This is a genomic window from Pseudomonas sp. Pseusp11 (assembly GCF_047304405.1).
Classification (GTDB): domain Bacteria; phylum Pseudomonadota; class Gammaproteobacteria; order Pseudomonadales; family Pseudomonadaceae; genus Aquipseudomonas.
Genome location: NZ_JBGLZF010000002.1, coordinates 1 through 221,056, shown reverse-complemented (window position 1 = coordinate 221,056; position 221,056 = coordinate 1). Strand labels below are relative to the sequence as shown.

Here is a 221,056-nt window from a genome sequence, read left to right as displayed (position 1 = left end):
AATCGCCAGCAGCCAGAGGATCACGAACACGATCGAGCCCGGAATTTTCGCCCGGTCACCCCAGCTCAGGCTGCTGTGCAGCATCGGGATCAACCCGGCCAATACCGCGGCGAGTACCACCAGAAACAGTTGGGTTTGCAGGCGCCGGGTGCTGATCCGCCGCTCCAGGCGACGGGCCAGACGCATCATGACCACCAGGCTGCGCTCGAACAGGCGCTTGCCGTTGAAGCGGTTGATCACCGGCGGGTGCATGAAACGCCCGCGCTTGAGCTGATTGCGCAGCAACAGGTAAAGCACGATGCCGCCGGACATGGCGATCAGGCTCATGATCATCGGTGCGTTCCAGCCGTGCCAGATCGCCAGGCTGTACTCGGGCAGCGTGCCGCCCACTACCGGTAATGCCGCCGCCGCGAGCAGCGAGCCGACCACTTGCGCCGGGAAAATCCCCACGACAAGGCAGGTAAACACCAGCAACTCCACCGGCGCGCGCATCCAGCGCGGCGGCTCGTGCGGGGTGTGCGGCAGATCGGTGGCGGTCGGGCCGAAGAACACGTCGACGGTGAAGCGCAGGGAGTAGGCGACGCTGAACGTCCCGGCGATGGTCGCGACGATCGGCAGGGTCATCTCGACCCAGGCCGTGGCGTTGATGAACACGGTTTCGGCGAAGAACATCTCTTTCGACAGGAAGCCGTTGAGCAGCGGCACGCCGGCCATGGAGGCGCTGGCGACCATGGCCAGGGTGGCGGTGAACGGGATCAGTTTGACCAGGCCGCTGAGTTTGCGAATGTCCCGGGTGCCGCTTTCGTGATCGATGATCCCGGCGGCCATGAACAGCGAGGCCTTGAACGTGGCGTGGTTGAGAATGTGGAACACCGCGGCCACGGCGGCCAACGGACTGTTCAGGCCCAGCAGCAGGGTGATCAGACCCAGGTGGCTGATGGTCGAGTAGGCCAGCAGGCCCTTGAGATCGTTCTGGAACATCGCGCAATAAGCGCCGAGCAACAGGGTGCAGGCGCCGGCCCCGCTGACGATGTAGAACCATTCTTCACTGCCGGACAGCGACGGCCACAGGCGCGCGAGCAGGAACACCCCGGCCTTGACCATGGTTGCCGAGTGCAGATAAGCCGAGACCGGCGTCGGTGCCGCCATCGCGTGGGGCAACCAGAAGTGGAAGGGAAATTGCGCACTTTTGCTCAGGGCGCCGATCAGGATCAGGGGCAGCAGAATAGGGTAGAGGGCATGCGCGCGAATCAGCTCGCCGGCGGCCAGGACCTTGTCCAGGTCATAGCTGCCGACCACATGGCCGAGCAGCATGACCCCCGCCAGCAAACACAAACCGCCCGCGCCGGTAACCATCAACGCCATGTAGGCGCCACGTCGCGCATCGGCGCGGTGGTGCCAGTAGCCGATCAACAGGAACGAGAAGAGGCTGGTCAGCTCCCAGAAAAACACGATCTGGATCAGGTTGCCGGAGATCACCAACCCCAGCATGGCGCCCATGAACGCCAGGAAAAACGCAAAGAAGCGCGGTACCGGATCGTCCGGTGACATGTAATAGCGGGCGTACAACGAAACCAGCGTGCCAATGCCCAGTACCAGCATCGAGAACAGCCAGGCGAAACCGTCCATGCGCAGCACGAAGTTCAGGCCCAGGCTGGGTAGCCAGAAGAATTCTTCGCGGATCACGCCGCCATGGGCGATTTGCGGGTACAAGAGGGCGACCTGGACGGTGCCGATCAAGGCAACCAGGCCAGCCAACAGCGATTCGGTATTACGCGCGTTGTGCGGCAGCAAGGCTGCCAGACAGCTGCCGATAAAAGGCAGAAGCAGTAGAACTATCAGGGACATAGGCTTCTAATCTGCGGAAGTTTGTGAAGCATCATACGTGCCAGCTCCCCGATCACCAAACGTCAAGCTGTCGCAGAATCCTACAAGGTAGACGGAAAAACCCTGTTTATCATTGTTTCAATGGAGATGGGGGAGCCCCGAAAAGATCTTGCTGTTAATTGCCGCTTTCGCTCTCCAAGGCTTCATCAACCTCGGCAGCCGCCTTACCCTTGGTCTTCAACTCACTGACAATCACCGCCGCCACAATCAACCCCGCACCCATCAACGCAATCGCCGGCAAGCGTTCCCCGGCGAGCCGCCCGGCAATCCCGGCCCATACCGGCTCCCCGGCATAGATCAACGTCGCCCGAGTCGGCGAAACACTCTTCTGCGCCCAGTTCATCGCCACCTGGATCGCCGCACTCGCCGCGCCCAAGCCTAAAGCGCTGCACAACAGCAACCATGAGAAATCCGGAATCACTTCCTGAGTCGGCACCACCATCAGGAACGACAGCACCGACGTGACCGCCAATTGCACCACCGTCACCCGCCGCACGTCGACCTGGCCGGCATAGGTGCTGATCAGAATGATTTCCGCGGCAATCGCCACGGCGCTGATCAATGTGGCGATTTCACCGGGGCTGAAATTGAGCGACGCGCCGGAAGGCCCCGACAGCAACATCAACCCGGTAAAGGCCAGCATGATCCCGATGCTCGGCATCAACCCCGGACGACGCCCCAGCACCAGCCATTGCAGCAGCGGCACGAACGGCACATACAGCGCGGTAATAAACGCCGACTGACTGCTGGGAATGCTCTGCAAACCCACGGTCTGCAAGCCGTAACCAAGCATGATCGCCACGCCGATAAACGCCCCGGCCTTGAGTTCGAACAGCGTCAGTTCACGCAGATGGCGCCAGGAGAACAGCGCCACAAGGCTCGCCGCCGCGGCAAAACGCAGCCCGACGAAGAACATCGGCCCGCTGACGGTCATCGCATGCTGCACCAGCAAAAAGGTCCCGCCCCAGACCATGGTAATCAGCACCAGCACGCACTCGGCCTTGCTGAACCGGGAGAAACGGGGGGAAGTATGAGAAGCGTTCATTGACGTCATGACCTTGCGCGCCATCTGAGGGAGACGCACAATGCGCCCGAAGTTGGGCAGTATACTGCGCAACGCCACCCAGTGAGCAATATAGTGCACAAAGATTCCACCCAACGGGCTTCGGTCCTCCAGCACGTCAGCCTGAACGTGCGACGTCTGCGCCACGCCGCCGACATGAGCCAGAGCGCCCTGGCCGAAAAGTCCGGGGTCAGCCGCCGGATGTTGGTGGCCATCGAGGCCGGCGAGAAGAACGTCAGCCTGACCACGCTCGACCGCGTGGCCGAAGCGCTGGACGTGGCCTTCAGCGACCTGATCCAGGCCCCCGACGCCCGCGACCCGAGCCGCATCAATGAAGTCGCCTGGGCCGGAAAAATTCCTGGCAGCAAAGCCGTTTTACTGTCAAAAGCCACCGCCACCCGTGAAGTGGAACAATGGGAATGGTGCCTGCAACCGGGTGAAATTTACCCCTCGCAACCGGACGCCGATGGCTGGAGCGAACAGCTCTACGTATTTGAAGGCTGCCTGACCCTGGTGCTGGGCGATAAGCAGCAACACATCACCGCCGGGGAGTTCTTCATGTTCGCCAGCAACCAGCCGCATTCCTATCGCAATGACGGGGTGGTGGCGGCGCGGTTTGTGCGTAATGTAGTGATCTGATTGCGGCAGACCGCTCGTCGGGAACGGCGCGATACCTGTTATTTCTGACAGTAGACGTTGGGCGCGATCGAAGATTAGATGAAGTTCGGTGCGGTACCGGCCGAGCGGCCCATCGAACAGACATAGACGTTGATGCGGCTCTTTCTAATGTCGACTGAAAGGAATTAGGAAATGGCAGATTTAGAAGCGCTTCACGTCAAAGAAGCTGTAGATGGCGTAATCAATCTGAAGGATGTCCCGGATAAAGGGGCTACTGCGTGCATTCCCACGCCCGACTCTTATGAGCCGGGAATAGTCCACAGCGTCAGCGTGCTTATTTCGGGTGTTGATGTAGTTGACCATGTACCTGTTGGGGAACCGGTCGGTGATTTTTTTGAATTCCTGATTTCAAAATTGGACTTATTGAATAACACAGGGCCGCAGAAGGTATTCACCTACACGTTCTGGGATGAGGTTGGTAACCAGCACGATTCAGAGCCAACTGTCTATGACATCAACCACTCTTGATAAAGTTGCTTAAAGTGAATGCTCAATTTCTATGAAGAGGTTGAGCACTCGCTATTGTAGGTGTTGCTTGAGCAGCAGTGAGCCCACAGATTGTTGAGGTTTATCTCATAGATCAATTTAAGTTGTTTTCGTAAGCTATTGATTAACAAATAATAATTATTTTGGCGCGACTTCTGTATTGGTACTTGGGTGTTCACCCGACTCCGGAGTCGCGCCATGACAATTTTTGCCCAACCCCCTCACACCGCCCATGTGCCTTTGCTTATCTGGGCACTACCAGCGCCAGCAGCTTCGATATCAACCGGTCGTTCCAGATCCTGTTCATCATCATTATTATCGGTGGCATGGGCAGCATCGCCGGCAACTTTGTCGGCGCGGCGTTTATCAGCCTGCTGCCGATCCTCCTCAGCCAAGCCGCCAGCGACATTGCTGCTAATGACCTGTTGCAAGTCAAAGACATCGAAGTGATCTACGACGGTGCGATCCTGGCTGTGGCCGGAGTGTCGCTGACGGTGCCCAAGGGCGGCATCGTCGCGTTGCTCGGCGCCAATGGTGCGGGTAAAAGCACGACGCTCAAGGCAATTTCCGGGTTGGTGCGGGCCGAGCGCGCGGAAGTCAGTCGAGGGACGATCGAGTTTCTCGGACGCGATACCGCAGGGGGCGATCCGAGCGTTCGCGTGCGTCAGGGCATGGTGCATGTGCTGGAAGGTCGGCACGTATTTCCGCAACTGACGGTGGAGGACAACCTGCGCAGCGGCGGCTTCGTTCGCGGTCTGAGCCGCAAGGACCTGGCGGCGGATCTGGAGCGCATCTACGCCTGGTTTCCACGCCTGAAAACCAAGCGCAAGACCCAGGCCGGGCTGACTTCCTGTGGCGAACAACAAATGGTCGCCATCGGCCGGGCGTTGATGACACGTCCTACTTTGGTACAGCTTGATGAACCTGCCATGGGTTTGGCGCCTATTATCGTCCGGGAGATTTTCGAAATCGTGGCGCAACTCAATCGAGACGTGCAGGTGAGCTTCCTGATGGCCGAGCAAAATATTAACGTGGCACTCAAGTACGCTTCACAGGCTAGCGTCCGGTGAGTGACTGACACGGGGCGATCCGCACGACTTCCATTCAGGTAAACATTGATCAGTGAGAACGCCATGACTGAGACACCACGCGCACAGGCGAGCGACGCCATCCGTCACGCTGACATCCTGATCATCGGCGGCGGCCTGAGTGGCGCGATGCTGGCGGCGCAGTTGTTGCGCTTGCCCGGTCAACGCCGGGTTCTGGTGATCGAGCCGCGAGCGGAGCTGGGCCGTGGCGAAGCCTATAGCGCGGTGGAACTGGGGCATACGCTCAATGGCAACGCGGCGCGGATGAGCGTCGACCCGGACAACGCCGATGACCTGACCCAATGGCTGACCGAACACATCGCCGCCGGTGGCTGGCCGGAGTCGGATCAGCAGCATGTGCCGGTCAGTGAACTGTTTCCGCCGCGCGGGCTGTTCGGCGTTTATGTGCAGCAGCGTTTGGCCGAGGCGCAGGCGGTGGGCGCATTGAATGGTTCGAGTGTCGAGCATGTACGGGCCGAGGTGGTCGACCTGCAAACCCGGGACAACGCTGTATTGCTGACCTTGAGTGACGGGCAACGTTTGCAAGGCGCCTATGCGGTGCTGGCCACTGGTATGTTCCCCGCCGCGCGCACACCGCAAACCGAATCCAGCGGCTTGAATGCGGCTGCGCTCGACCCGTGGGATGTGGCCGCCATGCGTCAGCTCGATCCGCAGTCGACGGTGCTGATCATCGGCTCGGGCCTGACTATGGTCGACGCCGTGGTGTCGCTGGAGCAGGCTGGGCATCGCGGGCCGATCGAAGTGTTCTCCCGTCATGGTCTGCTACCGCATGTGCGCCGACAACCGCCGGCGTGGGTGGATTTTTTAGCCGCGGACCACAGTATTCGCACACCGCGTCAGTTGGTGCGGGAACTGCGCCGGCATTGCCGCGATGCCATTGCTCAAGGCATTGACTGGCAAGCGCCGCTGGACACGGTGCGGGCGCACATCGGGCGGTTGTGGAGTCAGGCGACGGATCGGCAACGCCGGCAATTTGTGCGGCATGTGCGGCCATGGTGGGAAAGCCATCACCATCGCTCGCCGCCGTTGAGTGCCGAGTTGGTGGCGCGTCTGCATGGGGAAGGGCGGTTGCGGATTCATGCCGCATCGTTCAAGGGGCTCGAGCCTGCGTCGGACGGCGAGGTCAGTATCCGCATTCGTCGTCGTGGCGAGACGCAAACTTGCGTGGTGCATGGCGCGGCGCTGATCAACTCCAGCGGCATCGAATACGACTGGCGTCGGGTGGCGCGGCCGTTGCCCCAGCAGTTGCTCGCTTGCGGGCTGGTGCGTCCGGGGCCATTGGCGCTGGGCATTGCCGCGGCGGTGGATGGCGCGGTACTCAGCGCCGACGGGCAGGTCGCCAGCCGTTTGTTCGCCATGGGGCCGCCGTTGCGCGGCATGTGGTGGGAGAGTACGGCGGTGACTGACGTGGCGAGCCAGGCCAAGTTTCTTGCGGCGCGATTAGTAAGCGATCTGTTGTAGCAGCTGCCGAGCCCGCGAGGCTGCTGCTACGGGTAGGCCAAGTCTCTTGCTCGCGAAGAGGCCAGCCCATCCACCACAAAACCCACAGTAAGACCAATAAACAGGCGATGTTTAATAGACATCTCCAGATACTCACTCAGGCTACACAGCCTTGCGCCGTTGCCTACGACTACGCCAGAATCCGCCGGCTTGTGCGCCTTGAGGCCGGGCTCTATCGTTTCCGGGTCGCTGACGAATCAGCGATCGGGTTTAGCAGCTCGATGAATATCAAGGCACGTCAGTGTCGCCATTCGCGTTATGGCGGCTATGCGTGGGGCACTTCGGTGCGCCGGGTTCCTTGATCCCTGGTCTGCTAACCCGCGTACAGCCGCCACCTTCTTCGTTTAGCAGCGATAGATGTCGGCTCCACTGATCAAGGAGCTTCATTTATGTTCAAACCAACACCAAATCCTCCGGAAACCGACGACGTTTCCCCCTACGAATCCCTCGATTCCAAAAAACTCCACGAAGCCGCCGACCGCGCCCTCGACCACTACCTCAAACCACCCATCCCCAAAGCCACCAAGCGCAAACCCAGTACCATTTACCATGTGGGTGCGAAGGTCGATAACGAAACCCTGCTGGTCAACGCCTGCGAATCCCTGGCGTCAGCGAGCATGATGCTCAGTGAGTTCGCCGGATTGATGGACATGCCACATCGCAATGTGATGTTGGGGATTCAATCGGTGGTCATGCTTGGTGAACTGGCCGTCAACCGAGTGCTGGATAACCTCGATCCTCAGAACTGAGTGACCCATTGTGGCGAGGGAGCTTGTCGGGTCGCCGCACCGTCCCGCTCGGCTGCGCAGCAGTCGCAAAACCGGCATATGCGGTGTGCCAGAAAAATGCGGTTGCTGGATTTGGGGTCGCTTCGCAACCCAGCGGGAGCAAGCTCCCTCGCCACAGTGGGCTCCACTGACTCAGTCCCCAAAAACAAGAAACCCCGCATCAAGCGGGGTTTCTCATTTCAGGCAGTTCAAACCGGCAACTCAGTAGCGCTGATACTTCGAACCAAACCTACAGGATTTGCGTATCAAGCCACCACTTGGTAACACGGCACATACGCCGCGCCGCCCGGCAGTTTCATCCGGTGCTGGGCGACGAAGGCTTTGAGCAAGTGGTCCAGCGGCTGCAAGACCTCGGCATCACCGCGAATCTGGTACGGCCCGTGTTCTTCGATCAGGCGGATGCCCTTGTCCTTGACGTTGCCGGCGACGATGCCGGAGAACGCGCGGCGCAGGTTGGCGGCCAGTTCGTGGGGCGGCAGGTTGCGGCTCAGTTGCAGGTTGGCCATGTTGGCGTGGGTCGGGTCGAACGGGCGCTGGAAGCCTTCGTCGATCTTCAGCAGCCAGTTGAAATGGAACGCGTCGTTGCGCTCGCGGCGAAACTGTTTGACCGCTTTGAGGCCCTGAGTCATCTGCCGCGCCACTTCGGCCGGGTCGTCGATGATGATCTCGTAGTGCTGCTGCGCTTCTTCACCGAGGGTTGCGCCGACGAAGGCGTGCAGTTGCTCCAGATACGGCGCGGCGCTTTTCGGCCCGGTAAGGACCACCGGGAACGGCAGGTCCTGGTTGTCCGGGTGCATCAGGATGCCGAGCAGGTACAGGAACTCTTCGGCCGTGCCCGCGCCACCCGGGAAAATGATGATGCCGTGGCCAACCCGCACGAACGCTTCCAGGCGTTTCTCGATGTCCGGCAGGATCACCAGTTCGTTGACGATCGGGTTTGGCGCTTCGGCGGCGATGATCCCAGGTTCGGTCAAGCCGAGGTAACGGCCGCCGTGGATGCGTTGCTTGGCATGGGCGATGGTCGCGCCTTTCATCGGGCCTTTCATCACGCCAGGGCCACAACCGGTGCAGATGTCCAGGCTGCGCAGGCCGAGTTCGTGGCCGACTTTCTTGGTGTATTTGTATTCTTCGGTGTTGATCGAGTGGCCGCCCCAGCACACCACGATTTTCGGCTCGACGCCGGGGCGCAGGGTGCGGGCGTTGCGCAGCAGGTGGAAGACGTAGTCGCTGATGCCCTGGGAGGTGCTCAGGTCGATGCTCAAGGCGTCGAGTTCGTTTTCGGTGTAGACGATGTCGCGCAGGGCGCTGAAGAGCATTTCGCGGGTGCTGGCGATCATTTCGCCATCGACGAAAGCGTCGGCCGGGGCGTTCAGCAGTTCCAGGCGTACGCCACGGTCTTGCTGGTGAATGCGGATTTCGAAGTCTTTGTAGGCTTCCAGAATGGTCTTGGCGTTATCAACGTGGGCGCCGGTATTGAGGATGGCCAGGGCGCACTGGCGGAAGAGGGTGTAGGTGATGCCGGATGAAGCTTCGCTCAGTTGCTGTACTTCACGCTGGGAGAGCGTTTCCAGGCTGCCTTTAGGGCTGACCGAGGCGTTGATTACATGTCGTTGGGTCATTCAATGATCCTTAAAACGATGTCACCCGCCAGCAACGGCGCATGGCATCCGAATAGTGTGTATCCATGATGAAGATGGCACGAACTGCGCTGTATCGCCATGCTCCCGTTTGACGATGAAAAGATGAAAAGGAGCTCCAGCATAGCTAAATCCTTCGGGGAGGCGATAATGCCTCGCAGTCTTTTTGTCACAGCGCCTTTTACCACCGATGCAAGGAACCCCGTCGCGATGTTCGAAATCCAGCCAATGAATGCCGAAACCTATCGACGCCAGACGCGGCGCAGCACGGTGATCATCGCCCTGATGTTCCTGGCGCTGGCGATGGTGCTGTCGACGGCGGCGGTGACGTTGTTCGGTGAACCCGGCGGCGACAATCTGCGGTTCAACGTGGGCGGGGTGTTTGCCGCGTTGTTGCTGACGGTGGCGCTGATGCGCGGCAAGTTCTGGAGCCAGGAGTGGATGGCGCCAGCGGTTTACGGTTGGCAGCTCAAGCGCAGCCTGATGAGCGTCACCAACGTCATGCACCAGGTGACGGCGGCGGTGGAGCAGGGCGATCCGGGCGCCATGAAGCTGCTGCGCTTCTATCACTTGGGGTTGAACCAGATGCACCAGTTGGACGGCAACTCCAGCGACCATGGTCAACTGAGCCGTGAGATGGATCAACATGCGGCGCGGATGCAAGCACTGGGCATCGATACTGAGCAGACGCAATTGAATCCGGCCTGGCTTGAGGCATTGAAACAGACGCGCGCCTGACCTCTCTCAAACCCGCAGGTGCAGCGTTTCAAAGAGTTGTCGGTCTTCCTTCTTGGCCGAGCGGGCGTGACGCCGAATGACCTGCAACAGGCAATCGGTGAAGCACAGTGCCGGATTGCTCAGCGCACCATTGCGGCGTGTCACGATGCCCAACTGCCTGGGTTCGAATTGTTCGGTCAGCCCCAGGGAAACCACTCGGCCGAGAAAGGGCGGGGCGATACTCACGATGGAGGGCCCCCAGGTGCACATGTCGGCCCGCTCAACCATCATTTGCAGGATGGCCAGTGAATGGGCGCGGACGATTCGGCTCTCATCAATCTGTGCACCGTGTTTCCAGAACAACTCCTGCATCAGCCCATCGTGACCGTCCGGTGCGTAGTTCAAGGTCCAGTTCTGCTCCAGCAGCTCATGGATCGATCGAGCATTCTGTCGTGCATGGCCCTGGCGAACCAACACCGACGTTTGGTAATCGAGCAGGGTTTCGCAGGCAAATTCCTGGGTTGATTGCGTCGGGTGAAGCTGGCCGATCGCAAAATCCATGCTGCCATCGCGCAGCAGCGGTTGGGCCACCGCCATCAGGCTTTCGAACAGTTCCAGCCGGATTTCCGGCATTCGCTCTCGAAAGGCCAGTACCACTTCGGGCAAGAAGGTCAAGGCAATCCATGGCGTGATCCCCACACAGAGCCGCCCCTGAGCCTTGCCTCGCAGGTGATCGAGCTCTGTCTGCGCATGTTCGAGTTGCTTGATCACGAGCCGGGCGTGAGTCAGCAGCACTTTGCCGTACTCGGTGAAGTTCAGGCCGTTGGGCGTTCGGGTGAACAGCGGTAACTGCTGGCTGGTTTCCAGCTCGCGAAGTGCTTTGGTCACGGCGGCCTGGGACATATCCAGCGAACGCGCGGCTGCGCGGATGCTGCCGGTTTCGGCGCTGGCGATCAGCGCTTGTAGTTGATGCAGTTTCATATGCTCACCGTGACGACAACCAATGGTTGTCATCATAACCAAACTGCGTCTCCCCAGCCCGGATTCCGTTCCCTAAGATCGATCCCAACAGCCGCCCAGACCTATCGAGGGAATACAACAATGAACGCCGGCCCCGTCTTGCCTGGTATCGCAGCGATCCAGGATGAAATGATCGCCTTGCGGCACTGCATTCACGCTCACCCCGAGTTGGGCTTTGAGGAATTCGCCACCAGTGAGCGGGTTGCACAGTGTTTGACGCAGTGGGGGTTTGAGGTCAGCACCGGTGTGGGCCGGACCGGAGTTGTCGCCACCCTGAAAAATGGTGAGGGGCGCTCCGTTGGCTTGCGCGCCGACATGGATGCACTGCCGATTCAGGAAACCACCGGCTTGCCGTATGCCAGCCGGATTGACGGTGTGATGCATGCCTGCGGCCACGATGGGCATACCGCAACCTTGTTGGCGGCCGCTCGATACCTGGCGCAAACCCGGGCGTTCAACGGCATATTGCATCTGATTTTCCAGCCGGCCGAAGAGGGGCTGGGCGGTGCCAGGAAAATGCTTGAAGACGGCCTGCTCGAACGGTTCCCGTGTGATGCGGTGTTTGCCATGCACAACGTGCCGGGTTATCCCGCCGGGCATCTGGGGTTTTACAGCGGCCCGTTCATGGCGTCTGCCGATACGGTGACGATCAAAATCATCGGCCACGGTGGCCACGGCGCGGTGCCGCACAAGGCCATCGATCCGGTGGTGGTGTGCGCCTCGATCGTGATTGCCTTGCAAAGCATCGTGTCGCGCAACGTCAATCCGCAGGACATGGCAATTATCACGGTGGGTTCCATACATGCCGGAAGCGCTTCGAATGTCATTCCCGTGTTCGCCGAAATGAGCCTGAGCGTGCGAGCGTTGACCCCTGAGGTTCGCCGGCTGCTCGAGCTCAGAATTACCGAGCTGGTTGAGGGCCAGGCCGCCAGTTTCGGCGCACAGGCCCATATCGACTATCAGCATTGTCATCCGGTGTTGATCAATGATCCCGAGCAGACAGCGTTCGCCCGTCAGGTCGCGCAGGACTGGCTGGGCGAAGGACAAATGATTGACGACCTGCGCCCCTTCACCGCCAGCGAGGACTTCGCTTTCATCCTGGAAAAGTGCCCGGGCAGCTATCTGGTGATCGGCAATGGCCAGGGCGACAGCGGCTGTCTGCTGCACAACCCCGGCTACGACTTCAATGATGCCTGCCTGCCGATCGGGGCGAGTTATTGGGTGAAGCTGGTCGAGGGTTTTCTGCGTTGAGCGGCGGCGTTTTCAAGCGCTGCGTTTGTACAAAAAGCTGTCGGTAACCTGGCTCGGCGAGCCCATTGAGGAAAAATAACAATGAATAAAATGATCGCGGCTGTATCACTGGTGTTGTTCACGGCATCCGGCCTGGCCGGGGCGGCCGACTGGTCCGGCAAAGTATTGAAGCTGGGCGTCGACCCCACCTACCCACCGCTGGAATACAAGAACCAGGATGGCACGCTGACCGGTTTCGGGGTCGACATCGCCGAGGCGCTTTGCGCCGAGTTGCATGCTCGCTGCGTCTGGGTTGAAAGCAGCTGGGACGGCATGATCCCGGCCCTGCTGGCGCGCAAGTTCGACGCGGTGGCTTCGTCGATGACCATTACGCCCAAGCGCCTGGAGCAGATTGCGTTTACCGACAAGGTGTCCAATGCGCCGGCACGTTTGGTGGTCAGGCGTGGATCGGGCTTGCTGCCCTCCCTGGAGTCGCTCAAGGGCAAGCGTATTGGCGTGGAGCAGGGGTCGACCCAGGAGGCTTATGCCAAAGCTGTCTGGGGTTCGAAGGGCGTGGACATTCTCTCCTATCAGAATCAGGACCAGGTGTACGCCGACCTGGTAGTGGGGCGACTCGATGCCTCGCTGCAGGGCGCGATCCAGGCCAGTTACGGGTTTCTGAACACTGCGCGGGGCAAGGACTATGAATTTGCGGGTGCCACCCTGGATGACCCCGGTTTTTTCGGCGTCGGTGATGGCATTGGCTTGCGCAAGAGTGATGTCGAGCTGCGCGAAGACTTGAACAAAGCGCTGGCGACGATTCTGGCCAACGGCACTTACGAGCGGATCAACAAAAAGTACTTCGATTTCGACGTCTACGGCGCGAAATGACGCCTCTCGATACCTGAAACAGGGCGGCCGTCCGGGCCGCTCTGTTTGACCATCCTCTTCACTAATAAAAACAAGGAGAGCGAAATGCTTCTGGAAGGCTTTGGCCCGCAAATCCTGCTGGGCACCCTGGCCACCCTCAAACTGGCCTTGGGATCACTGCTGATCGCCGTTCTGGCAGGGCTGCTCGGCGCCAGCTCCAAGTTGTCCTCCAGTCGTTTGTTGCGAGCGCTGGCCACGGGTTATACAACGGTGATTCGCAGCATGCCGGACCTGGTCATCATGCTCCTGTTGTTCTTCAGCTTGCAGATGCTGCTCAACCGGATGACGGATTGGCTAGGCATCAACCAGATCGATATCGACCCGTTCCTGGCCGGTGTCGCCACCCTGTCATTCATCTACGGGGCATATTTCACCGAGACTTTTCGCGGAGCCTTCCAGGCAGTCCCGGCTGGCCAGATCGAAGCCGCGAGGGCCTACGGCATGAGCCGCGGGAAAACCTTTCGCAAAATCCTCTTCCCGCAAATGCTGCGCCATGCCTTGCCGGGTATTGGCAATAACTGGCAGGTGCTGATCAAGTCGACTGCCCTGGTATCGATCATCGGCCTGACCGATGTGGTCAAGGCCACGCAGGATGCGGGCAAGGGCTCGTTGCAGTTCTTTTATTTCACGCTGGTCGGCGGCCTGATCTACCTGGCCATTACCACCGTTTCCAACGTTGTCTTGATGTGGCTCGAGCACCGCTACTCGGTGGGTGTCAGGAAGGTTGCACCATGACCGGCATTCTCGATGACTACTGGCAGGCTTACCTGTGGAGCGACGGGCCGCACTTTTCCGGGTTGGCGGTGACTTTGTGGCTGCTCATTCTTTCGGTGGTGAGCGGTTTCCTGCTCGCGGTTCCCTTGTCGATCGCCCGCGTCAGCCGTAATCCGCTGATCCGCCTGCCGGTGTGGTGCTACACCTACGTGTTTCGCGGCACCCCGTTGTACATCCAGCTGCTGTTCTTCTACACCGGTGTATACAGCTTGCATGTGGTGCGGTCCCAGGATTTTCTCAACGCGTTTTTCCGTGACGGGTTCAACTGCACGGTGCTGGCGTTCGGGCTCAATACCTGTGCCTACATGACCGAAATTTTCGCCGGTTCCATCAGGGCGACCGCCCATGGCGAAATCGAGGCCGCCCGAGCCTACGGGATGAGCCGTTTCACCCTCTATCGCCGGATCGTTCTGCCGTCGGCGTTGCGCCGGGCCCTGCCGTTTTTCAGCAATGAAGTGATTTTGATGCTGCATTCCACCTCAGTGGCGTTTACCGCCACGGTTCCCGATTTGCTGAAAATTGCCCGCGACGTCAACTCGGCGACTTACGCATCCTTCACCGCATTCGGCATTGCCGGATTGTTGTATGCCGGCAGCGCGTTTTTGCTGATCTGGCTGTTCCGTCGCGGTGAATTGCATTGGCTTGCCTACCTCAAACCCCGGACGCACTGACTCCTGACGGGACATGCTCGAATGTATAAATTGATCGTTGAAGACGTACACAAGAACTACGGCAGCCATGAAGTGTTGAAGGGCGTCTCGCTCAAGGCCAGGGCTGGCGATGTGATCAGCATCATCGGCTCCTCGGGGTCGGGAAAAAGTACCTTTTTGCGCTGTATCAACCACCTCGAACAACCGTCAGCCGGGCGCATCATTGTCAACGCCGAAGAGCTGCTGACCCGCAAGAACTCGAGGGGCGAATTGTGCGTAGTCGACCCCCGGCAGTTGCAGGTCATGCGCAGCAAGCTGTCGATGGTGTTTCAGCATTTCAACCTGTGGAGTCACATGACGGTGCTGGAAAACCTCATTGAGTGCCCGATGAGCGTGCTGGGTGTCGGGCGCCAGGAAGCCCTGGAGCGGGCGCGGCATTACCTCTTCAAGGTCGGCTTGCCGGCAAAGGTCGAGGGCCAGTATCCGGTCCAGTTGTCCGGCGGCCAGCAGCAGCGCGTTGCCATTGCTCGCGCGCTGGCCATGGAGCCGCAAGTGATGCTGTTCGATGAGCCGACTTCCGCGCTGGACCCCGAACTGGTGGGCGAGGTGCTCAGAGTCATGCAGCAGCTTGCAGAGGAAGGGAGGACGATGGTGGTGGTCACCCATGAAATGGCATTTGCCAGGCAGGTGTCGAATCAGGTCATCTTTTTGCATCAGGGACGGGTGGAGGAGCAGGGAGCACCAAGCCGTGTGCTGGAGCAGCCTCGGAGCGAGCGGTTGAAGCAGTTTCTGGCGGGAAGCCTTAAGTAACGGGTGCTATCATCCTCGCTGATCCGGCGGATGATTTCGATGAGCGTTTTCGTGCAAATCACCTATCGTATCGGGTTGTAAAGGTTTGAGCGCCGGTCACGGCTGGCTGGCGCTAAAAGGGCGAACGGGAAAATTCGCCATGTCATAAGGGATTCAGGGAGCGTCATGGGGCATCCGTCCGTCAAAGATCGTATTGAACACACCCGGTTCGCCACGCCTTGGGTGCCCGAGCCGGTTGAGTCGAAACTCAAGGTTCGATACGCGGTTTCTCTGCTGATTGCGGTGTGCCTGTCCTTGATGGCCATTGTGATCGGTGAAAGCTGGAACTCGCGTCAGTACCATCTGCGTGAGAGCGAAGTGGCGATGTCCAACCTGGCGCAAACCCTGGCCTCGCAGGCACAGGCATCGATCAAACAGGCCGACACGCTGCTGTTTTCCCTGGTGGACCGCCTCGAAATCGACGGCATGCAACCGGAAAAATTTCCCCGGCTGCAACGTTTGCTCCAGGCCCAGCGCAGTGAACTGACGCAGATCCATGGGCTGTTCGTGTTCGACGAAGAAGGACGCTGGCTCGCCAACGCCATTAACGTCATACCACCCAATGCCAATAATTCCGACCGTGAATATTTCATCTACCACCGTGATCATCCCGACCGCGGTCCTCATATCGGTCCGTCGATAAAAAGTCGCTCGACCGGTGAGTGGATCATGACCGTGTCACGCCGGATCAATCACGCTGATGGCCGGTTTGCCGGCGTGGTGGTGGCTTCGATCTACCTCAAGCATTTCCTGGATTTGTACAACAGTATCGACATGGGCAATAACGGGGTGATCAACCTGATCGCCGATGACGCCACCATCGTCGTTCGGCGCCCGTTCAACGAAGCCGATATCGGTACCAGCGTCGCCAAAGGACCGCTGTTTACCCAACTGTTGCCCAAGGGCGATTCCGGTACGGCAACGGTGAGGTCTTATGTGGATGGGGTGGTGCGGGTCGTGGGGTTTCGGCGGGTCGAGGGGTATCCGCTTGTCGTGTTTGCCGCGCTCGACAAGGATGAGGTCCTGGCCAGTTGGCGGCAGGAGTCGATATTCAGTGCGGGTATCGTCCTGTTGCTGCTGGGATTTCTGGGGGCTCTCGGTTATCGCCTGATCCGCCTCATGAAGCAGCAGAATCATATTCAGAACAATCTGCTGGAGACTCAGGACAAACTCATTGAGGTCAACCGCAGCCTTGAGTTGCTGGCGCTGGAGGATGCACTGACCGGGCTTTCCAACCGGCGTCAATTCGACCTGTTCATTCTCGCGGAAATGGGCCGCGCCAGGCGTAGCCAGACCCATCTTGCGCTGCTGATGATCGATGTCGACCACTTCAAGAGCTTCAATGACCACTACGGTCATTTGGCGGGTGATGAGTGTTTGCGCAGAATCAGCACGATCATCACCGAAAACATCAAGCGCCCCGGCGATCTCGCGGCGCGCTTCGGTGGTGAGGAGTTCACGGTGGTGCTGCCCGCCACCGATTATGTGGGGGCGTTTCTGGTGGCGGAAAATATCCGCCGTGCGGTTCAGCAGGCCGACATCAAACACGTTGGAGGCGTAGAAGGCGTGGTCACGGTCAGCCTGGGCGTCTGCGCCTACGACCCGGCCTCGCAAGCTCAGCCCGACGACGTCGTCGGTGCCGCGGACAAGGCGCTGTATGTGGCCAAGGCCAGTGGCCGGAACATGAGTGTTATCGCCAACTGAGTTCAACCGGAGCGGTGGTTACTGCCTGAACGGGTCGGATGCTTCCATTGCCGGAACAGCCGTGCGTAGATCAACACGTTGAGCGCCAGCACCACGCTGCCCAGCCCCAGCTGAATCGTGGGCGTCAGCCCGGCCGGATAAATGATCGGCCACACGTAATGTTCGATAAAACCGCCGCCGTAACCGGTTTGCCCGGCCGCGTGGCGCATGCGGTTTTCCCATTCGGTGAGCGGGCACGTCAGGTGGAAGACTTCCACGGTCACGCCCCATGCAGCGGCGGGCAGGTGCCACCAGATCAGGTGGCGCCATTTGAGCACCAGCAGCCCGCCGAACAGCACGAACAGAATGAACAACAAGTGAGACAGCACCAGCCCGTCGGCGGCGATCCGGTAAAACATGTCGATTCCCTGACGCGTTAGGTGAATCGCTCCATGGTACTCGGGCTGGACGCTTGTGCTCTATCGATTGCCGCCTTCAAGCGCTGCCAGTACTTCTTTCAAACGCACCGTCGTGCTTTCACTGCTGCGTTGCATTGGCGCTCGCAGCTCGTCGTGGATCAATCCTCCAAGGGCCAGGGCAGTTTTCACCGGAGCGGGATTGGGCTCGATGAACAGGCTGTGGATCAGCGGCAGCAACTGGAAGAAGGTCGTTCGGCCGGCCGCTAAGCGGTTGTCGCGAATCTGTTGATACAGCGTCACGAACAGCTCGGGATGAACATGGGCCGAGGCGGCAATCGCGCCTTTGGCGCCCAGGCATAGCGCGCCGAAGATCTGATTATCTTCGCCGCACAGCACGTCGACGTTACCGCTGGAGAGCAGCGCGAAGGTGTTGGCCGGGTTGCCGCCGCAGTCCTTGATCGCGACGATCCGCTCATGGGCGACGATCCGGAGCAGGGTCGTCTGCTCGAAGGCTATACCGGTGCGATAGGGGATGTCGTAGAGAATAATCGGGGCGCTGGACGCATCGGCGACGGTCTTGAAAAAGGCTTCGAGGCCGGCCTGGGATGGGCGGATGTAGTAGGGCGGCGGCACCAGCAAGCCCGCCAGGGGACGTTTCAGGATTTCGCTTTGAAATTGCAGCAACTCGATTTGGTTGTTGCCGGCCAGGCCCATCACCACGCGTTCTGGCGGAACCTGTTCCAGCACCGCATCGAGCACCGCCAGTTGCTCGTGTTTACCCAGCGCCGCGGCTTCCCCGGTGGTGCCGCAGACGACTATGCCATCGACGCCTTTTTCCAGCAGATGACTGACCAGCCGCCGCAATCCGGCAAAGTCGATCGCACCGTTGTGAAACGGCGTAACGATGGGAACCCAGATACCTTGAAACGATGACATGCACTTTCTCCTGAAGGTTGACCGATTTCGTCACCGTCAGAAGCGTAGAAGGAAGTCAGCAAGAGGAGAGGTGTCCGCCGCGCTCAATGTCCTGTCAGCTCATCTGACGGGACAGCGCGCCCCGGTCACATGAGCGACTGTTTCTTCGATTTAGGGGCGTGCGCAACGCAACCTTGCGCCTTGGCATTCAAGCCAATGACGACAGTGTTGAGGTTGAAAGTTGCGGACATGGTTGCTTACACCCTGAATGAGGCGCCCAGTTTTAAAAGCCGACGGGGTATTTGTCAATCGTGAAGTCGTTGCAAGTGCGCAAGATTGTTCAAGCCATCGGCCATGACTGCTGGCACAGTCTGAAGTCTTTCCCTGGTTGTAGAGCGTTATGTCCAACTTACTCATGCCGCGCACTGCATTCCTTCGTGGCGCCGCGGCCATCATGCCGTTGTCCCTGGCGACCGCGCCCTGGGGATTGCTGGCCGGTTCCATGGCCATCGAGGCCAACCTCACGCCCCTGCAAGGCCAGGGGCTGTCGAGCATCGTGTTTGCCGGCGCGGCGCAATTGGTCGCCATTGGCATGCTCAAGGGCGGTGCCGGGGTCTTTTCGATTCTGTTGACCACGTTGCTGCTGACCTCCCAGCATTTGCTGTACGGGATGAGCATGCGTTCGGTGATTTCCCCATTGCCGGGCCGCTGGCGTATCGGGCTGGGCTTTTTGCTCACCGACGAGTTGTTCGCCCTGACCAGCCAGCATGACAAACAGCAGTTCAATCGCTGGTACGCCCTCGGTGTGGGCCTGACGTTTTACATCGCCTGGAACCTCTTCACCCTGGCGGGCATTGTGCTGGGCAGCAGCATTCCGGGCCTTGAACACTTGGGACTGGACTTCTCCATCGCCGCGACCTTTATCGCCTTGATCACGCCGGTGGTGCGCAACGTTCCGACAGTGGTTTGCGTGGCAGTCTCGCTGTTCTGTTCGGTGCTGTTCAGCTATTGGCAATGGGGCTCGGCGCTGGTGCTGTCAGGATTGGCGGGCATGACCGCAGGGTTCATCTGCAACAAACTCTACGTGGGGCGCACATGATGGTCTGGGCTGTGATTATCGGGATGGGCCTGCTGGTGTTCCTGAACCGCTACGTATTTCTCGAACCTCGGCTGCCGGTGCGCTTGAGCAGCAATGCCCGGCAGTTCCTCGGTTTCGCGGTCCCGGGCATGCTCACCGCGATCTGCGGGCCGATTGTGTTCATGCCCGACAAACAGTTGAACCTGCAGTGGGACAACCCCTATCTGATCAGTTCGCTGGTGGCCGTGGGCCTGGTGCTTTACACCCGCAATACTCTGCTCAGCATGTTGTTGAGCATGGGCTTTTTCTTTTTGCTGCGCTGGTGGCTCTGAGTCGTCCGGCGTGAAACTGTTCTACGCTTAACGGATGATCCCTTGAGGGCGGGAGGTGGACATGGCCACTGAACCAAAGCGTCCGGACCTGGATGATGAGACCGATGAACCGACGGAGGAAGAAATCGAGCGGCAGAAGCGTTCGACGCCGGACTGGAAGCACCCCGACGACGGTAAAGAGCTGTCGGACCGCGACCAGGAACGCCCGCTGAAGCCCTGATCGGTTTGCACATCCCCAAAGCCCCGCCAATTGATGGCGGGGCTTTTTAGTTTTTGTAGTTTGAAATGCAATCACCTGGGGAGCGGGCGCTGGAACCAAACACTGTGTACCCTTATCCAACCTCGGCTCGCAGCGATTGGCGGGTCGATCGAAGGGATGAATGGGCGAGGGGTTTTTGCCATTAAACGTGACGGTCGCAAGGTCTGGCCCAAGGCAAAACATGAAGCAGTTGATCAAGGTTCTATCCGTATTCGCCATCGCCGTCGGCCTGTTTGGCTGTATCGCCGCACCCATTGAAATGACGCCGCAGACGCAACAGCGCCTGCGCGCGCAAGCGCCGATCCGCTTTCTGCTGACCTTCGACGACGGGCCCAGCGCGTCCGGTTTTTACAACCCGACCGCCACTGTACTCGACAGCCTGGCGCACAATCCGCTGCAACCGGACATCAAAGCCGTGTTCTTCGTGCAGACCCGAGCCTCGGGCGCCGGCGGCAGTGACGTGGGCCGCCAGCTCATGCAGCGCGAAAAGACCGAAGGTCACTTGCTGGGTTTCCACACGGCCACTCCCCACCACACCAACCATCGCTCCCTGGAGCCGGAACAACTGGAGCAATCGCTGACCAACGGCAGCGCAGACATCGCCGCGATCACTGGCACTCCACCGAACCTGGTGCGTCCGCCGTTCTGGAACTACGACAAACGCACCTTCGCCGCTTATCAGCAGCATGGCATGCACGTACTGCTGACCGACCTGAGCGCCAATGACGGCAAGATCTGGGGCTTCAACGCCAGCCCTCGGCGGCGGGCCAATATGCTGCGGCAGCTGTCGGAAGTGCGCGAGCGCATCGCCCTTGGCGAGTTGCCGACGGTGGATGGGGTGATTCCGGTGGTGGTGACCTTTCACGACCTCAACCGCTACACCGCCCGGCATGCCCGCGAATACCTGCAAATCCTCCTCGACAGTGCCAACGCCACCGGTCTGGCCACGGCGCAGAAACCGTTTTACGACGACACGGCAGCGCTACAGCGGGCGGCCATGGCGCGCACCGTCAAGCAGAGTTCCGAGCCTGTTCGTTTGCCGGGGATCTGGAATTGGATATGGGATGGAGATGCTCACTGAGCTCACTGAGCTCACTGAGCTCGCTGGCGCGTTGCGCAAGCTGAACTAATCTCAGTGGATCCAATCGGAAAACCGTCCATGGAGGGGCGTCTGTCATGGTTCCTATTGAGCAGCTTTGCCAGATTGTCGAGTCCGGTTTCAAGCCGCTCTCCTGCGAATGCACCTTGAACCAGAATGAAACCTTGCGGATCAAGGTTTTCGATCAGAGCTCCGGGCGGATTGAGTTGTTGATCACCGGCGTATCCCCCGACAAACTGATCAGTGTTCGCGATATTTCCAACCTGATCGGCGAACTTCGCACAGAAATGCGTGCCGGTCGCCGAGCGTTCGCTGGTGTCGTGGCCTAGTTTGCAGGTCTGTCGCGCGGCAGCAGTTCATCGATCATCTGCAAGCAATGATTCAACCCTGGCGATACATCGCCCACGCGCCTGCTGAGAATGATCGGCGAGATCGCGTTGTCTTCCAGCACCGGAGTGAAGCCAATGTCGTCGCGGTGCAGCAACTGCACCGAGGCCGGTACCAGCGTCACCCCGATTCCCGCCCCCACCAGACCAATCGCCGTTTGCAGCTCGTTGGTCCATTGCGCCACCTTGATGTGCACGCCACTGGCTTCGAACAATGCGATCACGTGGTCGGCGTAACTCGGACGCGGGTTGCCGGGATAGAGCACAAAGGGTTCCTTGGCCAGTTCCCGAAGGCTGATGGGCCTGGCGAGGAGCGGGTGGCCGGCGGGCAGGGCGGCGACTAGTCGATCTTCGGTGAGCACGGTCTGCAGGATGGCCGGGTCGTCGATGCGGATGCGCCCGAAGCCGACATCGATACGCCCGGCCTTGAGCGCCTGCACCTGTTGCAACGTGGTCATTTCCGAGAGCCCCAACTCCAGCGCCAGAGGCTCGCCGCTGCGCAACCGGCGAATCAGTTCCGGCAGCACGCCATAGATTGTCGAGGGCGCAAAGCCGATGCCCAGCCAGGTTTTTTCTCCCAGGCCGATCCGCCGCGTGTTGTCGCAAACCTTGCCCAGTTGTTCGAGCAGGGCGGTGGAGTGTTCATGGAAAAAACGCCCGGCGTCGGTCAACTTCAACGGTCGGCCGCGCTCCAGCAGTAGAACCCCGAGTTCGTCTTCCAGTTGCTGGATCTGCCGGCTCAGCGGCGGTTGGGCGATGTGCAGCAGTTCGGCGGCGCGGGTGAAGTTGAGGGTTTGAGCCAACACCTGAAAATACCGCAGGTGACGCAGTTCCATGGGGCCTCCGGATGTCGATCTGTTAAATACCTTTAAGGTATCGAGTCAGACCAATTCTATATTGGCTTCCCGAAAAAAGCCGTACCAGAATCGGTTCCAGAACTTTAAGAACCTGACGGGTATCGCGACATGCTTGCAACAGCCATTGAATCGATCGAGACGATCATCGTCGATCTGCCGACCATTCGCCCGCACAAGCTGGCGATGCACACCATGCAGAACCAGACCCTGGTGATCATTCGGGTGCGCTGCGCCGATGGCATTGAGGGTATCGGTGAGTCGACCACCATCGGCGGCCTGGCCTACGGCAACGAAAGCCCGGACAGCATCAAGACCAACATCGACAAACACTTCGCGCCACTGCTGATCGGCCAGGACAGCGGCAATGTGAATGCCGCGATGTTGCGCCTGGAGCGCAGCATTCGTGGCAACACCTTCGCCAAATCGGGTATCGAAAGCGCCTTGCTCGACGCCCAGGGCAAGCGCCTTGGCCTGCCGGTCAGCGAACTGTTGGGCGGACGGGTTCGCGATGCATTGCCGGTGGCCTGGACCCTGGCCAGCGGCGACACTGCCAAGGACATCGCTGAAGCGGAAAAGATGCTCGACCTGCGCCGCCACCGGATCTTCAAACTGAAAATCGGCGCTGGCGAGGTTAATCGCGACCTGGCTCACGTCATTGCGATCAAAAAAGCCTTGGGTGATCGCGCCAGCGTGCGGGTCGATGTCAATCAGGCCTGGGATGAAGCAGTCGCTCTGCGGGCCTGCCGGATCCTCGGCACCAACGGCATCGACCTGATCGAACAACCGATCTCGCGCAATAACCGCGCCGGCATGGTGCGCCTGAATGCCATGAGCCCGGCGCCGATCATGGCCGATGAATCCATCGAATGCGTGGAAGATGCCTTTAACCTGGCACGGGAAGGCGCCGCTTCGGTGTTCGCCCTGAAAATCGCCAAGAACGGCGGCCCGCGCGCGGTGCTGCGAACCGCCGCGATTGCCGAGGCGGCTGGTATCGGCCTGTACGGTGGCACCATGCTCGAAGGCGGAATCGGCACGCTGGCCTCGGCCCATGCCTTCGTCACGCTGAACACATTGAGCTGGGATACCGAGCTGTTCGGCCCGCTGCTGCTGACCGAAGACATCCTCAGCGAGCCATTGGTCTACCGCGATTTCCAACTGCACGTCCCGTCAACACCGGGGCTGGGCCTGATTCTGGATGAAGAGCGCCTGGCGTTTTTCCGTCGGGACAAAAGTTCCACTGTCGTTCATCAAGCCTGAGGAGGGCATCATGCTGTTTCACGTAAAAATGACCGTGAATTTACCGGTCGACATGAACCCGGAGCGCGCCGCTCAGCTCAAGGCCGACGAGAAAGCCCTGGCCCAGCGCCTGCAAGAGCAAGGCAAGTGGCGTCATCTGTGGCGCATCGCCGGGCTCTATGCCAATTACAGCGTGTTCGATGTCGACAGCGTTCAGGAACTGCACGACTTGCTGATGCAATTGCCGCTGTACCCGTACATGGCCATCGAGGTCAACGCGCTGTGCCGGCATCCTTCTTCCATTCGCGAGGATGACCGCTGAACCCAGCCTGTTCAGTTCGCTACGCTAATAATTACAAGATGAGGATCCACCATGAACGTCAAGATTTCCCACAACGCCAGTGTCCAGAAGTTTCTCGAAGAGGCCAGCGGCCTGCTCAACGAGGCCGGCGATCCGCGGGTCAAAGCGCTGGTTTACCGCATCCTGCGCGATTCGGTGAACATCATCGAAGACCTGGCCGTGACCCCGGAAGAATTCTGGAAAGCCGTCAATTACCTCAACGTGCTGGGCGCGCGGCAGGAGGCCGGTCTGTTGGTGGCCGGGCTCGGTCTTGAGCATTACCTCGACCTGTTGATGGATGCCGAAGACGAGCAGGCCGGCAAATCCGGCGGCACCCCGCGGACCATCGAGGGGCCGCTGTATGTGGCGGGTGCGCCGCTGTCGCAAGGCGAAGCGCGTCTCGATGACGGCGTCGATCCGGGTGTGACTCTGTTCATGCAGGGCCGGGTGTTCAACACCGCTGGCGAACCGCTGGCCGGCGCGGTGGTGGATGTCTGGCACGCCAACACCGGCGGCACCTATTCGTACTTCGACACCACCCAGTCCGAGTTCAACCTGCGTCGCCGGATCGTCACCGATGCCGAGGGCCGTTATCGCTTCCGTAGCATCGTGCCGTCGGGCTACGGCTGCCCGCCGGATGGTCCGACCCAGCAACTGCTCAATCAACTGGGCCGTCATGGCCAGCGGCCGGCGCACATTCACTTCTTCATTTCGGCACCGGATCATCGTCACCTGACCACCCAGATCAACCTCGATGGCGATCAGTACCTGCATGACGATTTCGCCTACGCCACCCGTGACGAACTGATCGCCAAGATCACCTTCAGCGACGATCCGCAGCGTGCAGCGGCCCATGGCGTGAGCGGTCGTTTTGCCGAAATCGATTTCGACTTCACCCTGCAGTCGTCCGCCCAGCCTGAGGAGCAGCAACGCCACGAGCGGGTCCGCGCACTCGAGGACTGATACCCTCGACCAGCCGAACCGGGCCACGAGATAACCGACCGTTTATCTCGTGGCCTTCTGTGTTTCGGCCCTAGAATGGCGGCGCCACTGATAACAACAATGAGAGTGAACCGATGATGCAAGCGCAATTGTTGAGTCATCGCAGCAGAGTCTTCGACCATGCCGACCCGTATGCGGTGTCGGGCTATGTCAATCAGCACGTCGGCAACCATTGCCTGCAGATGCCCAGGGCCGGCCGGCCGCTGGCCAGCCTCGATCATCGCAAGTTTGCCAGCCTTGACCTGTGCCGCATCAGTTATGGCGCCAGCGTGCGGGTTACCTCTGGCGCGCTGGACAGCATCTATCACTTGCAAGTGCTGTTGCGCGGCAATTGCCTGTGGCGTGGCCACGGTCAGGAACATTACTTCGCGCCCGGGGAGTTGCTGCTGATCAACCCGGACGATCCGGTGGATCTGACCTATTCCAGTGATTGCGAAAAATTCATCCTGAAAGTCCCCACCCGGCTATTGGAGTCGGTGTGCGAGGAGCAGCGCTGGCGGTATCCGGGGCAGGGCGTGCGGTTTCTGGAAAACCGTTATCAGCTCAATCAACTGGAAGGTTTCGTCGGCCTGCTGGCGATGATTTGCCAGGAAGCCGAGGCATCCGAGCCGATTCCTCGCGTGCAGGAGCACTATGCGCAAATCGTGGTCAGCAAGATGCTCGGCCTGATGAAAACCAACGTCATGCGCACCGACCCCGGTTCAGCCTCGGCCACGTTCGAGGCGCTGGTCGATTACATCGCCTGCAACCTCAAGCAAGACATCGACAGCGAAGAACTGGCGCGCCAGGCGCGGATGAGCCTGCGTTCGCTGTATGGGCTGTTCGAACGCAATGCGGGGGACACGCCGAAAAACTACATCCGGCAGAAGAAGCTCGAACGCATTCACGCCAACCTGAGCGACCCGACCTGCAACGTGCGCAACGTCACGGAAGTGGCCATGGATTACGGCTTCCTGCACCTGGGCCGGTTCTCCGACAGCTACCGTAAACAGTTCGGCGAATTGCCTTCGGACACCCTCAAGCGCCGTCACTGATTGCCAGGGAGGTTTGACGCATAACCTGTGGCGAGGGAGCTTGCTCCCGCTGGACTGCGCAGCAGTCCCATGCTTTACAGAGTGGGGCCGCTTCGCAGCCCAGCGGGAGCAAGCTCCCTCGCCACATTGGCAACCATCAACCACCGACCGCCCTTTGCACAAAACGGATACAGGTCTGCACCCCGCGGATAGTCCGCCCCATCCCCACGTCCTAGCATGGCCCTGCCTGAATAAAAACAATGGAGGCGGCGGCCATGTCCCTGCGACCCGAATACCTTCACTCCCTGCTTGAAGAAGACCCTGAACAGGGGATCTATCGCTGCAAGCGCGAGATGTTCACTGACCCGCGGCTGTTCGACCTCGAGATGGAACACATCTTTGAAGGCAACTGGCTGTACCTGGCGCACGAAAGCCAGATCCCCAACAACAACGATTTCTACACCACCACCATGGGGCGCCAGTCGATCTTCATCGCGCGCAACAAGGATGGCGTGTTGAACGCCTTTATCAATGCGTGCAGCCACCGCGGGGCGATGCTCTGCCGGCACAAGACCGGCAACAAGAGTTCGTACACCTGCCCGTTCCACGGCTGGACCTTCAACAACTCCGGCAAGTTGCTCAAGGTCAAGGACCCGGCGGCGGCCGGCTACCCGGCGAGCTTCAATTGCGAAGGCTCCCACGACCTGACCAAAGTCGCGCGTTTCGAGTCCTATCGCGGCTTCCTGTTCGGCAGCCTCAAGGCTGACGTGGTGCCGTTGGTTGAGCACCTGGGCGAGTCGGCGAAGATCATCGACATGATCGTCGACCAGTCCGCCGATGGCCTGGAAGTACTGCGCGGTTCCTCCAGCTACATCTACGAAGGCAACTGGAAACTTACCGCCGAGAACGGTGCCGACGGCTATCACGTCAGCTCCGTGCACTGGAACTACGCCGCCACCCAGAATCAGCGCAAACAGCGCGAAGCGGGCGAAGACATCCGCACCATGAGCGCCGGCACCTGGGCCAAGCAGGGCGGTGGTTTCTATTCCTTCGACAAGGGCCACATGCTGCTCTGGACCCGTTGGTCCAACCCCGAGGACCGTCCGCTGTACGAGCGTCGCGACGAGTTGGCCCGGGACTTCGGCCAGGCTCGCGCCGACTGGATGATCGAGAACTCGCGCAACCTGTGCCTGTACCCGAACGTGTACCTGATGGACCAGTTCAGCTCGCAGATCCGCATCGCCCGGCCGATCTCGGTCAACCGCACCGAAATCACCATTTACTGCATCGCCCCCAAAGGTGAAAGCGACCACGCCCGTTCGAGCCGCATTCGTCAGTACGAGGACTTTTTCAACGTCAGCGGCATGGCGACTCCAGACGATCTGGAAGAGTTTCGCTCCTGCCAGACGGGTTATCAGGGCAGCGTCACCACCTGGAACGACATGTCCCGTGGTGCCGAACACTGGATTGAAGGCGCCGATGACGCGGCCAGGGAAATCGACCTGCACCCGTTGCTCAGCGGGGTGCGTACCGAAGATGAAGGCCTGTTCGTGCTGCAACACAAATATTGGCAGCAGACCATGCTCAAGGCCCTGGCCGCCGAACAGTCCGACCTGATTGCAGTGGAGGCCGTGCAATGACCATGACCTATGACGCGGTGCGTGATTTTCTCTACCGCGAAGCGCGCTACCTCGACGACAAGCAATGGGACGACTGGCTGGAGTTGTACGCGCCGGACGCAACTTTCTGGATGCCGTCCTGGGACGACAACGACGAGCTGACCATCGATCCGCAGCGGGAAATCTCGCTGATCTGGTACGGCAACCGCACGGGCCTGGAAGACCGCATCTTCCGCATCAAGACCGAGCGCTCCAGCGCCAGCGTGCCGGACACCCGCACCTCGCACAACCTCAGCAACATCGAGCTGATCGAACAGGCCGAGGGCCTGTGCAAGGTGCGTTTCAACTGGCACACCCTGAGCTTTCGCTACAAGACCGTCGACAGCTATTTCGGCAGCAGTTTCTACACCCTGGATGTGCGCGGCGAGAACCCGCTGATCTTGGCCAAGAAAGTGATCCTGAAGAACGACTACGTTCGCCAGGTCATTGATGTTTACCACCTCTGAGGCGGCCGTCATGACTCATTCCATTGCGTTCAATTTCGAAGATGGCGTCACCCGGTTCATCGACGCCAACGCCGGCGAAACCGTGGCCGATGCCGCGTACCGCCAGGGCATCAATATTCCACTGGACTGCCGCGACGGCGCTTGCGGCACCTGCAAGTGTTTCGCCGAAGCCGGGCGCTACGACTTGGGCGAGGACTACATCGAAGACGCCCTCAGCGCTGACGAAGCGCAGCAGGGTTTTGTACTGACTTGCCAGATGCGAGCGCAGAGCGATTGCGTGGTGCGGGTGCCGGTTTCATCGGATGTCTGCCGTACACGTCAGGCCAGTTACGACGCGACCATCAGCGCCGTGCGTCAGCTGTCCGACAGCACCATCGCACTGTCGATCAAGGGCGAAGCCCTGAGCAAACTGGCGTTTTTGCCGGGGCAGTATGTGAACCTCGAGGTTCCTGGCAGCGAGCAGACCCGCGCGTATTCGTTCAGCTCGTTGCAGCGTGACGGCGAAGTCAGTTTCCTGATTCGCAACGTGCCCGGCGGCTTGATGAGCAGTTTCCTGACCGGCATGGCCAAGGCCGGCGACAGCATGAGCCTGGCCGGACCGTTGGGCAGTTTCTATCTGCGCGATATCCGTCGTCCATTGTTGCTGCTGGCTGGTGGCACCGGTCTGGCGCCGTTCACCGCGATGCTGGAAAAAATCGCCGAGCAGGGCAGCGAGCATCCGCTGCATTTGATCTACGGCGTGACCAACGATTTCGACCTGGTGGAAATCGATCGACTGGAAGCCTTTGCCGCACGAATCCCGAACTTCAGCTTCAGCGCCTGCGTGGCCAACCCCGACAGTCGGCACCCGCTCAAGGGCTACGTGACCCAGCACATCGAGCCACGGCATCTGAACGATGGCGACGTCGATGTCTACCTGTGCGGCCCGCCGCCGATGGTCGAAGCGGTCAGCCAGTTCATTCGCGAGCAAGGCATCGCGCCTGCGAACTTCTACTACGAGAAATTTGCCGCCAGCGCGGCCTGAGCTGCGCTGTTGTGGGAGAGATACATGAATAGATTCCAAGAAAAAATCGCGCTGATTACCGGTGCCGCCCAAGGCATCGGCCGGCGTGTGGCGGAACGCATGGCCGCCGAAGGTGCGCGGTTGATTCTGGTCGACCGCTCCGATCTGGTGTTCGAGTTGCAGAAAGAACTGGGGCGGGACAGCCAGGTGCTCGCCCTGACCGCCGACCTTGAGCAATACAGCGAATGCAGCCGCGTGATGCGCACCGCCGTCGAGCGCTTCGGGCGTCTCGATGTGTTGGTCAACAATGTCGGCGGCACGATCTGGGCCAAGCCTTTCGAGCACTATGAAGAGTCGCAGATCGAGGCCGAAGTGCGCCGTTCATTGTTCCCGACGCTGTGGTGTTGCCATGCCGCGCTGCCGTTCATGCTTGAGCAAGGCAACGGCGCCATCGTCAACGTTTCATCGATCGCCACCCGCAGCGTCAATCGCGTGCCTTACGGTGCGGCGAAGGGCGGGGTCAATGCGCTAACCGCGTGCCTGGCGTTCGAAACCGCCGGCCGTGGCGTGCGAGTCAACGCGACCGCTCCCGGTGGCACCGAAGCGCCGCCGCGGCTGATTCCGCGCAACACCGCGGAACAAAGCGCTCAGGAAAAGCTGTGGTATCAGCAGATCGTCGACCAGACCCTCGACAGCAGTTTGATGAAGCGCTACGGCACGCTGGATGAGCAAGCAAGCGCTATCCTGTTTCTGGCCAGTGAAGAAGCCTCCTACATCACCGGCATGGTCATGCCGGTCGGTGGCGGCGATTTGGGCTGACAGGTTTGCAACACACCCTCCATGAACGGGAGTCATCCTGATGAGCGATAAACCCACCATTGTCCTGGTCCATGGTTTTTGGGGCGGTGCCGCCCACTGGAACAAGGTCATCGCGCAACTGATCCACAAGGGCTACACCAACATCCGCGCGGTTGAAATACCGTTGACCTCCCTGGCCGACGACGCCGAGCGAACCCGCAAAATGGTCGCTCAGGTGCCGGGGCCGGTGCTGCTGGTGGGGCATTCCTATGGCGGTGCGGTGATTACCGAGGCCGGCGATCAACCGAACGTCGTGGGGCTGGTGTACATCGCCGCGTTTGCCCCGGACGTCGGTGAAAGCCCCGGCAGCATTACCCAACAGCACCCACCGGCAGCGGCCGCGAACCTGGCCCCCGACAGCGATGGCTATTTGTGGGTGAAGCCTGAGCTTTACCACGAAAGCTTCTGTCAGGATCTGCCGGCCATCGAAGGGTTGGTCATGGGCATCACCCAGAAAGCACCGTTGGCCAGCACTTTTGGCGACACCATCAACACGGTGGCGTGGAAGAACAAACCGTCGTGGTATCAGGTTTCTGCCTTCGACCGGATGATCGCGCCGCAAAACCAGCAATGGATGGCGACGCGGCTGAACGCCCGGGAGATTCTGACCCTGAATGCCAGCCATGCGTCGCTGGCCTCGATGCCGGTCGAGATTGCCGGGTTCATCGATAAGGCCGCGACTGCTTTGGCCAAAGCCTGAGACTTACAAGCGACGCTGAAACGCTTTGACGATTCTGAGCGTGGCGTCGCTGGTGTTCAGGTTCTGGACGGCGTCCAGCGGGTACCAGATGCAGTCGAAGATTTCATTCTGTGGCCGAGCCTCCGCCAGGTTTACGACCGACGCTTCGTAGACATGGTGGCGGGTGCTGGCCGTGTCCAGCTCCATCAAGTACAGCAGGCCGTCGACCCCAAGCCCGGTTTCTTCATAGAGCTCTCTTGTGGCCGCGCCCGCGATGGTTTCGCCGGGCTCGATTTTTCCGCCCGGCAGGGTCCAGCGCCCCCTGGGTTTGCGCACCAGGAGAATGTGCCGGTCCTGCTCGCAAATGACGGTTGCGCGTACTTTCATGGATTACCTGACTGCCGGTTGTCATAAAACAGTCATAAAAATGCAATATTCAGACCGCAATCCGCAGACGTGTCTGCTTCAAGGGTTAGAGTCGACAGGGCGGTTGAAAGTGCAATGGAATGCCGGAATCCTGACGCGACGTCTGGTCGGCACTTCAGTGAAGGTCGGGTGTAAGGTAGTTGAGTGGACCCTGGACTATCACTGCCGAAATGGAGGTGACTAATGAGCGTTCCGATGCTGACCAAAATGCACATGAACGGCTATGACGTACTCAGCGTGAACAGCGGCCCCTGGCGGGTGTGCACCAAAGGTGACCGGCTTGGATCCTTTGGCAGCCGAGAAGAAGCACTGGCCTATGCGGCTGCGCTTCCCGCCTACAGAGCCCGGTCGGGCAGATCATCGCGTAGCCACAAATCAGACAAATAGTGCGCCAGAAGCCCCGGTACGCCGGGGCTTCTCGTTATAAGGTCGTGGTCTCAGTAACCGCCGCCCATCCCGCCCGTGGTGGGGGAATACTCTCTGGCTTTTTGTTGGACACGACTCCATTCAGCACAAGTCATGAAACTTTTGTGGTCGACCTTGCCCCTGCCGTCGAAACTGACGTTGTACGGCTGCTGATGGCCCGCTTGCGTCAGTTTGTAATCGAAGCAGGTGCCAGGCTCTACCGTGCGATCGGTGATCGATAGCGGTTTGCCGCCAATCTGCTCGACCTGATCCTTGGTCATGCCGGCTTCGACCTTGGCGACCAGCGGCTGGCCCCGGTAAATTTGTGATTCGGTGTTGCAGCCACCTGTCGCCGCCAGCACGGCGATCAGCGCGCATAGAGGCTTGTTCATGGCAGCGCTCTCTAGTGAGCTTTCATTCGGGTAATGGTTTTAGCTTTCACTTCTTCAGCATAGCCCGCCAGGCGTTCTTCATCGCCCTGGAACAGCGCGCACAGCCTTAGCGTTGCCTCTGCGTCCGCATCATTGCCGGCCTGGCGCAACTGCTCGGCGATGCGCAAAAGCTCTACCGCCGACCACCGCAGATCCGACGCCACGCCTTGCAGGTCACGCCGAAGTTGCTGTTCATATTCGTTAAGCCACATGATGACCTCCTGCAATTCCCCGCTACGAAATAGTAATCCCATTTACCTCAATGGAGCGTTATGTTCGTCTGATCCAAAGAGAGTCGAAATCATGCAACAACCTGCCTACCAACTGCTGGAAGTCGCCAACGGCAAGCCCATCAAACTCTGGACCGAAGGCGTGCCGGTTGAAAGCGAAGCCCGGCAGCAACTGATCAATACCGCGAAGATGCCGTTCATCTTCAAGCACCTGGCGGTGATGCCGGACGTGCACCTGGGCAAAGGTTCCACCATCGGCAGCGTGATCCCCACCGTGGGCGCGATCATTCCGGCGGCCGTGGGCGTGGACATCGGCTGCGGCATGATTGCCGCGCGCACCTCGCTGAGCGCTGCCGATTTGCCGGACAACTTGCACGGTCTGCGCACTGCCATTGAAAAGGCCGTACCCCATGGCCGTACATTGAGCCGTGGTCGCCGTGACGAAGGCGCCTGGGAGCGCGTTCCACAGCAGGCCGATCAGGCCTGGGCGGCGCTGAACCCTCGGTTCAAGGCGATCATCGACAAGTACCCGAAACTCGCCAGCACCAACAACCGCCATCATTTGGGCACCCTCGGTACCGGTAACCACTTCATCGAGGTCTGCCTGGACGAGGCCGATCGTGTCTGGTTCATGCTGCACAGCGGTTCTCGCGGCGTGGGCAATGCCATCGGTACCCTGTTCATTCAATTGGCCCAGGCTGACATGCGCCAGCACATCGCCAACCTGCCGGACCGCGACCTGGCTTACTTCAAGGAGGGCAGCCGGCACTTCGATGACTACGTCGAAGCGGTGGGCTGGGCTCAGGACTTTGCTCGGCAGAACCGTGCCTTGATGATGCAAGCGGTGATTCACGCGGCGCGGCAAGTGATCCGCAAACCCTTCGAGGTCGCGCTGGAGGCCGTGAACTGCCACCACAATTACGTACAGAAAGAGCGGCACTTCGGTGAGGACATCCTGGTCACTCGCAAGGGCGCGGTCTCGGCGCAGAAGGGCGAACTGGGGATCATTCCCGGTTCCATGGGGGCCAAAAGTTTCATCGTGCGCGGCCTCGGCAACGAGCAATCGTTCTGTTCCTGCAGCCACGGCGCCGGTCGCACCATGAGCCGCACCAAAGCCAAAAACACCTTCACCATCGCCGACCAGATCCGCGCGACCGCTCATGTGGAATGCCGTAAGGACGCTGCGGTCATCGACGAGATTCCGATGGCCTATAAGGACATCGACAAAGTCATGTACGCCCAGCGTGATCTGGTGGAAGTGCTACACACTTTGCGACAGGTGGTGTGCGTGAAGGGCTAAGGATGGAAGGTGCTTCCACTGGTCGGGAAAATCAACGGGAGCGAACAGCTCTGCTGTCGTATTGAGATAGCGATCTATTCGCTGGGGCGAGGTATCTCAATGACGGCGACTGATGATTTCAGACACCATGCGCATGAACTGATCGCGGACCTGGATGCGGCCACCACGGAAATGATGAAGCTGATTTCAGCCCATCAGCTCAGTGGGCCGGAATGGGAACGGGTCACGAAATGGCAGCATGAAGCGTACGAGCGGTGGATGAAGTATCTGAATGCGAGTTCGTATACCGATTCCGGCTCGGGGGTCGATCCGGGGCAGGGCGAGGCCTCTGTATAGAAGCCTCTGTATAAGAAAGCTCCTTTAGAGCGGCGTAACCCCCGCGTTTGTTGGATGTCTGTCCAAGTACAGGCTACATTTCCCGTTTTTCAGGATAGAGAAGCATCATGCGGATGTTGATAGCGGGAGTAACGGTGGCTGCGTTGGCGGGCTGTTCATTGCCCGCATCCCTGGTGCCCGGTGAGCCCAATGTCAGCAAATACAGCGATAAGGCGCCCAAGGAATATGCCGGGTGTGTATTGCCGTTGTGGCGCCAGGAGATTGCGGGAACAACGCAAACCGCGATTTCCAATGGCTACCGGATTACTGCGCCGAGCGTCATCACAGCTGACGAAATTCTGGATATCGTGAAGTCGAAGGATGGCAGCCGGGTATCGCTTTACCAAGGACCGCCATGGGCCAAGTCAGGAGCGCTGCGCCAGGCTGTCCGGGATTGTCTGTAACGGCTTCTTCAGTAGATGACTCAAAAATAGTGTGGATATTTAATGAGTTACGAGATTTAGTAACCAAATGGTGAATCAAAATATCTTGTTACAGATCAATTGATTGGGTAATATTGCCCCGCGTTCACCACCACGGTTTATGCATTTTTAAAGCCCAGGCGTCCATCAGCTGCCTGGGCTTTTTTTTTGTCTGGCATTTAGGGATGGCTTACAAGCACGCTGCCGGCAGAGCGCCAGCAGCGTCGGTGATGAGGTGGGTAAGCGCTATTGCTAAAACCCGTTGTTACCCGGTCGGATCAGCTTTGCGCCGATCACTGCCAGAAGGATTGCCAGTGTTTATAAGCCTTCTCTCGACCAGGACATTTCGCAGGGCCTGGCGTGCCGAAGGATCCAGTTGATGTTCTCTCTCCTTGAGTTCAAGCAAGATGGGGCTGGACCAGCCACGATAGGTTTGCTCGGTAATACGAGTAGGCGTCATCTATCTCTCCCTTGTGAGTCGCCCGACAACACAGTGGGCGAAGTCCTGTGCGATAAAAATCCTAGTCGAGGAAACGATTTGTCGCCAGCAATTGGCAGTGCCGATTGTCCTGCGCAACGTAGGTTGTTGGTGATTCGGGCGTAAACTGAAAAGGCTACCTCATCAAAAGGAGGCGCATATGATCGCCGACCAAACGATTAGACAGGCGTCGGAGCAAAGCACTGTTTGGGACCAATATTTCTGTGCTGCGCTGATTGCCGAAAGCCATCTGACGGCACCGGTGGTAGGAGAAACCACCCACGAAGACAGGCAAAAACTGCTGATCCAAAGGGCCAAAGCGCTCGCCGACAAGATGCTTGAAAACAGAAGATAAAACGGAGCCCGGCCATTGCGCCGGGCTCTTCACTTCTCGCCCCTTTGACAGGTCACCTGGCCAGGCTGTCACTGGGTGGCGCGATGGACTGATCCGGTTTTTTTGGGCGCTGAGTTCTTTGTTCGTGGATCGTCTACAGTTGGTAATTCATGGATACGGAGATCGAACATGAAGTGCCTAATTTGTCACGCTGTCTCTAACACTGTTCATGTGGCTGAAGACTGGTCAGAAGTTGCATGCTCGGCTGGCTGTGGACGCTTCAGGGTCTCGGCCAACCTTATTAAAAAGATGAAGAGCAGGAACGAATCCTTTGACATCGAGCGCACAAGACAATGGCTAAAGATGTCCCGCAATGACGAGCCGGTGCCGCTGATATCCCGCTATGACTACAACGTTGCCTTGTTACATCGCGACACCGGGGAGAAGTCGGCCATCGCGCCGAGTCGCTCCAGGCAGCCGCTGACTTCGGATTAGATTCCGCTCGTCATTGTTGCGAACCGGGATTCTCCAGCGCCGCTCATTGAGCGGCGTTTTCGTATCCGGCGTTGCTCACGGAACAGCGCAATACGGAAAAACCTGGGGGGAGAGCAGGCGGTTCCGGATGGGTGGGTGAGCGGTTAACTTGTTGATACAAATATGAATCTGTATCATTTAGTTTCAAATCAAGGGTGCGAGGGAGTGCATTGCCCACATAAAAATAAGGTCCAGGTAATGCTCAAAATGCTACTCGTGTACGGTCATCTGATTGCCACCTGTATTGCTCTGGGGAGGGTGCTGCAGGCAGATCAAAAGCTATGGAGCTGGCGCAAGGATGTGTTGAGCCAGGTGCAACGCGAGTATCTCGACGAGACTCAAAAAATTGTCACGCTCGCGCTATTGGCTCTTTGGGGAAGTGGTTTGCTGCTGGTGCTCCAGGGTTACCTCTATGAAGGAACCGCGTATCTGCTCAATCAAAAGCTCTGGGCCAAGGTGAGTGTTGTCGCGCTGCTTAGCCTCAACGGCGCTTTGTTGCATCGGATCGGTTTTCCGCTGCTGCAGAAGGCGCCCTTTGTGTTGTTACACAGCTGCGCCCGGACTCGCCTTGCACTGTTGGGCGCTCTCTCTATGAGTGGCTGGTTATTTGCCGCATTCCTGGGGGTGGCTCGAGCGTGGAATCACGTACTGCCTTACTTGCATGTGATGGGTGCTTTTGCCGCGTTTTCGTTAGTGGCTTGTGCAGTGGCGTGGATAGTCGCCAGCACAGCGGGCGCCATGGATGATGAGTGGTCGCGCACTGGCAGTGAGTAAAACCTGATTATGCCGGACGCAGGCTGTTCAGGTTTATTCAGAATTGTGTTCGGGACACAGGGCGCAACTCTGGATAGAGTTCTCACCGCTCACCCAGCTTCGGCTCTTTACCAGGCACGGAGTGCTAGGCCTTGGTTGGGCGAGCACCCATTTTTGATTGTTCTCGACAGAGAGAATGACGGCGCACGCGAAACCGTGCTCCCTTCAGGCACCGTCCCTGAGCAACTGGCTGAACGCCTCCAGTTCACTTTTTTCCACATCGGAAACCAGCACGAAGCGCATGTGGTTGACTTGCCAGGACACCACGTTAAAGCCACGAATCGTCTGGGTCTGCCGCGGCTTGTCTGCCTCCAGCACGGGCAGGATAAACACATTGATGATGTGTTTGGCCCTCCCGTAACTCAGGGCTGCCGTGGTCTGGTGTTGCAGATAATCCAGCCGCCCGCCCAGTAATGGAAATCCCTGCGCCGAGTAATCGAATACCGGCGGCGAGAAGTCGAGTTTGCCGGTGAACCAGGGCTTCACGGTGTGACGGTCGGAGGACACCACATCGTTCAGATGCTCGCCCATCAACGAGCGGACATGGCTGGAGACAGCCTCGTCCATCAGCGGTTGCTCGCTGCCCGGCGTCATCACATAAAGCACCATCGCCAAGGCCAGCGCCGCCGCGGAAAACGTCGGTGCGAACCATTTCTGCCCGCGCTCGACGGCGCGAGTCGCGGGAGTACCTGTGGCAAACACGCTGGCCGCTAACGATACCGGCGCCGGGTAATATGGCGCCTGGCGCTTCACACTGACCTTCAGCAGTTTCACTTCATCATGCAGCCGCGCGCACTCGGGGCATGCGGCCAGATGCGCAGTCACATCCGCAGCCGTCGCAGGATCGAGTTCCTGATCCAGATAACCATGCAGCCGTGTCTGGCAAACCGTGCAGTCGAGTTCATTCATGATCGTGCAACTTCAGTAGTTCGAGCTTGAGCATCGCGCGCCCCCGGGCCAGTCTCGACATGACGGTGCCGATGGGGATATCGACCACCAAAGCGATGTCCTTGTAAGGCATGTCTTCGAGTTCTTTCAGCACAATCACCTCACGAAACACTGGCGGCAGGGCGCACAGCGCTTGCTGGATCAGCGCCGCGTTTTCCGTGTGAATAGCCAGCAATTCCGGGGTCTGGCTGTGGCTCAGTGCCCCTTCGTCATCGCCAATGTCGTCATCGAAAGCAACCCAATGGCGCCCGGCCGAGGCTTTGAGCCAGGTGTAGCTTTCGTTGCGCACGATGGTCAGAAACCAGGCCTTGGCGTTGCCATCGGCGAAACGCTGCAAAAACCTGAAGGCGCGCAGGGCGCTTTCCTGCACGACATCGCGTGCGGCGGCGTCGTTGCCAGTGAGCCAGCGCGCGAGGTTGTAAGCGGCGTCCAGATGGGGCGCAATCAGGTCCTCAAATCGCTTCATAGTGGCTTCCGCACCGTCACACCCCTATAACCGTGATGCGTCGTCTTTTATTCCCTGAAAAGAATTTGTTTTCCAACGCGGAATAAACACTCGTCCCGCAAGGTTTACCTCGTGTCAGCTACATCACTGTAGTCCGCTTGCGAGGACATACCGATGGACATTCAATCAATCCCACCAGTGCGCACCGACGACTTGCTGAACCCTGACCGCCGAACGCTGCTCAAGTGCTCGGCGTGGGCCGGGGCAGGGGTCATCTGGGCCCTGAGCGGCGGCATTCCCCGGGCCTTTGCGCTGGATGAGGCAGGCAACGTCGCCGACCCCAAGGCACTGGCCAGCACGTTTCACTTCGTGCAAATCAGCGACTCGCACATCGGCTTCAACAAGGAAGCCAACCCGGAGCCGGCCAAGACCTTACAGGTGGCGATCGACAAGGTCATCAAGCTGCCAAAACCGCCGTCGCTGATCCTGCATACCGGCGACATCACGCACCTGTCCAAGCCTGAGGAGTTCGACACTGCGGCACAATTGCTCAAGGGCCTGCCGTCCACCGTGCATTACGTGCCAGGTGAACACGACACCCTCGACGAGGGCGGCGGCAAGCTTTACCTGGAGCGATACGGCAAGGGCACCAAAGGCAATGGCTGGTACAGCTTCGATGACCACGGCGTGCATTTCATCGCGCTGGTAAACGTCTTCAACTTCCAGGCCGGCCATGAAGCCACCCTTGGCGCCGATCAACTGGCCTGGCTGGCCGACGATTTGCGGGCAGTGAAGACCAGTACACCCATCGTCGTGTTTACCCACATTCCGCTGTGGACGATCTATCAGCCGTGGGGCTGGGGCACCGAGGATGGTGATCAGGCGATTGCGATGCTGCGCAAGTACGGTTCAGTGACGGTATTGAACGGGCACATTCATCAAGTCATCCAGAAGGTCGAAGGCAACATCACCTTCCACACCGCCCGTGGCACGGCTTACCCACAACCTGCACCGGGTGCGGCGCCGGCACCGGGGCCGATGACGGTGGCCGCCGATCAATTGCGCAATTATCTGGGGATCACCGATGTGCGAGCGACACAGGGCGATCATCCGCTGGCGCTGATTGATTCGACACTGGTCTAGGGGAGGGCGGTCAGATGAAAACGCGACTGTTGGCGGTGGTGTGCCTGATGCTGTCGATGCCGGCGTGGGCTCAGGAGGTGAAGATCGATATCAAGGAGTTCATGTTTGCACCCAAGGATTTGACCGTGGCCGTGGGCACCAAAGTGACGTGGGTGAATGACGACCAGATTCCGCATACGGTGGCGGAAACCCACAAGGTGTTTCGCTCGGGGGCGCTGGATACGAATGACAGTTTTTCCTGGGTGTTCAATACGCCGGGAGAGTTCGAGTATTTTTGTGCGCTGCACCCGCAGATGATCGGGAAGATTGTAGTCACCCAGTAAACAAAGGGCGCTGGAAGGTTTAAAGACCGCAGCCTTCGACTGTTCCGACGTCTGCCGGCTCACTCAGCAGGTATCCCCAGAAATGACAAAGCCCCGAATAATCGGGGCTTTGTCGTACGGAATCTGCTGATGACGCAGTTCGAGGAAGCGCCGCTCAGGCTTGTTATTTCGTCGTTGGCTGCTGCGTACTATCGCCCGCGTTGGCAGTCGTCACCCAATTACGCGTCTTTGGCGCCAATAATCGCTCGATGGCGCCACTCACCATGTTTTCCATCAAATTATCGCGCTCTTGTTCATCCAGCGAATGTTGCATCAGCCAACTGGGCGCGCTGTTGAGCAAGGCTGCAATGGCTCGACCCGCGGCCCGTTGCGCCGGTTCGCTCACGCGGGGTTTGGCTCCGAGCATCAGCAGCAATTTGCGTTCGTATTGCTCGCGCAAGTGGCGGACCTGTTCCTGCTGCTCCTCGTTGAGGCAGCCACTGTCGCGCTCCGCCAGTCGAAAATGCCAGGGCATTTCCTGGTGCAGATTCAAGTGGGCGCGGATCAGGCTGTTGAGCCTGTCGCGTTTTGCCGGCGCCTGTTGCTCAATGCGCCCCAAGGTTGCCAACAGCTCCTCGTAGAACTCCTCGATCAAGTCGAGCAGCAAGTGCTGTTTGCTGGGGTAATGGTGATACAACGAGCCTGGGGTGAGCCCCAGGCTCGTCGCCAGCTCACGCATGCCGACCTGACCGAAACCCTTGCTGGCAAACAGCTCCAGCACCTTGCCCCGGTACTCGGCAAACCGTGAGCAACGCTCAGGCATAGGCATGGAAGCCACGCCCCGTTTTGCGTCCCAGGTAACCAGCGGCGACCATTTCCTTGAGCAGCGGTGCAGGGCGATATTTGCTGTCATTGAAGCCGTCGTAAAAGGCTTCAAGAATGGCCAGCACTGTGTCCAGACCGATCAGATCCGCCAGAGCCAGTGGCCCGATCGGCTGATTGCAACCCAGGCGCATGCCGGCGTCGATGTCTTCGGCGCTGGCCAGGCCTTCCTGAAACACCAGGATCGCTTCATTGATCATCGGCACCAGAATCCGGTTGACCACGAAGCCCGGACGGTTGCCCGCGGTGATCGCGGTCTTGCCGAGGGTCTTTGCCATGTCCAACGCCAGGGCGTGGGTGGCATCGCTGGTTTGCAGGCCACGAATCACTTCGATCAGGCCCATCACCGGCACCGGGTTGAAAAAGTGCAGGCCGATGAAGCGCTCAGGCCGGCTCACGCTGGCGGCGAGTTGGGTGATGGACAGCGACGACGTGTTGGAAGCGATCACGCACTCGGCGCTGACCTGCGCGGCGATCTGTTGCAACACGCGCAGTTTCAGATCGAGGTTTTCGGTGGCGGCTTCGATCACCAGTTGCGCGTTCAGCAGGCTGCCGTAATCAGTGCTGGTGCGAATCTTGTCGAGGGCGGCGAGTTTTTGCTCAAGCGTGAGCGTGTCTTTGGCGATCTGGCGATCGAGATTTTTATCGACGGTCGCGATTGCCTTTTGCAGAGCGCTCTCGGAAATGTCGATCAAGGTTACGTTGAAGCCGGCCAGGGCGCAGACTTGCGCGATGCCATTGCCCATGGTGCCGGCACCGATAACGCCAATGTTCTGTAGGTTCATGCGCATGTCCTTGTGATCAAACCCGTTCGAACAACACGGCGATGCCTTGGCCACCACCGATGCACATGGTCGCCAGGGCATAACGGCCCTGACAGCGATGCAGTTCATGAATGGCTTTGGTGGCGATGACCGCGCCAGTGGCGCCCACCGGATGGCCCAGCGAGATGCCCGAACCGTTGGGGTTGACCTTCTGCGGATCGAAGCCCAGCTCTTGCGCTACGGCACAGGCCTGGGCGGCGAAGGCTTCGTTGGATTCGATCACGTCAAGGTCGGCAACGGTCAGGCCGGCACGCTTGAGCACCAAACGGGTGGCGGGAATCGGTCCCAGCCCCATCATTGAGGGCTCAACGCCTGCGTGGGCATAACCCACCAGTCGAGCCATGGGCTTGAGGCCCTGTTCCTGAACAGTTTGACCGGTGGCCATGATCAGTGCGCCGGCACCATCATTGAGGCCAGACGCGTTGCCGGCGGTGACGGTACCGTCCTTTTTGAACGCCGGTTTCATGCGGCTCAATTGCTCGACGTTGACCTCAGCCCGTACATGCTCATCCGTCGCAAACGAAACCGTTCCTTTGCGGGTCGCTATTTCAATCGGCACGATCTGCCCGGAAAAACGCCCCTCGGCAATCGCCCGAGCTGCACGCTGTTGGCTGAGAAGCGCCAACTCATCCTGGACCTGACGTGTGATGCCATAGTGCTCGGCGATATTTTCAGCGGTGATCCCCATGTGGAAACCGGCAAACGGGTCTTGCAGTGCGCCAAGCATGTAGTCGACGGCCTGCATGTCGCCCATTCGTGCGCCCCAGCGCGCTTGCGGCAACAGGTACGCGCCTCGGCTCATGGACTCGACGCCACCTGCCAGCGCAGCGCCCGCATCCCCCAGCATCAAACTTTGCGCGGCACTGACAATCGCCTGCAAACCCGAACCGCAAAGGCGGTTGACGTTGAAGGCTGGGGTTTCTTTCGTCAGACCGGCATTCATCGCTACAACCCGGGAGATGTAGGCATCGCGTGCCTCGGTCGGGATCACATGCCCCATCACCGCATGACCGATGTGTTCGGGCGCCAAGCCTGATCGTTCGATAGCGGCGCGGCAAACGTCGGTTGCCAACTGAATAGGCGGCACATCCTTGAGTGAACCGCCAAAGCTGCCGATGGCAGAACGGACGGCGCTCACTACAAAAATATCGGAATGGTTCATGTTGGCTCTCTCGAACAGGTCTTTTTTGTTGGTCACAAGTCTAGAATCAGCAGCGCCACTGGCCTATGCCAAAACTGTTCAAGGGTGATGGCGTTTTTTGCCATGTTCAGATGTAACGAGAGAGGCATTCAAATGCGGGAAACGGATTCGGTGGCGGTTTACTTCATGTATCCCATGATCCATGCGTTGCGTGAGAAGCCGCAGCGTCTGCGGTCACTCCTTGAACAGGTGGGAATTGATCCGGCACTGATGGATCAGCCGACGGCACGGGTGCCGGCCACGGCTTTCGCCGCGTTGTGGCTGGCGCAGATTCGTGAGTTGAACGATGAATTTTTCCAGTTGGACTCCCATGGTATGCCACCGGGCAGTTTTGCCTTGATCTGTCGGGCATTGATTCAGGAGCCGACGCTGGAAAAAGCCATGCGTCAGTGCCTGGCCAATTTCGCGTTGTTCCTGCGTGATTTTCGCGGCACGTTGAGTGTGCGTGGCAAGCGTGCGGTCATCAGCTTGCAGACCCGCTCGCAGAACAGCGAGGTCAGCCGGCTGGGCGAAGAAACGTTTCTGGTGTTGATGATCAGTCTGCTGTGTTGGCTGGGCGGGCGGCGAATTCCCATCGATCGTGCGGACTTTCGTCATCAGCGTTTGTCGCTGCGTGATGACGCCTTGCTCTGGGGGCCCAACCTGACCTTTGGTACCGAACACACCGAAATCGAGTTCGCCAGTCACTACTTGCGGCTGCCGGTGGTTCAGGACCTTACCTCGCTGAAAGTGTTTTTGCGCACCGCACCGCAATGGCTGGTGATCCGCTTCCGCAACCAGCATGGGCTGGCATCGCAGGTTCATCAGCGCCTGCGCCATAGCCATTACAGCGAATGGCCGACCTTGCAGGACTTCGCCCTGGAACAGCACCTGAGCCCCAGTACCTTTCGCCGGAAACTGGGACGTGAAGGCTGTTCGTATCAGGAAATCAAGGATGAAGTGCGGCGCGGGGTGGCGTTTGAACGGTTGCGCCAGAGTAAGGCGAACATCAGCGATATTGCCGAACAGTTGGGGTTTCAGGAGCCGAGTGCGTTTCACCGTGCCTTCAAAAAATGGACGGGGGAGAGCCCGGGGCAATACCGTTTGCGGTTTCAAGGTCGTGATGATTGACCCATCCGGGAAGTCTTTTTGTGGTCTGTTTAGTTCGAGACGTGTTGAGCATTGCGCTCGGATATCTACTCGGCTGCACTCATCCGTTCCATACGCATCGGGAGGTGATCTGCGCGAGGTCGTCACCTCTGGCTCTGCCTGCGCCGGTCTCTGCCCGGCGTACTCAGTGGCTGGCCTGATTACCGGTCAGGTGCCTGCTTTGCTACAGATCACACTCCGATGCGCTCTCATTGAGAGGGGCGGGCAGTTATCGTCAGGCTGACGTGACGCTGGTTGTCATGCTCGCATCAGAGGTGGGTGATGGAAAGGTCGCTGATGATGCAGACCGAACCGTCTTGCGGGTCAGTGGTGTCGGAGTAATCGATCTGGTTGTACACGCCGCCGTGGAAGGCGAGAGTTTTCGTGTCCCAGGTGTTGTCGAGGCGCATGATTGCAGAGGTGGATTTGACGCCATTACAGCTCGCCGAGACGGATACAGCGCCGCTCGAATTGGCGTGAATGTTGATTTTGAAAAGTGCACCGAGTGGCACGTCTTCCAGAATCGTAGTGTTCACCGGGTCTTCCTGGAGATAGCTCGACCGAAATCCCATCGTGATTCGGCCTTTGTTCCAAAACACTTTTACAGGTGGCCTTTCCGAACCCTGAACATGAATCTGGCTGATCACAACCTTCTGCAGCGAGTTGACCTTCGTGACTCGCATTTCTTGTCGGTTCCAGTGGTCAGCAGCGCTGGCGAACAACCAATAGCCTGGCTCTTTCCACTCGCAGCGCGTCCGCAGGGTGCTCTTGCTCGAAGCACCGAGCGTCGGCGCCGTCATTTGCAGCGAGCCATCTGGAAGCATCGAAACAACTTCCGGGCATTCGAGCAGTGCCCGCCAGCCGATCAATTCGAGCGCGATCGGGTTGGTGTCGGAGATTGGAAGCGGTGTAGCGATTGTGTAGTTGCTGATGTCTACGGTCATGGTCATTTCCCTATTTCATTTGATGTCACCCTTTGCTCAGTTGAGCCTTACGCTTGGTGCTGCTGGGCCTGTGATGCGTTGGCTTGAATTGAAATATAGGTATTCCCGTAATTAGTGTCAATGGGTATTCCCATAATTCAGCCGCTCCCACATTCCTATGGTGAGAGGGGGTCTGTATTTGGTGAGATTGGATGCGCTGAAATTCTTCTTGGGAGTGCAGCCACGCGCAGTACGACGAACGCCTCAAGCTCGTCCAGGCATCGAGGAGCGGCGTCCAGTAGCGCGTGTATTTGATCTATTTTGCTAAGACTGCACGTTGGAGCCAATTCTGTCTTTCTGCCTGGGTGCAGCGTATCGAGTCCATGCGACGGTTAAGTGCCAGGGATTTCGAAGGGTCATGAGCCTTGAAAGCGGCAGAAAACCCGTTCAAGCCAGCAATATCCCGCATTTCAAAATAAAGCAGGTCGCTGAGATATTCGCATTGCTCCAGCCGATCAGCCTCAGTGGTGGGCATCGGCGCCGAGTCGATTTGCTTCTCGAATTCCGTTTTTTCCTTAGGTTCGCTGCTGCAGCCGGAAAGGAGTGTCGCCAGCAAGAGGCCGGCAATTTGTGACGTGCGCATCTTCACTTCCATTTGAAATACTCTTCCTTCAGCGCGAATACATCGCCCACCAGAACACATGTCCCAGAATCGAAATCTGCTGCTCCTGGATTTGCTGGAACGTGTAGTCCTCGTCCGGATGCTCGTCTCGGTTAAAGCTTCGCAGGCGAATTCCGGTGGGTGTGCGGTACACCTGCTTGACCCTTAGCTGGCCGTGGTGGTTGATTGCGTACATCTCGCCGTCGACGATATCGCTCAATGTATTCTTGCCGACATTCACGCCAACTGTGGCACCGTCGCGCAGCACCGGCAGCATGCTGTTGCCGCTCACCGCCACGCACTTCGCGTTGCTGAACTGAACGTTGTTGTGGCGAAGGTCTTTCTTGAAGAAGCGCAGCCTGGCGCTGGCGCTTTCGGCAATCGCGAATCGGCCGGAGCCCGCTGCTAACTCCACTTCCTGGAGAAATGGCACGTAAACCTCGTCGTCATCGAGCGGGGTTTCGTCATCCCATGTCTCAATGTCTGACATTGCCACGTTTGGTTGAGTGCGCTCAGCGGCTACTGCAACACCTTTGAGCATGTCGCCACTGCCTTCAGCGAGCCACATAGGGGAGACACCACAGACCGAGGCAATCTGAGCAGCAAAGGCCGTCGCCTTCGATTTGCCGCGCTCAAGGTCGGAAATTGATGTCTGCGTGAGGCCGGCGCGCTCGGCAAGCTCGGTCTGGTTCAGACCGGCATGGCGACGGGCGATTTTGAGTCTTTCTTTAAATTCCATCCGCGAAGTATTACGGGCGCTCCCATACTCTTGCAAATCGGTATTCCCATAATTATGTGGTATGGGGGTTCCCGTATGGGCGGCCCCCCCCAAAAAAAAAGCGCTCAATGTCTGGAAGCAATGCGTGCCGTGCAACAACCACAAGTCCGGTGACATTGTGATCACCACAGCCAGGGCGGGCTCGCTAAATTCAGAGCCGCATCATTGGCAGTGGGCTCAGTGGGTTCGTTAGCAGTCGTTTGAGCGAAAGCTGAACTAAGCGAATGTGAAATCCTGCATCAGGAAAGGCCGAGAATATCTCACGTCGCTTCTGTCGTGAGAGTCCAAAAGTAACCGCACCACGGGAGACGTCGACCCAATCGGCTTTGCGAAATACCTCTGCAAGGTTCTGTGGATCGCGATGGGACCGAGTTATTTTATGGTGGTTGCGAATGATCAAGATAATTTCTTGCGCCCAATCCAGCTTGTCGATTTCCTGAAGGAAGTCTTCTGCCAATTGCTCTGAGGGGGGCAAATAATCAAACGTCTTGGCCGTCCATATACCAAGATCATGAAATACCCCGGCCAAAACTATCTTTTCTAGATTCACAGCGTCCAGCGTACTGAGCGAGCAACAAAAGTTGATGACTCGGTACACATGATTTCGGTATCCGGTGAAGTCATTGCCGAGGTTTCCGGCATAGCGCTGAAGCAGTTCGTCCAGCAGCTCAATTTTGGTGAGCACTGTTCCATCCTCCTTGTTTGGAGGGGCTACTTTATAGGCTTGGATGCCTTGCATAAAGGCGCCCAGTGGAGAATGCGAAATTGCACTCCACTTGAACACCCGTTTGCATCGACCTGACCAGTCATTTGCATTCGTTCTGACTACCGATTGCATTGGATTCGAGCAGCATGCTTTGCAACCATGTACGGCAGAGAACGGCCAGAAGCGGTCGGCGGGATGCGCCTGGAAAACGAGTTGATTCAATGGGCATCAGAAATGACGGTGCGTGCGGACACGATGGCTGATATCTTTCCTGCGCACCAAATTGCCTCCAGTCGGCGCTGATCCCATCAAGGAAGATAGAAACAATGAAAGTGTTATTCATCGCTTCGCTAGGAATTGCATCGCTAATTCAAGCATCACTATCCTTCGCGGATAATGTTAATGGAAAAAATCTCTATTTACAGCGATGCAGCATGTGCCACGGAGTAGATCTTAAAGCAACAGGACCATTGGCTAATAAAAGCAATCCTCCTACGCCTGATCTAACAACATCCGCTTTCAAAAAGCGATTAAATGATTATCCGGGCGTAATTGTATCATCGATAATACTTCGTCCAAATGGAGACTTGATTCCAAGAACGTTGCGAGAGAATGGTGTAAAGCTATCGCCGTACGCTTGGAGGATTAAAGATCTACGCGATTTAAATGAATACATGGGTGGTGTGATTTCAAAGAATCGATGATTTTAGAGATGAGAGGCAGGCACAGAAATTTAAATGCCATTTCAGGTTTCAGGGCTTGTGGGGCAATGCCGGTGAGTCAGTCGACCTCGCGCGGGCACATCGATAATGAACAATCTCCGATTAATACAAGCTCGGGTGGCTCTTCGCATCAAGCAGCAGTCGGCTGCGGTCGTGACAGGCAAGTAACGGCCAATAGCGGCCCTTCATAGGCGGCTGCTTTCGTCCCCTGTAAACGGCATCTCCAGGGTCTTCGCGATTCGGGCCAATATCTTTGTGCATTCTTCAGAAACAATAAGCGGTGGCTCATTAATCATGTAAAGCAGGTGTTCGAACGCTATTCCAGCCTCGTTGTGATCGACATAATCGAGAACGATTTCACCACCATTCTCTAAACCTGCCTGAGCTAACGCATGGTCATCCGGTACTGGGCCGGTTTGTTCGTATGCAATGGACATCAGCGCGGTGATTTCCTTGAGCGCCTCTATGAAGTCGGTTCTCAAGTCGTGGTTATGGCCGCTCACTAAAAACGCTCCTTCGATTAAGATAACTTGCGGTCAGCATGCCTCTGGTCGATTGCGGCCCATCGAGATCGACTGCCAACGACCAAAAGCGGACTGAATGAGTTTTTCGATTCACTCTGAAGGTAGAGCGGGCTGGCGCTCACTCATAAAACTTGCCAGCCAACAATATGGTCGCGCAACGCAGCCATACGTTTGATACCGGAGCATTCGATAGAGAGCTCCTGCTACTGGCGCTCGCCCAAGCAGCCGCTGCATCAAGAAACGTATCTACAGACCCATTTTCCCACCCCAAGGCACCGGGTCCATAGGGGGATGATGGCGTCGTCTTCTTCAACACACGCTCATTGGAAAAATCAGAACCAAGCGCCTCGATAAACCCGATGAACGATTGCTCATCGTTTACGCTTTCCAACAACTCATAAAGATCTACAGACATAGGCATCCTTGCATCGGCGGATTAGCGAAAGAGTGCTGGCCGGCATGCTGCTATGCAGTTAGATGGACAGTCAACCTCTACCATTGCCAGCGTCCGCTTTGGGGCGTTTTCAGTCGGTCGCGGCCGGCTGAAAACGGCCATTTCCGGTCAACCGTGACAGATACAAACTCGCCAGCAGGCCTTGCTGCGGCTCCAGATTTTTGCCTGGAGTGGGAGACGAGCATATCGGATTAACATTCCAACATTCTCAATGTCACATCTATCACATTTCATGTCGCAGATAATTGAGAACCTGCGACAGACTTGCGTGATATCACAAAGCCTTTACTGTCAAGCCCGAGTGAGTCGTCGCATAACTTAGAAGTTATGCGACAGTTTTTTAACGCCGCTACACCAGTATCAACGCGCAAGGTCAATCGTAAAAAGTGAACTCACTCATCTTGAACGCTGCGCCCACGGCCACCCCTAAATTCATACGTTCGTTAGTCATCATCAGCCATATGACCATGCGAGGGGTGTATTGCCGCTTACCTCACGTAAATTCCCGAGACGGCTCCCCATTAATATGTATGGCTTGAGTGAGGCAGTAGCCGCGATTTCTGACTGCGCGAAAGAGATGCCTTCCTCCAGCGTTTTTCTTGAATTTTATTTGCAGTCTACTCAAACTCATCTCCAGGCCGCGATAGCGCTCAGGATCTCTCCCAATACTACTAATTAGCTCTGCTCTACTGATTACGCGCTCCTCCTTGAGGAGCATGTTTTTTACAATGATGCCCTCAATATTTGTTAAGTGTATTTGAATGGCGTCGTCGAATAAGATTCGATTATTTATATCAAGCTTCCAGCGTTGAGGGTGTTGAAGTGATATCTCTGCAAATTTTGTCATGGTTTCTGATTATAAAATTCATGAGTGCAACAAAAAACAAATCGCAAAAACATTACTTATTTTTGTCTTCCGCAATGTAGTTCTAGGGGCGTGTTTTTAAGGGTGAGTTTTATTAAGGTGAGTGCACGGTAGGTCGTGGGCTTTCAGTAATATATTTGTAGGCTGGACATTAAGCGCTTACTAATAAAACTCTTAATTGTCCAGATTCAACGTTGAAGCAGGTAATCGTAGGATGTATCGATCAGCCGTGGCTGGATCGACCGCTCACTCATTGTCTCTTCTCCATTCGTGGGAAATGCGCAGATTTCTCCATAGATATTTCGTGCCCGTGAGAGCCCTGGGCTTGCTGCGCAGGCTTGAGGAGGAGTTTATAGGCAGGGCGTGCCAGCCTTTCATTTGGCGACAGCGCTTTTTCATTTCATGACAAACCATAACCTTTGGTTAATCTGACAATGCACATAGCTTGTTTGAGTCAGTTTTTGCGTGGTGGTCATGCCCCTCTCCAGACGTACCAATATGTCGTCAGTGGTGTGCAAATTCGCGGATGGGGTCTGAGAGTACGAAATCCTGAGGGGTCAGCTTTGGGCCATTCTCTGCCGGTCATGTTCGCGAACCTGCTCCCATGCACCGAGCCGTGAGTTGCACTTTGCGTGTCCGAGCTGGAAAAAGCGGATTCGCTTGAAGTGACGGAACGAAAGACTTCGGGGGGCATTCGGCGAAATGATTTGTTACCTGGATACCATTTTTCACCCATTTGGGGCGCACTGGGCCATTTCGTAGCACACGGCGAGTACCACGCTGAAGTGAAGATCATCGCTTCTTGAGTCGAAACTCCTTTCCAATTAAGCGCTTGAAGCAGTGCTACACAGTCTGGCACGGTTTCTGCTTTTTTGAATCCATGGATAATTGGATACAAAACTGCAAAAGGTGACTTTATGCAATTCGCTCCCGCTTACATTGAGCGTCAGCCCCTGACCGCCGAGGAGGAGGCTTACAACTTTCTGCTGGAAGCGATCTGTGGCGGCCGTTACCGCAAAGGCGACCGGTTGATCGCCGAGGACATCGCCACTGAGATCGGCATGAGCCGCATGCCGGTGCGCGAAGCCTTCCGACGCCTCGATGCTCAAGGCCTGGTGACCTTGCGGCCTAACCGCGGGGCGATAGTCAGCGGCCTGAACATCGACGAACTGCACGAAGTCTTCGAGATGCGCAGTGCCCTCGAGGGCCTGGCCATCCGCGTCGCCGTGGCCAAGATCGGTGAGCGTCAGCTGGCGGCTCTGGAACGCATGCTGGACGAGATGGATGACTACCGCGACGAAAGCGCGGAATGGGTCAGCCGTCATCGGGCTTTCCATGAATACCTGTGCAGCCTCAGCGGCCGTCCGCGTTTGATGAAGCAAATCTCGGCCCTGTACTCGCTGATCGAAGCGCCCATGCGCCTGTGGCTGCAACACGGTGAAAAGCCCTTGAGTGCCCGCCAGGAACACGCGGTGATCCTTGATGCCATTCGCTCAGGCGATGCCGACAAGGCCGAGTCGGTGGTGCGTCAGCACATCGAGGGCACAGTGCCGGCGCTGATTCAGTTCCTGCAATCGGAAAAATAGAGTCGGGCTCGAGCCCGACCGTGTGTTGACTTTGAGTACTGCCCCGTTACTAAACAACTGGAGTGTCTGGTCATGCATAAACGCCGTGTGCTGCTTGCTGCTGTATCCCTGGGACTCTGCGCACAGTGGGCGTTTGCCACGCCCCAGGTGCCGGAACGACTGCAAAAGGCCGAAAAACTCACGTATTGCTCGGGCATGGACTCGCCACCCTTGGTGTCTTTCGATGAGGCGCAAAAACCCAGGGGCCTGACTGTCGATCTGGGGCTGGAAATCGCCAAGCGCCTGGGAGACAAATCGGTGCAATGGCGGGTCATTCCATTCTCCGGGTTGCTGCCGGCGTTGCTCGCCCAGCAGTGCGACATGATCGTCGATCAGCTGTTCGACAAGCCCGAGCGGCGGGAGGTGATCGACATCGTCAACTACATGTATTCCAGCCAATCAGTGGTCGTCCCCAAAGGCAATCCCAAGGGCATCAAAACCCTGGATGGACTGTCTGGACACAAGGTGGCAGTGCTCAATGGCTCCACGATCAAAACCTTGTTGGACGCCGAGAACGAAAAGCTCACCAAGGCCGGCAAGACACCGATGAAACTGGTGGTTTACAACAGTGACACTGACGCCTTCCAGGCGCTGCGTATCAGTCAGGTGGACGCCTACGGCACCACCGTAGAAACAGCAGGTTACTACGCCGCAATGGCGCCTGATTTATTCGAGGAGGGGGTGCCAGCCTTCAGCCGGATTCTTACGGGTTTAGGGACCCGCAAGGATGATTCCCAGCTCACCACCGCAGTACAGCAGATCATCAGTGACATGCGCAGTGACGGCAGTTACGTGCAGTTGTTGAGCAAATGGCATGTTTCCAGCGACACACTCGACTGAGGCGAGCGCTCGATGAATTTCAATTGGGATGTGTTCTGGCAATACCTTTTGCAGCCCAGCGGGGTGTACCTCACTGGGCTCTGGCTGACCTGCCTGATCAGTGTGCTGGCAATGGCGTTGGGCTGCGTGCTGGGGCTGGCGGCGGCGCTGATGCGTCTGTCGCGCAACCCGCTGCTCAATCTGCCGGTACGGTTTTATGTGTGGCTGATGCGCGGCACGCCGCTGTTGGTGCAGATCGTTTTTCTCTATACCGCTTTGGCGGCCGGCGGCATCTTCCGTTTCGAGGACGTGGAACTGTTTGGTTTGGTGGTGCCGGGCAATATTCAGGCAGCGATCATCGCCCTGGGCCTGAACGAGGGCGCCTACATGGCCGAGATCATTCGTGCCGGGATCGGTGCCGTGGACAAGGGGCAATACGAGGCTGGGCGTTCGCTGGGCATGACCTTCGCCAAACTGATGCGGCGTATCGTTTTGCCTCAGGCGTTCCGGGTCATCGTTCCGCCGTTGGGCAACGAATTCAACGTGATGCTCAAGAACACGACGCTGGTCAGCGTGATTGGCGTGCAGGAGTTGCTGCTGAGTACGCAAATGGTCACGTCGGCGACATTCCGGGTATTTGAACTGTACCTGGTGGTGGCGATTTATTTCCTGCTGCTGACCACCCTCTGGGGCTTCTTCCAGCGTTGGCTGGAAGCGCGTTTCGGACAGTCCGATCGACCCGCACCGCCAGCGGCCGGCAGTCGCATGTTTGGCCGCGGCACGCTGAAATTGCTGAGGGGGCGTTAAGCATGGCGCACAAAAGTGAAGAACTGATTATCGAGGCCCTGGACATTCATAAGTCCTTCGGCAACCTGGAGATTCTCAAGGGGATTTCCTTGCAGGTGCGGCGTGGTGAAGTGGTGGTGTTGATCGGTGCATCGGGTTCAGGCAAGACCACCTTCATTCGCTGCATCAATCTGCTGGAAGACATTCAAGGCGGGCGCATACGCGTCAACGGTCGCTCCATGGGCTACCGCGAGTGCGCCGACGGCAGCCTGGTGCGCGACTCCGAGCGCAACATCGCTCGCCAGCGTCGGGACATCGGCATGGTCTTTCAACGTTTCAATCTGTTCCCCCACATGACCGCGCTGGAAAACATCATTGAGGCACCGATCCAGGTGCTCGGTGTGCCACGCGCCGAAGCGTTGGAACAGGCCCGGGCCTTGCTCGCCCGGGTCGGTCTGGCGGACAAGGCCATGCATTACCCGTCGATGTTGTCCGGTGGACAGCAGCAGCGCGTGGCGATCGCCCGGGCGCTGGCGATGAAACCTCAAGCCATGCTGTTCGACGAGCCTACCAGCGCCCTGGATCCGGAAACCGTCGGCGAGGTCCTGCAGGTGATGAAGCAGTTGGCCGATGACGGCATGACCATGGTAGTGGTCACCCATGAAATGGGTTTTGCCCGGGAAGTCGCTGATCGCGTGGTGGTTCTCGATCAGGGCGAACTGATTGAGCAGGGTCCGCCGGAGCAGATCTTCAGTCGACCGACACACCCGCGAACTCAGGCCTTTCTCAGCCGTGTGCTGTGACTTTTCAGTCGGGTCTTTCTTACCCGGTAATGGAACCGGATACCTGCGGCCAATGAATCTTTGTTTGGAAGAGCTTTTGCCATGTTGAAATTTTCTGCCCACGAATATCCCTATCCGTCGCAACGTCAGAGTGTGTTTGCCCGCCGTGGCATGGTCGCGGCTTCACAGCCACTGGCCGCCGAGGCCGGCATCGAGATTATGCGCAACGGCGGTAATGCCATTGATGCCGCGATCGCTACAGCGGCGGCGCTAACTGTGGTTGAACCCACCGGTTGCGGCTTGGGCGGCGACGCCTTTGCTCTGGTCTGGAGCAAAGGCCAATTGCACGGGCTGAACGGCAACGGTCAAGCCCCGGCAGCGCTGTCTATCGATGCAGTCAAGGCGTGTGGTCACGAGCAGATGCCGCTTTATGGCTGGACGCCGGTCACGGTGCCCGGTTGCCCTTCGGCCTGGGCGGAGTTGTCCAGACGGTTCGGCAAGCTGCCCTTTGCCGAGTTGCTGCAGCCCGCGATCAGTCTGGCCCGGGAGGGCTTCCCAGTGTCGCCGGTGGTCGCCCGACAATGGCAGACTGCTCTGGATGAATTCAGCCCCCATCGAGACCCGGTGCTAGACGCCTGGTTCGACACGTTCCTGATTGATGGCCGTGCGCCAAAGGCCGGTGAATTATTCCGTAACCCGGCGCAAGCCCGAACGCTGGAAGAACTGGCGGACAGTGCTTGCGAAAGCCTTTATCGCGGCGCTCTGGCTCAGCGGCTGGATTCCCATTCCCGCGCCACCGGCGGCTACCTGCGAGCCAGCGACCTGCAGGACTATCGCGCCCAATGGGTGGACCCGATCAGCATCAATTACCGGGGCTACGATGTGTGGGAAATCCCTCCAAGCGGGCAAGGATTGGTGGCCCTGATGACCCTGAAAATCCTCCAGGGTTTCGACTTCGATCACCGAGACAGCCAGCAGACCTGGCATCGTCAATTGGAAGCCATGAAGCTGGCCTACAGCGATGGCCTGCATTACATCACCGATCCGCTGCACATGCGTGTGGCGGTGGCTGATCTTCTCAGCGACACCTATAGCAGCCAACGCCGTGAACAGATCGTTGATCAGGCTCAGCAACCTGATCCCGGCGATCCTCACGCCAGCGGTACGGTGTACCTGGCCACGGCAGATGCGCAGGGCAATATGGTGTCCTTCATCCAGAGTAACTACCACGGCTTCGGTTCCGGCGTGGTGCTGCCAGACAGCGGCATCGCCTTGCAGAACCGTGGGCAGGAATTCAGTCTCGACCCTGACCACGCCAACTGCCTGGCACCGGGCAAAAAGACCTTCCACACCATCATTCCTGGCTTCATCAGTAAAGGTGACGCGCCGGTGGGACCGTTCGGCGTCATGGGTGGCTACATGCAGCCCCAAGGCCATGTGCAGATGGTCATGAACCTGGTGGATTTTGGTCTCAATCCTCAAGCTGCGCTGGACGCACCGCGATGGCAATGGCTGGGAGGCATGACAGTCGGCATCGAGCAGGGGGCGTCGAGGGACTTGGCCGCTTCGCTGGCCCGGCGCGGACATAAGGTTCAGGTCGATTGCGACCTGATCAACTATGGCCGAGGGCAGATCATCATCCGCGACCCGGACACCGGTGTGTTGTGCGGCGGCACCGAGCCGCGGGCCGATTCCCATATTGCTGTGTGGTAACGGGTAGCTGAAAACAAACGAAGACAACTCGGTCTCTTCTGCGTGAAAAATACGCTGTGCATCCGTGCGCGGAACTGATGCACAGCGTGGCCTCGCGTGTGGTCCAGCTTTGTTCGACTGGACGTAGTTGGGGCGAGGTGGGTTCAGCGGAGATTGCTGGGGCTTAGAGGGGCTGCTCGCTCGCATCCCCAGAAACGACAAAGCCCTGAAAACACTTCAAAACCACTGGTTGCTAAAGCAATCAGGATCCGAAAGTAGCTCACTCGGTCGAAGGGACGGATGCTTTGCTGCCCAAGCGGATCAGCTCATTGGAAAAACACAGGCCGACGATGATCAGTACTGCCCCTGCGTACAGGCTTTCGCGCGGTACTTCATTGAGCACCACAAACGCCAGCAGCGCGGCGAACAACGGCTCGGTCAGCTCCAGCGCCTGCACTTGGGATGGCTTGAGATATTCGATGGCCTTGGTGGTGCAGAAGAAGCCCAGGATTGTCGGCAGCGCGGCCAGCGCCAGCAGTGCGGCGATCGCCAGCGGCGACAGCTCGCCGATCGCGAAACCATCGGCCGCTGCCGGCATCAGCAGGTACAGGCTGCCAAAGAACAGCAATTGCCGGGTGAAGTGCAGCCCCCCCGACACACCCATCCGCTTCATGGCAACCGAAAAGGCCCCATAGCCGCAGCCGGCCATGGAGGCTAGCGCAGCACCTTGTAAGGTAAAGCCCTGCTGCAGGTCGGCGCCGAAGATCACCGCGATCCCAGCGATAGCCAGTGCAGCGCCCACGGTAGCGTTCGCGGTGATGGCATCCTTGAGGAAAATGCGCCCCAGAATGATCGAGGAAATTGAGGCACTGGCCATCAGCACAACCACCACACCTGCTGCAGCGTAATGTCGATAGGCGGACGTTTCGAAGTGGAACAGCACAAAGATGCCAAGGAATGCGCAGATAGCCGCCTGAGTCCATTTGGTCGTCGACGCCGGGCGCTTGAGGAAAAGCAGTAAGATCGAGAGAAGCATGCAACCCAGTACGGTCTTGATGACAGCGACACTGCTGGCGGTGAAGCCATTACTCATGAGGACTTTGCTGAGTACACCGATCGTTGCGTTCAGTGCCGCGGCGGAGAGGGCAAATATGATGCCTTTGCTGAAAGTAGATTGCATTGATGACGATCCCTGTCGCTGATTTGTCGTTCGATAGAGTGCCGCCCCACATCGACGGGACGTTTACTCCCATGCATCGCCGTGAAGGCGTGCTGAAGCGGATGGTTGAGGTGATTGCGGGTGGCGAGAAAAACGACTTTGGCCTTGGCAATCATCGGAATATGCTCGGCGAGTTCGATAAATCAAGTCAAGGCCTTGAAGGTAGTCTGATACGGCAACAGCGTTAAGCCACTTACTCCTTCCGGGCAGATTCCGTAGCAGGGATAATGCGCCTTTCCCACCAATCGGGTGAATTAATCGCCCAGCACAAGCCGCCGCCTGGACTCGGCTGCCACCACTACAGGAAGGAGCTTTCACATGTCATACCGGCTTGCCATTTTCGACTTCGACGGCACGCTCGCTGATTCCTTTCCGTTCTTTGTTTCAGTGTTCAACCAGGTCGCTGACAGACACGCATTCAGTCGAATTCACCCGCAAGAGTTGGACGGTCTGCGCAAGCAGGGGGCTCGGGAGATCATGGCTCATATCGGAATGCCTCGCTGGAAGTTGCCTCTGGTGGCGCGAACCTTCATGAGCTTGATGAAGAAACATCGAAGCTCGATCCCACTGTTTAATAACATCGCCAATATCCTCGCCCATCTTGACGAGAAAGGACTGATTCTGGCGGTGGTATCTTCTAACTCCCAAGAAAATATCAAGCAAATTTTGGGCTCCAGCTGTCAACATATCCGGGCCTTCGAGTGCGGCGCCTCCATTTTCGGCAAGGCGTCTCGCTTGCGCCGTGTCATGCGCAAATTCGAGGTGGCGCAAGAGGAAGTTATCTACATCGGCGACCAACCTACGGATGGTGAAGCAGCAGCGACTGCCGGTATCGCCTTTGGTGCGGTCGCCTGGGGGTATGGAGCATATGATGCATTCCACAGTCTTCAGTCCCATGAGTGGTTCGCCGATGTGAGCGAATTACGGCGACTGGCAGGAAGTGATACGCACCTTGAGTCATCCGCAAGTTTATAGGCTTGACCATTGAGTGGCGATTTCAGCCGATTTCAACAATCAGCCTCTGGCCGAAAGCTGTCAGTGGTGAGGGGAAACTTTCGACCCAAGGCAGCCGTTGAGACCTATGTGTTGTCGCTTTATGTTATTCGTTTTCATGGAGGATTCTGACTGATGGCACGCGTGGGATTGATACTGACACCCGGTTTTGCGGACTGGGAATATGCTTTCATTGCAGGAACCGCATCCCCGTTCTACGGGATCGACGTTAGGTTTTTCGCCTCTACTACGGGGCAGTTCCGCTCGCAGGGTGGATTGGAAGTAACTGTGAATTGCAGCTTGCAACAATGCCTGGACTGGAAACCGGACGTTGTTGTCGTCATCGGTGGAATGATCTGGGAACGTGCAGATGCACCGGATATTCGGGACTTTCTTCATACTAGTCGTTCAAGTGGCGCGACAATTGCCGGTATCTGTGGGGGAACGCTGGCACTTGCGAGAGCCGGGCTTCTCGACACGGTTTCTCATACCTCGAACAGCGCTGACTTTTTACAACAGAATGCCGCAGGTTATGAAGGGTCCTCGCTTTATCGAAGCAGTCCAGTAGCTGTGGTTGCTGACCGCATCATAACTGCGCCAGGTCCTGCACCCGTTAGCTTTACCTGTGCAGTGTTCGAAGCTGCCGGGTTATCTTCAGAGATCATTTCTCAGTTCAGGTCAATGTTGGCAGCAGAACACGGGTGACCGCTTCGTCATGAAAAAACAGCCAACCAGGTGATGTGCTCGAGTGTCCGCTCTTGGCCGATTCTGTTGAAAAAGTCGACTTCGGTTTCCACGGCAGAAAAGTACGTGCCTGAGATTTAAATCTGTGTTTTGGGCAGAAGGTTCAGGACTCGGATTTCAATCTCGGACGCGTACTTTTCTGATGCGCAAACCAAGGCCGACTTTTTCAACAGAATCGGCCCGAAAGCTTCAAAAAAATGCCCGGACTTAGCCGGGCTCGTTAAAAAAATTCAGCGCGAATCCACCTCTTTCGCGATCTCGACGGATGATTTTTCCCTGCGCCTCTGAAGCCAGCTATAGAACGCATGTACCGGATGGAGGACGGCGGTAAGCACGCCAAGCAGCAGGATGATGAAAATGATGATCAGCGGGATGCTTTCGTGCGAGAACATGGTGGGTTAGTCCTGTATTCACTATGTCGGAACCCACAGGCTAGACGCATAGAACAATGTTTTTGATGAACGTATATTCATCCTCGGGTTCGTCAATTGTGCTACAGAGAGAGTCGCCAAACTGATTATGAATGTGCTTTGTACGGTGGCTGTGGCGAGGCCGAGATCTACTGCTTAAGCATCAAACTGCGCCATAGGATCACAGTTGGTGCAACAGGCACGACGTCCGTTTGCTGCGCTTCCTGTTTCGGCAACTCTAGTGTCGTCAACTCGCTCAGCCCGGATGAAGAATGCTGCTGTGCTAAAAGTTGCTCGGGCTCTTCGGTCGACTCATCGATAGGCGGCGTAGTCATTTGATCGAAACAACGACCTTGCCTTTGGCTCGTCCTTGCTCGACATACTTCAACGCCTCTGCCGTTGATTCAAAGGGGAAGGCGCGGTCAATCACCGGTTTGATGATGCCGGCCTCAATGAGCGCGGTTATTTGTTGCAGTTGGGTGCCGTTGGCCCGCATGAATACAAACTTGTAGCTGACGTCCTGCTTGCGTGCCTTGCGCCGAATACCGAAGCTCAGCAGGCGCATGACTTGCTTCAATGGCCAGGACAATCCTTGGTCCTGCGCGAACTGCGCAGTGGGTGGCCCAGAGATGGAAATGAGCTGGCCACCTGGCTTGAGCACCTTGAGTGACTTCTCCAGGACATCGGCGCCGAGACTGTTCAACACCACGTCGTAGTCGTGCAAGACACTTTCGAAGTTCTGCTGTTTGTAGTCGATCACCAAATCGGCCCCCAATGCCTTCACCCATTCGACATTCGCAGTGCTGGTGGTTGTAGCGACAAAGGCACCGAGGTGTTTGGCGAGCTGGATGGCGAGGGTGCCGACGCCGCCGGAGCCGGCGTGAATCAGCACTTTCTGACCCTTTTTCAGTTGGGCGGTTTCGACCAGCACTTGCCAGGCGGTCAGTGCAACCAAGGGGAGGGACGCGGCTTGTGCCATGCTGGTATTGGCAGGTTTCAGGGCGATCGCGTTCTCGTTCACGGCGATCAATTCGGCGAGCGTGCCGATCCGCGCTTCCGGTGGGCGAGCGTACACTTCGTCTCCCGGTTTGAAGCGTGTCACCTTCGAGCCCACCTCAATCACGACGCCTGCCAGATCGTTACCCAGGATCAACGGAAATGAGTAGGGCAGGATCAGCTTGAATTCGCCTTTGCTGATCTTCGAATCCAGCACGTTGACACTGCTGGCGTGTACCTCGATCAAGGCGTCGTGGGCACCCACTGCGGGGGCGGGCGCTTCGCTAATCCGCCCGGGGTTCTTGCCATAGCGATCAATTAGAAATGCTTTCATCGTGGTGCGGCTCTTTTCGATTGTAAGGAGGGTAGCCGGTGTGTTGCGGCGTTGCTGCGCCGCGTTGTCAGGCATCGAGGAACGCCTGCGCCTTGGCCACAAAGTCAACGTGGTGTTGGAAAATACCGCCGTGCCCGGCATCCTCATAAATCACCAGTTGTGCGTTGGGGATACGCTTTGCCAGTGCACTCGAGTTAACGCTGGGCACCATGATGTCGTTGTCGCCGTTGACAATCAGCGTCGGCGTCCGCAAGCGCCCGAGGTCTTGCGGCGGCTGTTTGCCCCACGCGGTGATGGCTTTCAACTGCCGCAGGAAAGCGCTGGGCGTCGGGCCCTTGTCGCGATTTTTTTTGCGTGCTTTCAGGCGCTGTAAATACAGCGAGGCGGATCGGCGGCCATTGGGCGTCAAAGTAAAGAACAGGTAGAACTTCGGATCGCGCAGGGTCAGCAAGCCTTTGAGCATCAATGGCCATGTCACCGAGCCGACCTTGTCGATACCGCTGCCGCCGGCCGGTCCGGTGCCGGTCAGAATCAAGCGCCGCACCAAATCAGGTGCCTTCAGGGCGATGTCCTGAGCGACGAAGCCGCCGAGGGAGAAACCGAGCACATCAACGGTTTCCAACCCCAGCGCATGGATCAGCTGGATGGCATCGTCAGCCATTTCGTCGACGGTCAGTGGTGCGCTTCCACCAGAGCCGCCGATGCCGCGATAGTCGGTGGTAATGACGCGTCTGGTTTGTGCAAGGCCATCGATGATCGCGGGGTCGAAGTTGTCCAGCACCGCGCCCCAATGGTTGAACAGTACGAGGGGCACGCCGGTTGCTGGGCCGGTATCGCGATAGGCAAAGGGAATGCCGTTGACCGTGATCGACTGGTTCGTCGCGTTGATGAACGACGTCTGTGAACCCGAGGGCGTACTTGTCTGCGTTGAATTCATTGCTACTCCGGACAGTGGCCGGGTTCGATGCAGTGCCTTGCGCCTGCATCGAATCCGGCGCGAATACTCGCTACCAAAAGATCACGGTAGGGTCTGGTAGCGCTGGGCGACTGCAGACTGGCGGATTTGCCCCAGCAGGCCCTGACGTGCGCTCTGCAGCTCATCCCAGCGTTCCGCTTCGTGCAGCGGTGGGATGGTCACCGCTTCACGACGATCAAAACCGACTAGGGCGGCATCCACCAGATCGCCCACTTCCATGATTTCGCTCAAGGTGTTGATGTCGACGCCGGAGCGATCCCAGATCTCCGTGCGGGTGGCGGCGGGCAGCACGGCCTGCACGTAGACGCCTTGAGGTGAAAGTTCCAGGCTCAGGCCCTGGGAAAGGAACAGCACAAATGCCTTGGTCGCACCGTAGACCGTCATGCCGAACTCCGGCGCGAGGCCTACCACCGAACCGATGTTGATGATCGCGCCGTCGCCTGCCTTGGCCAGGCGTGGGGCGATGGCGCTGGCGAGCCGCACCAGCGCCGTGGTGTTGAGGGCGACCAGTTGCGCAACGCTGTCGGTGTTTTGGTCGATGAAGTTACCGGACAGCGCGGCGCCGGCGTTATTGACGAGGATGCCGATGCGGGCGTCGTCGCGCAGGCGGCTTTCAACGCTTGTCAGATCGCTGAGTTGGGTCAGGTCCGCCGCAATGACATCGACGGCGACCTCGTGTTCGCTGCGTAAGCGCGCTGCAAGTGCGTCCAGGCGCGCCTGGTCGCGGGCGACCAGTACCAGATCGTGGCCGCGTTGCGCGAAGCGCTCGGCGTAGACCGCGCCAATGCCGGTGGAGGCGCCAGTGATGAGAACAGTAGGGCGAGTGCTCATGGGGTATCTCTCTTTCAGGATGTGTGAAACAGAAAGCGCGATCACTGATGGCTCAGCTTGCGGTAGCGCTCGATTCAGCCAGCGTCGGGTAGTCGATGTAGCCAGCCGCACCGCCGCCATAGAGGGTGGCGGGATTGAACGCGGACAACGGCGCGCCACGTTTGAGGCGCTCCACCAGATCCGGATTGCCAATGAACGGGCGACCGAAGGCGATCAGGTCGGCCTGGTCTTCAGCGAGCTTCGAAGTCGCCAGGTCCAGGTCATAGCCGTTGTTGGCGATGTAGGTGTTTTTGAAGCGCTGGCGCAGGGCACCGAAATCGAAGGGCGCCACGTCGCGTGGGCCACCGGTCGCGCCTTCGACCACGTGCAGATAAACCACGCCGAGGGCGTCGAGTTGTTCAACGACGTAATCGAATTGCGTCTGCGGATCGCTGCTGGATACGCCATTGGCCGGTGACACCGGTGACAGGCGCACACCGGTGCGATCCGCGCCGATTTCATTAACGACCGCCGCCGTCACTTCGAGCAACAGGCGCGCACGATTTTCAATCGAACCGCCGTAAGCGTCGGTACGCAGATTGGCGCTGTCCTTGAGGAATTGATCCAGCAAATAGCCGTTTGCACCGTGAATCTCCACACCATCGAACCCAGCGGCGATAGCGTTGGACGCAGCCTGGCGGAAATCGGCGACGATCCCCGGCAGTTCGCTGATGTCCAGTGCGCGCGGCTCGGAGACGTCTTCAAAACGGTTGTTGACGAACACTTTGGTGGCGGCGCGCAGTGCAGAAGGGGCCACAGGAGCGGCGCCGTTTTCTTGCAGATCAACATGCGACACACGGCCGACATGCCACAGTTGCAGAAAGATTTTTCCGCCCTTGGCGTGGACGGCATCGGTCACGGTGCGCCAGCCGTCTATCTGCTTCTGCGTGTAGATCCCAGGGGTGTCCTGATAGCCCTGGCCCTGTCGGGAAATCTGCGTGGCTTCGCTGATCAGCAGGCCGGCGCTGGCGCGTTGGCTGTAATAGGTGGCCGCGAACTCGCTGGGGACGAAGCCTTGGCCTGCGCGGTTACGTGTCAGCGGCGCAAGGACTACCCGGTTCGACAGCGTTAGGCTGCCAAGGGTGTAAGGGGTGAACAGATTCTGATTGATCATCTGGTATTTCTTCCGTGCCCGTTGATGGAGATCGGTGTTGCGTGCAATTAGGATGATGATCGAAATCTAAACTGTCAACGGTTTTGATTATGACCAGCATCTATGTATGATTGGACGCATGATTTCCCAGTGGACACGAGGTATTGCACGTGAGAGTGACCAAGGCCCAGGCGCAAGCCAATCGAGAGCACATCGTTGAAACGGCCTCAGAGCTGTTCCGTGAGCGCGGCTTTGATGGCGTCGGTGTGGCGGATCTCATGGCGGCTGCCGGTTTCACCCATGGAGGCTTCTACAAGCACTTTGGGTCGAAGGCCGACCTGATGGCCGAAGCCTCGGCCTGCAGTCTTGCCAAATCGCTGACAGGCGCCCAAGCGCTCGATGTTCCGGGCTTCATCAACGTCTATGTGACTCGAGAACATCGGGACGGACGTGGTAACGGTTGCACCATGGCCGCGTTGTGCGGCGACGCGGCGCGTCAATCGGATGATGTGAAAACGACATTTGCCGAAGGCATTGAACACACCCTGCAAACGCTGGGAGAGAAATATCCAACGGGACCGGATGCCGAGGCGGGAGAGGGGAGAAAGAAAATGATTGACCTGCTGTCTCGTGCTGTCGGCGCGATTATTTTGTCGCGTGCCTGCCCGGATGATTCTGCACTCGCGGATGAGATCCTTGAGGTTTGTCGCGCTGAAATGTTTGCTTCGTTGCCGGTCGATGAAGCTGAACCGGTGTTGAAGGGAGATTAATTCAAAGCGTGAACCGCCTATCCGCGCGATCAAAATACGCTACACACTTTTTTGACCAATTTGATTTGAGCGGGATTTGTAGAAAACCAGCTAAGAAATCTAGCTATATATTAGTTTTGCTATCCTCTTTGCGGTCAGTCATGCGTCGTCTGAATAAGGAAACTTCTATGACTACTGCACATGTTTTCATCGCCATCAGTCTAGATGGCTATATCGCCAGGTCCGACGGTGACATTGACTGGCTATTGCAGCGCGATGATCAGAGTGAGGATCACGGCTACCTGGGCTTCATCGCCGATAAGGATGCTATCGTGATGGGGAGGGGGAGCTATGAGAAAGTGCTGACCTTCGACACTTGGTTCTACGACCTGCCAGTAATCGTGTTGTCTCAACAGTTGGCCGATTCACAGGTGCCTAATGCGCTAGAGGGAAAAGTGCGTTTTTCCAACCTCACTCCTTCAGACCTGCTGGCGGAACTGGCGAGGCAAGGTGTGCATCGAGTCTATGTCGATGGCGGGCAATTGGTGCAGTCATTCCTGCGTGACGGGTTAGTCGCCGATATGGTGATCACCACTGTTCCCGTGCTGATTGGGTCGGGAAGACCATTGTTCGGGGCCCTTACGCAGGACATTGAATTGAAGCTAGTAAATAGCCGATGCTTTCCTTCCGGTCTAGTGCAGTCAACCTATCAGTTGGCTCCTTGATTTTCCGGAGGGAGGCCCGATCCAAAAACGAGGGTGAGATGGCATCTCGTCCACGGTACTGTCGTCTAAATGACCACTTCTGGTCGGTTTCTGCCTGTCGCCAAGGCTGCAACCGACCCATAGCTGACATACCGTGTCGAACGCAATAACCCGTCGGGATGAATTACCCCCCAGATTGCACGCGCTCTATCGCTTCGAGAAGCTGGCCGTCGAAGTACTCGGTTTCATCTCGTTCCTGCTCTTTCATGCGACGCCTTGCCTCGACAAGCAGATGTTCGGTCGCGATGTTCTGATTCAAAAAAGTGGCAACCATAAGGTCATTCAAACTCTCTAGAGGTGTATCCCATGCCTCCTTGCAACGCTGCATTAGCCCTGTGTTGTCATCTCCACTCCATGGACCTAAAAGATTCGAGACTGTCAGGGGGGAGGTCATGAATATGCCTTTGAGAGAAGTTGAAGGGCGGGTAATTTCGCACGTTCGGGAGATCGATGAATAGTGAAATTGAATGTCCGCTCCTGGCCGATTCTGTTGAAAAACTCGGCTTCGGATTCCACGGCAGAAAAGTACGCGCCTGAGATTGAAATCTGTGTTTTGGGCAGAAGGTTCAGGACTCGGATTTCACGTAGCAGCGTGCAAAAGAGGTGTTTTCACCCATCAATATTCGAGCGTTTTGGGCAAGCCGACTTTTTCAACAGAATCGGCCGATTGCTGCCTGTTGAGATGGGCTGAAATCGCCCCCAGACTGCCATCGACGACTCAGCTTATGGCGTGCGTAGAATAGCGGCCTCCCCATTTTCAAAGGAATGATCCAGTGATCACTTGCCACGTCAGGTATGTAATCGATCCCTACCAGCTCCCGGCTTTCGAAAGCTATTCTCGCCATTGGATTCGTGTGGTGACCCGTATGGGAGGAAACCACCATGGCTACTTTCTACCAGCCGAAGGCGCCAACAACATCGCTTACTGTCTATTCAGCTTTTCCAGCCTGGCAGATTATGAGCAGTATCGTAGGGAGGTCGGAGTTGATCCGGAGTGTGTTCAATTGGTGACGCAGGCTACCGAGCAAAAATTCATCCTGAGCTATGAGCGCAGTTTCCTTCGTCCCATTCTGGATTGAGCTGACGTGTTTTCGGCCGCGCGCGGGCCACCAAAGAGGCGGCTTTTGGCTGATAGCAGTCATTTTCAGCCAAGGAAAAGTAGCCGTCGTCACTCCGGTGCCATCGGGACTGCGAGCGTAAGCTTGATGAACTCCTCGTTCTTGTCGATGGTGTCCAAGGCACCACGCAAATTGTAGGTGGGCATCAGCCGAGCCATGAGCCTCGACCCAGTTGGAACGCTCCAGGATGGCGGCTTCGAGAGCGAGTTGATTTTCGTTGATCTTGTAGGAGGGGAGAAGGTTTGAATTGTGGCATCGCTAATCCTCGGTTTTAAGGACAGCGTAGCATCGCGTTACATGAAGGATTTTTAACGATCGGCAGGACGCCGGAGGAGGGGGGGCAGCTGCTGAGTTCTGGAACACGTCAATAATAGTTATGGAACACATGCCCAACGGCGAGATTGCCGCCAAACCCCAGAAACGACAAAGCCCTGAATAATCAGGGCTTTGTCGTACATAAGATGGCGGAGGCGATGTCTTTTGTTTTGATGTTCATTGACGTCCATTAAGGTTCTATTGGGAGCGTAAAACAATCGCAAAAACAGTCAGTTATGACGAGTTTTGTCTTTTGTGTTCCGCCTACAACCACGAAAAGCCAGGGGCCAAGGTATGGGCTGGAGTATGGGCTGAGACTCATCTAGATTGAGTCATCATCCTTTAAATAGGAGGTGACTGATGGCATCACTGACGACAAAAACCGTAGAGAAGATAATCAGGGCCGGGTTGGCTGGAATGACCAACGATGGCGACGGCCTCTACTTGAAAGTCGGCCGTTCTGGTGGCGGCAGTTGGATCTTTCGCTACAAGATTGCCGGCAAGAGCCGAGACATGGGGCTGGGCGGGAGCCCCGAAGTAAGTCTCGCGAAAGCTCGTGAGAAAGCAGCAGAGGCCAGAAAACTGAGCAAGTCAGGCGTCGATCCGCTCACCCGTCGGGATGAGGAGTTGGAGCGGCAACGGCTGGAAAAAGAAACCGAGCGTTTAGCTCAGGCCACAGCCAAGGCCAAGGCAACCCCCTTCAAAGACGTTGCTCTCGACTATATCGCTGCCCACAGGGCGGGCTGGAAAAATGCCAAGCATGCTCAGCAGTGGGAGAACACTTTGGCTACCTATGCGTTCATGGTCATAGGCGAGCTTCCTACGCAAGAGGTAGGCGTTGAGCATGTGCTAACAATCCTCAAGCCGATTTGGACAGTAAAACCTGAAACTGCGAGCCGGTTGCGAAACCGAATCGAATTGGTCCTTGATGCAGCAAAGGCCAAAGGGCTGCGCGAGGGTGAAAACCCCGCTCGATGGCGAGGACACCTGGACAAGCTTTTGCCTCCCCGCCAAAAAGTGCGTGCTGTGAAGCATCACGCAGCCATCCCATGGATCGAACTTCCCTCCTTGGTGGTGGCTCTTGAGAAAGCAGAAGACCTGAGTTCCAAAGCCCTGCGTTTCACCATCCTGACTGCCTGCCGAACCAGTGAAGTGCTTGAGGCTACCTGGGCGGAGATTGATCTCGTGGCAGGGATATGGACTATTCCGGCGTCGCGAATGAAAGCAGGGAAAGAGCACCGGGTTCCTTTGTCACAAGCGGCATTGGATCTATTGATCGCACTGCCACGGGTTAAGGGGAACAATCATCTATTCCCTGGTGCTCGGAAAGGACGCCCGTTGAGCAATATGGCGATGTTGATGGTATTGCGGCGAATGAAACGCGGCGACCTTACGACTCACGGATTTCGTTCGACTTTTAGGGATTGGGCGAGTGAGGCCACCCATTATCCTCGAGAGGTTTGTGAGCAGGCACTGGCACATGCAGTAGAGAGTGCCGTTGAGGCGGCTTATCGCCGTGGAGACCTTTTCAGAAAGCGGCAAATGTTAATGGATCACTGGTCACGATATGTGTGTGGCAGACAGGAAGTACAAGGCAGTGGGATAGCTATCAATGAGGTAGAGCTTCTTACTAATCCCCGCTGATGTTGGTCGTTTGTTACTAGCATGGGGTGCTGGGGGGGGGAGAGTGTTCGAATCACTCTCGGCGTCGACCAGAGTCGCTTTGCCGAAAACCGGCGGGTGCAGCAGGGCTGCGTGTCAGTGAAACAAATTCAACATATCTACAAAGGTGGATGGCAAGGCGGCTTATCGTTTCGACATACGTATTCAGGGGGAGGGTGAAACGGTATTCTTCGATTTTTAAATCCGCTTCGCGCCGAGCCAGTGAGTTCAACGAGCGAAGCTGACTACCGCAAACCTGTGATTATGTTTTGTAGCGCATGCTCAAGGTGCACCGCGTCTTGTGTGGGTGGTATCACCAGAAGCACACTGGGTGACGATGCGCATCACCCAGTGTGTAGGCTCTTACAGAATATTCAGCGGGTAGCTGATGATCACTCGATGCTCATCACTGTCCCGTTGCGTGGACACTTCAGTGCGCAACGAAGCGTGGCGCAGGGCGATGCTCAGGTCTTTGAGCGGCCCTTGCTGGACCACATAACTCACGGTCAGGTTGCGCTCCCATTCGCTTTTGTCGCCGGTGGGAGTACGGATGTTGGAACCGCTTTCGTACATGCCCATGAAACTCAAACCCGGAACCCCGACCTTGGCGAAGTCATAGCCGTAGCGAACCTGCCAGGTGGTTTCGCCGGCGCGCTGGAACTTGCCGATCATCGACTCCGTCATGAAATAGGCGGTGGAGCCGTCACCCTGGTTCAGCCAGACCGCGTCGCTGTCGCCGCTGACTTGCTGCAGGCCGGCGGCGATGGTGTGGCCGTTCACCAGGTAGGTGAATTGCGCGCTGCTCAGGCGACTGTCGACTTTGCCTTTGGTGACGCCGTCGCCGTAGTAGCCAAACGTGTAGAAAGCCGGGTCATGACCGTTGGCGCCATCGGAGCGGTTGTCGAAGTGACGCAGGTCGGTGCGCAGGGTGCCGGGGCCGACCTGCCAATCGTATTTGAGGCCCAGAAAGTTCTGTTTGTAGAAGTCCTGCAGGTTGCCGTAGTAGTACTGCAAGGTCAGGTCTTTGGTCGCTTTGTAGTCCACGCCACCGTAATAGAACTTGTTGACGAACTCGCCCGTCTGCGCGTTGTTTGCACCGGGAATGGACATGCCCATCTGGTTGCTTGAGCCGCGACCTTTGACATGCTCCAGCTGGCCGAGGGTGAAGGTGAAGTTCTCCAGATCCTTGGACTGGATCTGCCCGCCATTGAAGGTTTGTTGCAGCATGCGGTCGGTGGACATTACCACCGGCAACATCGGGACCAGCGTGCCGTATTTCAGTTCAGTGTTGGAGAACTTCGCCTTGGCCGTCAGGCCCAGGCTGCCGAACTCATCCACGGCACGCCCGTCGCTGTCGGTCGGAAAGATGTTGCCGTTGAAGTTTTTGCTTTCGGGGTTGTAGTGCCGGCCCTTGCCGGAGTCCAGCCGGATACCGTACATGCCAATGGCGTCCACGCCGAAACCGACCGTGCCCTGGGTGTAGCCGGACTGAAAGTTGGCGATGAAACCCTGGCCCCATTCCTGGGTGTAGTTGGGGGCGGCGGCGCCGCTGCGGTTGTCGGCATTACTGAAAAAGTTGCGGGCCAGCACGCTGAGCTTGCTGTCTTCTACCAGGCCTGCGGCGTAACCCTGTTGAGCGATGATCAGGCCGCAAATGCCGGCCACTACTTTAGGTGCGCGATTGAAAAGCTCCATCGGAGTCATCCCCATGAGTTGTCGAATGTTGTGAGAGGCAGTCAAAAGCGGCAGTAAAGGTTTTTATTGTTTTTCAGGAGCAGCGGTGGCCGGCAAGACGTTCAGTCTCACGGGCGGCAAGCGGTACAGGATGAACAGTGCGAGCACGCCGATGCCGGCGCAGAGCAGCAGGCCGACGCCCACCGACTGGGCCAGTGCATCGCGGGCCAGGTTCAGCCATTGTGGGTGTTCGAGCAGTGCGGCGTCGGGGTGCAAAAGGATCTGCGGGTCGGCGTACAACGCCAGTCCGTCGGCGTGCCCTTGGGCGATAAAAAGTCGTTGCAGGTTGGCGCTGTAAAGCAGGTTGACCAGCACGCCCATCGAAGCGGTTCCGAGCAATCCGCCCACCAGGCGCAGCGATTGGGTCAGCGCGGTGGCGATCCCGAGGAACTGGCGCTCGGCGAGGGTTTGAGTGAATACCGTCAGGTTCAGCAGGATGAATCCCAAGCCAAGACCCGCCAGCAGGATTAAGCCGAGCAACACATTGAAGGAGGCGCTACGCCCGGCGAGAGCCAGGCAGAAACATGCCAGCAGCAGCGCCACAAAACCGCACAGCGGTAACAGGTTTGGATTACGCAAACGGGTCACGATGCGGCTGTTGACGATCGCCCCCAGGGTGATACTCAGTGCCAGTGGTGTGATCAACAGGCCGGCATCTTGCGGCGAGTAGCCATAGCTGCCCTGCAGCAACAGCGGTAGATAGAACAGCAGCGAAAACATGATCGCGCCGGCCGCCATCGACAGCAGAAACAGCAGGCGCATGCTCGGTAGTCGCAGCAATGCCGAGGGCAGCAATGCATGCGTGCAGCGATGTTCCCAAACGTACAGCGCGACAGTCGCCGCCACGCAGATCAAACCCAGCGCCGCACTCAGCATCAGGCTGGAATGCCCCAGCCATTCGACGAACAACTGCAGACTGCCCAATGCCAGGGCGATCAGCAGCGCGCCCGGCCAATCGAGGCTGATCTTTGTCAGTTGCTGCGGGCGGTAATAAGGCAGGTAGCGCCAGGCAAAAAACAGCGCCAGGCAACCCAGCGGCAGATTGAGATAGAACACCGAGCGCCAGCCAAACGCCCCCGTCAGGTAGCCACCCAGCCCGGGGCCGATGGCGTTGACCACACTGAACAGGGCGCTGAGCAGCATCTGCCAGCGCAGGCGTTGCCTGGTGTCGGGAAACAGTTCCGGAATGCAGGCGAATGCGGTGCCGATCAACATGCCGCCGCCGACGCCCTGCAAGGCGCGACCGATCACCAGCAACAGCATGTCACTGGCCAGTGCGCAGGCCAGTGAAGCCAAGGTGAAAATCAGGGTGGCGGCGATCACGAAGGGCTTGCGCCCATAGTAATCCCCCAGTCGACCAAAGATCGGGATGGTGACGATAGACGCCAGCATGTAGCCCGTGGCGACCCACGCGTAAAGTTCAAAGCCCTTGAGTTCGGCGACGATGCTTGGCAAGGCATTGCCGATCACCGTCTGGTCGAGTGCCGAGAGCATCAACACCAGCGAGATGCCCAGCATCGCCAGCAAGGCCTGTTTGAAACTCAGGGGAGGGAGGGTCGCCACGGCCATCGTCGGTCCTCAGCTCAACGCCGCAACGGCAGCAGCAATGCGCGAGCAACCTTCGTCGAGGGTCTTGATGTCGGTGGCAATCGACATCCGGAAGAACGGCGCCAGGCCATATGCGGTGCCTGCCACCACCGCCACACCCTGGCTTTCCAGCAGGTACATGACCACGTCGTAGTCGCTGTCCAGCTGCTTGCCCTGGGCCGTGGTTCTACCGAGCAAACCTGAGCAGTTCACATAGAGGTAGAACGCCCCGTCGGGCTTGCGGCAACTCAAGCCGTCAATGGCGTTGAGCAGTACCAGGCAGCGATCCCGGCGTTGCTGATAGACCGCCACGCTTTCCTTGACGAACGCCTGGTCGCCATTGAGCGCTTCGACGGCGGCGGCCTGGCTGACCGAACAGGCATTGCTGGTCGATTGCGATTGCAGGGTCGCCATGGCAGCGATCAGGTCGGCCGGGCCTGCGGCGTAGCCGATACGCCAGCCAGTCATGGCATAAGTCTTGGACACGCCGTTGACCACCAGGGTGCGCTCGGTCAACGCTGGTTCGATGGCGAGGATGTGCGGGTTGTCCAGGCCTTCGTAGCGGATGTGCTCGTAAATGTCGTCGGTCATCAGCAACACCTGCGGATAATCCAACAGCACATCGGCCAGGGCGCGCAGTTCGGCGGCGCTGTAGCTGGCGCCGGTCGGGTTGCTGGGCGAGTTGAGCAGCAGCCAGCGAGTGCGTTCGGTGATCGCGCCGCGCAGTTGCGCCGGGGTCAGCTTGAAGGCGTGTTCTTCCGGGCAGGCGAGTGTGACGGGGTCACCTTCGCAGGCCAGCACCATGTCGGGGTACGACACCCAGTACGGCGCCGGAATCAACACTTCCTCGCCCACGCCGAGGGTGGCGGCGAAGGCATTGAAGATCGCGCTCTTCGCACCGCTGGTGACCAGGATCTGATTCGTACCGTAGGTCAGGCCGTTTTCTCGGGCCAGCTTGGCGACGATGGCCTGGCGCAACTCCGGGGTGCCGGCATTTTGCGTGTAACGGGTTTCGCCGCGTTCGATGGCGGCGCTGGCCGCTTGCCGAATGTGCACCGGGGTATCGAAGTCCGGCTCGCCGACGACCAGATTGATGATGGACTTGCCTTGCCGGCGCAGTTCGTTCGCACGGTCGGATGCGGCGCTGCTGGGCGATGGTTTGATACGTTGCACACGGGCGGCGATGCGGGAGGCGGTCACGTGTCGTTCCTCGTTGATGACGTTGACGAGGCCCTACAGTACGAGTCGCTACCCTGGCCGCCATAAGACGAGATCGTTCTGGTCGGATAGGCATCGCTTATGGCTGGAACTGCACAGTGCTTGCACTAATACGGTGCGCCCAGGCCTGTATGCCCTTGGCGGGTATCAACGCCGACAGCAACGATCAAGCCATAGCAAAGGCTTATGGTTGAGCCTTGCAGTTCACCACGTGTGCAATGTTCGGGGCTGGCCTGGCTCTTGCTAAAGCTTGTGGGCAGCCCCCCTTTGTTGAGCAAGAGCATCGCCACCGTGAACCTGCGTCGTTTGAAGTATTTCGTGAAACTCGTCGATATCGGCAGCATGACCCAGGCCGCCGATGTGCTGCATGTCGCCCAACCGGCACTCAGTCAGCAACTGGCCACGCTGGAGGCGGAGTTGCAGCAACAATTGCTGATCCGCACCAAACGCGGCGTCACCCCGACCGAGGCGGGGAAGGTGCTCTATGGGCACGCGCAAATCATTCTGCGCCAATGCGAACAAGCTCAAAGTGACATCAACGCCACGGGGCAGGCCTTGTCCGGGCAAGTGTCGGTCGGGCTGGCGCCAGGCACCGCTGCATCGACGCTGTCCCTGCCGCTGTTGCGCAGGGTGCGCGAGCGTCATCCGGGCATTCTGCTGTACCTCAATGAAAACTTCGGCACCACCTTGAGCGAGTTGATCATGAATGGCCGGATGGACATGGCCGTGCTCTATGGCGGGCGTGAAGTCCATGGCTTGAGCTTCGTCTCGCTGCTGCGCGAGCACCTCTATCTGGTGAGTGCCGATCCGGCTGTCAGCGCTCTCGACGAGATCCCTCTGGCCGACCTGGCGGACATGGACATGCTCCTGCCGCGTCCCTACAACGTCATGCGTCGACTGGTGGATGAAGCCTTCCTGCGCATCGGCCTGAGTGCGCGGGTGGTGGCTGAAATCGAATCTTCGATCACCCTGACTGCTGCGGTCGCCGAGCACTTCGGTTCGACGATCCTGCCCGAGTCCTCGGCGCGGGTGATGGTCGCCGACACCTCGATGCACATGTGTCGCATTGTCGAGCCCGCGGTCGAGGCGCCGCTGGCGCTGTGTCTGTCCGGTCACCTGCCGCTGTCGGTGCCGGCGCAAGCGGTCAAGGCGATCCTGCTGGAACTGGTCGCCGAGATGCGCGGCAGCCTGATCTGAGTGGTCATAAGGACGGCTTATCACCCCAAAGCCAAAGCGTCTTGGTCGTCGTTCGGCGGGCTCGCTACATTGACCCCATCCACTTAAGACACGCTCGACAGGCAGGGGCCCACGCATGGATTCAGAACGCATCAAGGGGTTGATCGATTTGCTCGCCGAATCCGATCTGCTCGAACTGAGTCTGACCGAAGGTGACAGTACGGTTCGTCTTTTCAAGCAGGCCGGAAAGGTTTTGACCGCAGAGCCGTTGACCGGGCCATTGCCGGTATCGGCACCGCCGCCATCCACGGCAGATACCCCGACGGTGCAGGCCATCGAGGTCAAGGCCAGCCTGTACGGCGTACTGCATCTGACGCCCGCCGCAGGGGAAGCACCGTTTGTCACGGTCGGCGAGCAGGTCGAAGCCGGGCAGACCCTGGCGGTCATCGAGGCGATGAAAATGTTCCACCCGGTCAAGGCCAAAGCCGCCGGACGGATCGCCGCGATCCTCGCCCAGAGTGGCGCCGAAGTCGAAGCCGGTCAGTCGTTGTTCCGTCTCGACTGATCCCAAAGCCCATCCTCTTTCAGGTGAATTCAATGTTCGACAAAGTGCTGATCGCCAACCGTGGCGAAATCGCCCTGCGCATTCAGCGTGCCTGCCGTGGCCTGGGGATACAGACCGTGGTCGTGCACTCCGAGGCCGATCGCTACGCCCAGTACGTGCAAAACGCCGATCAGGCCCTGTGCATCGGGCCGGCGTCTCCCGGCCAGAGTTATTTGAACCAGGCTGCACTGCTGTTCGCGGCCAAGGTCAGCGGTGCTCAGGCGATCCATCCGGGTTATGGCTTTCTGTCGGAGAATGCCGGGTTTGCCGAACGCATCGAAGCCGCCGGCCTGACCTTTATCGGGCCGAGCGCCGAATGCATTCGCACCATGGGTGACAAGGTCGCCGCCAAACGGGCGATGCGCGAAGCCGGCGTACCGTGCGTGCCGGGTCCGGATTCGGTGATGCCCACCGATGATGAAAGCATCCAGGCCATCGCACGTGAAATCGGTTATCCGGTGATCGTCAAGGCCGCTGGCGGCGGTGGTGGTCGTGGCATGCGCGTGGTGAAAGAGGAGGGTGAACTGCTCGATGCCATCGCGCTGACCCGTGAAGAAGCACGGCTGGCCTTTGGTAATCCGGAGCTCTACATCGAGAAGTTTCTCGGTCATCCGCGGCACGTGGAAATACAGGTGTTGTGCGATGCCCATGGCCATGCGATCTGGCTGGGTTGCCGCGATTGCTCCTTGCAACGTCGGCACCAGAAAGTCCTGGAAGAAGCGCCGGCGCCTGGTATCGACCCGGAACTGATTGCCAAAGTCGGCGAGCGCTGTGCCGCTGCTTGCCGGCAGATCGGCTATCGCGGCGTCGGCACCTTCGAGTTTCTGTATGAGGACGGTGAGTTCTTCTTCATCGAGATGAACACCCGGCTGCAAGTCGAACACCCGGTGACGGAGATGACCACCGGCATCGACATCGTCCAGCAGCAACTGCGCATGGCCCGGGGCGAAGTGCTAGAGCTGCGCCAGCAAGACGTGCAGCTCAATGGGCACTCGCTGGAATGCCGGATCAACGCCGAAGACCCGATCACGTTCATGCCGACCCCGGGGCTGATTCAGCGCTGGGAAGTCCCCGGGGGCTTTGGTGTGCGGGTCGATTCTCATGTCACCACCGGCTATCGGGTGCCGCCTTATTACGACTCGATGGTGGCCAAGGTCATCACCCACGGCGCGACACGCGATGAGGCCATGGCCCGGATGCGCCTGGCCCTGAGTGAAATGTACGTGGAAGGCATCTCGACCAATATCCCGCTGCACCGCGACATTCTCGACGACCCGGCGTTCTGCAGCGGTGGCGTGGACATTCACCACCTGGAGCGCTGGTTGCAACAACGGAGTCCGACATGAGTACTGCTTCTGTATCGCTGCGTCCGCACATCAGCCTGCTGGGGTCCACGGCTTTGCTGTTCGAAGCCCCCGGCGAGCTGGATCTGGCGCCGCAACAACGCATTTGGAGCCTGGCTTTGCAGGCTGGGCAATGGGCCGACATACACGAAGCGGTCCCTGGCATGAACAACCTGATGCTGACCTTCACCAAGCCGCCGCGCGACCTCAACGGATTGTGCGAGCGATTGCTTGAGGCCTGGGAGCAGAGTCAACCGCTGCCGCTCGAAGGGCGCATTGTCGAGTTGCCGGTGGTGTATGGCGGTGAGTTCGGTCCGCACATGGCTGATGTGGTGGCGCACACCGGGCTGGATATCGACACCATCGCCAACCTGCATTGCGAACCGTTGTATCCGGTGTACGCCTTGGGCAGCCATCCCGGTTACTGCTACCTCGGCGGCATGGACCCGCGTCTGGCCACGCCACGGAGGCAGGTGCCGGTGATCAGTATTGCCGCTGGCTCCGTGTCGATCGGTGGGGTGCAGACCGGTGTTTCGGCATCGGCCGGTCCCAGCGGCTGGAACACCATTGGCCGCACCGAAATGTCATTTTTTGACCCGACCCAAAACCCTCCGGCCATGCTGCGGCCGGGCGATATGTTGCGCTTGCGCATCGAGAGGATCATTCGATGATCGAGATTTTATCGGCCACCGCCCTGGCCACCGTGCAGGACTTCGGCCGCTTCGGCAGCCTCGGTTACGGGGTGGGAACCTCCGGCGCGATGGACCATCTGGCGCTGGCGTTGGGCAACCTGTTGTTGGGCAATCCCGAGGACGCGGCGGCGATCGAAATTCCGCTGTTTCCATTCGAGGTGCGGTTTGTTCAGGACTGTGCTTTTGCAGTGACTGGCGCGGCCAGTGAAGCCTCCCTCGACGGTCAGCTACTGCCACCGTTCTGGGTGGCCCAGGCCAGGGAAGGCCAGGTGCTCAGCCTTGGTTATCCGACCTCCGGTAGTCGTGCCTATCTGTGCCTGGCCGGTGGTATCGATGTGCCGCAGGTGCTTGGCTCGCGTAGCACTCAACTGCGTGGTGAGTTCGGTGGCTTGCAAGGACGAGCCTTGCAGCAGGGTGACCGGATCTCGGCATTGCGTGCGGGAATGAGTGTGCTGCCCACTGATTTCGGGGTGGTGTCGCCGAGCCAGGCGTTGCCATTGCAACGCGATGGGCTGCCGGCCATGCGCGTCCTTCCAGCGGCTGAGTATGAGTGCTTTCGGGAGGATTCCCGTGCGGCATTCTGGGCTGGCGAGTGGAAGGTCACTACCCAGAGCAACCGTTACGGCTACCGGCTCGAAGGTGCGCCGATCTTGCCCAAGGCCGCCATGGAAATCCGTTCCCACGGCATCGTTCCCGGGGTGATTCAGGTGCCCCACGGTGGGCAACCGATCATCCAGATGCGCGACGCGCAACCCAGTGGCGGTTATCCGAAATTCGGCACAGTGATCGAGGCAGACCTGTGGCGCCTGGGTCAGGCACCGATCGGTAGCAAAGTGCGGTTTATCGAGTGCAGCTACAGCGAAGCCGTCGCGGCCCTGGAAGACAATCAGCGCTATCTCGAGGAGGTTCGACGTCTGGTCGAGCTTCACGGGCTGGCCTCGCGTTAAGGACATTCGAACATGACAAATCAGGAAATCCGCCAGTTGGCGGTGTGGCTCAAGGAGACCCACCTGGCTGGCGCGGAAATACGTCGTCCGGGGCTGCACCTGGTGCTCAAGCGCAGTACCGACGAAGTCGTCGTACCGGCTCGAGTCGCGGTGCCCGTGGCACCAAGCGTAATCGATGAACAGCTATTGAAGACCCCAGGCCTTGGCCGGTTGCTGTTGACGCACCCCGAGCAGAGCGACGTGCTGGCATCGGTCGGCAGTCGGGTGGAACAAGGGCAGCTGATTGCCCTGCTGCAAGTCGGCGACCTGCTGCTGCCAGTCCGCAGCCACAGGGCCGGGCGGGTGACGGCGGTGCTGGTGCCTTGCGGCACGACGGTGGGTTATGGCGAGGCGTTCATGCGCCTGGATGCGGCATGAACGGGCGAGGAGAACAGTGATGAAAATTGATTTGAACGCTGATCTGGGCGAGGGCTTCGGTCCGTGGCGCATGGGCGAGGATGAGGCGTTGATGAGCCTGATCTCCTCGGCGAACGTGGCGTGCGGTTTCCATGCCGGCGATCCGCTGATCATGGACAACACCGTACGCCTGGCCAAAGCCGGTGGCATCGATCTGGGCGCTCATGTGGGCTTCCCCGACTTGATGGGTTTCGGTCGGCGGCAGATGAACATCGAACTCAAGGAGCTCGCGACTTATGTGGTCTATCAGCTCGGCGCGCTGGCGGGGATGGCGGCGGTCAATGGTCACCGCATGACCCACATGAGCTTTCACGGCGCGCTGGGCAACATGGTCGCGGCCGACGCGGCACTGGCTGAGCCATTGGTGTATGCGGTGGCGGTGTTCGATCCGACGCTGATCATCAGCTCGTCGAGCAGTCGTGCCATCGAAAACGCTGCTGAAAAATGCGGACTGCGGGTCGCCACGACGTTTCTCGCCGACCGCGCCTACGACGATGACTGCCTGCTGGTGCCGCGCAAGGTTCCAGGCTCGGTCATCAAGGAACCGACGGCCGTGCTGCAGCGGGTTCGGCAGTTGCTGGAGGAGGGCACGGTGACCAGTCTCAATGGCAAGCGCATTGCCGTGCCGGCGCACTCGATCCTGTTGCATGGCGACACGCCCGGTGCAGTGGAACTGGCACGCACGATCCGTCGTGAAATCGAGTTGGCCGGCGGCTGTATCACACCGATTTCGCAGCTGCTGGCGTAACGCTCGCACGGTCATAAGCAGGGCTTATTGCCACACAGTCATTCCGTCTTGGTCCAGCGCTTCAGGGCTGGATAGAGTCGAAGCCATTGCGATCACCCGAGTGATCCGCACACGTAATACGAGGACAGCTTCATGCCATTTTCAGATTACAAAACCGCGCTGGTGACCGGCGCCTCTTCCGGGATTGGCGCTGCAGTCGTCGAGCGTCTCTGTCAGGAAGGCGTGCAGGTGCATGCCTTGGCCCGCAGCGCCGACAAGCTGCAGGAACTGGCCGCTAAAACCGGCTGTATCGCTCATGCCATCGATGTCACCGACCTGGCCGGGCTGACGCGTCTGTTCGAAACACAGCCGTTCGATATTTTGGTGAACAACGCCGGTGTCGACAAACCGGGCTCGATTCTCAAGGCTGACGCCGAAGGCATCGACTTGCTGATCGACGTCAATTTGCGTGCGGTATTGCACCTGGCGCGTCTGGCGTTGCCGGGGATGGTCGAGCGCGATTGCGGCCACATCATCAACATCAGTTCGATTGCCGCGGCGTACAACTTCGGTGGCAACTCGACTTATCACGCGACCAAAGCGGCGGTGAGCATGCTGTCGCGACAGTTGCGCATCGATTCCTTCGGCAAGCGGGTACGGGTCACCGAGATTTGTCCGGGGCGAGTGGCCACCGACATCTTCGCCCACGTCCACGGTGACTCCGAAGAAACCTACAAGCGCTTTGTCGAAGGGTTCGAACTGCCTCAGGCCAAGGACATTGCCGACGCCATTGCGTTTGCCATTGCTGCACCGATTGCGGTCAACGTCGGGCACATGGAAATCACCCCGACCCTGCAAGTGCCCGGCGGCCTTTCCACCGCCCGTCCGCAGGATTACCAGGGCTGAGTTCTCCCGCACGAAACGCTACAGAAGAACGGATCGATCCGTCATTGCTGCACCCACACCAAGCTTGTGCTTGGTGACTTGTTCCTGCCCTTAGCCCAATGCGGATAGGGATTAACCATGAAGCATGACTTCGATTTGGCCGCGGTTCTGCAAGGCGAATATGCCGAGCTGATCGTCAAGGGCATCGAAATAACTCTACAGCTGGCGCTGTTCGCCTGGCTGCTGGCAATGGCACTGGCGCTGTTGCTGGTGACCGTGCGCCTGACCGGCAACAAGTATGCCGACCGACTGGTGGCCGGTTACGTGTCTTACCACCGCAACGTGCCGACACTGGTGCAATTGATGCTCTGGTATTTCGGTGTGCCGACCTTGCTCAGCGAGTCCACGCAACTGTGGCTGGCGAACTACAGCACTGAATACCTGTTCTCGGTGATTGCCCTGGGGCTGTGTCAGGCGGCGTATTTCTGTGAAGACATCCGCAGTGGCCTGCGCGCCATTCCGGCCGGGCAGACTGAAGCCTCCAGGGCACTCGGGTTGGGTTATGTGCGCTCGATGCGTTACGTGATCCTGCCGCAAGGCGTGCGCAATTGCCTGCCGTCCTTGATCAACCACACCGTGCTGTTGTTCAAGAACACCAGCCTGGCCATGGCCATCGGCGTGGTGGAACTGACGTACGCCACCCGCGAGGTCGAGAACTACACCTTTCGCACGTTCGAGTCTTACCTGGTCGCCACGGTGTTCTACCTGGTCTTTTCATTACTGTTGATGGGGCTCGGCGCGCTGTTGGCGCGACGCTTTAACAAAGCGCTGGCGAGGTAGACGACGATGTTCGATATCTTTTCGATTGTGCAGCAGAACTGGACCTTGTTCCTGATCGGCCAGTACCCGCACGGCCCTTTGGGCGGGTTGGCGAGTACGTTGATTCTCGCGGCGCTCGCGCTGTTGCTGGCATTCCCTTTCGGCTTGCTGCTGGCGTTGGCGCGGGTTTCGCCGTGGACCGGGCTGCGTTGGGCCGCCACGGTCTGGGTGTATGTGCTGCGGGGCATCCCGCTGCTGATGGTGATCTTCTGGACCTACTTCCTGGTGCCGTTGCTGATCGGCCATAACATCACCGGGTTCGTGACCATGCTCTGTACGCTGGTGATCTACCAGAGCGCCTACCTGTGCGAAATCATTCGCGGCGGTATCCAGGCGCTGCCGGCGGGGCAGTACGAAGCGTCCCGGGCGCTGGGCCTTGGTTACCTGCGCACGACGATCTGGGTGATCTTGCCGCAAGCGTTGTACAACGCGCTACCCAGCCTGATCAGCCAGTTCATCTCGATCGTCAAGGAAACCTCCCTGGGTTATGTGATCAACGTCCAGGAAGTGACCTTCGCCGCCAACCAGGTCAACAACCAACTGCTGACCAAACCGTTCCAGGTGTTTTTCATCCTGGCGATCATCTACTACCTGCTCTGTTTCGGCCTGACCCATCTGGCCGGCTGGGTGGAGCGCCGTATCGCTCGCAAGCGTCTGGGTAATGGCGGTCAGGCCGTGGCGGCCGACCCCTTGCTGGCCATCGATAATTGAAGAGGGTTGCGTCCATGCATCCAATGATCATGTTTTCGAACATCAATAAATGGTACGGCGAGTACCACGCGCTGACCGACATCACTGCTGAGGTGAAGCCCGGAGAAGTGGTGGTTCTGTGCGGCCCGTCGGGGTCCGGCAAGTCGACGTTGATCCGTACGGTCAATCGTCTGGAAGACATCCAGAAAGGCCAGATTCTGTTCGACGGCCAGGACGTGCACGGCACTGATGCTCACATCAATCGGCTGCGCAGCCGTGTAGGTTTCGTGTTCCAGAGTTTCAACCTCTTTCCGCACCTGTCGGTGTTGGAAAACATCACGCTGGCACCGACCAAAATCCGCAGCCTGAAAGGCTCGGCGGCGAAGCAACAAGCCATGCAGTTGCTTGATCGGGTTGGGCTGGCACACAAGGCCGGCGCCTATCCGGCACAGTTGTCCGGCGGTCAGCAACAACGGGTGGCGATTGCCCGGGCACTGGCGATGGAGCCGCCGGTGATGTTGTTCGACGAACCCACCAGTGCCCTCGACCCGGAAATGGTCGGTGAAGTGCTGAACGTCATGAAGAGTTTGGCCAAGGATGGAATGACCATGATGTGCGTGACCCACGAGATGAATTTCGCCCGTGAAGTCGCTGACACCATCTGGTTCATGGACGCGGGTCAGATTCTGGAAAAGAGCACGCCCGAGAGCTTTTTCAATCAGCCCTCGCACCCGCGAGCACAACGTTTTATTGCCGATCTGCGCGCCCATTGAGCCGCAGTGATTTTGCTCCCTCTGCCATACGACTTTCCAATCCCAGGAGTTTTTCCATGCGTATGAAGCATCTGTTTGTCACGCTGGCGTTAGGTCCTCTGGCTGTTGCGGTGGCGCAGGCCGATCAATTGAGCGACATCATGGCCAAGAAATCGTTGAGCTGTGGTGTGTACGCCGACGTGCCGCCATTTTCCGCCCCGGACCCGAAAACCCGTGAGCTGGTGGGTATGGACGTCGACCTGTGTAAGGCCCTGGCCAAGACCATGGGCGTCGCATTGGAGCTCAAACCGCTGTCTGTCGAAGCACGGATTCCTGAAGTGAAAATGGGCCGAGTCGATGTGATCTTCGCCAACCTGGCCTACACAAAAACGCGGGCTGAACAGATCCAGTTCAGCGATCCGTACTACATCGCCAAGGAAACCCTTGTGGTGCGCGCGGCCCACGCCGATCAACCGAAGAGCTACTTCAAGGACAAGCGCATCAGCTCCACCAAAGGCTCGACCTCCGAGCAGTCGATCCGCATTGCCGGGGCCACACCGGTGACGTTCCAGGACACCGGTTCGGCCTACATGGCCTTGCAGCAGAACAAGGTCGTGGGCCTGGTGACCAACACCATGACCGCCCTGAAACTGGTCAATCAGGCCAAGGCCAGCGGCGTCGAATTGGCGCTCGCCAAGGAGCCGATGGCGCTCGAGCCAATTGGCGCGGGCATGCGCAGGGATGAGCCGGCGTTCCTCGCCAAGGTCAACGAGTCATTGGCGACCATGGAAAAAGCCGGGGAGATCGACGCGATCTGGGATCGCTGGATCGGCCCGAACACCGAGTACAAAATGGTTCGCGAGGACAAAGTGCAGAGCCTCAGCAGCTTGAAGTTCGATCCTTTGCCTTGAACCGATACACCGTCATTGCCGAGCAATGATGGAAGAAGCCCGGCGAGTGTTCCAGCGTCGGGCTTCTTCACGTGTGTGGGCTGTTGGCTTGCTATAAGGTGGCGTCCGTATGTCAGCTCAGGCCGAGAAAAAACTTAACGCCGTGTCCGGGATTAGTTGACTACTACAAACCAGTTCTAAAACGTTTTACACCGCCTGGACCTATATACGGACACTGGAACTGCGGAGCGACGTTTTCGTTCTATCCAACCTTCATCTGTCGGCCGTGCAGCGCGTCCCGATCAAGGGTTAAGAAATTCCTGATAGTTGGCCTTGGTGATCAGCCGATAGGGAATGGTCAACTGTGCTGTATAGGGTTCTTTCCTGATCATCTTCAGTGCCAGATCAATGGACCCGCTGGCCTGGCCCTTATTGTCCTGATAGACAGTCACCAACAGTTGATCCTTCTTGATCGCGTCCAGGCCGGCGGGGCCACCGTCGCTGCCACCGACCAGAATATCCTTGCCCGAGCGCATGCCGGCCTGGTTGATGGCCATCGCTGCGCCAATGGCCATTTCATCGGCGTTGGCGGCCACCGCATCGATTTTTTTGCCTGAGAGAATCCAGTTGTTCATCAGGTCCATGGCCTTGCTGCGCTGCCACTCGGCGCTCTGTTCTTCGACCACGTGGATGTCCGGATAGCTTTTGAGCACTTCCTTCACCCCTTGGGTGCGGTTGTGGGTGGCATTGTTGGAGAGCAGGCCGAGCATGATCGCCAGATTGCCCTTACCACCCATTTTTTCCGCCAGGTAGCGCATTTGCATTTCGCCGGCCTTTATCTCGTCCGAACCCACATAGCCGACGCCCGGCGGCAGTTCGGCCTGGTCGGGACGGCGGTTGACGTAGACCAGCGGGACGCTGGCCTTGCGCGCGTCGTCAGTTATCTTTTGCGTGGCGGCGGTATCCACCGGGTTGACGATGATCGCGTCCATGCCTTGGGCGGTGAAGTTCTGCACTTGGTTGAACTGGCGCACCACATCGCCCTGAGCGTCTTCGAATTGCAGGGTCACGCCCGGGAGTACCTTGGCATGGGCGGCCATGTAGTCGCGCATCTGCGCAAGGAACACATCGTCCACTTGGGCAATGCTGACGCCGATGCGGATATCGGCCAGTGCCAAGGGCGCGAAGACGGTGGCAAAGAGGAAGGTCAGGAGTCGTTTTTTCATGGTTTCAGTCCGGTTTTGTTGTTGTTTTTGAATCGTCTGGAAACACAGGTCATGCCCGGCGCTTGGCGCTCATCTGCGCGACACACTCGGCAAAGGTCGCGTAGGGCCAGCGTTCCGTTAGCGCCTGCAGCATCAACTGCTGCCCGGTCTGCGGGGCCAGGCCATGCAGGGGCGGGTCGGTATCGAGGTTGGTTGGAAATGCGTAGCCGTCGGCGGTGCAGGCGATCACCGCGTTCAGCCCTTGTGCATCCAGCACCTTGTCGGCCAGGCGCTGCAGCAGGCAGGGGTAGAGCGCCAGCATCATGCATTCGCGGTCCACTGTTTCCATGGGCTTGCCGAATGCCGAGGAGATTTGCAGCAGGTTGGCCATGCGCTGGCGATCCGGTGTGTGATTGGTGCCGGCGGCGTGAAACAGCGCCGGGTTGAAGAACAGCAGATCGCCCTTATTCAATGGCAGCTGAACTGCGTGATGCTGGAAGTAGTCGATGAACTCCAGACGGCGCCAGGCCAGGTAACCCAGTGCGTATTGCTGGGAAAACGGCAACAGCAAGGTCGGTCCAGTTTCCAGCGGCATATCGGAGTGGGCTACGGCCCCTTGCAAAGTCAGGTACTGCGACAACGCATGCAGGGGCAACGGGAAGCGCTCGACCACGTCCTCTGTCTGGAAACCCAAGTGATAGTCACGATGGGGCTTTTGCGCCTGGCCGCCCGGGTACACCACGTTGACCTGTGCCGTGACTTGAAAGCCGGGTCCCAGCCAGGATTCGGCAATCAGCCCCAGTAGCGGGTTGGCGTAGTACTCGACAAAAGACGACGGCGATTGCAGTGCCGCCTTTTGCAACGAATTCCAGATGCGCCCGTTGGTGCCGGCCTTGGCGAAGTGATCGGCGGTGAGGCCCTGGGCGGCTTCCCTGGCGAAGATGGCTTCGAACACCTGACTGTGGCGATCGACCACGTCCAGGTCTGCATAACCCTGGCGCACGACCATGACCCCGGGGCCGTCGCGAAACAGTCGGTGCAACTCGCTCTGCACCTCCACGCGATGTCCATCGCGCAAGGTCTGCGCGTGATAGATCGGCACATTGTTTTGCACGTCGCTGCAGTGGGGATAGTCCTCGGCATTGGCCTGTTGTTCGCAGAGTCGGGCGAAGTCCTGCAGCTGCACTGAATCGGCACGCACAAATGCGGACAGCGGCTGGTTCATAGCGCGTCTCCCGTCAGGCTCAGCGGGCTGCCAGGGCGTGGGGCAGTGTCGTCGCCGCAGCCGATCACGCCTTGCTCCAGGTCGATGACCGTGCCGGTCATCATTCCCGATTCGCGCGACAGCAGGAACGCAACGCTCTGCGCCACTTCCTCGGGTTTGAGCAGGCGACCAAACGGTTGCGCACGCTCGACCGTCGCCAGCCAGCCATCCTCGGCACCATGGTAGCGGCGCTGGATCTCATCTTCATGGGGCGTGTCCATCCAGCCGATGTTCAAACCGTTGACCCGAATGCGGTTGTGCAGGGCGCTGAAGGCCACGTTTTTAGTCAGGATCGCCAAGGCGCCCTTGGACGCCGAGTAGGCGGTCAGATACGCCGGCCCACCGTGGCTGACGATGCTTTGGATGTTGACGATGGCGCCTTCCACACCTTGGCTGATCATCAGCTTCAACGCTTCCTGCATGAGGAAGAACGGTGCGCGCACGTTGACCGCGAACAGGCGATCGAACAGTTCAGGGGATGTGTCGAGGATGCTGCCGCGATCCGACATGCCAGCGCAGTTGACCAGGCCATGAAGGGTGCCGAAGCGGGTGCGGGCGGCCTTGATCACCGCACGGCAATCCTCGACGCGTTCCAGGTCGACCTCGACGAAAAATGCCTGGCAATCGAGTTCAGCCAACTGGCGGACCTGGGCCTGGCCCTGGTCAGCGCGGCGCCCGCAAATGATCAGGCCGGCGGCGCCCCGGCGCGCCAGGGTGTGGGCCACCGCCGCACCGAGGCCCTGGGTACTGCCGGTAACGACGAAGTACTTACCACTTAACGAGATGCTGAGGTCGGTTTGAGACATGGGTTTCTCCTGGCTTTTTGTTGTTATGAGCGCTGTTGTCCGTGCGTAGGCTCGACGCCTGGCGAAACTGAGCCTAGCATTAGCCTCACCTCAGTAATGCTCAAAAGAGCCTCAAAAAAACCTCAGGCTCAGAACGATGCTCGAACGTGCCAAACACTTTTCCATCAAGCAGCTCGCCAGCCAGGCGGGGGTCAGCAAGGCGACTGTCGATCGCGTCCTGCATCAGCGCGGCAGCGTGCATTACCAGACCCGCCGTCGCATCGAGCAGGCCCTCGACGAGTTGGAGGACCAGGAAAAAAATGGCCTGGCGGCCGGGCGTACCGTTCATGTCGACGTGATCATGCATACACCGCAGCGCTTCAGCGCGGCAGTGCAGGCGGCGATGACCGCGCAATTGAGCAGCCTGGCGCCGTTTCGCATCGCGCCGCGGTTTCACTTGTTTGAAGACATCGAGCCACAGGCCATGCACGACCAGTTACTGCGCTGCATAAGTACCGGCAGTCAGGGCGTGGTGCTCAAGGCCGCCGACGAGCCGGCGGTGAACCTGGCGATCAAGCAACTGGCCGCGGCTGGCATTCCGGTGGTCACGCTGGTCACTGACCTGCCGCACAGCGAGCGTATCGGCTATGTCGGCATGGACAATCGCACGGCCGGGCAGACCGCCGCCTACCTGCTGTCGCGATGGCTGGCGCCACAGCCGCAGGACGTCGCCGTGGTCATCGGTAGCGAGCTGTTTCGCGGTGAAGAAGAGCGGGAGATGGGCTTTCGCATGTGGCTGCGCAGCCGTGCCGCGCATTTGCGGGTGCTCGACATCAGCGGTGGCTACGGGGTTTACGAGCGCACCTTCGAGCGCGTGATCGAGGCGCTGAAACAGCACCCCGAGCTCAAGGCGGTCTATAGCGTGGGCGGGGGCAACCGGGCGATTGTCGACGCGTTCGCCGCACTGGATCGACCGCTTGAGGTGTTTATCGGCCACGATCTGGACGAGGAAAACCGCCAACTGCTGGCCGAGGAAAAAATCGCCGCGATCATCGATCACAACCTGCAGATCGATGCTCGCCACGTGTTCTTGCATATCCTGCAATTCCATCGCCTGTGGAAGGCCGGACCAATTGCGTCGTCGCAAGTGCAGATTGTCACGCCGTTCAATCTGCCTTACTGACTCATCTGTTTTAAGCCGGGCGAACACCTTCGTACGCATCTTGCAGCAGCTGCCGGATGGCCTTTGCTTCAATCGGCCGTGGGTTCCAGTAGGGGTTGGACAAGGCAATGTCCGTCGCCCGATCCAGGTCGGCCTCGGTCAAGCCCAGGTCCTTCAGCCGGGTCGGAGCGCCCAGTGAGCTAGACAGGTCGAACAGTGCCGCCGCCGGGCTGCAATCCTCAACGTTCAACGCTCGGCAGATGCGCGACAAGGCTGGAGCGGCAGACTGGTTGTAGGCAATCGCGTGCGGCAGCACGATGGTATGGGTTTGTGCATGGGGCAAGTTGAAACTGCCGCCCAAGGTGTGGCAAAGCTTGTGATGCAACGCCATGCCGACGTTGCCGAGCACGGTACCGCAGAGCCAGGCGCCATACAGGCAGTCATCGCGGGCATCAAGATCGCTTGGATTGTGACGGATGGTTTTCATGCCGGCGGCGAGCGCCCGAATGCCTTCCTCGGCCATCAGCGACATCACCGGATTTCCGTCCTGGGCATACAAGCCTTCAGCGGCGTGGGCAATGGCGTTCATGCCGCTGGTGATGGACATGTCGACGGGCAGACTGACGGTAAGCTCCGAGTCGTAGATCACGGTTTTGGGCAGCACGCGCGGATCTTTGCCGGTGCGCTTGAGGCCATTTTCGGTCAGGCCGAATACTGGCGTCATCTCAGATCCGGCATAGGTGGTCGGGATCGCCAGGATAGGCAGCCCCGAGTCCATCGCAATGGCCTTGCCGAGTCCTGTGGTTGAGCCGCCGCCAATCGCCACCGCGCAATCCGCGCCCAACTTGCGTGCCAGTTCGCGGGCTTCCCGGGCCGTTTCGATGGGCACGTGCATGACGGCCTTGTCGAAAATGTCCGCTGCACGGTTGCCGAGTAATTGGGCAATATTTTCGGCTTGGGCGCGTTGTTCTGGCGTGCAGAGAACTAGCGCACGCTTGGCACCCAGTCGATCGATTTCTGCTTCCAACTGTTGCAGCGAACCTTGGCCGAAGATGACGCGCGATGGTTGGCCGTTATAAATAAAGGGGGACGTGGACATACGTCTATTCTCCGCAAGCAGGTAGGGATGATGAACGGGTGGCGATAGGGGTCGGTTGATAGGCAAACAATTGCCAATTCATTCCTGTCCTCAGCCAGACATTTAACGTTCGGTTCTGGATTGTTTTAGCCACGCCATGGGAAGTGATATCGGCAACCATTTCGCCAAAGACCATGGCGGTGTCTCCTGATTGGTGGACCTTATGAACAACGTGTTGAATGCGGTGATAGATAGAAAGTCCATCACGCAAGTTCTTCATAAAGCTGTCACGGTTATCCACTTTGCCACTGGAGTGGACATAGCTGAGTTCGGGATGAAGTAGACGCTGAATGCTTTCGACGTCATTTCGTTGCATCGCCTGATAGCGTTGCTCTTCCAGCGCTGAAATCAACGCAATGATGGACGGCTCGTTGCTCATGGGGCTCTCGCGATTGGAGCTGGCAAGGTGATGGACGACTACGCCTTCGCCAGGAAGAAATCGAATTCCAGGGTGTAAAACAGATCGCTACTGACCGTCCCGTCCGGTGTTTCGCCGGGAGGCTGTTGCGTCCAGTGGGTGATCAGTGAAGGACGCACGCCGAACACAGCGTCGGAATCAAGGTAGGGATCACCTTCGCGGAAAACCTGGGTGACTAACCGTTTGTAACCGGGGGCACTGATCACGAACTCCAGGTGCGCCGGGCGCCAGGCATGGCGATTGAGCGCGGTGAGCATCGTGCCGACAGGACCGTCATGGAGTACGCGGTGGCTTTGCGGTACGACGGTGGAAAAAAAGTACCGGCCGAGTGGGTCGGCTTGTAGTAAGGCGCGGTCGGTATCGTTCACCTCAGGATTCTCCAAGTCGTCACCTGACTGGCCGACCTGTATGGCCGCGCAGGGCACTGGATTGCCTTTGGCGTCACGAACGGTGCCACGCATGTAGCCTTTGGCTCCGTGGAGTCCGCCGCTGATGTCGGCGCCCAGGTCATACACCGTGGTGTTGTGAATCTGTGGCACGTCGAAGGCTGTCGCCTCAGTGCAACCCGACGGCTTCCTGTCATTCTGAGCCAGGACCAGAGTCGACAGACCCAACGTGTGTGACAGGAGCACAAACTCCTGGCGATCAGACGAGCAGGCTTTGCCCACTTGTTCGAGAAAATCAACGCCGCTTCGCCACTCTTCTTCTGTCAGTTTGATATCGCGAGCGAAGGCATGAAGATGTTGTACGAGGCTGGTCATTACCTCGCACAAGCGCGCATCAGCGGTGCTGCTATTACGCGCCAATACGGCTTGTGTAATGGTCGCTTCGTCCAGATTTCGCATCTTGACTCCTTGGTTTTCTAAGGCCCGAAGCACGCTTGCGATAGGCGAGATACGTCTTGGGCCGCTCTTTTCAGGTCATAGCGCTGCACGTTATAGTTCCGCACAGCGTTGAAAAAGTCCGTCTACGAAATTCTTTATTTCATATATGAAAAAATAAAAACGGAGCACTGAATGGACCGGCTGACCGAACTGGAACTTTTTGTAACGACGGCAGAAGTCGGTACCTTGACCAAGGCGGCGGAAATACTCGGGCTGTCGAATGCTGCTGCCAGCCGGCACTTGGTGGCATTGGAGCAACGCCTCAATGTCAGGTTGATTGACCGCAATACGCGGCGCTTGGCCCTGACTAACTCCGGTCATCAATTTTATGCGAGTTGCAAAAGCCTGCTCGGCGAGTTGAAGGAAGCCGAGGCTTCGCTCAGCGAATCGCTGGTGCAGCCGGTAGGCACCCTGACGATTACCTCTTCAATCTCGTTTTGCATGCTGCATATCGCGCCGCTGATCCCGGCGTTCCGCAAGAAATACCCGCACATCACGGTCAAAGTGCTGGGTGAAAACCGCTATTACGACATTATCGACAGCGAAATCGATTTGGCGATCAGGACCAAGGAATACGAGCCGGATTCCAACATCACCATTCGCCGACTCGCCGAAACGCGTCGGGTGCTGGCTGCTTCACCCGGCTACCTGCAGCGCAAGGGCACGCCGCAGACCATCGACGATCTGGCCAATCACGATCTGTTGATCTACAGCCACGCCAACCAGCCCCGGGTCATGCGCTTTACCAAAGGCGATGAAGAACGCGTGGTCAAGGTCGACCCTATCCTGGAAACCAACGACGGCCAGATTGTCCGCGCAGCGGCCTTGGCCCATGGCGGTATCCTGGTGCAACCGAAGTACATCATCAATGCCGACCTGGTGGCGGGGCGCCTGATCCCGGTGCTGGATGATTGGGACTTGCCGCGCCTGACCATCAACATGGCTTTTCAAAGCCGTCGCTACATGCCGACCAAGTTGCGTGTGTTCATCGATTTTCTGCTCGCGGACTTTGCCGAGCACGAATACGAACGCTACTGGACGCGTTAAAGCAGTTTCTCGCTGAACGGAATACACATTTATTTTTTTGATGGTATTCAATACGGCGAGTGCAAACTATGCTCCGTTCCGCTTGAACAGTTGAGCTTCTCTTGTTCAAAGAGAAGTTGTTCCTTCCGTTTGAATAGTGCTCAAAAACACGACAATAAAGGCGTCTGCGTTCGCCTGCGCGTTTAAAATAAATCTAATAATAAGGAAACGTTAAACCCATGAAAAACTTTGCCAAGTGCACGGTTGCGGTCAGCTTTTGCCTGCTGGTTCCCAATTTATCAAGTGCCGCCAATGAAGCCTTTTCCAGCGATTCGCGCTGGATGACCGGTGACTGGGATGGCGTACGCAGTGACTGGCTGGATCAGGGCGTTGATATCGAACTGGGTTACACCGGGGAAATGGCCGCCAATCTGCGCGGTGGTTATGACAAAGATCATACGGCGCGCTGGACCGAGCAATATGCATTGGGCTTCAAGGCCGACATGCAGAAAATCCTCGGTTGGGAAAATTCGCAGTTCCAGTTCACCGTCACCGAGCGTGACGGGCGCAACCTGACCAATGATCGCATCGCGGATCCGCGAGTCGGAGGCTACTCCTCTTCCCAGGAAGTTTATGGTCGCGGGCAGACCTGGCGCCTGACCCAGATGTGGCTCAGTAAAGGCTGGCTAGACGGGGCGCTGGACCTGAAATTTGGCCGCTTCGACGAAGGCTCGGACTTCAACAGTTTCCCATGCGACTTCCAGAGTACGCCGTTCTGTGGCGCTCAGGCGGCGAACTGGATTGGCGACATTTGGTACAACTGGCCTGTCAGCCAATGGGCCCTGCGCGCACGCTACCAATTCGCTTCCGAGTGGTATGCACAGATCGGGGTATTCGAGCAGAACCCCTCGTACCTGGAAACCGGCAACGGCTTCAAGCTCAGTGGCAGCGGAGCCAAAGGCGCGCTGATACCGGTTGAGCTGGTCTGGAGCCCCACGGTCAACGCACTGCCCGGAGAATATCGGCTGGGCTATTACAAGAGCACGGCCAACGCCGATGACGTACTGGAAGATCGCAATGGCAACCCCCAACCCGCGTCCGGCGATCAGTTCAAACAGCACTCCAGTCGTCACGGTTACTGGTTTGTCGCCCAGCAGCAATTGACCTCTCGCGACGGCGACAGCCAGCGCGGACTTTCGGTGTTCGCCAACTTCACTGCACACGATAAGGCCACCAGCCGGGTCGATCATTTCATTCAGGCAGGCATCGTTTACAAGGGACCGTTCGACGGCCGGCCAAAAGATGATTTGGGCGTGGGCATCGCGCAGGTCCACACCAACTCGGACTATCGCCAGCGTGCCCGCTTGCAGAATGAGCAGAACGGTATCGCCGATTACGAGGATCCGGCCTATCTGCCCCTGCAGTACAACGAGGTGAGCAGCGAGATCTATTACGGGGTCCACGTCACCAACTGGCTCACCGTACGGCCCAACCTGCAGTACGTGAAATACCCCGGTGGTGTGCGTGAAATCGACGCTGCAGTGATCACCGGTCTCAAGGTGCAAGCGAAGTTCTAGCCCGGCAATGCCCCGCCACGATCAATGGACCACGAACCGTGGCGGGGCTGCCTGCAGTTTTCCACTCAGCGGAAAACACATTTGCCATAGAGGCATTTTTTTTCCGTTTCAATGGCAGTAGTCTCAATTCCACTGAGCGTACAAATAATTTCAATAAGGTTGACCTCATGTCCAACAATCAAAATGCCTCCCGTGCTTCGTCAAAGATTCTTTGGCGTATCGCAGCCATCACCACCATGGGGTCGCTGGGATTTGGTTACGACACCGGAGTGATCTCCGGAGCGCTGCCGTTCATGACGCTTGATGTCAGTCAAGGTGGCCTTGGCCTGACGCCCATGACGGAAGGGCTGGTGGCTTCCTCGCTGATATTTGGTGGCGCTTTCGGCGCACTGTTCGCGGGTCAATTATCCGACCGCTATGGCCGCCTCGGTGTGCTCAAGGCCCTGGCCATTTTGTTTGCACTGGGGGCGCTGGGCACGGCTGTGGCGCCGGATATCTGGACCATGGTCATCACCCGTTTCATTCTGGGTATCGCCGTTGGCGGTGCGTCATCGACCGTTCCGGTGCTGATCGCCGAGTTGGCGGCCCCCAAACATCGCGGCCGGCTGGTGTGTCAGAGCGAGTTGATGATCGTCTCTGGACAGTGTCTGGCCTACATCACCAGCGCCGGCCTGGCGCACCTGTTCGAGAGTCCATTCATCTGGCGCTACATGCTCGCCATTGCGCTGATCCCGGCGGTGCTGCTGTACATCGGAATGCATTTTGTACCGACCTCGCCCCGCTGGCTGGTCAGCAAAGGTCGTATCGCAGAAGCCAAGACGACCTTGGCCGGCATCCGTGACACACAGCGCGAGGCGGACCGCGAGCTGAATGAAATCATTGCCCAGTGCAACGTCGAACGGCACCACAGCGGCGTGCTCGGCAAGCTCAACGAACCCTGGTTGCTCAAGCTGCTGGCCATCGGTATCGGCCTCGGTTTCGTTATCCAGTTCACCGGCGTCAATGCGTTCATGTACTACACGCCGATGATTCTCAAAGAGACGGGAATGGGCACTAATGCCGCATTGATCGCCACCATTGGTAATGGCGTGGTGTCGGTGATCGCCACCTTGATCGGCATGTGGGTGATCAACCGCATGGGCCGTCGCTCGATGCTGCTGCTGGGGCTGACCGTCGTGGTGCTGGCGCAAATCTTCCTAGGTGTCGTGCTCAACTTCATGCCGCATTCGCTGCTGCAAAGTTACCTGGCGCTGTCCGGCGTGTTGGTGTTCCTGTTCTTCATGCAGATGTGCATCGGCCCGGTGTATTGGCTGTTGATGTCAGAGCTGTTTCCGACCCATGCCCGGGGTTTGATGAATGGCATTTCAGTGAGCGTATTCTGGATTTTCAACGCCATCGTCGCCTTCGTTTTCCCGGTGCTGTTGAGCGTGATGGGCGGCATGACCTTCTTCCTGTTCGCGGTGGTGAACATCGGCTCGATCATCTTCTGCACCTTGTGGTTGCCAGAGACCAAGGGCCTGACCCTGGAAGAGATCGAACAGCAGATGAGGCAACGCTTCAGCGGGCGTAAATGGCGGGCCGTCGACGCCAGTGCGTATTGAGAACGGTCAATGCGCAGGCCCTCGCCCCAACCTTAAAGCCGGCCGGCCTTCAAGAATAATGATCAAGGATCTCGAATCATGACTACTCACCTGGATACCGACATGGCCATTGGCGGCCTTTTCGAAGAAGAAAACTCCGCCGAGATCGTCAATGCCCGAATCTCTGCCGACGCCAACCCGCGCCTGGCAGAAGTGATGGCGGTACTGACCCGGCATCTGCATGCGGCCATCAAGGAAATCGAGCCAACCCACGAAGAGTGGTTCAAGGCCATCGAGTTCCTGACCCAGACCGGGCAAATGTGCACCGACTGGCGCCAGGAATACATTCTGCTGTCGGACGTTCTGGGCGTAACCATGTTGGTTGATGCGATAAACCATCGGCGGCCCATGGGCGCGACGCCCAATACTATTCTCGGTCCGTTCTATGTGGCCAATGCGCCGCACTACGAGAACGGCGCGAACATCTGCCTGGACGGCAAGGGCGAACCGACGCTTGTCAGCGGACGGGTTCTGGATACGGCCGGCCGGCCGATTGCCGGCGCGACCCTGGATGTCTGGCAGACCAACGACGATGGCTTCTACGACGTGCAGCAGAAAGGTGTGCAGCCGGACTACAACCTGCGCGGGCTGTTTACCAGCGATGCCGATGGCTACTACGCATTGCGCACGGTCAAACCGCGCCATTACCCAATACCTGCCGATGGTCCCGTAGGCAAGTTACTGGGTGATCTGGGTCGACACCCGAACCGCGCAGCGCATCTGCATTTCATCGTTACCGCCAAAGGTTACGACCAGGTCATCACGCATATCTTCACGCCCGACTGCCAGTACTTGCACGAGGACACCGTGTTTGGTGTGAAGAAAGAATTGATCGCCGAGTTCACGACTCAAAGCGATCCGGCAGTAGCCGAACGTTACGACTTGCCCGTGCCGTTCCTGGCGGTCAATTGGGACTTCGTCCTGACCCCGGCCTGATTAAACGACAACTGCTAGCGACCGTCCTCAAACCACTCACTCAAAAGTGATCGTCATGCCAAATAACAATATTGAACTGCTTGCCGCCTATTGGACCCTCGCTGGCGATACGTACCCCGGCGCACCCAGCGAGATCAGTCCGTTTTCCTTGCAGGACCGTGCACAAGCCGCCTCGAAAGCCGGCTGGAAAGGCATGGGCCTGGTGCACGCCGACCTTGTGCACAACGTCGCCAAGCTAGGTATCTCTACGGTGCGCAACATCCTCCAGGACAATGGAATCAAGCACCTGGAAGTCGAGTTCTTGACTGACTGGCACCTGGATGGGGAACGCCGCACGGCTTCGGACAAGATCCGCGACGAACTACTGGAAGTCGCCGGCGAACTCGGTGCGCGTAGCCTCAAAGTCGCCGCCGGCTTGTTCGAAGATGGGCCGCCCGACGTACCACGCATGCGTGAAACATTTGCCCTGTTATGCGATCGGGCTCAACCCTTCGGCGTCAATGTGGTGATCGAGTTCCTGCCGTTTTCCAGCGTGCGCACTATCGATCTCGCCATAGCGGTGGCCGAGGGCGTACGCCCCAACGGCGGCTTGTTGGTCGACACCTGGCACGTTGCGCGGGGAGGTATGAGCTTCGACGAAATCGCCAAGATTCCACTGGAGCTGATCAAGTCCATCGAGTTGGATGACGCCAACCACGCTATCGTCGAAACGTTGTTCAACGACTCGACGCACTACCGTAAATGCTGCGGCGAAGGCCAACTCGACGTGCCGGACTTTATTCAGCAAGTGGTCAATGTCGGCTACAACGGGCCTTGGGGTGTCGAACTGATCTCCGCTGAGCTGCGCAAGCTGCCCCTGGAAGTGGCGGCAAAGAGAGCCTTCGACACCACCCTCGCGCAATTCGAAGGTATCCAGTTCCCGAGTTGATGCGCCCAGGCACGCTGACGTTTTGCCCGTCTTCAACATCGAACAATAACGCTTCAAGGAGATAACAAATGGTAGGTATCGCAGTTCTCGGCGCCGGTCGTATCGGCAAGATCCACGCAGCCAACGTCGCTGCCAGCAAGTTTGCCAAGCTCGTCGTGGTCGCGGACCCGTTCGGCGATGCCGCGCAGAGTCTGGCCGACGCCTACGGCACCGAAGCCATGCTTGACTGCGAGGCGGCCATCGATCGCGACGATGTCCAGGCTATCGTTATCGGCACCCCGACTCACACTCATATCAGCCTGATGCTGCGCGCCGTGCGCCAGGGCAAAGCGGTGCTGTGCGAGAAACCGATCGACCTGGACATGGCCAAGAGTCTGGCCGCGGTAGAGGAAGTGGAGCGCCTTAATGGGCGGGTCATGCTGGCGTTTAACCGCCGCTTCGAGTCCACGTTCGCCGAAATGCGTGCGGCCATCGATGCCGGCGATATCGGCGAAGTGCGCCAGGTGATCATCAGCAGCCGCGATCCTGGGCTGGCGCCTGAAGACTACATCCAGCATTCGGGCGGTATCTTCCGCGACATGACCATCCACGATCTGGACATCGGTCGCTGGTTGCTGGGCGAGGAGCCGGTCGAACTGACTGCCATCGGCAGCCGCCTGATCGATCCGCAGATGATGGAAAAGTACGACGACTACGACACCGCCATGGTGCAGATGCAAACGGCGTCGGGCAAACAGTGCCATATCAACAACTGCCGCCAGGCGGTCTACGGCTACGACCAGCGCATCGAAGTGTTCGGCTCCAAGGGCATGTTGCAGATGGATAACCTGCGTCCGACGACAATCCGTCGCTGGAACCAGGACGTCACCGATGCGCGCGAACCGTTGCTGAACTTCTTCCTTGAGCGTTATCAGCAAGCCTACAAAACCGAACTCGATGCCTATATCGAAGCGCTGGTGAAGGGCACTCCGATGCCGACCACCGTGCAGGATGGCCTCAAGGCCCTGCAGCTGGCCGATGCCGCGGTCGAATCGGTCAAGACCGGGCGGGCGGTCAGGCTCTGAAGCTTGAACGGTCGTTGGCTATCTCGGACAAGAACACCTGGAGAACATCATGTCTTACAAGCTTGAGAGTGGCGCCACTATTGGTGTGGCCTGCCTGGGGATTACCCACCCACACACGTCGGGTCGCGTCAAAGCCTTCAAGCGCATACCCGGCGTGCAGTTTCTTGGCGCCTATGACGACAGCCCCTTGCTAGCACCGTTCTGCGATGCGCTGGATTTGCAGGCGCGCAGCAAGGAAGAAATCCTCGCCGACCCGAACGTGCATGTGGTGCTCGTGCACCCTAAGAGCTATCTGATGGCCGACTGGGCCATTGAAGCGTTGGAGGCCGGCAAGGCGGTGCTCTGCGAAAAACCGGCGGGCCGCGGCACCATTGACACCACCCGCATCGTTGACGCGGTCGAGCGCACCGGCGGGTTGTTCCAGGTTGGCTACTGCTGGCGCTACGCGCCGTCGGTGGAAAAAATGCAGCAGGTTCTGCAAAGCGGTGAAATCGGCAAGGTGCTGCAGGTTCGCGCGCACGCTGGTTGTTCCCACGACGAGGCCGACACCAACCACATGAAGCAACCGGGTGACCGTGGTGGTGCCTTTTATGTGATCGGCTGCCACACCATCGACCGTTTGCTGCTGCACTTCGGCATGCCCAAATCGGTCAATGCGCGGATTACCAAGTTCGCCGGGCAGATGAGCGATTCGGCGCGCGAGGACGCCGTGGGCGCGGTGCTCAACTACGACGATAAGTTGATCACCATCGATTTCATGTCCTGGGACCCGATGCCCTGGACCGAGAGTTGGGACATTACTGCCTACGGTACTCACGGGGTGATGCATTCCACGCCGATGCCTGCGTCGTACAAGCTTTACCACGATGGCAAGAACGGCCATCAGCAAGGCTGGACGCACTGGAACGAGAACAGCTTTCCGGAGATCTGGGCGGTGCGTAAAACCGTCTATTCCCCGGAAATCGCCGAGATCGGTAACCCGGTGTATTTCGACCGTGAAGCCGCTGCCTTCGTCCAGTCATTGCGCACTGGCAGCCCTTCGACGGTGCCGGCCAGCCAGGCGCATAACATCAACGTGATACTCGAAGCGCTGTTCGAGTCCGCTGAGTTGAATGGCCAGGAAGTCATCCTGGCTCAATAGCGACATGTAGTTCTGTAGGCGAAAGCCCCGTAGGCGAAATACCCCCGCCGGCTCTGTAAACAGAGCCGGAAGGGAAGTTGCATCCCCGAGAAATGCCAACAACAAAAAGAAGAGGACACCATGCACAAGATCATCAAGGTTGCCGCGGCAGTATTGTTGGGCCTGGCCGTCAGTGCCTGCTCGAAGAATGAAACCAGCACCAAGGGCACCATTGGCATTGCCATGCCCTCGAAAACCGAAGCGCGATGGGTTTCAGACGGAAGCAGCATCGTCGATTCGTTGAAGAAACTCGGTTACGACACCGACTTGCAATATGCCCAGTACGAAGCGCCGACCCAGCTGTCGCAAATCGAAAACATGATGGTCAAGGGCATCAAGGGCCTGATTGTCGCGCCGATCGATGGCACGACCATGGCCGATGTGCTCAAACAGGCCAAGGAAAAAGGCATCAAGGTCATTTCCTATGATCGCCTGATCCGCAACACCAAAGACTTCGACTACTACGTCACCTTCGACAACTACCGCACCGGGGTGCTGCAGGGACAGTCCATCGTCGACAAGCTGCAGCTCAAACAGGGCAAGGGCCCGTTCAACCTGGAAATCTTCGCCGGCTCCACAGACGACAACAATGCCCATGTGGTGTACGCGGGGGTGATGTCGCAACTCAAGCCCTTCATCGACAGCGGCAAGCTGGTCATTCGCAGCGGCCAGCAGGACTTGGACAAAGTGGCCACGCCCAACTGGGACGGTGCCCAGGCCCAGGCGCGCATGGATAACCTGCTCAGCGCCTTCTACGGCACCGCCCACCTGGACGCGGTACTGGCCATGAACGATCAGATTGCCAATGGCGTGGTGTCTTCATTGCGGGGTGTGGGCTATGGCTCGGGCAAGCAAGCAATGCCGATCGTGACCGGCCAGGATGCCGAGATTTCCAGCATCAAGTCGATCATTCGCGGCGACCAGACCTCCACCATTTTCAAGGACACCCGCGCCCTCGCCGAAGCCGCCGCGCAGATGATGGACGCGACCTTGAGTGGCAAGACCGTGGTGGTCAACGACTCCACGTCCTACGACAACGGCTCGATGATCGTGCCGACCCAGTTGCTGACCCCACAACTGGTCGATGGCAACAACTGGCAGAAAGTCCTCGTCGATGACACCAAGTTCTACACGCCTGAGCAGTTGCGCTAAGGCAATCAGTGATCGGTGCGTGCTGGCAGGAGAGAAAAATGACAAAAACAATTCTCGATATGCGTGATATCCAGAAATGCTTCGGCCCGGTGAAGGCACTTAGTCGGGTCAACCTCAAGGTCGGCGATGGCGAAATCCATGCGATCTGCGGTGAGAATGGCGCTGGAAAATCGACCCTGATGAAGATCCTCAGCGGCGTTTATCCGCATGGCAGCTTCACCGGCGAAATCGTCTTCGATGGCGCGCCGCGAACGTTTCAGGGTTTGCGCGACAGTGAGGCGCTGGGCATCTGCATCATTCACCAGGAATTGGCCCTGGTGCCCATGCTGTCGATCACCGAGAACCTGTTCCTCGGTAACGAGATCGCGCGTCATGGCGTGATCGACTGGGATCAAGCGCACCAGCGAGCCCGCGAGTTACTCGCCCGAGTCGGCCTCGATGCGCGGCCGCAGACCCTGGTGGCCAATCTTGGCATTGGCCAGCAGCAGATGGTGGAAATCGCCAAGGCGCTGGCCAAGGACGTGCGCCTGCTGATTCTCGATGAGCCGACCGCGAGCCTCAACGAAAAGGACAGCGACACCTTGCTCAAGCTGATGCTTGAGCTCAAAGGGCGTGGCATCACCTCAATCATCATCTCGCACAAGCTCAATGAAATTGGGCGGGTGGCGGACGAGATCACGGTGATCCGTGACGGCAGTACCGTCGATGTCATCGACTGTCGTGTCGAGCCTATCGATGAAGGCCGGGTGATCCGCTCAATGGTCGGGCGCGAACTCTCGGACCGTTATCCGAAGCGCGTTCCTGACATTGGAGAAAAGCTGTTCGAGGTTGAAGGCTGGTCGGTCGGCGACCCGGAGCACTCTGGACGTGACCGCATCCGCAACATCAATTTTCACGTGCGTCGGGGCGAAGTGGTGGGCATTGCCGGGTTGATGGGCGCAGGCCGTACCGAATTCGCCATGAGCGTATTTGGCCGCTCCTATGGCTCGAACATCCGTGGCAAGGCGCGTCTGGAAGGGCGTGAAGTCGATCTGGGCACCGTGCGAAAGGCCATCGATCACGGTTTGGCCTACGCCACCGAAGACCGCAAGGGCGCCGGCCTGGTATTGGGCGAGAGCATCACGCGCAACACCAGCATGGCCAACCTGGCCGCTGTGTCCAAACGCTGGGTGATGAACGAACTGGCCGAGACCGCGGTGGCGGTCGATTTCCAGACGCGTCTGCGCATTCGTAGCCCGGACGTTTTGCAGTCGGTGGACAAGCTCTCGGGGGGTAACCAGCAGAAGGTCGTGCTGGGTAAATGGCTGTTTTCCGACCCCAAGGTTTTGATCCTGGACGAGCCCACTCGCGGCATCGATGTCGGGGCCAAGTACGAGATTTACGCGGTGGTCAATCAGGTCGTCAGCGAGGGCAGGGGCGTCGTCATGATCTCCTCGGAAATGCCTGAGCTGCTGGGTACCTGTGACCGAATCTATGTGATGAATGAAGGGCGCTTTGTCGGCGAGTTTCCGATCGCAGAGGCATCGCAGGAAAAAATCATGCACGCAATCATGAAAAATGAGGTGATCCAGTGAGCGAAGTCAGCGTACCTCTCACATCCAAACCAACGGCGCTCACGTCATTCAAGCGCGGAGCGCGCGAATACGGTCTTCTGGCATCGTTGATCGTCATCATGGTGTTCTTCCAGGTGGCCACCGGCGGGGCGCTGATGCAGCCGCTCAACCTGACCAACCTGTTGTTGCAGAACAGCTACATCGTGGTCATGGCACTGGGCATGCTGATGGTGATCGTCTGTGGCCACATCGATCTCTCGGTCGGTTCGGTGGTCGGCGTGATTGGCGCGCTTGCCGCCGTGCTGATGGTCCAGTATCGATTGGACTTCTTCACCGTAACGGTCATCTGCCTGGCGGCGGGTGCGCTGATTGGTGCGGCGCAAGGGTACTGGGTGGCGGTGTGGGGCATGCCGTCTTTCATTGTCACCCTGGCTGGCATGCTGATCTTTCGCGGCGCCACCATCGCGATTTCCCAGGGACAGTCGATCGGGCCGTTTCCGCCAGCCTTTTCGGCAATCAGTTCGGGCTTCATCCCGGACGTCTTTGCCAACGAAAACCTGCGCATTACCTCGTTGCTGCTGGGGATCGCCGTCGCAGCAGCGTTCTGGGTGGTCGAGTATCGCAGTCGCAAACGCACCCTCAAGAGCGGCGGCAATGTCGCCCCCATGACCCTGTTCGCGCTGAAGAATGGTCTGGTCGCGGCGCTGATCGTTTACTTCTGCTACCTGCTCTCGACCTACCGCGGCATCCCCACGGTGCTGGTGATCATGAGCGTGTTGATCGGTGTGTACACCTTCATCATGAACCGTACCGTGATCGGACGCTGGATCTACGCAGTGGGTGGCAATCTCAAGGCCGCCAAGCTGTCGGGGATCAACACCTCGCGGGTGACCTTCTTCGCCTTCGTCAACATGGGCGTGCTGGCGGCGGTAGCCGGGCTGATTTTCGTCGCTCGCCTTAACAGCGCGACACCTCGGGGCGGCACCGGGTTCGAACTGGATGTGATTGCTGCGGTGTTCATCGGTGGCGCCTCAGCGTCCGGAGGGGTTGGCAAGGTGGTCGGCGTGGTGATTGGCGCTTTCATCATGGGTGTGCTGAACAACGGCATGTCGATCATGGGAATTGGTATCGATTACCAGCAGATGATCAAAGGCGCTGTGTTACTGGCGGCGGTATTTGTGGACGTATATCAGAAGAGCAAAGGTTGATATGGCAGGCATGACCGGCACCGCAGGGAGGCAACAATGATCAAGCACATTGTTATGTGGAAACTTGGAGGTGAAACGCCCGAGGAGCACAGACAAGCCTGCCTGTTCCTCAAGGAGCGTTTCGAAGGGCTTACCGGACTGATACCCGGACTTCTGAAAATCGAGGTCGGCGTGGATTTCAGCCGCATCGACTATGCGTGCGATGTGGTGCTCTACAGTGAGTTCGATTCGCAAGAAGCCTTGGATGCCTACGCTTCCCATCCCGAGCATCTGCGGGTGAAAGGTGAATTGGGGAGTTCACGCATCGCGCGGCATCAGGTCGATTACGAGTCGTCGTAATATTTGGAGGTAATGTGGCTGTGATGGTTGTTAGCCGAGAGGATCACGAGTCCGTATGTCTGGACTCGTTGATCCCGGTCCTATTGCCAAAGGCCCTCCCAAGTGGATGGGCCTCTGGCTGATTAAGGTTCTTGACCGTCAGTCCCCCCGGCTCTGTCACGTCAGCCTGAAGGGCAGCTCACGCACCGACTTACCCGTGAGGCGGGCGACCGCGTTTGCAAAGGCTGGGGCCAACGGTGGCAGGCCGGGTTCACCCATCCCTGTGGGTGGTTCGGCGCTTGGCACGACATGAATGGAAAACTCCGGCGTATCGGTAATGCGCGGAACGCTGAAGTCACCAAAATTACTCTGTTGCACGACGCCGTCTTTCAAGGTGATGGCGCCGCCCGGCAGACACATTGACAGCCCCATAAGGGCGGCACCTTGTACTTGGGCTTCAACGCTGCGCGGGTTGACCACCAGGTTGCAGTGGATGCCAGCGGTTACATGGTGCAGTACCGGGCGGCCGCCCTGCACCGAGGCTTCCACAACGTATGCGACTACCGAACTGAATGACTCATGTACCGCAACGCCCCAGGCTCGACCAGCAGGCAGCTCGCGTTTGCCGTACTCGCTCTTGTCCACCGCCAGTTGCAATGCAGCTCGATGGCGCGGACTTTGATCGGCAAAAAGTTTCATCCTGTAGGCCACTGGATCTTGTTTGGTTGTTCGGGCGATCTCATCGATCACCGTCTCCATCACGAAGGCTGTGTGGGTGGAGCCCACACTGCGCCACCACAACACCGGTACGTTGAGTTTTGGGTGATGCACCGTCAGGCGCATCGGCAGAGGATAGGGATCGCGCATACCTTCCGTTGCCGTGGGGTCGATGCCGTTTTTCACCCGCCCCCCGAACATGGTGCCACTGATGATGGACTGTCCTACCACCACGTGTTCCCAGGCCAGCACCTTGCCGGTTTCGTCAAAACCGATACGAGCATGGTGCAGGTGCATGGGGCGGTAATAGCCGCCTTTGATATCGTCCTCGCGGCTCCATAGGGTGCGCACCGGTACATCCAAGCCGGCCATTCGCGCGGCCTTGGCCACCTCGCATGCCAGCACCACTATGTCGCTGGTGGCTATGCCACGCCGGCCAAAGCCACCGCCAGCGGTCTGCACATTAATTTGAATCTGCTCGGGCTTGAGGTTCAGTACACGTGCGGCCGCGGCGCTGTCGGCTCCGGCAAACTGGGTGCCCACCCAAAGTTCGCAGCGTTCTTCGGACAGTTTGACTGTGCAGTTCAACGGTTCCATTGGCGCATGGGCCAGATAAGGAAACACGAACTCGGCTTCCAATTGATGTGGTGCTGTTTCCAATGGCGTCATGTCCACCTCGAAGAGCCGTGGACCAGGACGACCCGCCAGCTCTCGGTAGTCGGCCAACTGCTTGTCGCTATCAACCTTTTCGACAGTCGTCGTATCCCATTGCAGCTTCAGCGCATCACGCCCTTGTTTGGCTTGCCAGTAACCGTCAGCGACGACGGTTACGCCTTCAGCCCCCCCATCAAGCGGTACACGCAGCACAGCTCTCACACCTTTAATGGCACGTGCAGCACTGTCTTCTACGCGCCCGGTCAGTCCATGGTTACCAGCGTTGACCTACCGGTCATTTCACATGTGACCCAAGCGAGCGTCGCACAACCGTTTCTGGGCATGATGCTGACGTTCGACAGCGCCACAGTGATACAGCTCGCCGAGCGCATGCGGTTGTCACAGCGCATGAAGGATGAAGGGTTCCGGCCAATCACCGTACAGGCGCTGGACGCCGCGGTGCTTGATGCGCTGGAGCGTTTGGTCGGACTACTCAGCGAGCCTGAACTGCTTGAAACACTCGCGCCGCTGATCAAGGAAGAGATCATAGCTCGCCTGTTAAGCGGCGCTCATGGTTCGCAGTTGCTACATGTCGTCGCCGCGGGCTCACCGAGCCAACACATCGCCAAGACGCTTGCCTGGCTGAAACTTAACTTTCGCCATGCGCTACGCATGGACGACTTGGCGGCGAATGCACACATGAGTCCGTCTACCTTTCGCCAGCATTTCCGCACCGTAACAGGCATGAGTCCGCTGCAGTATCAGAAACAATTGCGGCTGCAAGCGGCTCGACAGTTGATGCTAAGTCAGAATGTTGATGCGAGCAGTGCGGGAGGGTTGGTGGGGTATGAGAGCTCGTCGCAGTTCAGTCGCGAATACAGCCGTCTGTTCGGAGAGCCGCCGCAGAGGGACATAAAACGAATTCGCTTGCAGTAAATAAGTTACAGCTGCGAATGGCGATCTTTCGCCGACCCTGAGGGCCATGCGGTCGAGTGCCCAGTCAGTTGCCAGTATCAGTTCCCGCAGGATTGCGGAAATGAGCTAAAAGGCCAGTACATGGTTCTGACAGCGATCGATGACGTCCAGGCTGACGCAGGCTTGCATCTTGGTCGCGCTCAGTATTCTGCTTGGCTCGAAAAATATTTTAAAAACAGTTGGTTATGAAATATTTTGTCTTTTCCGTTCCACGTAGAACTACCGAAAGCCAAGGGCCAAGGTATGGGCTGGGAGGTTTTTTTACAGAAACAAGAAACGACAAAGCCCTGAATAATCAGGGCTTTGTCGTATAAAGATGGCGGAGGCGATGGGATTCGAACTCATGGACCTGTTACAGTCGACGGTTTTCAAGACCGATGTTCAAAGCCGCTAAAACCGTGGCCTGTAGCTCTTTTTCGTTACAGTACTTTGGTTTTTTGGCTCCTCTGCAGGCCGCATTCTATAAGGGGCCAATTTTGAGTTTTGTAACGGGTTTTCGGGCTATTTTGACGGCTTGGCAATGGCGCCGATGCGACGGTAAACGCGCTCCGTGATGTCGCCCTTGGTGTGACCCAGGAGCAAGCTGGCATCGCCGATGTCGAGGATTTCTGACGCAGCTTTTGGCCTGATGTCACGGAACTGAAAGCTGCCGATTTTTTCGGCCAGTTGAACGTCGCCTTTCTCATCGGCCTCTTTCTTGGCCTTTTCCCTGGCTTTGTCCCACCGGTCGCGGAGCATCTTCGCGGTCATGCGCTTGCCGCGCGCACTCACAATCAGATAACTGCAAATGTGGTGAGCATTGCGCTCGGCCATTTTTGCGATCAGCAGGCCTAGGCTGTTTGCCTTGCCATCGGCCGTCATTTGAATTCGAAGCTTCTTGTGCGTCTTGTTCTGCTGCACCCCCAAATATTCCCCTTCGATATCATCCTTCCGCATGACCAGGACATCCGCCGGCCGCTGCCCGGTCAGGTAAGCCAGGTCCATCGCGTCTTTCAGCTCTTGAGCTGCCTTCTTGTAAACAGCATCCCAAACCACATTATTCGCGTAATAGTCTCTGGGCGTTTCCTTGTTTTTACGCACGCCCTGGCAGGGATTTTCCCTCGTCGTGAGTCCCCATTCTCGTGCAATGTTGAAAACGTGGGAGAGGGTGGCGATCTCGCGATTCGCCCGCACCTTTGCTGTCCGTGCATCCCGGTATCCAGCGATCGTGGCTGGAGTAATCGAGTCGATGGGGGCGCTGTCGAACATCGGCCGGAGCTGCTTGATCTCCGCCAGGTTGTCTTTTTGGGTGCGCGGCGCTTTTTGGGAGACGATGTCGCGGATGTACCGGTCAAAGATGCCCTTCATCGTGCGCAGATCGAGCGGCTTTTCCTTGGCCTCGAGCTCTGCCCATTTGATCCTGGCCAGGTCCAGGTCTTTGCCCAGTGGAATCGCCTTGCCGGTCAGGTCCAGATAGTAATAGGCAATCCAGTCCTTTCCGCTTTTCCGTTTCCGCGTCCACTGATACATCCGGGGCGGCAAGTTGCGTGTTTCGGCCTTGCGGGGTCGCATATCAGTTCACTCGTGAGAAGTCGGGCACCCATGCCGGAGTCGCCGGGGGAGGGTTTGGGTCGGCGATGGTCGGGGAGATCACCCCTAACTTCATTCGGGCGTACATGCGGCCAACCAGAGGGCGTTTGCCGCGGCTTTCGACGAACACCCAATGACGATCAATCAGCCAGCGCCGCTGGTAGGCCCGCGCCTTGTAGCCGGTGAGATCTGCCAATTCTTCGTCCGAGAGAATTTCTGTTTCCATGTTGATGCTCCATGCCGCGGGTGGCGGAAGAGGGTGGTTATTGGGTTAAGCCACTTTGAGCGGCGTCTTGGCGGCGACACATGAGTACCTGCAAGCGGTAGGCGTGGAATCGGCGGCCGTCCTGTGAGGTGATTTCCGGTGCCAGGTAGGACAGGTCTTCCGGCAGGTTGGTAGGTGGAAGAGAGGGGTTAGGCTTTTGTGTTTGAAGCCAGCTCGCAATCGGCAGCCAGTTTCAGAAGGTTGCGGGTGGTTGGCTTGAAGCTCCCAGTGTCCGGGTACCCTTCAGACTCTTTTTCTTCAGGCATGACTTCGTCCTTGCCGCTATAGCGGCTGACTTTGAAGGGGGAGAATCTAGATAGTGTTGATGATGAGCTTGGCGGGCCGGGAGGCTAGGCTGTCGCCCGCAGCTGCTACTGTCGCGGCGGGATTGCCCAGGGGCGGTGGGAACCGCGGACAGATGCTGAGCAATGGAAAGAAACGGCCCAAGCGCAGTTGCTACTCTTTATGAGTGATCTATAAAAAACCGGAGATATTATCTCCGGTTTTCTTTATATTCGGTGTGATGATCAGTCTTCGCTATATATTTCTTTTTTGAAGTAGTTGCTGCTTTTTTTAAGTTCAGTGTCGACCCAGCTCTCGAGGTAGGCATCATTTTTTTTATGACTCTCTACCAAGCAATTTTCGAAGCTCATACTCACTGAAATAACACCCTCTGCTCGTTTTGGCGCTGACGCTACTGGCACAATGGCAATTTTTACGTCTTTTAATTTGCTCATTTTGCGGCTCCTGTCCAATCTGCTACATTTCTTTCAATGTAAATCGATAATAGCTTGGCAATGGTGAGTGTAAAAAATCTGTCTCGTTCCCAATCAAATTGCCCTACGCTACTACTGGTGAATACTAGCACGCCTAGGGGTTTTCCACCATTATTGTTTCCAAATGAGTCCGTAATAGGTATGGATAAGAATGACCTATATTTTGCTTTATCTGATTCATCATTGGTTGAGGAGTTGGCTAATTCCGTACTCATGAAAATGTCATGACAAATTTTTGCTTCTTGCTGCACGAACGCCAAGCCCACGTGGCCCAACCCAGGCTTCCATCTCCTGTTCGATGTTGACATTCGATCGTCATGCCTCCTCCAGATAATAAACAAATCATCATCTTTTTTGTCATATATATAGAGTGCCATGTTATATAGGCTGCCTCCGGTATATCCAAACAGTTGCACTCGATGCTTAAGAAGATGCGATAAAACGGCCTCTAGACCCTTTTCCCAATCCTCCCACCTTTGCGCAACGGGATAATCTTTGTCTTTCATGTTGATTTCCCTTATTCGGGATTCTAACTCTAATGTCATTAAGTATATGACGATTTGTTGCGCTGTGGAGCAAGCGAATATTTCTTGCGCTTTAGGGATCACATCTTGTTTTAATGTGTCGAGTTCATGAATCATGTTGTCAATTTCAACTGAGTTGCTCTGCCGTGATCCCGATTTGTAGAGTATCAAGGCGAGTACAATGTGAATTGCAATTGCTATGACTGCAAATGCTGTCTCGCTGCCCGTGAAATTATTATTTGCTGAAAATAGCTTGCTTATGAATAGGCCGATCAAAACCGGCGAAATCAAGGTCATCCATGTGTTTGCAAATAATATTGAAACTGAGGTGATGTTTGCTTCTGTGGTTTTGTTTTTTAGGTTTAACTGTCTTAGGTCCATCTGTCAGGTTCCAAAATTATCTGTAATCTATATGCTGGATTTGGAAGCCAGCGTCAATCGCACCCTCATTTCATTAGCGCTTTCTGGATGCCCATCCCGACCCAGCGGACAACCGGCACCGCCTTAGAATTCCCGATCGCCTTGTAGCGCGGGCCGTCCGGGCATTCGCTGGCAGGCTTGCCTCGCCAACGTATAAGCGTGAAGTCATCAGGAAATCCTTGGCATCGCTCCCATTCCGTCACGCTTGTTCGGCGAATACCTTTTGCTTCTTCCAGCACATATGCCTCTCGGTCATCGAGAGCACCAGCCCCTTTTGCCGTGAGAGTAGGATGAAGTGCTGACTTCTCTTCCCGTCGCGGCGGGCTATCCCGGCGAGTGCCTTCTCGCTCAAAAAGTACCTCGGTGGGATCGAATCCATTTCTAGCACTTGCGACAACGAACACACGACGGCGTCGTTGGGCCAAGCCGAAATATTGGGCGTCCAGGATCCGCCACGCGATTGTTCTTTTGGGTCCATACACACAACCAGCGTCTGGCCATTTCTTCCCTGAAGGCTGCAATTCACAGTCTTCCCCAGCAAGCGCGCCAAGAAAGCATCCGAAGGCGTTCCCTTTGTCACTGAGGACACCGGGGACGTTTTCCCAAACGACAACGGAGGCGGGCTCACCTCGGCTGGCGCGAACATAGTCAGTTGCATCTGCAAGCTCCACGTATTTGATTGTGAGGGCGCCGCGCGGGTCGGTGAGGCCCTGGCGCATGCCGGCGACACTGAAGGCCTGGCACGGGGTGCCGCCGACGAGGATGTCCGGCGCGGGGATCTTGCCGACCAGCACTTGGGCGCCGAGTTTGGTCATGTCGCCGAGGTTCGGCGTGTTGGGGTAATGGTGGGCCAGCACCGCGCTGGGGAAGGGCTCGATCTCGGCGAACCAGGCGGCGCGCATACCCAGCGGATGCCAGGCCATGGTCGCTGCTTCAATTCCGCTGCAAACGCTTCCGTATGAGATCATGGTCATCCCTTTTGGTTAAATCAGTTGAGAGTAAACATGTCGATGCTTGCCTATCTGGACCCCACTAAATTGAGCTGCGCATTTGCGTTTTTTTCTGCCATCGCCTGGACCAGGTCGGCAACGGTGCGGGTGCCTTACAGCCTTAGGGATTCCAATGGAAAGCTCATGCAGGCGCCAAGCACGGGGATTGATAAAAAAGGTAGGTTCAACCTTCAGGACACTACATATAAACAAGCGTATTGGAACCGTTTGGCTGCTGGCTTCGGGGCAGTGGCTGCGATGTGTCAAGCCATAAAGGAGTTTCCCCTTTGACTGAACCGTCCTCGCCGGCTGGCGTGATTCTTTGAAGTGGGCTATTGGTTTATGTTCGATGCAGCCTGACGGGAGACTGACATGAGATTGCAAAGCGATATCGATGCACTCGCGGCGATCGAGGAAGACGCCCGAGCGATGCTGAAGCGAATAGGAATTCCCGACGACAAGCAGAAACTGGAGGTCGTTATTTGCTTGCGGCAGATAATTGAGCTTGCTACCTATAGGCAGGCGATTGACCTATTTACAGACCATTCAGCGCAATAGGTGAGGTTGGGTCAGGCGCGCCTGGCTTTGAAGTAGCACATGGCCTTCGAGCTATAGCAGTTGTCTTGTAGGTCTTCGTAAGCCTTGTACTTGGCTTGGCTGCGCGTAACTGCCCAGACTGTTTTCACCCAGTGGCGGGCGTCACCGATGTAATGCTCAACATCGAACCAATCGACCCATGGAGGGATGACTTTCCACTCCTTGAGCGGCAGAGTCTCAGCCATTTCGCCGTACTGCATTTCGTGGGTTGGGTGGTAGTTCCGGATACGCTTCTTCGGGTCGTCGTCCAGAACTACGCCGATGTAGTGGCCGCGATCAGCGAGGATGACACCGGGTTTTCCGTAGGCGATGACACGGCGGCCGACTTCGGCGGGCACCTGATAGTGCTGCCGGACGTATGCGCAGTTGTGGCTCATGGCTTTCTCCATTCAGGCGCCGCTCTCCGTAGCAGATGGTGGCAATTTGATGTGGTATGGTGTGTGGTTTAGAAACCTGTGGATTGAAGCGATTGAGGCTTTGCGATGGATAAAATTCTTTTAACGGCTTTTCTTACAGCTCTTGCCGGCTTAATTACTGCAGTACTAAGCATTGTTAAGTTGGTTAACGACAAGGAAAGTAAGATAACCGAGTTCCGGCAAATGTGGACTGAGTCCGCTAGAGTAGCTATGGCGGATTTGATTGCAAAGATAAACACTCATGTTATTGCTGTGGTTAATTATAGGAATATGGAGAATAATTTACATACAGAGCTAAATAGGCTGCATAAATCTGATAGTGATCAGGAAAAGGAAGTTTTAAGGGGGGTTGTTGATTTCAATTCCGAGATGTTGAAAAAAGCTTTCGATATTTCTATCAGATTACTAGAGGAAGTCAATCTTGCTCACGCCAATGTACGCTTACATTTTAAACCGGAGGATCCTGAGTTTGTTAGGATAGAGCATAAAATAGACTTTTATTTTTCGAAACTTGATGAGATTCGCCGTGAGAATGACTCTAGTAAATGGAGTGTTTTGAGAGAACAGGTTCATAGCGCGACGAATGAAATAACAACATCTTCAAGGACGCTTCTAAAAAGCGAATGGGAAAAAATTAAGCTCGGCGAGCCTGCTTATAGAAATACAAGAAAGTGGTCGGTATGGGCCTGCGCAGGCATGTTGGTAGTCCTGGTTATAATCGGCATTCATGCAGTGATTTCAAATAAAATCCCTGCTATAGGAGAGCCCCGGCAAACAGAGGTTCAAACTAAATAGTTATGGTGTCGCCGCCTGGTTTGATGACCTCATCACCTGGATCCTGCTGAATCATCAACATGCTCTTCCGTTGAAATTCCAGCGACACGATTTGCGATACCTTGATTTCGTGTCGCGGAATTTCCAGTAGCGGGAGCGCGCCGCCCGGGCCAAGGCCATGCAGGTGGTGAATCATGAGCGTAATGGCCTCACCCTGTTCCTCGATGCCGCTCCAAGCCATTAGCTCAGCCAGCGCTTGGCGGGTGCCGGATAGGCAGTGCAGCCGAATTTCCTCTTCGCCGCGGCTCTTCTTCTTCGCCGCGGACTTCGCTGATCGTTCCGCGTTGCTCTTGGCCATGGCCAGCCTCTTCAATTCCGTGGGCCGGTACATCCAGCCATGTCTGTCGTCGGCGCTGGCGCACCTGGTTGCTGATGCGCCTCAATGACCCGATCCGTAGTAGGCGAACACGATTAGCATCAGAGCCGCGCCGGCAGTCCAGCGCAGAAGCGTGCGGGAAAACTTCTTCATCGACTTGCAGCGCGCGGCGAAGAAGTCGGCGTTGTCCTCGAGCTGTTGGGCGAGCTGGCAAGCGCTGTCGTGGCCGAACCGTTCGCCCTTTGCCGTGCCGGTGGAGCGCTCGATCACTTCGAATGTGTTGCTGCCCCGGGGTATGACGTTGAAGCGTGGAGCGCGGACGGGCTCATCTCGGCCAATTCGCTGGTACATCTCCGCGGTGGCCAGCGAAGTTCTAAGCCGCAACCCATGGAGAATTGCTTGGCTTTGTCTGATGGTTTGGTTCATGGCGAATCCTCGATGTGGGGTGCGTGTATTCGTAAGCACTCTTTCCGCCTGCTGGTTGCCGTTGGGCGCAGGGGAGAGTGCTGGCGGATAAATGCGGGTAAAAAGAAAGGCCCGTTGGACGTTCGGGCCTTTCACAGATGCAGTGATCTTGAGTCTGCTCGGTTTACATGGCTGCCAATCCTCCGTGTTACTTGGTCTGAAATGCAGAGGGCCGCGTTGCGCGGTGCGGACGCGACTGCATTCGTGTGTGCCAGTAGTGGCTGTTTGATATAGGATTGCCTGTCATTCGATTGGCCTGCATAGGAGATGCACAGCAATGGCTGTCAGTGTGAAGACCGTTGAAGAGCTTCGAGATCGCCCTCTTTACCGTGAGTCACTGAACTTCAGTGACGGCTCACGAGAGCTTCTGGATATCCTTGGTGAATACACTTTCCCAGAAACGAAAATGATTCCGTGCGGGATACAGGGATGCAGGACATCGCATATGAGGGGTTTCCTAGTTGTTACCACAGATGGTTTAGAAACTAACATTGGAAATGTTTGTGGAAAAAAACATCTTGGCGTCAATTTCCAAGAGAAACGGACAGCATTCCGCCAGAAGCAAAGCGAAATCAGAAATGTTGAGCAGATATTTGAAGTGAAACAACTGCTTGCAACTCTACAACCTTCGCTGGACGATCTTGAAATGCGCTCCGGTAGGGTTGCTAGGCTTAAAATTTTTCTGAACAAAGCCCACCCACAACTGGCTCGTCTGATATTGGGTAGAGCAAAGCTAGCTCAGTTCAAATTGTTCAAGACTGTTTTGATGGATGAGTCAGAAGCTCTGCGTCAGTACTCCCATGAAGTTGAGCCTGATAGCAAAGGGAATCTGGAACCCTTCGAACATTGGTTTGCTCGGCGCCGCCCGACGAAATCGGCAGCGGCAGGTGTTTTAGTCGGGCTCAGCTTCTGGAAGTACGATCTTCACCAACTGCTTCGGCAAGACATCCTGAACACAGTGAACGAGCTCAGTAGCCTGAACGATGTCGATATTGCTCAATTGGCATCGTCAGTGCTCCGCCGATACGCGAAGTGGGCCCAGACGTTGGAGTCGCGGATTCATGAAGCGTCCTTGGTCGTCTTGGAGGGCGAGAGTTTTTTTAGCAGCGATAATATTGAGGCCCTGCGGCTGCTTGAACCTGAGTTAGATCGCACCTCTAGACGCGAAGTCAAAGAAGCCCTAGATGAGCTCAAGGCAGCTTCGTCTCAGTAATCGTTTTTAGTGAAAGCTCAATAAATGCCCGGTCGTTTAGGGCATTTAGAAGCTCTTCTTCAGATGGTAGTTCATGCCACAACTCTGCCAATCCATCTGGCAAAACACTCCCCATGGCCGAGATGAATTCATCACCAGACCAAGTAGCCAGGTAATAACCATCACATGAGTTGTAAATCAAGATCGTCTGATTGATTGGCGGCTTGATCCAAGCTGTTCGCTTAAAGAAAAAGCTAGTGTCACCCAACACATTTTTCATTTCGTAAACCTCATGTTGTCATCCCAAAGCACCCTCGCGAGAAGGTGCTTCAGTGATGCTGTCCGTCCAATTACCGCCGGAAGGGGCGGGGCGCATTGCATACCGGGTCATTCACACGGTCAGGGCTTGTAAGGGCGTTTCACCATCGAGCAGCCGTCCAGGTTGTTCCTGTCGTTGGCAGGCTTTCGGGCCTGTCTGCTCGCCGGTCGCCGGTAGAGGCAATGCGGTCTGTTGTTTGTTGCGCAGACTGTTAAAGAGCGGCGGGCCAGTGAAGGTCCTTCGCATCGGCTGTGTGTCGCTGCGATGGGCCAACTATCACGTATCGTGTTTTTTTAGTCAACACGAATTGTGATTTATTTTGGAATGGCTAATACGCCCGGTTGCGCTTACGTTTTCAGAAGAGCTGGGCTATGATTATGTGATAGCTGGATGGATGTACAGTAGATGGAGAATGGTATGGCAATACCGAAGCAGCAGTCGAAACCGGTAGAACAACAAGAGATCAGTGGGGTAGAGCGGCTTGGTCTGCGCATCTCTTCGATGATCAATCACCCCGTTGCGCAGATTCAGCGTTGGGTGACGATCCATCGCCTGGACACGGATGGTGATCGAGAGTGGGAGGAAGTGATGGAACTGTTATCCGAGACGGACGGCATTGACATGACATTCAGCGACGACGGGGCGGTGACGCTTCGGTGGGAGATGAGTCTCGAGGAAGAACGGCCGGTGGAGTTAGTAAATGCTGAGCCGGCGCCTTTCTGATAGGCAAAAAAAGCCCGCTCAGTAGCGCGGGCTTTTTTAAGTGCGATGTCTTGTCAACGATTTGACGATGTGGACTGCACGTAACTGGGTTGCTGGCTGTAGAACGACTGATTCTTGATAATGTTTGAGTAGCATTCAGGCTTGGTGGATCCAGCCGGGCTTCCTGCTACTGCTGGTTGAGAAGAACCTCCCTGATTTGCGTATGCGACGTAACTACCTGAATTACTACTGTAAGTCGTCATTGTGTGAATCTCCACCCCTCAAACGTGCGGTTATCGTTAATAACATTTCCACCGACAGGCATCTGAAAACCTGGCGGTAACTGGACGCCAGGCGGGAATCCCTGCAGCAATTGTGCCTGCTGTTGTACCCGATTGAGGTTACCGCAGGTAGAAAAGTAATAGCAGCCATGAGCAGAGGATTCAACAATCGCTCGTCTGAATTCATAATCCGCGATGGCATTCTGTCCCAGGGCCTGCTCAGGGTCGAACGCCTGACCAAGCTGCATCTCATCCTTAAAGTCTTTGTAGATTGAGTTGATCAGCAGGTACAGATCGTCATTCGGTTTTTCGATGATAAGCCCAAGGTCTGCAGCCTCACGCCTGTTTATGGTGTAGTCATGACTACCTGAGTCGCTGCAGAGGAAGCTGATGATTCGTTCCACCGCGGTTTCATCTTTTACTTGATACTGCAAAAGACGCTTCGCGAGCATCTGTATCTGACTACGGGACCGATGCATTTGCCCAAGAACCAAAGGATGTACCTTTTGGCTTAGATCCAGAAGCAGCTTGGCCACTTCCGATTCATTCTTTACCCCTGAGCTTGCGATGAACTCCATGTAGCCTTTAACCGCCTCGACGCTCACTGGATATCTGACCTGAGGAGGGGCCCCATCAATCGCAGGGTTGAGCGGTGTATTTAGGCTGGGGTCAATGGGCCCTAGAGTGGCTTGCTTAGTCATTATGATTCGGTCGGCGCCAAGAGACATGATGGTCCCAGAGCTATGGCACTTCGACGGTACAATTAGCTCCAGCTCATTACAGAACTGCCGGATTAAGTTCACCAAGCTCCAGGCTGCAAGTGTATTGCCGCCGCGAGTATAGAGGATCAGAGAAATTTTTTCGGTGACGCCAATGGCATCCAGGTGACTCGCGAAGTAATCAAAAACCTCTTCATGTATTTGGGTCTCTAACCCTGGCCGATCACCCGTAATATAAGTTATGACCTTACTAGATCTCCGGTTCTCGAGGTCTGCGTACAGCGCCTTCCGTTGCTCGAACATGACTTACCACCTCGTCTTTTAACAATTATTGTCATCAAACTAAATGTGCATTCCACACCAGCAGCACGCGCGCCTGGATGTACGTCTGATCACGTGGGATCGGCTCAGGCGGATGATTGGTGTTATCGGAAATCATTTTGAAGTGGTCGGAACCCTGCATCTGTAGGCGCTTGATGTAGAGGTGATCGCCCCAAGAGAAAAGGTATATCCCGTCCCCGACAAACTCCCGAATACTCACGTCCACCAGCAAAGGATCGCGGTGTTTGATCGTCGGCGCCATTGACTGGCCCCACCCCGTGACGATTTTCAGGTGGTAGTGCTCGGTAAATTCAACTCCCATTTCTCTAAGGTGTTTCGGGCTGACCCTCACATCCTGCAGCATTTCGGGGTAGTCGTGCGGAACCTGGCCTCCACCCATAGCTGCGCGAACGTCGTAATGCGCAATCCACACCTCATCACCTACCTGGCCAGGTCGGGAGAAGTCGGTGACGATCACGTTGTTTGGCTTTTTACTTGACTCCTCTGCAGCAGCAAGGATTTTCTCCCTAACTTCCTTGGGCAGCCTTTTTCCGGCCTGCGCAAGCATGTCACGCACAAGATCCACCGAGCCGGAGGCAACCGCCGACACTATAGTGGAGGGCGTCCCCGACGTTCTCAGTAGTATCTCAGACTCATCCACCCCAATAGCCTTCGCCATCGCAGCTATATCAGCAAGCGTTGGCTCCCTTGTCCCAGCTTCATAATTCCCCACCCGGGACTGGGATTTCCAGCCGCATGCCTCTGCGAGCTGAGCCTGGGATATGCCCGCTGCTTTTCTCAGGCGCTTGATGCGCTGACCTAATAATTCGTTCATGCGCGTGATTTCATCACGAAACGAAATATTCGGCTTTCACTTATTGTGATTGAATTAAACACGTTACGTGTTTATCCTTCTTGAACGTATGAGAGGAATGAATCCATGAACCACGTTCGCTTGATTCGAGAAAGAGCAAGCATCACCCAGGCAGATCTGAGGCGGTCGCTCGGCTGGAATCAGTCGCGTCTGGCCAACTATGAATCTGGTCTGCGTTGTCCGGGGCTTAGTGAGGCCCGCCAAATCGTGGCGGCGCTGAATAGCCTCGGTGCGGAGTGCGCTTTGGATGATGCATTCCCCCCAGAAACCATTTCAGAACCTTCCGCCGCTTGATTTTCTGAACAAATGATCGCTGAGCATCTTCAGTGGCGCCACGGAAACAAATTTGAGGTTTTACGAATGGAAGATTTTTTGAGGGCTTGCCACACCACGGTCAAGGAAAGTGGGGCAGAGGAGCTAGCCGGGAAAATGTGCATGGCGCACGTGAGTCTGCTTCAGCGCTCGAACCCGGACAACGCGGCGCATCACCTGACCATCGAGCATCTGTTCGGGATTTTGCTACACACCGACGACATGCGCCCGCTGGCCTCTCTCGCTGATCAGTTTGGTTTCGATCTTGTTGCTCGAGAGAAGCCGGCGATTAAGCCATTGATGGTTGCTCTTGGACAGCTATCGGCTGAATGCGGAGATGTTGGCCGGTTGATTTTCGATGCCGCCGAAGACAACCACATCAGCCAGCATGAAAAAGCCCAGGGCGAGAAAGCAATCCTTGAAGCAATCGATGCGCTGCAGGTTCTACGCGAGTCGCTAAAGGCTGCCTGAATCGCAGGCACAAAAAAGCCGGGCTGCAACCCGGCTTTTTCAATACGCAACACACTTGAGGGGCCATTATGAACACGATCGCTACCCCCGGCAATACCCGCCATGTCGCGACACTTTTGAGCAGTTCGCAAAACGTGTCGTGTCACACCATGTCGTCACGCGAGATTGCCGAACTCACCGGCAGCACGCATGACAATGTTCTGAAAACAGTCCGGACGCTGGTTGCCAAGGGTGTCGTTTCTGCAAACGACACCCCCTATATCCATCCACAAAACGGCCAGGTCTATCGCGAGTTTCTGCTGTCCCAGCGCGACACTCTGGTGGTGGTTTCGGGCTACAGCGTCGAGTTGCGTGCGCGGATCATTGATCGCTGGCAGGAACTGGAAGCTCAGGCGGGCCAGTTTCAGATTCCAGCAACGTACGCCGAAGCATTACAGGCTGCCGCCGACCAGGCAAAGGACAACCAGTTGCTGCGTCTGGTCATTCTCGATCAGGCGCCAAAGGTTGCGGCCATAAAGCGTCTTGCCGCGGCCGGCGGCGCGATTTGCATCACCGACGCGGCCAAGCACCTGCAAGTCCAACCTTCGAAGCTTTTCACCTGGATGGAACAGCACCGTTGGATTTTTCGACGCCAAGGCTCAGGCCGCTGGACTGCGTACCAGCCGCGCATCACGTCCGGCTACATGGTCCACAAAGTCACCACCTTGAAGGCAAACCCTGAAACCGGCGCCGAGCGCGCAGCCTTCGATCCATTGGTCACCCCGAAGGGGCTTGCCCGTTTGGCTGAATTCAATATCGGAGCCTCCCTGTGAGTGTTCAAGCAATGTCCTGGGCGCTCTCTTTGCCTACTGAATCCCTGAAAGACTCAAGCGCGCGTCATGTGCTGCTGTGCCTTGCCAACTACGCCGGTTCGAACGGTGCTGGCGCCTTTCCATCCACCTCAACCCTGGCACAGGACACCGGCCTGTCCGAACGAACCGTTCGCTACAAGTTGGATGATCTGGAGAAGGTCGGACTGATCCAGAAGGGCAATCAAGCCATTGCCGCCGTGCACATCGATCGTCATGACCGCCGCCCAGTTGTGTACGACCTCCAACTATCGCGGGGTGCAAATCCTGCACCCCGTACAAATCGGGGTGCAAATGACGCAACGGGGTGCAATTCACAACAGAACGGGGTGCAGCCTGGAACAGAACGGGGTGCAGCGGCTGCACCCAATACGTCAATTAACCATCAAGGAACCGAACAGCAGCTGCAGCGCGAGATTTCCGATGTGATTGCCGAACAGGATCAGGCCGCCATCGATGCGCTGGATGATCGCCAACGCTTCGCCATGTTCGCCGCCTGGGTACCGAGTGGAAAGGCGTTGGCTGATCAACTCGTAATCGCGGGGCTGCCAGCTGAGTCGGTGACTGATGAGTTGTTCGCTGATTTCAAGGGCTTCTTCGTTGCCAAGCCTGCGACCGTAGACAGTGCCTCTGGCTGGTGTTTTCGTCTGGTCAAGTGGATCAAACGTGAGCAGGTGAAGCGCGCCGGTGGACAATCTGCACCACCCGATTTTGATGACTCAAGCTGGGCTGATGATCTGGGGGATTTGTGATGGAGATGAAAGCTCCGCGCAGCGCCAATCAACTGCTCAGCAAGATGGGAAACCTGCCACCGGTTGCACTGGTTCAGCCGAAGCAACTGCCGCCCGGCACCACTGATGTGGTGAATGCGTTGTTCAAAGAACTTCAGGCGATTTTTCCCGCGTGGAAGCAGGCCTGGCCAGACGATGACGCCTTGCGTGCTGCCAAGCGTAGCTGGATCAAAGCGTTCATCGTCGCCGGAATCAATACGCTTGAGCAGATCCGGTACGGGCTGCAGAACTGCCGTCAGTACGGCGGCGATTTCGCGCCGAGCGTGGGCAAGTTCGTGAAGTGGTGTCAGCCAACGCCTGAGATGCTGGGCATCCCTTCACACGACAAGGCTTTCCGTGAAGCGCTGGTCAATCTGGACCCGAGCCGCGCCTCTTCTCGCGTGTGGTCGCACTCAGCGGTGCGTCATGCCGCGCTCCAGTGCGAGATGCACAACCTGAACAGCCTGGTGTCGGAGAGGGCCAGCAAGGTTTTCGACCGGGCTTACGACATCACCATCCGGATGCTGGTTCAGGGCAAGCCGCTTGAGGATATCGCCGTCGGCATCGGGCACGACTCGCAGAAGCCTGAAGTGCAGTTGGCCCAGGAATACGGTGATGCGCGGCTACTGGCAACCATGGCTCGGCAATCCATTCCAGTCGACGGCCAGACCGCCCGCGCTCAGTTGCTGTCTCGGTTCGGTATTCGAGAAAAAACAAACATCGAGGGCCACACCAATGCCTGATCGCCTGCTGGCTGTTCCTGACCCGGAGAACTACCGCTTCGCCGTGTTCTGCTGCTCTTACAAGTGGGATCTGGGGAGTACTCCCGATCACGCACTGGCGCTGTTTGTTGATCAGGCGATGGCCGAGCGTTATGGCGCATCGATGTGGCCGAACACCTTTCAAGTCGTCGATCTTTTGGCGCCCGCAGGTAACCCGCAATGACCGCCCAAGTGAAAACCCTGACCGTGAAACTTTCGGATGCCGAAATTGAGCGCAGTGCCAAGAAGTTGCACATCCGCGATCTGCGAGATGCGAGTCATCCGGCGTTGCACTTTCGTTTCGCGAAGAATCGAGCGCGCGGTTCCTGGTACTTGCTCGGCAAGCGCACCTGGCACCGGATTGGCGGGTTTCCAGATCTGAGTACCAAGCAGGTCGTGGCCGCGTTGCCGGCGGTGCGCCTTCGGGTTGCTGCCGACGAGGGCTCAACGCTTTCAACCTGGGTCACTACCGGTGAGTTGCTGGCTTGGTATGCCGATCGAATGGCCCGCGACCGCAACCTGTCGGAGAAACGCAAAAAAACTGGTGCCTCGGCCATCAAGTGCCACCTGATGCCACGCCTGGGCGACCTGCTGCTGACCGGCATCGACAAGGCCACCCTCGACAGTCAGCTCATGTGGCCATTGCAGGAAAGCATTTCCATCGACTACGTGCGCCTGGTGTTCCAGTTGCTGGCCCTGGCCTTCCGCCAGGCGTTCAAGCTGGGCCTGATTTCGGCCAACCCCATGGCGTGCGTCAAGTTCAGTGACTTCTCCAAGGCGAAGGTGGGTATCAAGCCTTCCCGGTTGCGCAGCACCCAGCTTCAAGACCTCATGACACGTTTGCTCGGTGCCATGGCGAACAACCCGTCGGATGGGCTGCTCGCGCTGATGATGCTTTGCCACGGCACGCGCATAGGTGAAACGCGACAGGCGCGGTGGTCGCACATCAGCTTGGCCGAGCGCGAGTGGTTCATTCCGGCCGAGCACACCAAGACTGGCGTCGAGCATCACCTGCCACTGACCGAACAGGTGCGCAAGGTGCTGATCAGTTATCGCGAGATCCAGCGAGCCAAAGGGTATGACGGTCAGTTCCTGTTTCCGTCGCGCAACGGCAAAGCGCTCAGTGAAGGGCAGGCGAGTGCCGTGTTCGGGCGGTTGGGGCAGGGCGAGTGGACCAGCCATGACTTGCGCAAAGTCGCCCGTACCGGTTGGGCAGACCTTGGCGTCGACCACCTGATCGGTGAGCTGCTGATCAACCATGCCATGGGCCACAACGTGAAGGTGTACATCCAGTCGGACGTCATGAGCCGTAAGCGCGATGCCCTGGAGCAGTGGCACGCGCATCTAGATACGAAGGGCTTTGACCAGATTCATATGTTGACCGGCGTTAGATCCGGAGATTCCGGTAAAGCGCTGGAAGCCACAGAACACAAGGCCTGCAAGGCCATTCAAGAATCAACCATAGGCGAGGTTTCAAAAGCATGAAAAAGAGCCACGGCTCCGCCTTTCAAGCACCGCAGATCGAGTTGGCCCAGTGTCAGATTTGTCGAGGGAAGGCGTTCATCAAAGGTGTTTTTTACGACCTGGCCTGCATCCAGTGCAACGCCTCGGGGTGGGTTGTTGCCGAAACCGGCGAGGCGCTTCAGTTGCATGATTTGGTTATGCAATTGAGCTTCAAGTTGCAGGAGGCACAGCGGAAGGTCGAGGCGTTGAAGCGTGCGTCGACCACCAGTATCGGAAAACACTACGAATTGAACAACCGCCTGGGAGCAGGCGGGTCGAATTACACAGGGGATTGAGAGCATGATGATTCGTAAGCCGGCAGGACGGCCTTTGGGGGATACCGAGTACTTACTGGAACAGTGGGGCTGGTGGCGTATGGATGGGATGGGGGTCCCCAGTTACATCTCGCCTACATTCGCGCTAATGCGCCAAGTGACACCGCAGCCATCCGTGAGCACGAGCTACTGCATCACCGATGATTGGGCTCTTGCTATTGATGAGGCGGTGGCCAGACTCATTCGTCGCGATCAGCAAATGGGCGACATTATCTGGCTGTACTACGGCGCCAAATGGCCGATGGTCCGAGTGGGTAAGCACTACGGATTAAGTGAAGGTAAGACACGAGAGCTCGCCCGCGCGGGCGCTGCGTGGATCGACTGTGCTGTTGGGGGGATGAGGGACGCGGCATAGAAAGATCCGAAAGGTTGCTCTTAACTCGTTTTTGAAAGGAAAGGTTTACGTATTTATAATTGCCGCCGCTTGGTGGCAATTATAATTTGAAGTTGCCAGATTACAATTCAACTATTTCAAGCCCGATGGCGCCCTTTGTAGCTCTGCTAAGTTTAACGTGAGGGTTGGGGGCGATTTCTGATATGGCTTTCGTAACCTCCGAAATAGTTGAATCTTCAGTGTTTAGTCCAAAAATAATCTGAGATATGGCATTGGCCGGGAGGTCAAAAAGAAAAACATTATCTCCGGCCGGAGTGGAGATTTCGGCGTTTGCTGCACTGAGCGGTAGCAGCATCCGCCACTCATTTTCATACTCCCAGCTTTTATTTTTCTGAATAAGAATGTCTTTTTTTACTTCCGAAACGCTACCCAAAGGCTGCGTATCTTCATAAACAACTTTCCGTAAATGGTAAAGCTCATCGGACTCTGAACGTCTTCGGTTGAAGAACTGATTCGTTGTGTCGAAACCTATTATGAAGCCTTTAGAGTTGTCAGCGTAATTTGCCCACATCGGAGGGATAGAACAGTTGGAGCTGAGGCTTAATATTCCAATGTGTTTGTTAAGTCCTAATGAAATTTCGCTTTTTATTCTGTCTGTATGGGGCCTTATGTATTCGTTGTTGATTTTTTTAATATTTTCCAATGAGGTAAGTTGCTGTACCTTGGCTATTAAAAACTCGTGAAACTCAGGTGGCATGTTTTTAAGTGCGGCTTGCTCCGGTTCTGATAATTTTTCCAGAGTTTGGCGAATCATTAAGTCTGGGTCGAGAGTGGATACTTTGTCGAATAGTTCTTTTTCTGAAATTATTTCCTGAAATGATAAGTTGAACTCAAAAGGATCATTTAGAGCGAATGGCTGTGTGAATCTAATTTTTAGGTTTTTTAAGATGTCAACTCTTTCAGGCGTTACATATTTGTATAGTGTGCGAGGGACAGTTTCCATGATTTTTATTCGCTGGCTTCGAGGCTGGTTAAAGGTGCGAGGCGCCAGCATAGTGACTTTTTTTTTAGGTTCAAAGCTGCAAACCCCGACGGGCTCGCCAATGGAAGGTGCAAAATGAAGAAATCGCTTTTCCGCGCGGAATAGATCTGTTTTTATAGCAGCGTGTATTGCTGTGAACGCAGCGTGACGCCTTCGAGAACCCGGCCAGTTGAGCTGGGTTTTTTGTGCCTATTCATAAGCCTCGCCACAGTGCGTAATGCTGTTCACTTAAGCGCGACTCTTCAGTCATGCCTACCTTTGTGGCGAGCGAGCTTGCTCGCGTTGGGCTGCGCAGCGGCCCCAAAAATCTGATAACAATCGCCGATTTTTGTGAGCGCTACGCACTCAAGCGGGAGCAAGCTCCCTCGCCACAGGTTACTCACTGACTCAAGACTCTTAAGTGAACAGCATTACGCCACAGTGCGGGGTTTTTCGTTTTTGATTGCACATTTGTCCGCCCATACAGCGGTTTTTTATTCCACTCTCCCGAAACGGGGGTAACAACCTTCAAGCCTCGGCCCTCAACGGCCGGGGCTTTTTTATGGGGACAGAAAAGTGAGCACTGAATCTGGACTTGCGATGACAGTTGTGAAAGCCGCGCCGCCGGTGGCGTATTTCAGCAGCACCACGCTTTTCGGCTTTGAAATCAGCCACCTCATCGGCTGGTTGACACTGCTGTACACGTTGTTGCTGTTGCTCGACAAAGCGTTCCCGTCCTGGCGATCCACGCTGGTTAGCTCGGTCACATCAGCGGTGGCGGCATGGCGAAAATAAAGCTGCCGGCCGCGCTCTTGGCGGTGTTGGCCGCCGGTGGCTCGGCCTATCAGCTGATGGACGTGGCGGTCCCCATCGTCGAGGGAAACCCCTTGCGGGCCTATCTCGACATTGGTGGCGTGCCGACCATCTGCGGGGGTGTGACCAAGGGCGTGAAGCTGGGCGATGTTGAAACGCCCGAAGGCTGCATGCGCCGCAACCGTGAGGCCATCGACATCGGTCTGAAGGACGTTGCGCGCTGTGTCACTACCTCCGATCCCATGCCTGAATCGATGAAAGCGGGGTGGGGCTTGTTCACCTACAACGTCGGCGGGCCGAAGTTCTGCGCCTCGACAGCGGCCAAGCTGCTGCGCCAGGGGCAGTACGTGCAAGCGTGCGATCAACTCAAGCGGTGGCGATTCGTGGCCGGTAAGGATTGCGCGCTGAAGAGCAGCAAGTGCGACGGCATCATTCATCGCCGCGCCCTGGAGGAAACCTTATGTACGTGGGACTTGTGACTGACGCGCTGGTGAGTGCCGTGTTCCTTCTGGCTGCCGCTCTGGCGGTCGGGCCGACTCAAGTGGTGACGGTATGAAACTGATTCCCTGGGGTATCGCATTGCTGGTCGCGGTCTTGGCGCTCTGGCGTACTGAGGCCGTGGATTCAGCCCGCGCGTTGGCCGAACAGGCCAGCAGTAATGCCGGTGATCAACTGATAGCCGAGCAGTTGCGAGCCGAAGAACAGGCGGGGGTGATCGCTGACCAGCGCGCCCAACTGAAGCAAGCGCAGACCGCCGACCGCTTGTTCCGATCATTGGCGCAGACCATCGCTAGGGATGGTGACGTTACGCGTAACGCACTACAGGAGCTGAAAGAGAATGATCAAGCTATCGCTGATTACCTGGCCGGTGCTGTACCTGCTGCTTACGGGGTGCAGTTCGCCCGTCCAGAAACCACCGACCCAACCCAGTACAAGCCAGACGCAGCCCTGCCCGCTGGTGGCCTGCCGCCTGCCGGCACGCCCGCCGGTGCTGGCCAATGAGCAATGGAAGGACGCCGTGTTGGTGACTGAAGACGCGTTGAAGACCTGCGCCGCCCAGGTGCTGGCGTGCATCGAGCAACAGGCACCGACAACGCACCACGATGGTGCGCCGATGGGTCTGGGTCCCTCTGGCTCCAAAATTTGAACCTACGGTCGTCAGGCCCGCGCGGCTCGCGAATTTTTCGGTTTTCGGAAAAGCACGCCCTTTGTCCACCTTTATCGTTCAATTTTTGAACAGGTGGCCACGTGCAGCCCTTGAATTTACTGGCAACGTGTGCGCCGAACGAGAAGGGCAAGGTGGACAAATAGGCCAAGCGCTCGGCCACCTCTTCGCATTGGTCGACCTATGCCGCTGATTTTGAATAAACGCGAATACGCCGATGCCCGGGGTATGTCCGAACGGACGGTTACGCGCTGGCTTGGCGAGGGGCTGCCGCATGAGGGGAGCGGCAAGAAGGGCGACCCCATGCGCATCGACATGGCCAAGGCCACCGCCTGGGAGATTGCCCGCGAAGTGGCCAAGCAAGTAGGCGACGGTCACGCGGTCGACGGCGAAACCACAACCAAGGAACAAGAAGAACTGTTGAAGCTGCGCGCAGACCGCAAGACGCGGGAAGCCGAAGCCGAGTTGCGCGCCCTGGAGCTGGGCGAAAAGAAAAAGACCTTGATCGACATCGACCTGGTCGAGCAGACCCTGGCCAGCGCGCTGACACAGATGGCAATGATCCTGCGCCCGGTGGGCCGCAAGGTGATTCCCAAAGTATTCACCGCGCGTAATGAAGCGGCGGGCTTGCAGATATTCGACGACGAACTGACCCGGGCCATGTCGGTCGCGGCCGACATGCTGGAGGCGTTAGACATCCATGCCGCACCGTCTGAAGAGGATTCTTAAGCGGGGGGCCAAGGTGTTTCGGCCGGCGCCGTTGCGCGCGGCTTGGCTGTGGGCCAATCAGAAGCGCGTCTTGCCGCCGGGCAGTCCCGAGCCGGGGCCGTGGAACAGCGACCGCGCGCCTTGGGTTAAGGGTATCACTGAGGCTATACGCGACCCGCTGTTCAAGATGGTGACCGGCGTGATGGGCGCGCAGATGTCCAAGACCGACGGCGTGCTGTTGAACGCGGTTGGTTGGCGGATGGACGACGATCCAGGTCCGGTGTTGTACATCGGTCCGACTCGCAAGAACGTCGAGTCGGTGAGCAAGGATCGTTTTTCCAAGCTGCTGAAATCGGTGCCTTCGCTGTTTGAGGCGCTGGCCAAGGGCAAGCAAGACACGATTAATGAAAAGTTCATCAACGGTCAGCGCATCGGCTTCGGCTGGGCTGGCTCGGCGACCGAGCTGGCGTCGCATCCATCGCGTGACGTGTTCGTCGACGAACGCGATCGTATGGGCAATAACGTCGGCGGCGAAGGCGACCCGATCAGTCTGGCCGAAGCGCGTATTTCCAACTTCATCGACGGCAATGTGACGGTCGTTTCAACACCGACCGTTGGCAGCGTGGAAACCGAAACCGACGACGATGGCCTGGAGCGCTGGCGGCCGTCGGACGATGTCCATTCGCCGGTGTGGAAGCTGTGGCAGGAAGGCACGCGGCACGAATGGGCCTGGCCGTGCCCGCACAAGGGTTGTGGTCGGTACTTCATCCCGCGTTTTTCGACCTTGTACATCCCCGACGGGGCGACGCCCAAGCAGGCCCTGGACGACGCCCGGCTGTTCTGCCCGCATTGCTCGGCGATGATCGCCGAGGAATCGAAAGAGTGGATGAATGACCGTGGTGTGTTTGTCGCCCCAGGCCAGCGCCTGGTCGGCTTCAACGTGGCGGGTGCGCAGATCGAGCAGGGCGGCGTGACGGTAACGGTCGAATTCGGTACCTACCTGGCGCCGCTGGAGGCAGACACTTCGGCGTCGTTTTGGGTGTCCGGGTTGTGCTCGCCCTGGCAGACCTTTGGCCAGCGCGCGCGCAAGTTCGTGGTGGCCATGTTGTCGGGCGAGCCCGGCCGGATGCAGGCCGCGATTAACACCGCATTCGGCGAGCTGTTCATGGTCAAGGGCGAGGCGCCGGCCTGGCAGTCGGTTGCCGCGCTACGCCGGCCCTATGCCTTTGGCGAGGTGCCGCGCGGGGTGCAACTGATCTTGGCCGGTGTCGACGTGCAAGGCGATCGTCTGGTCTATGTGGTGCGCGGCTTCGGCTACAACTTTTCGTCGTGGCTGATTGAGCACGGCGAGATATGGGGCGACACCGAACAGGAACAGGTGTGGCAGGACCTGGCCACGCTGCTGGAAACGACCTACGACGGCCGGCCGATTGCGCGGATGCTGGTCGATTCGGGCTATAAGCCCGGCGGTAAGGCCGCACCGGTGCATATGGTCTATCAGTTCTGCCGGCGCTACTACGGCCGCGCGGTGCCGACCAAGGGCCGGCAGCAACAGGACAAGCCGTACAAGTTTGCTGACGTGGACCAGAAGGGCCACGAACGCCAACCGCTGAAGTTGATGCACATCCACACCGACCACTTCAAAAGCTGGGTGCATGCCCGTATCGAATGGCCGGTGGAACATGCCGGCGCTTGGTACATCGCACAAGACGCGACCGACGATTACTGCCAGCAGGTGGTCGCCGAGGCGCGCCTGGTGACCCAGGCGGGGCGCGTGTTCTGGCACAAGCTGCGTACCGACAACCACTATTTCGACGCTGAAGTGTTGGCGGCGACAGCCGCCCATCTTGAGCAGGTGCATCGCCTGCCGCGCTTGGGGGACGAAATGCTAGACCTGCCGGATGAAACGGCGCCTGACCTAACGGACATGCCTGCGTTGCCTGATGGCGCGCGGGTAAAACAGAAACCCAAACCCCCACCGGAACCGGCAGCGCCGGCGCCGAAGCGGAAAAAACGCCGTCGGGGGGCTGTGAGTGAGTGCCAACTATGAGCCGAAACCGTGGGGCAGTTCGGGCGGAAATCGCCGCCATCGACAAGGCCATTCTTGATGTGCTGCAGGGTGGTCAAAACGTCGAGGTGACGACGGCCGCCGGGACGCGAAAGGTGCAGATGGCGGACCTTAAAACCCTGTATGCACAACGCGATCGCCTGCGGCGCAGCCTGCGCGGCGGGCCGGTGGCTCGACAAGGGATTCCGATATGAGTCGAAACGTCTTCGACCGCGTGGTCGGTTTCTTTTCCGCCTCGGCGGGATTGGACCGCGCGCGGGACCGGATGAGTCTCGACGCCCTGGATTCATTCGCCGGGGCGTCGAAAAGTCGCCCGGCGCTAAAATCGTGGTTTACCTCGAAAAAGGACGCCGACGGCGACGTTAACCCCGAACTGGCGACCCTGCGGTCGCGGTCGCGCGATTTGGAGCGCAATAACCCGATTGCCCACGGCGCCATGAAAACCAAGACGGTCTATGTGATCGGCACCGGGCTACGGCCTGAACCGAGTATCGACGCCGAGTTCCTGGGGCTGAGTTCCCAGCAGGCGGAGACGTTACAGGCGCAAATGTTGCGTGAGTTCAACCTGGCGGCCGATTGCCTGGAGGCAGACGCCGCGCGGCGCAAGACCTTCTTTCAAAAGCAAGCCGAGCTGTTCCATAGCGCCCGGGTGAATGGCGACGCGTTTCTGTTGCTGCCACATTTCGAGCGTGAAGGGTCACCGTACGCGACGCACTTTCAGTCGGTCGAGTCCGACCGCGTGTGCAACCCGAACAACAAACCCGACAGCGAAACCCTGTCGGGCGGTTTCGAGCTGGACGAACACGGCGCCGCCGTGGCGGTACATGTGTTGCAAACCAACCCGGCGAAGCGCTTTTTGCGCTCTAAAGCGTCCTGGCAGCGGGTGCCGCTGTTTGGCGAGCAGAGCCGGCGCAACGTGCTGATTCACTCCAACCACAACATGCGGGCCAGCCAAACGCGGGGCATCCCCGACTTGGCGCCGGTGATCGAAGTGATTAAGCAGGCCGGGCGCTACATCGACGCCGAACTGATGGCGTCGGTGATTAGCTCGAAATTCACCGTGTTCATCAAGTCCGACCGCGATGGCGGTGGGGATGCCTATGGGCCGGGAGGGGGCAGGACAGACGCAGCGGATGACGATGACGACGACAGCGACGAGGCCCGCGACCTGCGCCTGGGTGATGGCTTGGTGTACGAGCTGGACGAAGGCGAGAGCATCGAAACGGCCAATCCGGGGCGACCGAATGCGGCCTTTGACCCGTTCGTGACGGCGCTCTGGCGCATGATCGGCGGCGCCATTGGTGTGCCGTTCGAAGTGTTGATCAAGCACTTTACCGCCAGTTATTCGGCCAGTCGGGCGGCGCTGTTGCAGTTCGCCCATTACATCATGGTCGACCGGGCCAACTTTGTTGTCGACGTGTGCCAGCCGTATTACGAAACCGTGATCGCGGAAGCGGTGGCACGGGGGCGCTTGCGATTGCCGGGGTTCTTTCAGGACCCGCTGGTCCGCCGAGCCTACTGCCAAGCGCTGTGGCACGGGCCCAATCTGGGCGAGCTGGACGAACTGAAGGCGGTCAATGCGGCTGAGAAGCGGCTAAAGATCGGCATCAGCACGCACGAACGGGAAAGCCGTCACTTGCTGGGCCAAGGCTGGGAACAAATCAACAACCGACGCGTGATCGAGGAGCGTCGCAAGTACAAACCGGCGGCGCCGAGTGCGCCGCCCAATGACGACAACGTCGAACAAGGCCCCGAAGGCAACCGCCAACGGGGCCTTTTGCTGCCAGGGGAGGACGCATGAAAAAGCTGATGGCCTTGCAGTTTCTGGCTTCACAAGCCTGGGCGCTGCCGCCGACGATGCTGGCTGACATGGAAGCCATCGCCCGCCGAGAGTTGAAGGCCGGCAGCCTGGAGGCACTGGCCACGCAAGACGGGGAGGGGCTGAAGTCGGTCCCTGCCGTCGAGCTGCGCGACGGGGTGGCACTGATCAAGGTGCGCGGGGTGGTGTCGCGCTATGCCAGCTGGATGCACGACATTTGCGGCGGCACGTCGACCGAAGCGCTGGCCAAATCGCTGTCGGCTTCGATTGAAGACCCCAAGGCCCGCGCGGTGGTGCTGTGGTTCGACTCGCCCGGTGGCCAGGTCAACGGCCTGAATGAAATGGCCGAAATGATCTATCAGGCTCGGGGCCGGAAAAAGATCGTCGCCTATGTCGGCGGCCAAGCCTGTTCGGCGGCGTACTGGATGGCTTCGGCCTGTGCCGAAGTGGTGATCGACGCGACCGCCGAACTGGGTTCGGTGGGCACGGTGGCGGGGTTTCGCATCCTGCCGCCGGTCGAGGGCGAACAACGCATCGAAGTCGTGTCGAGCAATGCGCCGAACAAGCGCCTTGACCCGACCAGCGAGGACGGCCAGGCCGCCGTGCAGACCATCGTCGACGACCTCGAAACGGTGTTCATCGACGCGGTGACCCGAAACATGGGTGTCGGCCGCGACAAGGTCCTGGCCGACTTTGGCCGGGGCGGCACCTTCATCGGTGCCAAGGCAGTAAAGCAGGGCATGGCGCACCGCCTCGGCAGCTTGGAAGGCTTGATCGCCGAGCTAAGCGGCCGGCAGTCGTCCCGCCCGATTCAACCACTCAAGGCGTCAACCGCCGCCAAGACCAACGTAGGAGCAAACCACATGCCTCTGACTATCGCAGAAGGGGCGACGGCGGCCGCCGTTGCTGACGCCCTGAAGGCCCAACACCCGGACGCTTTCGCCGCCATTGCCGCCACCGGTGCGGCCGACATGGCCACCGCCGTCGAAGCGGCCCGTGTGACGGGTCACGCGGCGGGCAAAGCCGAAGGGGAAATCGCCGGCCGTACCGCTGAAACCGCACGAGTCACAGCGGTGTTTGCTAACAGCCTGCCCGGGCACGAAAAGCTGATTCAGGCCCTGGCCTTGGACGGCACCACCAGCGGCCCAGAAGCCGCCGCGCAGATTATCGCCGCCGAGAAAAAAGGCGGTGCCGACTACCTGCACGACGCTGCCAAGACCGAAGCCAACAAGGTCAAGGGCGGCGCCGAACCCCAGGGCGGAAAGTCCACCGTTGACCCGAAAACGCTGGCCGCTGAAGCCCGCACCCTGGTCGACTCCGAAGCCGCCAAGGGCAACAAAATCACTATTTCCGCCGCTGTGCGAATGATCCAAGGGGGTAAAGCCTGATGCGTCAACACATTGAAAGCCGTCGCGCCGGTACGGATGCCGAGCCTTACCGCATTGCCGCTTATGACGATGTCGAAGGCGAGTTCAAGCAAGCCGCGGGGCCGAGCGAAGCGCCGTTGATGGGCGTGACCGGCAGCCTCGGCGCGGTGGCAGGCACCGTCTGCGACGTGATCCGAAGCGGCCCAACCGAGCTGGAGTATGGCGACGCTGTTGGGTTTGGTGACTTGCTGACCGCCGACGTCGCCGGTCGTGCGGTGAAGGCGAAACCCGGCGAAGCCTACGTCGCCCGCGCCGACGAAACCGGCGATGCCGGCACCATCGGCCGCGTGTTCATCGAGCGCGGCTTCGTGCCGGCCGCTTAATTTGACCCTGGAGTAATTCAAGCATGCCAGCCCCGTTTCCTATTGACCCGGTCCGTACCGGGATCGTCATTGCCTATCGCAATGACAAGCTGATCGCTGATCAGGTGATGCCGCGTAAGTCTGTTGGCGGTGAGCAATTCAAGTGGTTCGAATATGACAAGGCCGAGCGCCTGACCCATATCGATACTGAAATCAGCCGTAAGGGCGCCGCTCAGGAAGTCGAATTCGCGGCCGAGGAAAAAGACGCCTCGACGGCCGATTTCGGTTTGGACGACGTGGTCCCGCAAAGCGACATCGACAAGGCCGCCAACAGCAACTATGACCCGCTCGATCACGCCTCAGAAGCGCTGACCGACCTGATTCTGTTGGACCGCGAAGTGCGCGTCGCCCGAACTGCCTTCAACCCGGACAACCATGCCTACGGGAAACCGTTGGCGGCCGCAGAGAAGTTCAGCAACCGCGACGCCGACCTGTTGCCGTTCTTGCTGGCCCAGCTCGATGGCCCGCTGATGCGCCCGAACACGTTGACCATCGGCCGCGCCGAGTGGACCCAGTTGCGGGTCAACCGCAGCATGGTCGCGGCGGCCCACGGCAACAGCGGCGACAAAGGCGTGGTGAGCATCGCCCAACTGATGGAACTGCTGGAAATCGAAAACGTGTTCATCGGCGAAAGCCGCGTGAACATCGCCAAGAAGGGCAAGCCGGCCGAGGTCAAACGAGTGTGGGCCGGGCATTGCGCGTTCACCTACCAGGCGGCCAACGTCGAGATTCCGGCTGGGACCCTGACCTGGGGGGCTACTGCGCAATATGACGATCGCTTCGCCGGGACCTGGTATGACGAAAGCGTCGGCCTGAAGGGTGGTTACCGCCTGCGCGTCGGTGAGCAGGTCAAGGAACTGGTGATTGCCAAAGAATGCGGCTTGCTTCTGCAAAACGTGATCTAAGCGTCGCCAGGCTGTACCGAGAGCCCCGCCAAGTGCGGGGCTTTTCGCAACCGAAAGCCTGCCGACAAGGGTCGGCTTTCGCATGCGAAAAGGGGGAGTCATGAGCCGATTTAACATTGTTGAACGAACGATGCTGATTTGTAAGGACGCCACGGCGCAGGTGCTGACGTACGCGGGCGAGCGCTTCGATGTCGAGGGCATTTTCGACAATGCCGAGGTCGATTTCGAGCATCGAAAAGAAGGCTCCAGCGACTCTGGCGGCTTGAAGTTCAAGCGCCGGCAACCGGTGTTCACCACTGGCGATCAACGCTTGGCCGGGATCAGCAAAGCGTGGCGGCTGACCATCAAGGACAAGGTTTACTTTTGCCCCGCGCCCTATGCCGACGGTGCGGGCTGGCTGACTCTCTGGCTGGCCGACAGCCTGGACGAACCCGCCGTAGAGGAGGGCGGAAGCCATGGCAGCCAGTGGCGTTAACTTTCAACTGAACTTCGCGCAAGAAATCACCCGCGTCACCGCGCAGATTCAGGCCACCCCCGAGCAGGTGACGAAGGCCGGCGAGCGAGCCCGCCGTAAAACCATGCGCTGGCTGTCTACGCGTATGGCGCGCGAAATCAGCCAGGCCCTGCGGGTGCCGCAGAAAAGCTTAAAAGCGCGCTGGAGCACGACCACGGCCGGCTCTGGCGCCGAACAAGTGACGATTCTCTGGTTTGGCACCTTGCCTTTGCCGGCGGAGAACGCTGGTCGACCCCGACAGGGCAAGAAGGGCACAACGGTCGCGGGTCGTCGCTTCGACGGGGCGTTCTATCGCAGCGTTTACGACGGGGTTTCGCGGGTCTGGATTCGCAAAAGCCGCGCCCAGGCGCTGGGTCTGCAACTGCCGGCTATGAGTCGGCAGAACGGCGGGGGCAGTGCTCGCTTTCTTGATCTTGGTGGCAGCAATGACAGCAGCAACCGGGGACGTTTCCCGGTGGTGCGTGTCGGCATCGAACTGGCCGACATGGCCGGCGAAGTGTTCCGCCGTTACGAGCGGCGCGCCCTGGCGCGGTTTGCCCAGCTGATCGAACAAGAAATCAATTACGCGGTGAATCATGAGCGGAAAACCTGACGAATCCCAAGTCGATTTGACCGAATTGCATAACCGGATTATCGCGGCCATACGCGAGCGGTTCGGTGAGCGGTTGACGACCGTGGACATGTACAACCCCGTGGACCCGAACAGCCAGTCGATCAAGACGCCGGCGGTGCTGCTGGAGCTGGCCGAGATTCGCCCCAGTGGGCGCACCACGGGCGGCCGCACACCGATGGAGCTGGTATGGACCGCGCACTGTGTCTTAAGCGCGCAGACCGAAAACGTCCAGCTGGAGGTGCGCAACTTCGCGGCCCATCTGCTGCGCTTGATCGACGGCGCACGGTGGGGGCTGGAATACGTGGAACGCGCCGGCGAGTTAGAGGCGTTTCCCGGGTTGTTTACCCCGGGCGAAAAGGGTTTCGAGAGTTGGCTGGTGAGCTGGAAGCAAACGGCCCATGTAGGCGAAGCCTGGGAACTGCCCGTCGATGGTCCGGCGCTTGAGGTGTTCATAGGGCAAGACCACGTAGGTAACGATCAGCCGGAGGCGTGATGGACGTTTTGCAGCGCCTGGAAGAGCTGGAACGTCGCGTTGCCCAAATGGTGGTGCGCGGCAAGATTGCCGAGGTCGACCCCGTCAAGGCCGTCGCGCGGGTCCAGTACGGGCCCGGCATGACAACCGGCTGGCTGCCCTGGAAGCCGATCCGGACCGGGAAGGCGATTGTCTGGTGGTGCCCCGAAAAGGGCGAAGGGGTCACGGTGATCAGTGAGGGGGACCTGGCCCTGGGCGAGATTCTGCCCGGTAGCTATCACAAAGACTTTGTCGCGCCATCGAACGACCCCGACCTGTTTTTGATCCAGTACGGCGATGGCGGGTCGGTGTCTTACGACCGCAAGGCGCACTTGCATCGGCTCGACTTGCCCGCCGGCGGTCGCGCCGAAGTGGTCGCCCCGGGTGGCGTCAAGATTACCGGTGACACCGAAATCGACGGCACGTTACGCGTAACGGGCGACATCAAAGGCGACGCCGAAGTCGGTGACGCCGTGCGCAACATGAGCGCCGACCGGGCGCTGTACAACGGCCATAAACACGGCAACAGCCCGGCCCCTGATCCGCAACAGTGAGAACAGCATGAAGCAAGGTATGGACAGGATTACAGGGCGCCTGATTGGCGGCATTCCCTACCTGTGGCAACGCCTGAGCGATGTCATAGCGACGCCGATCGGCAGCCTGGTCGGCCGCCGCGACTTTGGTTCTCGGTTGTTTGAACTACTCGACCGAAACGTCGATTCGGAATTCCACATGGACGCCTTTGTCCGGCTCGCTGAAGCGATCAACAACAAGGCCAACGGCCTGGATGACTTCAGGCTGTTGACGATGCGGGTTGAGGTGGTGGCCAGCAACCATATCGAGCTGTTTCTAAACGGCCTGCTGTACGAGCAGGGAAAAGCCAGCGCGGTGGAATTGGAAAGGATCTTGCTCAAATGACAGGCGTAATCCCGGCTTTGCTGCCGCCTTTGACCGTCGTTAAACCGGTCGACTATGAAGTTATTGTCGCTGAAATCGCCGCCTCGGCTGGGGTGGAGAACAACAGCCCGGCCGACCCGGCCTATCGGGTTGTGCTGGCCTGCGCCTATCGGGAAATGTTGATCCGCCAGGAAATGAACGAGCAGGCCAAGGGGCTGACATTGGCGTATGCCTTCGGCGGCCAGCTCGACCACATCGGCGTCACCTATTACCGCAACCCGGACGGCAGCCCGATCCTGCGCCGCGCTGGGGAGTTGGACGACGACTATCGGGCGCGCTTGCAGGAATCACCCGAAGGGCTATCGGTGGCGGGCCCCGAGGGCGCCTATCGCTTTCATGCGCGCAATGCCAGCCAGGAGGTCAAAGACGTTTCGGTCGACAGCCCGCAACCCTGTGAGATTGACCTGTTTGTCCTGGGGCGCACGGGTGACGGCCAGGCGGGCCCCGCGTTGTTGCAGGCGGTCGACACCTACCTGAAGCCGTTTCGGCCCTTCGGTGACCGTGTGCGGGTGCGTTCAGCGGAGATTGTGCGCTATGCCCTGAATGCGACCGTGTCTGTGTCGTCCGAGCTAGACCCGGCAATGGCGCTGGAAGTGGCTGAGACGCGCGCCAAGGCGTATGTGGCGCAGATGCATAAGCTGGGTGGTCAGGTCGTACGCTCGGCCGTAGACGCGGCGCTGACGGTCGAGGGGGTGACTGAGGTTGTATTGAATGGCTGGCAAGACATTCGTTGCAGCAAGTCGCAGGCGCCCTATTGCTATGACCTGGTGCTACGGCCGGGAGGGTGACCGATGAACATCCTACCGCCACACCTGGCCGAACTTGAACGCAAGATTGACGCCGGCACGGCGCGCATCGATGCCATTCCGGTGCGGACGGAAACCCTGTGGAATCCCTGGACCTGCCCGGTCGAGGTGTTGCCCTGGCTGGCCTGGAATTTGTCCATCGATCATTGGCGGGCGAGCTGGCCCGAGCAAAGGCAGCGGGCGGCGGTGGCCAGTTCCCTGGACCTGCACCGGATTAAAGGGACGCTGCGCGCGGTCGAGCAAGCGCTATCTGAGTTCGACCTGGCGCCGAAGGTCACGGAATGGTTTGACGCGGTGCCACCGTTACCGCGCGGCACCTTCCGGCTTGACCTGGCCACCGACAGCGTTCCGATAACGCCTGAGCTGGACGCGCGGATCATGGCCGCCCTGGAGCAGAACAAGCGCGCGTCGATTCACTTGGCCACCGTCCATATCAAGCTGGAAGGGCGGAGCCAGTCCCGGGCCGTCGCGGCATCTGTCGCGGGGGAAGTGACCACGATCTATCCGTTACAGGTAACGCAGTTAGAGCAAACGCATACCAAACGCGCGGCGGCGGGTGTGGCCACGATGACCGAAAACACCACGCTCTATCCGTTGCAGGCCACGGCTTTCGAGCAGCACTGTCGGTTGCCGACCGCCTTGGGCACCTTGACCACCGGTGATGCCACCACGCTTTACCCGCTTCAACCGACGTTGCTCGAGCAGCGCGCTAACCCTGCCGTGGATTCGGTAGGTGGCGATTCTGGCGAGCAAACCACGATCTACCCCCTGCAAATGACCGAGCTGGAACAGCAAGCCGCGACGATTCAATCAGTCGGCGCGGACGGGGTGGAACTGACAACTATCTACCCGCTGGAGGTGTGATGGCAGCGCAAGAGTTCTACACAATTCTGACCAAGGCCGGCTTTCAATACGAAGCCGAATGTAAGGCCAACGGCAAGCCGATCAAGCTGGTAAAAATGAGCGTCGGCGATGGTAACGGTGCGTCCTATAACCCTGTGGATACGCAAACTGCGCTGAAGCGCAAGGTGTGGGAGGGCAACCTAAACAATCTGTATCAGGACAAAGTGAACACCGCCTGGCTGGTGGTCGAGGCCGTCATTCCTGAAACAGTGGGCGGTTGGTGGGTGCGCGAGGTGGGCGTCTGGACCGACACCGGCGTGTTGTATGCCATCGGTAAATACCCCGAGTCATACAAGCCGTTGATCAACAACGGCGCCGGTCGCGAAGTCAGTATCCGCACGATCTTCACCACGACCAATGCCGACAACGTGACGCTGATGCTCGACGGGTCGGTCATTCAGGCGACCCGCGCCTGGGTGAAAGATTTTGTTGATGCGGAGTTGGCCAGCGTCTTGTCGGCCGAGCATGAGGCAGGCAAAACCCACAAGTACCCGCTGGCCAATTTCATCGAAACCGACTGGGTGTCGGAGTCGAGCCAGTCGGAATACCTGGCGGAGATTTTCCGCACCTTTGGCCAGTCGGGGGTGTTGGGCAGTCGCCAATACGGTTCTGCCGGTACCGAGTCGTTCAACCGCACGTTCGACGGCGCTTATTCGGCCATCAACTTGCACAACCACCCGAACCTGCTGGCGACCCCCGGGCTGGGTGAAATCGCGGCCATGATCAATGGCCACATGGTCAGGACGCGGCACAACGACTACCGCCTGCGCAGTGCTGCGCCGGGTAACTACCTGGCGATGGTGGACATTGCCCCACCAGCAGCCCCCGCGTCGGTGAATGCGGCGGTCGGCATTCCGGCGAAGGTCGCAGAAATGCGCGAATATTTTCGGGCCTTTGCTGCGCGTGACACGTCGATTCGCGACTATCAGCCCCACTTTCGCTGGAACCTGTCGGTGCTGGAAATCTGGCCGGAGCTGTTGACCGACGAGGTGAACGACACCTTTGAAAGCTTCCGCCATCTGGAGGAAATCAACGGATATCGTGACCTGTTGTCGCGCACCTTGTTGATGGGCGCCACTGGTTTCAGCGGTCGCAATGAAAACGGATCGTTTATCCCCGGATCGGTGCGGCAAGTGTCCAAGACCGGGCGGCCGCAGTACGTGGCCTGGCGTTATCGCATTTCGGTCGCGGATGTGGGCAGCGTCGGGGATTACCCCGTGGACAAACTTATTACCCCGCTCGATTTGCCGTTGCAGCGTTGGCACGCGAACCTGACGGGGCCGCAGGTCGCGGCAAGCCGTCGCCAGCGGTGGCGCATCAACCGTGAACTGTCGACCGATCCGACCTGGGGTGCGTACAACGAAGCCCCAACCATCGACCTGCTGGATGAACTGATGTCCAAGGTGCCGGGACTGAACGGCGCCGGCGCAAACTTGGTCGAGCAATACACGGACAGCGGCGTGGTGACCAAACTGACCAAGTGGGACAGTCCCGAGCTGCTGAACGCGGCTTACTACAACCGCCGGTATGGGCACGAACGCAATGCCAGCGGCCGTACCAAGGGCTTGCGCAGTTACAACGACCCAACGCTGTTTGTGGCGTCCAACACGCGCCCTGAAGTGGCGTCGTTTGCGGCGGACGGTCAAACCTACCGCAACAGCTACGCGATTCCGTTGGAGCTGATTTTGCGCACGCCGCTGGAGGGTTGGAACCCCTACGGCATCGCCACGGTAGCCGCCACGCCTGGCGACGGCGCTACCGCGCAAACCGCTTGGACTGGGCGCAGTGATAGTTCTCGGCACTACATCACACCGGCCGAGATGTTCTCTGACACGGTGTTAGACCCTGATCCGGCGGATACCGGGGCGAGCCCACGCTGGGTGTTGGATAGCACCGGAACGCCTCGGCTGGTGCGAGCCTCGGGCATCTACGCGGTGCTACCGAAAGTCGAGGGCGCTGGCGGCCTGGTCCTGCGTTACCCGGTCTATCCGATGTACCACGAAGGGGGTTGGGCGGCGGCTGCGGTCGATGCCCTGGCGGGCGACTGCACGACCAGCCTGGTGAACTTGATGCGCGGACAAATGACGCAAAAAGATTCGTTAGCGGAAATGAGCGAGACGATCCGGGTACTCAAAAACGAAGTTACGCAACTTAAACAGAAATAAACCGGGGAATTATTATGGGCATGTCGGCACTGCTGGCTGAGGCTACTCGCCTTGTTGGAATGTTTCAGGACAAAGAGAAGGGCATTAACGCCGCTGTAGCTGCTGCCGTTAGTGCAGTCCCGGCGATGAGTAAGATTTATTATGTCAACGCTATTACCGGTGACGATGCTGCCGGCTTGGGGGACAAGCTCAAGCCGTTCAAAACGATTGCGAAGGCCGTGAATGCCATCCCTTATGGCGGCGGTGGCTATATCCGGTTGTTTGGTCATGAACATGTGATCGAGAGCCTGATTTTCGTAATTTCCAAGAATATTACGATTGCGGTGGCCGAGGGGGAGACGGTCATGCCAATCCTGCGAAACGTGTGCATTCCGGCTAACGGTGCAGACGGTTCGGGGAACCTGGATAACTCGACCACTGGCTTTATGATGGACAGTTCTACTGTCGTCCTGGATAACCTGCGCATTCGCACGGCCAACTATGCGAAACCCGAGTCAACGACGAACAACGTCTACACCGGTTTGTTCCGGCGCTACGATCGACCGATGGGCATGATTCATCTGTCTCGTTGCGAAGTTGAACTGGGTGATACCTCGCTTTCTCGTCATACCATCAACGGGCAAACCGGTATTGTTTCGTTGTACTCGAACAAGATCAGTCGAGTGGGCCCTGTCGTTAAGAACACGCCATTAATCGAGACAGCAGGCACTCCGATTATTTTGTCTGCGCAAAATAATACGTTGCCGGCTGGCGCTAAATGGTCGGGTGATTATTTGACTGGCGTTGTTTTTGACTCTAATGGCACGCCTAGAAGTGTCGTCAGTAACTTGGTTCTTGGTTGATTGGGTGACTAATAATGCGACTTAACTTTACATATGATGGGCAATTTTATTCGGCGTTTACCGTGGAGGATGCGCTAGCAGCGGGGATACCGGTGTCAGTGCTGGCCGGAGCTGCTGCGGAGGATGTCCAGAAAGGGATTGATGCGGCCGTGGCGCAGGCCCGCGCGCGCAATGCCACGCGGATCGATGGACAGGATTCCATGTATTTGCTCAAGGCGAATGAAGCCGAACGCTATATCGCGGCCGGCTCGCCAGTGGATGCCAGCGACTATGTGTTGCTCAAGGCCGAAGCCGAGGCGTTGCAGATTACCCCGCAGGAACAGGCAAACCGGGTGATTGAAGCCCGGGACTCCTGGCTGGCCGTGGCGGCCCGCATTGAAGCAGCCCGCATCGGTGGCAAGGGCTCGCTGACAGAGTTGGCCACCGTCGAAGCGGTGGTCGCCGCCGGTGAACTGGTGATCGCTGAGCTGGACGCCATCTAAGCCAGCGCCCTCCGCTAAGACACCCCCAAGCCGCGAAAGCGGTTTTTTTTCGCCTGAAAGTCCCCGCCCTGGGGGCTTTCGCTTCTGCTGGAGATTGAAATGGCAGCTGATTACCTGCACGGGGTCGAGCAGTTTTTTCTCGAAAACCTCGACCGCCCTATCGAAGTCCTGGCGGCATCGACCATCGGCCTGGTGGCCACCGCTGACGATGCCGACCCGCTGGTGTTTCCGCTCAATACCCCGGTGCTGTGCAACAGCGACAAGCTAATCGCCAAGGCCGGCATGACGGGCACCCTGCGTGATGCGCTGAACGACATCTACCGCCAGTCCGGCGCGGTGGTCGTGGTGGTGCGCGTCGACGCAACGGAAACCCCTGAAACCCAAATCGCCGGGGTGGTCGGCACCATCGACAACGAAACCGGCAAATACACCGGCCTCAAGGCGTTGTTGGCCGCTGAATCCCTGGTCGGCGTGCGCCCGCGGCTAATCATCGCCCCGGAGTTCAGTCACCTGACGGGCGTGGGGGCGGCAATGGAAGTGGTTGCGAAGAAGCTCAACGCAATCCCAATCATCGACGGCAGCGAGAAGGGCTATTCCGCCGTTATCGGCGAAGCGGCGTTGTATCAAGAAACGCTGTTCGTGAACTGCGGTGTCAAGGTGCTGGACGAGGTTACCGGCCAGGTTGTGACCCGCAAGGCGTCGCCGACCATCGCCGGGCATATCGTGCGCGTCGACAATGAAGAGGGCTATTGGAACAGTGCGTCGAGCCGGAAAATCTTCGGCATCCTCGGCACGTCCGAAGTGATCGATCATGCGATCGGCAGCACCACCAGCAAGGCCAACTTGTACAACAGCAAGAACGTGGCCGTGATCGTCAATCAGCAAGGCGGCTGGTATCTGTACGGCAACCGCCTGGCCAATTCCGTGATGATGCCGCACCAGCGGATTCGCTACATCGTCGGCGATTCGATCCTGTACGCGCACCAGGAATTGCTCGACCGCAACGTCACCCAGGGTTACGTCGATGGCGTGAAAAACCGGGTCAACAAACTGATCCGCCGTTTGAAGTCGCGCGATGTAATCAGCGGCGGCGAATGCTGGGTCGACAAGGAGTTGAATCAAGCCGCCATCGGCACCGGCCAGGTGTATTGGGATTACGACCTGGGCTTCTACGACGTGGCCGAACGCATGACGTTCCGTCAGCACATCAGTAACGGCTACAACGAAGCCATTTTCGAATAAGGGGGTGATCCATGGGCGCCAAGCTGCCTAGTGTTTTGGTCGACGTGAATTCGTTCTTCAAGGACGAATCATTTGCTGGCCGTTGTAATACCGCCACCTTGCCCAAGGTTGTGACCAAGACGATGGACCAGACCCTGGCCGGCGTCGCGGGTGACATCGAGCGCGACCTGGGGCGCCTCGAAAAGCTGGAGTGCGATGTAACTATCTCTGACTACTCCGAGCGCATTACCGGCCTTCTGGGTGCGCGTGACAGCCGTGAAGAGGTGTTCACGCTGCGCGGTGCGGTCGACGTGGGCGGCATCATCAAGACGGTGATTGTGCGGATGCAAGGCTTCTGGAAGTCCGCCGAGTTCAACGAGTGGGCCCCGGAAAAAGAGGCCACCATGAAATTCGCCATCGCGGTCGAGCTGTTCCACTTTGAGGTGGACGGCAAAGAGCTGATTTACATCGACAAGCTCAACAACGAATTCCGCGTCAACGGCGTGGACCGCAACAAAGAAATTCGCGCAGCGCTGGCCCAGTAAGGGCCGGCGTTTTTTTACCCAATTTTCGAGGAATCCCCATGAGCAAGCCTGTAACCCTTTCCCGTCCAATCAAGCGCGGCGAAACCGAAATCACTGAAGTCACCTTCCGCGAGCCAGGCGCCGGCGAATTGCGCGGCCTGGATATGTTCGACGTGATCCGCATGGGCGTGAATGCGCACCGTGTACTGGTGCCGCGTATCGCCAATATCACCGCCAACGAGTTCGACCTGCTGGCCCCCAAAGACCTGTTGAATGTACAGACGGAGGTGGTCGCTTTTTTCACGGATTGACCGCCGTACCGCACGAAGTAATGGAGGCGGAAGCCGACATTTTCCTGGTCTTCACCGGCTGGGATGCGCTGACGACGGAGCGCATGCGGCTTGAAGAGCTGATGCGTTGGCACAAGATCGCGCTTGCTCGGTACGAGCAGGGCCGGGCCGGGCAGTCCTGAGAGGGGCCGCCCGGCCTTTTTTTTGGGGTGGGCTATGTCGAATTCTATGCGGCTAAACCTGATCATGGGCCTGGTGGACAAAATCACCGGGCCCATTCTGAAGGTGACCGATACCACGTCGCGGATGGGCGAAAAAATCAAGGCGACCCAGTCCGAGCTGTCGCGCCTGGGCAATACCTCTAAGGACATCGAGCACTTCAAAGCGCTCGAGGCGCGCACCGGCCAGACGGCGCAGGCCCTGGCCCTGGCTCAATCCAAAGCGCAGGCCCTGGGGCAGCAGCTGAATGCTACGGCCAACCCGACCCGCAAGATGACGGACGAATTTACCCGGGCGGCCGAACAGGTCAAACGCTTGCAGGCACAACAGCAGTCCGAACGCCTGGAGCTTCAGCGCACCGGCCAGCAGCTTTCGGCCGTGGGGGTGAACACGGGCAGGCTTTCCGAGGCCACGCGGCGTATCGAGGTGCAGACGCGCCGTTACAACGAGCAATTGGCCAAGGAACAGAAAGCTTTGGCGCTGGTCGCCGAAAAGCAAAAGCGCCTGGGTGAAATCAAGCAGCGCAACAGCGACATGAAAATGTCGGCGACGGGCGACGCCATCGGGGTCGGGGTGGCCATCGCCGGCGCGAAACAACTGGTCGATGCCTATGGCGAAGTGGTCACCGCGCGCAATGACGGTTTAGCCCTGGGGCTGGATCAAGCGGGCATTGATTCGATTACCGCCAAGGCCAAAGAGTTTTCGAACATGTGGTCGGGCACCACGCAAAAGGAGTTCATCGAAGGCGCGGTCGAAATCAAGTCGGCGATTGACACCCTGGGCGCCGAGGCTATCGGCGACTTCACCAAAATTGCGGCGTTGGTGGCCAAGTCGACCAAGTCGACCACCGCTGAAATGACATCGTTGATGTCGACCGGCTACGGCGTGTATCGACGCCAGTTCGACGACTTCGGTAAAGCGGTGGTGGCGGGCTGGGACAAGATGAGCGCGGAAGAACGCGACATCGAGTTCGGCAAATACTTCGCGGCGGGCCTGGTCGAAACGGTCAACGTGTTCAAGTCGGACGGGCAGCAGATGTCGGCAGCGCTGACCAACTTGGGCGCGACCGCCACGTCGGCGAACATTCCGTTTGCCGAGCAGTTGGCCATTCTCGGCCAGCTTCAGCTCACGATGTCCGGTTCTGAAGCGGCAACGAAGTACCGTTCGTTTATCGGTGCGGCCGCCGGGGCCAGTGAAAAGCTGGGCGTCTCTTTCATGGATGCCAACGACAAGCTGCTGTCGATGCCGGCGATTCTGGAAGTGCTGCGCAAGAAGTACGGTGCCACCCTGGACGCGATGGAAACCCAGGAGATGAAAAAGGCGTTTGGCACCGACGAAGCTATCGCCCTGATCCAGCTGCTGTACCCCGAAATTGACTCGCTGAAAAAGAACATCAGCGGCATGGGCGCAGCGCTGAAAACAGGCATGTCGACCACTGAGCGCATGGCTCAAATCATGAACAGCGGCCCGAACGAGTCGTTCAAGTTGATGAGCCAGCGCATTCAAAACGCCAGTGTCACCCTGGGCGCGGTGCTCGCCCCGGCGATGATGTTTGCCGCCGGTGCCGTGGGCCAGTTGGCAAGCCTGATCGGCAGCCTGGCCGAGCGCTTTCCGTTTCTTTCCCAGGTGATTGGCTTTGCCCTGGTCGGGTTGGTGGGCCTGAAGGTGGCGTCGATTGCCGCCCGCTTTGGCTTCGCGTTCCTCTCCGATGGGCTGATGCTGGCCAGGCGTTCGCTGATGTTCTTCACGGCGGCCAACCTGCGCACGCAAGCGGCGTTACTCGTAACGCGGGTACGATCGATCGCCGCCGCGACGGGGGTGTTCCTGCTGGGCACGGCAAGTCGTGCCTACGCCGTAGGCGCGGCGGTGATGACGGCGGCGCAATGGGCGTTAAACGTGGCCATGTCGGCCAATCCTATCGGCCTGGTGATTGCCGGCATATTGGCATTGGTGGGTGTGGTGGCCCTGGTGGTGCGCTATTGGGAGCCGCTGAAAGGCTTCTTTGGCGGGCTGTGGGAGCGCATCAAGGTCGTGTTCTCGGCGGCCTGTGAAGTTATCAAGGCGCTGTTGGCCTATTCGCCGCTGGCCTTACTGATGCAGACATGGGCGCCGCTGACCGCCTTTTTCAGCGGCCTATGGGCCAGCGTCAAAATGGTGTTCTCAGCGGCTTGGGAGTTCATCAAAGCGCTGATGAATTTCGCCTTTGTCTGGTCGATCTTCCTGGTATGGGAGCCGCTTGTGGCGTTCTTTAGTGGGCTGTGGGAGCGTGTCAGGGTGCTGTTCTCGACAGCCTGTGAATTCATTAAGGCGCTGATGGCCGATTCCCCTCTGGCGCTGGTAACCGAGGCGTGGGAACCATTGTTTACGTTCTTCGGTACGCTTTGGGATCGCATCAAGAGCGTGTTTGCGGAGTCGACCCAATGGCTGACGGACAAGGTTCTGGCACCGGTCACGTCCATCATGGACAAGGTCGGGGGCTTTCTGGGCGACGGCGCGGTCGCCATCACGCAGAAAATCACCGGTGCCACCGACGCGGTGAACGCCGCGCTACCGCCGTCTGCCCCGGGCGCGGGAGCGGTAGCCGCACCGGGGGCGCCCTTGGCGGCGCCAGTGGGGGGCGTGGCATCGCCGGCCGGTCGGCCGCCTTCAACGCAACAGGTCAATCAATACGGTGGCATCGTCGTGCAAGCGGCTCCGGGCATGTCGGAAGAGCAAGTCGCGAAGAAAGTGCGCGCCGAGCTGGATGCCCGCGACCGCCAGGCCAGCCGGTCGCAGCGCGGCCGCCTGGGTGATGGCCAAGGCTAATTAGTGAAATAGCGAAACCGCCCCCGGGCGGCTTTCGCGGGGGAGGGGTATGTCTGAAGTAATGATGGCTCTGGGCGATTTTCGCTTCAGCGTGGCCACGACCGAATATCAGGGGCTGTCGACCTCGATGGCCTGGCGCTGGGCGAAAAAGGATCGTTACGGGGCCAAGCCCGGCAAGCAGTTTCATGGCCCCGACAGCACCAGCAAAACCTTCGATATCACCGTTTACCCGCAGTCGCGCGCGGATGTGTTGCTGTTCGACCGCCTGCGCATGATGGGCGACGCGGGCGAGCCGTTGCGCCTGGTGTCGGGTGGTACGGCCAAGGTGGAGGGCCAGTTGAAACAGTCGGGGGCCGACCTGGGGTTGTGGGTGATCGACGGCTTGACCGTGGCGGACGAATTTTTTCTCAAGGACGGGACGCCCTTGGTACGCAAAGGGTCGCTGTCAATTTCCGAGTACGGGGAGGATGAAGCATGAGGACTTATCGCACCCGCCCGGGGGACATGCTCGACGCCATTTGCCATGTGCATTACGGCGCTCGCCCGGGGACCGCCGAAGCGGTTTTAGAGGCCAACCCGGGGCTTTGCCGGCGGGGCGCGGTGCTGCCTGAAGGGCTGTTGATCGAATTGCCAGACCTGGCCCCGGCGCAAGCGCCTGGGCAAGTGTCGCTGTGGGATTGAGGACGACCATGAAAAAAGCTGACTACCGAATCACGGCCAACGATGCAGACGTTACCGCCATGCTGCGCAAGCGCTTTATCAAGCTGACCTTGCAGGATTCCGCCGGTGAGGACAGCGACACTGTGGCGATTGAGCTGGATAACCGCGATAACTTGATTCGTCTACCGTCGACGGGCGCGGAACTGAAGGTGTGGATAGGTGAACCGGGCGCTTTGGTGTTCAAAGGCGCCTATCAGGTCGACGAACTGGAAGAGCCGTTAGACGATCAGGCGTTAGTGATTCACGGCAAAGCGGCCAAGATGTTGGGCGGGATCAAGGCCCCGCGTGACGCCACCTTCGACGGCATTACCCTGGGCGCTCTGGTCGCCAAGATGGCCAAGGAGCATGGCTACATTGCGGCCGTAGCGCCGGAGCTGGCAAAGCATGTTTTCAGCCATATCGACCAGCGTGCCGAGTCCGATATGAACCTGCTAACGCGCCTGGCTCGTGAGCTGGGCGCCGTGGCGAAGCCGGTCGGCGGTCGCCTGGTGGTGGTGCCCAAGGGCGTGGCCCAGACCGTCACCGGCGCCGCGCTGCCGACCGTCGTGATTAGTGACCCGGAGAACAGCAGTGGCCGGGTCACGATCCAAGAGCGCAACGACTATCAGTCGGTGGTCGCGTATTGGTTCAACGAAGCCGAACAGCGCAAGGTGCCGGCGGTCGCGGGCATAGTCGCTGGCGCGGTGTCGGTGTACGGCGAGGCCCCGGACAATGCCAGCGAGGCCACCGAAGACGCCGACAGCCAGGCGGGCCCGCGCTACATCATTCGCAAGACCCATACGGATCAGAAAAGCGCCCAGGAAGCGGCGGCGGCGCAACTGAAGAAGCTGCAGCGCGGCAAGTCCACCATGTCCATCACCCGACCGCTGACGCCTGAGATTGTCGCCGAGGGGCGGCTCGATGTGCGCAACCATCGTACCAGCGCTAATCGGCTGTGGCAGGTCGAGTCGGTCACGCATGTCATTGGCTCGGGCGGGGTGGCGTCGTCGTCGGCCGAATGTGTGACGCCGGCGTGAGACCGTCGGGGCGATCAAGGGGCCTATCGGCAGCGCTGGTTGTAACGGCTTGATCATGAGGCCGAGAATGTGAAAGTAGTAATTGCGGTTTTTTTAAGTTTTCTAGCACGACGGACGAAATCGACTAGGCTAAATTTCGAAAGAAAATTTCATGTATCTACTTACTTCTACCTTTGGGCGAATCATGAAAAAAAACCGTCTCCTTTTCGTTGTTCTAGTGGCTCTAACTATTTCAGGGTGCGTACCACCTACCCAGAATATTAAGCCGGACGTCATAAATGCAATCGCATATTGCAGCGCTGGTATTGATTCTGATACCACTGCTCATATAACTGCAAAAATTGCTGAGCGAGGCGGGGAATTCAGCGCTGGCGTGGCGGATGAGTTGAAGGGTGTATTCATGAACAAGCCAGGGATTACAGAGGAGAATGCTGTAAACCTACACAAAAATTATGTTGAGTGCATGGACAGGAAAACAGCTAGTGAAAAACAAGCTTTGTTGGAACGATGCGCGTCTACACTAAAATGCGAAATTGAAAAGCTAGACTCAGCATGTAGATGTCGAACAGCAACTGAGGGCGTGGCGCAAGAGCTAGGGCTTTCTGAAAAAGAGAAAAATAAACAGCTAGCGAAAAATTGTTATTCTGGCGGATATTCAATGCAGGCCTGCTGGGGGAAGTCCGATATGGAACAAGGCCGAGCAGAGTGTGTGAGCATTCTCGAAAGAGCTAGTTCTCCATTGCCAACGGCGGCGCCGGGTTCGTGTTTGGCTAAGGAAAGCTAAGGTTTCGAATCCCTATATAAGTGTTAAAACTCGGCAAAGGTGGCTCAAATGGATTCATGGCCTAGTGAATGGTTTGACGCGCACTTAGCCCTTGTCGTTCATTGCCAAAGGACTGCTTTTGAATGTCCGTGACCTACCTGCCGCTGGAGGCTTGGAACAAACACTGGAAACTCGACGGCGCACTGGTGCGCTGTCGATTGTGTGGGAGCGCCCAAGGCCTCACGGACGCCGGTACTTTTAGTCATGCGCTCGGCTGTAAAGCGCGGAGCTTGAAAGCCCAATACCCTAGTCGGGAACTGGGTTCCATCCTGCAGCAGAAAATCCAATCAGAATTGTTTTGATGCTGCGAGCGTAAGCTTGATGAACTCCTCGTTCTTGTCGATGGTGTCCAAGGCACAACGCACATTGTCGGCGACGTCAGCCGAGTCATGGACCTCGACCCGGTTGGAAAGCTCCAGGATTGCAGCCTCAAGGGCGAGCTGGTTTTCGTTGCGCTTGAATAGCAGGGAAGGGAGCAGGTCTGAGTTTGGCATTGTGAATCCTCCGTGGAGTTTTCAGCGTAGCAGCAGGGCTTTTCGGACGGTGATCGGGGGTGTTGGCAGGGTGCGGGAAGGCAGGGAAAACGGGATAGTTTTGTAACGACACCCGAAAAGTTTTGTAACGCTTCGGGTGTGGTCGGATTTTCGCCAAACCCCAGAAACGACAAAGCCCCGAAAAATCAGGGCTTTGTCGTACATAAGATGGCGGAGGCGATGGGATTCGAACTCATGGACCTGTTACAGTCGACGGTTTTCAAGACCGTTGCCTTAAACCACTCGGCCACACCTCCGTTTGCGTTGCGGGCGCCATAATACCTGAATGAAACACACTGTCAAACTCTCTGCATGGCTTGTTACAGAGCGTCTGTTATGATCTTTGCGACTGAACGTTTCAAACCAACAGGAGTGTCGCCATGCGCGAACAGGATTACGCAGTTAATAACAGCGTGCAGGCTGAGCAGCTAGAGGTTAGCCGCGTCCTGCGCAACACTTACGGCCTACTCGCTCTCACCCTCGCATTCAGCGGCGTGATGGCGTTTGTCGCACAGCAGATGCGTGTCGGTTACCCGAACGTCTTCGTGGTGCTGATCGGCTTCTACGGCCTTTTCTTCCTCACCAACAAACTCCGTGACTCGGCGTGGGGCCTGGTTTCTGCGTTCGCGCTGACCGGTTTCATGGGTTTCCTGCTCGGCCCGATCCTCAACCGTTACCTGGGCATGCAGGGCGGCGCAGAAGTGGTCAGCTCGGCCTTCGCAATGACCGCGCTGGTGTTCGGCGGCCTGTCGGCTTATGTGCTGATCACCCGTAAGGACATGAGCTTCCTGGGTGGTTTCATCACGGCCGGTTTCTTCGTGCTGCTAGGTGCGACGCTGGCGAGCTTCTTCTTCAAGATCAGCGGTCTGCAACTGGCGATCAGCGCAGGTTTCGTGCTGTTCTCCTCGGTCTGCATTTTGTTCCAGACCAGCGCCATCATTCACGGCGGCGAGCGTAACTACATCATGGCGACCATCAGCCTGTATGTATCGATCTACAACCTGTTCATCAGCTTGCTGCAACTGTTCGGCATCATGGGCCGCGATGATTGATCGCCAGCCTTGAGTAAAAAAACCGCTTCGGCGGGTTTTTTATCGTCTGGGAGTCGGGATATCCACGCCTTTGCGAACCAAACAGCACTCACGCCATCGGTGGCAGCCGGCGCTTGATCGGGGTTTTCTTGACGATGGCGGTGTTGGTTTCGGCGTGGGTGTTGAGGCGGTCGAGGAGGGTGTCCAGTTGTTCCATCGAGCGCACATGCAAGCGGGCGATGAAGCAGTCGTCACCGGTGACTTTGTCGCACTCGGTGAATTCGGGAATCGCCTGAATCTGCCGCTCCACTTCCTGCAACTGGCCCGGTAACGGGCGGATGCGGACGATGGCCTGGAGTTGATAGCCGAAGCATTTAGGGTCGATTTCGACGGTATAGCCCTTGAGTACGCCGCGTTCTTCGAGGCGACGCAGGCGCTCGGCAACGCTGGGCGAAGACAGGCCGCTGATCTGTGCCAGGGCCTTGAGCGAGCGGCGGGAGTCTTCCATCAATGCGCTGATCAGCACTTGGTCGATGTCGTCGGTCATGGCGAATCCCCTGTTAGGCAATCGGCTGGATAAGCCTTGATAAAAAAGGCAGATACCGAGTTTAGCCTGCTTTTTGCGCTGGAGAAGCCCCCCGGCGGATTGGCATACTTTGGCCTCAAGCACAGGAGGTTGATGATGGACAGAACACTACGTCGCGGCTCATTCGAGATGACCGCCGCCATGCTGATTTCCGGAACCATTGGCTGGTTCGTGCTGGTGTCCGGGCTACCGGTGCTGGACGTGGTGTTCTGGCGCTGTGTGTTCGGTGCCGCCACCTTGTTGCTGATCTGCGCGGCGTTCGGCTTTCTGCGCCCTGGCATTTTGACGTCCACCACGTTCTTGTTGGCCGTACTGAGTGGTGTGGCGATTGTCGGTAACTGGGTGCTGTTGTTCGCGTCCTATTCTCGCGCCTCGATTGCCATCGGCACGGCGGTTTATAACGTCCAGCCGTTCATGTTGGTGGGGCTGGCCGCGTTGTTTCTCGGGGAGAAAATCACCCTGCAAAAACTGTTCTGGCTGGGCATTTCGTTTCTCGGGATGCTGGCGATTGTCAGCGCACATGGCGAGCAAGGCGAGGGTGGCAACGATTACCTGATGGGGATCGCTCTGGCCTTGGGTGCTGCCTTCCTGTACGCGATTGCCGCGTTGATCATCAAACGCCTGACCGGCACGCCACCGCATCTGATCGCGTTGATCCAGGTCTGCACTGGCGTGCTGTTGCTCGCGCCTTTTGCGCACTTCTCGGCGATACCGCAAGCGCCCAGTGCCTGGGCCAGCCTGGTGACCCTGGGTATCGTGCATACCGGTTTGATGTATGTGCTGCTCTACGGGGCAATTCAAAAGCTGCCGACCGCCCTGACCGGCGCGTTGTCGTTCATTTATCCGATTGCGGCGATTTTCGTGGACTGGTTCGCCTTTGGCCATCGCCTGGAGCCGCTGCAATGGATCGGTGTCGCCGCGATTCTGCTGGCTGCCGCCGGGATGCAACAGGGTTGGGGCCTGAAGCTTCGGCGGGTGGCTACACAATAAACGGCCTCTCAGATGTTCCAGCGCGGTGCGGTTTTCGCCAGACGCTGGCGCATCTCGCCGATGTTCGCGGTCAATTGTCGGGTCAGCAATCGGTAGCCATCCAGCGGACTGCAGACTGGCATATCAAGCGTAGAGTCCAATGGCGGTTCGGCTGGCCGGCTGAGCCGTTGTGAAGCGCCCGATTTCAATGCCCGAGCCATACCGATCAGTTGCACCCGGATCTGTCGGTGCTCGGTTTTCAGTGCCGATTGCAGATGGGCCATTGCCTCAGAGTCATCGGCATTCGGCCGGCTATTGCCGAGGATCTCCAGGATGCTGACGCACATCCGCAGATTGCGCTGAATCGCATCGAGTTCGGTCATGGAAACCCGCACTTCCTTGGACACCGAGGGCATCAGTGAGCGCAGTTGCACCATGACTGTGTTCAAGCGATTCATGAGCTTCAGGTGCTCGTCAGCGGCAACGGACTCGCCGTTGATGATACGGCCGTAGATTGCCGCGCAGTCGCGCAACGCATCGGCCAGGTTGTAGCGCCAGGAGTACACCGCGTACAGCGGCAGGGCGAAGGAGAAAGCCAGTGCCAGGGCGATGCCGATCAGAATATCCACCCCGCGCCACAGGCCATCGGTGACCGGGTTGTCACCATGCCCCGCAACGATAAACACGGTGATTGCCGACAGCAGCGCCGTATAACCACCCTTGCCGATGGCGTGGTACGAGAAAAATCCGCACACCACCGACATTGCGAAATACGTCAGCCACGGCATCCCGAGCCAGGCCTGTTGCGCCACCAGCAACAAGCCGACACCGGCCCCGATCAAGGTGCCGATGGCTCGCTCGGCGGCTTTTTTGCCGATATTGCCGTGGTGCTGCAAGCCGCCGATCACCACCAGCATGGTCACCGACGCCCATTCGCCGTGGGGCAGATGGATGCCGGTGGTCAGCAGAATCGTCGCCAGCAACCCCAACGAAACCCGCACCGCATGGATCAGTTTCGCGTGGCGGTAGCGCCGGTACGGGTCCAGCAATGGACGCAGTATTCGGCGCAACAGCGGTGGCAGTCGAAGGCCTTTGATGATGCTCAGGTCTGGTGTCCTCAGAAAATTTTGGTGTCCTCAGAAAATATAGTCGGTGGTCAGGAAGCTCGAGTTCCGGCCGCTGATGATCTCGCTGAGAAGCTCTTTACTGCTTTCCTGGAACTTGGTCGCCACCAGGGTCCGGATCGAAAACACCCGCAACGCATCGTGCACCGACAACGTGCCCTCGGCGGAGTTCTTGCGGCCGTTGAACGGGTAGGTGTCCGGGCCGCGCTGGCACTGTGCGTTGAGGTTGATCCGGCCGACCTGGTTGGCGAAGGTGTCCACCAGCCTGCCGACCGCCACCGGGTTGGTGCCGAAGATGCTCAGTTGCTGGCCGAAGTCGGATTCCAGGACGTAATCGATCACGGTGTCCAGATGACGGTAAGGCACGATCGGCACGACCGGGCCGAACTGTTCTTCCTGATAGACGCGCATCTGCGGTGTCACCGGGTACAACACGGCCGGGTAGAAGAACGATGCCCGGGACTCACCACCATTGGGGTTGACCACGGCGGCGCCTTTGCTGACCGCGTCCGCCACCAGCGAATGCAGATAATCGACTTTGCTCGCCTCCGGCAGCGGTGTCAGGGCCACGCCGCTGTCCCACGGCATGCCGGGTTTCAGTGAGGCGAGCCTGGCGTTGAATTTCTCGATGAACGCCTCGACCACGTCTTCATGGACGAAGAGGATTTTCAGCGCGGTGCAGCGCTGACCGTTGAACGACAGGGAGCCGGTAACGGCTTCGCTGACCGCGTTGTCCAGATCCACCTCAGGCAACACGATGCCGGGGTTCTTCGCATCCAGGCCCAGTGCCGCACGCAAGCGGTGAGGCCTTGGGTGGAGTTTTTTCAGGTCGCTGGCGGCCTTGTTGGTGCCGATAAACGCAAAGATATCGATCTTGCCGCTGGCCATCAGTGCGCTGACGGTCTCGCGGCCACTGCCGTAAATGACGTTGATCACCCCGGCCGGGAAGCTGTCGCGAAAGGCTTCCAGCAGCGGACGAATCAACAGCACCCCCAGCTTGGCCGGCTTGAACACCACGGTGTTGCCCATGATCAGCGCCGGAATCAGCGTGGTGAAGGTCTCGTTCAGCGGATAGTTGTAAGGCCCCATGCACAACGCCACGCCCAGCGGAACGCGGCGGATCTGGCCGAGGGTGTCCTGTTCCAGTTCGAAGCGGCTGGAGCGGCGGTCGAGTTCCTTGAGGGCGTTGATGGTGTCGACGATGTAGTCGCAGGTGCGGTCGAACTCTTTCTCCGAGTCCTTGAGGTTCTTGCCGATCTCCCACATCAGCAACTTGACCACCGCCTCGCGCTGTTCGCGCATACGACCGAGGAAGGTCTCGACATGCTGGATACGCTCGGCCACGCGCATGGTCGGCCACAAACCCTGGCCCCGGTCATAGGCACGGACAGCCGCGTCGAGCGCGGTCAGGGCGGTGTCGGCATCGAGCAGCGGCGTGCTGCCGAGGATCACTTGTTCATCGCCATTCGCGCCGCTCAGGTACACCGGGCTGCGCACCTGGGCGAGGGGGCCGGACCAGGTTTTCAGTTCACCGTCGACCAGGTATTCGCGCTGTTCGGTCTGGCCGTTGAGGCGGTACTTTTCCGGGATGCTGTCGGCGGTGGGAAACAGGTTGCCAAGGATCGATGCTGTGGTCATGTCGCTACCCCGTCTGGATTGGGTGATGCACTGATGAATCGTTTTAGCAGACCTCTACCTTGCTTGTCATGACTCATCTTATGGTTTTTTTGGCTCGGCGTTGTGGATCGTGAATCTGTCGGCCATCTGCGCATGAAAGCCCCCGTAGCAACTGCGATCTTTTGTCCTTGAAAGCACACAAGTAATGATCCCCCGGTTAAACTTCACGCTCTTTCTAAAGGAGTTCATATGAGTTACTACCAGCCGGGCATTCTCGCCACCCCAGTTCCGCCTCAAGCTCGTCATATGTTCTTCGCCCTCGAATCCGCCGAGGCACTGCCGGCAGCGCTGGATAACCTGATGCGCCTGGTGGACGGGAAGTCGGCGGTGGTCGGTTTCGGTGAGTCCCTGGTCAAGGCGCTGCACGCGCAGATCGACGGCTTGCGCGCCTTTCCTGCGCTGGTCGGTGTCGGTGTCGACAACCCGTCGACCCAACACGCGCTCTGGTGCTGGCTGCACGGTGTTGACCGTGGCGAATTGCTCAATCGCAGCCACGCGATCGAAGCCGCGCTGGCACCGGCACTGCGTCTGGTGCAGATGAACGAAACCTTCCGCCACATGACCGGCAACGACCTGACCGGTTACGAAGACGGTACCGAAAACCCTCATGATGAGGCCGCTGTAGCCGCCGCGCTGCTGGGCGAGGGGGCTGAGGGGCTGGTCGGTGGCAGCTTCGCCGCGATCCAGCAATGGCAGCATGACTTGAAAGGCTTCCACGCGATGCCGTCCCATGAGCAGGACAACATCATGGGGCGGCGCCTGAGCGACAACGAAGAACTCGACGATGCGCCAATCTCTGCCCACGTCAAACGCACCGCCCAGGAAAGCTTCGCACCTGAAGCCTTCGTGGTCCGTCGCTCGATGCCGTGGATCGAAGGCGATCGCGCCGGCCTGATGTTCCTGGCGTTCGGTTTTTCCCTCGATGCATTCGAAGCCCAGCTGCGGCGCATGAGCGGTCTGGAAGACGGCATCACCGACGGTTTGTATCGCATCAGCCGACCGATCACTGGCGGCTACTACTGGTGCCCGCCGCTCAAGGACGGTCGCCTCGACCTGCGCGCATTGCGTGTCGGCTAAATAGCGAAACCAGAAAAAGATCGCAGGCTTCGCCAGCGCCTACAGATTCAGGCGAAGCCCGCGATCTTTTGATCTTGCTCCTGGTCACCTTGACGTCGCCAAAAGATCCCGGCCTGCGTAGAGCGTGTGCGGCAGTCAGAACGATTTGCTGACACTCGCCACCAGGGTCGCGCTGCACACATCGTCGAACCCCCAGTTGCTGATGCATTGGCTTTTCGACAAATCGGTATCGATGTAACTCAACCCCAGCAGCACCCCGGCCACTTCGCGGGTCAGCTTCGCCTCCCACTCGTGGTAAGCCTCCTCGCCATGCCCCGAGGCCGAATACAGGCGCGGGTCTTTGAAGTCCATTTCGCCGTAGCGCAGTTTCAGCCCCAGCCCATAGGGCAATTCGGTTTCGTAGCCAACGTAGCGGTACAACGTGCTCTGTTTGCTGTCGATGCCCGGTGCATCGGCGGAGTAATAGGCCGCGAGTTTCACGCCATAGACGTCGAGAATCCCGTAGACCTCGCTCTGATTGAACTGGCTCTCTTTTGGATACGCGTATTTGAGATAGCCGACATCCAGGCTGACGGCGTCGGTCGCCTGCCACAGCCAACCACCGTAGTAGTCGACTTCCTGGCGGGTTTTCAGGCCACCGCCGAAATCGACGTTCGAACTCCAGGCGCCCAGGTACAGGCCGCTGCTGTGGGCCAGGGTCACACCGGCTTGCGCGGCGGGGTCGTTCTGGGTTTGCGAAATCCCGCGAGTGCGATAGTCGCTGGCCAGGGTCAGGTCGACCAGCACGGCGAAGTCGTCATTCAAGGGCAGGGCCTGGCTGCCCAGGGGCAACAGGCTGAAGGATGCGAGGGCGAACAGGGTGAACGCTTTCATGGTGCAGTGCCTTTGTTGTGATTGTTATGGGCAGATTTGAGACAACGCTGCTCCAGACCCCAGCGATGAATGCGGAGTTGGGCAGCGTGTACAGGCGATTTTTCTCAGAGTGTCGGGGCGTAGACTTCGCGACCGGCGAACCAGGTTTGCAGCACTTGGGTGTCGTGCAGGGCTTTCTCATCGACGCTGAACACGTCGCGGTCCAGAACGATGAAATCGGCTTGCTTGCCGGGGCTCAACGAGCCGATTTGCTTCTCTAGACCGATAGTGCGGGCGGCGTTGAGGGTGTAGGCGTAGAACATCGTTTCCCGGTCGATGCGTTCGTCGGCGTTCAACACACCCAACGGGCCGTTTCGGGTGATCGCCTGGGCCATGGCGTTCCATGGATTGGGTGAAGACACCGGCCAGTCGCTGGCTCCGGCGATCGTCGCGCCCTGTTTGAGCAGCGAGTGCGCCGGGTACTGATAGCGGAAGGCGAGGGCGCTGACGTAAGGCTTGATCATGTCCAGGGTGTAATCGTCGGCGGAGGCCCAGAGCAACTGCATGGAGGCGATGACGTTGAGCGGTTTGAACCGCGCAAACTCTTTCGGGTTGACCATTTGCAAGTGGGTGATCGAGTGAGTCACGCCGCTCTGGCGATCCTTGCGCGCCTGGGCGATGCCGTTCAGGGATTCGCGTACCGCGCGGTCGCCGATGGCGTGGATGTGCACCCGCCAGCCGCGTTGATCGATGGCACTGACCAGTTCGCCGAAGTGCTTCGGATCGATCAGCAACTCGCCCTGTTTTTGCGAGTTGGTGTAAGGATCGATCATCGCCGCGCTCTGGGCCGGGTATTCGATCACGCCGTCGGCAAAAATCTTGATACCGGGCAGGGTCAGGTTGGGGATGCCCTGGAATTGCTGGCGGACCTTGTCCAGCGTGTCGAGATCGGCCGGTACGCTTTTCGGATTGGCCACCAGCAGGGCCGCGACGTGGGCGGTCATGCCACCACTTTGCGACAGCGCTTTGTACACCGGCAGTACGCCGACGGTTTTCTCTGTGGGTTTAAGGGCAAACACCGGCTCGCCGGGGGCGGCGTTGGCAGCGGGGTCCATCCAGGCCGTAATGCCCAGGCTGTTGTTGTAGCGCACGGCGGTTTGCGCGGCGCGCAGCATGTCGGCGGCACTGGGCGCGGGCATTTTTAACGCAACCCGATCCCAACCGGCGTCCACCAGAAAACCGTTGGGGCTACCGTCGGCAAGCTTGCCTATGGTGTCGAGTTCGGCGGCCGGCAGGTTTTGCAGCAGGATGGCGTCGATGCCCGCGCGTTCGAGCATGACGTTGTTGGCCCAGGCGGTGTGGTGGTCGCTGCCGGTGAACACCACAGGCACCTTGGCCCATTCGCCGCTGTTGAATTTTTTGCCGAGGGCCTCGGCCTGGGCCCAATACGCCGAACTCATGCCGGCCACGCTCAGCACATCGCCGTGTTTCGCCTTGCCGTCATCACGCCATCCGCGCAGGCGTTTTTCCAGCTCATCGAGGTCGACCACCTCATCTTCCATATTGGCCGAGGCCATTTCCAGACCGCCGAAAATCGCGTGGGAATGGCTGTCGATCAGGCCGGGCATCAACGTCTTGCCGCCGAGGTCGATCACTTTCGTTTGCGATTCAATCAAGGCTTTTATCTGTGCATCGCTGCCAACTTGCAGCACTTTGCCGTCCTGCACCGCCAGGGCCTGCACCTTGGGCTGGTTGCGGTCGGCGGTGAATATCTTGCCGTTGAGCAGCACCAGATCGGTCGCTGCCATGGCTTCCATCGAGGCAAAAGCCACAGCGGCCATCAATAGATTCGGGAGGAATCTTTTCATTGAATGTTTCCTTGTTATTGCGTCTGATGGCCAGATTAGTGGCTGCTTATGCTCAACAGAACGCCTCACTCACGAAAAACGTTTTTGCCGGAATGGAAAAAGAATGGACAAGTTGGGTGCGTTGAAAATGTTCGTGGTCACGGCGCAACTGGGCAGTTTCAGCCGCGCCGCCGAGCAACTGGGCAAGACCCCGTCGGCCCTGACCAAAGCGGTCAATCACCTGGAGGCCGAGCTCGGTGCCCGGCTATTCGAGCGCAGCACCCGGCGGATTCTGCTGACGGAAGTGGGGCGGCTCTACCTGGAAACCGCGCGTCAGGTGTTGCAGCGGCTGGACGAGGCCGGTGAGGAAATCGAGCAGTTGCAGCATGGCCTGCGCGGCAATCTGAAAATCACCGCGCCACTGGCCTATGGGCATGCCTTTCTCGATCAGGTGTGTGGCGGTTTTCTGGAGCAGTATCCGCAGATCAATCTGCAAGTGGACCTGTGCGATGAGTTCGTCAATCTGCTGGAAAGCGGCTACGACCTGGCCCTGCGCGAAGGCCATGACGACCTGCCGGGGCTGATCGCCCGCGTCGTTGGCAGCAATCGTCTGGCGTTGTGTGGCAGCCCGGACTATCTGGCGCGCAAGGCGTTGCCGGTCACCCCGCAAACCCTCGATGAGCACGAATGGTTGCTGTATCGCCATCCCTTGCTCAGCCGCGAATTCTGGTGGGCCGAGCGCGATGGGCAGCGCTTGAGCCTGCCGCAACCCCAGGCTCCACGGCTGCGTAGCGACAATTACGACTTGCTGCTGGCCAATGCGCTGGCCGGACGCGGGTTGTTGCACACGCCGCTATGGAGCGCTGCGCCGTATCTGGCCGACGGTCGACTGGTGCGGGTGATGGCGGACTACGACATCGATCCCGACAGCTTTGGCCCGCACATTCTGGCGGTGTACCCGAGCCATCGGCGAGCGACCGCCAAAGTCGTGGCTTTTATCGATTACATCGCAGGGTTTCTGGCTTCTCGCGGGTTGAATGATGGCTGCGGCAAGCGTCACTGACCGAGTTCTCCCTGTAGGAGCTGACGAGTGAAACGAGGCTGCGATCTTTTGATGTTGTTTTTAAAGAGCAAGATCAAGGGATCGCAGCCTCGTTTCACTCGACAGCTCCTACGCAGCTCCTACAAGTCCTTGCCAGGAAAAAGCCGAAAGAGTACAAATGTACTCCATGACGACTTTAACTCCCCGCCGTACCGCCATCCTGACCTTCATCCGCGATCGCATCGCCGAACACGGTCAGCCCCCGAGCCTCGCTGAAATCAGCGAGGCCTTCGGTTTCGCCTCCCGTAGCGTGGCGCGCAAGCACGTGCTGGCGCTGACCGAGGCGGGTTTCATCGAGGTCAATCCGCATCAGGCGCGCGGCATCCGCTTGTTGAACCAGCCGCCGCGGCCCGAGCTGCTGGACGTTCCGGTACTGGGCCGCGTGGCGGCCGGTGCGCCGATCGGTGCCGATGCCGAGGTCCACAGCCGCTTGCTGCTCGATCCGTCGATCTTCTCGCGGGTGCCGGATTACATGCTGCGGGTCCAGGGTGATTCGATGATCGAGGACGGCATTCTCGACGGCGATCTGGTGGGCGTGCGGCGCAATCCTGAAGCGCTCAACGGCCAGATCGTGGTGGCGCGGCTCGACGGCGAAGTCACCATCAAGCGTTTCGAGCGAGTCGGCGATGCCGTTCGCCTGTTGCCGCGCAATCCGGCTTACCAGCCGATCATTGTTCGATCCGATCAGGAGCTGGCCATCGAAGGCGTGTTCTGTGGTCTGGTGAGGCAAGGGTGATGGGCGCCGTCGTTGCGCTGGATACGCTGTTCAATGGCGGCCAGGTCTGGAAGGGCCGACCTGCGCCACCGGCCGTCAGCCCGCAACCCACGGGGCATGCGGCGCTGGATGCGGCGCTGCCGAGCGGTGGCTGGCCGGAAGCGGCGCTGAGCGAAATCCTCCTGGCCGGGCAGGGCGTGGGTGAGTTGCAACTGGTGTGGCCGACGCTGGCACGGTTATCGGCGGCGGGCGAACGCATCGTGCTGGTGGCGCCGCCTTACGTGCCGTATCCCCAGGCCTGGCAGAACGCCGGGGTCGATCTGCGCCAGTTGTCGATCATCCAGGCCAGCGAGCGCGATGCGCTGTGGGCGGCGGAACAATGCCTGCGTTCGGGCAGTTGCGGGGCGGTGTTGTGCTGGCCGCACAAGGCCGATGACCGGGCGTTGCGACGTTTGCAGGTGGCGGCCGAAACCGGGCAGACCCTGGCGTTCGCCTATCGCTCGCTCAGTGAAGCCATCAACCCGTCGCCAGCGGCCCTGCGCATCGCCATCGACGCCAAGCCTGCTCAGTTGCGGGTGCTCAAGTGCCGGGGCGGGCTGGCCCGTTCGGCGCCGATTGCCTTTGCCGTGGGGCATTGAGGTTGCCATGCGCTGGGTGTGCATTGTCTTCCCGCAATTGGCGCTGGACGCGGTATTGCGTCAGCGCCCCGACCCCGATGAGCCGTTGGCGCTGCTGACCGGCCCGGCCCAGCGGCGGGTGCTGCAAGCGGTCAACGGTGCGGCACGGGCGCTGGGTTTGCGACCCGGTCAGTCGATGACCGCCGCCCAGGCGCTGAGCAAAGGGTTCGTCACCGCCGAATACGATGCCGCCGAAATCGAACATTGGCAGCAGTTCCTGGCCGCCTGGGCCTATCGGTTCAGCTCCCAGGTCAGCGTGCATTATCCGCGCGCCGTGGTGTTTGAAATCGAATCCAGCCTGGGCTTGTTCGGGTCCTGGCCGCAGTTCGAGGCGCGACTGCGCGCCGAGCTCGCTGAACTGGGGTTTCGCCATCGGATTGTCGCCGCGCCCAACCCGGTGGCGGCGCGGGTGCTGGCCAACGTTTATGACGGTCTGGTGGTGCCGGACAATCAAGCCTTGCAGCATCACCTCGGGCAACTGCCCGTCGATCGCATTGCCCTGGAGCCCAGCGTTGCTACGGCGTTATCGCGCATGGGGCTGCGCACCTTGAGTCAGGTGCAGGCGCTGCCCCGGCATAGCCTGGCCCGGCGTTTCGAGGCCCAGGTGCTCAAGCATCTGGACAGCCTGTTCGGTGAGCGGCGGCTGGCACTGGCGTTTTACCTGCCGCCGGACCGTTTCGATGTGCGCATCGAGCTCAACTTCGATGTGCAATCCCATCAGGCATTGTTGTTTCCTTTAAGACGATTGACCGGCGATCTGTCGGCGTTTCTCTGCGGCCGGGACAGCGGCGTGCAACGTTTCGACTTGCACCTGGAACACGCCGGCTTGCCGGACACCGTGATCAAGGTCGGCCTGCTCAGCGCCGAGCGCGATCCGGCGATGCTGTTCGAACTGGCCCGGGGGCGGCTGGAACAGGTTCAGGTCGAAGCCCCGGTGCGCGGTTTTCGTCTGCGCGCCGAAGATCTGCCGGCCTTCGTGCCCCAGCGTCAGGAGTTGTTCGACGACCGTCCGCAGCAGTCCTTGCCCTGGGAGCAACTGCGTGAACGCTTGCGCGCACGGCTGGGGGATGACGCGGTGCAGGGCTTGCGCTTCCAGGCCGATCACCGGCCGGAATGCGCGTGGCAGACGACTGTCGACAGCCAGGCCTGCGGGGGGCTGCCTGCCGTGCAACGCCCGGGCTGGTTGCTGACTGAACCGCAGGCGGTACACGAAAGCTCGACGCGCATCCTCATGGGGCCGGAGCGCATCGAGTCCGGCTGGTGGGACGGCGCCGACGTGCGCCGCGATTACTACCTGATCGAAACCCGTTCCGGTCAGCAGGGCTGGGCCTATCGGGCGGTGGGCGAAGACGGTCCGTTGTGGCTGCAAGGCTGGTTCGCATGAGCGTCGACTATGCCGAGCTGCACTGCCTGTCCAACTTCAGTTTCCAGCGCGGTGCCTCCAGTGCGCTTGAGCTTTTTCAACGGGCGAAAAAGCAGGGCTATCAGGCGCTGGCAATCACCGACGAATGCACGCTGGCGGGTATCGTCCGTGCCTGGCAGGCGGCCAAGACCGTGGAGTTGCCGCTGATCATCGGCAGCGAAATACGTATCGAAAATGGCCCGAAACTGGTGCTGCTGGTGGAAAACCTCGAAGGTTATCAAGCCCTGTGCCGACTGATTACCCGCGCCAGACGCCGCACGCAGAAAGGCCAGTATCAGGTGCTGCGGGAGGATTTCAGCGAGCCGTTGCCGGGGCTGTTGGCGTTGTGGGCGCCGGACGCCGTCGATGATTTTGCGCAGGGCCATTGGCTGAAGCAGACCTTCGCCGAGCGCCTGTGGTTGAGCGTTCAGTTACATCGCGGGCAGGACGACACCCGGCGACTGGCGGCGCTGCTAACCCTGGCGCGGGAGCTGCGAATCCCGGCGGTGGCCAGCGGCGATGTACACATGCACACCCGGGGCCGGCGCGCCTTGCAGGACACCATGACCGCGATCCGCCATCACCTGCCGGTGGCCGAGGCCGGGTTGCGTCTGCACCCCAACGGCGAACGGCATTTGCGCGGCCTCGACGACTTGCGCGATCTCTACCCGCAGGCGCTGCTCGACGAGACCCTGAACATCGCCCGACGCTGTACTTTCGACCTCGGTCAGTTGCGTTATCAATATCCCCGGGAACTGGTGCCCGAGGGGCACACGGCCACGTCCTGGCTGCGGGTGCTGGCAGAAAAGGGGATTCGCTGGCGCTGGGAAAAAAGCCCAAAGGCCGAGGTGTTGGCGCAGATCGACAAGGAACTGGAGCTGATTGCCGAGCTGGGGTACGAGAGTTATTTCCTGACGGTTCACGACATTGTGAATTTCGCCCGCCAGCAACACATCCTTTGTCAGGGGCGCGGTTCTGCCGCCAACTCGGCGGTGTGCTTCGTGCTGGGGATCACCGAGATCGACCCGGATCGCAGCACGCTGCTGTTCGAGCGCTTTCTCTCCAGGGAGCGCAATGAACCGCCGGATATCGACGTGGATTTCGAGCATGAGCGGCGCGAAGAAGTCCTGCAGTATGTGTTTCAGCGTTATGGCCGGGCTCGTGCGGCGCTGACGGCGGTGGTCAGCACTTACCACGGTGCCGGCGCAATCCGCGACGTGGCCAAGGCGTTGGGTTTGCCGCCGGATCAGGTCAACGCCCTGGCCGACTGTTGCGGCCACTGGAGTAATCAGGCGCCGCCCGTCGAGCGTCTGCGTGAGGGTGGTTTCGACCCCGATAGCCCGGTGCTGCGCCGAGTGCTGAGCCTGACCCAACAGCTGATCGGTTTTCCCCGGCACCTGTCCCAACACCCCGGCGGTTTTGTGATTTCCGAGCAGCCTCTGGACAGCCTGGTGCCGGTGGAAAACGCCGCCATGGCCGAGCGCACCATCATCCAGTGGGACAAGGACGATCTGGATGCGGTCGGGCTGCTCAAGGTCGATATTCTGGCGCTGGGCATGCTCAGCGCGATTCGCCGTTGTTTCGATCTGCTGCGTCGGCACCGAGGCCGTGACCTGAGCCTGGCGACGGTGCCGGCCGAAGACCCGCAAACCTACGAGATGATTGGCCATGCGGACACCATCGGGGTGTTCCAGATCGAGTCCCGGGCACAGATGTCGATGTTGCCCAGGCTCAAACCCAAGAACTTCTACGATCTGGTGATCGAGGTGGCGATCGTTCGTCCGGGGCCGATTCAGGGCGGGATGGTGCATCCCTACCTGCGGCGGCGTAAGGGCGAAGAAGAGGTGAAATACCCGTCGAAAGAACTTGAAGCGGTGCTGAAACGTACGCTGGGCGTGCCGCTGTTTCAGGAGCAGGTGATGCAGATCGCGATTGTCGCCGCCGACTACAGCCCCGGCGAGGCTGATCAGTTACGCCGCTCCATGGCGGCCTGGAAACGCCACGGCGGACTGGAACCGCACAAGGAACGCCTGGCGGACGGAATGAAGAAAAACGGCTACACGGCGGAGTTCGCCGCGCAGATCTTCGAGCAGATCAAAGGCTTCGGCGATTACGGTTTTCCCGAATCCCACGCCGCCAGTTTTGCCTTGCTGACCTACGCCAGTTGCTGGTTGAAATGCCACGAGCCGGCGGCTTTCGCCTGTGCGCTGATCAACAGCTGGCCCATGGGTTTCTACAGCCCGGACCAGATTCTCCAGGACGCCCGTCGCCATCATTTGCAGATTCGCCCGGTGGACGTGCGGGCCAGCGACTGGGATTGCAGCCTGGAACCGATCACCGGCGCGCAGCCGGCGATTCGCATGGGGCTGCGGATGATCAAGGGCTTTCGCGAAGACGATGCCCGGCGCATCGAGATGGCAAGATCGAAAGGGGCGTTTGCCGACATCGCCGACCTTGGCGAACGGGCACGACTCGATGCCCGCGCCCAGGAACAACTAGCCGATGCCGGTGCATTGCGCGGGCTGGCCGGTGATCGGCATCGGGCGCGCTGGGAGGTGGCGGGGGTGCAGAAGCAGCTCGGTTTGTTTGCCGGTCTGCCGAGTCAGGAAGAGCCGGCAGTGGAGCTGCCCAAACCCACCGTGGGCGAGGACCTGCAAGCCGATTACGCCAGTGTCGGCACCACCCTCGGCCCGCATCCGCTGGCGTTGCTGCGGGGGGAACTCAAGGCCCGGCGCTGTCGCAGCTCCAGGGAATTGCTGATGGTCGAGCATGGGCGTCCGGTCAGCGTCGCCGGGCTGGTCACCGGTCGGCAGCGTCCGGGAACCGCCAGCGGTGTGACCTTCGTGACGCTTGAAGACGAATTCGGCAACGTCAACGTGGTGGTCTGGCGCGACCTGGCCGAACGGCAACGGCAGGTATTGGTTGGCTCGCAATTGCTCAAGGTCGACGGGCGCTGGGAACAGGTGGGCGAGGTGCGGCACCTGATTGCCGGACGCTTGAGCGACCTGAGTTCATTGCTCGACGGTATCCATGTGCGCAGTCGGGATTTCCGCTGAGCCTCAACATTGACTGAATACATGCGTAGGAGCTGCCGAAGGCTGCGATCTTTTGATCTTGATCTTTAAAAAGCAAAATCAAAAGATCGCAGCCTGCGGCAGCTCCTACAGAAGCAATCACGTTCTCCGAAATACGGTTGCGATAGAGTCCGGTCGAGAATCAGCTATACCTATGAAACCATTGGCGTCGGCGATGCTCGAAAACAAACGGGCACGCACAGTCTCCTCGCACTGCCCGAAGACATGTCATTCACAAGACATAGGCCAGTCGATGCAGTTTCTAGACAATAGCCACGGATGTACCGGCTGGAGCGGCGAAATGGCCGAACGTATCCGTGCGTTCGACTGGAGCCTGACCGAACTCGGTCGCATCGACACCTGGCCCGGGAGTCTGTGCAGCGCGGTGCAGTTACTGCTTGCTTCACCGCTGCCGATGGTGATGCTGTGGGGCCGCCCCGGTTACATGATCTATAACGACGCCTACTCAAGATTTGCCGGTGGCCGCCATCCTTACCTGCTGGGCTCCCCGGTGGAGTTGGGCTGGCCGGAGGTCGCCGAATTCAATCGGCAAGTGGTGGACACCTGCCTTGCGGGCGGCACCTTGTCCTATCACAACAAAGCCCTGGTATTGCTGCGCGACGGCGTTCCCGAAGACGTCTGGATGGACCTTTACTACAGCCCGGTCGCCGATGATGACGGGTGTCCCGCCGGGGTCATGGCAATGGTGGTCGAAACCACTGACCATGTGATTTCCGAACGCCGACGCCAGGAAGCCGAAAACGCCTACCGTGCCGACAATGAAAGGGTTCGCCTGGCCCTCAATGCCGGGGCTTTGCTCGGCTCGTTTGTCTGGGACATCAAGGCTGATGTGCTATCGGGCGACGAGCGATTCGCCCGCACGTTTTCCTATCCGCCAGGCCAGGACCTGGCCAACCTGCCACCGGCCATCGCCCAAATGCAGATCCATCCCGATGATCGCAGCTGGGCCCGGGAGCGGATGAATCAGTCGGTGGAAACCGGCGTGCCCTATAACGCCGAATATCGGGTTCTGCGTCCCGATGGCAGTTACCTGTGGGTGCTCGCCAGCGGGTGTTGCGAGTTCAATGAGCAAGGTGAAGCGTTGCGCTTTCCCGGGGTGTTGATCGACATCCACGAACGCAAGATTGCCGAAGAGTCCTTGCTCAAGTTCACCCGCAACCTGGAGCAACGAGTCGCTGAAGAAGTCGAGGCGCGGCTGGCGGCCGAAGAGCAGCTGCGTCAATCACAGAAGCTCGAAGCCATTGGTGGTCTCACCGGCGGGGTGGCCCATGACTTCAACAACCTGTTACAGGTGATCGCCGGCAACCTGCACTTGCTGGCGCGTCACGAGCCGGACAACGCCAACGTGCAGCGCCGGGTCGGCGCCTCGATTGCCGCAGTCGAGCGCGGGGCCAAATTGTCTTCGCAATTACTCGCTTTTGCCCGACGTCAGCCGTTGTCACCGGCCGTATGCGACCCACGGCAGATCTTCGAAGACCTCGGGGAATTATTGCAACGTGCGCTGGGAGAGACGATCCAGATCAAGGTGTCCGCACCTGACGATCCATGGCGCCTCTACGTGGACTGCAATCAACTGGAAAACGCCATTCTCAACCTTGCGATCAACGCCCGAGATGCCATGAACGGCGAGGGGACCATTGCCCTGAGCGCAGAGAACATCGTCCTCGACCGCAAGTTTTGCGCCGGCAAGGGCATCGTCGCTGGCGATTATGTCTGCCTGACGGTGGCGGACTCAGGCGTCGGCATGCCGCCGCAAGTGCTTGCACAGGCCTTCGAGCCGTTTTTCACCACCAAGGCTGATGGTCAAGGCACCGGCCTGGGGTTGAGTATGGTGTTCGGGTTCGTCAAACAGAGCGGCGGGCATATCGAGATTTCCAGTGTCGTCGGGCGGGGCACTCGGGTGCAGCTGTATTTCCCTCGCAGCTTGCGCCCGTTGCCTGACGAAACAATGCGCCATGCTCCGCAGCACCGGGGCGGGCATGAAACCATTCTGGTGGTCGAGGACAACGAAGCGGTGCGCAGTTCGGCCGTGGACTTGTTGTGCGAAGAGGGCTATCAGGTTCTGACTGCGGCCAACGGTGACCTGGCGATGCAGATGTTGCTCGACGGCGCGACAGTGGACCTGATCTTCACCGACGTGGTCATGCCCGGCTTGATCAAAAGCCCGGACCTGGCCGCCTGGGCCAAGGTGCAAAACCCTCCAGTGGCGGTGCTGTTTACCTCCGGACACACCCGCGACATCATTTCGCGCGATCACCAACTCAGCTCCGACACTTATCTGCTGAGTAAACCTTATGGTCCCGAGGCGCTGACACGAATGGTTCGTACGGTACTCGGTGGTTGATTCAAGGGGGGCTTTCCAGGTGCTCGGGCAAGGGGGATATCGCGTTGGCGACAGGACGACGAACGGACACCGCTGGTCTGATAGACGGTCGACAGAACCGGGTAAGCGAGGCCATTCTGATAGTTGGCGAACGCCATCGATCACGTTTGCCACCGATTAACAAACGGAGGTGTTCCATGCCGGTGACCCATGACCTTTATCAGGACTTGCGCTGCACGAAGGAAGAGATCCAGCAAAAACGCACCAAGGATCTGTTACTGGATTCACTGCTCAACAAGTACACCCAGGCGGACGCAGAGGTGTTGAAGGCCGAGTCCGCACAATCGGATGCTCCCAGCGATGAGGCACTGAAGAAGCTCAAGGAGAAGCGCGTGCAGGTCAAGGACAAGATCGCTGAGCGACTTAAGACGCTGTCCTGAGACGCTATGCAGAATCACCGACCACCGGTGACTGAACAATTGGAACGGGGATCAATACGAGATCTGCGTTGATTCAAAATCAAAAGATCGTCCGAACGCGACCCGAGCCTTCGGACGATCTTTTGGCTACACCCTCTATTTCAATGTTGCACTCAACGGCAACCGCGCCATATGCCGCGCTTTCAGCGACCCCAGATACAACCAGTCCCCATATTCGCGCACGGTGGTGATGGGTGAGTAGTTGCCGCTGCTGGCGTCCTGCAGATTGGCAATCACTTTGCCGTCGAGGTCCAGGCCCAGGACGAAGGCGCGTTTCTCCAGGGGTTTGGGCAGGATAGTCATCGCCCGCACGATCATTTTGCGTACCAGAGGGTAGGGCGCCGTGGTGTCGAGCAGTGCAGTGCGCGGTGCATACAGTGCCACCCAGAAACGGTCGCGGCCATTGAATGCCAGGTTGTCCGGCAGCCCGGGCAAATTGTCGATGAACAGATCGTGGGTGCCGGCTTTCGGCCCGGTCAGCCAATAGCGGCTGATGCGATAGGCGCCGGTTTCATTGACCAGCACAAACGCGTCGTCCGGCCCCAGTGTCACGCCGTTGGCGAACTCCAGTTTGTCCAGCAGGACCGCCGTAATGCCGGTCTGGAAGTTATAACGCAGCAAACGGCCGTCGCCACCGTGCTCAATGATCGCCTCGCCGTCCTTGCCGTAGCCCCAACGGCTGGAGGAGTCGCTGAAATAAGCGTAATGCCCGGGCTTGTCGATGGCCACGTCATTGGTAAAACCGAAGGGCAGGTTGTTGGCCGTGGTGGTCAATGGAATCAACCGGCCCTGAGTGTCGAGCGACAGCAAACCTTTGACCCCGTCGGCGATCACCAACAAACCATTGGGGTGCCGCGCCAGGCCCAGCGGCCTGCCGCCGGTATCGGCCAGCACCTGGGTGGTTTTGCCGTCGAGGCTGGTGCGAATCAACCGGCCGTCATGCAGGCCGGTGATAAGGACGTCTTTCTCCAGCAGCAACGCCTCAGGGCCGTCGATGTCAGCAGCACCGACACGTTTCACGCCTTTGAGTCGCTGATTGTCGGCGTAGATGCCATCGACGAGGGAGGGCGCCGTTAGCGGTGTCCAGGCTACCGGTTGAACCTTGGTCGGCAATAGAAACAGCAAGGCGCTGATCACGATGATCAGCAGCAGCAATAAATGCCGAAACTTGAGGGGTCTTTTCATGCGCTGACTCCTGCCAGGGCCAGATGTTTATGCGCCATCTCGCGTAACGCCAGCATCGACTCCGCCGATTCGCGCTCGATGCGCCGCTTGAGCAACAGGCGATTGGCAATGCGCATCCCCAGGCCGCTGAAGTGATACTCCAGGGTGCGGACAAACCGCGTGCCATCGCCCTCAACCTCACACTGGTAAGTCACCACCAATGACAGACCATGATCGCCCCGGGCCCGAGCCCTCCAGCGGCGTCCGGGCAGGTATTCGTCGACTTCCCAGCTCAAATGCCCCTCACGCCCGCCGGCGCGAATGTCTTCCTCGAACCGTGCTCCGGCATACAACGGCCCGTTCTGCCCGTCGACCTTGAGGGAGGACGGATGCCACTGCGGCCAATGGGTCGCGGTGCTGGCGTAGGCGAGCACAGCCACTGGGTTTCCAGCGATGTCGATCACATGCTGCATACGGGTCATGGACGTTCTCGTCGTGTGCGGGGGCGTTTGTTCCGGTTCCCAGTAGAGGGTGCCGAACAGGTAGTCCATCAGGGGCAACACGATATTGAAATTGCGCTCCTGCATCAGCTCACGACGGTGATGCAGCTCATGCAGACGGCGCATCTGGCGGATCCACGGCAAACGCGTCACCGGGTTGCCGGGCGGTAGATGTTCGCAGGCATGGAACACCTCGTAGGTCAGGTAACCGAGCACCATGCAGCCGCCAAACAGCCCCGCGACGTTGCTATTGAACTGAGCCAGCAGCCACCAGACAGGCGCCGTGATGACGAGGGTGTGCAACACGATCAGCCAGGCTGGAAACAGAATCACCCGCCAGTCCCGGGCACTGTCGTAGGTCATGTGGCCGGGGGTGAAAAAGCTGTGATGGTCACCGGCGTGACGGGCGTAGAACATCCGCGCCAGGCTCTTTTTGTGGTGCCCCAGATGCCGATGCACGACGTACACGCCGAAGTTGAAAAACAACAGGATCAGCGGCACCGCCAGCCATTCCAGCGGTTGCACCTGATGCACCATGCTCCAGAACCCACCGATGGCCAGCAACCCGAACAGCAACACAAAAGCGCCGTGCAACCAAGGGTTGTAGAGCTGATGAATATCGGCACGGTAGCGCGCGCGGAACGCTTCGGTGGTCTGCCTCACTGAGTTCACCTGTGGTTATTGTTATAACCAGCAGATTAGCCGATCCCGCCGCACAGGCAGGCCGAACCTTGAGGACACAAGCGCCATGCTCCGGTGCAAGACGCCCGTATGGTGTCAGGTCAGCGGGTTCCAGCGCTGGGACCAGTCGTCGTCCGTCTTGATCACTTCACGCAGCAAGTCGAACGCCCGTTGCAGGGTCGCCGAGTCGCGGTCCCTGGAGTAAACCAGATAGGTCGGGTAGCTGAACTCCGGAGCTTTGGGCACTTGTTCCAGCAAGCCGTTTTCCAGGTAACTCTGGACCACCCGGGTGCGGAAATAGCCGCTGCCGCCGTTTTCCAGGATGTATTGCAAGGCCAGCGGGCCGAGGTTGAAACTCAGGGCTGCCTTGGCTTTTTCCGGCAGCGCCGCATCGTGCTGACGACGGAAATCCGGGCCCCAGTCGATATACACGTAAGGATCGGGTTTTCCGGCCAAGCGTACCAGGATCAGTTTTTCTTCCAGCACCTGCTCGACTTGCAGGCGTGGCCAGTATTCGGGCTGATAGACCAGCGCCGCATCCAACACCCCCAATTCCAGTTGGCGCAGCAGGTTTTCGCCGTCGCGGATTTCCATGCGCAGGGCGTGGCTGGGAATCTTCTCGCGCAGTTCCCCGGCCCAACTGAGCATCAACGGGTTGCACAGGCTGACCTCGCCACCGATGTGCAGTACGTCGCGGTAGCCCTCGGGCAGCGGCAAGTCGCGACGAGCGGCTTCCCAGGTCTGCACCAGTTGATTGGCGTAAACCACAAAAGCCTCGCCGTTCGGCGTCAGGCGCGCGCCAGCGCGATTGCGCACGAACAGCGTGCTGCCCAGCTGACTTTCGAGCTTCTGCACCCGGGCAGTGATCGCGGTCTGGGTGACGTGCAGCTTTTCAGCCGCCGCGGCCAGGCTGCCGTGGCGGACAATTTCCAGAAAGGTGCGGGCGAGGTCGATGTCCATGGGCAGGCCGATGTGGGAGGTGCGGGCATTGTAAGAGCAGCCATGGTCTTCCGATACCGTCTGTGGCGAGGGAGCTTGCTCCCGCTGGGGCGCGAAGCGGCCCCAAGCCTGTTTCAGATGCATCTCATCGGATGGTTTACGGCTGCTGCGCAGCCGGACGGGAGCAAGCTCCCTCGCGACAGAGTTCACTGTCCGGCCTGATCACCTCGTGCCAAACAATTACTCCGCCAACTCAACCGCCCTCACCACCGCCCAATCGGCTACCAACCGCTGCGGCGTGCCACACGCCTTGCGCTTAAGCACAAAATTTTTGCTCTTCTCGGCGAACTGTTTACGGTTTTGCACCATGTCCTGATGCATTTCTTCCAGCTCGGCATTGTGGCAGTGCTGCATCAGTTGAGGATCGAGCTGACTTTTGCGCTCACGTATCGCCTGGTACGCCGGATCACTCAACGCACCATTGGCACGCTGCAATAACCAAAGACCAAACTCATCCGGGCAGCGCGGACCGATTTCCTGGACCATGCCTAACTGCAAGGCCTGGAGGGCGCTGATCGGCAGGCAGTCTTCAGTGAGTTTTTCCGCCATCGCCGGGCCGACGGCGCGGGGCAGGCTGTAGGTCCAGTATTCGGAGCCGTACAGGCCCATGGTTTTGTAATGGGGGTTGAGCACGATGTCGGAGCGGGCGAAAACAATATCGGCAGCCAGCGCCAACATCAGCCCGCCGGCCCCAGCATTGCCGGTCAGGCCGCTGACCACCAGTTGCCGGGCGCTGAGCAGTTCCTGGCAGACGTCGTCGATCGCCTGAATATTGGCCCAGGCTTCCAGCCCCGGAACCGCTGCCGCCTGGATCACATTGAGGTGCACGCCGTTGGAGAAACTGCCACGCCCACCCTTGATCAGCAGCACTTGGGTGTCCCGGGACTTGGCCCAGCGCAGGGCCTCCACCAGTCGTTGGCACTGTTCGGTGCTCATGGCGCCGTTGTAAAACTCGAAGGTCAGCTCGCCGACATGCCCCGACTCGCGATAGTGGATCGGTTGATAGCTTTCGTTGTTAAATGGCTGAGAGGCGATGGACCAATCAAGGGTCGGGACTTGCGCAAGCTGTTCGGCGAGCACATGCCGGGCCGGACGCTTGAAGGTTTCTTCGCCGGGCCGGGGTTTGCGTCGCAGCGAACCGATCCACAGGCTGTGATCACCGGTCGCGACCAGCACCGCATCGTCGTGCACCGCGAGAATCTCTCCCGGCGTGCCGCTACGCGAATCCAGATGAGCGTCATACAGGTAATACTGACCGCCGGCCAGGCTGGCCAATACGCCAGGCTGACCGTCGGCGGCGTCGATGCTGCGTTTGATGAAGTGTGCGCTGTCGTGCCAGCTGAAGATCCGGTCAGCTTGCTTCATGTTCGGCTGCAAGCGGCCAATCACATGGCGTTGGCTGTAGTCCAAAGGCACTGGCTCGAAACCGTCGATAAACTTTTCCACGACTTCGCGGATGCAGGCGATTGCCGCGTCGCTGACGCGCCCGTTGTACAACTCGGACTTGCGCAGACCCTGAGGCAGGTTGAATTCACAAGTGGCCCAGACCGGCCCGGCGTCCATTTCCTCCACCGCTTGCAACGCGGTCACGCCCCAACGGTTGAGTTCACGGGTGATCGCCCAGTCCAGCGCACTGGCGCCACGGTCGCCGACGATGCCCGGATGAATGATCACCACAGGGCGCTTGAGGTTGCTCCACAGTTGCTGCGGTACCCGATCCTTGAGAAACGGGCAGATCACCAGATCGGCGCCGGAGTGTTCAATCTGTTCGCACACCGAGTCTTCATCGGTGAACAGCACCACGCTGGGTGAGTGACCGGCCTGACGCAAGTCCAGCCAGGCCCGCTGGGTCAGGCCGTTGAACGCCGATGCCAGCAGAATGATTTTCAATGACCGCATGATTGACTCTTCCTTGAGAATGATCGGCCGCAGGCTCCCGATGAGCCGTCCTTGGCCTTCGATGGAAGAGCGATAGTAGAGAGTGTGGGGGGGAGGGCAACTGATCGAGATCAAGCTTGTGTCAGCGAGTGTTGCAGAGGCTCAAAATCAAAAGTTCGTCCGAAGGCTCGGGCCGCGTTCGGACGATCTTTTCTCTTTTCAAAACGCAAAACACGAACAGCCAAACGCCCCCCAGAACCCTTGAAAGTCACTGACCGGCGCCGACGACAACCGCGCCCGTTCATGGCTGTGGGCATGCACCGCGCAAGCGCCCACACACTGGTGCACTTGCGCGGTCATTGGCGCCAGGGGTTTCCAGTGCCCCGGTACATTCACCACCGGCGACCACTCAGGCACCACCGGGATTGGCGGAGGCCCCAGTTTTTCGAACTCGACGCTACCGTGGACGATCTTGCCGTCGACAATGGTCAGCACCGACTCGATCCACTTTATGGCTTCGTCTTCGATGTGAAAGTAGTCCGCCGACAGCGCAATCAGGTCCGCCAGTTGCCCGACTTTGATCTGGCCTTTCTTGCCTTGTTCGGAGGAAAACCAGGCGCTGCCGTGGGTGTACAGTTCCAGTGCGGTATCGCGGCTCAAGCCTTGCGGGTAGAGCGCCAGCCCGCCGACGGTGCGACCGCTGACCAGCCAGTACAGCGAGGTCCAGGGGTTGTAGCTGGAGACGCGCGTGGCATCGGTGCCGGCGCCCACGGGTACGCCCTCGGCGAGCATTCGTGCGATAGGTGGCGTGGCTTCGGCCGCTTTGGCGCCGTAACGGTCGACGAAGTATTCGCCCTGGAACGCCATGCGGTCCTGAATGGCGATGCCGCCACCCAGGGCCTTGACCCGTTCGATGTTCCGGGGGGTGATGGTTTCGGCGTGATCGAAGAACCACGGCAAACCGTTGAACGGAATATCCCGGTTGACCTTCTCGAACACGTCGAGCATGCGGCCGATGGATTCGTTGTAGGTGGCGTGCAAACGGAAGGGCCAGCGCTGCTCCACCAGATGCCGCACCACCGGTTCCAGCTCCTGCTCCATGGTTTGCGGCAGGTCCGGGCGTGGTTCGAGGAAGTCTTCGAAATCCGCTGCCGAGAACACCAGCATCTCGCCGGCGCCATTGTGCCGCAGGAAGTCATCGCCCTGGCCGTAATGGGAAGTGCTGGTCCAGTTCTTGAAGTCGGTCAGTTCTTCCTTGGGTTTCTGGGTGAACAGGTTGTAGGCAATGCGCACCGTGAGCTGTTGGTCTTTGGCCAATTGCTGGATGACTTGATAGTCGTCCGGGTAATTCTGATAACCGCCGCCGGCATCGATGGCGCTGGTGACACCCAGTCGATTGAGTTCGCGCATGAACTGGCGGGTCGAGTTGACCTGATATTCCAGTGGCAGCTTCGGCCCCTTGGCCAGGGTCGAGTAGAGGATCATTGCGTTCGGGCGGGCGATCAGCATGCCGGTGGGATCGCCATTGGCATCGCGCTGGATCTCGCCGCCCGGCGGGTTCGGCGTGTCGCGGGTGTAGCCGACCACTTTCAGTGCGGCACGGTTGAGCAGGGCGCGGTCGTAGAGGTGCAGGACGAATACCGGAGTGTCCGGCGCGGCTTTGTTCAGATCTTCAAGGGTCGGCATGCGTTTTTCGGCAAACTGGAACTCGTTCCAGCCACCGACCACCCGCACCCATTGCGGCGTGGGTGTGCGGTCGGCCTGATCCTTGAGCATGCGCAAGGCATCGGCCAGGGACGGCACGCCTTCCCAGCGCAATTCGAGGTTGTAGTTCAGGCCGCCACGGATCAGGTGCAGGTGCGAGTCGTTGAGGCCGGGAATCACTGTGCGGCCATGCAGGTCAACGATTTGTGTGCCGGGGCCTTGCAGGGCCATGGCCTGGGCATCGCTGCCGACCACCACAAAGCGCCCGTCCTTGATCGCGACGGCGCTGGCCTGGGGTTTCTTGCGGTCGACGGTGTGCAGGCGTCCGTTGTACAGAATCAGGTCGGCGGGGGTGTCGGGCATGGTTTTACTCCCTGCGGTTAGCGGACTGATCCAGGCGCCGATGGCGCCTGCCGAAAGACCTTGCAGTACACGGCGGCGACTGAAGTCATTGTGCTCGTCAGGTGGGCTCATGGCAGTGCTCTCCACACAGTTCTTCATAAAAGAAGCGAGGGCAAACAGCCGATGTCTGACGCATGCGGCCAGAAGGAATATAGACGGCATATCCACAGATAGCCGTTTTCCGAGGGTGAGAAACGACGAATCCCGCCACGAGGGGCGGGATTCGCATGCAGCCAGAGAGGCTCCCGGTAGCGGGAGCCGTCGTCTTAGCCTGGGAACAGCTCGGACAGTTTCATGGCCAGCATCATGTCGCCTTCAGCGAGCAGTTTGCCGCCCATGAACGCTTGCATGCCGTCGGTCGAACCGTCGACGATGCCTTCCAGGGTTTCGCCGTCCATGACCAGAGTCACCTGGGCGTCCGGGTTTTCGCCTTCTTGCAGCTCACAGGTGCCGTCTTTGACGATCAGCGAGAAGTTCTTGGTGTCGTCGATGCGGAAACCGAATACCAGGTCCAGACCGGCAGCAGCGGCTGGGTTGAACTTGGCTTTCATTGCTTGTACGGCATCAGCTACGGAGGTCATGGTTCGATCCTTTCTTGGGTAATAAGAGCTGGGTGAATACAGCCAGGGTCACAATAGTCCGGAATCAGCGAAACGTGATGAGTTCCGGGGCCTTCAGCAGTTGCAGGTGCGTGTGACTGTTGAAGGAAGCCAGGGCCACCTCGCGGCCACGAAACTTGAGCAGGTTGAGCGAGGTGTTGACGATTTGCCAGTTCAGCTCAAAGGCCTGCCGGGCAGGCATTTGCGTAATAAGGTGGAGCAGGGCAGTGATGGTGCCGCCGGAGGTGAACACGGCGATTTTCTGGGTGTTGTCGGCATTTTCGAGCAGCCGCTGCAGGCCAGCCTGCACACGATCGACGAAGCCCAGCCAGCTTTCCAGGCCCGGTGTGTCAAAGGTGCCGGCGAGCCAGCGCTCGATGATCAGGGCGAAGATGCGTTGGAACTCGGCACGGTTTTGCGCGGCGTTGCGCAGGATCTCCAGCGCCTCGGGCTCGTCTTCCAGCATGGCCGGCAGCAGGGCGCGGATCACCGCGTCGGCGTCGAATTCGTTGAAAGCGCAATCGATTTCCAGTGTCGGTACCGGCAAGCCCACGGCGGCGAGCTGTTCCAGCGCGCTGGTGGCCGTATGTTGCTGACGGCGCAGGTCGCCCGACAGACAGCGATCGAAGCTGACACCGAGTTCGGCCAGGTGCCGGCCGAGGACTTCTGCCTGGCGAATACCGGTCGGCGACAGAACGTCATAGTCGTCTGCACCAAAGGAGGCCTGGCCATGTCGAATCAAGTAGATGCTGCCCACGTCCGCGTCATCCCGGTACGTTGAAGGTTTGGCGAGGTTATGAGGATGGCGGTGAGCTGTCAATGAAAAAACATACGCTTGTTTGAAATGCCCGTTACAGGCCTGCTGCTAGTGGTCGTCGGGCCGGCTCATGGGTATGCTGGAGGTATCCCGCGCGTGTTCATGCCGCGCATCGTGTTGAAGGAGTCTCTGTGGAGTTTTTGTCCGAGTACGCCAGTTTCCTGGCTAAAACCGTGACACTGGTGATCGCCATTCTGGTGGTCCTGGCCAGTTTTGCGGCGTTGCGCAGCAAAGGTCGGCGCAAGTCGACCGGCCAACTGCAAGTCAGCAAACTCAATGATTTCTACAAAGGGCTGCGCGAACGCCTGGAGCAAACCTTGCTCGACAAGGACCAGCTCAAGGCTTTGCGCAAATCCCAGGCTAAAACCGAGAAAAAGCAAAAGAAGAAACCCGAGGCCAAGCCGCGGGTGTTCGTGCTGGATTTCGACGGTGACATCAAGGCGTCGGCTACTGAAAGCCTGCGCCACGAAATCACCGCGCTGCTGACCCTCGCCACGCCAAAGGATGAAGTGGTGCTACGGCTGGAGAGCGGCGGTGGCATGGTTCACAGCTATGGCCTGGCGTCTTCGCAACTGGCGCGCATTCGCGAGGCCGGCGTGCCGTTGACCGTGTGCATCGACAAGGTCGCGGCCAGCGGCGGCTACATGATGGCGTGCATCGGCGAGAAAATTATCAGCGCTCCGTTCGCGATTCTCGGCTCGATCGGCGTGGTGGCGCAGTTGCCCAACGTCAATCGCCTGCTGAAAAAGCATGACATCGACTTCGAAGTGCTCACGGCCGGTGAGTACAAGCGCACCCTGACAGTGTTCGGCGAAAACACCGAGAAGGGCCGGGAGAAATTCCAGGAAGAGCTGGACATCACCCATCAGCTGTTCAAGAACTTCGTTTCGCGCTATCGCCCGCAACTGGCTATCGACGAAGTGGCCACCGGGGAAATCTGGCTCGGTGTTTCGGCACTCGACAAGCAACTGGTGGACGAGCTCAAGACCAGCGACGAATACCTCGCTGAGCGTGCTAAACAGTCCGAGCTCTATCATTTGCATTACGCCGAACGTAAAACCCTGCAGGAGCGCATCGGCATGGCGGCCAGCGGTTCGATCGATCGCGTATTGCTGAGCTGGTGGAGCCGGTTGACCCAGCAACGCTTCTGGTAACCGTACCAGGCATCACCGTCAGTAAAAAAACCGTGGATTGCCCACGGTTTTTTTTGACCTTCGGAAGGTGTCCACTCACCTGCAAGAAATAACGAATTTTCCTAATGCCATTGTCGATCGGTCGCGCTTTCGTGTGGAGTCAGGTGGGGTAGGGTGACAGACCTGAATTGACTGCAATGGATTGCACCATGAATGAGCTCCTTCGCCACGTTGCCGCACCTCATCCAGCCCCATCGTTGCGAATGCGCGAGGAACTGAAAGCTGCACTGGACATCGCTCTCCCCCAAACCCCCGGCCAGTTGGGCGAACACCTGATCAAGGAAAAATGGGGGCAGGACATCGACCCGCAGACGACCTTGATGGTCACCCTCGATTACCACTACAAGGGCCACCCTGAAGAGAACGGTTTCCAACAGGGCCAGGTGGCGAACTCGCGGTCGCTGCTGCAAGCGCTGCTTTCAAATTACCAGACGGTTGGGGACGGTCGTTTTGCTGAAACCGCCTTTGGTCTGTACACACCGCCGGACGTCGGCCCGACGGTGCGGATTGTCGAGCATGTCGATGAGTTCGCTGATTACGGCAGCGGCAATCACGACACCTATGAAGGCATCTATCGGCAAACGACGCCGCAGACTTACGGTCCCGCCTCACAACTGAAGCTGAGGCCGGCCGATTTCAAGAAATGGGTCTGGGAGCTGGACTTCAAGCACGTGTACGAGACCTATCTTGAAAAGGTCTGGCCCTCTGACGAGGTGCTCACTGCGTCCAGTTCGTACGCCTTGAGGACATCGGTCAAAGCAGCGTTTGTGATGACGGCCTGGTTGCAGTTCAAGGAGCGCTGCCTGTCGCAAAAAGGACTTGAGCTCGCGATGGAGGCGGCTGGCTTGCCGCCCGGTCAGGCGTGGGAAACGCTGACCATCGAACAACTGCAAGCGGCGACGCGCCCCCCTTTGTCCGTCAGGGCCGGCCGTTTGAAGCTATACCGTTACACCGCAACAGATATCTGGGCGTTCCGTGACACTGCCAGTACCCGAGTGCTGCTGTACATCCCAGGCAACTCTTCCCCGCTGCACGAATTCACCGATGCCACTCAACTGCACCAATGGGTCGTCGCGCAGGGCAAGCTCAGCGAGACAAAACAGGCATTGGCCGCCCATTTTGCCGAAGATGATCGCGAGGACGGTACGTTTCATGCGGGGGTGCTGACGGCATTGGACGGCATGGCGCAGTACCCCGCGATGCATCGGCTGACCAACAATGCCGGTTTTTTCAATAACGACGGCTATTGGGACCCCGCCGATTACATTGGCTACGACAATCCGCCATCGGCGACCGATCCGTTTGCGCAACTGGTGCTGACGATGAAGCAGGCCGCCCACGCCAGTATCGAAAGCATTCGTACCGATGCACAGGTCAATCGTGACAATTTAAGTGCGGTGGTCGAACCGGTGGTGCAATGGATCAACCGGTTCGGGCCATTGGCGTTGTTCGTCCCGGGAGGCGAAGGCATATTGGCGCTGGCCGGGCTTATTGACGCCGGTTACGGTCTTGATCAGGCAGTAAACGGTGAAACACCACGTGAACGGTCGGAGGGCGTGTCGCGCACCGTGTTCGGTTTGCTTAATGCGCTGCCGATCGGCGCACAGGCGGCGCTGAAGGATGAAGCGGCCGTCGAGTCAGTACGTCCGTCTTCGCAAATCGCCGTTGCCCCGACGCCCGAGCCACCGGTTTCCGTGCTGTCCTCCCGCGTGGAGCTGATCCGCGGAATCGGCCCGACTGTGGCGTCTTTCAGCGATGAAGTCCTGGCACAGATCGGCAAGGTCAGTGTGATTGACGATGACATGCTGCGACTGATGCAAACGGGGCGTCCACCTACGCCTTTACTGACGGATACGATCAGTCGCTTCAAGATCGATCAGGATCTGGGGGCGGCCGGCACGCCTGAGCAATTCAACAAGCGTTACGCCGCACTTCAACAGTCGGAACATGAGTGGGTGCGGCTGTTTCAGCAGCAATACCCGATGCTGCCCAAAGGTGCCATCGAACAAATGCTCGACCGCTATGGCGTGGATATCCAGCAAGCCCCCGATGTGACCGAGGTCAGGCAAGTGTTCACGCGTCTGGACAGCAAGGCGCGGCAGTACCAGCAGCATGTGCGGCTCAATCGCGCTTATGAAGGTCTTTATCTGCGTTCGGTGGCGAGCCCGGACTCGGACATCCTGGCCTTGCACTCGCTGCAAAACCTGCCGGGCTGGCCGCGGAACCTGCGGATCGATGTCCTTGATCAATCCGTCGCGGGGCGAGTGCTGGACCGCATCGGCGCGCAGGAGGCCACGGATGTCCGGCGCTTGGTCAGAGTCGGACAGCACTATCTGCATCAGGCCTCGCCGACAGATTTTTATACGGCGCTTCTCGGCGTGTTGACGGACGACGACCGTTCAGCGCTGCTCCTGACGTCGCCTGGTTCAGTCGACGAACTGCGACTCGCCATCAGCAACCAGGCGTTGCCCCGATCACAGGTGATACTCGGGCTGCAAAGAATGGACGGTGGGTTGCCGTTCGATGCCCACGGGCTCAGAGGCGGCGGTTTTCCGGGAACGCCCCAGGCCGAGGCGCTGACGCAGCAGATGATGAGGCTGCAGCTCAAAGAGGTCTACCCAGACTTTACCGATGCCCAGGCTGATGCGCTCCTTCAACGTGAAGGCCTAAACGCACAGGCGCACATTGAGTGGCTGAAGCAGCAGCTGCAGCAACTCAACACTGACCTGACAGGCTGGATAGATCAGGTGGCGGATGACATCCATCACATGGGTGTTCGCCAGCTCGTTGCCGGTGATCCTGAGGCGGCGGGGATGAACGCTGCGCAAATTCAGGCTCATAACATTCAGCTGATGCTGACGGAAATGCACTATGAGCGAGCTACCCGAAATGAATTGGCCGAGGAACTGGTCGCCATTTGGCAGCAGCGCGGACCCCAGCAGGGGCTTCTCCTGGCAGGTGAGCAAGTACGCGGTGTCAGGCTTGATCTCGACTTTGAGGATTACCACCGGTTACCCGTATTGAATGTCCGGCTCAACAATGTTCTCGAATTATCAATGCGCAGCTTCCACTTGACCGAAGAGGAAAGCCTGAACGGATTTCTTGAGAGTTTTCCAAATCTTGAAGTCCTGAACCTGGAAAATGTCGATCTGAGTCACTTCAACACCAACGACGAAGCTGGACGCGCATTACCTCATGCGATCAACCAGCTGCGACAGCTCACTACGCTGAACCTGAGGTCAACAAGTCTGACTTTCAGTCAGCGCAGCGCTTCACAGCTGACTGATCTGACGCGCTTGCAAACGCTGGACCTGAGCAACAATCCACTGGATGTCCCTCCCTTGGTGCTGGGAATGAACGATTTGCGCCGGCTCAACTTGAGTAACACAAGGATCAGCACATGCCCTGTTGGCATCATGGAGCAGCCTTACCTGACGACCTTGGACTTGCGCAATAACCGGATCACCCGGGTTCCGCAGGGGGTTCTGAACCAGGCCATCGCCAGGGATCGTGTGATGCTGCAGGGCAATCCGTTGACGGACGAGGACACCTTATTGCGCCTTGTCGATCATCGGCGGCGAACGGGGATCAACCTGTGGTTAAGCGAGCCTGGAGCCAACTACGGGAATGTCATCGAGTGGTTGCGTGAAGGCGATCAAGGGCTGCGAGAGGCGCGACAATTGGTCTGGCAGAGGCTTGCAGTCAGGCCCCTTGGCAGCAGGTTCTTGAGAATTATGGATGGTATGAGCCTGACGGCGGACTTTCGGGTCGACTACCTGGCGCTACAGGCGAGAGTGTGGCGGCTGCTCGGGGATGCCGATGCTTCAGAAGCGTTGTGGACACAGTTGGTTCAGGATATCGGAGGGGCTGAGGCTGATCCTGAAAACCCGTTTGTGCTGTTCACGGCACTTGAGGATCGTGCCCGGTTTTATCGGGACTGGGAGGCCATGGGACGACCATTTCCGATAGTCACGCAGTAAGGGAAAAACCTTGAACCCCGCAAGGGGTTCAAGGTGTGACGATCAACGGCGACGGAACAGCGGCAGCGGCTCGTCGGTGGCGGCCTGATAGGTCACCGAGAAGTCCTTGAGGCCTTCAAGGGCTTCGTAGGGGTCTTTATCGGCGCGAATGGCAAACGCATCGAAACCGCAGCGGTGCATGTAGAACAGCTGGTCGCGCAGCACATCGCCAATTGCCCGCAGTTCGCCTTTGAAACCATAGCGGTCACGCAGCAGACGGGCGTTGGAGTAATTGCGACCATCGGTGAAGGCCGGGAAGTTCAGGGCGATGACCTGGAAGTTCGCCACGTCGTCACCGATTTCTTCGGCTTCTTCGTCGGCATCCAGCCACACACCCAGGCCGCCATCACGGGCCATGAGCATGCGGCTGTGTTCGCGCCACATGTGCAACGGGACGATCAGGTCGTCGCAGTTGCTGATCTCGTCGATGTTGAAATCTTTCGGCAACAGGTGCCAGGTTTCGTCGACGACTTCGTTGTTCTTAATTATTCGCTGCATAGACGCGCTCCTTGAAGAGGTCGATGCCGATACGCTGATAAGTGTCGATGAAGCGCTCGTCTTCGGTACGTTGTTCGATGTACACGTCGATCAGCTTCTCGATCACATCAGGCATGGCTTCCTGGGCGAAGGACGGGCCGAGGATCTTGCCCAGGCTCGCATCGCGACTGGCGCTGCCACCCAGGGACACCTGGTAGAACTCTTCGCCTTTCTTGTCCACTCCGAGAATGCCGATGTGGCCGACGTGGTGGTGACCACAGGCGTTCATGCAGCCAGAGATGTTCAGGTCCAGCTCACCGATGTCGAACAGGTAGTCCAGGTCGTCGAAACGGCGCTGGATCGATTCGGCGATCGGGATCGACTTGGCGTTGGCCAGGGAGCAGAAGTCGCCGCCCGGGCAGCAGATGATGTCGGTCAGCAAACCGATGTTCGGTGTGGCGAAACCTTGCTCGCGCAACTCGCCCCACATCGCGAACAACTGGCTCTGCTCGACATCGGCCAGAATGATGTTCTGCTCGTGGGAGGTGCGCAGCTGACCGAAGCTGTAACGGTCGGCGAGGTCGGCAACGGCATCGAGCTGTTTGTCGGTGATGTCGCCCGGTGCAACGCCAGTCGGCTTCAGGGACAGTGTGACGGCAACGTAACCCGGCTTTTTGTGCGCCAGGGTGTTACGGGTGCGCCAGCGGGCGAAGCCCGGGTGCTGTTTGTCGAGCTCGGCCAGTTCGGCTGTCTGGTTTTCCAGAGCCTTGTAGTCCGGATCGACAAAGTGCTTGGCAACGCGATGCACTTCGGCCTCGGTCAGCGTGGTCTGGCCACCGCGAAGGTGTTCCATTTCCGCGTCGACTTTTTGCGCGAACACTTCAGGTGTCAGGGCCTTGACCAGAATCTTGATCCGCGCCTTGTACTTGTTGTCGCGACGGCCGTAGCGGTTGTAGACCCGCAGAATGGCGTCGAGGTAGCTCAACAGGTCCTGCCACGGCAGGAATTCGTTGATGAACGCGCCCACCACCGGAGTACGGCCCAGGCCGCCACCGACCAGCACACGGAAGCCCAGTTCGCCCGCGGCGTTGTGCACCGGCTCGAGACCGATGTCATGGACTTCGATGGCCGCACGGTCGGACGTCGAACCGTTGATGGCGATTTTGAATTTACGCGGCAGGTAGGCGAATTCCGGGTGGAACGTGGTCCACTGACGGACGATTTCGCACCATGGCCGCGGATCGATCAACTCGTCGGCGGCGACACCGGCGAACTGATCGGTGGTGACGTTGCGCAGGCAGTTGCCGCTGGTCTGGATTGCGTGCATCTGCACGGTCGCCAGCTCAGCCAGGATGTCCGGGATGTCTTCCACGGCCGGCCAGTTGAACTGCACGTTCTGCCGGGTACTGATGTGGGCGTAGCCCTTGTCATAGTCGCGGGCAACTTTGGCCATCATTCGCGTCTGGCGCGAAGTGAGTTGGCCATAAGGCACCGCCACCCGCAGCATCGGGGCAAAGCGCTGGATATAAAGGCCATTTTGCAGGCGCAGGGGGCGGAATTCTTCTTCGCTCAGCTCGCCTGCCAGATAGCGTCGGGTCTGATCACGGAACTGCTTGACGCGGTCCTCGATGATCCGCTGATCGTACTCGTCGTATACGTACATATAAGTCCTGTTCTCAGGCTTGGGCCGGTCGGATACAGCTGCGTTTTCGCAAGCTTTCATCCGATTCTGCCTCGGCAATTCTGCGCGCACGGCCGCGCACTCCCAACGGAGCCGACGCAAGATACCAGTTTGCAGTTATGCGCAAAAGTGATGTTTGAGTATATGCAAAGAACCAAAACGACTAATGAAAGTCGTTGAGATAAAACCCTCATTTGTCGTGCGGGCAATCATCGTCTTAACTGTGCTCGAGTCTTTATGCAATCACCGATAAAACCGACAAGAGGCGATGCAATGAGCAACCCAACCAAAGCAAGGAAAAGCGATAGCACGGTCGATGCCTGGGCGATTCTGTTCCTGATCATCCTGGTCGTGGGGACGGCGGTATTCTGGGTCAGCCATCAATAAACGACCCCGTCCGGGCCCGGCGCCGACGATGTCGGACAAAAAGCCGGAATATGCGCCGTTTCCAGGGACTTCGCTGGCTATAATGCGCGGCGGATTTTCGGGGGCTCGGACGATCAATGTTGAAGTTCTTCTATGGTGTAGTGCTGGCGCTTGGCGCGGTCCTGGGACCGTGTGCCCAGGCGGCGTCCGTATTGTTCCTCAATCCCGGGACCAGCCAAGAGACGTTCTGGGTCAGTTACTCGCAGTTCATGCAGGCCGCGGCCAAGAACCTGGGCATGGATTTGCAAATCCAGTATGCCGAGCGAAACGCCGAGACCACACTCAAACAGGCCCGCGAAGCGCTGCAAGGGCCGAGTCGGCCGGACTATCTGGTGTTCTCCAACGAGCTGTATGTCGCCCCCGAAATCCTGCGCCTGGCTCAAGGCAGCGGCGTGAAGCTGTTTTTGGTCAACAACGGCCTGACCGCCGACCAGATGCGCCTGCTCGGCGCCCAGCCGGACAAGTATCCCGACTGGCTGGGTAGCCTGGTGCCCAACAATGAGGAGGGCGGCTACCTGATGCTCAAGGAACTGATTCGCCTGCATCGCCCGGTCGCACCCGGTGAGGTCGTCGAACTGGTGGCCTTTTCCGGCCTGAAAATCACGCCGGCCGCGCAACAGCGTGAGCAGGGCATGATGCGGGCATTGGCCGAACACCCCGAAGTGCGGTTGCGCCAGTTGGTGTATGGCGGCTGGACCCGCGAGCGCGCCTATGAACAGGCCAGGTTATTGTTCAAGCGTTACCCGCAAACATCGCTGGTCTGGTCGGCTAACGATGAAATGGCTTTCGGCGCCATGCAGGCGTACGCCGAAACGGGAGGTCAGCCGGGCAAGGGTGTGCTGTTCAGTGCCATCAACAATTCACCGGCCGCGTTGCAGGCGCTGTTGGAGGGGCGGCTAAGCGTGTTGTTGGGCGGGCACTTCACTCTGGGCGGTTGGGCGCTTGTGCAGTTGCATGACTACGACCAGGGGGTGGATGTCAGCCAGTACGGCGGGCGCGACCGGCAGATTCCGTCATTGCAACTGATCGACCACGCGCAAGCCCGGCGACTGCTGGCCATGGGTGCCACTCAGGATTACAACGTGGATTTTCAAAAGCTCTCGGCCAAAGGGCGGCCGACGTCGTACCGCTACCCGTTCAACCTGCAAACCCTGATGCACTGAGCCGGCTCAGATCCCGGCCAGGTGCAACACCAGTTTGACGATGCCGAACAGCGTCAGGGCGAACACCACCGTGAACAGAATCCCCAGAATCACAAAGTGACTGGGCTTGCCATGAGTGAAGTCCCGGGCCCGGTTTTTCCCGCTTTGCACCCCGAACGCCGCCGCCATGACGCTGTGCAGCATCTGCCAGAAGGTCGGCGGTTTGTTGTGGTTATTGTTGTCGACTGGATCGTCCATAAATCCCCCGTCACGAATGTGTATGAGGCAAGCATAGACAACAGGCACGAACTCTGTCGGAGCCTTTGTGGCGAGGGAGCTTGCTCCCGTTGGGTCGCGAAGCGGCCCCAAAAAATGGGACTACTACGCAGTCCAGCGGGAGCAAGCTCCCTCGCCACAAAAGGCTCGCTCCACAGGGGAAGGGGATTAGTTGTCGTAACCCAGGTTAGGCGCCAGCCAACGCTCGGTCACGCTCAACTCCTGGCCTTTGCGCGAGGTGTAGCTCTGCACCTGATCCTTGTCGATCTTGCCCACGGCGAAATACTGCGCCTGCGGGTGAGCGAAGTACCAGCCGCTGACCGCCGCCGCCGGGAACATCGCGTAGTGCTCGGTGAGGAATACGCCGCTGCGGCCGGCCTTGAGCTCTTCCGCTTCCGGGTCCAGCAGCTTGAACAGCGTGGCTTTCTCGGTGTGATCCGGGCACGCCGGGTAGCCCGGAGCAGGGCGGATGCCGGTGTATTGCTCTTTGATCAGCGCCTCGTTGTCCAGCGTCTCGTCCTTGGCGTAGCCCCAGTAGTCTTTACGCACTTGTTGGTGCAGCCACTCGGCGCACGCCTCGGCCAGACGGTCGGCCAACGCCTTGACCATGATCGAGTTGTAGTCGTCGCCCGCTTCCTGATAAGCCTTGGCCACTTCTTCGGCGCCGATCCCGGCGGTGGTGATGAAACCACCCACGTAGTCGGTCACGCCGCTGTCCTTCGGCGCGACGAAGTCGGCGAGGGAGAAGTTCGGCTTACCGTCGGTCTTGATGATCTGCTGGCGCAAGTGATGCAGCTTGGCCAATGGCTTGCCGTCATCGCCATAGACTTCGATGTCATCGTCGCGCACCTGGTTGGCCGGCCAGAAACCGAACACCGCACGGGCGCTGATCAGCTTCTCGTCGATCAGCTTGGCAAGCATTTCCTGGGCATCGGCGTACAGCGCGGTGGCGGCTTCACCGACCACTTCATCCTGCAGGATGCGCGGGAACTTGCCGGCCAGGTCCCAGGAGATGAAGAACGGTGTCCAGTCGATGTATTCGGCCAGAACCTTCAGGTCGATGTTGTCCAGCACCTTGGCGCCGGTGAATGTCGGTTTGACCGGCTCATAGTTGGCCCAGTCGAACTGCGGTTTCTTGGCGATGGCCGCCGGGTAGCTCAGGCGCTCGGTGCGGGCGCTGCGGTTGGCGGTGCGCTCGCGAACGTCGATGTATTCCAGGCGGGTCTTCTCGACGAAACCGGCTTTCAGTTCCTTGGACAACAACTGCGTCGCCACGCCCACGGCGCGGGAGGCGTCGGTGACGTAGATCACCGCGTCGTTGCTGTACTTGGGCTCGATCTTCACCGCCGTGTGCGCCTTGGAGGTGGTCGCGCCACCGATCATCAGCGGTAGATAGAAGTCCTGACGCTGCATCTCGCGGGCCACGTGAACCATTTCGTCCAGCGAAGGCGTGATCAGGCCGGACAGGCCGATGATGTCGCATTTCTCGTCTTTGGCGACTTGCAGGATCTTCTCCGCCGGCACCATCACGCCGAGGTCGACGATGTCGTAGCCGTTGCAGCCCAGCACCACGCCGACGATGTTCTTGCCGATGTCGTGCACGTCGCCCTTGACCGTGGCCATGAGGATCTTGCCCTTGGCTTCCGGCTTGTCGCCTTTTTCCAGTTCGATGAACGGGATCAGGTGGGCCACGGCCTGCTTCATTACGCGGGCGGACTTCACCACTTGCGGCAGGAACATTTTGCCGGCGCCGAACAGGTCGCCGACGATGTTCATGCCGGCCATCAACGGGCCTTCGATGACTTCGATCGGGCGCGCGAACGACAGGCGTGATTCTTCGGTGTCTTCCACGATGTGGGTGGTGATGCCTTTGACCAGCGCATGCTCCAGACGCTTGTTGACGTCCCAGTTGCGCCACTCTTCGGTCTCGGCTTCCTTGACGCTGCCGTCGCCCTTGTACTTGTCGGCGATGGCGAGGAGGGCGTCGGTGCCTTCCGGGGTGCGGTTGAGGATCACGTCTTCAACGGCGTCGCGCAGCTCCACCGGGATCTGGTCGTAGATCTCCAGTTGGCCGGCGTTGACGATACCCATGGTCAGGCCATTGCGGATTGCATACAGCAGGAACACCGAGTGAATCGCCTCGCGCACCGGATTGTTGCCACGGAACGAGAACGACACGTTGGACACACCGCCTGAGCTCAGGGCGTAGGGCAGTTCATCGCGGATGTAGGCACAGGCGTTGATGAAGTCCACAGCGTAGTTGTTGTGTTCTTCGATACCGGTGGCCACGGCGAAGATGTTCGGGTCGAAGATGATGTCTTCCGGCGGGAAGCCGACTTCGTTGACCAGAATGTCGTAGGAGCGTTTGCAGATTTCTTTCTTGCGCGCTTCGGTGTCGGCCTGGCCGGCTTCATCGAAGGCCATCACCACCACCGCGGCGCCATAGCGCTTGCACAGTTTGGCGTGGTGAATGAACTGCTCGACACCTTCCTTCATGCTGATGGAGTTGACGATGCCCTTGCCCTGGATGCACTTGAGGCCGGCTTCGATCACTTCCCACTTGGAGGAGTCGATCATGATCGGGACGCGGGAGATGTCCGGTTCGCCGGCAATCAGATTGAGGAAGGTCACCATGGCCTTCTTCGAATCGAGCATCCCTTCGTCCATGTTGATGTCGATCACCTGGGCGCCGGCTTCGACCTGCTGCAGGGCGACTTCCAGGGCTTCGGTGTAGTTGTCTTCACGGATCAGTCGGGCGAACTTGGCGGAACCGGTGATGTTGGTCCGCTCGCCGACGTTGACGAACAGCGAACTGCGATCGATGGTGAACGGTTCCAGGCCCGACAGGCGGCAGGCCTTGGGAATATCCGGAATTTCACGCGGGGCGTAACCGGCTACCGCTTTGGCGATGGCTTCGATGTGGCCCGGTGTGGTGCCGCAGCAGCCGCCGACGATGTTGAGGAAGCCGCTTTGGGCGAACTCTTCGATGACCTTGGCGGTTTCCGCTGGCAGCTCGTCGTACTCGCCGAATTCGTTCGGCAGGCCGGCGTTCGGGTGCGCCGACACGTGGGTGCCGGCCTTGTTCGACAGCTCTTCCAGGTATGGGCGCAATTCGCGGGCGCCGAGGGCGCAGTTCAGGCCGACGGAAATCGGCTTGGCGTGGGCCACGGAGTTCCAGAACGCTTCGGTAGTCTGGCCGGAGAGGGTACGGCCAGAGGCGTCGGTGATGGTGCCGGAAATCATGATCGGCAGCTCGACGCCCAGCTCTTCGTAAACCCCTTGCACGGCGAAGATCGCCGCTTTGGCGTTGAGGGTGTCGAAAATGGTTTCGATCAGGATCAGGTCGGCGCCGCCTTCGATCAGGCCTTTGGTGGCCTCGGTGTAGTTTTCCACCAGTTCATCGAAGGTCACGTTGCGGTAGCCGGGGTTGTTCACGTCAGGCGACAGCGAGCAGGTACGGCTGGTCGGGCCGAGCACGCCGGCGACGAAACGCGGCTTGTCCGGGTTCTCGAGGGTTTTCGCATCGGCAATCTTGCGGGCCAGGCGTGCGCCTTCTACGTTCAGTTCGTAGGCCAGTTCTTCCATGCCGTAATCGGCCATGGAAATCCGGGTGGCGTTGAAGGTGTTGGTTTCCAGAATGTCGGCGCCGGCATCCAGGTAGGCTTTCTCGATGCCACCAATCACGTCCGGGCGGGTCAGTACCAACAAGTCGTTGTTGCCCTTGACGTCACTTGGCCAGTCGGCGAAGCGTTTGCCACGGTAATCCTGTTCCTCGAGCTTGTAGCTCTGGATCATTGTCCCCATGCCGCCGTCGAGAATCAGGATGCGCTCTTTGAGGGCGTGCTTGAGAGCTTGAAGGCGAACGCTGCGATCGGACATTTGGACTACTCGGTAAGGCCATGACGAAGGGCCGGGATAATAACAAACCTGTGTGCTTTTGGAGCATGTGCCGGTTTTGCATGAATATCGTTCATGTTGGTGCGCAGGCCAGACCGGTAGAATCGCGGCGTTTTCTCATGATCAGGACCAGGGATATGTCGTATCGCGTCGTCACCAGCCTATTGATGCTGTTTTTAAGCGGGGGCGCCGCTGCGCAAGGTCCGGACATTTCCTACGTTCGTGACATTCAACCGATCTTCACCGAAAAGTGCGTGGCCTGCCATGCCTGCTACGACTCCGCCTGTCAGCTCAACCTGGGCAGTGGCGAAGGGGCGGCCCGAGGTGCGACGAAGGCGCCGGTCTATGACGGCGAACGCAGCAAGGCCGCCGCGCCGACTCGGTTGTTTTATGACGCCTTCGGCAAGCGTGCCTGGCAGCAAAAGGGCTTCTATTCAGTGCTCGACGCCCAAGGCAGCCAGGCGGCGCTGATGGCACGCATGCTTGAGCTGGGGCACAAAACCCCGTTGCAACCCAATGCCAAGCTACCGGAAGACATCGTCCTGGGCCTGAACCGGGAAAACATGTGTGCCATGCCGGCGGAGTTCGACGGCTACGCCAGTTCACACCCGAAAGAGGGCATGCCACTGGCGGTTACCGGCCTGACCGATCAGCAATATCAGACACTGCAACGCTGGCTGGCCTCCGGCGCGCCGATCGACCAGCAGGGCCTGGTGCCCAGCGCCAAGGAAGCCTTGCAAGTGGTGCAGTGGGAAAACCTGTTGAATTCGCCGGGTGCCCGGGAGAGTCTGGTCGGGCGCTGGTTGTTCGAGCACTGGTTCTTGGCCCATATCTATTTCAAGGACGGCGAGCCGGGGCATTTCTTTCAGTGGGTACGTTCGCGCACGCCGACGGGGCAGCCCATCGACCTGATCAACACCCGCCGTCCGAATGACGACCCGGGCACTCAGGTCTATTACCGTCTGTGGCCGGTGCAAGGCGTGATCGTGCACAAGACCCACATCACCTACCCGCTGAGCGCGGCGAAGATGGCGCGGATCAAGAGCCTGTTTTACAACGGCAACTGGCAGGTCCACGCCTTACCGGGCTACGGGCCGGAGCGGCGGGCTAATCCGTTTGCCACGTTCGAAGCGATCCCGGCCCAGGCGCGTTACCAGTTCATGCTCGATAACGCCGAATACTTCGTGCGTACCTTTATTCGCGGTCCGGTCTGCCGTGGTCAGATCGCCACCGACGTGATTCGCGACAACTTCTGGGCACTGTTCCAGGCCCCGGAGCATGACCTTTACATCACCGACCCGAAATATCGCGGCCAGGCTACGCCGTTGCTGGCGATGCCGGGGCAGAACGATGACGTCGGCAGCGTCTTGAGCCTGTGGCACGACTACCGCAACAAACGCAACGAATATGAGGCCCTGCGCCGGGACAGCTATGCCGACTTGCCGGCGCCGAGCTGGTCGACCCTGTGGGCCGGCAATGACAACGCACTGCTGAGTATCTTTCGGCATTTCGACAGCGCCTCGGTGACCAAGGGCCTGATCGGCGACGTGCCGCAGACGATGTGGCTGTTCGATTACCCGTTGCTGGAACGCACCTATTACCAGTTGGCGGTCAACTTCGATGTGTTCGGTAACGTGTCCCATCAGGCCCAGACCCGGCTGTACTTCGACCTGATCCGCAACGGCGCCGAGCAGAACTTCCTGCGCCTGATGCCGGCCAGCTCACGGGACGGCTATCTCGACGATTGGTACCAGAACAGCGGCAAGTTCAAGATGTGGCTGGATTACGAGGACATCGATAACGACAAGCCGACGGCGTTGACGCTGGACGAAAACGACCCGAAACGCGATTTCGCCTTGCAGTTGCTGTCCCGTTACGGCGAACTCAATGCCAGGCCCGATCCGATCAACCGCTGCGACGGCGCTTACTGCTCGCGGCCGAACATCGATCTGGCATTGCAGAACGCCGAACAGGCCTTGAGCCGCCTGACGTCGCGCCCGGCCGCCGGTTTGAAAGTCATCGATCAGTTGCCGGAAGCCACGATGTTGCGCATCGAGACCTCAAGCGGCAAGCGCGAGGTCTACAGCCTGCTGCGCAACCGCGCCCACAGCAACGTGGCGTTCCTGCTCGGGGAGTCGCTGCGTTATCAGCCGGGGCTCGACACGTTGACGATCTATCCGGGGGTTCTGAGCAGCTATCCGAACTTCATGTTCAACATCCCGGCCGGGCAAGTGCCGGCGTTTGTCGACGAGATGGAAAACGCCAAAGACGCTGCCAGTTTCGAGAAAATCGTCGAACGCTGGGGTATTCGCCGCAGTCATCCGCAGTTCTGGCGGTATTTCCATGATCTGAGCCGATACATCCACGACACCGACCCGGTGGAAGAGGGCGTGCTGGACATGAATCGCTACGAGAATCTCTGAAATGCCTGCAACCCGGTGTGGGAGCGACTGTGGCGAGGGGGCTTGCCCCCGCTTGAGTGCGCAGCACTCACAAGATCTTCGGTATGTCAGAGATTTTGGGGCTGCTGCGCAACCCAACGGGGGCAAGCCCCTTCGCCACAGTTCCCGACAAAAATACTAGGACTTTGTGCGGCGCGTCGATTGGCGTAAACTGCGTCCAAGCCTGCGAGGAGTTTCCATGACCGCTATTACCATTACCGACGCCGCCCATGATTACCTGGCCGATCTGCTCTCCAAGCAGAACACCCCGGGTATCGGCATCCGCGTCTTTATCACCCAGCCTGGCACCCAGTACGCCGAAACCTGCATTGCCTATTGCAAGCCGGGCGAAGAAAAACCTGAAGACACGGCGCTGGGGCTAAAAAGCTTCACCGCGTACATCGACCACTTCAGCGAAGCCTTCTTGGACGATGCCGTTGTCGACTACGCCACCGACCGCATGGGCGGCCAACTGACCATCAAGGCGCCAAACGCCAAAGTACCGATGGTCAACGCCGACAGCCCGGTCAACGAGCGCATCAACTACTACCTGCAAACCGAGATCAACCCGGGGCTGGCCAGCCACGGCGGTCAGGTCAGCCTGATCGATGTGGTCGAAGACGGCATCGCCGTGCTGAAGTTCGGCGGCGGTTGCCAGGGCTGCGGCCAGGCAGACGTCACCCTGAAGGAAGGCATCGAGCGCACCTTGCTCGAGCGTATTCCCGAGCTCAAGGGTGTTCGTGACGTGACCGACCACACGCAGAAAGAAAACGCCTACTACTAAGGTGTTCGCTGCGACATAAAAAAACGGTGCCCGTGAGCACCGTTTTTTTATGGATGATCGATAACCTGTGGCGAGGGAGCTTGCTCCCGCTCGACTGCGAAGCAGTCGCAATCCAGCCGATGCATTTTCCCGTGATGAATGCGTTGGCTGATTTTGGGACCGCTGCGCGGTCCAGCGGGAGCAAGCTCCCTCGCCACAAGTGCTTCAGGGTCTGTATAGGTGCGCATGCCCCGCGCGATACAGCGACGACTCACTGAAGTGATCGCTGCCCAGCACTCGACCCACCAGAATCAGCGCCGTCCGGCGAAAACCCTTGGCCTGGACCTTCTGCGCAATGTCTTCAAGCGTCCCCACCACCCAATCCTGATCCGGCCAGGTCGCCCGGTGAATCACCGCGATCGGGCAGTCGGCGCCGTAGTGCGGCAGCAATTGGGCAAGGATCTTCTCCAGATGATTGACCCCCAGGTGGATTGCCATGGTCGCCCCGTGTTGCGCCAGGCTGCCCAGCTCTTCGCCAGCCGGCATCGCGGTCTTGTCGGCGTAACGGGTCAGAATCACGCTCTGTGACACGTCCGGCAGGGTCAGTTCGGCACCCAAAAGGGCCGCGCAGGCGGCGGTGGCGGTAACGCCGGGAACGATTTCGAAAGGGATGTCGAGTTCACGCAAGTAGCGAATCTGCTCGCCGATCGCGCCGTACAGGCTCGGGTCGCCGGAGTGCACCCGGGCCACGTCCTGGCCGTTGGCGTGGGCGGTCTTGATCAGCTCGACGATCTGTTCCAGGTGCAGTTCGGCGCTGTTGACCACCTGTTCGGCCTGGTGGCCTTCCAGCACGGCGGCGGGGACCAGGGAGCCGGCATAGATGATGACCGGGCAGCTACGAATCAGCCGCTGGCCTTTGACGGTGATCAGTTCCGGGTCGCCGGGGCCGGCGCCAATGAAGTAGACGGTCATCGTCGTTTCCTGTCAGAAATAGGGCCTGGACATGCTTCAGATGAAGAATGCTCATGATCGAGGGCGGGGATTATCGGGGATTTTACGCGGCGCTGGCCAATGCCAGGGTGGCCTGGGCGTATTTTTGTCGTGGAATCAGCAACTTTGCCGGTGCCTGGGCCAATTGTTCGGCCAGGGCCAGCGCGGCGCTTTCCGCCACGCCGTAGCAACCGGTGCGTTCAAACGCGATGTCCGAGTGGTGGCTCAGTTGTGCTTGATAGGTCGCCAATTGTTCGCTGCTGAAGTACATCAGCGGCAATGCCAGCTGTTCGGCCAGTTCGATCAGGCCAGGCTCTTCACGCTTCAGGTCGATGCTGGCCAGGGCCTTGATCTCACTGAGCCCGATTTGATGGGCCTGTAGCGCCTGATCGAGCAGCGCCCGCAACGTGCTGACGGGGCAGCCGCGCTGGCAGCCCAGGCCGACCACCAGGGTCGGCGCTGCGCTGACGTCAGTCATGCGGAGTAATGGCCATCGCTTTTGCGGCGGAACAACCAGGCGCTGATCAGGCCCAGGGCCAGCCAGAACGCCACGTTGGTCAACTGCGAAGCGATTTTGAATTGAGCTTCCAGGGCTTCCGGCGCCAGCATTGAATGGGCTTCCGGTTGTGGTGCGCCAATTACATGCGGCACGGCCAGGATCGCCACGCCAAGGACTTTCATCAGCCAGTGACGGCTGAACACGATCAACGCGATGCCGACGGCCGTGGACGCGGCAGTGCCGATCCACCAGATTTGCCGTTGCGCCAGATCAGCCGCGGCAGTGCCCGGCAGCTCAGGCGGCAGGCCGAGAGTCGGAGCCAGCACGAATGTCGCATAACCGGCCAGGCCCCAGAGCAGGCCCTGAGAGGTTTTGGTCGGTGCGCGCAGGGTGTAAAGACCGGCGAGCATCAAGGCGAAACCGACTGCCACCACCAGGTTGCCGCCGGTAGTGGACAGCACGCGCTGCCAACCGTCTTCCGGTTCCCAGGCTTCGGCATCGTGGGTATGAGCGACTGCGCCCGCGGCGTGCTCGTGGATTTCAACAGCGGCCGGCTCGGATTTTTCATAGGTCTCGGCCTGCAAAATCAGCGGGGCGACCCAGAAGCTTTGCAGCAGGGTCAATAGCAGGGCGGCCAGCAGCCCGGTGAAACCTGCGGTTTGCGCAATACGCTTGATCATCTCAGCAGGTCTCAATGGCACGGAAAGGCGGAGCTGTGACGGGTATCGTGCGCGGCGTTGTGCACCGCTTCGATGTGCGAGAAACCGGCGAAATACACAAGGCACGCGCCAAGGATCGACGCACACACGGCAGCGGTCAGGCGTTGAGTCAGGGTTGTGGTGGTGCTGGCCGTTGCGTGGCCGGTGCTGCTGATGATCGACATGGCGCTTCCCTCTGGTCTGTCAGCGGGTGAATAGAGCGCATGAAAACCTCCGCACGCCAAGGGCTCGCAGAGATTTTGAACAGCGCCCGCCCACCGCGGGTTTGTTATTCAGTGAACGTAAAAGTCACTTTGTGTTGCGGGCCGGTCTCCGGGCTCGCGAGGGGCTGGGCTTGCGCCTGAACCTGCAAGCATCACCTTCCCATGCCGTATGACCGGCACAGTGGATCTGACGCTTCACTCGCTTACCGTTGCGGGGGCAGCACCGGACTGACATGGCTTTAGAGTAAAGCACATGATTCACCGGTTTCCCGTTTCACCCTGTGAAGGGCACCCGTAACAAGGCGTGTAGGAGAGCATGGGCGAGGGCGGGGAGTCAATTGGCATGGGTTCTCACTTGGATACCAAATGCTGATTGGCTCTTGGTAGGAGCTGCCGAAGGCTGCGATCTTTTGATCTTGTTTTTGAGAAGCAACATCAAAAGATCGCAGCCTTCGGCAGCTCCTACACGGGCCGGTGGGGTGCGCAGCGATTGACCCGCCCCCACACGATGCGTAGCCTTGCGCTTTCGAGGTTCTTCGGCGTCTGCCGAAGCTAAGAAGGGAACGCGGTCGATGCCGCGGCTGCCCCCGCAACTGTGAACGGTGATGTTCGCTGCCACGCCACTGCAAACCCTGTGCAACGGGCTCGCGGGAAGGCGCAGCGAATGCCAGGCTGACTCGCCCGGCACACCGTCAGCCAGGAGACCTGCCTCGACACAGATTCTCACTTTCAACCGGGCGGGGTGATCCGGTGGCGAACTCTTCAGGCATGCGCCCCCGCGTGCCGGTTGTCGTCCCGTATGCCCGCCACCTTGCCAAAGGGCATCCGATGAAAACACTGGCCAAACTCCCCGTCACCATCGTTACCGGCTTCCTCGGTTCGGGCAAAACCACCTTGCTGCGGCACATGCTCGACAACGCCCAGGGCCGTCGCATCGCGGTGATCGTCAACGAGTTCGGCGAGCTGGGCATCGACGGCGAGATCCTCAAGCAGTGCTCAATCGGCTGCACCGAAGAAGAGGCCAGCGGCCGCGTCTACGAACTGGCCAACGGCTGCCTGTGCTGCACCGTCCAGGAAGAATTCTTCCCGGTGATGCGCGAACTCGTTGCGCGTCGCGGCGACCTCGACCACATCCTCATCGAAACCTCGGGCCTGGCCCTGCCAAAGCCTTTGGTTCAAGCCTTCCAGTGGCCGGAAATCCGCAGCGCCTGCACCGTTGACGCGGTGATCACCGTGGTCGACAGCCCGGCCGTCGCGGCTGGCACTTTCGCGGCGTTCCCGGATCAAGTGGACGCCCAGCGCAAACTCGATCCGAACCTGGACCACGAGTCGCCACTGCACGAACTGTTCGCCGACCAACTGGCCAGCGCCGACCTGGTGATTCTCAACAAGGCCGACCTGATCAGCGCCGCAGACCTGGCCCGCGTGCGCCTGGAGGTCGCCGAAGAGCTGCCGCCGGCGGTGAAAGTCATTGAAGCCAGCAGCGGTCGCCTGCCACTGGACGTGTTGATCGGCCTCGGCGCCGGTTCCGAAGAACACATCGACAGCCGCCACAGCCATCACGATCATCACCATGAAGGTGAAGACGATCATGATCACGACCATGACGCGTTTGACTCCATCTCCATCGAACTGCCACAAGCCGACGAAAGCCTGTTGATGGACGCGCTGACACAATTGGTGGTGCAGCACGGCATCCTGCGGGTCAAAGGTTTCGCAGCGGTGCCGAACAAGCCGATGCGCCTGTTGATTCAGGGCGTGGGCACGCGTTTCGACAAGCACTTCGACCGTCAGTGGGGCGCCGAGGAAGCGCGCACCACCCGTCTGGTGTTGATCGGTCAGGCGCTGGACGCCGTTCAACTCGAAGCGCAATTGCGCGCTGCGCTCAGCGTTTAACCCATGCACCTGCTCAGGACCCAGCCCGGCGGTTTCGTGTCGGATGACAACATTGCCGACCTTGGACAAACCCCCGCCGAGCTGGTGATCCTGTGCAGCGGCGATTCCAGCCTGGCGTTGCTCGCCGAGGCGGCGCAGCAGCTGCCCGACGATTACCCGAGCCTGCGCCTGGCCAACCCGATGCAGGTGCAGAATCACGCCTCGGTCGATCTTTATGTCGACGAAGTGCTGCGCCATGCCAAGGTGATTCTGATCTCGCTGCACGGCGGTATCGCCTATTGGCGTTACGGCATCGAGCGTCTGGTGGAATTGTCCCAGCGCGGTGTGCAGTTGATTCTGGTGCCGGGCGACGATCGCCCGGACCCGGAACTCAGCGATCTGAGCACCGTGATCCCCGAAGACCGCGACCGGCTCTGGCACTTCCTGCGTCAGGGCGGCATGGCCAATGCGCTCGACCTGTTTCGTTGCCTCGCCAGTCGCTGGCTGGGTCGCGACTATCCATGGTCCGAGCCGCAAACCCTGCCACGCACCGCGATCTACCACCCGCAAAAAAGCCCCGCGCACCTTCAGGATTGGCAAGCCGACTGGCAGGCCGATCAGCCGGTGGCGGCGGTGCTGTTTTACCGCTCGCACTTGCAGGCGGCGAACACCGGTTTCATCGATGTTTTCTGCCAGCGTTTGCAGGCGGCGGGGCTCAACCCGTTGCCGATTGCGCTGGCCAGTCTGAAAGAGCCCGGCTGCCTGGCGGTGGTCGAGGATTTGCTGGATGAAGTCGAGGCGGGGGTGATTCTGAACACCACCGGTTTCGCCCAGTCCAGCCCTGAAGCGCCGCACCTGCGGCCGTTTCGTCGCAACATTCCGGTGATTCAGGCGATCTGCGCCCAGGACAACGAGCCCGGCTGGCTTGCCAGCGAGCAAGGCCTCGGTCCCCGTGACTTGGCGATGCACATTGCACTGCCGGAGCTGGACGGGCGAATCATCAGTCGGCCGATCAGCTTCAAGGATCTGGCGTGGCGCAGCGAGCGCAGTCAGTCCGATGTGGTTTGCTATCGACCGCAGCCTGAACGCATGGATTTTGTCGCTGAACTGGCGCGGCGCTGGATTGATCTGGCGCGGGTGCCCAACAGTGAAAAACGCATAGCCCTGATCCTCGCCAACTACCCGACTCGCGATGGACGCATCGGCAATGGCGTCGGTCTCGACACACCCGCCGCGGCGCTGAACATCCTGCGTGCACTGCATCAAGAAGGTTATCCGTTGCCGGCCGAGTTGCCGGACAGCGGCACCGCGCTGATCCAGCAACTGCTCGGTGGCGTCAGCAATGACCTGGACACTATCGATCAACGTCCGTGCCAGCAAAGCCTGGCGCTGGATGATTACTTTTTGATGTTCAACGCACTGCCCGAAGCCAATCGCGAGGCGGTGCTGCAACGTTGGGGCTCGCCCGAAAGCGATCCGATGTTCCGTGGCGGGCGAATGATGATTGCCGGGTTGCGCTTCGGCCTGACCTTCGTCGGCATTCAACCGGCCCGGGGTTATCAGGTTGACCCGAGCGCGGTCTATCACGACCCGGACCTGGTGCCGCCCCACGGTTATCTGGCGTTCTACTTCTGGTTGCGCAACACCTACGGCGCCCACGGCGTGATCCACGTCGGCAAGCACGGCAACCTCGAATGGCTGCCGGGCAAGGGCGTCGGGTTATCTGAAAACTGCTGGCCCGACGCGCTGCTCGGCCCGCTGCCGAACGTCTATCCGTTCATCGTCAACGACCCGGGCGAGGGCGCCCAGGCCAAGCGCCGCACGCAAGCGGTGATCATCGATCACCTGATGCCACCGCTGACCCGCGCCGAAACCTACGGCCCACTGCGCAACCTTGAGTTGTTGGCTGACGAGTATTACGAAGCGCAGTTGCTCGATCCACGCCGCGCCCGGGAACTGCAACGCGACATTCTGCAACTGGTGCGCGACACGCACATTGATCGCGAACTGCAACTGGACGAGAAGCTCGACAGCGATGCCGACGCGGCGATCTGGTTGCCGCGCCTGGACACTTACCTGTGTGACTTGAAGGAATCGCAGATCCGCGATGGCCTGCACGTGTTTGGCGAGTCGCCGACCGGGCAATTGCGCATCGACACCTTATTGGCCTTGCTGCGCATTCCTCGCGGCGACGGCCGTGGCGCGCAATCGAGTTTGTTGCGGGCGCTGGTCAAAGCGTTCGAGTTGGGCTTCGATCCACTGGATTGCGTGTTGGCCGAGCCTTGGAACGGTCCTCGGCCGGATGCCTTGCAGGCGGTCAGTGATGAGCTGTGGCGCACGGCGGGGGATACCCGTGAGCGTCTGGAACTGTTCGCCGCGCAACTAATTTCGCAGACGTTGAATGCCGAGCCTGGCCCGTGTGGGAGCGAGCCTTTGTGGCGAGGGGGCTTGCCCCCGTTGGGTCGCGAAGCGGCCCCAAAAAACGGGACTGCTGCGCAGTCCAACGGGGGCAAGCCCCCTCGCCACAAGGCCCCTCACCACCTAGACCCGCTCCCACAGGAGGCAGATTGGTCCGACGTGAGCGCGATCATCGACAGTTTGCGCGAGGTCGTCGCCCCGCGCCTGGACGCCTGCGGCCCGGCGGAAATGCGCGGCCTGCTGGACGCCCTCAGCGGGCGATTCGTCCCGGCCGGGCCGAGCGGTGCGCCGAGTCGCGGACGGCTGGACGTGTTGCCTACCGGGCGCAATTTCTATTCGGTGGACGTGCGCAACCTGCCGACCACCACGGCGTGGCGCATCGGTTTTCAATCTGCGAACCTGATTCTTGAACGGCACTTGCAGGATCACGGCGATCACTTGCGTCAGCTCGGCCTGTCGGTCTGGGGCACCGCGACCATGCGCACCGGCGGCGACGACATTGCCCAGGCCATGGCCTTGATGGGCGTGCGGCCGGTATGGGCGACGGGCAGTCAGCGGGTCGACGACTTCGAGATTCTGCCGTTGAGCCTGCTGGACCGGCCGCGGGTGGACGTGACCTTGCGCGTCTCCGGATTCTTCCGCGATGCGTTTGCCAACCTGATTCGTTTGTTCGACGCCGCCGTGCAAGCAGTCGCCGCGCTGGATGAACCGGAGGATCTCAACCCGTTGGCGGCCAAGGTTCGCTCTGAGCGCGAGGCGCTGCTGGAGTCCGGTCTGGATGAAGAAGCGGCCGGGCGGCAGGCCGGCTGGCGGATCTTCGGGGCCAAACCGGGTGCTTACGGTGCCGGCGTGCAAGGCGCCATCGACGGTCGTTTGTGGCAAAGCCGCGAAGACCTGGCCGAGGTTTACCTGAACTGGGGCGGCTACGCTTATGGCGGCTCCGATGAGGGCACCGCCGCCCGCGAGCAGTTCGCCCAGCGTCTGAGCCAGGTGCAGGCCGTGCTGCAAAACCAGGACAACCGTGAGCACGACTTGCTCGATTCCAACGACTATTACCAGTTTCAGGGCGGCATGCTGGCGGCCGTCGAAAGCCTCAGCGGTGCAGCGGCGGCGAGTTATCACGGCGACCACAGTCAGCCGGACTTGCCGAAGGTCCGCACATTGAAGGAAGAGCTGAACCGGGTGATCCGTTCCCGGGCGGCCAATCCGAAATGGATCGACGGGGTCAAGCGTCATGGCTATAAAGGCGCGTTCGAACTGGCGGCGACGGTCGATAACCTGTTTGCGTTCGACGCCACCACGCGGCTGATCGACGATCACCAGTATGCGTTGCTGGCGGACGCCTATTTGCTTGATCCGGCGACCCGGGAGTTTGTCCGCGAACACAATCCCCACGCCTTGCGCGATATGACCGAGCGCCTGCTCGAAGCGCAGCAACGGGGGATGTGGCAGGAACCGGGTGAATACCGCGAGGCGCTGGAGAATTTGTTGCTGGATATAGAAGAAGACAGTTAGCCGGTGAGCAAAGGAAATTTGTGGCGAAGGGGGCTGTGGCGAGGGGGCTTGCCCCCGTTGGGCTGCGCAGCAGCCCCAAAACAAAAAACCAGGCTCTGTCAGGCACACCGCATTTTCAGGTTTTACGACTGCTACGCAGCCGAGCGGGAGCAAGCTCCCTCGCCACAGAGTAATCACCGACCATGACCGAGATTTGAACATGACCGACACCCCCCATTTCCCGCTCTCCGCCGTGGTCGGCGCCGATGACTTGAAGCTCGCCCTGTACCTGACCGCCATCGACCCGAAAATCGGAGGCGTGCTGATCGAAGGCCCGCGCGGCATGGCCAAGTCGACCCTGGCCCGAGGCCTGGCGGACCTGCTGGCCAGCGGTCAATTCGTTACCTTGCCCCTGGGCGCCACTGAAGAACGGCTGGTCGGCACCCTCGATCTCGACGCGGCCTTGAGCGAAGGGCGCGCACAGTTTTCTCCGGGTGTATTGGCCAAGGCCGACGGCGGCGTGCTCTACGTCGATGAAGTGAACTTGCTGCCCGATCACCTCGTGGACCTGCTGCTCGACGTGGCCGCCAGCGGCACCAACCTGATCGAGCGCGACGGGATTTCCCATCGGCATTCGGCGAAGTTTGTGCTGATCGGCACCATGAACCCGGAAGAGGGCGAACTGCGCCCGCAACTGCTCGACCGCTTTGGCCTGAACGTCGCCCTCAGTGGCCATACCGCACCCGCCGAGCGCGGCCAGATCATCCGTCGTCGACTGGATTTCGACAGCGATCCGCAAGGCTTCTGCGCCGAGTGGGAAAGTCAGCAACACGCCCTGCGCGAGCGTTGCCAGAAGGCGCGTGCGGCCCTGGCGAGTATCCCGCTCGACGATGCCGCACTGGCGCAGATCACCGAGCGCTGCTTTGCTGCCGGCGTCGATGGCTTGCGGGCCGATCTGGTCTGGCTGCGCGCGGCGCGGGCACATGCGGCCTGGCGCGGTGCGAACGCCATTGCCGAAGAAGATATCGACGCGGTCGCCGAATTTGCCTTGCGTCATCGTCGTCGGGAGCATTCGACCTCTGCGCCGCAAAACTCCCAAGCGCCACAGCAATCCCCTGCGCAAACCACCAACCCGAACGAAGGTCAGGGCCAGTGGGGCGAAATGCCCGCCCAGGCGCTGCCGGTCGGTGCTCGACGTGAAGTGCCGAGCTGGCCAAAAAAGCCCTAGGCATTCGCCCTCGATCAGACGCGGGGGCGAATGCCAGACCCCGCGCAGGCCGGCTGGATCACGGTAAACAGGGCAAGCGTCACGCCGCCCGTAGCGGATCGGTCAACTGGCCCGGCACCTTGCTCAATGGCCGACCGCGTCAACGCGATGACCTATTGTTCCATCTGCGGACCCGCACCCCGCATGAACTGTGGCTGGTGATCGTCGATGCCTCGGCTTCGACCCGGCGCCATCAGGCGTTGAGCGATGCCAAGGGCTTGCTGGTGCAACTGTTCGACGATGCCTATCGCCAGCGCGCACGCCTGGCTTTGCTGACCGCCAGCGGTCACTTGCCGAAGTGGCAGGTGCAGGGGTTGAAAGCTTCTGCGGGCTTACGCGATTGGCTCGAGGGATTGGGCGCCGGCGGCGGGACGCCGATGCTGGCGGCGCTGGGCGAGGCGGGGCACTGGCTGGTGGCACGGCAAAAGCGTTTTCCGGCCGAACAGCAGCGGCTGTTGCTAGTGACGGATGGACGGTTGAAGGAATGGTCGACATTGCCGGAGCTGGATTGTCCGGGGTTGCTGATCGACATCGAGCGCGGGCCGATTCGACTCGGGCGGGCAAAGGTGTTGGCAGCGCAGTTACAGGTTGATTATCGACATATCGATGAGCTGATTTCAGGTTGAGTTTTGTGCTGACAGTGCTGGCCCCATCGCATCGCTGCCCTATGCTCTGTAAGCAAACCCATCACAGGAGTGACCCATGCGCGTTCTAGCCCGCAACGATCAGGACGATTTCCGCGTCAAAGCCTACGCCGGCACCAACGGTGTGCTGCTGGCCATCGACCTGGCCGAACCCCGCCGCAAAGGCCTGCTGGGGTTTGCCATCGAAAAACAGCAAGGTGACAAACCCTGGTTGTTTCTGTTCAACAGCCTGACCTTTCCCGGCAAGGATCATACGTTCCCCCAGTTTCACGCCACCCCCAGCGATGCCGCGCCTTTGCAGAAATTTCGCTGGGCCGATTACGCAGTCAATCCGGGTGTGACGATCCATTATCGGGTTCACCTGGCCTATGGCACTGCCGATACGCCACAGTTGGGTGAAAGCCTGGAAGTGACGGTCACCACGGACAATGGCCTGCCCAAGGGGCAGAACGTGATATTCAACCGAGCAGTGGCTGCCAGTCAGGCGTTCCAGCGCAAATTCGCCGACCTCGATGCGCTGCTCAGCGTCAACAAGACACTGCCCATCGAAGAATGGCCCGATGCGCCGCGGCAATGGCTGGAAAATGGTCTGCTCGCACGCCTGCTCGGGTTTATCGAACGTGCCGTGGATGGCCAGTGGGCGCTGGACATCGCGATCTATGAATACCAGTTGCAGGCGATCGTCGATGCGGTGAACGCCGCCTTCGAGCGTGGCGTAAAGGTTCGGGTCCTGTACCACGCCCAACCCGGCGAAGACACCACGGCGCTGAACGAAGCCAGCCTGGAAAAAATCCCGGCGGCGAACAAACGCGGGCGAGTCACCCACAATATCTTTCACGATAAGTTCATGGTCCTGAGCCGGCTCGATGCGGCGGGGCAGCATCAGCCCGAAGCGGTACTCTGCGGCAGTACCAACTTCACTGCCAACGGCGTCTACCGTCAGGCCAACGTCGTGCATGTGCTGGACGACGCTCGGATCGGCGCCACTTACCTGCAAACCTTCGAGCAGGTCTGGGCCACGCCGGCGGACGTCGGCGCCACGCGGGACTGGCTCACGGAACACAATCCGATGCAGCCTGACCAGCCGCTGTTCGCCGGCTTTTCACCGCGCTCAGGCGAGGGCGACTTGAGTGAGTTCATCAAGATCATCAACGCCGCCAAAAAAGACCTGCTGTTTGTCACGGCATTCACCTTGCCGGACAAAATACTCAACGCGCTGCTCGGCCAACCCCACGACGACATATTGCGTTACGGCCTGCAAAACACGGTCAGCAGCATCACCGGTTTCCACGCCGACCGCACCGCTGAATTCGCCTCCACCGCGTTGCTCAACACCGGCCTTGAAGGCTGGCTCAAGGAAAACATGAAAGGCCAGAAGGGCAACCTGCTGGTGCACACCAAAGCCATCGTCGTCGACTTCACCAGCGACTCACCGACCATCATCAGCGGCAGCCACAACCTCAGTGACGCAGCCAGCAATGGCAACGACGAGAACTACCTGATCATCCGTGGCGACACCGACCTGGCCGACCGTTACGGGCTGGAACTACTGCGCTTCTACGAGCATTACCGGTTCCGCTACTTTGCAAAGAAACTGCAACTCAAGCAGGTCCGGCCGTTGGCGGCGGATGACAGCTGGACCGATGACTATTACCGCGAGGGCGACCTGCGGATGTTATCGCGACTGCGCTTTGCCGGACGATAAACACGCTGGTGATTCCCTCTGGGAGATTCTTTGTGGCGAGGGGGCTTGCCCCCGTTGGGGTGCGAAGCGCCCCTAAAACCAGTCGCTACGATCTTGAATCCGAAGACGGTGACTGGGTTTACGAACGCTTCGCAATCGAACGGGGGCAAGCCCCCTCGCCACAATGGCTCCCACAGGTTTCTTCGGTTATTTGCCCATTGCCTGGCGGTACTGGCGGGTACGCCGGGCGATGTACAACCGGTCGAGGATCAATGCCCATACCGCCGAAACCTGTGGCCTGGGCGTGCGCCCGCGGCTTAATCGATGGAGCTGAAACTTCACCACGGCCATGTTCGCCAGCGACGCCAGGGCTTTGCGTTTCCAGCGAATCGGTGGCAACTGCGGGTGGCTGTTCTGGCCTTCACGCCAGCGTTTGACCAGCTGCGGTTCGATGGCCAGTGCCGTGCCGATACCGGCCATGGCGATGCCGCTGTCGAGCACCTGTTCGACGATTGCCAGCCGACGAATTCCCCCAGTCACCATCACTGGCATGTGCGCCACGCCGGCCAGTTCGCTGGCCATTTCCAGAAAGTACGCTTCTCGCGCCAGGGTCCGACCGTCGCGAGCCTCGCCTTGCATGGCCGGTGCTTCGTAGCTGCCGCCGGAGAGCTCGAGCAAATCGATCTGTTGCTCGTTGAGCCACTGGATCACTTGCCGGGCGTCATCGGCGTCGAAACCGCCGCGCTGGAAGTCCGCGGAATTGAGCTTCACCGCCACGCAAAACTGCGGCGACACCGACTTGCGAACAGCGCTGAGCACTTCCAGCAGCAAACGCGCACGGTTTTCCAGAGAGCCACCCCAGCGGTCGGTGCGGCGATTGGTCAACGGCGACAGAAACTGGCTGAGCAGATAACCGTGCGCGGCATGAATCTGCACCCCGGTGAAACCGGCCTTTTCCGCCAGGGCGGCGCTGGTGGCGAAGCGTTGAATGACTTCTGCAATGTCGTCCTCGCCCATCGGTTTGGGCTCGGCAAACATCTTCGAAAACCCGCCCAGGTCCAGCGCTACCGCCGAGGGGGCCAAGGCCTGCTGGCCTAGGTTGGCCATGGTCTGGCGCCCGGGATGATTGAGTTGCATCCAGAACTGCGCGCCACTGGCCCGGCCGATGGTTGCCCACTGACGAAAGCGTTCCAGGTGTCGCTCGTCTTCCAGCACCACGCCACCGGGGCCGGTCATGGCACGGCGGTCGATCATCACATTGCCGGTCAGCAACAGCCCGGCCTCACCGTCAGCCCAGGCTTGATACAACCGAAACAACTCGCCGGAAGGTGCCTGCCCGGTATCGGCGAGGTTCTCTTCCATCGCGGCTTTGGCGATGCGATTACCGATGGTCTGGCCGTTGGGCAAATTCAATGTTTGGAAGGGCGACATACTTGACTCCTCATCAGTGATGAGTAGAGGCTAAGCTTAAAGTTAACTTTAATGTCAAGCGTGCAAATGAGGCCGTGATGAAGATTGGTGAGTTGGCGCAACTGAGCGGGTTAAACGCTTCGCGCATTCGGTTTTACGAGGCCCAGGGGCTGATCCGTCAGGTCGAGCGTCAGACCAACGGTTATCGGCGTTATCCGCCGCAAGTACTGCAAACCCTGAAAATCATCCAGTGCGCCCAACAGGCCGGTTTCAGCCTGGAAGAGCTGAAGCTGCTGTTACCGGATGCCGCGACGGGTGAGTTCAAGCACGACGAGCTGGTGGCGGGTCTTGAGCGCAAGGTCGAGCAGATCGAAGAGATGCAACTGCACCTGGCCCAGAGCAAGGCGCGGTTGCTGGAAGTGATCGAGAGCATCCAGGCGCGACCCGAGGGCATGGGGTGCGGTGCGAATGCCGAGCGGGTGCTGGCGTCGCTCAAGCAGTAGCGCCAGTGCCGGTAAATGACGCCGACCCTGTAGGAGCGTGGCTTGCCCGCGAAGAACGATGACGCGTAATACCTGAAAAACCGCGGTGCAGCCCCCGTGCCCTAGGCACGGTGCATAACGTGCTGAAGGTTTCCTGCAACCACGGCAAGTCGCGGCGAGGTTTGCGGGCAACCTGCTTGGGTCTGAGCTTGCCGATGTGCTTTTTGAAATGTTCTTCCAGGGTTTCCGGAGTTCCAATGCCCTTGAGCTTCTTCAGCAGCTTTCCGTTCTTGCAGAACAGCACCGTCGGTGTGCCGGTGACTTTTGGATGCCGAGGGGATTTGCTCGTATCCAGCACATAGATGCACGCGTGATCTTTGTACTTCTCGGCAATTGCACGGAAAACCGGCTCGGCCCATTCGCAGGCGGGACAGTGTTGGTTGCCGAAATACATGATCACCGGGCGCCAGGTGTTGAGCGCTTTGCGGTAGGCCGGATCCAGTGGCTGGGTGGTCATCGAACTCATTGAAATCTCCTTTTCAAAGACTATCGAAGGCCTGTTGACGTTAAAGGAGGCGAGGGGGTGGGTCTACTGTCAGAAATTACAGGTGGGGTTCGGTGCCAGTGGTCCTATTCCAATTTCTATGAGTAAAGGATAGATGCCAGACTTGGTTCAGAGTGCTATTTTTAGCGCCATTAAAAGCACTTCAAGGAGTAGCGTAATGACACACATCGTGCTTTCTCAGGTCGTAGCGAGCATTTCCGAACTAAAGAAAAACCCCATGGGGACGGTTGCTGCCGGTGGTGGTTTGTCTGTCGCAATCCTCAACCGTAATGAACCCGCTTTCTACTGCGTCCCAGCCAAAGAATACGAAGCGATGATGGACCGGCTTGAAGACATGGAGCTGTTAGCCCTTTGCCGCGAACGAGAAAACGATCCTACGATCAAGGTTTCTATCGATGACCTATGAGCTGGAATTTTCTGAAAAGGCCTGGAAGGAGTGGCAGAAGCTTGGATCAACGTTGAGAGAGCAGTTCAAGAAGAAGCTTCAGGAGCGGTTGGCTAATCCACACGTTCCAGCGGATCGGCTGAGTGGGCTGGGCAATGCTTACAAGATCAAGCTGCGTAGTGCCGGGTATCGATTGGTTTATCGGGTTGTGGATGAGGTTCTGGTAGTGACGGTAATAGCGGTTGGTAAACGGGAGCGCGGGCAAGTTTATGAGGAGGCTGTTAAGCGTTAGGAAGTATGCAGTTACAGGCCTGTTCTTACAGGTACCTCAAGCGCCTGTAGGCGCATGACTTGCCTCGATCGCGATTTGAGTGCACCCCGAGGTTGAGTGCGCCCTGAAATGTGACCCAATTACCCGCACCCTGTAGCCATAAGTAGCGTTCAGCACTTGTGCATTTTGTAACGTCTGTTTGGCGTTCTAGCGCATCCACTTCGCATCCATTTGATTCAAAACACTTTTCAAATCCGCCGGGATTCCGCCCGCAACCTGTGGCACACTTTCTGCTGTCTATTCCGTTGTTACATACCAAGTTCCGGTATAGCGGAATAAACACAGCCCTGGAGTGCTTGCCATGCATCGCCGACTTTCCTTGTTTAAAGCGTGTGTTTTCGTTCTCGCGGCTTCGGCCGCTGCCGTGGGTGTCGCTCAAGCGGCAGACAGCAAGCTCGACAGCGTGCTGGCCCGTGGGAAATTGATCGTGGGCACGGGCAGTACCAATGCGCCGTGGCACTTCCAGGGAGCGGACGGTAAGTTGCAGGGTTTTGATATCGATATCGCGCGGATGGTGGCCAAGGGGTTGTTCAACGATCCGAGCAAGGTCGAGTTCGTCGTGCAGTCGTCCGATGCGCGGATTCCGAACCTGCTGACCGACAAGGTCGATATGAGTTGCCAGTTCATCACCGTGACCGCCAGCCGCGCCCAACAGGTCGCGTTCACGCTGCCGTACTACCGCGAAGGTGTTGGCCTGTTGCTGCCGGCCAACAGCAAGTACAAGGAAATCGAAGACCTCAGGGCCGCCGCCGACGGCGTGACCGTGGCGGTACTGCAGAACGTGTACGCCGAAGAACTGGTGCATCAGGCGCTGCCCAAGGCCAAGGTCGATCAGTACGACAGCGTTGACTTGATGTATCAGGCGGTGAACTCCGGCCGTGCCGACGCGGCGGCCACCGATCAGTCGTCGGTGAAATACCTGATGGTGCAGAACCCTGGCCGTTATCGCAGCCCGACCTACGCCTGGAGCCCGCAGACCTACGCCTGTGCGGTGAAACGCGGCGATCAGGATTGGCTGAACTTCGTCAACACCGTCCTGCATGAAGGCATGACCGGCGTTGAATTCCCGACGTACGCAGCCTCCTTCAAACAATGGTTCGGTGTCGACCTGCCGACTCCTGCAATCGGTTTCCCAGTCGAATTCAAATGATCCCGTGAGAGCGGGGCGGTGATAAATCGCCCCGCTCAAGGTACTGCTGACCATGAACTATCAGTTGAATTTTGCCGCCGTGTGGCGCGACTTCGACACCTTGCTGGCGGGGCTCGGCCTGGGCCTTGAGCTGGCGCTGGTGTCGATCGCCATCGGCTGCGTGATCGGCTTGCTGATGGCGTTTGCTTTGCTATCGAAGCATCGCGCATTGCGAGGGCTGGCGTCGGTGTATGTGACGGTGATCCGTAATACGCCGATTCTGGTGTTGATTCTGTTGATCTACTTCGCCTTGCCGAGCCTGGGCATTCGTCTGGACAAGATCCCCTCGTTCATCATCACCCTGTCGCTGTATGCCGGGGCGTACCTGACCGAAGTGTTTCGTGGGGGGCTGTTGAGCATTCCCAAGGGGCTGCGTGAAGCCGGGTTGGCGATCGGCTTGGGCGAGTGGCAGGTCAAGGCGTACGTCACCGTGCCGGTGATGCTGCGCAATGTGCTGCCGGCGCTGTCGAACAACTTCATTTCGCTGTTCAAGGACACCTCGCTGGCGGCAGCGATTGCCGTGCCGGAGCTGACCTATTATGCGCGCAAGATCAATGTCGAGAGCTACCGGGTGATTGAAACCTGGCTGGTGACCACAGCGCTCTATGTTGCGGCCTGTTACCTCATTGCCATGATGCTGCGTTACCTCGAACAGCGTCTGGCGATTCGCCGATAGGAGGCCCCATGTACGAATCCCCCAGCTGGTTGCATGAGTTATGGGTGGCCCGGGATGTCCTGTGGCAGGGCTTCCTGACCAGTGTGCAGTGCTCGGGCCTGGCGATTTTGCTGGGTACGCTGGTCGGCATCGTCGCCGGCCTGGTACTCACTTACGGCACGTTCTGGATGCGCGCGCCGTTCCGGTTCTACGTCGACATCATTCGCGGCACGCCGGTGTTTGTATTGGTACTGGCCTGCTTCTACATGGCGCCGGCACTGGGCTGGCAGATCAGCGCCTTCGGGGCAGGCACTTTGGGCCTGACGCTGTTTTGCGGTTCTCATGTCGCCGAGATCGTGCGCGGTGCATTGCAAGCGCTGCCCAGTGGCCAGATGGAAGCGAGCAAGGCCATCGGCCTGACGTTTTACCAGGCGCTGGGCTATGTGTTGTTACCCCAGGCGTTGCGGCAGATTTTGCCGACCTGGGTCAACTCGTCCACCGAGATCGTCAAGGCGTCGACCTTGTTGTCGGTGATCGGCGTCGCCGAGCTGCTGCTCAGCACTCAACAGATTATCGCCCGGACCTTCATGACCCTGGAGTTCTACCTGTTCGCCGGATTGCTGTTTTTCGTCATCAACTACGCCATCGAATTACTCGGCCGGCACATTGAAAAGCGGGTGGCCTTGCCATGACACAAGCTCAAGTTTCGACCCAGAACCAAGCGCTGCTGGACATCCGCGGCCTGCACAAACAATACGGCCAGCTCGAAGTGCTCAAGGGCGTCGACCTGACCATGCAGCGCGGCAATGTGGTCACGCTGATCGGCTCCAGCGGCTCGGGCAAGACCACGCTGTTGCGCTGCGTGAACATGCTCGAGGAGTTCCAGGGCGGGCAGATTCTGCTCGACGGTGAATCCATCGGCTATGACGAGGTCAATGGCAAGCGCGTGCGCCACCCGGAAAAAGTCATCGCCCGCCATCGCGCCATGACCGGCATGGCCTTCCAGCAATTCAATCTGTTCCCGCACCTCACTGCATTGCAGAACGTCACCCTCGGTCTACTCAAGGTGAAAAAGCTGCACAAGGATGAGGCGGTGGCGCTGGCGGAAAAATGGCTGGAGCGGGTTGGCCTGCTGGAGCGCCGCGATCATTACCCCGGTCAGTTGTCCGGTGGTCAGCAACAGCGCGTGGCGATTGCCCGGGCAATTGCGATGAACCCGAGCCTGATGCTGTTCGATGAAGTCACCTCGGCCCTCGATCCGGAACTGGTGGGCGAAGTGCTGAACGTGATCAAGGGGCTGGCCGAAGACGGCATGACCATGCTGCTGGTGACTCACGAAATGCGCTTTGCCTTCGAGGTCTCGGACAAGATCGTATTCATGAATCAGGGGCGGATCGAAGAGCAGGGGCCGCCCAAGGAATTGTTCGAACGCCCGCAGTCACCGCGATTGGCGGAATTTCTCAAGAGCACCCGCTTTTAAGCCTTCACTTTTTAATCAGGAGAAACACCCATGAGCATTACTCGTTACGGCACCGGCAGCACCGCCGGTGGCGGCCAACCCCGTCCTTTTGCCCGTGCCGTCGAAGCCGATGGCTGGCTGCACGTGTCCGGCCAAGTGCCGGCGGTGGACGGTGAAATCATCGTGGGCGGGATTGTCGAGCAGACTCACCAGACCATGAAAAACCTGATAGCGATTCTGCAAGAGGCCGGTTACGGGCTCGAAGATGTGGTGCGCACGGGCGTGTGGCTGGAAGACCCGCGGGATTTCTGGAGTTTCAACAAGGTGTTTTCCGAGTACTTCAAAAGCGAACACGCCCCGGCCCGGGCCTGCGTGCAGGCGAACATGATGGTCGATTGCAAGGTCGAGATTGATTGCATTGCGTACAAGAAAAAGGCCTGAACCGAGGGCGCGGCTGATTGGCCCTTGTAGGAGCTGCCGAAGGCTGCGATCTTTTGGCGTTTTGGGAGCGTTACAAGGGCAAGATCAAAAGATCGCAGCCTGCGGCAGCTCCTACGGGCGAATTTGAATGGGAACCTGAAGACATGACCGAAGACACCATCAAGCGCCGGGCTCGCGGTCTGGACCGGGCGTTCGACATCCTCGATTTCCTCAAGGAAATCGGCCAGCCCCTGCGCCCGAATGAAATCGCCAGCGGCATCGGCAGCCCGAAATCCACGGTCTACGAACTGGTCGCGTCCTTGTTGGAGCGGCGCATCCTCGAGCCCGTGGGCAAGGACGGTCACGTTTACCTCGGCCGTCAGTTGTACTTCCTCGGGCAGGCGCATTTGCGTCATTTTGACCTGTCCCGCGAGGCCGATCATGCCTTACAGGAGATCGTCAGCCAGACCCGCGAAACCGCGCAGATGTGCCTGCTCAACGGACGCAAATACACCGTGGCATTGATGAAAGAGGGTGAGCGGCATTTCCGCATTTCCTCGGACATCGGCGAAAACGCGCCGATCCCCTGGACCGCTTCCGGGCGCCTGTTGCTGGCGCACCTGAGCGATCAGCAAATTGTCGATTTGATCGACCCCGACGACTTCATCCTGCCCGACGGCGAACGCCTGCCGCTGGAGCAATTTCTCGAGGAGATCCGCCAGGCCGCCATCGACGGATTCTTTTCCTTCGACAGCGTCGCCGACACCTTTACCCATTGCTTCGCCGCCCCGGTCAAAGACCCGAACGGCGTGGCCATCGCGACCCTGTGCATCGTCGCCCCACGCGCCGATGCGAAGAACAATTACAACGACTATCGCCGGGTGCTGATCGACAGCGCCAACAGCCTCGCCCGGCGTATCAACGAATAACAGCGGCTGCCTGCGGCCGTGTGTGAGGAGATCGACCATGTCTACTGCCATCAATACCGCCGCCGTGGAAAAGGGCGCCGCCCAGACCGGCGCCAACCTGGTGCGGGACGTCAGCCTGCCGGCACTGGTGCTGCACCGTGACGCGTTGGAACACAATATTCGCTGGATGCAGGACTTCGTCAGTCACAGCGGCGCGGAATTGGCTCCCCACGGTAAAACCAGCATGACCCCGGCGCTGTTTCGTCGCCAACTGGACGCCGGTGCCTGGGGCATCACCCTGGCCAGCGCCACGCAAACCCGCGCGGCTTACGCCCATGGTGTACGGCGGGTGCTGATGGCCAATCAACTGGTCGGCACGCCGAACATGGCGCTGATCGCCGACCTGCTGGCAGACCCGACTTTTGATTTCTACTGCATGGTCGATCACCCGGATAACGTCGCCGACCTCGGCGCGTTTTTCGCCTCGCGCGGCGTGCGCCTGAACGTGATGATCGAGTACGGCGTGGTCGGCGGTCGTTGCGGTTGCCGCACCGAGGCCGAAGTGCTGGCGCTGGCCAAGGCTATCAACGCTCAACCGGCGTTGGCGCTGACCGGCATCGAGGGCTACGAAGGGGTGATTCACGGTGATCATGCGGTGAGCGGCATCCGCGAGTTCGCCGCCTCCCTGGTGCGTCTGGCGGTGCAACTGCAGGACAGCGGCGCGTTCGCGATTGCCAAGCCGATAATCACTGCGTCGGGGTCGGCGTGGTACGACCTGATCGCCGAGTCGTTCGAAGCGCAGAATGCCGGCGGGCGTTTCCTCAGCGTGCTGCGCCCCGGCAGTTACGTGGCCCACGACCATGGCATCTACAAAGAAGCGCAATGCTGCGTGCTCGACCGTCGCAGCGACCTGCACGAAGGTTTGCGCCCGGCGCTGGAAGTCTGGGCGCATGTGCAGTCGTTGCCCGAACCGGGTTTTGCGGTGATCGCCCTGGGCAAGCGCGACGTGGCCTACGACGCCGGTTTGCCGGTGCCGTTGCTGCGTTACAAGGCCGGCGTGGTGCCGGCGACCGGCGATGATGTGAGTGCCTGCAAGGTGACGGCGGTGATGGACCAGCACGCGTTCATGACCGTGGCGCCGGGGGTTGAGTTGCGGGTGGGCGATATCATTTCGTTCGGGACTTCGCACCCGTGTTTGACGTTCGACAAGTGGCGTATCGGGTGTCTGGTGGATGAACAGCTGAATGTCATCGAAACCATGGAAACCTGTTTTTAAGAGCCCCCACAACATGAACAACATCAGCCCCCTGGGCCCCAACATCCCGCGCATCGCCCTGATCGGCGAGTGCATGATCGAACTGCAGCAGCGCGCCGACGGCTCTCTGCAACAAAGCTTCGGCGGCGATACCCTGAACACCGCGGTCTATCTGGCCCGTGAACTGGGCGATAGCGGCACGGTGGATTACGTCACTGCCTTGGGTGACGACAGTTTCAGCGATGCGATGTGCCAGAGTTGGGCCAGCGAACACATCGGCCTGGGCATGGTCCAGCGTTTGCCCGGTCGCTTGCCAGGTCTGTATTGCATCCAGACCGACGCGGCCGGCGAGCGGCGTTTTCTCTACTGGCGCAACGAAGCGGCCGTGCGCGATTGCTTCACCACCCCGGCGGCCGCGCCGATCCTGGCAGCGCTGCCGGATTACGACGTGCTGTATTTCAGCGGCATCACTCTGGCGGTGCTCGGTGAGCTGGGCCGGGAGAAACTGCTGGACACCCTGATCGAAGCCCGACAGCGGGATGCGCGGATCGTGTTCGACAACAATTATCGACCACGCCTGTGGGCTTCGGTCGAGGACGCACGAGCGGCTTATCGCGAAGTGTTGCCCTATGTCGACCTGGCGTTGCTGACGGTCGACGACGAGCAGGCGCTGTTCCACTTTTCTGATTGCGCAGCGGTGTTTGCCGCTTACGAGCAGATGGGCACGCCCGAAGTGGTGCTCAAGCGCGGTGCCGAGGCGTGTCTCATTCGCTGTGACGGCGAGTCGTTCGAAGTGCCGGCGCTGGTGGTCGAACGGGTGGTGGACACCACGGCGGCGGGGGATTCGTTCAGCGCGGCGTATCTGGCTTGCCGCCTCAAGGGTGGGAACCCGGTCGAGGCCGCAGAAGCGGGGCATCGCTTGGCGAGCCGGGTGATTCAGATTCCGGGGGCACTGATCCCCAAAGATTGAAATGCAATGCCTGTGGTGGCTGTGATTTTTGTGGCGAGGGGGCTTGCCCCCGTTCGGCTGCGAAGCAGTCGTAAATCCTGCGCACTCGGTGTGTCAGGTAGATCATGATCACAGGTTTTGGGGCCGCTACGCGGCCCAACGGGGGCAAGCCCCCTCGCCACAGGGCCCTGAAGCCAACCGATCAATCCCGGTAAAACACCTGCACCAGGTGATACCCGAACTTGCTCTTGATCGGCCCATGCACCACCCGCAGCGGTTTTTTGAAGATCACCGCATCGATCGCCCCGACCATCTGCCCGGGCCGTACTTCGCCAAGATCCCCACCGCGTTTGCCGGACGGGCAGGTGGAGTATTTCTTGGCCAGCACATCGAAGGCTTCGCCCTTGGCGATGCGTTGTTTGAGCTGCTCGGCTTCTTCCGAGGTTTTCACCAGAATATGGCGGGCTTGGGCTTTCATGGGCAGTACCTTGCAACGGTGGTGGCTATGTTGGTGCCAGCGTGGGGCGCGCGATTATGCCTTAACTCATCCGGCTTGGCCGATCATCGTGCGAATCTTGTTGGCCAGCAGGTCCATGGAAAAGGGTTTGGCCACCATGTCCATGCCTTCCTCCAGGAAACCCTGGCGTTCGGCGGCTTTCTCGGCATAACCGGTAATGAACAGCACTTTGAGCTCTGGGCGGTGCTGACGAGCGATTTCCGCCAATTGCCGACCATTCATGCCCGGCAGCCCGACATCGGTTACCAGCAGATCGACCCGCAGGTCGGACTCCAGCAAGGGCAGGGCGCTCTGCGCATCTTCGGCTTCATGGGCGTGATAACCCAACTCTTTGAGCAGGTCGAGCACTAGCATGCGCACCGCCGGATCGTCTTCCACCAACACCACGGTTTCACCGGCAACCGCTGGCGGTGCCTCACCGATGACCGGCAGATGAGCGTGCTCCGGCAGGGCGACGTGCAACCGTGGCAAATACAGGCGAACGCTGGTGCCCTGGCCCGGCCGGCTGTGCAGGCTGACGTGCCCGCCCGACTGTTGGGCGAAACCATAAATCATCGACAGCCCAAGGCCGGTGCCCTGGCCGATGGGTTTAGTGGTGAAGAACGGATCGAAGGCCTTGGCCAGTACCGACGGGGTCATGCCGGCGCCGTTGTCGCTGACGGCAATCATCAGGTAATCCCCGGCCCTGACTGGCTCCAGCGGGGTGACGTCGCTGCCATCGAGGTGAACATTGGCGGTTTCGATCAACAGCTCGCCGCCATCGGGCATCGCATCCCGGGCGTTGATCACGAGGTTGAGCAAGGCGTTTTCCAGTTGGCTGACATCGGTACTGACCGGCCAGACCTCATCGGCCAGCTTCAGTTTGAGCTCGATGTGATCGCCCTTGGTCCGGCTGAGCAAGTCTTCCAGGGAATGCACCAGCTGGTTGGCGTCCAGTGGCCTGCGATCCAGTGACTGACGCCTTGAGAATGCCAGCAACCGATGGGTCAGGGCGGCGGCGCGATGGGCCGAGGACACCGCCGCTTCGGTGAAGCGACCGATCTCGGCTGCGCGCCCATCGGCGATGTAGCGTTGCATCAAATCGAGGCTGCCGATGATCCCGGTGAGCATGTTGTTGAAGTCATGGGCGATGCCGCCGGTGAGCTGGCCGACCGCTTCCATTTTCTGTGCATGGCGCAAGGCGTCTTCGGCGCGCTCACGCTCGAACATCTCGTTCTGCAGTCGCTGGTTGGCTTCGGCCAGTTGTTGAGTGCGGGCGCTCACGCGTTCTTCAAGGGTTTCGTTGAGGTTGCGCAGAGCCTCTTCGGTCTGTTTACGCTCGGTCTCGTCGATCACGAAGATGTAGAAACCATTCACCGCGCCGTCTGCGCCGTGGCGTGGCAGGTAGTTCATCAGGGCTTGGCGGGTGCTGCCGTCGCGGTGGTCAGCGCTGATGCTGAAACAACAGGTCTTGCCTTTCAGCGCCTCGGCGATGTGTTCGGCGCGCAGGGCATAGGCTTCATCGCCCAGCACTTCACGAATGGTCCGGCCGTAAAGCTCCTGGGGCGTCAGGCCATACCATTCCAGATAGGCGGCATTGTTCAGGCGAAAGCGCTCTTCGCGGTCCACGTAACTGATCAGGATCGGCATGGCGTTGATGATCAGTTGCAGCTCGGTCTGGCTTTGGCGCAAGGCTTGTTCGATGTGTTTGCGTTCGGTCAGGTCCAGCGCGGCGCCGAGGAAACGGATCGGCCGGCCATGGTGGTCCTTGTAGCAACGGCCACGGGCAAACACCCAGCGCAACTGGCCGTCCGCTTGCAGCAAGCGATATTCCTCGGCGTACTCGCTGCCATGGGTGATGCAGTGCTTGATGCTGCGGGCGATCATGGCGCGGTCTTCCGGGTGCACGCCGTGGAGGTATTCGCTGATCGGCAACTGGCTGGCCATGGCCGGGTCGACGCCATGCAATTGCGCGAAGTGAGCATCGGCGATGAAACGGTCTTCGCCAATGTCCCAGTCCCAGGTGCCGACGGCATCGGTGGCGGCCAGCGCCAGTTGCAGACGCTGCTCGGTTTCTTGCTGGGCCTTGAGGCTGGCGGCAGAGCGTTGTTCCAGTTCGAGGGCGATGCGGCGGCGTTCGTTGGTTTCGATGGCCGTGACCAGAATCCCGGCGACTTCGGCGCTTTCATTGCGGATGGGGCTGTAGGTCAAATCCAGCCAGAAGTCAGAATCCCGACCGTCGCGTTGCAAGGTAAAGAGTTGTTCGCTGTAGGTCCGCACCTGGCCCTGTAGGACGGCGCTGTAAATCGGGTCGGTAAAGTCTTTGAGTTCCGGCCAGATATGGTGCGTCGGTTGTCCGAAAGCGTGAGGGTGTTTGCTGCCGGCGAGGAAGGCGAAGCCGTCATTGTAGATCTGGGTGAGCTGCGGGCCCCACAGCAACAGCATCGGCATTGGCGAGTGGATCACGATGTCCACCGCGGTGCGCAGGCTCTGCGGCCAGTTTTCGGCGGCGCCCAGCGGGTTGTTTGTCCAGTCCAGTCGGGCAATCAAGGCCTGGGCATCGCTGGCGGTCGGTGGTGCGTTCATCTACATGTCCTGCGCATGAGTCAGTGTGGCGGCGTCTACTATCCTTGCAAGGCGGTAGACGCTGGATGACCCGCATGGGGTCATTTTTTTATTGAATGCTTCGCGGGTGCTTTTTGCCATGGAAATCGATGCACTGCTGCAGATTCTGGCCAGCCGCAATGGCTCCGATCTTTACTTGTCCACGGGCGCGCCACCCAGCGCGAAATTTGATGGTGTGCTCAAACCCTTGACCGATCAACCGTTCAAGCCGGGAGAAGTGGCGGCCATTGCCGCGTCCATCATGGACGCCGAACAACGCCTGGAGTTCGATCGGGACCTGGAAATGAACCTCGCACTTTCCCTGCCCGGGGTCGGGCGTTTCCGGCTCAATATCTTCAAGCAGCGCAATGATGTTTCCATCGTGGCGCGCAACATCAAACTCGACATTCCACGCTTCGAAGACCTCAACTTGCCACCGGTGCTGCTCGAAATCGTGATGCTCAAACAAGGGCTGATGCTGTTCGTCGGTTCGACCGGCTCGGGCAAGTCGACCTCGCTGGCAGCGCTGATCGATTACCGCAACCGCCACAGCAGTGGCCATATCATCACTATCGAAGACCCGGTCGAGTTTATCCATCGGCACAAGAAGTCGATCGTCAATCAGCGCGAGGTCGGCGTCGATACCCGCAGTTTCCACGCCGCGCTGAAAAACACGTTGCGCCAGGCGCCGGACGTGGTGTTGATCGGCGAAATCCGTGACCGCGAGACTATGGAACACGCGCTGGCGTTTGCCGATACCGGTCATCTGGTAATTTCAACGTTGCATGCGCACAACGCCAATCAGGCGCTGGATCGGGTGATCAATTTCTTTCCCGAAGAGCGCCGGGGGCAGTTGCTCAACGACCTGGGTAACAACCTCAAGGCGTTTGTGTCCCAGCGTCTGGTGCGTACCCGCGACGGGCAGCGCCGGGCGGCGGTGGAGGTGATGCTGGGCACGCCGACTATCGGCGACCTGATCCGGCGCAATGAGTTTGGCGAACTCAAGGGGATCATGGAGAAGTCTTCAGAGGTGGGGATGCAGACGTTTGACGGGGCGCTGTTCGCGCTGTTTGCCGAGGGGGCGATCGATGAGGCAGAGGCGTTGAAGCATGCTGATTCGGTGAACAATCTGCGCTTGCGCCTGAAAATGCACGCCGAGGCCACACCCGCCCCCCATACGCCGCCGGGTGAATGGGGTTTGATGGACTGAAGGGGCCGATGTTGATCAAAAATGTGGGAGCGGACTTGCTCCCACAGTAGATTTACGGCGTCAGTCGTTCAGTTCGGGGCGGTTTCGAAATTGCTCCAGGGCTTCGGGGTTGGCCAGTGCATCGGTGTTCTTCACCTTCTGGCCATGCACCACGTTGCGCACCGCCAACTCGACCACCTTGCCGCTGATGGTCCGCGGAATGTCCGTCACCGCGACAATCTTCGCCGGCACATGCCGTGGCGTGGTGTTGGCGCGGATGACCTGGCGGATCTGTTGTTGCAGCGCTTCGTCCAGTTCGACGCCGTCGCGCAAGCGCACGAACAGCACCACTCGCACGTCATCCTGCCATTGCTGACCGATGGCGACGCTGTCCAGCACCTGCGGGACTTTCTCCACCTGACGGTAGATTTCCGCCGTGCCGATGCGTACACCGCCGGGGTTGAGCACCGCGTCGGAGCGGCCGTGGATCAGCATGCCGCCATGGGGCAGTTGCTCGGCGTAATCGCCCTGGGCCCAGACGCCGGGGAACAGGCTGAAATACGAAGCGCGCAGCTTTTCCTGTTGCGGGTCGTTCCACAAGCCGATGGGCATCGCCGGAAAATGCCGGGTACACACCAGTTCGCCTTTTTCGCCGATCACAGGCTGGCCATCGTCGTTCCACACTTCGACCGCCATGCCCAGGCTCTTGCATTGCATCTCACCACGGCGCACCGGCAGCACCGGGTTGCCAATCACAAAGCACGAAACGATATCGGTACCACCGGACATCGAAGACAGGCACAGGTCGGACTTGAACGTGCGGTAGACGTAATCGAAGCTTTGCGGCGACAGCGCCGAGCCGGTGGACAGTATGGTTTTCAGGCTGCTCAGGTCATGACTTTCACACGGCTTCAAGCCATTGCTTTCCAGCGCAGTGAGGAATTTCGGGCTGGTGCCGAAGACATTGAGGCGTTCGTCGTCGATCAGGTCGATCAAGCGCTCCGGCCCTGGATGAAACGGCGAGCCGTCATACAGCACCACGGCGCTGCCGACGGCCAGCGCCGAGACCAGCCAATTCCACATCATCCATCCGCAGGTGGTGTAGTAGAACAAACGGTCACCGGCGCCGAGGTCGGTGTGCAGGCCATGTTCCTTGACGTGTTGCAGCAACACGCCGCCCGTGCCGTGCACAATGCACTTCGGTACGCCGGTGGTGCCGCTGGAGTAGAGGATGTACAGCGGATGGGCGAAGGGCACGGGAACGAATTGCGGCTCGCCGCCCGTTTCGTAAAAATCGTCCCACAGCGTCACGTTGGCCTGGCAGCGGAAATCCTCGATGCGTGCTTGAGGACGCGCATAAGGCACAACAATCAATTGCTGCAAGGACGGCAACTGTCCGAGGATTTCATTGACCTTGGTGGTCTGGTCGATCTCTTTGCCGGCGTAGCGGTAACCGGCGCAGGTGATCAGCACTTTCGGTTCGATCTGGCCGAAGCGATCGATCACCCCGTGGGTGCCGAAGTCCGGTGAAGAACAGGACCAGATTGCACCCAGGCTGGTGGTGGCGAGCATAGCCACCAGGGTCTGCCAGGTGTTCGGCATGCACGCTGCCACGCGGTCGCCGAGGCCGACACCGGCGGCTTTCAGGCTATTTTGAAAACCGGCGACGTGGCTTGCCAGTTCGGTCCAGGTCAGCTGTTCCCGTTGGCCATTTTCACCGATGGCCACCACTGCCACGGCATCGTCACGACGGCGCAGCAGGTGTTCGGCGAAGTTCAAGGTAGCGCCGGGGAACCACTGGGCGCTGGGCATTTGCGCGCCTTCGATCAGCACCGCGTCTGGCTGATCGTGAAAACGGATGTCAAAGAAATCGACGATGGCCTGCCAGAAGGCTTCCCGCTGGTCGATGCTCCATTGGTGCAGGGCAGGGTAGTCGGCGATCCCAAGGGTGTGTCGCTGATTGACGAAACGCCGGAAGGCCTCCATGCGGGACTTGCCGATGCGCTCGGTGCCGGGTTGCCAGAGGATGTCGGACATGGCTTGGCCTCTTTTTCTTATGTCTACACACAGTCTACTGTGGTGAGGGAGCTTTTGTGGCGAGGGGGCTTGCCCCCGTTGGGTCGCGAAGCGGCCCCGCGGTTTGTCTCCAGTCACTCCACGTTGCCCGGTTTTGCGACTGCTTCGCAGCCGAACGGGGGCAAGCCCCCTCGCCACAGAACTCCCTCGCCACAGGGTCTGGCGGCAGGCTACTGCGCCAACCATCCACCATCAATATTCCACGCAGCGCCACGCACCTGGCTACCGGCTTCGCTGCATAAAAACAGCACCAACTCACCCAGCTGCGGCGGCGTCACGAACTCCAGGGAGGGCTGTTTCTCGGCCAGCAAGTCGTGTTGCGCCTGCTGCGGGTCGATCCCGGTCGCGGCGCGATCATCAATCTGCTTCTGCACCAGCGGCGTCAGCACCCAGCCTGGGCAAATGGCGTTGCAGGTAACGTTGGTGGTGGCGGTTTCCAGGCCGACCACTTTGGTCAGGCCGATCACGCCATGCTTGGCCGCGACGTACGCCGCTTTGCCCACCGAACCGACCTGGCCGTGCACCGAAGCGATGTTGACGATCCTTCCCCAGCCCTTGGCGCGCATGCCCGGCAGGCTCAAACGGGTGCTGTGAAACACCGACGACAGGTTGATCGCAATGATCGAGTCCCAGCGCTCCACCGGAAAATCTTCCACCGCCGCCACGTGCTGGATGCCGGCATTGTTGACCAGGATATCCACGCCACCGAACTCACGTTCGGCGTACTCGATCATGTCAGCGATCTGTGCCGGGTCGCTGACGTCGGCGGGGTGATGGCCGACCTTGCTGCCGAATTGTTCTACTTCGGCAATCACTTTGGACGCATCGCCGAAACCGTTGAGGATCAGGTTGGCGCCAGCCTTGGCCAGGCTCAGGGCGATCCCCAGACCGATGCCGCTGGTGGAACCGGTGACCAGTGCGGTCTTGCCCGAAAGAGTCGTCATGAATACCTCACACAATGCCAGTGGCGTAGAAAGTACCGATCACCACAAAAACAGCGAGTGTCTTGATCAGCGTAATACAGAAAATGTCTTTGTAAGCCTCGCGGTGGGTCAAACCGGTGACCGCCAGCAAGGTAATCACCGCGCCGTTGTGCGGCAGCGTGTCCATGCCGCCACTGGCCATCGCCGCGACCCGGTGCAGCACTTCCAGCGGAATATTGGCAGCGTGGGCAGCGCTGATGAAACTCTCGGACATCGCCGCCAAAGCGATGCTCATCCCGCCTGACGCCGAGCCGGTGATGCCGGCCAGCAAGGTCACGGTGATCGCTTCATTGACCAACGGGTTGGGAATGCTCTTGAGCCAGTCCGACAGCACCAGAAAACCCGGCAACGAGGCGATCACCGCACCGAAACCGTATTCCGACGCAGTGTTCATCGCTGCCAGAAGCGCGCCGCTGACCGCACTTTTACTGCCTTCGGCCAACTTGCCACGAATCGCCTGAAAGCCGAACACCAGCACCATGACGATGCCCACCAGCAGGGCGGCCTGGACCGCCCAGATTGCGGTCAGCTTGGCGATGTCGGTGGTCACGGGAGCGGCCATGCCCGGCAGCGAAAGGCTGTGGGTCTTGCCGTACCACACAGGAATCCAGCGGGTGAACAGCAGGTTCATCAGGCCCACCAGCAACAGCGGCGACAGCGCGATCCACGGGTTGGGCAGTTGGATGTCCGGCGCGGTTTCCGGCTCGTTGCGCAGTTCTGAACCATAGCCTTCACCACTGCGCTGGGCCTTGTTGCGCTGGCGCTGCAGAAACAGCATGCCGGCGCAGAACACGAAAATCGCGCCGACCACACCCAGCCACGGCGCCGCCCAGGCGGTGGTGTTGAAGAAGGTGCTGGGGATGATGTTCTGGATCTGCGGCGTGCCGGGCAGCGCGTCCATGGTGAACGAGAACGCGCCGAGGGCAATGGTCGCCGGGATCAAGCGCTTGGGAATATTGCTCTGGCGGAACATCTCGGCGGCAAACGGGTAGACCGCAAACACCACCACAAACAGCGACACACCGCCGTACGTGAGCAGGGCGCAGACCAGCACGATCACCAGCATCGCCTGGCGAGTGCCGAGCAAGCGAATCGCTGCTGCGGCGATGGAACGGGAGAAACCCGACAACTCGATCAGCTTGCCGAACACCGCACCGAGCAGGAACACCGGGAAATACAGTTTGACGAAACCGACCATTTTTTCCATGAACACCCCGGTGAAGACGGGGGCAACGGCGGAAGGGTCGGTGAACAGGACGGCGCCGAGGGCGGCGATCGGGGCAAAGAGGATAACGCTGTAGCCACGGTAAGCAGCCACCATCAGCAGCGCGAGGGCTGCCAAGGCAATGATCACACTCATGGTGTGTCTCTCCAGGATTGTTATTTTTGTAGGGTGAAGCTAGGTGGGGAGGGCTATAGCGGGTTTCGTGCCAGATATCTAAGTTATTGAAATATAAAAGATTTATGTTTTTTATGAATGTTGTGGAGGATTTTTGTCTCTATTCGGAGACGATTTGGCGCCTTAAAAGATCGCAGCCTTCGGCAGCTCCTACAGGGGAACGCGGAAATCACTGTAGGAG

The 221,056-nt window shown here is 59.1% G+C and carries 226 protein-coding genes, 1 tRNA gene, 5 pseudogenes and 2 riboswitches (1 of these 234 cut by a window edge); of the genes and pseudogenes, 151 read left to right on the top strand and 81 right to left on the bottom strand.

All coding sequences use genetic code 11. The features are described from left to right. Both ACCC96_RS02490 and ACCC96_RS02485 read right to left on the bottom strand, forming a co-directional pair. Positions 1 to 1,848, bottom strand: the 5' portion of a protein-coding gene (locus ACCC96_RS02490; RefSeq protein WP_413694911.1) for a monovalent cation/H+ antiporter subunit A. 1,083 nt of this gene lie to the left of the window's left edge; the window shows 1,848 of its 2,931 coding nt (coding positions 1-1,848); it begins with the start codon at positions 1,846 to 1,848; the stop codon falls past the left edge of the window. A gap of 154 nt (positions 1,849 to 2,002) precedes the next feature. Further along, entirely contained in the window at positions 2,003 to 3,031 is a 1,029-nt protein-coding gene (locus ACCC96_RS02485) for a DMT family transporter (RefSeq protein WP_258673421.1), read from the bottom strand. Here ACCC96_RS02485 and ACCC96_RS02480 point away from each other — a divergent pair. The 5 genes and pseudogenes from ACCC96_RS02480 to ACCC96_RS02460 all read left to right on the top strand — a co-directional run bounded on the left by ACCC96_RS02480 (position 3,026) and on the right by ACCC96_RS02460 (position 7,472). Beyond that, positions 3,026 to 3,589 carry a helix-turn-helix domain-containing protein gene (locus ACCC96_RS02480; RefSeq protein WP_413694910.1) on the top strand — a complete coding sequence of 188 codons (564 nt, stop codon included), beginning with the start codon at positions 3,026 to 3,028 and terminating at the stop codon, positions 3,587 to 3,589. The genes ACCC96_RS02485 and ACCC96_RS02480 overlap by 6 nt on opposite strands. Before the next feature lie 171 nt (positions 3,590 to 3,760). Further along, positions 3,761 to 4,096: a hypothetical protein gene (locus ACCC96_RS02475; protein ID WP_413694909.1), complete on the top strand. Its 336-nt coding sequence runs from the start codon at positions 3,761 to 3,763 to the stop codon at positions 4,094 to 4,096. Between the two features lie 344 nt (positions 4,097 to 4,440). Then, a pseudogene (locus ACCC96_RS02470) lies at positions 4,441 to 5,178 on the top strand (ABC transporter ATP-binding protein); the annotation flags it as partial. 69 nt (positions 5,179 to 5,247) lie between these two features. Then, positions 5,248 to 6,684, top strand: a complete 1,437-nt coding sequence (locus ACCC96_RS02465) for an FAD/NAD(P)-binding protein (protein WP_413694908.1) — start codon at positions 5,248 to 5,250, stop codon at positions 6,682 to 6,684. Between the two features lie 428 nt (positions 6,685 to 7,112). Continuing rightward, positions 7,113 to 7,472 carry a DUF6124 family protein gene (locus ACCC96_RS02460; protein WP_413694907.1) on the top strand — a complete coding sequence of 120 codons (360 nt, stop codon included), beginning with the start codon at positions 7,113 to 7,115 and terminating at the stop codon, positions 7,470 to 7,472. Between the two features lie 284 nt (positions 7,473 to 7,756). Here ACCC96_RS02460 and ppnN read toward each other — a convergent pair whose 3' ends face one another. After that, entirely contained in the window at positions 7,757 to 9,130 is a 1,374-nt protein-coding gene (ppnN, locus tag ACCC96_RS02455; protein ID WP_018928007.1) for a nucleotide 5'-monophosphate nucleosidase PpnN, read from the bottom strand. 228 nt (positions 9,131 to 9,358) lie between these two features. Between ppnN and ACCC96_RS02450 the strand changes: the two genes are divergently transcribed. Further along, positions 9,359 to 9,886: a DUF3087 domain-containing protein gene (locus ACCC96_RS02450; RefSeq protein ID WP_413694906.1), complete on the top strand. Its 528-nt coding sequence runs from the start codon at positions 9,359 to 9,361 to the stop codon at positions 9,884 to 9,886. 6 nt (positions 9,887 to 9,892) lie between these two features. Here the strand turns inward: ACCC96_RS02450 and ACCC96_RS02445 are convergent, their stop codons facing one another. Beyond that, the gene (locus tag ACCC96_RS02445; protein WP_413694905.1) at positions 9,893 to 10,882 is read right to left on the bottom strand and encodes a LysR family transcriptional regulator; all 990 of its coding nucleotides are present in this window, start codon (positions 10,880 to 10,882) and stop codon (positions 9,893 to 9,895) included. An 84-nt stretch (positions 10,883 to 10,966) separates the two neighbouring features. On the opposite strand from ACCC96_RS02445, the gene ACCC96_RS02440 reads away from it, so the two are divergent. The 6 genes from ACCC96_RS02440 to ACCC96_RS02415 all read left to right on the top strand — a co-directional run bounded on the left by ACCC96_RS02440 (position 10,967) and on the right by ACCC96_RS02415 (position 17,022). After that, positions 10,967 to 12,136, top strand: coding sequence for a M20 aminoacylase family protein (locus ACCC96_RS02440; RefSeq protein WP_413694904.1), 1,170 nt, complete (start codon positions 10,967 to 10,969; stop codon positions 12,134 to 12,136). A 90-nt stretch (positions 12,137 to 12,226) separates the two neighbouring features. Then, positions 12,227 to 13,006: an ABC transporter substrate-binding protein gene (locus ACCC96_RS02435; RefSeq protein WP_413694948.1), complete on the top strand. Its 780-nt coding sequence runs from the start codon at positions 12,227 to 12,229 to the stop codon at positions 13,004 to 13,006. Between the two features lie 84 nt (positions 13,007 to 13,090). Then, entirely contained in the window at positions 13,091 to 13,780 is a 690-nt protein-coding gene (locus ACCC96_RS02430) for an ABC transporter permease (protein ID WP_019649253.1), read from the top strand. Then, entirely contained in the window at positions 13,777 to 14,490 is a 714-nt protein-coding gene (locus ACCC96_RS02425; protein ID WP_258673445.1) for an ABC transporter permease, read from the top strand. Before ACCC96_RS02430 ends, ACCC96_RS02425 begins: the two co-directional genes overlap by 4 nt. Positions 14,491 to 14,511: 21 nt before the next feature. Then, positions 14,512 to 15,279 (top strand): ABC transporter ATP-binding protein, encoded by a 768-nt coding sequence (locus tag ACCC96_RS02420; protein ID WP_413694903.1) that lies wholly within the window; start codon positions 14,512 to 14,514, stop codon positions 15,277 to 15,279. Positions 15,280 to 15,444: 165 nt separating this feature from the next. After that, positions 15,445 to 17,022, top strand: coding sequence for a sensor domain-containing diguanylate cyclase (locus tag ACCC96_RS02415; RefSeq protein WP_413694902.1), 1,578 nt, complete (start codon positions 15,445 to 15,447; stop codon positions 17,020 to 17,022). Positions 17,023 to 17,024: 2 nt separating this feature from the next. Here ACCC96_RS02415 and ACCC96_RS02410 read toward each other — a convergent pair whose 3' ends face one another. Together ACCC96_RS02410 and dapA are read right to left on the bottom strand one after the other, a co-directional pair. After that, positions 17,025 to 17,420, bottom strand: a complete 396-nt coding sequence (locus ACCC96_RS02410; protein ID WP_413694901.1) for a DUF2784 domain-containing protein — start codon at positions 17,418 to 17,420, stop codon at positions 17,025 to 17,027. A 60-nt stretch (positions 17,421 to 17,480) separates the two neighbouring features. After that, complete coding sequence (gene dapA, locus ACCC96_RS02405) at positions 17,481 to 18,356, bottom strand: 4-hydroxy-tetrahydrodipicolinate synthase (protein WP_413694900.1); 876 nt, start codon at positions 18,354 to 18,356, stop codon at positions 17,481 to 17,483. 379 nt (positions 18,357 to 18,735) lie between these two features. Here dapA and ACCC96_RS02400 point away from each other — a divergent pair, with 379 nt between their 5' ends. From ACCC96_RS02400 to ACCC96_RS02380, 5 genes are all read left to right on the top strand, one after another. Continuing rightward, positions 18,736 to 19,434, top strand: coding sequence for an AzlC family ABC transporter permease (locus ACCC96_RS02400; RefSeq protein WP_413694899.1), 699 nt, complete (start codon positions 18,736 to 18,738; stop codon positions 19,432 to 19,434). Next, positions 19,434 to 19,745: an AzlD domain-containing protein gene (locus tag ACCC96_RS02395; protein ID WP_162830927.1), complete on the top strand. Its 312-nt coding sequence runs from the start codon at positions 19,434 to 19,436 to the stop codon at positions 19,743 to 19,745. Before ACCC96_RS02400 ends, ACCC96_RS02395 begins: the two co-directional genes overlap by 1 nt. A 61-nt stretch (positions 19,746 to 19,806) precedes the next feature. Beyond that, a complete protein-coding gene (locus ACCC96_RS02390; protein WP_173861163.1) occupies positions 19,807 to 19,965 on the top strand; it encodes a hypothetical protein in 159 nt (52 codons plus the stop codon). A gap of 220 nt (positions 19,966 to 20,185) precedes the next feature. Further along, complete coding sequence (locus ACCC96_RS02385) at positions 20,186 to 21,085, top strand: polysaccharide deacetylase family protein (RefSeq protein WP_019649246.1); 900 nt, start codon at positions 20,186 to 20,188, stop codon at positions 21,083 to 21,085. Between the two features lie 95 nt (positions 21,086 to 21,180). Further along, entirely contained in the window at positions 21,181 to 21,432 is a 252-nt protein-coding gene (locus ACCC96_RS02380; RefSeq protein WP_019649245.1) for a DUF1652 domain-containing protein, read from the top strand. On the opposite strand, the gene ACCC96_RS02375 is transcribed toward ACCC96_RS02380, so the two are convergent. Continuing rightward, positions 21,429 to 22,325: a LysR family transcriptional regulator gene (locus ACCC96_RS02375; RefSeq protein ID WP_413694898.1), complete on the bottom strand. Its 897-nt coding sequence runs from the start codon at positions 22,323 to 22,325 to the stop codon at positions 21,429 to 21,431. The genes ACCC96_RS02380 and ACCC96_RS02375 overlap by 4 nt on opposite strands. A 129-nt stretch (positions 22,326 to 22,454) precedes the next feature. Here ACCC96_RS02375 and ACCC96_RS02370 point away from each other — a divergent pair, with 129 nt between their 5' ends. The 9 genes from ACCC96_RS02370 (at position 22,455) to ACCC96_RS02330 (ending at position 30,623) form a co-directional block, all read left to right on the top strand. Continuing rightward, positions 22,455 to 23,603, top strand: a complete 1,149-nt coding sequence (locus ACCC96_RS02370; RefSeq protein ID WP_413694897.1) for a muconate cycloisomerase family protein — start codon at positions 22,455 to 22,457, stop codon at positions 23,601 to 23,603. Between the two features lie 10 nt (positions 23,604 to 23,613). Then, positions 23,614 to 23,904, top strand: a complete 291-nt coding sequence (gene catC / locus ACCC96_RS02365; protein WP_007936026.1) for a muconolactone Delta-isomerase — start codon at positions 23,614 to 23,616, stop codon at positions 23,902 to 23,904. Positions 23,905 to 23,955: 51 nt separating this feature from the next. Beyond that, on the top strand, positions 23,956 to 24,885 hold the full coding sequence (gene catA, locus ACCC96_RS02360) for a catechol 1,2-dioxygenase (protein ID WP_413694896.1): 930 nt from the start codon (positions 23,956 to 23,958) through the stop codon (positions 24,883 to 24,885). 113 nt (positions 24,886 to 24,998) lie between these two features. Next, on the top strand, positions 24,999 to 25,958 hold the full coding sequence (locus ACCC96_RS02355; protein ID WP_019649242.1) for an AraC family transcriptional regulator: 960 nt from the start codon (positions 24,999 to 25,001) through the stop codon (positions 25,956 to 25,958). Positions 25,959 to 26,212: 254 nt separating this feature from the next. Next, positions 26,213 to 27,577 (top strand): benzoate 1,2-dioxygenase large subunit, encoded by a 1,365-nt coding sequence (gene benA, locus ACCC96_RS02350; RefSeq protein WP_413694895.1) that lies wholly within the window; start codon positions 26,213 to 26,215, stop codon positions 27,575 to 27,577. Further along, positions 27,574 to 28,062, top strand: coding sequence for a benzoate 1,2-dioxygenase small subunit (gene benB, locus ACCC96_RS02345; protein WP_413694894.1), 489 nt, complete (start codon positions 27,574 to 27,576; stop codon positions 28,060 to 28,062). Before benA ends, benB begins: the two co-directional genes overlap by 4 nt. 10 nt (positions 28,063 to 28,072) lie before the next feature. Next, positions 28,073 to 29,086 (top strand): benzoate 1,2-dioxygenase electron transfer component BenC, encoded by a 1,014-nt coding sequence (gene benC / locus ACCC96_RS02340; protein ID WP_413694893.1) that lies wholly within the window; start codon positions 28,073 to 28,075, stop codon positions 29,084 to 29,086. Between the two features lie 24 nt (positions 29,087 to 29,110). After that, on the top strand, positions 29,111 to 29,884 hold the full coding sequence (locus ACCC96_RS02335; protein ID WP_413694892.1) for a 1,6-dihydroxycyclohexa-2,4-diene-1-carboxylate dehydrogenase: 774 nt from the start codon (positions 29,111 to 29,113) through the stop codon (positions 29,882 to 29,884). Positions 29,885 to 29,924: 40 nt separating this feature from the next. Further along, on the top strand, positions 29,925 to 30,623 hold the full coding sequence (locus tag ACCC96_RS02330) for an alpha/beta hydrolase (RefSeq protein WP_413694891.1): 699 nt from the start codon (positions 29,925 to 29,927) through the stop codon (positions 30,621 to 30,623). A 3-nt stretch (positions 30,624 to 30,626) separates the two neighbouring features. On the opposite strand, the gene ACCC96_RS02325 is transcribed toward ACCC96_RS02330, so the two are convergent. After that, positions 30,627 to 30,989: an NUDIX hydrolase gene (locus ACCC96_RS02325; RefSeq protein ID WP_413694890.1), complete on the bottom strand. Its 363-nt coding sequence runs from the start codon at positions 30,987 to 30,989 to the stop codon at positions 30,627 to 30,629. Between the two features lie 222 nt (positions 30,990 to 31,211). Here ACCC96_RS02325 and ACCC96_RS02320 point away from each other — a divergent pair, with 222 nt between their 5' ends. Beyond that, on the top strand, positions 31,212 to 31,415 hold the full coding sequence (locus ACCC96_RS02320) for a hypothetical protein (RefSeq protein ID WP_007941550.1): 204 nt from the start codon (positions 31,212 to 31,214) through the stop codon (positions 31,413 to 31,415). 50 nt (positions 31,416 to 31,465) lie between these two features. Here the strand turns inward: ACCC96_RS02320 and osmE are convergent, their stop codons facing one another. Continuing rightward, entirely contained in the window at positions 31,466 to 31,825 is a 360-nt protein-coding gene (gene osmE, locus ACCC96_RS02315) for an osmotically-inducible lipoprotein OsmE (protein WP_413694889.1), read from the bottom strand. Positions 31,826 to 31,836: 11 nt separating this feature from the next. Beyond that, entirely contained in the window at positions 31,837 to 32,076 is a 240-nt protein-coding gene (locus ACCC96_RS02310) for a hypothetical protein (RefSeq protein ID WP_413694888.1), read from the bottom strand. Between the two features lie 91 nt (positions 32,077 to 32,167). Here ACCC96_RS02310 and ACCC96_RS02305 point away from each other — a divergent pair, with 91 nt between their 5' ends. The 3 genes from ACCC96_RS02305 to ACCC96_RS02295 all read left to right on the top strand — a co-directional run bounded on the left by ACCC96_RS02305 (position 32,168) and on the right by ACCC96_RS02295 (position 34,173). Then, a complete protein-coding gene (locus ACCC96_RS02305) occupies positions 32,168 to 33,394 on the top strand; it encodes an RtcB family protein (protein ID WP_413694887.1) in 1,227 nt (408 codons plus the stop codon). A gap of 99 nt (positions 33,395 to 33,493) precedes the next feature. Continuing rightward, the gene (locus tag ACCC96_RS02300) at positions 33,494 to 33,730 is read left to right on the top strand and encodes a hypothetical protein (protein ID WP_018927984.1); all 237 of its coding nucleotides are present in this window, start codon (positions 33,494 to 33,496) and stop codon (positions 33,728 to 33,730) included. Positions 33,731 to 33,837: 107 nt separating this feature from the next. Next, positions 33,838 to 34,173, top strand: coding sequence for a hypothetical protein (locus tag ACCC96_RS02295; RefSeq protein ID WP_019649234.1), 336 nt, complete (start codon positions 33,838 to 33,840; stop codon positions 34,171 to 34,173). Positions 34,174 to 34,456: 283 nt separating this feature from the next. Here the strand turns inward: ACCC96_RS02295 and ACCC96_RS02290 are convergent, their stop codons facing one another. After that, on the bottom strand, positions 34,457 to 34,651 hold the full coding sequence (locus ACCC96_RS02290; RefSeq protein WP_413694886.1) for a hypothetical protein: 195 nt from the start codon (positions 34,649 to 34,651) through the stop codon (positions 34,457 to 34,459). Positions 34,652 to 34,829: 178 nt separating this feature from the next. Between ACCC96_RS02290 and ACCC96_RS02285 the strand changes: the two genes are divergently transcribed. The 3 genes from ACCC96_RS02285 to ACCC96_RS02275 all read left to right on the top strand — a co-directional run bounded on the left by ACCC96_RS02285 (position 34,830) and on the right by ACCC96_RS02275 (position 36,311). Then, positions 34,830 to 35,024 carry a hypothetical protein gene (locus ACCC96_RS02285; RefSeq protein WP_019649233.1) on the top strand — a complete coding sequence of 65 codons (195 nt, stop codon included), beginning with the start codon at positions 34,830 to 34,832 and terminating at the stop codon, positions 35,022 to 35,024. A gap of 342 nt (positions 35,025 to 35,366) precedes the next feature. After that, positions 35,367 to 35,498 carry a hypothetical protein gene (locus tag ACCC96_RS02280; RefSeq protein WP_256597093.1) on the top strand — a complete coding sequence of 44 codons (132 nt, stop codon included), beginning with the start codon at positions 35,367 to 35,369 and terminating at the stop codon, positions 35,496 to 35,498. 237 nt (positions 35,499 to 35,735) lie between these two features. After that, a complete protein-coding gene (locus ACCC96_RS02275) occupies positions 35,736 to 36,311 on the top strand; it encodes a hypothetical protein (RefSeq protein WP_413694885.1) in 576 nt (191 codons plus the stop codon). Positions 36,312 to 36,515: 204 nt separating this feature from the next. Here ACCC96_RS02275 and ACCC96_RS02270 read toward each other — a convergent pair whose 3' ends face one another. Continuing rightward, positions 36,516 to 37,259: an anti-sigma factor family protein gene (locus ACCC96_RS02270; RefSeq protein WP_413694884.1), complete on the bottom strand. Its 744-nt coding sequence runs from the start codon at positions 37,257 to 37,259 to the stop codon at positions 36,516 to 36,518. Then, a complete protein-coding gene (locus tag ACCC96_RS02265) occupies positions 37,252 to 37,764 on the bottom strand; it encodes a sigma-70 family RNA polymerase sigma factor (RefSeq protein WP_007941935.1) in 513 nt (170 codons plus the stop codon). Before ACCC96_RS02265 ends, ACCC96_RS02270 begins: the two co-directional genes overlap by 8 nt. A gap of 153 nt (positions 37,765 to 37,917) precedes the next feature. On the opposite strand from ACCC96_RS02265, the gene ACCC96_RS02260 reads away from it, so the two are divergent. Both ACCC96_RS02260 and ACCC96_RS02255 read left to right on the top strand, forming a co-directional pair. Continuing rightward, on the top strand, positions 37,918 to 38,886 hold the full coding sequence (locus ACCC96_RS02260) for a metallophosphoesterase family protein (protein WP_413694883.1): 969 nt from the start codon (positions 37,918 to 37,920) through the stop codon (positions 38,884 to 38,886). Between the two features lie 14 nt (positions 38,887 to 38,900). Then, complete coding sequence (locus ACCC96_RS02255; RefSeq protein WP_007941931.1) at positions 38,901 to 39,209, top strand: cupredoxin family copper-binding protein; 309 nt, start codon at positions 38,901 to 38,903, stop codon at positions 39,207 to 39,209. A 163-nt stretch (positions 39,210 to 39,372) separates the two neighbouring features. On the opposite strand, the gene ACCC96_RS02250 is transcribed toward ACCC96_RS02255, so the two are convergent. Genes ACCC96_RS02250 through ACCC96_RS02240 form a run of 3 tightly spaced genes read right to left on the bottom strand, consistent with a single transcriptional unit; the run spans position 39,373 to position 42,056 of the window. Continuing rightward, positions 39,373 to 40,017, bottom strand: coding sequence for a TetR/AcrR family transcriptional regulator (locus ACCC96_RS02250; RefSeq protein WP_413694882.1), 645 nt, complete (start codon positions 40,015 to 40,017; stop codon positions 39,373 to 39,375). Continuing rightward, on the bottom strand, positions 40,004 to 40,855 hold the full coding sequence (locus tag ACCC96_RS02245; protein ID WP_019649226.1) for a 3-hydroxybutyryl-CoA dehydrogenase: 852 nt from the start codon (positions 40,853 to 40,855) through the stop codon (positions 40,004 to 40,006). Before ACCC96_RS02245 ends, ACCC96_RS02250 begins: the two co-directional genes overlap by 14 nt. Before the next feature lie 16 nt (positions 40,856 to 40,871). Beyond that, positions 40,872 to 42,056, bottom strand: a complete 1,185-nt coding sequence (locus ACCC96_RS02240) for an acetyl-CoA C-acyltransferase family protein (RefSeq protein ID WP_413694881.1) — start codon at positions 42,054 to 42,056, stop codon at positions 40,872 to 40,874. Between the two features lie 132 nt (positions 42,057 to 42,188). Between ACCC96_RS02240 and ACCC96_RS02235 the strand changes: the two genes are divergently transcribed. Then, a complete protein-coding gene (locus tag ACCC96_RS02235) occupies positions 42,189 to 43,205 on the top strand; it encodes an AraC family transcriptional regulator (RefSeq protein ID WP_413694880.1) in 1,017 nt (338 codons plus the stop codon). A gap of 287 nt (positions 43,206 to 43,492) precedes the next feature. Here ACCC96_RS02235 and ACCC96_RS02230 read toward each other — a convergent pair whose 3' ends face one another. From ACCC96_RS02230 to ACCC96_RS02215, 4 genes are all read right to left on the bottom strand, one after another. Further along, on the bottom strand, positions 43,493 to 44,167 hold the full coding sequence (locus ACCC96_RS02230) for a polysaccharide lyase family 7 protein (protein WP_026286569.1): 675 nt from the start codon (positions 44,165 to 44,167) through the stop codon (positions 43,493 to 43,495). A gap of 295 nt (positions 44,168 to 44,462) precedes the next feature. Beyond that, positions 44,463 to 44,801 carry a hypothetical protein gene (locus tag ACCC96_RS02225; protein WP_413694879.1) on the bottom strand — a complete coding sequence of 113 codons (339 nt, stop codon included), beginning with the start codon at positions 44,799 to 44,801 and terminating at the stop codon, positions 44,463 to 44,465. 16 nt (positions 44,802 to 44,817) lie between these two features. Next, positions 44,818 to 45,546: an XRE family transcriptional regulator gene (locus ACCC96_RS02220; RefSeq protein WP_413694947.1), complete on the bottom strand. Its 729-nt coding sequence runs from the start codon at positions 45,544 to 45,546 to the stop codon at positions 44,818 to 44,820. A gap of 190 nt (positions 45,547 to 45,736) precedes the next feature. Then, positions 45,737 to 46,324 (bottom strand): HD domain-containing protein, encoded by a 588-nt coding sequence (locus tag ACCC96_RS02215; RefSeq protein ID WP_018927968.1) that lies wholly within the window; start codon positions 46,322 to 46,324, stop codon positions 45,737 to 45,739. 293 nt (positions 46,325 to 46,617) lie between these two features. Here ACCC96_RS02215 and ACCC96_RS02210 point away from each other — a divergent pair, with 293 nt between their 5' ends. Then, entirely contained in the window at positions 46,618 to 46,995 is a 378-nt protein-coding gene (locus ACCC96_RS02210; protein WP_081626537.1) for a c-type cytochrome, read from the top strand. Positions 46,996 to 47,198: 203 nt separating this feature from the next. Here ACCC96_RS02210 and ACCC96_RS02205 read toward each other — a convergent pair whose 3' ends face one another. Both ACCC96_RS02205 and ACCC96_RS02200 read right to left on the bottom strand, forming a co-directional pair. Next, positions 47,199 to 47,516, bottom strand: a complete 318-nt coding sequence (locus ACCC96_RS02205; RefSeq protein WP_258673500.1) for a hypothetical protein — start codon at positions 47,514 to 47,516, stop codon at positions 47,199 to 47,201. Positions 47,517 to 47,655: 139 nt separating this feature from the next. Continuing rightward, positions 47,656 to 47,952 carry a hypothetical protein gene (locus ACCC96_RS02200; protein ID WP_258673501.1) on the bottom strand — a complete coding sequence of 99 codons (297 nt, stop codon included), beginning with the start codon at positions 47,950 to 47,952 and terminating at the stop codon, positions 47,656 to 47,658. 1,821 nt (positions 47,953 to 49,773) lie between these two features. On the opposite strand from ACCC96_RS02200, the gene ACCC96_RS02195 reads away from it, so the two are divergent. The 5 genes from ACCC96_RS02195 to ACCC96_RS02175 all read left to right on the top strand — a co-directional run bounded on the left by ACCC96_RS02195 (position 49,774) and on the right by ACCC96_RS02175 (position 54,581). Continuing rightward, entirely contained in the window at positions 49,774 to 50,442 is a 669-nt protein-coding gene (locus tag ACCC96_RS02195; RefSeq protein ID WP_413694878.1) for a GntR family transcriptional regulator, read from the top strand. A gap of 72 nt (positions 50,443 to 50,514) precedes the next feature. Next, positions 50,515 to 51,321, top strand: coding sequence for an ABC transporter substrate-binding protein (locus ACCC96_RS02190; protein WP_258673502.1), 807 nt, complete (start codon positions 50,515 to 50,517; stop codon positions 51,319 to 51,321). A gap of 12 nt (positions 51,322 to 51,333) precedes the next feature. Next, positions 51,334 to 52,107, top strand: a complete 774-nt coding sequence (locus tag ACCC96_RS02185) for an amino acid ABC transporter permease (RefSeq protein ID WP_007941905.1) — start codon at positions 51,334 to 51,336, stop codon at positions 52,105 to 52,107. 2 nt (positions 52,108 to 52,109) lie between these two features. Continuing rightward, entirely contained in the window at positions 52,110 to 52,889 is a 780-nt protein-coding gene (locus ACCC96_RS02180; RefSeq protein ID WP_413694877.1) for an amino acid ABC transporter ATP-binding protein, read from the top strand. Between the two features lie 81 nt (positions 52,890 to 52,970). Then, on the top strand, positions 52,971 to 54,581 hold the full coding sequence (locus ACCC96_RS02175; RefSeq protein ID WP_413694876.1) for a gamma-glutamyltransferase family protein: 1,611 nt from the start codon (positions 52,971 to 52,973) through the stop codon (positions 54,579 to 54,581). A gap of 259 nt (positions 54,582 to 54,840) precedes the next feature. Here ACCC96_RS02175 and ACCC96_RS02170 read toward each other — a convergent pair whose 3' ends face one another. After that, positions 54,841 to 55,740, bottom strand: a complete 900-nt coding sequence (locus ACCC96_RS02170) for a DMT family transporter (protein WP_018930051.1) — start codon at positions 55,738 to 55,740, stop codon at positions 54,841 to 54,843. A 2-nt stretch (positions 55,741 to 55,742) separates the two neighbouring features. Here ACCC96_RS02170 and ACCC96_RS02165 point away from each other — a divergent pair, with 2 nt between their 5' ends. The 3 genes from ACCC96_RS02165 (at position 55,743) to ACCC96_RS02155 (ending at position 57,477) form a co-directional block, all read left to right on the top strand. Then, complete coding sequence (locus tag ACCC96_RS02165) at positions 55,743 to 55,967, top strand: hypothetical protein (RefSeq protein WP_413694875.1); 225 nt, start codon at positions 55,743 to 55,745, stop codon at positions 55,965 to 55,967. A 130-nt stretch (positions 55,968 to 56,097) separates the two neighbouring features. Further along, positions 56,098 to 56,754, top strand: coding sequence for an HAD hydrolase-like protein (locus ACCC96_RS02160; protein ID WP_413694874.1), 657 nt, complete (start codon positions 56,098 to 56,100; stop codon positions 56,752 to 56,754). Positions 56,755 to 56,907: 153 nt separating this feature from the next. After that, complete coding sequence (locus tag ACCC96_RS02155) at positions 56,908 to 57,477, top strand: DJ-1/PfpI family protein (protein WP_019649213.1); 570 nt, start codon at positions 56,908 to 56,910, stop codon at positions 57,475 to 57,477. A gap of 269 nt (positions 57,478 to 57,746) precedes the next feature. Here the strand turns inward: ACCC96_RS02155 and ACCC96_RS02150 are convergent, their stop codons facing one another. The 5 genes from ACCC96_RS02150 to ACCC96_RS02130 form a co-directional block, all read right to left on the bottom strand. Beyond that, the gene (locus ACCC96_RS02150) at positions 57,747 to 57,908 is read right to left on the bottom strand and encodes a hypothetical protein (RefSeq protein WP_018927603.1); all 162 of its coding nucleotides are present in this window, start codon (positions 57,906 to 57,908) and stop codon (positions 57,747 to 57,749) included. A 349-nt stretch (positions 57,909 to 58,257) separates the two neighbouring features. Beyond that, on the bottom strand, positions 58,258 to 59,256 hold the full coding sequence (locus ACCC96_RS02145) for an NADP-dependent oxidoreductase (protein ID WP_413694946.1): 999 nt from the start codon (positions 59,254 to 59,256) through the stop codon (positions 58,258 to 58,260). Between the two features lie 67 nt (positions 59,257 to 59,323). Further along, positions 59,324 to 60,193 carry an alpha/beta fold hydrolase gene (locus ACCC96_RS02140; RefSeq protein WP_413694873.1) on the bottom strand — a complete coding sequence of 290 codons (870 nt, stop codon included), beginning with the start codon at positions 60,191 to 60,193 and terminating at the stop codon, positions 59,324 to 59,326. Positions 60,194 to 60,274: 81 nt separating this feature from the next. Continuing rightward, on the bottom strand, positions 60,275 to 61,063 hold the full coding sequence (locus ACCC96_RS02135) for an SDR family NAD(P)-dependent oxidoreductase (protein WP_413694872.1): 789 nt from the start codon (positions 61,061 to 61,063) through the stop codon (positions 60,275 to 60,277). A 52-nt stretch (positions 61,064 to 61,115) separates the two neighbouring features. Then, positions 61,116 to 62,216: an alkene reductase gene (locus ACCC96_RS02130; protein WP_413694871.1), complete on the bottom strand. Its 1,101-nt coding sequence runs from the start codon at positions 62,214 to 62,216 to the stop codon at positions 61,116 to 61,118. Positions 62,217 to 62,365: 149 nt separating this feature from the next. On the opposite strand from ACCC96_RS02130, the gene ACCC96_RS02125 reads away from it, so the two are divergent. Then, a complete protein-coding gene (locus tag ACCC96_RS02125) occupies positions 62,366 to 62,965 on the top strand; it encodes a TetR/AcrR family transcriptional regulator (RefSeq protein WP_413694870.1) in 600 nt (199 codons plus the stop codon). 167 nt (positions 62,966 to 63,132) lie between these two features. Then, entirely contained in the window at positions 63,133 to 63,669 is a 537-nt protein-coding gene (locus tag ACCC96_RS02120) for a dihydrofolate reductase family protein (RefSeq protein ID WP_019578450.1), read from the top strand. A gap of 163 nt (positions 63,670 to 63,832) precedes the next feature. Here ACCC96_RS02120 and ACCC96_RS02115 read toward each other — a convergent pair whose 3' ends face one another. Beyond that, a complete protein-coding gene (locus ACCC96_RS02115; protein ID WP_146016236.1) occupies positions 63,833 to 64,102 on the bottom strand; it encodes a contact-dependent growth inhibition system immunity protein in 270 nt (89 codons plus the stop codon). Between the two features lie 379 nt (positions 64,103 to 64,481). Between ACCC96_RS02115 and ACCC96_RS02110 the strand changes: the two genes are divergently transcribed. From ACCC96_RS02110 to ACCC96_RS02100, 3 genes and pseudogenes are all read left to right on the top strand, one after another. After that, complete coding sequence (locus tag ACCC96_RS02110; protein ID WP_258673519.1) at positions 64,482 to 64,787, top strand: NIPSNAP family protein; 306 nt, start codon at positions 64,482 to 64,484, stop codon at positions 64,785 to 64,787. Positions 64,788 to 65,501: 714 nt separating this feature from the next. After that, on the top strand, positions 65,502 to 66,785 hold the full coding sequence (locus tag ACCC96_RS02105) for a tyrosine-type recombinase/integrase (protein ID WP_413694869.1): 1,284 nt from the start codon (positions 65,502 to 65,504) through the stop codon (positions 66,783 to 66,785). A gap of 142 nt (positions 66,786 to 66,927) precedes the next feature. Next, a pseudogene (locus ACCC96_RS02100) lies at positions 66,928 to 67,005 on the top strand (protocatechuate 3,4-dioxygenase subunit alpha); the annotation flags it as partial. 161 nt (positions 67,006 to 67,166) lie between these two features. On the opposite strand, the gene ACCC96_RS02095 reads toward ACCC96_RS02100, so the two are convergent. From ACCC96_RS02095 to ACCC96_RS02085, 3 genes are all read right to left on the bottom strand, one after another. Further along, entirely contained in the window at positions 67,167 to 68,498 is a 1,332-nt protein-coding gene (locus ACCC96_RS02095; RefSeq protein ID WP_413694868.1) for an OprD family porin, read from the bottom strand. A gap of 63 nt (positions 68,499 to 68,561) precedes the next feature. Beyond that, complete coding sequence (locus ACCC96_RS02090) at positions 68,562 to 70,106, bottom strand: MFS transporter (protein ID WP_413694867.1); 1,545 nt, start codon at positions 70,104 to 70,106, stop codon at positions 68,562 to 68,564. A 9-nt stretch (positions 70,107 to 70,115) separates the two neighbouring features. Further along, a complete protein-coding gene (locus tag ACCC96_RS02085) occupies positions 70,116 to 71,324 on the bottom strand; it encodes an aspartate transaminase (RefSeq protein WP_413694866.1) in 1,209 nt (402 codons plus the stop codon). 309 nt (positions 71,325 to 71,633) lie between these two features. Between ACCC96_RS02085 and nac the strand changes: the two genes are divergently transcribed. The 12 genes from nac (at position 71,634) to ACCC96_RS02025 (ending at position 81,404) form a co-directional block, all read left to right on the top strand. Next, complete coding sequence (gene nac / locus ACCC96_RS02080) at positions 71,634 to 72,539, top strand: nitrogen assimilation transcriptional regulator NAC (protein ID WP_413694865.1); 906 nt, start codon at positions 71,634 to 71,636, stop codon at positions 72,537 to 72,539. A 115-nt stretch (positions 72,540 to 72,654) separates the two neighbouring features. Beyond that, positions 72,655 to 73,083 carry an acetyl-CoA carboxylase biotin carboxyl carrier protein gene (locus ACCC96_RS02075; RefSeq protein WP_413694864.1) on the top strand — a complete coding sequence of 143 codons (429 nt, stop codon included), beginning with the start codon at positions 72,655 to 72,657 and terminating at the stop codon, positions 73,081 to 73,083. 32 nt (positions 73,084 to 73,115) lie between these two features. Next, positions 73,116 to 74,468, top strand: coding sequence for an acetyl-CoA carboxylase biotin carboxylase subunit (gene accC / locus ACCC96_RS02070; protein WP_413694863.1), 1,353 nt, complete (start codon positions 73,116 to 73,118; stop codon positions 74,466 to 74,468). Continuing rightward, positions 74,465 to 75,136 (top strand): 5-oxoprolinase subunit PxpB, encoded by a 672-nt coding sequence (gene pxpB, locus ACCC96_RS02065; RefSeq protein WP_204124427.1) that lies wholly within the window; start codon positions 74,465 to 74,467, stop codon positions 75,134 to 75,136. The genes accC and pxpB overlap by 4 nt, the downstream gene beginning before the upstream one ends. Then, positions 75,133 to 76,104: a biotin-dependent carboxyltransferase family protein gene (locus ACCC96_RS02060; RefSeq protein ID WP_413694862.1), complete on the top strand. Its 972-nt coding sequence runs from the start codon at positions 75,133 to 75,135 to the stop codon at positions 76,102 to 76,104. Before pxpB ends, ACCC96_RS02060 begins: the two co-directional genes overlap by 4 nt. A 12-nt stretch (positions 76,105 to 76,116) precedes the next feature. Further along, complete coding sequence (locus tag ACCC96_RS02055; RefSeq protein ID WP_413694861.1) at positions 76,117 to 76,521, top strand: biotin/lipoyl-containing protein; 405 nt, start codon at positions 76,117 to 76,119, stop codon at positions 76,519 to 76,521. Positions 76,522 to 76,540: 19 nt separating this feature from the next. After that, positions 76,541 to 77,308 (top strand): LamB/YcsF family protein, encoded by a 768-nt coding sequence (locus ACCC96_RS02050; protein WP_413694860.1) that lies wholly within the window; start codon positions 76,541 to 76,543, stop codon positions 77,306 to 77,308. Positions 77,309 to 77,440: 132 nt separating this feature from the next. Then, positions 77,441 to 78,193, top strand: a complete 753-nt coding sequence (locus ACCC96_RS02045; RefSeq protein ID WP_413694859.1) for an SDR family oxidoreductase — start codon at positions 77,441 to 77,443, stop codon at positions 78,191 to 78,193. 117 nt (positions 78,194 to 78,310) lie between these two features. Next, positions 78,311 to 79,012, top strand: coding sequence for an amino acid ABC transporter permease (locus ACCC96_RS02040; protein WP_007935475.1), 702 nt, complete (start codon positions 78,311 to 78,313; stop codon positions 79,010 to 79,012). A 6-nt stretch (positions 79,013 to 79,018) separates the two neighbouring features. After that, positions 79,019 to 79,762, top strand: coding sequence for an amino acid ABC transporter permease (locus tag ACCC96_RS02035; protein WP_413694858.1), 744 nt, complete (start codon positions 79,019 to 79,021; stop codon positions 79,760 to 79,762). Between the two features lie 23 nt (positions 79,763 to 79,785). Continuing rightward, positions 79,786 to 80,514, top strand: a complete 729-nt coding sequence (locus ACCC96_RS02030) for an amino acid ABC transporter ATP-binding protein (RefSeq protein ID WP_177318277.1) — start codon at positions 79,786 to 79,788, stop codon at positions 80,512 to 80,514. Between the two features lie 56 nt (positions 80,515 to 80,570). Next, the gene (locus ACCC96_RS02025) at positions 80,571 to 81,404 is read left to right on the top strand and encodes an ABC transporter substrate-binding protein (RefSeq protein WP_204124423.1); all 834 of its coding nucleotides are present in this window, start codon (positions 80,571 to 80,573) and stop codon (positions 81,402 to 81,404) included. 281 nt (positions 81,405 to 81,685) lie between these two features. Here ACCC96_RS02025 and ACCC96_RS02020 read toward each other — a convergent pair whose 3' ends face one another. From ACCC96_RS02020 to ACCC96_RS02010, 3 genes are read right to left on the bottom strand one after another with little or no spacing between them, the layout of a single operon-like run. After that, entirely contained in the window at positions 81,686 to 82,609 is a 924-nt protein-coding gene (locus ACCC96_RS02020) for a sugar ABC transporter substrate-binding protein (RefSeq protein ID WP_413694857.1), read from the bottom strand. A gap of 49 nt (positions 82,610 to 82,658) precedes the next feature. Beyond that, on the bottom strand, positions 82,659 to 83,813 hold the full coding sequence (locus ACCC96_RS02015; RefSeq protein ID WP_413694856.1) for a phytanoyl-CoA dioxygenase family protein: 1,155 nt from the start codon (positions 83,811 to 83,813) through the stop codon (positions 82,659 to 82,661). Then, positions 83,810 to 84,658 (bottom strand): SDR family oxidoreductase, encoded by an 849-nt coding sequence (locus ACCC96_RS02010; RefSeq protein WP_413694855.1) that lies wholly within the window; start codon positions 84,656 to 84,658, stop codon positions 83,810 to 83,812. The genes ACCC96_RS02015 and ACCC96_RS02010 overlap by 4 nt, the downstream gene beginning before the upstream one ends. A gap of 136 nt (positions 84,659 to 84,794) precedes the next feature. Between ACCC96_RS02010 and ACCC96_RS02005 the strand changes: the two genes are divergently transcribed. Further along, the gene (locus tag ACCC96_RS02005; protein ID WP_413694854.1) at positions 84,795 to 85,820 is read left to right on the top strand and encodes a LacI family DNA-binding transcriptional regulator; all 1,026 of its coding nucleotides are present in this window, start codon (positions 84,795 to 84,797) and stop codon (positions 85,818 to 85,820) included. 10 nt (positions 85,821 to 85,830) lie between these two features. Here the strand turns inward: ACCC96_RS02005 and ACCC96_RS02000 are convergent, their stop codons facing one another. From ACCC96_RS02000 to ACCC96_RS01990, 3 genes are read right to left on the bottom strand one after another with little or no spacing between them, the layout of a single operon-like run. Beyond that, on the bottom strand, positions 85,831 to 86,898 hold the full coding sequence (locus ACCC96_RS02000) for a maleylacetate reductase (RefSeq protein ID WP_413694853.1): 1,068 nt from the start codon (positions 86,896 to 86,898) through the stop codon (positions 85,831 to 85,833). Between the two features lie 4 nt (positions 86,899 to 86,902). Then, on the bottom strand, positions 86,903 to 87,316 hold the full coding sequence (locus tag ACCC96_RS01995) for a nuclear transport factor 2 family protein (protein WP_413694852.1): 414 nt from the start codon (positions 87,314 to 87,316) through the stop codon (positions 86,903 to 86,905). A gap of 38 nt (positions 87,317 to 87,354) precedes the next feature. Beyond that, positions 87,355 to 88,200 carry a dioxygenase gene (locus ACCC96_RS01990; protein WP_413694851.1) on the bottom strand — a complete coding sequence of 282 codons (846 nt, stop codon included), beginning with the start codon at positions 88,198 to 88,200 and terminating at the stop codon, positions 87,355 to 87,357. 171 nt (positions 88,201 to 88,371) lie between these two features. On the opposite strand from ACCC96_RS01990, the gene ACCC96_RS01985 reads away from it, so the two are divergent. The 11 genes and pseudogenes from ACCC96_RS01985 (at position 88,372) to ACCC96_RS01935 (ending at position 100,842) form a co-directional block, all read left to right on the top strand. Continuing rightward, positions 88,372 to 89,286, top strand: a complete 915-nt coding sequence (locus ACCC96_RS01985) for a LysR family transcriptional regulator (RefSeq protein ID WP_014337560.1) — start codon at positions 88,372 to 88,374, stop codon at positions 89,284 to 89,286. A gap of 218 nt (positions 89,287 to 89,504) precedes the next feature. Further along, positions 89,505 to 90,842 (top strand): carbohydrate porin, encoded by a 1,338-nt coding sequence (locus tag ACCC96_RS01980; protein WP_413694850.1) that lies wholly within the window; start codon positions 89,505 to 89,507, stop codon positions 90,840 to 90,842. Between the two features lie 167 nt (positions 90,843 to 91,009). Beyond that, entirely contained in the window at positions 91,010 to 92,443 is a 1,434-nt protein-coding gene (locus ACCC96_RS01975; RefSeq protein ID WP_413694849.1) for a sugar porter family MFS transporter, read from the top strand. 78 nt (positions 92,444 to 92,521) lie between these two features. Then, positions 92,522 to 93,418, top strand: a complete 897-nt coding sequence (locus tag ACCC96_RS01970) for an intradiol ring-cleavage dioxygenase (protein WP_413694848.1) — start codon at positions 92,522 to 92,524, stop codon at positions 93,416 to 93,418. Positions 93,419 to 93,473: 55 nt separating this feature from the next. Further along, complete coding sequence (locus ACCC96_RS01965) at positions 93,474 to 94,346, top strand: sugar phosphate isomerase/epimerase family protein (protein ID WP_413694847.1); 873 nt, start codon at positions 93,474 to 93,476, stop codon at positions 94,344 to 94,346. 68 nt (positions 94,347 to 94,414) lie between these two features. After that, on the top strand, positions 94,415 to 95,410 hold the full coding sequence (iolG, locus tag ACCC96_RS01960) for an inositol 2-dehydrogenase (protein WP_413694846.1): 996 nt from the start codon (positions 94,415 to 94,417) through the stop codon (positions 95,408 to 95,410). A 28-nt stretch (positions 95,411 to 95,438) separates the two neighbouring features. Then, positions 95,439 to 96,551, top strand: a pseudogene (locus ACCC96_RS01955) (Gfo/Idh/MocA family protein); the annotation flags it as partial. A 120-nt stretch (positions 96,552 to 96,671) separates the two neighbouring features. Beyond that, positions 96,672 to 97,742 carry a multiple monosaccharide ABC transporter substrate-binding protein gene (chvE, locus tag ACCC96_RS01950; RefSeq protein ID WP_413694845.1) on the top strand — a complete coding sequence of 357 codons (1,071 nt, stop codon included), beginning with the start codon at positions 96,672 to 96,674 and terminating at the stop codon, positions 97,740 to 97,742. Positions 97,743 to 97,780: 38 nt separating this feature from the next. Next, complete coding sequence (mmsA, locus tag ACCC96_RS01945; RefSeq protein ID WP_413694844.1) at positions 97,781 to 99,316, top strand: multiple monosaccharide ABC transporter ATP-binding protein; 1,536 nt, start codon at positions 97,781 to 97,783, stop codon at positions 99,314 to 99,316. After that, entirely contained in the window at positions 99,313 to 100,503 is a 1,191-nt protein-coding gene (mmsB, locus tag ACCC96_RS01940; protein ID WP_413694843.1) for a multiple monosaccharide ABC transporter permease, read from the top strand. Before mmsA ends, mmsB begins: the two co-directional genes overlap by 4 nt. A gap of 36 nt (positions 100,504 to 100,539) precedes the next feature. Further along, positions 100,540 to 100,842 carry a Dabb family protein gene (locus ACCC96_RS01935; RefSeq protein WP_413694842.1) on the top strand — a complete coding sequence of 101 codons (303 nt, stop codon included), beginning with the start codon at positions 100,540 to 100,542 and terminating at the stop codon, positions 100,840 to 100,842. Positions 100,843 to 100,998: 156 nt separating this feature from the next. On the opposite strand, the gene ACCC96_RS01930 is transcribed toward ACCC96_RS01935, so the two are convergent. Next, on the bottom strand, positions 100,999 to 102,405 hold the full coding sequence (locus tag ACCC96_RS01930; protein ID WP_413694841.1) for a xanthine dehydrogenase family protein molybdopterin-binding subunit: 1,407 nt from the start codon (positions 102,403 to 102,405) through the stop codon (positions 100,999 to 101,001). 39 nt (positions 102,406 to 102,444) lie between these two features. Here ACCC96_RS01930 and ACCC96_RS01925 point away from each other — a divergent pair. Continuing rightward, positions 102,445 to 103,128, top strand: a pseudogene (locus tag ACCC96_RS01925) (AraC family transcriptional regulator N-terminal domain-containing protein); the annotation flags it as partial. A 111-nt stretch (positions 103,129 to 103,239) separates the two neighbouring features. On the opposite strand, the pseudogene ACCC96_RS01920 reads toward ACCC96_RS01925, so the two are convergent. From ACCC96_RS01920 to ACCC96_RS01895, 6 genes and pseudogenes are all read right to left on the bottom strand, one after another. Beyond that, a pseudogene (locus ACCC96_RS01920) lies at positions 103,240 to 103,317 on the bottom strand (integrase); the annotation flags it as partial. Positions 103,318 to 103,668: 351 nt separating this feature from the next. Beyond that, positions 103,669 to 104,718, bottom strand: a complete 1,050-nt coding sequence (locus ACCC96_RS01915) for a tyrosine-type recombinase/integrase (protein ID WP_413694840.1) — start codon at positions 104,716 to 104,718, stop codon at positions 103,669 to 103,671. 1 nt (position 104,719) lies between these two features. Further along, entirely contained in the window at positions 104,720 to 104,962 is a 243-nt protein-coding gene (locus tag ACCC96_RS01910; protein ID WP_413694839.1) for a DUF4224 domain-containing protein, read from the bottom strand. A gap of 566 nt (positions 104,963 to 105,528) precedes the next feature. Further along, a complete protein-coding gene (locus tag ACCC96_RS01905; RefSeq protein ID WP_413694838.1) occupies positions 105,529 to 105,738 on the bottom strand; it encodes a hypothetical protein in 210 nt (69 codons plus the stop codon). Then, positions 105,735 to 106,682, bottom strand: coding sequence for a GAF domain-containing protein (locus ACCC96_RS01900; protein ID WP_413694837.1), 948 nt, complete (start codon positions 106,680 to 106,682; stop codon positions 105,735 to 105,737). The genes ACCC96_RS01905 and ACCC96_RS01900 overlap by 4 nt, the downstream gene beginning before the upstream one ends. Before the next feature lie 65 nt (positions 106,683 to 106,747). Further along, positions 106,748 to 107,644, bottom strand: coding sequence for a DNA cytosine methyltransferase (locus tag ACCC96_RS01895; protein ID WP_413694836.1), 897 nt, complete (start codon positions 107,642 to 107,644; stop codon positions 106,748 to 106,750). Between the two features lie 81 nt (positions 107,645 to 107,725). On the opposite strand from ACCC96_RS01895, the gene ACCC96_RS01890 reads away from it, so the two are divergent. Beyond that, on the top strand, positions 107,726 to 108,001 hold the full coding sequence (locus ACCC96_RS01890; RefSeq protein ID WP_413694835.1) for a hypothetical protein: 276 nt from the start codon (positions 107,726 to 107,728) through the stop codon (positions 107,999 to 108,001). An 81-nt stretch (positions 108,002 to 108,082) separates the two neighbouring features. Beyond that, positions 108,083 to 108,268 carry a hypothetical protein gene (locus ACCC96_RS01885; protein WP_413694834.1) on the top strand — a complete coding sequence of 62 codons (186 nt, stop codon included), beginning with the start codon at positions 108,083 to 108,085 and terminating at the stop codon, positions 108,266 to 108,268. A gap of 11 nt (positions 108,269 to 108,279) precedes the next feature. On the opposite strand, the gene ACCC96_RS01880 is transcribed toward ACCC96_RS01885, so the two are convergent. Next, positions 108,280 to 108,684: a hypothetical protein gene (locus tag ACCC96_RS01880; protein ID WP_413694833.1), complete on the bottom strand. Its 405-nt coding sequence runs from the start codon at positions 108,682 to 108,684 to the stop codon at positions 108,280 to 108,282. 105 nt (positions 108,685 to 108,789) lie between these two features. Here ACCC96_RS01880 and ACCC96_RS01875 point away from each other — a divergent pair, with 105 nt between their 5' ends. Then, on the top strand, positions 108,790 to 109,518 hold the full coding sequence (locus tag ACCC96_RS01875) for a hypothetical protein (protein WP_413694832.1): 729 nt from the start codon (positions 108,790 to 108,792) through the stop codon (positions 109,516 to 109,518). Here the strand turns inward: ACCC96_RS01875 and ACCC96_RS01870 are convergent. After that, positions 109,511 to 109,855, bottom strand: coding sequence for a hypothetical protein (locus ACCC96_RS01870; RefSeq protein WP_413694831.1), 345 nt, complete (start codon positions 109,853 to 109,855; stop codon positions 109,511 to 109,513). The two genes, ACCC96_RS01875 and ACCC96_RS01870, sit on opposite strands and share 8 nt — an antisense overlap. A gap of 81 nt (positions 109,856 to 109,936) precedes the next feature. Next, positions 109,937 to 110,299, bottom strand: a complete 363-nt coding sequence (locus ACCC96_RS01865) for a hypothetical protein (RefSeq protein WP_413694830.1) — start codon at positions 110,297 to 110,299, stop codon at positions 109,937 to 109,939. A 316-nt stretch (positions 110,300 to 110,615) separates the two neighbouring features. Between ACCC96_RS01865 and ACCC96_RS01860 the strand changes: the two genes are divergently transcribed. Then, on the top strand, positions 110,616 to 111,551 hold the full coding sequence (locus ACCC96_RS01860) for a hypothetical protein (RefSeq protein WP_413694829.1): 936 nt from the start codon (positions 110,616 to 110,618) through the stop codon (positions 111,549 to 111,551). Here the strand turns inward: ACCC96_RS01860 and ACCC96_RS01855 are convergent. Beyond that, positions 111,529 to 111,810 (bottom strand): hypothetical protein, encoded by a 282-nt coding sequence (locus tag ACCC96_RS01855; RefSeq protein WP_413694828.1) that lies wholly within the window; start codon positions 111,808 to 111,810, stop codon positions 111,529 to 111,531. The genes ACCC96_RS01860 and ACCC96_RS01855 overlap by 23 nt on opposite strands. 456 nt (positions 111,811 to 112,266) lie before the next feature. Between ACCC96_RS01855 and ACCC96_RS01850 the strand changes: the two genes are divergently transcribed. Beyond that, entirely contained in the window at positions 112,267 to 112,572 is a 306-nt protein-coding gene (locus tag ACCC96_RS01850) for a DUF1654 domain-containing protein (RefSeq protein ID WP_413694827.1), read from the top strand. A 238-nt stretch (positions 112,573 to 112,810) separates the two neighbouring features. Here ACCC96_RS01850 and ACCC96_RS01845 read toward each other — a convergent pair whose 3' ends face one another. After that, entirely contained in the window at positions 112,811 to 113,854 is a 1,044-nt protein-coding gene (locus tag ACCC96_RS01845) for an SDH family Clp fold serine proteinase (protein WP_413694826.1), read from the bottom strand. Between the two features lie 34 nt (positions 113,855 to 113,888). Further along, entirely contained in the window at positions 113,889 to 114,707 is an 819-nt protein-coding gene (locus tag ACCC96_RS01840; protein ID WP_413694825.1) for an XRE family transcriptional regulator, read from the bottom strand. 105 nt (positions 114,708 to 114,812) lie between these two features. On the opposite strand from ACCC96_RS01840, the gene ACCC96_RS01835 reads away from it, so the two are divergent. The 9 genes from ACCC96_RS01835 (at position 114,813) to ACCC96_RS01795 (ending at position 120,101) form a co-directional block, all read left to right on the top strand. Continuing rightward, complete coding sequence (locus ACCC96_RS01835) at positions 114,813 to 115,040, top strand: helix-turn-helix transcriptional regulator (protein ID WP_413694824.1); 228 nt, start codon at positions 114,813 to 114,815, stop codon at positions 115,038 to 115,040. Positions 115,041 to 115,106: 66 nt separating this feature from the next. Then, complete coding sequence (locus tag ACCC96_RS01830) at positions 115,107 to 115,529, top strand: phage regulatory CII family protein (RefSeq protein WP_413694823.1); 423 nt, start codon at positions 115,107 to 115,109, stop codon at positions 115,527 to 115,529. A 149-nt stretch (positions 115,530 to 115,678) separates the two neighbouring features. Beyond that, positions 115,679 to 116,341 (top strand): phage antirepressor KilAC domain-containing protein, encoded by a 663-nt coding sequence (locus ACCC96_RS01825; protein ID WP_413694945.1) that lies wholly within the window; start codon positions 115,679 to 115,681, stop codon positions 116,339 to 116,341. Between the two features lie 11 nt (positions 116,342 to 116,352). Continuing rightward, entirely contained in the window at positions 116,353 to 117,129 is a 777-nt protein-coding gene (locus ACCC96_RS01820) for a helix-turn-helix domain-containing protein (protein WP_413694944.1), read from the top strand. Further along, entirely contained in the window at positions 117,129 to 117,890 is a 762-nt protein-coding gene (locus tag ACCC96_RS01815; RefSeq protein ID WP_413694822.1) for a replication protein P, read from the top strand. The genes ACCC96_RS01820 and ACCC96_RS01815 overlap by 1 nt, the downstream gene beginning before the upstream one ends. Then, positions 117,883 to 118,092 carry a hypothetical protein gene (locus tag ACCC96_RS01810; RefSeq protein WP_230172936.1) on the top strand — a complete coding sequence of 70 codons (210 nt, stop codon included), beginning with the start codon at positions 117,883 to 117,885 and terminating at the stop codon, positions 118,090 to 118,092. Before ACCC96_RS01815 ends, ACCC96_RS01810 begins: the two co-directional genes overlap by 8 nt. Further along, the gene (locus ACCC96_RS01805; protein ID WP_413694821.1) at positions 118,089 to 119,393 is read left to right on the top strand and encodes a tyrosine-type recombinase/integrase; all 1,305 of its coding nucleotides are present in this window, start codon (positions 118,089 to 118,091) and stop codon (positions 119,391 to 119,393) included. The genes ACCC96_RS01810 and ACCC96_RS01805 overlap by 4 nt, the downstream gene beginning before the upstream one ends. Beyond that, positions 119,390 to 119,707 (top strand): hypothetical protein, encoded by a 318-nt coding sequence (locus ACCC96_RS01800; RefSeq protein WP_413694820.1) that lies wholly within the window; start codon positions 119,390 to 119,392, stop codon positions 119,705 to 119,707. The genes ACCC96_RS01805 and ACCC96_RS01800 overlap by 4 nt, the downstream gene beginning before the upstream one ends. Before the next feature lie 4 nt (positions 119,708 to 119,711). Continuing rightward, the gene (locus ACCC96_RS01795) at positions 119,712 to 120,101 is read left to right on the top strand and encodes an antiterminator Q family protein (protein WP_413694819.1); all 390 of its coding nucleotides are present in this window, start codon (positions 119,712 to 119,714) and stop codon (positions 120,099 to 120,101) included. 100 nt (positions 120,102 to 120,201) lie between these two features. Here ACCC96_RS01795 and ACCC96_RS01790 read toward each other — a convergent pair whose 3' ends face one another. Next, positions 120,202 to 121,083 (bottom strand): DUF2971 domain-containing protein, encoded by an 882-nt coding sequence (locus ACCC96_RS01790; RefSeq protein WP_413694818.1) that lies wholly within the window; start codon positions 121,081 to 121,083, stop codon positions 120,202 to 120,204. A 594-nt stretch (positions 121,084 to 121,677) separates the two neighbouring features. On the opposite strand from ACCC96_RS01790, the gene ACCC96_RS01785 reads away from it, so the two are divergent. From ACCC96_RS01785 to ACCC96_RS01640, 30 genes are all read left to right on the top strand, one after another. Next, positions 121,678 to 121,896: a hypothetical protein gene (locus tag ACCC96_RS01785; RefSeq protein WP_413694817.1), complete on the top strand. Its 219-nt coding sequence runs from the start codon at positions 121,678 to 121,680 to the stop codon at positions 121,894 to 121,896. Next, on the top strand, positions 121,884 to 122,393 hold the full coding sequence (locus tag ACCC96_RS01780; RefSeq protein WP_413694816.1) for a lysozyme: 510 nt from the start codon (positions 121,884 to 121,886) through the stop codon (positions 122,391 to 122,393). Before ACCC96_RS01785 ends, ACCC96_RS01780 begins: the two co-directional genes overlap by 13 nt. A 359-nt stretch (positions 122,394 to 122,752) precedes the next feature. After that, the gene (lysC, locus tag ACCC96_RS01775; protein ID WP_413694815.1) at positions 122,753 to 123,061 is read left to right on the top strand and encodes an Rz1-like lysis system protein LysC; all 309 of its coding nucleotides are present in this window, start codon (positions 122,753 to 122,755) and stop codon (positions 123,059 to 123,061) included. Positions 123,062 to 123,262: 201 nt separating this feature from the next. Further along, positions 123,263 to 123,808, top strand: a complete 546-nt coding sequence (locus ACCC96_RS01770; RefSeq protein WP_413694814.1) for a hypothetical protein — start codon at positions 123,263 to 123,265, stop codon at positions 123,806 to 123,808. Further along, entirely contained in the window at positions 123,780 to 125,837 is a 2,058-nt protein-coding gene (locus tag ACCC96_RS01765) for a terminase gpA endonuclease subunit (RefSeq protein WP_413694813.1), read from the top strand. The genes ACCC96_RS01770 and ACCC96_RS01765 overlap by 29 nt, the downstream gene beginning before the upstream one ends. Further along, positions 125,834 to 126,049 carry a hypothetical protein gene (locus ACCC96_RS01760; RefSeq protein WP_030132153.1) on the top strand — a complete coding sequence of 72 codons (216 nt, stop codon included), beginning with the start codon at positions 125,834 to 125,836 and terminating at the stop codon, positions 126,047 to 126,049. The genes ACCC96_RS01765 and ACCC96_RS01760 overlap by 4 nt, the downstream gene beginning before the upstream one ends. Then, complete coding sequence (locus tag ACCC96_RS01755) at positions 126,046 to 127,656, top strand: phage portal protein (protein WP_413694812.1); 1,611 nt, start codon at positions 126,046 to 126,048, stop codon at positions 127,654 to 127,656. Before ACCC96_RS01760 ends, ACCC96_RS01755 begins: the two co-directional genes overlap by 4 nt. Further along, positions 127,653 to 129,062 carry a S49 family peptidase gene (locus ACCC96_RS01750; protein WP_413694811.1) on the top strand — a complete coding sequence of 470 codons (1,410 nt, stop codon included), beginning with the start codon at positions 127,653 to 127,655 and terminating at the stop codon, positions 129,060 to 129,062. Before ACCC96_RS01755 ends, ACCC96_RS01750 begins: the two co-directional genes overlap by 4 nt. Beyond that, positions 129,062 to 129,424: a hypothetical protein gene (locus tag ACCC96_RS01745; protein WP_413694810.1), complete on the top strand. Its 363-nt coding sequence runs from the start codon at positions 129,062 to 129,064 to the stop codon at positions 129,422 to 129,424. The genes ACCC96_RS01750 and ACCC96_RS01745 overlap by 1 nt, the downstream gene beginning before the upstream one ends. 23 nt (positions 129,425 to 129,447) lie before the next feature. Continuing rightward, positions 129,448 to 130,368: a phage capsid protein gene (locus tag ACCC96_RS01740; protein ID WP_413694809.1), complete on the top strand. Its 921-nt coding sequence runs from the start codon at positions 129,448 to 129,450 to the stop codon at positions 130,366 to 130,368. A gap of 100 nt (positions 130,369 to 130,468) precedes the next feature. Beyond that, positions 130,469 to 130,843 (top strand): hypothetical protein, encoded by a 375-nt coding sequence (locus ACCC96_RS01735; protein WP_413694808.1) that lies wholly within the window; start codon positions 130,469 to 130,471, stop codon positions 130,841 to 130,843. Continuing rightward, a complete protein-coding gene (locus ACCC96_RS01730) occupies positions 130,824 to 131,474 on the top strand; it encodes a hypothetical protein (protein WP_413694807.1) in 651 nt (216 codons plus the stop codon). Before ACCC96_RS01735 ends, ACCC96_RS01730 begins: the two co-directional genes overlap by 20 nt. Further along, complete coding sequence (locus ACCC96_RS01725) at positions 131,458 to 131,988, top strand: hypothetical protein (RefSeq protein WP_413694806.1); 531 nt, start codon at positions 131,458 to 131,460, stop codon at positions 131,986 to 131,988. The genes ACCC96_RS01730 and ACCC96_RS01725 overlap by 17 nt, the downstream gene beginning before the upstream one ends. Continuing rightward, positions 131,988 to 132,560, top strand: coding sequence for a phage baseplate assembly protein V (locus tag ACCC96_RS01720; RefSeq protein ID WP_413694805.1), 573 nt, complete (start codon positions 131,988 to 131,990; stop codon positions 132,558 to 132,560). The genes ACCC96_RS01725 and ACCC96_RS01720 overlap by 1 nt, the downstream gene beginning before the upstream one ends. A 7-nt stretch (positions 132,561 to 132,567) precedes the next feature. Further along, positions 132,568 to 132,924 (top strand): hypothetical protein, encoded by a 357-nt coding sequence (locus tag ACCC96_RS01715; protein ID WP_413694804.1) that lies wholly within the window; start codon positions 132,568 to 132,570, stop codon positions 132,922 to 132,924. Then, the gene (locus ACCC96_RS01710; protein ID WP_413694803.1) at positions 132,921 to 133,751 is read left to right on the top strand and encodes a baseplate J/gp47 family protein; all 831 of its coding nucleotides are present in this window, start codon (positions 132,921 to 132,923) and stop codon (positions 133,749 to 133,751) included. Before ACCC96_RS01715 ends, ACCC96_RS01710 begins: the two co-directional genes overlap by 4 nt. 3 nt (positions 133,752 to 133,754) lie before the next feature. Continuing rightward, positions 133,755 to 134,633: a phage tail protein I gene (locus ACCC96_RS01705; protein WP_413694802.1), complete on the top strand. Its 879-nt coding sequence runs from the start codon at positions 133,755 to 133,757 to the stop codon at positions 134,631 to 134,633. Continuing rightward, positions 134,633 to 136,837, top strand: coding sequence for a phage tail protein (locus ACCC96_RS01700; RefSeq protein ID WP_413694801.1), 2,205 nt, complete (start codon positions 134,633 to 134,635; stop codon positions 136,835 to 136,837). The genes ACCC96_RS01705 and ACCC96_RS01700 overlap by 1 nt, the downstream gene beginning before the upstream one ends. Positions 136,838 to 136,857: 20 nt before the next feature. Beyond that, positions 136,858 to 137,679 carry a hypothetical protein gene (locus ACCC96_RS01695; protein ID WP_413694800.1) on the top strand — a complete coding sequence of 274 codons (822 nt, stop codon included), beginning with the start codon at positions 136,858 to 136,860 and terminating at the stop codon, positions 137,677 to 137,679. A 149-nt stretch (positions 137,680 to 137,828) separates the two neighbouring features. Next, positions 137,829 to 138,161: a hypothetical protein gene (locus ACCC96_RS01690; protein ID WP_413694799.1), complete on the top strand. Its 333-nt coding sequence runs from the start codon at positions 137,829 to 137,831 to the stop codon at positions 138,159 to 138,161. 99 nt (positions 138,162 to 138,260) lie between these two features. Further along, entirely contained in the window at positions 138,261 to 139,403 is a 1,143-nt protein-coding gene (locus ACCC96_RS01685; RefSeq protein ID WP_413694798.1) for a phage tail sheath C-terminal domain-containing protein, read from the top strand. Positions 139,404 to 139,414: 11 nt separating this feature from the next. Beyond that, on the top strand, positions 139,415 to 139,927 hold the full coding sequence (locus ACCC96_RS01680) for a phage major tail tube protein (protein ID WP_030132168.1): 513 nt from the start codon (positions 139,415 to 139,417) through the stop codon (positions 139,925 to 139,927). Positions 139,928 to 139,965: 38 nt separating this feature from the next. Then, positions 139,966 to 140,217 carry a phage tail assembly protein gene (locus ACCC96_RS01675; protein ID WP_413694797.1) on the top strand — a complete coding sequence of 84 codons (252 nt, stop codon included), beginning with the start codon at positions 139,966 to 139,968 and terminating at the stop codon, positions 140,215 to 140,217. A 20-nt stretch (positions 140,218 to 140,237) separates the two neighbouring features. Further along, complete coding sequence (locus ACCC96_RS01670) at positions 140,238 to 140,378, top strand: GpE family phage tail protein (RefSeq protein WP_081729416.1); 141 nt, start codon at positions 140,238 to 140,240, stop codon at positions 140,376 to 140,378. 34 nt (positions 140,379 to 140,412) lie between these two features. Beyond that, positions 140,413 to 143,220: a phage tail tape measure protein gene (locus ACCC96_RS01665; RefSeq protein WP_413694796.1), complete on the top strand. Its 2,808-nt coding sequence runs from the start codon at positions 140,413 to 140,415 to the stop codon at positions 143,218 to 143,220. Positions 143,221 to 143,269: 49 nt separating this feature from the next. Next, complete coding sequence (locus tag ACCC96_RS01660) at positions 143,270 to 143,698, top strand: phage tail protein (protein WP_095052219.1); 429 nt, start codon at positions 143,270 to 143,272, stop codon at positions 143,696 to 143,698. Next, positions 143,695 to 143,901 carry a tail protein X gene (locus ACCC96_RS01655; protein ID WP_030132172.1) on the top strand — a complete coding sequence of 69 codons (207 nt, stop codon included), beginning with the start codon at positions 143,695 to 143,697 and terminating at the stop codon, positions 143,899 to 143,901. Before ACCC96_RS01660 ends, ACCC96_RS01655 begins: the two co-directional genes overlap by 4 nt. An 8-nt stretch (positions 143,902 to 143,909) precedes the next feature. Further along, positions 143,910 to 144,956, top strand: a complete 1,047-nt coding sequence (locus tag ACCC96_RS01650; RefSeq protein ID WP_413694795.1) for a contractile injection system protein, VgrG/Pvc8 family — start codon at positions 143,910 to 143,912, stop codon at positions 144,954 to 144,956. A gap of 151 nt (positions 144,957 to 145,107) precedes the next feature. After that, positions 145,108 to 145,740 carry a hypothetical protein gene (locus tag ACCC96_RS01645; protein WP_413694794.1) on the top strand — a complete coding sequence of 211 codons (633 nt, stop codon included), beginning with the start codon at positions 145,108 to 145,110 and terminating at the stop codon, positions 145,738 to 145,740. Positions 145,741 to 145,862: 122 nt separating this feature from the next. Continuing rightward, positions 145,863 to 146,081, top strand: a complete 219-nt coding sequence (locus tag ACCC96_RS01640; protein ID WP_413694793.1) for a hypothetical protein — start codon at positions 145,863 to 145,865, stop codon at positions 146,079 to 146,081. Here the strand turns inward: ACCC96_RS01640 and ACCC96_RS01635 are convergent. Both ACCC96_RS01635 and ACCC96_RS01630 read right to left on the bottom strand, forming a co-directional pair. Beyond that, positions 146,067 to 146,273, bottom strand: coding sequence for a hypothetical protein (locus tag ACCC96_RS01635; protein ID WP_413694792.1), 207 nt, complete (start codon positions 146,271 to 146,273; stop codon positions 146,067 to 146,069). The two genes, ACCC96_RS01640 and ACCC96_RS01635, sit on opposite strands and share 15 nt — an antisense overlap. Positions 146,274 to 146,481: 208 nt before the next feature. After that, a tRNA-Ser gene (locus tag ACCC96_RS01630) sits at positions 146,482 to 146,569 on the bottom strand. A 123-nt stretch (positions 146,570 to 146,692) separates the two neighbouring features. Here ACCC96_RS01630 and ACCC96_RS01625 point away from each other — a divergent pair. Further along, complete coding sequence (locus tag ACCC96_RS01625) at positions 146,693 to 147,364, top strand: Bax inhibitor-1/YccA family protein (protein ID WP_018927616.1); 672 nt, start codon at positions 146,693 to 146,695, stop codon at positions 147,362 to 147,364. A gap of 88 nt (positions 147,365 to 147,452) precedes the next feature. On the opposite strand, the gene ACCC96_RS01620 is transcribed toward ACCC96_RS01625, so the two are convergent. Beyond that, on the bottom strand, positions 147,453 to 147,890 hold the full coding sequence (locus ACCC96_RS01620; protein WP_007941786.1) for an Lrp/AsnC family transcriptional regulator: 438 nt from the start codon (positions 147,888 to 147,890) through the stop codon (positions 147,453 to 147,455). Between the two features lie 135 nt (positions 147,891 to 148,025). On the opposite strand from ACCC96_RS01620, the gene ACCC96_RS01615 reads away from it, so the two are divergent. Beyond that, positions 148,026 to 148,919, top strand: coding sequence for a DMT family transporter (locus ACCC96_RS01615; RefSeq protein WP_413694791.1), 894 nt, complete (start codon positions 148,026 to 148,028; stop codon positions 148,917 to 148,919). An 8-nt stretch (positions 148,920 to 148,927) separates the two neighbouring features. Here ACCC96_RS01615 and ACCC96_RS01610 read toward each other — a convergent pair whose 3' ends face one another. Beyond that, positions 148,928 to 149,947: an FUSC family protein gene (locus tag ACCC96_RS01610; protein WP_413694943.1), complete on the bottom strand. Its 1,020-nt coding sequence runs from the start codon at positions 149,945 to 149,947 to the stop codon at positions 148,928 to 148,930. A gap of 87 nt (positions 149,948 to 150,034) precedes the next feature. Continuing rightward, positions 150,035 to 151,660, bottom strand: coding sequence for an NADP-dependent glyceraldehyde-3-phosphate dehydrogenase (locus tag ACCC96_RS01605; protein WP_413694790.1), 1,626 nt, complete (start codon positions 151,658 to 151,660; stop codon positions 150,035 to 150,037). Positions 151,661 to 151,888: 228 nt separating this feature from the next. On the opposite strand from ACCC96_RS01605, the gene ACCC96_RS01600 reads away from it, so the two are divergent. Continuing rightward, on the top strand, positions 151,889 to 152,776 hold the full coding sequence (locus tag ACCC96_RS01600; protein ID WP_258673522.1) for a Dyp-type peroxidase: 888 nt from the start codon (positions 151,889 to 151,891) through the stop codon (positions 152,774 to 152,776). 135 nt (positions 152,777 to 152,911) lie between these two features. Here ACCC96_RS01600 and ACCC96_RS01595 read toward each other — a convergent pair whose 3' ends face one another. Both ACCC96_RS01595 and ACCC96_RS01590 read right to left on the bottom strand, forming a co-directional pair. Continuing rightward, positions 152,912 to 153,649 (bottom strand): TorF family putative porin, encoded by a 738-nt coding sequence (locus ACCC96_RS01595; protein ID WP_086946269.1) that lies wholly within the window; start codon positions 153,647 to 153,649, stop codon positions 152,912 to 152,914. A gap of 104 nt (positions 153,650 to 153,753) precedes the next feature. Further along, positions 153,754 to 155,496 carry an amidohydrolase gene (locus ACCC96_RS01590; RefSeq protein WP_258613797.1) on the bottom strand — a complete coding sequence of 581 codons (1,743 nt, stop codon included), beginning with the start codon at positions 155,494 to 155,496 and terminating at the stop codon, positions 153,754 to 153,756. Between the two features lie 103 nt (positions 155,497 to 155,599). On the opposite strand from ACCC96_RS01590, the gene ACCC96_RS01585 reads away from it, so the two are divergent. The 7 genes from ACCC96_RS01585 (at position 155,600) to ACCC96_RS01555 (ending at position 165,229) form a co-directional block, all read left to right on the top strand. Next, positions 155,600 to 156,538 carry a LysR substrate-binding domain-containing protein gene (locus ACCC96_RS01585; RefSeq protein WP_413694789.1) on the top strand — a complete coding sequence of 313 codons (939 nt, stop codon included), beginning with the start codon at positions 155,600 to 155,602 and terminating at the stop codon, positions 156,536 to 156,538. 157 nt (positions 156,539 to 156,695) lie between these two features. Next, positions 156,696 to 157,313, top strand: a complete 618-nt coding sequence (lexA, locus tag ACCC96_RS01580; protein WP_258673528.1) for a transcriptional repressor LexA — start codon at positions 156,696 to 156,698, stop codon at positions 157,311 to 157,313. Then, positions 157,313 to 157,930 (top strand): translesion DNA synthesis-associated protein ImuA, encoded by a 618-nt coding sequence (gene imuA, locus ACCC96_RS01575; RefSeq protein ID WP_019578465.1) that lies wholly within the window; start codon positions 157,313 to 157,315, stop codon positions 157,928 to 157,930. Before lexA ends, imuA begins: the two co-directional genes overlap by 1 nt. Before the next feature lie 7 nt (positions 157,931 to 157,937). Then, complete coding sequence (locus ACCC96_RS01570) at positions 157,938 to 159,353, top strand: Y-family DNA polymerase (RefSeq protein WP_413694788.1); 1,416 nt, start codon at positions 157,938 to 157,940, stop codon at positions 159,351 to 159,353. Next, the gene (locus ACCC96_RS01565; RefSeq protein WP_413694787.1) at positions 159,329 to 162,427 is read left to right on the top strand and encodes an error-prone DNA polymerase; all 3,099 of its coding nucleotides are present in this window, start codon (positions 159,329 to 159,331) and stop codon (positions 162,425 to 162,427) included. The genes ACCC96_RS01570 and ACCC96_RS01565 overlap by 25 nt, the downstream gene beginning before the upstream one ends. 319 nt (positions 162,428 to 162,746) lie before the next feature. Continuing rightward, a complete protein-coding gene (locus ACCC96_RS01560) occupies positions 162,747 to 164,810 on the top strand; it encodes a PAS domain-containing sensor histidine kinase (protein ID WP_258673538.1) in 2,064 nt (687 codons plus the stop codon). A 176-nt stretch (positions 164,811 to 164,986) separates the two neighbouring features. Continuing rightward, positions 164,987 to 165,229 carry a DUF465 domain-containing protein gene (locus tag ACCC96_RS01555; protein WP_413694786.1) on the top strand — a complete coding sequence of 81 codons (243 nt, stop codon included), beginning with the start codon at positions 164,987 to 164,989 and terminating at the stop codon, positions 165,227 to 165,229. A gap of 135 nt (positions 165,230 to 165,364) precedes the next feature. Here ACCC96_RS01555 and ACCC96_RS01550 read toward each other — a convergent pair whose 3' ends face one another. The 7 genes from ACCC96_RS01550 to ACCC96_RS01520 form a co-directional block, all read right to left on the bottom strand. Next, complete coding sequence (locus ACCC96_RS01550; protein ID WP_258673539.1) at positions 165,365 to 166,453, bottom strand: SMP-30/gluconolactonase/LRE family protein; 1,089 nt, start codon at positions 166,451 to 166,453, stop codon at positions 165,365 to 165,367. After that, positions 166,450 to 167,595 (bottom strand): SRPBCC family protein, encoded by a 1,146-nt coding sequence (locus ACCC96_RS01545; protein ID WP_413694785.1) that lies wholly within the window; start codon positions 167,593 to 167,595, stop codon positions 166,450 to 166,452. Before ACCC96_RS01545 ends, ACCC96_RS01550 begins: the two co-directional genes overlap by 4 nt. Positions 167,596 to 167,709: 114 nt before the next feature. Beyond that, positions 167,710 to 168,573, bottom strand: coding sequence for a LysR family transcriptional regulator (locus ACCC96_RS01540; protein WP_007941771.1), 864 nt, complete (start codon positions 168,571 to 168,573; stop codon positions 167,710 to 167,712). A 219-nt stretch (positions 168,574 to 168,792) separates the two neighbouring features. Continuing rightward, positions 168,793 to 170,511 (bottom strand): hydrogenase maturation protein, encoded by a 1,719-nt coding sequence (locus ACCC96_RS01535; RefSeq protein ID WP_413694784.1) that lies wholly within the window; start codon positions 170,509 to 170,511, stop codon positions 168,793 to 168,795. Between the two features lie 198 nt (positions 170,512 to 170,709). Further along, positions 170,710 to 172,557: an amidohydrolase gene (locus ACCC96_RS01530; protein ID WP_413694942.1), complete on the bottom strand. Its 1,848-nt coding sequence runs from the start codon at positions 172,555 to 172,557 to the stop codon at positions 170,710 to 170,712. Between the two features lie 305 nt (positions 172,558 to 172,862). Further along, positions 172,863 to 173,177 (bottom strand): SCP2 sterol-binding domain-containing protein, encoded by a 315-nt coding sequence (locus ACCC96_RS01525; RefSeq protein ID WP_413694783.1) that lies wholly within the window; start codon positions 173,175 to 173,177, stop codon positions 172,863 to 172,865. A gap of 64 nt (positions 173,178 to 173,241) precedes the next feature. Continuing rightward, complete coding sequence (locus ACCC96_RS01520; protein WP_258673543.1) at positions 173,242 to 173,952, bottom strand: histidine phosphatase family protein; 711 nt, start codon at positions 173,950 to 173,952, stop codon at positions 173,242 to 173,244. Positions 173,953 to 174,143: 191 nt separating this feature from the next. Here ACCC96_RS01520 and sohB point away from each other — a divergent pair, with 191 nt between their 5' ends. Then, a complete protein-coding gene (gene sohB, locus ACCC96_RS01515) occupies positions 174,144 to 175,166 on the top strand; it encodes a protease SohB (protein WP_018927637.1) in 1,023 nt (340 codons plus the stop codon). A 188-nt stretch (positions 175,167 to 175,354) separates the two neighbouring features. Continuing rightward, entirely contained in the window at positions 175,355 to 179,185 is a 3,831-nt protein-coding gene (locus ACCC96_RS01510) for a dermonecrotic toxin domain-containing protein (protein ID WP_413694782.1), read from the top strand. 42 nt (positions 179,186 to 179,227) lie between these two features. On the opposite strand, the gene ACCC96_RS01505 is transcribed toward ACCC96_RS01510, so the two are convergent. Both ACCC96_RS01505 and ACCC96_RS01500 read right to left on the bottom strand, forming a co-directional pair. Then, positions 179,228 to 179,722, bottom strand: coding sequence for a DUF934 domain-containing protein (locus ACCC96_RS01505; protein ID WP_018927639.1), 495 nt, complete (start codon positions 179,720 to 179,722; stop codon positions 179,228 to 179,230). Then, positions 179,706 to 181,364 (bottom strand): nitrite/sulfite reductase, encoded by a 1,659-nt coding sequence (locus ACCC96_RS01500; protein ID WP_019649190.1) that lies wholly within the window; start codon positions 181,362 to 181,364, stop codon positions 179,706 to 179,708. Before ACCC96_RS01500 ends, ACCC96_RS01505 begins: the two co-directional genes overlap by 17 nt. Before the next feature lie 521 nt (positions 181,365 to 181,885). Between ACCC96_RS01500 and ACCC96_RS01495 the strand changes: the two genes are divergently transcribed. Next, positions 181,886 to 182,971, top strand: a complete 1,086-nt coding sequence (locus tag ACCC96_RS01495) for an ABC transporter substrate-binding protein (protein ID WP_413694781.1) — start codon at positions 181,886 to 181,888, stop codon at positions 182,969 to 182,971. Between the two features lie 6 nt (positions 182,972 to 182,977). On the opposite strand, the gene ACCC96_RS01490 is transcribed toward ACCC96_RS01495, so the two are convergent. Further along, positions 182,978 to 183,208, bottom strand: coding sequence for a DUF2970 domain-containing protein (locus ACCC96_RS01490; RefSeq protein WP_018927642.1), 231 nt, complete (start codon positions 183,206 to 183,208; stop codon positions 182,978 to 182,980). A 186-nt stretch (positions 183,209 to 183,394) separates the two neighbouring features. Beyond that, positions 183,395 to 187,105 (bottom strand): methionine synthase, encoded by a 3,711-nt coding sequence (metH, locus tag ACCC96_RS01485; RefSeq protein ID WP_019649188.1) that lies wholly within the window; start codon positions 187,103 to 187,105, stop codon positions 183,395 to 183,397. A 155-nt stretch (positions 187,106 to 187,260) separates the two neighbouring features. Here metH and ACCC96_RS01480 point away from each other — a divergent pair, with 155 nt between their 5' ends. Together ACCC96_RS01480 and nfuA are read left to right on the top strand one after the other, a co-directional pair. After that, entirely contained in the window at positions 187,261 to 189,546 is a 2,286-nt protein-coding gene (locus tag ACCC96_RS01480) for a fatty acid cis/trans isomerase (protein WP_413694780.1), read from the top strand. Positions 189,547 to 189,763: 217 nt separating this feature from the next. Then, positions 189,764 to 190,348 carry a Fe-S biogenesis protein NfuA gene (gene nfuA, locus ACCC96_RS01475; RefSeq protein ID WP_007941757.1) on the top strand — a complete coding sequence of 195 codons (585 nt, stop codon included), beginning with the start codon at positions 189,764 to 189,766 and terminating at the stop codon, positions 190,346 to 190,348. Positions 190,349 to 190,552: 204 nt separating this feature from the next. On the opposite strand, the gene cobM is transcribed toward nfuA, so the two are convergent. The 4 genes from cobM to ACCC96_RS01455 all read right to left on the bottom strand — a co-directional run bounded on the left by cobM (position 190,553) and on the right by ACCC96_RS01455 (position 192,699). After that, positions 190,553 to 191,299 carry a precorrin-4 C(11)-methyltransferase gene (gene cobM, locus ACCC96_RS01470; protein ID WP_413694779.1) on the bottom strand — a complete coding sequence of 249 codons (747 nt, stop codon included), beginning with the start codon at positions 191,297 to 191,299 and terminating at the stop codon, positions 190,553 to 190,555. 82 nt (positions 191,300 to 191,381) lie between these two features. Further along, complete coding sequence (locus tag ACCC96_RS01465) at positions 191,382 to 191,795, bottom strand: cobalamin biosynthesis protein (protein ID WP_019649185.1); 414 nt, start codon at positions 191,793 to 191,795, stop codon at positions 191,382 to 191,384. Then, positions 191,792 to 192,496 carry a CbtA family protein gene (locus ACCC96_RS01460; RefSeq protein WP_413694778.1) on the bottom strand — a complete coding sequence of 235 codons (705 nt, stop codon included), beginning with the start codon at positions 192,494 to 192,496 and terminating at the stop codon, positions 191,792 to 191,794. Before ACCC96_RS01460 ends, ACCC96_RS01465 begins: the two co-directional genes overlap by 4 nt. An 11-nt stretch (positions 192,497 to 192,507) precedes the next feature. After that, positions 192,508 to 192,699 (bottom strand): CbtB domain-containing protein, encoded by a 192-nt coding sequence (locus tag ACCC96_RS01455; RefSeq protein WP_019649183.1) that lies wholly within the window; start codon positions 192,697 to 192,699, stop codon positions 192,508 to 192,510. Positions 192,700 to 192,820: 121 nt separating this feature from the next. Beyond that, positions 192,821 to 193,049: riboswitch (cobalamin riboswitch) on the bottom strand. Positions 193,050 to 193,250: 201 nt separating this feature from the next. After that, positions 193,251 to 193,466: riboswitch (cobalamin riboswitch) on the top strand. A 100-nt stretch (positions 193,467 to 193,566) separates the two neighbouring features. On the opposite strand from ACCC96_RS01455, the gene cobW reads away from it, so the two are divergent. From cobW to ACCC96_RS01430, 5 genes are all read left to right on the top strand, one after another. Next, entirely contained in the window at positions 193,567 to 194,634 is a 1,068-nt protein-coding gene (cobW, locus tag ACCC96_RS01450; RefSeq protein WP_026286539.1) for a cobalamin biosynthesis protein CobW, read from the top strand. A gap of 3 nt (positions 194,635 to 194,637) precedes the next feature. Next, a complete protein-coding gene (gene cobN / locus ACCC96_RS01445; RefSeq protein WP_413694777.1) occupies positions 194,638 to 198,546 on the top strand; it encodes a cobaltochelatase subunit CobN in 3,909 nt (1,302 codons plus the stop codon). A gap of 199 nt (positions 198,547 to 198,745) precedes the next feature. Then, positions 198,746 to 199,753: an ATP-binding protein gene (locus ACCC96_RS01440; RefSeq protein WP_064617088.1), complete on the top strand. Its 1,008-nt coding sequence runs from the start codon at positions 198,746 to 198,748 to the stop codon at positions 199,751 to 199,753. A gap of 119 nt (positions 199,754 to 199,872) precedes the next feature. After that, positions 199,873 to 200,418, top strand: coding sequence for a vWA domain-containing protein (locus ACCC96_RS01435; RefSeq protein WP_413694776.1), 546 nt, complete (start codon positions 199,873 to 199,875; stop codon positions 200,416 to 200,418). A gap of 76 nt (positions 200,419 to 200,494) precedes the next feature. Further along, the gene (locus ACCC96_RS01430; RefSeq protein WP_413694775.1) at positions 200,495 to 202,141 is read left to right on the top strand and encodes a phospholipase D-like domain-containing protein; all 1,647 of its coding nucleotides are present in this window, start codon (positions 200,495 to 200,497) and stop codon (positions 202,139 to 202,141) included. 186 nt (positions 202,142 to 202,327) lie between these two features. Here the strand turns inward: ACCC96_RS01430 and ACCC96_RS01425 are convergent, their stop codons facing one another. Further along, positions 202,328 to 203,551: an NADH:flavin oxidoreductase/NADH oxidase family protein gene (locus tag ACCC96_RS01425; protein ID WP_413694774.1), complete on the bottom strand. Its 1,224-nt coding sequence runs from the start codon at positions 203,549 to 203,551 to the stop codon at positions 202,328 to 202,330. A gap of 77 nt (positions 203,552 to 203,628) precedes the next feature. Between ACCC96_RS01425 and ACCC96_RS01420 the strand changes: the two genes are divergently transcribed. Beyond that, positions 203,629 to 204,033, top strand: a complete 405-nt coding sequence (locus ACCC96_RS01420) for a MerR family transcriptional regulator (RefSeq protein WP_413694773.1) — start codon at positions 203,629 to 203,631, stop codon at positions 204,031 to 204,033. On the opposite strand, the gene ACCC96_RS01415 is transcribed toward ACCC96_RS01420, so the two are convergent. Beyond that, the gene (locus tag ACCC96_RS01415; RefSeq protein ID WP_413694772.1) at positions 204,023 to 204,538 is read right to left on the bottom strand and encodes a thioredoxin family protein; all 516 of its coding nucleotides are present in this window, start codon (positions 204,536 to 204,538) and stop codon (positions 204,023 to 204,025) included. The genes ACCC96_RS01420 and ACCC96_RS01415 overlap by 11 nt on opposite strands. Before the next feature lie 196 nt (positions 204,539 to 204,734). Between ACCC96_RS01415 and ACCC96_RS01410 the strand changes: the two genes are divergently transcribed. From ACCC96_RS01410 to ACCC96_RS01365, 10 genes are all read left to right on the top strand, one after another. Beyond that, positions 204,735 to 204,983 (top strand): type II toxin-antitoxin system Phd/YefM family antitoxin, encoded by a 249-nt coding sequence (locus tag ACCC96_RS01410; protein ID WP_413694771.1) that lies wholly within the window; start codon positions 204,735 to 204,737, stop codon positions 204,981 to 204,983. Further along, positions 204,973 to 205,254, top strand: coding sequence for a type II toxin-antitoxin system RelE family toxin (locus tag ACCC96_RS01405; RefSeq protein WP_413694770.1), 282 nt, complete (start codon positions 204,973 to 204,975; stop codon positions 205,252 to 205,254). Before ACCC96_RS01410 ends, ACCC96_RS01405 begins: the two co-directional genes overlap by 11 nt. Positions 205,255 to 205,594: 340 nt before the next feature. Continuing rightward, entirely contained in the window at positions 205,595 to 206,443 is an 849-nt protein-coding gene (locus tag ACCC96_RS01400; protein ID WP_018927654.1) for a transporter substrate-binding domain-containing protein, read from the top strand. A gap of 52 nt (positions 206,444 to 206,495) precedes the next feature. Beyond that, positions 206,496 to 207,158 carry an amino acid ABC transporter permease gene (locus ACCC96_RS01395; protein WP_019649174.1) on the top strand — a complete coding sequence of 221 codons (663 nt, stop codon included), beginning with the start codon at positions 206,496 to 206,498 and terminating at the stop codon, positions 207,156 to 207,158. Positions 207,159 to 207,166: 8 nt separating this feature from the next. Continuing rightward, positions 207,167 to 207,829, top strand: coding sequence for an amino acid ABC transporter permease (locus ACCC96_RS01390; RefSeq protein WP_018927656.1), 663 nt, complete (start codon positions 207,167 to 207,169; stop codon positions 207,827 to 207,829). Then, positions 207,826 to 208,617, top strand: coding sequence for an amino acid ABC transporter ATP-binding protein (locus ACCC96_RS01385; protein ID WP_019578494.1), 792 nt, complete (start codon positions 207,826 to 207,828; stop codon positions 208,615 to 208,617). The genes ACCC96_RS01390 and ACCC96_RS01385 overlap by 4 nt, the downstream gene beginning before the upstream one ends. Positions 208,618 to 208,647: 30 nt before the next feature. Next, positions 208,648 to 209,037 carry a RidA family protein gene (locus ACCC96_RS01380; RefSeq protein ID WP_019649173.1) on the top strand — a complete coding sequence of 130 codons (390 nt, stop codon included), beginning with the start codon at positions 208,648 to 208,650 and terminating at the stop codon, positions 209,035 to 209,037. Positions 209,038 to 209,180: 143 nt separating this feature from the next. Beyond that, the gene (locus tag ACCC96_RS01375; RefSeq protein ID WP_413694769.1) at positions 209,181 to 209,945 is read left to right on the top strand and encodes an IclR family transcriptional regulator; all 765 of its coding nucleotides are present in this window, start codon (positions 209,181 to 209,183) and stop codon (positions 209,943 to 209,945) included. Positions 209,946 to 209,982: 37 nt separating this feature from the next. Further along, entirely contained in the window at positions 209,983 to 211,200 is a 1,218-nt protein-coding gene (locus ACCC96_RS01370) for an amino acid deaminase (RefSeq protein WP_018927660.1), read from the top strand. A 13-nt stretch (positions 211,201 to 211,213) separates the two neighbouring features. Further along, the gene (locus tag ACCC96_RS01365) at positions 211,214 to 212,149 is read left to right on the top strand and encodes a sugar kinase (RefSeq protein WP_413694768.1); all 936 of its coding nucleotides are present in this window, start codon (positions 211,214 to 211,216) and stop codon (positions 212,147 to 212,149) included. A 181-nt stretch (positions 212,150 to 212,330) separates the two neighbouring features. Here the strand turns inward: ACCC96_RS01365 and ACCC96_RS01360 are convergent, their stop codons facing one another. Beyond that, positions 212,331 to 212,606, bottom strand: coding sequence for a peptidylprolyl isomerase (locus tag ACCC96_RS01360; protein WP_007933743.1), 276 nt, complete (start codon positions 212,604 to 212,606; stop codon positions 212,331 to 212,333). A gap of 66 nt (positions 212,607 to 212,672) precedes the next feature. Then, positions 212,673 to 215,210: a PAS domain-containing protein gene (locus ACCC96_RS01355; RefSeq protein ID WP_413694767.1), complete on the bottom strand. Its 2,538-nt coding sequence runs from the start codon at positions 215,208 to 215,210 to the stop codon at positions 212,673 to 212,675. 118 nt (positions 215,211 to 215,328) lie between these two features. Here ACCC96_RS01355 and ACCC96_RS01350 point away from each other — a divergent pair, with 118 nt between their 5' ends. Continuing rightward, positions 215,329 to 216,438: a PilT/PilU family type 4a pilus ATPase gene (locus tag ACCC96_RS01350; RefSeq protein WP_413694766.1), complete on the top strand. Its 1,110-nt coding sequence runs from the start codon at positions 215,329 to 215,331 to the stop codon at positions 216,436 to 216,438. 60 nt (positions 216,439 to 216,498) lie between these two features. Here the strand turns inward: ACCC96_RS01350 and ACCC96_RS01345 are convergent, their stop codons facing one another. The 3 genes from ACCC96_RS01345 to ACCC96_RS01335 all read right to left on the bottom strand — a co-directional run bounded on the left by ACCC96_RS01345 (position 216,499) and on the right by ACCC96_RS01335 (position 220,836). Further along, positions 216,499 to 218,454 (bottom strand): acetoacetate--CoA ligase, encoded by a 1,956-nt coding sequence (locus ACCC96_RS01345; protein ID WP_413694765.1) that lies wholly within the window; start codon positions 218,452 to 218,454, stop codon positions 216,499 to 216,501. A gap of 209 nt (positions 218,455 to 218,663) precedes the next feature. Continuing rightward, the gene (gene hbdH, locus ACCC96_RS01340; protein ID WP_413694764.1) at positions 218,664 to 219,437 is read right to left on the bottom strand and encodes a 3-hydroxybutyrate dehydrogenase; all 774 of its coding nucleotides are present in this window, start codon (positions 219,435 to 219,437) and stop codon (positions 218,664 to 218,666) included. Between the two features lie 7 nt (positions 219,438 to 219,444). Then, entirely contained in the window at positions 219,445 to 220,836 is a 1,392-nt protein-coding gene (locus tag ACCC96_RS01335) for a GntP family permease (protein ID WP_413694763.1), read from the bottom strand. Positions 220,837 to 221,056: the final 220 nt, after the last annotated feature.

Excerpts from the sequence above, each read along its gene's own strand:
- ACCC96_RS02475 (WP_413694909.1), top strand. The coding sequence starts at position 3,761 with ATGGCAGATTTAGAAGCGCTTCACGTCAAAGAAGCTGTAGATGGCGTA.
- ACCC96_RS02465 (WP_413694908.1), top strand. The coding sequence starts at position 5,248 with ATGACTGAGACACCACGCGCACAGGCGAGCGACGCCATCCGTCACGCT.
- ACCC96_RS02460 (WP_413694907.1), top strand. The coding sequence starts at position 7,113 with ATGTTCAAACCAACACCAAATCCTCCGGAAACCGACGACGTTTCCCCC.
- ppnN (WP_018928007.1), bottom strand. The coding sequence starts at position 9,130 with ATGACCCAACGACATGTAATCAACGCCTCGGTCAGCCCTAAAGGCAGC.
- ACCC96_RS02450 (WP_413694906.1), top strand. The coding sequence starts at position 9,359 with ATGTTCGAAATCCAGCCAATGAATGCCGAAACCTATCGACGCCAGACG.
- ACCC96_RS02445 (WP_413694905.1), bottom strand. The coding sequence starts at position 10,882 with ATGATGACAACCATTGGTTGTCGTCACGGTGAGCATATGAAACTGCAT.
- ACCC96_RS02440 (WP_413694904.1), top strand. The coding sequence starts at position 10,967 with ATGAACGCCGGCCCCGTCTTGCCTGGTATCGCAGCGATCCAGGATGAA.
- ACCC96_RS02435 (WP_413694948.1), top strand. The coding sequence starts at position 12,227 with ATGATCGCGGCTGTATCACTGGTGTTGTTCACGGCATCCGGCCTGGCC.
- ACCC96_RS02430 (WP_019649253.1), top strand. The coding sequence starts at position 13,091 with ATGCTTCTGGAAGGCTTTGGCCCGCAAATCCTGCTGGGCACCCTGGCC.
- ACCC96_RS02425 (WP_258673445.1), top strand. The coding sequence starts at position 13,777 with ATGACCGGCATTCTCGATGACTACTGGCAGGCTTACCTGTGGAGCGAC.
- ACCC96_RS02420 (WP_413694903.1), top strand. The coding sequence starts at position 14,512 with ATGTATAAATTGATCGTTGAAGACGTACACAAGAACTACGGCAGCCAT.
- ACCC96_RS02415 (WP_413694902.1), top strand. The coding sequence starts at position 15,445 with ATGGGGCATCCGTCCGTCAAAGATCGTATTGAACACACCCGGTTCGCC.
- ACCC96_RS02410 (WP_413694901.1), bottom strand. The coding sequence starts at position 17,420 with ATGTTTTACCGGATCGCCGCCGACGGGCTGGTGCTGTCTCACTTGTTG.
- dapA (WP_413694900.1), bottom strand. The coding sequence starts at position 18,356 with ATGTCATCGTTTCAAGGTATCTGGGTTCCCATCGTTACGCCGTTTCAC.
- ACCC96_RS02400 (WP_413694899.1), top strand. The coding sequence starts at position 18,736 with ATGTCCAACTTACTCATGCCGCGCACTGCATTCCTTCGTGGCGCCGCG.
- ACCC96_RS02395 (WP_162830927.1), top strand. The coding sequence starts at position 19,434 with ATGGTCTGGGCTGTGATTATCGGGATGGGCCTGCTGGTGTTCCTGAAC.
- ACCC96_RS02390 (WP_173861163.1), top strand. The coding sequence starts at position 19,807 with ATGGCCACTGAACCAAAGCGTCCGGACCTGGATGATGAGACCGATGAA.
- ACCC96_RS02385 (WP_019649246.1), top strand. The coding sequence starts at position 20,186 with ATGAAGCAGTTGATCAAGGTTCTATCCGTATTCGCCATCGCCGTCGGC.
- ACCC96_RS02380 (WP_019649245.1), top strand. The coding sequence starts at position 21,181 with ATGGTTCCTATTGAGCAGCTTTGCCAGATTGTCGAGTCCGGTTTCAAG.
- ACCC96_RS02375 (WP_413694898.1), bottom strand. The coding sequence starts at position 22,325 with ATGGAACTGCGTCACCTGCGGTATTTTCAGGTGTTGGCTCAAACCCTC.
- ACCC96_RS02370 (WP_413694897.1), top strand. The coding sequence starts at position 22,455 with ATGCTTGCAACAGCCATTGAATCGATCGAGACGATCATCGTCGATCTG.
- catC (WP_007936026.1), top strand. The coding sequence starts at position 23,614 with ATGCTGTTTCACGTAAAAATGACCGTGAATTTACCGGTCGACATGAAC.
- catA (WP_413694896.1), top strand. The coding sequence starts at position 23,956 with ATGAACGTCAAGATTTCCCACAACGCCAGTGTCCAGAAGTTTCTCGAA.
- ACCC96_RS02355 (WP_019649242.1), top strand. The coding sequence starts at position 24,999 with ATGATGCAAGCGCAATTGTTGAGTCATCGCAGCAGAGTCTTCGACCAT.
- benA (WP_413694895.1), top strand. The coding sequence starts at position 26,213 with ATGTCCCTGCGACCCGAATACCTTCACTCCCTGCTTGAAGAAGACCCT.
- benB (WP_413694894.1), top strand. The coding sequence starts at position 27,574 with ATGACCATGACCTATGACGCGGTGCGTGATTTTCTCTACCGCGAAGCG.
- benC (WP_413694893.1), top strand. The coding sequence starts at position 28,073 with ATGACTCATTCCATTGCGTTCAATTTCGAAGATGGCGTCACCCGGTTC.
- ACCC96_RS02335 (WP_413694892.1), top strand. The coding sequence starts at position 29,111 with ATGAATAGATTCCAAGAAAAAATCGCGCTGATTACCGGTGCCGCCCAA.
- ACCC96_RS02330 (WP_413694891.1), top strand. The coding sequence starts at position 29,925 with ATGAGCGATAAACCCACCATTGTCCTGGTCCATGGTTTTTGGGGCGGT.
- ACCC96_RS02325 (WP_413694890.1), bottom strand. The coding sequence starts at position 30,989 with ATGAAAGTACGCGCAACCGTCATTTGCGAGCAGGACCGGCACATTCTC.
- ACCC96_RS02320 (WP_007941550.1), top strand. The coding sequence starts at position 31,212 with ATGAGCGTTCCGATGCTGACCAAAATGCACATGAACGGCTATGACGTA.
- osmE (WP_413694889.1), bottom strand. The coding sequence starts at position 31,825 with ATGAACAAGCCTCTATGCGCGCTGATCGCCGTGCTGGCGGCGACAGGT.
- ACCC96_RS02310 (WP_413694888.1), bottom strand. The coding sequence starts at position 32,076 with ATGTGGCTTAACGAATATGAACAGCAACTTCGGCGTGACCTGCAAGGC.
- ACCC96_RS02305 (WP_413694887.1), top strand. The coding sequence starts at position 32,168 with ATGCAACAACCTGCCTACCAACTGCTGGAAGTCGCCAACGGCAAGCCC.
- ACCC96_RS02300 (WP_018927984.1), top strand. The coding sequence starts at position 33,494 with ATGACGGCGACTGATGATTTCAGACACCATGCGCATGAACTGATCGCG.
- ACCC96_RS02295 (WP_019649234.1), top strand. The coding sequence starts at position 33,838 with ATGCGGATGTTGATAGCGGGAGTAACGGTGGCTGCGTTGGCGGGCTGT.
- ACCC96_RS02290 (WP_413694886.1), bottom strand. The coding sequence starts at position 34,651 with ATGACGCCTACTCGTATTACCGAGCAAACCTATCGTGGCTGGTCCAGC.
- ACCC96_RS02285 (WP_019649233.1), top strand. The coding sequence starts at position 34,830 with ATGATCGCCGACCAAACGATTAGACAGGCGTCGGAGCAAAGCACTGTT.
- ACCC96_RS02280 (WP_256597093.1), top strand. The coding sequence starts at position 35,367 with ATGTCCCGCAATGACGAGCCGGTGCCGCTGATATCCCGCTATGACTAC.
- ACCC96_RS02275 (WP_413694885.1), top strand. The coding sequence starts at position 35,736 with ATGCTCAAAATGCTACTCGTGTACGGTCATCTGATTGCCACCTGTATT.
- ACCC96_RS02270 (WP_413694884.1), bottom strand. The coding sequence starts at position 37,259 with ATGAATGAACTCGACTGCACGGTTTGCCAGACACGGCTGCATGGTTAT.
- ACCC96_RS02265 (WP_007941935.1), bottom strand. The coding sequence starts at position 37,764 with ATGAAGCGATTTGAGGACCTGATTGCGCCCCATCTGGACGCCGCTTAC.
- ACCC96_RS02260 (WP_413694883.1), top strand. The coding sequence starts at position 37,918 with ATGGACATTCAATCAATCCCACCAGTGCGCACCGACGACTTGCTGAAC.
- ACCC96_RS02255 (WP_007941931.1), top strand. The coding sequence starts at position 38,901 with ATGAAAACGCGACTGTTGGCGGTGGTGTGCCTGATGCTGTCGATGCCG.
- ACCC96_RS02250 (WP_413694882.1), bottom strand. The coding sequence starts at position 40,017 with ATGCCTATGCCTGAGCGTTGCTCACGGTTTGCCGAGTACCGGGGCAAG.
- ACCC96_RS02245 (WP_019649226.1), bottom strand. The coding sequence starts at position 40,855 with ATGAACCTACAGAACATTGGCGTTATCGGTGCCGGCACCATGGGCAAT.
- ACCC96_RS02240 (WP_413694881.1), bottom strand. The coding sequence starts at position 42,056 with ATGAACCATTCCGATATTTTTGTAGTGAGCGCCGTCCGTTCTGCCATC.
- ACCC96_RS02235 (WP_413694880.1), top strand. The coding sequence starts at position 42,189 with ATGCGGGAAACGGATTCGGTGGCGGTTTACTTCATGTATCCCATGATC.
- ACCC96_RS02230 (WP_026286569.1), bottom strand. The coding sequence starts at position 44,167 with ATGACCGTAGACATCAGCAACTACACAATCGCTACACCGCTTCCAATC.
- ACCC96_RS02225 (WP_413694879.1), bottom strand. The coding sequence starts at position 44,801 with ATGGAAGTGAAGATGCGCACGTCACAAATTGCCGGCCTCTTGCTGGCG.
- ACCC96_RS02220 (WP_413694947.1), bottom strand. The coding sequence starts at position 45,546 with ATGGAATTTAAAGAAAGACTCAAAATCGCCCGTCGCCATGCCGGTCTG.
- ACCC96_RS02215 (WP_018927968.1), bottom strand. The coding sequence starts at position 46,324 with ATGCAAGGCATCCAAGCCTATAAAGTAGCCCCTCCAAACAAGGAGGAT.
- ACCC96_RS02210 (WP_081626537.1), top strand. The coding sequence starts at position 46,618 with ATGAAAGTGTTATTCATCGCTTCGCTAGGAATTGCATCGCTAATTCAA.
- ACCC96_RS02200 (WP_258673501.1), bottom strand. The coding sequence starts at position 47,952 with ATGTCTGTAGATCTTTATGAGTTGTTGGAAAGCGTAAACGATGAGCAA.
- ACCC96_RS02195 (WP_413694878.1), top strand. The coding sequence starts at position 49,774 with ATGCAATTCGCTCCCGCTTACATTGAGCGTCAGCCCCTGACCGCCGAG.
- ACCC96_RS02190 (WP_258673502.1), top strand. The coding sequence starts at position 50,515 with ATGCATAAACGCCGTGTGCTGCTTGCTGCTGTATCCCTGGGACTCTGC.
- ACCC96_RS02185 (WP_007941905.1), top strand. The coding sequence starts at position 51,334 with ATGAATTTCAATTGGGATGTGTTCTGGCAATACCTTTTGCAGCCCAGC.
- ACCC96_RS02180 (WP_413694877.1), top strand. The coding sequence starts at position 52,110 with ATGGCGCACAAAAGTGAAGAACTGATTATCGAGGCCCTGGACATTCAT.
- ACCC96_RS02175 (WP_413694876.1), top strand. The coding sequence starts at position 52,971 with ATGTTGAAATTTTCTGCCCACGAATATCCCTATCCGTCGCAACGTCAG.
- ACCC96_RS02170 (WP_018930051.1), bottom strand. The coding sequence starts at position 55,740 with ATGCAATCTACTTTCAGCAAAGGCATCATATTTGCCCTCTCCGCCGCG.
- ACCC96_RS02165 (WP_413694875.1), top strand. The coding sequence starts at position 55,743 with ATGACGATCCCTGTCGCTGATTTGTCGTTCGATAGAGTGCCGCCCCAC.
- ACCC96_RS02160 (WP_413694874.1), top strand. The coding sequence starts at position 56,098 with ATGTCATACCGGCTTGCCATTTTCGACTTCGACGGCACGCTCGCTGAT.
- ACCC96_RS02155 (WP_019649213.1), top strand. The coding sequence starts at position 56,908 with ATGGCACGCGTGGGATTGATACTGACACCCGGTTTTGCGGACTGGGAA.
- ACCC96_RS02150 (WP_018927603.1), bottom strand. The coding sequence starts at position 57,908 with ATGTTCTCGCACGAAAGCATCCCGCTGATCATCATTTTCATCATCCTG.
- ACCC96_RS02145 (WP_413694946.1), bottom strand. The coding sequence starts at position 59,256 with ATGAAAGCATTTCTAATTGATCGCTATGGCAAGAACCCCGGGCGGATT.
- ACCC96_RS02140 (WP_413694873.1), bottom strand. The coding sequence starts at position 60,193 with ATGAATTCAACGCAGACAAGTACGCCCTCGGGTTCACAGACGTCGTTC.
- ACCC96_RS02135 (WP_413694872.1), bottom strand. The coding sequence starts at position 61,063 with ATGAGCACTCGCCCTACTGTTCTCATCACTGGCGCCTCCACCGGCATT.
- ACCC96_RS02130 (WP_413694871.1), bottom strand. The coding sequence starts at position 62,216 with ATGATCAATCAGAATCTGTTCACCCCTTACACCCTTGGCAGCCTAACG.
- ACCC96_RS02120 (WP_019578450.1), top strand. The coding sequence starts at position 63,133 with ATGACTACTGCACATGTTTTCATCGCCATCAGTCTAGATGGCTATATC.
- ACCC96_RS02115 (WP_146016236.1), bottom strand. The coding sequence starts at position 64,102 with ATGACCTCCCCCCTGACAGTCTCGAATCTTTTAGGTCCATGGAGTGGA.
- ACCC96_RS02105 (WP_413694869.1), top strand. The coding sequence starts at position 65,502 with ATGGCATCACTGACGACAAAAACCGTAGAGAAGATAATCAGGGCCGGG.
- ACCC96_RS02095 (WP_413694868.1), bottom strand. The coding sequence starts at position 68,498 with ATGGAGCTTTTCAATCGCGCACCTAAAGTAGTGGCCGGCATTTGCGGC.
- ACCC96_RS02090 (WP_413694867.1), bottom strand. The coding sequence starts at position 70,106 with ATGGCCGTGGCGACCCTCCCTCCCCTGAGTTTCAAACAGGCCTTGCTG.
- ACCC96_RS02075 (WP_413694864.1), top strand. The coding sequence starts at position 72,655 with ATGGATTCAGAACGCATCAAGGGGTTGATCGATTTGCTCGCCGAATCC.
- accC (WP_413694863.1), top strand. The coding sequence starts at position 73,116 with ATGTTCGACAAAGTGCTGATCGCCAACCGTGGCGAAATCGCCCTGCGC.
- pxpB (WP_204124427.1), top strand. The coding sequence starts at position 74,465 with ATGAGTACTGCTTCTGTATCGCTGCGTCCGCACATCAGCCTGCTGGGG.
- ACCC96_RS02060 (WP_413694862.1), top strand. The coding sequence starts at position 75,133 with ATGATCGAGATTTTATCGGCCACCGCCCTGGCCACCGTGCAGGACTTC.
- ACCC96_RS02055 (WP_413694861.1), top strand. The coding sequence starts at position 76,117 with ATGACAAATCAGGAAATCCGCCAGTTGGCGGTGTGGCTCAAGGAGACC.
- ACCC96_RS02050 (WP_413694860.1), top strand. The coding sequence starts at position 76,541 with ATGAAAATTGATTTGAACGCTGATCTGGGCGAGGGCTTCGGTCCGTGG.
- ACCC96_RS02045 (WP_413694859.1), top strand. The coding sequence starts at position 77,441 with ATGCCATTTTCAGATTACAAAACCGCGCTGGTGACCGGCGCCTCTTCC.
- ACCC96_RS02040 (WP_007935475.1), top strand. The coding sequence starts at position 78,311 with ATGAAGCATGACTTCGATTTGGCCGCGGTTCTGCAAGGCGAATATGCC.
- ACCC96_RS02035 (WP_413694858.1), top strand. The coding sequence starts at position 79,019 with ATGTTCGATATCTTTTCGATTGTGCAGCAGAACTGGACCTTGTTCCTG.
- ACCC96_RS02030 (WP_177318277.1), top strand. The coding sequence starts at position 79,786 with ATGATCATGTTTTCGAACATCAATAAATGGTACGGCGAGTACCACGCG.
- ACCC96_RS02025 (WP_204124423.1), top strand. The coding sequence starts at position 80,571 with ATGCGTATGAAGCATCTGTTTGTCACGCTGGCGTTAGGTCCTCTGGCT.
- ACCC96_RS02020 (WP_413694857.1), bottom strand. The coding sequence starts at position 82,609 with ATGAAAAAACGACTCCTGACCTTCCTCTTTGCCACCGTCTTCGCGCCC.
- ACCC96_RS02015 (WP_413694856.1), bottom strand. The coding sequence starts at position 83,813 with ATGAACCAGCCGCTGTCCGCATTTGTGCGTGCCGATTCAGTGCAGCTG.
- ACCC96_RS02010 (WP_413694855.1), bottom strand. The coding sequence starts at position 84,658 with ATGTCTCAAACCGACCTCAGCATCTCGTTAAGTGGTAAGTACTTCGTC.
- ACCC96_RS02005 (WP_413694854.1), top strand. The coding sequence starts at position 84,795 with ATGCTCGAACGTGCCAAACACTTTTCCATCAAGCAGCTCGCCAGCCAG.
- ACCC96_RS02000 (WP_413694853.1), bottom strand. The coding sequence starts at position 86,898 with ATGTCCACGTCCCCCTTTATTTATAACGGCCAACCATCGCGCGTCATC.
- ACCC96_RS01995 (WP_413694852.1), bottom strand. The coding sequence starts at position 87,316 with ATGAGCAACGAGCCGTCCATCATTGCGTTGATTTCAGCGCTGGAAGAG.
- ACCC96_RS01990 (WP_413694851.1), bottom strand. The coding sequence starts at position 88,200 with ATGCGAAATCTGGACGAAGCGACCATTACACAAGCCGTATTGGCGCGT.
- ACCC96_RS01985 (WP_014337560.1), top strand. The coding sequence starts at position 88,372 with ATGGACCGGCTGACCGAACTGGAACTTTTTGTAACGACGGCAGAAGTC.
- ACCC96_RS01980 (WP_413694850.1), top strand. The coding sequence starts at position 89,505 with ATGAAAAACTTTGCCAAGTGCACGGTTGCGGTCAGCTTTTGCCTGCTG.
- ACCC96_RS01975 (WP_413694849.1), top strand. The coding sequence starts at position 91,010 with ATGTCCAACAATCAAAATGCCTCCCGTGCTTCGTCAAAGATTCTTTGG.
- ACCC96_RS01970 (WP_413694848.1), top strand. The coding sequence starts at position 92,522 with ATGACTACTCACCTGGATACCGACATGGCCATTGGCGGCCTTTTCGAA.
- ACCC96_RS01965 (WP_413694847.1), top strand. The coding sequence starts at position 93,474 with ATGCCAAATAACAATATTGAACTGCTTGCCGCCTATTGGACCCTCGCT.
- iolG (WP_413694846.1), top strand. The coding sequence starts at position 94,415 with ATGGTAGGTATCGCAGTTCTCGGCGCCGGTCGTATCGGCAAGATCCAC.
- chvE (WP_413694845.1), top strand. The coding sequence starts at position 96,672 with ATGCACAAGATCATCAAGGTTGCCGCGGCAGTATTGTTGGGCCTGGCC.
- mmsA (WP_413694844.1), top strand. The coding sequence starts at position 97,781 with ATGACAAAAACAATTCTCGATATGCGTGATATCCAGAAATGCTTCGGC.
- ACCC96_RS01935 (WP_413694842.1), top strand. The coding sequence starts at position 100,540 with ATGATCAAGCACATTGTTATGTGGAAACTTGGAGGTGAAACGCCCGAG.
- ACCC96_RS01915 (WP_413694840.1), bottom strand. The coding sequence starts at position 104,718 with ATGCGACCCCGCAAGGCCGAAACACGCAACTTGCCGCCCCGGATGTAT.
- ACCC96_RS01910 (WP_413694839.1), bottom strand. The coding sequence starts at position 104,962 with ATGGAAACAGAAATTCTCTCGGACGAAGAATTGGCAGATCTCACCGGC.
- ACCC96_RS01905 (WP_413694838.1), bottom strand. The coding sequence starts at position 105,738 with ATGAGCAAATTAAAAGACGTAAAAATTGCCATTGTGCCAGTAGCGTCA.
- ACCC96_RS01900 (WP_413694837.1), bottom strand. The coding sequence starts at position 106,682 with ATGGACCTAAGACAGTTAAACCTAAAAAACAAAACCACAGAAGCAAAC.
- ACCC96_RS01895 (WP_413694836.1), bottom strand. The coding sequence starts at position 107,644 with ATGGCCTGGCATCCGCTGGGTATGCGCGCCGCCTGGTTCGCCGAGATC.
- ACCC96_RS01890 (WP_413694835.1), top strand. The coding sequence starts at position 107,726 with ATGTCGATGCTTGCCTATCTGGACCCCACTAAATTGAGCTGCGCATTT.
- ACCC96_RS01885 (WP_413694834.1), top strand. The coding sequence starts at position 108,083 with ATGAGATTGCAAAGCGATATCGATGCACTCGCGGCGATCGAGGAAGAC.
- ACCC96_RS01880 (WP_413694833.1), bottom strand. The coding sequence starts at position 108,684 with ATGAGCCACAACTGCGCATACGTCCGGCAGCACTATCAGGTGCCCGCC.
- ACCC96_RS01875 (WP_413694832.1), top strand. The coding sequence starts at position 108,790 with ATGGATAAAATTCTTTTAACGGCTTTTCTTACAGCTCTTGCCGGCTTA.
- ACCC96_RS01870 (WP_413694831.1), bottom strand. The coding sequence starts at position 109,855 with ATGGCCAAGAGCAACGCGGAACGATCAGCGAAGTCCGCGGCGAAGAAG.
- ACCC96_RS01865 (WP_413694830.1), bottom strand. The coding sequence starts at position 110,299 with ATGAACCAAACCATCAGACAAAGCCAAGCAATTCTCCATGGGTTGCGG.
- ACCC96_RS01860 (WP_413694829.1), top strand. The coding sequence starts at position 110,616 with ATGGCTGTCAGTGTGAAGACCGTTGAAGAGCTTCGAGATCGCCCTCTT.
- ACCC96_RS01855 (WP_413694828.1), bottom strand. The coding sequence starts at position 111,810 with ATGAAAAATGTGTTGGGTGACACTAGCTTTTTCTTTAAGCGAACAGCT.
- ACCC96_RS01850 (WP_413694827.1), top strand. The coding sequence starts at position 112,267 with ATGGCAATACCGAAGCAGCAGTCGAAACCGGTAGAACAACAAGAGATC.
- ACCC96_RS01845 (WP_413694826.1), bottom strand. The coding sequence starts at position 113,854 with ATGTTCGAGCAACGGAAGGCGCTGTACGCAGACCTCGAGAACCGGAGA.
- ACCC96_RS01840 (WP_413694825.1), bottom strand. The coding sequence starts at position 114,707 with ATGAACGAATTATTAGGTCAGCGCATCAAGCGCCTGAGAAAAGCAGCG.
- ACCC96_RS01835 (WP_413694824.1), top strand. The coding sequence starts at position 114,813 with ATGAACCACGTTCGCTTGATTCGAGAAAGAGCAAGCATCACCCAGGCA.
- ACCC96_RS01830 (WP_413694823.1), top strand. The coding sequence starts at position 115,107 with ATGGAAGATTTTTTGAGGGCTTGCCACACCACGGTCAAGGAAAGTGGG.
- ACCC96_RS01825 (WP_413694945.1), top strand. The coding sequence starts at position 115,679 with ATGTCGTCACGCGAGATTGCCGAACTCACCGGCAGCACGCATGACAAT.
- ACCC96_RS01820 (WP_413694944.1), top strand. The coding sequence starts at position 116,353 with ATGTCCTGGGCGCTCTCTTTGCCTACTGAATCCCTGAAAGACTCAAGC.
- ACCC96_RS01815 (WP_413694822.1), top strand. The coding sequence starts at position 117,129 with ATGGAGATGAAAGCTCCGCGCAGCGCCAATCAACTGCTCAGCAAGATG.
- ACCC96_RS01810 (WP_230172936.1), top strand. The coding sequence starts at position 117,883 with ATGCCTGATCGCCTGCTGGCTGTTCCTGACCCGGAGAACTACCGCTTC.
- ACCC96_RS01805 (WP_413694821.1), top strand. The coding sequence starts at position 118,089 with ATGACCGCCCAAGTGAAAACCCTGACCGTGAAACTTTCGGATGCCGAA.
- ACCC96_RS01800 (WP_413694820.1), top strand. The coding sequence starts at position 119,390 with ATGAAAAAGAGCCACGGCTCCGCCTTTCAAGCACCGCAGATCGAGTTG.
- ACCC96_RS01795 (WP_413694819.1), top strand. The coding sequence starts at position 119,712 with ATGATGATTCGTAAGCCGGCAGGACGGCCTTTGGGGGATACCGAGTAC.
- ACCC96_RS01790 (WP_413694818.1), bottom strand. The coding sequence starts at position 121,083 with ATGGAAACTGTCCCTCGCACACTATACAAATATGTAACGCCTGAAAGA.
- ACCC96_RS01780 (WP_413694816.1), top strand. The coding sequence starts at position 121,884 with ATGGCGAAAATAAAGCTGCCGGCCGCGCTCTTGGCGGTGTTGGCCGCC.
- lysC (WP_413694815.1), top strand. The coding sequence starts at position 122,753 with ATGATCAAGCTATCGCTGATTACCTGGCCGGTGCTGTACCTGCTGCTT.
- ACCC96_RS01770 (WP_413694814.1), top strand. The coding sequence starts at position 123,263 with ATGCCGCTGATTTTGAATAAACGCGAATACGCCGATGCCCGGGGTATG.
- ACCC96_RS01765 (WP_413694813.1), top strand. The coding sequence starts at position 123,780 with ATGCCGCACCGTCTGAAGAGGATTCTTAAGCGGGGGGCCAAGGTGTTT.
- ACCC96_RS01760 (WP_030132153.1), top strand. The coding sequence starts at position 125,834 with ATGAGCCGAAACCGTGGGGCAGTTCGGGCGGAAATCGCCGCCATCGAC.
- ACCC96_RS01755 (WP_413694812.1), top strand. The coding sequence starts at position 126,046 with ATGAGTCGAAACGTCTTCGACCGCGTGGTCGGTTTCTTTTCCGCCTCG.
- ACCC96_RS01750 (WP_413694811.1), top strand. The coding sequence starts at position 127,653 with ATGAAAAAGCTGATGGCCTTGCAGTTTCTGGCTTCACAAGCCTGGGCG.
- ACCC96_RS01745 (WP_413694810.1), top strand. The coding sequence starts at position 129,062 with ATGCGTCAACACATTGAAAGCCGTCGCGCCGGTACGGATGCCGAGCCT.
- ACCC96_RS01740 (WP_413694809.1), top strand. The coding sequence starts at position 129,448 with ATGCCAGCCCCGTTTCCTATTGACCCGGTCCGTACCGGGATCGTCATT.
- ACCC96_RS01735 (WP_413694808.1), top strand. The coding sequence starts at position 130,469 with ATGAGCCGATTTAACATTGTTGAACGAACGATGCTGATTTGTAAGGAC.
- ACCC96_RS01730 (WP_413694807.1), top strand. The coding sequence starts at position 130,824 with ATGGCAGCCAGTGGCGTTAACTTTCAACTGAACTTCGCGCAAGAAATC.
- ACCC96_RS01725 (WP_413694806.1), top strand. The coding sequence starts at position 131,458 with ATGAGCGGAAAACCTGACGAATCCCAAGTCGATTTGACCGAATTGCAT.
- ACCC96_RS01720 (WP_413694805.1), top strand. The coding sequence starts at position 131,988 with ATGGACGTTTTGCAGCGCCTGGAAGAGCTGGAACGTCGCGTTGCCCAA.
- ACCC96_RS01715 (WP_413694804.1), top strand. The coding sequence starts at position 132,568 with ATGAAGCAAGGTATGGACAGGATTACAGGGCGCCTGATTGGCGGCATT.
- ACCC96_RS01710 (WP_413694803.1), top strand. The coding sequence starts at position 132,921 with ATGACAGGCGTAATCCCGGCTTTGCTGCCGCCTTTGACCGTCGTTAAA.
- ACCC96_RS01705 (WP_413694802.1), top strand. The coding sequence starts at position 133,755 with ATGAACATCCTACCGCCACACCTGGCCGAACTTGAACGCAAGATTGAC.
- ACCC96_RS01700 (WP_413694801.1), top strand. The coding sequence starts at position 134,633 with ATGGCAGCGCAAGAGTTCTACACAATTCTGACCAAGGCCGGCTTTCAA.
- ACCC96_RS01695 (WP_413694800.1), top strand. The coding sequence starts at position 136,858 with ATGTCGGCACTGCTGGCTGAGGCTACTCGCCTTGTTGGAATGTTTCAG.
- ACCC96_RS01685 (WP_413694798.1), top strand. The coding sequence starts at position 138,261 with ATGGCAGCTGATTACCTGCACGGGGTCGAGCAGTTTTTTCTCGAAAAC.
- ACCC96_RS01680 (WP_030132168.1), top strand. The coding sequence starts at position 139,415 with ATGGGCGCCAAGCTGCCTAGTGTTTTGGTCGACGTGAATTCGTTCTTC.
- ACCC96_RS01675 (WP_413694797.1), top strand. The coding sequence starts at position 139,966 with ATGAGCAAGCCTGTAACCCTTTCCCGTCCAATCAAGCGCGGCGAAACC.
- ACCC96_RS01670 (WP_081729416.1), top strand. The coding sequence starts at position 140,238 with ATGGAGGCGGAAGCCGACATTTTCCTGGTCTTCACCGGCTGGGATGCG.
- ACCC96_RS01665 (WP_413694796.1), top strand. The coding sequence starts at position 140,413 with ATGTCGAATTCTATGCGGCTAAACCTGATCATGGGCCTGGTGGACAAA.
- ACCC96_RS01660 (WP_095052219.1), top strand. The coding sequence starts at position 143,270 with ATGTCTGAAGTAATGATGGCTCTGGGCGATTTTCGCTTCAGCGTGGCC.
- ACCC96_RS01655 (WP_030132172.1), top strand. The coding sequence starts at position 143,695 with ATGAGGACTTATCGCACCCGCCCGGGGGACATGCTCGACGCCATTTGC.
- ACCC96_RS01650 (WP_413694795.1), top strand. The coding sequence starts at position 143,910 with ATGAAAAAAGCTGACTACCGAATCACGGCCAACGATGCAGACGTTACC.
- ACCC96_RS01645 (WP_413694794.1), top strand. The coding sequence starts at position 145,108 with ATGTATCTACTTACTTCTACCTTTGGGCGAATCATGAAAAAAAACCGT.
- ACCC96_RS01640 (WP_413694793.1), top strand. The coding sequence starts at position 145,863 with ATGTCCGTGACCTACCTGCCGCTGGAGGCTTGGAACAAACACTGGAAA.
- ACCC96_RS01635 (WP_413694792.1), bottom strand. The coding sequence starts at position 146,273 with ATGCCAAACTCAGACCTGCTCCCTTCCCTGCTATTCAAGCGCAACGAA.
- ACCC96_RS01625 (WP_018927616.1), top strand. The coding sequence starts at position 146,693 with ATGCGCGAACAGGATTACGCAGTTAATAACAGCGTGCAGGCTGAGCAG.
- ACCC96_RS01620 (WP_007941786.1), bottom strand. The coding sequence starts at position 147,890 with ATGACCGACGACATCGACCAAGTGCTGATCAGCGCATTGATGGAAGAC.
- ACCC96_RS01615 (WP_413694791.1), top strand. The coding sequence starts at position 148,026 with ATGGACAGAACACTACGTCGCGGCTCATTCGAGATGACCGCCGCCATG.
- ACCC96_RS01605 (WP_413694790.1), bottom strand. The coding sequence starts at position 151,660 with ATGACCACAGCATCGATCCTTGGCAACCTGTTTCCCACCGCCGACAGC.
- ACCC96_RS01600 (WP_258673522.1), top strand. The coding sequence starts at position 151,889 with ATGAGTTACTACCAGCCGGGCATTCTCGCCACCCCAGTTCCGCCTCAA.
- ACCC96_RS01595 (WP_086946269.1), bottom strand. The coding sequence starts at position 153,649 with ATGAAAGCGTTCACCCTGTTCGCCCTCGCATCCTTCAGCCTGTTGCCC.
- ACCC96_RS01590 (WP_258613797.1), bottom strand. The coding sequence starts at position 155,496 with ATGAAAAGATTCCTCCCGAATCTATTGATGGCCGCTGTGGCTTTTGCC.
- ACCC96_RS01585 (WP_413694789.1), top strand. The coding sequence starts at position 155,600 with ATGGACAAGTTGGGTGCGTTGAAAATGTTCGTGGTCACGGCGCAACTG.
- lexA (WP_258673528.1), top strand. The coding sequence starts at position 156,696 with ATGTACTCCATGACGACTTTAACTCCCCGCCGTACCGCCATCCTGACC.
- imuA (WP_019578465.1), top strand. The coding sequence starts at position 157,313 with ATGGGCGCCGTCGTTGCGCTGGATACGCTGTTCAATGGCGGCCAGGTC.
- ACCC96_RS01570 (WP_413694788.1), top strand. The coding sequence starts at position 157,938 with ATGCGCTGGGTGTGCATTGTCTTCCCGCAATTGGCGCTGGACGCGGTA.
- ACCC96_RS01560 (WP_258673538.1), top strand. The coding sequence starts at position 162,747 with ATGGCCGAACGTATCCGTGCGTTCGACTGGAGCCTGACCGAACTCGGT.
- ACCC96_RS01555 (WP_413694786.1), top strand. The coding sequence starts at position 164,987 with ATGCCGGTGACCCATGACCTTTATCAGGACTTGCGCTGCACGAAGGAA.
- ACCC96_RS01550 (WP_258673539.1), bottom strand. The coding sequence starts at position 166,453 with ATGAAAAGACCCCTCAAGTTTCGGCATTTATTGCTGCTGCTGATCATC.
- ACCC96_RS01540 (WP_007941771.1), bottom strand. The coding sequence starts at position 168,573 with ATGGACATCGACCTCGCCCGCACCTTTCTGGAAATTGTCCGCCACGGC.
- ACCC96_RS01535 (WP_413694784.1), bottom strand. The coding sequence starts at position 170,511 with ATGCGGTCATTGAAAATCATTCTGCTGGCATCGGCGTTCAACGGCCTG.
- ACCC96_RS01530 (WP_413694942.1), bottom strand. The coding sequence starts at position 172,557 with ATGCCCGACACCCCCGCCGACCTGATTCTGTACAACGGACGCCTGCAC.
- ACCC96_RS01525 (WP_413694783.1), bottom strand. The coding sequence starts at position 173,177 with ATGACCTCCGTAGCTGATGCCGTACAAGCAATGAAAGCCAAGTTCAAC.
- ACCC96_RS01510 (WP_413694782.1), top strand. The coding sequence starts at position 175,355 with ATGAATGAGCTCCTTCGCCACGTTGCCGCACCTCATCCAGCCCCATCG.
- ACCC96_RS01505 (WP_018927639.1), bottom strand. The coding sequence starts at position 179,722 with ATGCAGCGAATAATTAAGAACAACGAAGTCGTCGACGAAACCTGGCAC.
- ACCC96_RS01500 (WP_019649190.1), bottom strand. The coding sequence starts at position 181,364 with ATGTACGTATACGACGAGTACGATCAGCGGATCATCGAGGACCGCGTC.
- ACCC96_RS01495 (WP_413694781.1), top strand. The coding sequence starts at position 181,886 with ATGTTGAAGTTCTTCTATGGTGTAGTGCTGGCGCTTGGCGCGGTCCTG.
- ACCC96_RS01490 (WP_018927642.1), bottom strand. The coding sequence starts at position 183,208 with ATGGACGATCCAGTCGACAACAATAACCACAACAAACCGCCGACCTTC.
- metH (WP_019649188.1), bottom strand. The coding sequence starts at position 187,105 with ATGTCCGATCGCAGCGTTCGCCTTCAAGCTCTCAAGCACGCCCTCAAA.
- ACCC96_RS01480 (WP_413694780.1), top strand. The coding sequence starts at position 187,261 with ATGTCGTATCGCGTCGTCACCAGCCTATTGATGCTGTTTTTAAGCGGG.
- nfuA (WP_007941757.1), top strand. The coding sequence starts at position 189,764 with ATGACCGCTATTACCATTACCGACGCCGCCCATGATTACCTGGCCGAT.
- cobM (WP_413694779.1), bottom strand. The coding sequence starts at position 191,299 with ATGACCGTCTACTTCATTGGCGCCGGCCCCGGCGACCCGGAACTGATC.
- ACCC96_RS01465 (WP_019649185.1), bottom strand. The coding sequence starts at position 191,795 with ATGACTGACGTCAGCGCAGCGCCGACCCTGGTGGTCGGCCTGGGCTGC.
- ACCC96_RS01460 (WP_413694778.1), bottom strand. The coding sequence starts at position 192,496 with ATGATCAAGCGTATTGCGCAAACCGCAGGTTTCACCGGGCTGCTGGCC.
- ACCC96_RS01455 (WP_019649183.1), bottom strand. The coding sequence starts at position 192,699 with ATGTCGATCATCAGCAGCACCGGCCACGCAACGGCCAGCACCACCACA.
- cobW (WP_026286539.1), top strand. The coding sequence starts at position 193,567 with ATGAAAACACTGGCCAAACTCCCCGTCACCATCGTTACCGGCTTCCTC.
- cobN (WP_413694777.1), top strand. The coding sequence starts at position 194,638 with ATGCACCTGCTCAGGACCCAGCCCGGCGGTTTCGTGTCGGATGACAAC.
- ACCC96_RS01440 (WP_064617088.1), top strand. The coding sequence starts at position 198,746 with ATGACCGACACCCCCCATTTCCCGCTCTCCGCCGTGGTCGGCGCCGAT.
- ACCC96_RS01430 (WP_413694775.1), top strand. The coding sequence starts at position 200,495 with ATGCGCGTTCTAGCCCGCAACGATCAGGACGATTTCCGCGTCAAAGCC.
- ACCC96_RS01425 (WP_413694774.1), bottom strand. The coding sequence starts at position 203,551 with ATGTCGCCCTTCCAAACATTGAATTTGCCCAACGGCCAGACCATCGGT.
- ACCC96_RS01420 (WP_413694773.1), top strand. The coding sequence starts at position 203,629 with ATGAAGATTGGTGAGTTGGCGCAACTGAGCGGGTTAAACGCTTCGCGC.
- ACCC96_RS01415 (WP_413694772.1), bottom strand. The coding sequence starts at position 204,538 with ATGAGTTCGATGACCACCCAGCCACTGGATCCGGCCTACCGCAAAGCG.
- ACCC96_RS01410 (WP_413694771.1), top strand. The coding sequence starts at position 204,735 with ATGACACACATCGTGCTTTCTCAGGTCGTAGCGAGCATTTCCGAACTA.
- ACCC96_RS01405 (WP_413694770.1), top strand. The coding sequence starts at position 204,973 with ATGACCTATGAGCTGGAATTTTCTGAAAAGGCCTGGAAGGAGTGGCAG.
- ACCC96_RS01400 (WP_018927654.1), top strand. The coding sequence starts at position 205,595 with ATGCATCGCCGACTTTCCTTGTTTAAAGCGTGTGTTTTCGTTCTCGCG.
- ACCC96_RS01395 (WP_019649174.1), top strand. The coding sequence starts at position 206,496 with ATGAACTATCAGTTGAATTTTGCCGCCGTGTGGCGCGACTTCGACACC.
- ACCC96_RS01390 (WP_018927656.1), top strand. The coding sequence starts at position 207,167 with ATGTACGAATCCCCCAGCTGGTTGCATGAGTTATGGGTGGCCCGGGAT.
- ACCC96_RS01385 (WP_019578494.1), top strand. The coding sequence starts at position 207,826 with ATGACACAAGCTCAAGTTTCGACCCAGAACCAAGCGCTGCTGGACATC.
- ACCC96_RS01380 (WP_019649173.1), top strand. The coding sequence starts at position 208,648 with ATGAGCATTACTCGTTACGGCACCGGCAGCACCGCCGGTGGCGGCCAA.
- ACCC96_RS01375 (WP_413694769.1), top strand. The coding sequence starts at position 209,181 with ATGACCGAAGACACCATCAAGCGCCGGGCTCGCGGTCTGGACCGGGCG.
- ACCC96_RS01370 (WP_018927660.1), top strand. The coding sequence starts at position 209,983 with ATGTCTACTGCCATCAATACCGCCGCCGTGGAAAAGGGCGCCGCCCAG.
- ACCC96_RS01365 (WP_413694768.1), top strand. The coding sequence starts at position 211,214 with ATGAACAACATCAGCCCCCTGGGCCCCAACATCCCGCGCATCGCCCTG.
- ACCC96_RS01360 (WP_007933743.1), bottom strand. The coding sequence starts at position 212,606 with ATGAAAGCCCAAGCCCGCCATATTCTGGTGAAAACCTCGGAAGAAGCC.
- ACCC96_RS01355 (WP_413694767.1), bottom strand. The coding sequence starts at position 215,210 with ATGAACGCACCACCGACCGCCAGCGATGCCCAGGCCTTGATTGCCCGA.
- ACCC96_RS01350 (WP_413694766.1), top strand. The coding sequence starts at position 215,329 with ATGGAAATCGATGCACTGCTGCAGATTCTGGCCAGCCGCAATGGCTCC.
- ACCC96_RS01345 (WP_413694765.1), bottom strand. The coding sequence starts at position 218,454 with ATGTCCGACATCCTCTGGCAACCCGGCACCGAGCGCATCGGCAAGTCC.
- hbdH (WP_413694764.1), bottom strand. The coding sequence starts at position 219,437 with ATGACGACTCTTTCGGGCAAGACCGCACTGGTCACCGGTTCCACCAGC.
- ACCC96_RS01335 (WP_413694763.1), bottom strand. The coding sequence starts at position 220,836 with ATGAGTGTGATCATTGCCTTGGCAGCCCTCGCGCTGCTGATGGTGGCT.